At 69.9% G+C, this 221165-nt stretch carries 215 protein-coding genes, 7 tRNA genes and 1 other RNA gene (2 of these 223 cut by a window edge); 120 read left to right on the top strand and 103 right to left on the bottom strand.

Annotated elements, in window-relative coordinates:
• From EL288_RS18010 to EL288_RS17990, 5 genes are all read right to left on the bottom strand, one after another.
• On the bottom strand, positions 1-91 hold the start of the coding sequence (locus EL288_RS18010; RefSeq protein WP_003809127.1) for a 2OG-Fe(II) oxygenase. It extends 545 nt beyond the left edge of the window; only the first 91 of its 636 coding nucleotides appear in the window; it begins with the start codon at positions 89-91; the stop codon falls past the left edge of the window.
• The gene (gene ada, locus EL288_RS18005; protein ID WP_003809128.1) at positions 88-1164 is read right to left on the bottom strand and encodes a bifunctional DNA-binding transcriptional regulator/O6-methylguanine-DNA methyltransferase Ada; all 1077 of its coding nucleotides are present in this window, start codon (positions 1162-1164) and stop codon (positions 88-90) included. Before ada ends, EL288_RS18010 begins: the two co-directional genes overlap by 4 nt.
• Before the next feature lie 58 nt (positions 1165-1222).
• Entirely contained in the window at positions 1223-1882 is a 660-nt protein-coding gene (locus EL288_RS18000) for a DNA-3-methyladenine glycosylase family protein (RefSeq protein ID WP_003809129.1), read from the bottom strand.
• 101 nt (positions 1883-1983) lie between these two features.
• The gene (locus tag EL288_RS17995; protein WP_003809130.1) at positions 1984-2487 is read right to left on the bottom strand and encodes a VOC family protein; all 504 of its coding nucleotides are present in this window, start codon (positions 2485-2487) and stop codon (positions 1984-1986) included.
• A gap of 167 nt (positions 2488-2654) precedes the next feature.
• Positions 2655-3812, bottom strand: coding sequence for a metallophosphoesterase (locus EL288_RS17990; RefSeq protein WP_033457867.1), 1158 nt, complete (start codon positions 3810-3812; stop codon positions 2655-2657).
• 289 nt (positions 3813-4101) lie between these two features.
• Between EL288_RS17990 and EL288_RS17985 the strand changes: the two genes are divergently transcribed.
• From EL288_RS17985 to EL288_RS17965, 5 genes are all read left to right on the top strand, one after another.
• Positions 4102-5490, top strand: coding sequence for a cytochrome ubiquinol oxidase subunit I (locus EL288_RS17985; RefSeq protein WP_080703252.1), 1389 nt, complete (start codon positions 4102-4104; stop codon positions 5488-5490).
• Between the two features lies 1 nt (position 5491).
• The gene (gene cydB, locus EL288_RS17980) at positions 5492-6499 is read left to right on the top strand and encodes a cytochrome d ubiquinol oxidase subunit II (protein WP_010926101.1); all 1008 of its coding nucleotides are present in this window, start codon (positions 5492-5494) and stop codon (positions 6497-6499) included.
• Positions 6500-6509: 10 nt separating this feature from the next.
• On the top strand, positions 6510-6656 hold the full coding sequence (locus tag EL288_RS17975) for a DUF2474 family protein (protein WP_003809134.1): 147 nt from the start codon (positions 6510-6512) through the stop codon (positions 6654-6656).
• Positions 6657-6672: 16 nt separating this feature from the next.
• Positions 6673-8094 (top strand): aminotransferase-like domain-containing protein, encoded by a 1422-nt coding sequence (locus EL288_RS17970; protein WP_003809135.1) that lies wholly within the window; start codon positions 6673-6675, stop codon positions 8092-8094.
• Positions 8095-8203: 109 nt separating this feature from the next.
• Complete coding sequence (locus EL288_RS17965) at positions 8204-8536, top strand: hypothetical protein (RefSeq protein WP_003809136.1); 333 nt, start codon at positions 8204-8206, stop codon at positions 8534-8536.
• Between the two features lie 10 nt (positions 8537-8546).
• Here the strand turns inward: EL288_RS17965 and EL288_RS17960 are convergent, their stop codons facing one another.
• Genes EL288_RS17960 through dsrO form a run of 3 tightly spaced genes read right to left on the bottom strand, consistent with a single transcriptional unit; the run spans position 8547 to position 13556 of the window.
• A complete protein-coding gene (locus EL288_RS17960; RefSeq protein ID WP_033458731.1) occupies positions 8547-11708 on the bottom strand; it encodes a tetrathionate reductase subunit A in 3162 nt (1053 codons plus the stop codon).
• 26 nt (positions 11709-11734) lie between these two features.
• The gene (gene nrfD / locus EL288_RS17955; protein WP_010926103.1) at positions 11735-12769 is read right to left on the bottom strand and encodes an NrfD/PsrC family molybdoenzyme membrane anchor subunit; all 1035 of its coding nucleotides are present in this window, start codon (positions 12767-12769) and stop codon (positions 11735-11737) included.
• A gap of 13 nt (positions 12770-12782) precedes the next feature.
• A complete protein-coding gene (gene dsrO / locus EL288_RS17950) occupies positions 12783-13556 on the bottom strand; it encodes a sulfate reduction electron transfer complex DsrMKJOP subunit DsrO (RefSeq protein WP_010926104.1) in 774 nt (257 codons plus the stop codon).
• A 315-nt stretch (positions 13557-13871) separates the two neighbouring features.
• On the opposite strand from dsrO, the gene EL288_RS17945 reads away from it, so the two are divergent.
• Positions 13872-14225 (top strand): EF-hand domain-containing protein, encoded by a 354-nt coding sequence (locus EL288_RS17945; RefSeq protein ID WP_003809146.1) that lies wholly within the window; start codon positions 13872-13874, stop codon positions 14223-14225.
• A gap of 22 nt (positions 14226-14247) precedes the next feature.
• Here EL288_RS17945 and EL288_RS17940 read toward each other — a convergent pair whose 3' ends face one another.
• From EL288_RS17940 to EL288_RS17920, 5 genes are all read right to left on the bottom strand, one after another.
• On the bottom strand, positions 14248-15174 hold the full coding sequence (locus EL288_RS17940; protein WP_126621998.1) for an alpha/beta fold hydrolase: 927 nt from the start codon (positions 15172-15174) through the stop codon (positions 14248-14250).
• Between the two features lie 325 nt (positions 15175-15499).
• A complete protein-coding gene (gene lon / locus EL288_RS17935; protein ID WP_003809150.1) occupies positions 15500-17851 on the bottom strand; it encodes an endopeptidase La in 2352 nt (783 codons plus the stop codon).
• Complete coding sequence (locus tag EL288_RS17930) at positions 17848-18255, bottom strand: Hsp20/alpha crystallin family protein (protein ID WP_003809153.1); 408 nt, start codon at positions 18253-18255, stop codon at positions 17848-17850. The genes lon and EL288_RS17930 overlap by 4 nt, the downstream gene beginning before the upstream one ends.
• Before the next feature lie 313 nt (positions 18256-18568).
• A complete protein-coding gene (locus EL288_RS17925) occupies positions 18569-19336 on the bottom strand; it encodes a sulfite exporter TauE/SafE family protein (RefSeq protein WP_010926106.1) in 768 nt (255 codons plus the stop codon).
• Positions 19333-19683, bottom strand: coding sequence for a hypothetical protein (locus EL288_RS17920; protein ID WP_003809158.1), 351 nt, complete (start codon positions 19681-19683; stop codon positions 19333-19335). The genes EL288_RS17925 and EL288_RS17920 overlap by 4 nt, the downstream gene beginning before the upstream one ends.
• A gap of 130 nt (positions 19684-19813) precedes the next feature.
• Here EL288_RS17920 and EL288_RS17915 point away from each other — a divergent pair, with 130 nt between their 5' ends.
• Complete coding sequence (locus EL288_RS17915; protein ID WP_010927823.1) at positions 19814-20704, top strand: LysR substrate-binding domain-containing protein; 891 nt, start codon at positions 19814-19816, stop codon at positions 20702-20704.
• Here the strand turns inward: EL288_RS17915 and EL288_RS17910 are convergent.
• Positions 20701-21192, bottom strand: coding sequence for a cupin domain-containing protein (locus EL288_RS17910; protein WP_003809162.1), 492 nt, complete (start codon positions 21190-21192; stop codon positions 20701-20703). The two genes, EL288_RS17915 and EL288_RS17910, sit on opposite strands and share 4 nt — an antisense overlap.
• 98 nt (positions 21193-21290) lie before the next feature.
• Between EL288_RS17910 and EL288_RS17905 the strand changes: the two genes are divergently transcribed.
• Positions 21291-22244 (top strand): adenosine deaminase, encoded by a 954-nt coding sequence (locus EL288_RS17905; RefSeq protein WP_010926108.1) that lies wholly within the window; start codon positions 21291-21293, stop codon positions 22242-22244.
• Positions 22245-22260: 16 nt separating this feature from the next.
• Here the strand turns inward: EL288_RS17905 and EL288_RS17900 are convergent, their stop codons facing one another.
• From EL288_RS17900 to EL288_RS17890, 3 genes are read right to left on the bottom strand one after another with little or no spacing between them, the layout of a single operon-like run.
• On the bottom strand, positions 22261-23223 hold the full coding sequence (locus EL288_RS17900) for a Bug family tripartite tricarboxylate transporter substrate binding protein (protein WP_003809166.1): 963 nt from the start codon (positions 23221-23223) through the stop codon (positions 22261-22263).
• Between the two features lie 30 nt (positions 23224-23253).
• Complete coding sequence (locus EL288_RS17895) at positions 23254-23883, bottom strand: RraA family protein (protein ID WP_003809168.1); 630 nt, start codon at positions 23881-23883, stop codon at positions 23254-23256.
• Positions 23884-23888: 5 nt separating this feature from the next.
• Positions 23889-24608, bottom strand: a complete 720-nt coding sequence (locus EL288_RS17890; protein ID WP_003809169.1) for a PIG-L deacetylase family protein — start codon at positions 24606-24608, stop codon at positions 23889-23891.
• Positions 24609-24707: 99 nt separating this feature from the next.
• Between EL288_RS17890 and EL288_RS17885 the strand changes: the two genes are divergently transcribed.
• Complete coding sequence (locus EL288_RS17885; protein ID WP_003809171.1) at positions 24708-25415, top strand: IclR family transcriptional regulator; 708 nt, start codon at positions 24708-24710, stop codon at positions 25413-25415.
• Between the two features lie 13 nt (positions 25416-25428).
• On the opposite strand, the gene EL288_RS17880 is transcribed toward EL288_RS17885, so the two are convergent.
• The 5 genes from EL288_RS17880 to EL288_RS17860 form a co-directional block, all read right to left on the bottom strand.
• Positions 25429-26547: an NAD(P)H-dependent flavin oxidoreductase gene (locus tag EL288_RS17880; protein WP_003809173.1), complete on the bottom strand. Its 1119-nt coding sequence runs from the start codon at positions 26545-26547 to the stop codon at positions 25429-25431.
• Positions 26544-27419: a LysR family transcriptional regulator gene (locus EL288_RS17875; protein WP_003809176.1), complete on the bottom strand. Its 876-nt coding sequence runs from the start codon at positions 27417-27419 to the stop codon at positions 26544-26546. The genes EL288_RS17880 and EL288_RS17875 overlap by 4 nt, the downstream gene beginning before the upstream one ends.
• A 63-nt stretch (positions 27420-27482) precedes the next feature.
• Positions 27483-28427 carry a DMT family transporter gene (locus EL288_RS17870; RefSeq protein WP_003809178.1) on the bottom strand — a complete coding sequence of 315 codons (945 nt, stop codon included), beginning with the start codon at positions 28425-28427 and terminating at the stop codon, positions 27483-27485.
• A gap of 49 nt (positions 28428-28476) precedes the next feature.
• The gene (locus EL288_RS17865) at positions 28477-29280 is read right to left on the bottom strand and encodes an AraC family transcriptional regulator (RefSeq protein WP_003809179.1); all 804 of its coding nucleotides are present in this window, start codon (positions 29278-29280) and stop codon (positions 28477-28479) included.
• Positions 29281-29328: 48 nt separating this feature from the next.
• Entirely contained in the window at positions 29329-31131 is a 1803-nt protein-coding gene (locus EL288_RS17860) for an amidohydrolase (RefSeq protein ID WP_003809181.1), read from the bottom strand.
• A 248-nt stretch (positions 31132-31379) separates the two neighbouring features.
• Between EL288_RS17860 and EL288_RS17855 the strand changes: the two genes are divergently transcribed.
• Together EL288_RS17855 and ppk2 are read left to right on the top strand one after the other, a co-directional pair.
• Positions 31380-31604: a YdcH family protein gene (locus EL288_RS17855; protein WP_003809185.1), complete on the top strand. Its 225-nt coding sequence runs from the start codon at positions 31380-31382 to the stop codon at positions 31602-31604.
• A 125-nt stretch (positions 31605-31729) separates the two neighbouring features.
• Positions 31730-32761, top strand: coding sequence for a polyphosphate kinase 2 (gene ppk2, locus EL288_RS17850; protein WP_003809186.1), 1032 nt, complete (start codon positions 31730-31732; stop codon positions 32759-32761).
• Positions 32762-32774: 13 nt separating this feature from the next.
• Here the strand turns inward: ppk2 and EL288_RS17845 are convergent, their stop codons facing one another.
• Positions 32775-32993, bottom strand: coding sequence for a SlyX family protein (locus EL288_RS17845; RefSeq protein WP_003809188.1), 219 nt, complete (start codon positions 32991-32993; stop codon positions 32775-32777).
• A gap of 77 nt (positions 32994-33070) precedes the next feature.
• On the opposite strand from EL288_RS17845, the gene EL288_RS17840 reads away from it, so the two are divergent.
• The 3 genes from EL288_RS17840 (at position 33071) to EL288_RS17830 (ending at position 35930) form a co-directional block, all read left to right on the top strand.
• Positions 33071-33553, top strand: coding sequence for a YaiI/YqxD family protein (locus EL288_RS17840; protein ID WP_003809189.1), 483 nt, complete (start codon positions 33071-33073; stop codon positions 33551-33553).
• Between the two features lie 180 nt (positions 33554-33733).
• The gene (ilvA, locus tag EL288_RS17835; RefSeq protein ID WP_003809190.1) at positions 33734-35314 is read left to right on the top strand and encodes a threonine ammonia-lyase, biosynthetic; all 1581 of its coding nucleotides are present in this window, start codon (positions 33734-33736) and stop codon (positions 35312-35314) included.
• Between the two features lie 301 nt (positions 35315-35615).
• On the top strand, positions 35616-35930 hold the full coding sequence (locus EL288_RS17830; RefSeq protein ID WP_003809192.1) for a hypothetical protein: 315 nt from the start codon (positions 35616-35618) through the stop codon (positions 35928-35930).
• A gap of 22 nt (positions 35931-35952) precedes the next feature.
• On the opposite strand, the gene EL288_RS17825 is transcribed toward EL288_RS17830, so the two are convergent.
• The gene (locus EL288_RS17825) at positions 35953-36660 is read right to left on the bottom strand and encodes a helix-turn-helix domain-containing protein (protein ID WP_033448528.1); all 708 of its coding nucleotides are present in this window, start codon (positions 36658-36660) and stop codon (positions 35953-35955) included.
• A gap of 203 nt (positions 36661-36863) precedes the next feature.
• Here EL288_RS17825 and EL288_RS17820 point away from each other — a divergent pair, with 203 nt between their 5' ends.
• Genes EL288_RS17820 through EL288_RS17810 form a run of 3 tightly spaced genes read left to right on the top strand, consistent with a single transcriptional unit; the run spans position 36864 to position 39525 of the window.
• A complete protein-coding gene (locus tag EL288_RS17820) occupies positions 36864-38030 on the top strand; it encodes an acyl-CoA dehydrogenase family protein (protein WP_003809196.1) in 1167 nt (388 codons plus the stop codon).
• Between the two features lie 13 nt (positions 38031-38043).
• On the top strand, positions 38044-38511 hold the full coding sequence (locus EL288_RS17815; RefSeq protein WP_003809198.1) for a MaoC family dehydratase: 468 nt from the start codon (positions 38044-38046) through the stop codon (positions 38509-38511).
• Positions 38512-38535: 24 nt separating this feature from the next.
• Positions 38536-39525 (top strand): Bug family tripartite tricarboxylate transporter substrate binding protein, encoded by a 990-nt coding sequence (locus EL288_RS17810; RefSeq protein WP_033458760.1) that lies wholly within the window; start codon positions 38536-38538, stop codon positions 39523-39525.
• A gap of 12 nt (positions 39526-39537) precedes the next feature.
• Here the strand turns inward: EL288_RS17810 and EL288_RS17805 are convergent, their stop codons facing one another.
• Entirely contained in the window at positions 39538-40449 is a 912-nt protein-coding gene (locus tag EL288_RS17805) for a LysR family transcriptional regulator (RefSeq protein WP_003809201.1), read from the bottom strand.
• 125 nt (positions 40450-40574) lie between these two features.
• Between EL288_RS17805 and EL288_RS17800 the strand changes: the two genes are divergently transcribed.
• On the top strand, positions 40575-41696 hold the full coding sequence (locus EL288_RS17800) for a CaiB/BaiF CoA transferase family protein (RefSeq protein ID WP_010926116.1): 1122 nt from the start codon (positions 40575-40577) through the stop codon (positions 41694-41696).
• Here EL288_RS17800 and EL288_RS17795 read toward each other — a convergent pair.
• Positions 41693-42919: an MFS transporter gene (locus EL288_RS17795; protein ID WP_015064352.1), complete on the bottom strand. Its 1227-nt coding sequence runs from the start codon at positions 42917-42919 to the stop codon at positions 41693-41695. The two genes, EL288_RS17800 and EL288_RS17795, sit on opposite strands and share 4 nt — an antisense overlap.
• Positions 42920-43043: 124 nt before the next feature.
• Here EL288_RS17795 and EL288_RS17790 point away from each other — a divergent pair, with 124 nt between their 5' ends.
• The 10 genes from EL288_RS17790 (at position 43044) to cyoD (EL288_RS17745) (ending at position 52734) form a co-directional block, all read left to right on the top strand.
• Positions 43044-43916 carry a LysR family transcriptional regulator gene (locus tag EL288_RS17790; protein ID WP_080703041.1) on the top strand — a complete coding sequence of 291 codons (873 nt, stop codon included), beginning with the start codon at positions 43044-43046 and terminating at the stop codon, positions 43914-43916.
• A 116-nt stretch (positions 43917-44032) separates the two neighbouring features.
• Complete coding sequence (locus EL288_RS17785; protein ID WP_003809213.1) at positions 44033-44638, top strand: HutD/Ves family protein; 606 nt, start codon at positions 44033-44035, stop codon at positions 44636-44638.
• Positions 44639-44754: 116 nt separating this feature from the next.
• Complete coding sequence (locus EL288_RS17780; RefSeq protein ID WP_003809214.1) at positions 44755-45621, top strand: pirin family protein; 867 nt, start codon at positions 44755-44757, stop codon at positions 45619-45621.
• Positions 45622-45800: 179 nt separating this feature from the next.
• Positions 45801-46709 carry an SAM-dependent methyltransferase gene (locus EL288_RS17775; protein ID WP_003809215.1) on the top strand — a complete coding sequence of 303 codons (909 nt, stop codon included), beginning with the start codon at positions 45801-45803 and terminating at the stop codon, positions 46707-46709.
• 194 nt (positions 46710-46903) lie between these two features.
• Complete coding sequence (locus EL288_RS17770) at positions 46904-48115, top strand: ATP-binding protein (protein ID WP_003809216.1); 1212 nt, start codon at positions 46904-46906, stop codon at positions 48113-48115.
• On the top strand, positions 48112-48666 hold the full coding sequence (locus tag EL288_RS17765) for a response regulator transcription factor (RefSeq protein WP_003809217.1): 555 nt from the start codon (positions 48112-48114) through the stop codon (positions 48664-48666). Before EL288_RS17770 ends, EL288_RS17765 begins: the two co-directional genes overlap by 4 nt.
• A 208-nt stretch (positions 48667-48874) precedes the next feature.
• Entirely contained in the window at positions 48875-49789 is a 915-nt protein-coding gene (gene cyoA / locus EL288_RS17760; RefSeq protein WP_003809219.1) for a ubiquinol oxidase subunit II, read from the top strand.
• Between the two features lie 3 nt (positions 49790-49792).
• Positions 49793-51772 (top strand): cytochrome o ubiquinol oxidase subunit I, encoded by a 1980-nt coding sequence (gene cyoB, locus EL288_RS17755; protein WP_033449110.1) that lies wholly within the window; start codon positions 49793-49795, stop codon positions 51770-51772.
• A 3-nt stretch (positions 51773-51775) separates the two neighbouring features.
• A complete protein-coding gene (gene cyoC, locus EL288_RS17750) occupies positions 51776-52387 on the top strand; it encodes a cytochrome o ubiquinol oxidase subunit III (protein ID WP_003809221.1) in 612 nt (203 codons plus the stop codon).
• Positions 52387-52734: a cytochrome o ubiquinol oxidase subunit IV gene (gene cyoD, locus EL288_RS17745; protein WP_003809222.1), complete on the top strand. Its 348-nt coding sequence runs from the start codon at positions 52387-52389 to the stop codon at positions 52732-52734. The genes cyoC (EL288_RS17750) and cyoD (EL288_RS17745) overlap by 1 nt, the downstream gene beginning before the upstream one ends.
• Positions 52735-52851: 117 nt before the next feature.
• Here cyoD (EL288_RS17745) and EL288_RS17740 read toward each other — a convergent pair whose 3' ends face one another.
• Positions 52852-53199, bottom strand: a complete 348-nt coding sequence (locus EL288_RS17740) for an ArsR/SmtB family transcription factor (RefSeq protein ID WP_003809223.1) — start codon at positions 53197-53199, stop codon at positions 52852-52854.
• A 139-nt stretch (positions 53200-53338) separates the two neighbouring features.
• Here EL288_RS17740 and EL288_RS17735 point away from each other — a divergent pair, with 139 nt between their 5' ends.
• Positions 53339-54769, top strand: coding sequence for an MFS transporter (locus EL288_RS17735; protein WP_033458758.1), 1431 nt, complete (start codon positions 53339-53341; stop codon positions 54767-54769).
• A gap of 31 nt (positions 54770-54800) precedes the next feature.
• Here the strand turns inward: EL288_RS17735 and EL288_RS17730 are convergent, their stop codons facing one another.
• From EL288_RS17730 to EL288_RS17715, 4 genes are read right to left on the bottom strand one after another with little or no spacing between them, the layout of a single operon-like run.
• Positions 54801-55298: a DoxX family protein gene (locus EL288_RS17730; RefSeq protein ID WP_010926119.1), complete on the bottom strand. Its 498-nt coding sequence runs from the start codon at positions 55296-55298 to the stop codon at positions 54801-54803.
• A 3-nt stretch (positions 55299-55301) separates the two neighbouring features.
• On the bottom strand, positions 55302-56057 hold the full coding sequence (locus EL288_RS17725) for an HvfC/BufC N-terminal domain-containing protein (RefSeq protein ID WP_010926120.1): 756 nt from the start codon (positions 56055-56057) through the stop codon (positions 55302-55304).
• 14 nt (positions 56058-56071) lie between these two features.
• A complete protein-coding gene (gene bufB / locus EL288_RS17720) occupies positions 56072-56941 on the bottom strand; it encodes an MNIO family bufferin maturase (protein WP_003809237.1) in 870 nt (289 codons plus the stop codon).
• An 11-nt stretch (positions 56942-56952) separates the two neighbouring features.
• Positions 56953-57249: a BufA1 family periplasmic bufferin-type metallophore gene (locus EL288_RS17715; protein WP_033446557.1), complete on the bottom strand. Its 297-nt coding sequence runs from the start codon at positions 57247-57249 to the stop codon at positions 56953-56955.
• A 311-nt stretch (positions 57250-57560) separates the two neighbouring features.
• Here EL288_RS17715 and EL288_RS17710 point away from each other — a divergent pair, with 311 nt between their 5' ends.
• The 3 genes from EL288_RS17710 (at position 57561) to EL288_RS17700 (ending at position 61841) form a co-directional block, all read left to right on the top strand.
• Positions 57561-57998, top strand: coding sequence for a DUF2946 domain-containing protein (locus EL288_RS17710; protein ID WP_010926122.1), 438 nt, complete (start codon positions 57561-57563; stop codon positions 57996-57998).
• Positions 57999-58161: 163 nt separating this feature from the next.
• On the top strand, positions 58162-60360 hold the full coding sequence (locus EL288_RS17705; protein ID WP_033459356.1) for a TonB-dependent receptor: 2199 nt from the start codon (positions 58162-58164) through the stop codon (positions 60358-60360).
• An 11-nt stretch (positions 60361-60371) separates the two neighbouring features.
• Positions 60372-61841 (top strand): PepSY domain-containing protein, encoded by a 1470-nt coding sequence (locus tag EL288_RS17700; RefSeq protein WP_010927843.1) that lies wholly within the window; start codon positions 60372-60374, stop codon positions 61839-61841.
• A 2-nt stretch (positions 61842-61843) separates the two neighbouring features.
• On the opposite strand, the gene chrA is transcribed toward EL288_RS17700, so the two are convergent.
• Positions 61844-63073 carry a chromate efflux transporter gene (gene chrA, locus EL288_RS17695; RefSeq protein ID WP_172607927.1) on the bottom strand — a complete coding sequence of 410 codons (1230 nt, stop codon included), beginning with the start codon at positions 63071-63073 and terminating at the stop codon, positions 61844-61846.
• Between the two features lie 214 nt (positions 63074-63287).
• Between chrA and EL288_RS17690 the strand changes: the two genes are divergently transcribed.
• On the top strand, positions 63288-63962 hold the full coding sequence (locus tag EL288_RS17690; protein WP_003809246.1) for a peptidoglycan DD-metalloendopeptidase family protein: 675 nt from the start codon (positions 63288-63290) through the stop codon (positions 63960-63962).
• Positions 63963-64083: 121 nt separating this feature from the next.
• A complete protein-coding gene (locus tag EL288_RS17685) occupies positions 64084-64497 on the top strand; it encodes a VOC family protein (protein ID WP_003809248.1) in 414 nt (137 codons plus the stop codon).
• Positions 64498-64504: 7 nt separating this feature from the next.
• Here the strand turns inward: EL288_RS17685 and EL288_RS17680 are convergent, their stop codons facing one another.
• Positions 64505-64957: a CopD family protein gene (locus EL288_RS17680; protein WP_003809250.1), complete on the bottom strand. Its 453-nt coding sequence runs from the start codon at positions 64955-64957 to the stop codon at positions 64505-64507.
• A gap of 130 nt (positions 64958-65087) precedes the next feature.
• Between EL288_RS17680 and EL288_RS17675 the strand changes: the two genes are divergently transcribed.
• The 4 genes from EL288_RS17675 (at position 65088) to EL288_RS17660 (ending at position 67456) form a co-directional block, all read left to right on the top strand.
• Positions 65088-65570: a YajQ family cyclic di-GMP-binding protein gene (locus tag EL288_RS17675; RefSeq protein WP_003809252.1), complete on the top strand. Its 483-nt coding sequence runs from the start codon at positions 65088-65090 to the stop codon at positions 65568-65570.
• A 139-nt stretch (positions 65571-65709) separates the two neighbouring features.
• Positions 65710-66078, top strand: a complete 369-nt coding sequence (locus tag EL288_RS17670; protein WP_003809253.1) for a COG4315 family predicted lipoprotein — start codon at positions 65710-65712, stop codon at positions 66076-66078.
• Positions 66079-66128: 50 nt separating this feature from the next.
• Positions 66129-66656 (top strand): RNA polymerase sigma factor, encoded by a 528-nt coding sequence (locus tag EL288_RS17665; protein WP_003809255.1) that lies wholly within the window; start codon positions 66129-66131, stop codon positions 66654-66656.
• A complete protein-coding gene (locus tag EL288_RS17660; protein WP_003809257.1) occupies positions 66653-67456 on the top strand; it encodes an anti-sigma factor family protein in 804 nt (267 codons plus the stop codon). The genes EL288_RS17665 and EL288_RS17660 overlap by 4 nt, the downstream gene beginning before the upstream one ends.
• A gap of 21 nt (positions 67457-67477) precedes the next feature.
• On the opposite strand, the gene hutG is transcribed toward EL288_RS17660, so the two are convergent.
• The 7 genes from hutG to cyoA (EL288_RS17625) all read right to left on the bottom strand — a co-directional run bounded on the left by hutG (position 67478) and on the right by cyoA (EL288_RS17625) (position 73935).
• Positions 67478-68269, bottom strand: coding sequence for an N-formylglutamate deformylase (gene hutG / locus EL288_RS17655; RefSeq protein ID WP_003809259.1), 792 nt, complete (start codon positions 68267-68269; stop codon positions 67478-67480).
• Positions 68270-68300: 31 nt separating this feature from the next.
• Complete coding sequence (locus tag EL288_RS17650; RefSeq protein WP_003809261.1) at positions 68301-69005, bottom strand: SDR family oxidoreductase; 705 nt, start codon at positions 69003-69005, stop codon at positions 68301-68303.
• Between the two features lie 74 nt (positions 69006-69079).
• A complete protein-coding gene (locus EL288_RS17645) occupies positions 69080-69880 on the bottom strand; it encodes an SURF1 family protein (RefSeq protein WP_003809264.1) in 801 nt (266 codons plus the stop codon).
• The gene (cyoD, locus tag EL288_RS17640; RefSeq protein ID WP_003809276.1) at positions 69877-70284 is read right to left on the bottom strand and encodes a cytochrome o ubiquinol oxidase subunit IV; all 408 of its coding nucleotides are present in this window, start codon (positions 70282-70284) and stop codon (positions 69877-69879) included. Before cyoD (EL288_RS17640) ends, EL288_RS17645 begins: the two co-directional genes overlap by 4 nt.
• The gene (cyoC, locus tag EL288_RS17635; RefSeq protein ID WP_010926126.1) at positions 70281-70919 is read right to left on the bottom strand and encodes a cytochrome o ubiquinol oxidase subunit III; all 639 of its coding nucleotides are present in this window, start codon (positions 70917-70919) and stop codon (positions 70281-70283) included. Before cyoC (EL288_RS17635) ends, cyoD (EL288_RS17640) begins: the two co-directional genes overlap by 4 nt.
• Positions 70912-72912, bottom strand: coding sequence for a cytochrome o ubiquinol oxidase subunit I (gene cyoB, locus EL288_RS17630; RefSeq protein WP_033448805.1), 2001 nt, complete (start codon positions 72910-72912; stop codon positions 70912-70914). Before cyoB (EL288_RS17630) ends, cyoC (EL288_RS17635) begins: the two co-directional genes overlap by 8 nt.
• Positions 72913-72969: 57 nt before the next feature.
• Positions 72970-73935: a ubiquinol oxidase subunit II gene (cyoA, locus tag EL288_RS17625; RefSeq protein ID WP_003809287.1), complete on the bottom strand. Its 966-nt coding sequence runs from the start codon at positions 73933-73935 to the stop codon at positions 72970-72972.
• 236 nt (positions 73936-74171) lie between these two features.
• On the opposite strand from cyoA (EL288_RS17625), the gene EL288_RS17620 reads away from it, so the two are divergent.
• Together EL288_RS17620 and EL288_RS17615 are read left to right on the top strand one after the other, a co-directional pair.
• Positions 74172-75503 carry an MFS transporter gene (locus EL288_RS17620; RefSeq protein ID WP_003809289.1) on the top strand — a complete coding sequence of 444 codons (1332 nt, stop codon included), beginning with the start codon at positions 74172-74174 and terminating at the stop codon, positions 75501-75503.
• Between the two features lie 107 nt (positions 75504-75610).
• On the top strand, positions 75611-76012 hold the full coding sequence (locus EL288_RS17615; RefSeq protein WP_003809291.1) for a hypothetical protein: 402 nt from the start codon (positions 75611-75613) through the stop codon (positions 76010-76012).
• 12 nt (positions 76013-76024) lie between these two features.
• On the opposite strand, the gene EL288_RS17610 is transcribed toward EL288_RS17615, so the two are convergent.
• The 3 genes from EL288_RS17610 to EL288_RS17600 form a co-directional block, all read right to left on the bottom strand.
• Positions 76025-77011 carry a threonine/serine dehydratase gene (locus EL288_RS17610; RefSeq protein ID WP_003809293.1) on the bottom strand — a complete coding sequence of 329 codons (987 nt, stop codon included), beginning with the start codon at positions 77009-77011 and terminating at the stop codon, positions 76025-76027.
• Between the two features lie 130 nt (positions 77012-77141).
• Positions 77142-77945, bottom strand: coding sequence for an EamA family transporter (locus EL288_RS17605; protein ID WP_003809296.1), 804 nt, complete (start codon positions 77943-77945; stop codon positions 77142-77144).
• A 111-nt stretch (positions 77946-78056) separates the two neighbouring features.
• On the bottom strand, positions 78057-78482 hold the full coding sequence (locus EL288_RS17600) for a universal stress protein (protein WP_003809299.1): 426 nt from the start codon (positions 78480-78482) through the stop codon (positions 78057-78059).
• 178 nt (positions 78483-78660) lie between these two features.
• On the opposite strand from EL288_RS17600, the gene EL288_RS17595 reads away from it, so the two are divergent.
• Together EL288_RS17595 and EL288_RS17590 are read left to right on the top strand one after the other, a co-directional pair.
• Positions 78661-79233, top strand: coding sequence for a chromate transporter (locus EL288_RS17595; protein WP_003809301.1), 573 nt, complete (start codon positions 78661-78663; stop codon positions 79231-79233).
• Positions 79230-79751, top strand: coding sequence for a chromate transporter (locus tag EL288_RS17590; RefSeq protein ID WP_003809303.1), 522 nt, complete (start codon positions 79230-79232; stop codon positions 79749-79751). Before EL288_RS17595 ends, EL288_RS17590 begins: the two co-directional genes overlap by 4 nt.
• A 20-nt stretch (positions 79752-79771) precedes the next feature.
• On the opposite strand, the gene EL288_RS17585 is transcribed toward EL288_RS17590, so the two are convergent.
• The 6 genes from EL288_RS17585 to EL288_RS17560 form a co-directional block, all read right to left on the bottom strand.
• Positions 79772-80890 carry a methyltransferase gene (locus EL288_RS17585; protein WP_003809304.1) on the bottom strand — a complete coding sequence of 373 codons (1119 nt, stop codon included), beginning with the start codon at positions 80888-80890 and terminating at the stop codon, positions 79772-79774.
• A 136-nt stretch (positions 80891-81026) separates the two neighbouring features.
• Complete coding sequence (locus EL288_RS17580) at positions 81027-81275, bottom strand: formate dehydrogenase subunit delta (RefSeq protein ID WP_003809306.1); 249 nt, start codon at positions 81273-81275, stop codon at positions 81027-81029.
• 11 nt (positions 81276-81286) lie between these two features.
• Complete coding sequence (gene fdhD / locus EL288_RS17575; RefSeq protein WP_003809308.1) at positions 81287-82117, bottom strand: formate dehydrogenase accessory sulfurtransferase FdhD; 831 nt, start codon at positions 82115-82117, stop codon at positions 81287-81289.
• A gap of 15 nt (positions 82118-82132) precedes the next feature.
• Positions 82133-85009: a formate dehydrogenase subunit alpha gene (gene fdhF / locus EL288_RS17570; protein WP_003809310.1), complete on the bottom strand. Its 2877-nt coding sequence runs from the start codon at positions 85007-85009 to the stop codon at positions 82133-82135.
• A 17-nt stretch (positions 85010-85026) separates the two neighbouring features.
• Positions 85027-86607, bottom strand: coding sequence for a formate dehydrogenase beta subunit (locus EL288_RS17565; RefSeq protein ID WP_033459350.1), 1581 nt, complete (start codon positions 86605-86607; stop codon positions 85027-85029).
• On the bottom strand, positions 86604-87161 hold the full coding sequence (locus EL288_RS17560) for a formate dehydrogenase subunit gamma (RefSeq protein WP_003809315.1): 558 nt from the start codon (positions 87159-87161) through the stop codon (positions 86604-86606). The genes EL288_RS17565 and EL288_RS17560 overlap by 4 nt, the downstream gene beginning before the upstream one ends.
• Positions 87162-87310: 149 nt before the next feature.
• Between EL288_RS17560 and EL288_RS17555 the strand changes: the two genes are divergently transcribed.
• Positions 87311-88417, top strand: coding sequence for a substrate-binding domain-containing protein (locus EL288_RS17555; RefSeq protein ID WP_003809317.1), 1107 nt, complete (start codon positions 87311-87313; stop codon positions 88415-88417).
• A gap of 10 nt (positions 88418-88427) precedes the next feature.
• Complete coding sequence (gene moaA / locus EL288_RS17550) at positions 88428-89525, top strand: GTP 3',8-cyclase MoaA (protein ID WP_003809318.1); 1098 nt, start codon at positions 88428-88430, stop codon at positions 89523-89525.
• 187 nt (positions 89526-89712) lie between these two features.
• On the opposite strand, the gene EL288_RS17545 is transcribed toward moaA, so the two are convergent.
• From EL288_RS17545 to moaC, 5 genes are read right to left on the bottom strand one after another with little or no spacing between them, the layout of a single operon-like run.
• Positions 89713-90918, bottom strand: a complete 1206-nt coding sequence (locus EL288_RS17545) for a molybdopterin molybdotransferase MoeA (protein WP_003809319.1) — start codon at positions 90916-90918, stop codon at positions 89713-89715.
• A 6-nt stretch (positions 90919-90924) separates the two neighbouring features.
• Positions 90925-91446: a molybdenum cofactor biosynthesis protein B gene (gene moaB, locus EL288_RS17540; protein ID WP_003809327.1), complete on the bottom strand. Its 522-nt coding sequence runs from the start codon at positions 91444-91446 to the stop codon at positions 90925-90927.
• The gene (locus tag EL288_RS17535; protein WP_003809329.1) at positions 91443-91934 is read right to left on the bottom strand and encodes a molybdenum cofactor biosynthesis protein MoaE; all 492 of its coding nucleotides are present in this window, start codon (positions 91932-91934) and stop codon (positions 91443-91445) included. Before EL288_RS17535 ends, moaB begins: the two co-directional genes overlap by 4 nt.
• A complete protein-coding gene (locus tag EL288_RS17530) occupies positions 91931-92182 on the bottom strand; it encodes a MoaD/ThiS family protein (protein WP_003809331.1) in 252 nt (83 codons plus the stop codon). The genes EL288_RS17535 and EL288_RS17530 overlap by 4 nt, the downstream gene beginning before the upstream one ends.
• A complete protein-coding gene (gene moaC, locus EL288_RS17525) occupies positions 92163-92648 on the bottom strand; it encodes a cyclic pyranopterin monophosphate synthase MoaC (RefSeq protein ID WP_003809338.1) in 486 nt (161 codons plus the stop codon). Before moaC ends, EL288_RS17530 begins: the two co-directional genes overlap by 20 nt.
• 135 nt (positions 92649-92783) lie before the next feature.
• On the opposite strand from moaC, the gene EL288_RS17520 reads away from it, so the two are divergent.
• Complete coding sequence (locus EL288_RS17520) at positions 92784-96245, top strand: DUF748 domain-containing protein (protein WP_126621997.1); 3462 nt, start codon at positions 92784-92786, stop codon at positions 96243-96245.
• Positions 96246-96262: 17 nt separating this feature from the next.
• Positions 96263-97147, top strand: coding sequence for a dienelactone hydrolase family protein (locus EL288_RS17515; protein ID WP_033446869.1), 885 nt, complete (start codon positions 96263-96265; stop codon positions 97145-97147).
• A gap of 9 nt (positions 97148-97156) precedes the next feature.
• Here the strand turns inward: EL288_RS17515 and EL288_RS17510 are convergent, their stop codons facing one another.
• Positions 97157-97588, bottom strand: coding sequence for a hypothetical protein (locus tag EL288_RS17510; protein WP_003809344.1), 432 nt, complete (start codon positions 97586-97588; stop codon positions 97157-97159).
• Positions 97589-97826: 238 nt separating this feature from the next.
• Here EL288_RS17510 and EL288_RS17505 point away from each other — a divergent pair, with 238 nt between their 5' ends.
• Together EL288_RS17505 and EL288_RS17500 are read left to right on the top strand one after the other, a co-directional pair.
• Complete coding sequence (locus tag EL288_RS17505; protein ID WP_003809348.1) at positions 97827-98330, top strand: peroxiredoxin; 504 nt, start codon at positions 97827-97829, stop codon at positions 98328-98330.
• A gap of 77 nt (positions 98331-98407) precedes the next feature.
• Positions 98408-99808, top strand: coding sequence for an MFS transporter (locus EL288_RS17500; protein ID WP_033446871.1), 1401 nt, complete (start codon positions 98408-98410; stop codon positions 99806-99808).
• Positions 99809-99921: 113 nt separating this feature from the next.
• Here the strand turns inward: EL288_RS17500 and EL288_RS17495 are convergent, their stop codons facing one another.
• Positions 99922-100797, bottom strand: a complete 876-nt coding sequence (locus EL288_RS17495; RefSeq protein WP_003809351.1) for a hypothetical protein — start codon at positions 100795-100797, stop codon at positions 99922-99924.
• Positions 100794-101801, bottom strand: coding sequence for a biotin synthase BioB (gene bioB, locus EL288_RS17490; protein WP_033451889.1), 1008 nt, complete (start codon positions 101799-101801; stop codon positions 100794-100796). The genes EL288_RS17495 and bioB overlap by 4 nt, the downstream gene beginning before the upstream one ends.
• Before the next feature lie 468 nt (positions 101802-102269).
• On the opposite strand from bioB, the gene EL288_RS17485 reads away from it, so the two are divergent.
• From EL288_RS17485 to EL288_RS17475, 3 genes are all read left to right on the top strand, one after another.
• On the top strand, positions 102270-102575 hold the full coding sequence (locus tag EL288_RS17485) for a DUF4148 domain-containing protein (protein WP_003819749.1): 306 nt from the start codon (positions 102270-102272) through the stop codon (positions 102573-102575).
• A 63-nt stretch (positions 102576-102638) separates the two neighbouring features.
• Positions 102639-102944, top strand: a complete 306-nt coding sequence (locus tag EL288_RS17480) for a DUF4148 domain-containing protein (RefSeq protein WP_003809358.1) — start codon at positions 102639-102641, stop codon at positions 102942-102944.
• A gap of 125 nt (positions 102945-103069) precedes the next feature.
• The gene (locus EL288_RS17475) at positions 103070-103660 is read left to right on the top strand and encodes a TetR/AcrR family transcriptional regulator (protein WP_003809361.1); all 591 of its coding nucleotides are present in this window, start codon (positions 103070-103072) and stop codon (positions 103658-103660) included.
• A gap of 243 nt (positions 103661-103903) precedes the next feature.
• Here EL288_RS17475 and EL288_RS17470 read toward each other — a convergent pair.
• The 4 genes from EL288_RS17470 to EL288_RS17455 form a co-directional block, all read right to left on the bottom strand.
• Positions 103904-103980: transfer RNA gene (locus tag EL288_RS17470), tRNA-Asp, on the bottom strand.
• A gap of 35 nt (positions 103981-104015) precedes the next feature.
• Positions 104016-104091, bottom strand: a tRNA-Glu gene (locus EL288_RS17465).
• A 26-nt stretch (positions 104092-104117) separates the two neighbouring features.
• Positions 104118-104193: transfer RNA gene (locus tag EL288_RS17460), tRNA-Ala, on the bottom strand.
• Positions 104194-104312: 119 nt separating this feature from the next.
• Positions 104313-105206, bottom strand: a complete 894-nt coding sequence (locus EL288_RS17455) for an isocitrate lyase/PEP mutase family protein (protein ID WP_003809362.1) — start codon at positions 105204-105206, stop codon at positions 104313-104315.
• A gap of 199 nt (positions 105207-105405) precedes the next feature.
• Between EL288_RS17455 and acnA the strand changes: the two genes are divergently transcribed.
• The 8 genes from acnA to EL288_RS17415 all read left to right on the top strand — a co-directional run bounded on the left by acnA (position 105406) and on the right by EL288_RS17415 (position 116251).
• Positions 105406-108090: an aconitate hydratase AcnA gene (acnA, locus tag EL288_RS17450; RefSeq protein ID WP_003809365.1), complete on the top strand. Its 2685-nt coding sequence runs from the start codon at positions 105406-105408 to the stop codon at positions 108088-108090.
• Between the two features lie 24 nt (positions 108091-108114).
• Positions 108115-109488, top strand: a complete 1374-nt coding sequence (locus EL288_RS17445; RefSeq protein ID WP_003809367.1) for a dihydroorotase — start codon at positions 108115-108117, stop codon at positions 109486-109488.
• Positions 109489-109521: 33 nt separating this feature from the next.
• Positions 109522-110241 carry an isochorismatase family protein gene (locus EL288_RS17440; RefSeq protein WP_003809371.1) on the top strand — a complete coding sequence of 240 codons (720 nt, stop codon included), beginning with the start codon at positions 109522-109524 and terminating at the stop codon, positions 110239-110241.
• 10 nt (positions 110242-110251) lie between these two features.
• Positions 110252-111253 (top strand): CobW family GTP-binding protein, encoded by a 1002-nt coding sequence (locus EL288_RS17435; protein ID WP_003809375.1) that lies wholly within the window; start codon positions 110252-110254, stop codon positions 111251-111253.
• 137 nt (positions 111254-111390) lie between these two features.
• A complete protein-coding gene (locus tag EL288_RS17430; RefSeq protein WP_003809378.1) occupies positions 111391-112410 on the top strand; it encodes a Bug family tripartite tricarboxylate transporter substrate binding protein in 1020 nt (339 codons plus the stop codon).
• Positions 112411-112428: 18 nt separating this feature from the next.
• Positions 112429-113814, top strand: a complete 1386-nt coding sequence (locus tag EL288_RS17425; RefSeq protein ID WP_033468140.1) for an FAD-dependent oxidoreductase — start codon at positions 112429-112431, stop codon at positions 113812-113814.
• Positions 113811-115187, top strand: a complete 1377-nt coding sequence (locus EL288_RS17420) for an MmgE/PrpD family protein (protein WP_010926137.1) — start codon at positions 113811-113813, stop codon at positions 115185-115187. The genes EL288_RS17425 and EL288_RS17420 overlap by 4 nt, the downstream gene beginning before the upstream one ends.
• 68 nt (positions 115188-115255) lie before the next feature.
• On the top strand, positions 115256-116251 hold the full coding sequence (locus EL288_RS17415; RefSeq protein ID WP_003809384.1) for a tripartite tricarboxylate transporter substrate binding protein: 996 nt from the start codon (positions 115256-115258) through the stop codon (positions 116249-116251).
• Between the two features lie 30 nt (positions 116252-116281).
• On the opposite strand, the gene EL288_RS17410 is transcribed toward EL288_RS17415, so the two are convergent.
• From EL288_RS17410 to EL288_RS17390, 5 genes are all read right to left on the bottom strand, one after another.
• Complete coding sequence (locus tag EL288_RS17410) at positions 116282-117667, bottom strand: MmgE/PrpD family protein (protein WP_003809386.1); 1386 nt, start codon at positions 117665-117667, stop codon at positions 116282-116284.
• The gene (locus tag EL288_RS17405; protein ID WP_126621996.1) at positions 117664-118362 is read right to left on the bottom strand and encodes a GntR family transcriptional regulator; all 699 of its coding nucleotides are present in this window, start codon (positions 118360-118362) and stop codon (positions 117664-117666) included. The genes EL288_RS17410 and EL288_RS17405 overlap by 4 nt, the downstream gene beginning before the upstream one ends.
• A 239-nt stretch (positions 118363-118601) precedes the next feature.
• A tRNA-Asp gene (locus EL288_RS17400) sits at positions 118602-118678 on the bottom strand.
• A 35-nt stretch (positions 118679-118713) separates the two neighbouring features.
• Positions 118714-118789, bottom strand: a tRNA-Glu gene (locus tag EL288_RS17395).
• 31 nt (positions 118790-118820) lie between these two features.
• Positions 118821-118896 (bottom strand) — tRNA-Ala (locus tag EL288_RS17390).
• A gap of 301 nt (positions 118897-119197) precedes the next feature.
• Between EL288_RS17390 and EL288_RS17385 the strand changes: the two genes are divergently transcribed.
• Positions 119198-120205, top strand: a complete 1008-nt coding sequence (locus tag EL288_RS17385) for an aldo/keto reductase (RefSeq protein WP_126622044.1) — start codon at positions 119198-119200, stop codon at positions 120203-120205.
• Here EL288_RS17385 and lnt read toward each other — a convergent pair.
• The 5 genes from lnt to miaB all read right to left on the bottom strand — a co-directional run bounded on the left by lnt (position 120202) and on the right by miaB (position 125779).
• Positions 120202-121845, bottom strand: coding sequence for an apolipoprotein N-acyltransferase (gene lnt, locus EL288_RS17380; protein WP_033457163.1), 1644 nt, complete (start codon positions 121843-121845; stop codon positions 120202-120204). The two genes, EL288_RS17385 and lnt, sit on opposite strands and share 4 nt — an antisense overlap.
• Positions 121842-122729 (bottom strand): HlyC/CorC family transporter, encoded by an 888-nt coding sequence (locus EL288_RS17375; protein ID WP_033446766.1) that lies wholly within the window; start codon positions 122727-122729, stop codon positions 121842-121844. Before EL288_RS17375 ends, lnt begins: the two co-directional genes overlap by 4 nt.
• 140 nt (positions 122730-122869) lie before the next feature.
• Positions 122870-123343 (bottom strand): rRNA maturation RNase YbeY, encoded by a 474-nt coding sequence (gene ybeY / locus EL288_RS17370; protein ID WP_003809396.1) that lies wholly within the window; start codon positions 123341-123343, stop codon positions 122870-122872.
• Positions 123333-124355, bottom strand: coding sequence for a PhoH family protein (locus EL288_RS17365; RefSeq protein ID WP_003809398.1), 1023 nt, complete (start codon positions 124353-124355; stop codon positions 123333-123335). The genes ybeY and EL288_RS17365 overlap by 11 nt, the downstream gene beginning before the upstream one ends.
• Positions 124352-125779 carry a tRNA (N6-isopentenyl adenosine(37)-C2)-methylthiotransferase MiaB gene (gene miaB, locus EL288_RS17360; protein ID WP_003809403.1) on the bottom strand — a complete coding sequence of 476 codons (1428 nt, stop codon included), beginning with the start codon at positions 125777-125779 and terminating at the stop codon, positions 124352-124354. Before miaB ends, EL288_RS17365 begins: the two co-directional genes overlap by 4 nt.
• Before the next feature lie 156 nt (positions 125780-125935).
• On the opposite strand from miaB, the gene EL288_RS17355 reads away from it, so the two are divergent.
• Positions 125936-126664 (top strand): phosphatase PAP2 family protein, encoded by a 729-nt coding sequence (locus EL288_RS17355; protein WP_003809405.1) that lies wholly within the window; start codon positions 125936-125938, stop codon positions 126662-126664.
• A 162-nt stretch (positions 126665-126826) separates the two neighbouring features.
• Here EL288_RS17355 and secF read toward each other — a convergent pair whose 3' ends face one another.
• The 5 genes from secF to queA all read right to left on the bottom strand — a co-directional run bounded on the left by secF (position 126827) and on the right by queA (position 132458).
• Positions 126827-127762: a protein translocase subunit SecF gene (secF, locus tag EL288_RS17350; RefSeq protein WP_033446769.1), complete on the bottom strand. Its 936-nt coding sequence runs from the start codon at positions 127760-127762 to the stop codon at positions 126827-126829.
• A 49-nt stretch (positions 127763-127811) separates the two neighbouring features.
• Entirely contained in the window at positions 127812-129692 is a 1881-nt protein-coding gene (secD, locus tag EL288_RS17345) for a protein translocase subunit SecD (RefSeq protein WP_003809414.1), read from the bottom strand.
• 66 nt (positions 129693-129758) lie between these two features.
• A complete protein-coding gene (gene yajC, locus EL288_RS17340; RefSeq protein ID WP_003809416.1) occupies positions 129759-130103 on the bottom strand; it encodes a preprotein translocase subunit YajC in 345 nt (114 codons plus the stop codon).
• Between the two features lie 148 nt (positions 130104-130251).
• Positions 130252-131388: a tRNA guanosine(34) transglycosylase Tgt gene (gene tgt / locus EL288_RS17335; RefSeq protein ID WP_003809419.1), complete on the bottom strand. Its 1137-nt coding sequence runs from the start codon at positions 131386-131388 to the stop codon at positions 130252-130254.
• The gene (gene queA / locus EL288_RS17330; protein ID WP_033449351.1) at positions 131385-132458 is read right to left on the bottom strand and encodes a tRNA preQ1(34) S-adenosylmethionine ribosyltransferase-isomerase QueA; all 1074 of its coding nucleotides are present in this window, start codon (positions 132456-132458) and stop codon (positions 131385-131387) included. Before queA ends, tgt begins: the two co-directional genes overlap by 4 nt.
• Before the next feature lie 157 nt (positions 132459-132615).
• Here queA and dacB point away from each other — a divergent pair, with 157 nt between their 5' ends.
• From dacB to prn, 3 genes are all read left to right on the top strand, one after another.
• A complete protein-coding gene (gene dacB / locus EL288_RS17325; RefSeq protein WP_003809423.1) occupies positions 132616-134052 on the top strand; it encodes a D-alanyl-D-alanine carboxypeptidase/D-alanyl-D-alanine endopeptidase in 1437 nt (478 codons plus the stop codon).
• A gap of 89 nt (positions 134053-134141) precedes the next feature.
• Entirely contained in the window at positions 134142-134783 is a 642-nt protein-coding gene (gene upp, locus EL288_RS17320; protein WP_003809425.1) for a uracil phosphoribosyltransferase, read from the top strand.
• Positions 134784-135481: 698 nt separating this feature from the next.
• Positions 135482-138232: a pertactin autotransporter gene (gene prn, locus EL288_RS17315; protein WP_126621995.1), complete on the top strand. Its 2751-nt coding sequence runs from the start codon at positions 135482-135484 to the stop codon at positions 138230-138232.
• 67 nt (positions 138233-138299) lie between these two features.
• On the opposite strand, the gene cysG is transcribed toward prn, so the two are convergent.
• The gene (gene cysG / locus EL288_RS17310; protein WP_126621994.1) at positions 138300-139721 is read right to left on the bottom strand and encodes a siroheme synthase CysG; all 1422 of its coding nucleotides are present in this window, start codon (positions 139719-139721) and stop codon (positions 138300-138302) included.
• 264 nt (positions 139722-139985) lie between these two features.
• Between cysG and EL288_RS17305 the strand changes: the two genes are divergently transcribed.
• The 4 genes from EL288_RS17305 (at position 139986) to EL288_RS17290 (ending at position 141919) form a co-directional block, all read left to right on the top strand.
• Complete coding sequence (locus EL288_RS17305; RefSeq protein ID WP_003809431.1) at positions 139986-140702, top strand: hypothetical protein; 717 nt, start codon at positions 139986-139988, stop codon at positions 140700-140702.
• 84 nt (positions 140703-140786) lie between these two features.
• Positions 140787-141104, top strand: a complete 318-nt coding sequence (locus EL288_RS17300; protein ID WP_003809432.1) for a DUF883 family protein — start codon at positions 140787-140789, stop codon at positions 141102-141104.
• Between the two features lie 40 nt (positions 141105-141144).
• The gene (locus EL288_RS17295; protein WP_003819794.1) at positions 141145-141558 is read left to right on the top strand and encodes a phage holin family protein; all 414 of its coding nucleotides are present in this window, start codon (positions 141145-141147) and stop codon (positions 141556-141558) included.
• Position 141559: 1 nt separating this feature from the next.
• On the top strand, positions 141560-141919 hold the full coding sequence (locus EL288_RS17290; protein WP_003809434.1) for a hypothetical protein: 360 nt from the start codon (positions 141560-141562) through the stop codon (positions 141917-141919).
• A 42-nt stretch (positions 141920-141961) separates the two neighbouring features.
• Here the strand turns inward: EL288_RS17290 and EL288_RS17285 are convergent, their stop codons facing one another.
• Positions 141962-143506, bottom strand: coding sequence for a UbiD family decarboxylase (locus EL288_RS17285; protein WP_003809435.1), 1545 nt, complete (start codon positions 143504-143506; stop codon positions 141962-141964).
• Positions 143507-143589: 83 nt separating this feature from the next.
• On the opposite strand from EL288_RS17285, the gene EL288_RS17280 reads away from it, so the two are divergent.
• Positions 143590-144420, top strand: a complete 831-nt coding sequence (locus EL288_RS17280) for a lytic transglycosylase domain-containing protein (RefSeq protein WP_003809436.1) — start codon at positions 143590-143592, stop codon at positions 144418-144420.
• A 34-nt stretch (positions 144421-144454) separates the two neighbouring features.
• Here EL288_RS17280 and EL288_RS17270 read toward each other — a convergent pair whose 3' ends face one another.
• On the bottom strand, positions 144455-145609 hold the full coding sequence (locus tag EL288_RS17270) for a pyridoxal phosphate-dependent aminotransferase (protein WP_003809437.1): 1155 nt from the start codon (positions 145607-145609) through the stop codon (positions 144455-144457).
• A gap of 42 nt (positions 145610-145651) precedes the next feature.
• On the opposite strand from EL288_RS17270, the gene EL288_RS17265 reads away from it, so the two are divergent.
• The 4 genes from EL288_RS17265 to EL288_RS17250 all read left to right on the top strand — a co-directional run bounded on the left by EL288_RS17265 (position 145652) and on the right by EL288_RS17250 (position 150603).
• Complete coding sequence (locus tag EL288_RS17265) at positions 145652-146524, top strand: hypothetical protein (RefSeq protein ID WP_033447382.1); 873 nt, start codon at positions 145652-145654, stop codon at positions 146522-146524.
• A gap of 116 nt (positions 146525-146640) precedes the next feature.
• The gene (locus EL288_RS17260; RefSeq protein ID WP_126621993.1) at positions 146641-148929 is read left to right on the top strand and encodes an NADP-dependent malic enzyme; all 2289 of its coding nucleotides are present in this window, start codon (positions 146641-146643) and stop codon (positions 148927-148929) included.
• Between the two features lie 49 nt (positions 148930-148978).
• Positions 148979-150142 (top strand): patatin-like phospholipase family protein, encoded by a 1164-nt coding sequence (locus tag EL288_RS17255; protein ID WP_003809440.1) that lies wholly within the window; start codon positions 148979-148981, stop codon positions 150140-150142.
• Complete coding sequence (locus EL288_RS17250) at positions 150139-150603, top strand: barstar family protein (RefSeq protein WP_003809441.1); 465 nt, start codon at positions 150139-150141, stop codon at positions 150601-150603. Before EL288_RS17255 ends, EL288_RS17250 begins: the two co-directional genes overlap by 4 nt.
• Before the next feature lie 26 nt (positions 150604-150629).
• Here the strand turns inward: EL288_RS17250 and EL288_RS17245 are convergent, their stop codons facing one another.
• Complete coding sequence (locus EL288_RS17245; protein WP_033450826.1) at positions 150630-151370, bottom strand: 16S rRNA (uracil(1498)-N(3))-methyltransferase; 741 nt, start codon at positions 151368-151370, stop codon at positions 150630-150632.
• A gap of 194 nt (positions 151371-151564) precedes the next feature.
• On the opposite strand from EL288_RS17245, the gene tkt reads away from it, so the two are divergent.
• The 3 genes from tkt (at position 151565) to EL288_RS17230 (ending at position 155940) form a co-directional block, all read left to right on the top strand.
• The gene (tkt, locus tag EL288_RS17240; RefSeq protein ID WP_003809443.1) at positions 151565-153601 is read left to right on the top strand and encodes a transketolase; all 2037 of its coding nucleotides are present in this window, start codon (positions 151565-151567) and stop codon (positions 153599-153601) included.
• 17 nt (positions 153602-153618) lie between these two features.
• Complete coding sequence (gap, locus tag EL288_RS17235) at positions 153619-154629, top strand: type I glyceraldehyde-3-phosphate dehydrogenase (RefSeq protein WP_003809444.1); 1011 nt, start codon at positions 153619-153621, stop codon at positions 154627-154629.
• A 117-nt stretch (positions 154630-154746) separates the two neighbouring features.
• Entirely contained in the window at positions 154747-155940 is a 1194-nt protein-coding gene (locus tag EL288_RS17230; protein WP_042143663.1) for a phosphoglycerate kinase, read from the top strand.
• 29 nt (positions 155941-155969) lie between these two features.
• Here the strand turns inward: EL288_RS17230 and fabI are convergent, their stop codons facing one another.
• The 8 genes from fabI to EL288_RS17190 all read right to left on the bottom strand — a co-directional run bounded on the left by fabI (position 155970) and on the right by EL288_RS17190 (position 163537).
• A complete protein-coding gene (gene fabI / locus EL288_RS17225; RefSeq protein ID WP_003809447.1) occupies positions 155970-156743 on the bottom strand; it encodes an enoyl-ACP reductase FabI in 774 nt (257 codons plus the stop codon).
• On the bottom strand, positions 156740-157930 hold the full coding sequence (locus EL288_RS17220) for an acetate/propionate family kinase (protein WP_003809449.1): 1191 nt from the start codon (positions 157928-157930) through the stop codon (positions 156740-156742). The genes fabI and EL288_RS17220 overlap by 4 nt, the downstream gene beginning before the upstream one ends.
• A gap of 25 nt (positions 157931-157955) precedes the next feature.
• Positions 157956-158894: a phosphate acetyltransferase gene (locus EL288_RS17215; protein WP_003809454.1), complete on the bottom strand. Its 939-nt coding sequence runs from the start codon at positions 158892-158894 to the stop codon at positions 157956-157958.
• Complete coding sequence (locus EL288_RS17210) at positions 158891-161224, bottom strand: DUF3141 domain-containing protein (protein ID WP_003809456.1); 2334 nt, start codon at positions 161222-161224, stop codon at positions 158891-158893. The genes EL288_RS17215 and EL288_RS17210 overlap by 4 nt, the downstream gene beginning before the upstream one ends.
• A gap of 154 nt (positions 161225-161378) precedes the next feature.
• Positions 161379-162020: a glutathione transferase gene (gene yfcF / locus EL288_RS17205; RefSeq protein ID WP_033447917.1), complete on the bottom strand. Its 642-nt coding sequence runs from the start codon at positions 162018-162020 to the stop codon at positions 161379-161381.
• Between the two features lie 103 nt (positions 162021-162123).
• A complete protein-coding gene (locus EL288_RS17200; protein ID WP_003809460.1) occupies positions 162124-162453 on the bottom strand; it encodes a DHCW motif cupin fold protein in 330 nt (109 codons plus the stop codon).
• Positions 162454-162484: 31 nt separating this feature from the next.
• Positions 162485-163033, bottom strand: coding sequence for a DinB family protein (locus tag EL288_RS17195; protein ID WP_003809462.1), 549 nt, complete (start codon positions 163031-163033; stop codon positions 162485-162487).
• A gap of 18 nt (positions 163034-163051) precedes the next feature.
• Positions 163052-163537 carry a GNAT family N-acetyltransferase gene (locus EL288_RS17190; RefSeq protein ID WP_003809464.1) on the bottom strand — a complete coding sequence of 162 codons (486 nt, stop codon included), beginning with the start codon at positions 163535-163537 and terminating at the stop codon, positions 163052-163054.
• Between the two features lie 177 nt (positions 163538-163714).
• Here EL288_RS17190 and EL288_RS17185 point away from each other — a divergent pair, with 177 nt between their 5' ends.
• The 4 genes from EL288_RS17185 to EL288_RS17170 are packed head-to-tail and all read left to right on the top strand — an operon-like array spanning position 163715 to position 166073.
• Positions 163715-164653: a DnaJ C-terminal domain-containing protein gene (locus EL288_RS17185; RefSeq protein ID WP_010930139.1), complete on the top strand. Its 939-nt coding sequence runs from the start codon at positions 163715-163717 to the stop codon at positions 164651-164653.
• Between the two features lie 2 nt (positions 164654-164655).
• Positions 164656-164973, top strand: a complete 318-nt coding sequence (locus tag EL288_RS17180; protein ID WP_003809467.1) for a chaperone modulator CbpM — start codon at positions 164656-164658, stop codon at positions 164971-164973.
• A gap of 45 nt (positions 164974-165018) precedes the next feature.
• Positions 165019-165732, top strand: a complete 714-nt coding sequence (locus EL288_RS17175) for an AzlC family ABC transporter permease (RefSeq protein WP_003809469.1) — start codon at positions 165019-165021, stop codon at positions 165730-165732.
• Complete coding sequence (locus EL288_RS17170; RefSeq protein WP_003809472.1) at positions 165729-166073, top strand: AzlD domain-containing protein; 345 nt, start codon at positions 165729-165731, stop codon at positions 166071-166073. The genes EL288_RS17175 and EL288_RS17170 overlap by 4 nt, the downstream gene beginning before the upstream one ends.
• A 20-nt stretch (positions 166074-166093) precedes the next feature.
• On the opposite strand, the gene EL288_RS17165 is transcribed toward EL288_RS17170, so the two are convergent.
• On the bottom strand, positions 166094-167569 hold the full coding sequence (locus tag EL288_RS17165; protein ID WP_003809474.1) for an inorganic phosphate transporter: 1476 nt from the start codon (positions 167567-167569) through the stop codon (positions 166094-166096).
• A 184-nt stretch (positions 167570-167753) separates the two neighbouring features.
• Here EL288_RS17165 and mog point away from each other — a divergent pair, with 184 nt between their 5' ends.
• From mog to EL288_RS17150, 3 genes are read left to right on the top strand one after another with little or no spacing between them, the layout of a single operon-like run.
• Positions 167754-168404, top strand: coding sequence for a molybdopterin adenylyltransferase (gene mog / locus EL288_RS17160; RefSeq protein WP_010926148.1), 651 nt, complete (start codon positions 167754-167756; stop codon positions 168402-168404).
• Positions 168405-168457: 53 nt separating this feature from the next.
• Positions 168458-168793, top strand: coding sequence for a hypothetical protein (locus tag EL288_RS17155; protein WP_003809479.1), 336 nt, complete (start codon positions 168458-168460; stop codon positions 168791-168793).
• Positions 168790-169650, top strand: a complete 861-nt coding sequence (locus EL288_RS17150) for a M23 family metallopeptidase (RefSeq protein WP_003809481.1) — start codon at positions 168790-168792, stop codon at positions 169648-169650. Before EL288_RS17155 ends, EL288_RS17150 begins: the two co-directional genes overlap by 4 nt.
• A gap of 16 nt (positions 169651-169666) precedes the next feature.
• On the opposite strand, the gene EL288_RS17145 is transcribed toward EL288_RS17150, so the two are convergent.
• The 8 genes from EL288_RS17145 to EL288_RS17110 form a co-directional block, all read right to left on the bottom strand.
• Positions 169667-169948, bottom strand: coding sequence for a hypothetical protein (locus tag EL288_RS17145; protein WP_003809483.1), 282 nt, complete (start codon positions 169946-169948; stop codon positions 169667-169669).
• 73 nt (positions 169949-170021) lie between these two features.
• Positions 170022-170285: a translation initiation factor IF-1 gene (infA, locus tag EL288_RS17140; RefSeq protein ID WP_003809486.1), complete on the bottom strand. Its 264-nt coding sequence runs from the start codon at positions 170283-170285 to the stop codon at positions 170022-170024.
• Positions 170286-170647: 362 nt separating this feature from the next.
• Positions 170648-171052 (bottom strand): GFA family protein, encoded by a 405-nt coding sequence (locus EL288_RS17135; RefSeq protein ID WP_003809487.1) that lies wholly within the window; start codon positions 171050-171052, stop codon positions 170648-170650.
• A gap of 73 nt (positions 171053-171125) precedes the next feature.
• On the bottom strand, positions 171126-172325 hold the full coding sequence (locus EL288_RS17130; RefSeq protein ID WP_003809490.1) for an NAD-dependent formate dehydrogenase: 1200 nt from the start codon (positions 172323-172325) through the stop codon (positions 171126-171128).
• 33 nt (positions 172326-172358) lie between these two features.
• On the bottom strand, positions 172359-172685 hold the full coding sequence (locus EL288_RS17125) for an FmdB family zinc ribbon protein (RefSeq protein ID WP_003809492.1): 327 nt from the start codon (positions 172683-172685) through the stop codon (positions 172359-172361).
• A 22-nt stretch (positions 172686-172707) separates the two neighbouring features.
• Positions 172708-173223 (bottom strand): AmiS/UreI family transporter, encoded by a 516-nt coding sequence (locus EL288_RS17120; RefSeq protein ID WP_003809503.1) that lies wholly within the window; start codon positions 173221-173223, stop codon positions 172708-172710.
• 58 nt (positions 173224-173281) lie between these two features.
• The gene (gene fmdA, locus EL288_RS17115) at positions 173282-174508 is read right to left on the bottom strand and encodes a formamidase (RefSeq protein WP_003809505.1); all 1227 of its coding nucleotides are present in this window, start codon (positions 174506-174508) and stop codon (positions 173282-173284) included.
• A 177-nt stretch (positions 174509-174685) separates the two neighbouring features.
• On the bottom strand, positions 174686-175816 hold the full coding sequence (locus EL288_RS17110; RefSeq protein WP_033459182.1) for a helix-turn-helix transcriptional regulator: 1131 nt from the start codon (positions 175814-175816) through the stop codon (positions 174686-174688).
• Positions 175817-176050: 234 nt separating this feature from the next.
• Here EL288_RS17110 and EL288_RS17105 point away from each other — a divergent pair, with 234 nt between their 5' ends.
• Positions 176051-176593, top strand: coding sequence for an MOSC domain-containing protein (locus EL288_RS17105; RefSeq protein WP_003809508.1), 543 nt, complete (start codon positions 176051-176053; stop codon positions 176591-176593).
• Between the two features lie 175 nt (positions 176594-176768).
• Positions 176769-177833 (top strand): class II fructose-bisphosphate aldolase, encoded by a 1065-nt coding sequence (gene fba, locus EL288_RS17100; protein ID WP_003809510.1) that lies wholly within the window; start codon positions 176769-176771, stop codon positions 177831-177833.
• A gap of 85 nt (positions 177834-177918) precedes the next feature.
• Here fba and EL288_RS17095 read toward each other — a convergent pair whose 3' ends face one another.
• Positions 177919-178365 (bottom strand): GFA family protein, encoded by a 447-nt coding sequence (locus EL288_RS17095; RefSeq protein WP_003809511.1) that lies wholly within the window; start codon positions 178363-178365, stop codon positions 177919-177921.
• A gap of 225 nt (positions 178366-178590) precedes the next feature.
• On the opposite strand from EL288_RS17095, the gene EL288_RS17090 reads away from it, so the two are divergent.
• From EL288_RS17090 to EL288_RS17015, 16 genes are all read left to right on the top strand, one after another.
• Positions 178591-179472: a phosphoribosylaminoimidazolesuccinocarboxamide synthase gene (locus tag EL288_RS17090; RefSeq protein ID WP_003809513.1), complete on the top strand. Its 882-nt coding sequence runs from the start codon at positions 178591-178593 to the stop codon at positions 179470-179472.
• Positions 179473-179754: 282 nt separating this feature from the next.
• A complete protein-coding gene (locus EL288_RS17085; RefSeq protein ID WP_003809515.1) occupies positions 179755-180051 on the top strand; it encodes a type II toxin-antitoxin system MqsR family toxin in 297 nt (98 codons plus the stop codon).
• Between the two features lie 2 nt (positions 180052-180053).
• On the top strand, positions 180054-180455 hold the full coding sequence (locus tag EL288_RS17080; protein WP_003809516.1) for a type II toxin-antitoxin system MqsA family antitoxin: 402 nt from the start codon (positions 180054-180056) through the stop codon (positions 180453-180455).
• A 19-nt stretch (positions 180456-180474) separates the two neighbouring features.
• Positions 180475-180711, top strand: coding sequence for a DUF5993 family protein (locus tag EL288_RS17075; RefSeq protein ID WP_003809519.1), 237 nt, complete (start codon positions 180475-180477; stop codon positions 180709-180711).
• Positions 180712-180718: 7 nt separating this feature from the next.
• Positions 180719-181198: a disulfide bond formation protein B gene (locus tag EL288_RS17070; RefSeq protein WP_003809523.1), complete on the top strand. Its 480-nt coding sequence runs from the start codon at positions 180719-180721 to the stop codon at positions 181196-181198.
• A gap of 147 nt (positions 181199-181345) precedes the next feature.
• Positions 181346-181861 carry a 5-(carboxyamino)imidazole ribonucleotide mutase gene (gene purE / locus EL288_RS17065; protein WP_033454360.1) on the top strand — a complete coding sequence of 172 codons (516 nt, stop codon included), beginning with the start codon at positions 181346-181348 and terminating at the stop codon, positions 181859-181861.
• A gap of 2 nt (positions 181862-181863) precedes the next feature.
• The gene (locus tag EL288_RS17060; RefSeq protein WP_003809527.1) at positions 181864-183054 is read left to right on the top strand and encodes a 5-(carboxyamino)imidazole ribonucleotide synthase; all 1191 of its coding nucleotides are present in this window, start codon (positions 181864-181866) and stop codon (positions 183052-183054) included.
• 19 nt (positions 183055-183073) lie between these two features.
• Positions 183074-184111 (top strand): L-threonylcarbamoyladenylate synthase, encoded by a 1038-nt coding sequence (locus EL288_RS17055; RefSeq protein WP_003809529.1) that lies wholly within the window; start codon positions 183074-183076, stop codon positions 184109-184111.
• A 136-nt stretch (positions 184112-184247) separates the two neighbouring features.
• On the top strand, positions 184248-185270 hold the full coding sequence (locus EL288_RS17050) for an amino acid ABC transporter substrate-binding protein (protein WP_003809532.1): 1023 nt from the start codon (positions 184248-184250) through the stop codon (positions 185268-185270).
• A gap of 91 nt (positions 185271-185361) precedes the next feature.
• A complete protein-coding gene (locus tag EL288_RS17045; RefSeq protein WP_033459181.1) occupies positions 185362-186198 on the top strand; it encodes an IclR family transcriptional regulator in 837 nt (278 codons plus the stop codon).
• Positions 186199-186390: 192 nt separating this feature from the next.
• A complete protein-coding gene (locus EL288_RS17040) occupies positions 186391-187296 on the top strand; it encodes an arginase family protein (protein ID WP_003809536.1) in 906 nt (301 codons plus the stop codon).
• Between the two features lie 26 nt (positions 187297-187322).
• Entirely contained in the window at positions 187323-188114 is a 792-nt protein-coding gene (locus EL288_RS17035) for an ABC transporter substrate-binding protein (protein ID WP_003809539.1), read from the top strand.
• Positions 188115-188136: 22 nt separating this feature from the next.
• Positions 188137-188829, top strand: coding sequence for an amino acid ABC transporter permease (locus EL288_RS17030; protein ID WP_003809541.1), 693 nt, complete (start codon positions 188137-188139; stop codon positions 188827-188829).
• A 21-nt stretch (positions 188830-188850) separates the two neighbouring features.
• The gene (locus EL288_RS17025) at positions 188851-189603 is read left to right on the top strand and encodes an amino acid ABC transporter ATP-binding protein (protein WP_003809542.1); all 753 of its coding nucleotides are present in this window, start codon (positions 188851-188853) and stop codon (positions 189601-189603) included.
• A gap of 128 nt (positions 189604-189731) precedes the next feature.
• Positions 189732-191291 carry an acetolactate synthase large subunit gene (locus EL288_RS17020; protein ID WP_003809544.1) on the top strand — a complete coding sequence of 520 codons (1560 nt, stop codon included), beginning with the start codon at positions 189732-189734 and terminating at the stop codon, positions 191289-191291.
• 133 nt (positions 191292-191424) lie between these two features.
• The gene (locus tag EL288_RS17015; protein ID WP_010930412.1) at positions 191425-191868 is read left to right on the top strand and encodes a MaoC family dehydratase; all 444 of its coding nucleotides are present in this window, start codon (positions 191425-191427) and stop codon (positions 191866-191868) included.
• Positions 191869-191986: 118 nt separating this feature from the next.
• On the opposite strand, the gene EL288_RS17010 is transcribed toward EL288_RS17015, so the two are convergent.
• On the bottom strand, positions 191987-193180 hold the full coding sequence (locus EL288_RS17010) for an acyl-CoA dehydrogenase (RefSeq protein WP_010930413.1): 1194 nt from the start codon (positions 193178-193180) through the stop codon (positions 191987-191989).
• 79 nt (positions 193181-193259) lie between these two features.
• Entirely contained in the window at positions 193260-194954 is a 1695-nt protein-coding gene (locus EL288_RS17005) for a thiamine pyrophosphate-binding protein (protein ID WP_003809550.1), read from the bottom strand.
• Positions 194955-195111: 157 nt separating this feature from the next.
• Between EL288_RS17005 and EL288_RS17000 the strand changes: the two genes are divergently transcribed.
• From EL288_RS17000 to EL288_RS16980, 5 genes are all read left to right on the top strand, one after another.
• Positions 195112-195999 carry a LysR substrate-binding domain-containing protein gene (locus EL288_RS17000; RefSeq protein WP_003809552.1) on the top strand — a complete coding sequence of 296 codons (888 nt, stop codon included), beginning with the start codon at positions 195112-195114 and terminating at the stop codon, positions 195997-195999.
• A gap of 37 nt (positions 196000-196036) precedes the next feature.
• Positions 196037-196969, top strand: a complete 933-nt coding sequence (xerD, locus tag EL288_RS16995; protein ID WP_003809554.1) for a site-specific tyrosine recombinase XerD — start codon at positions 196037-196039, stop codon at positions 196967-196969.
• A gap of 13 nt (positions 196970-196982) precedes the next feature.
• A complete protein-coding gene (gene ybaK / locus EL288_RS16990; RefSeq protein WP_003809557.1) occupies positions 196983-197471 on the top strand; it encodes a Cys-tRNA(Pro) deacylase in 489 nt (162 codons plus the stop codon).
• A 119-nt stretch (positions 197472-197590) separates the two neighbouring features.
• Entirely contained in the window at positions 197591-198169 is a 579-nt protein-coding gene (locus EL288_RS16985; RefSeq protein ID WP_010930417.1) for a DJ-1/PfpI family protein, read from the top strand.
• 94 nt (positions 198170-198263) lie between these two features.
• The gene (locus EL288_RS16980) at positions 198264-198632 is read left to right on the top strand and encodes a ribbon-helix-helix domain-containing protein (RefSeq protein ID WP_010930418.1); all 369 of its coding nucleotides are present in this window, start codon (positions 198264-198266) and stop codon (positions 198630-198632) included.
• Positions 198633-198638: 6 nt separating this feature from the next.
• Here EL288_RS16980 and pbpG read toward each other — a convergent pair whose 3' ends face one another.
• Together pbpG and EL288_RS16970 are read right to left on the bottom strand one after the other, a co-directional pair.
• The gene (gene pbpG, locus EL288_RS16975) at positions 198639-199766 is read right to left on the bottom strand and encodes a D-alanyl-D-alanine endopeptidase (RefSeq protein WP_033459180.1); all 1128 of its coding nucleotides are present in this window, start codon (positions 199764-199766) and stop codon (positions 198639-198641) included.
• 413 nt (positions 199767-200179) lie between these two features.
• Positions 200180-200254 (bottom strand) — tRNA-Arg (locus EL288_RS16970).
• Positions 200255-200500: 246 nt separating this feature from the next.
• Here EL288_RS16970 and EL288_RS16965 point away from each other — a divergent pair.
• The 12 genes from EL288_RS16965 to EL288_RS16915 all read left to right on the top strand — a co-directional run bounded on the left by EL288_RS16965 (position 200501) and on the right by EL288_RS16915 (position 215880).
• Positions 200501-201703: an MFS transporter gene (locus tag EL288_RS16965; RefSeq protein ID WP_015064284.1), complete on the top strand. Its 1203-nt coding sequence runs from the start codon at positions 200501-200503 to the stop codon at positions 201701-201703.
• Positions 201704-201738: 35 nt separating this feature from the next.
• Positions 201739-201885: a hypothetical protein gene (locus tag EL288_RS24355; RefSeq protein ID WP_004568212.1), complete on the top strand. Its 147-nt coding sequence runs from the start codon at positions 201739-201741 to the stop codon at positions 201883-201885.
• Positions 201886-201906: 21 nt separating this feature from the next.
• Positions 201907-204567: a PD-(D/E)XK nuclease family protein gene (locus tag EL288_RS16960; protein ID WP_033459179.1), complete on the top strand. Its 2661-nt coding sequence runs from the start codon at positions 201907-201909 to the stop codon at positions 204565-204567.
• A gap of 12 nt (positions 204568-204579) precedes the next feature.
• Positions 204580-207984, top strand: a complete 3405-nt coding sequence (locus EL288_RS16955) for a UvrD-helicase domain-containing protein (RefSeq protein WP_033459178.1) — start codon at positions 204580-204582, stop codon at positions 207982-207984.
• 439 nt (positions 207985-208423) lie between these two features.
• Positions 208424-208521, top strand: an RNA gene (gene ffs / locus EL288_RS16950) — signal recognition particle sRNA small type.
• Between the two features lie 166 nt (positions 208522-208687).
• Positions 208688-210778 carry a DNA polymerase III subunit gamma/tau gene (locus EL288_RS16945; RefSeq protein WP_033449003.1) on the top strand — a complete coding sequence of 697 codons (2091 nt, stop codon included), beginning with the start codon at positions 208688-208690 and terminating at the stop codon, positions 210776-210778.
• Between the two features lie 46 nt (positions 210779-210824).
• A complete protein-coding gene (locus EL288_RS16940) occupies positions 210825-211151 on the top strand; it encodes a YbaB/EbfC family nucleoid-associated protein (protein ID WP_003809572.1) in 327 nt (108 codons plus the stop codon).
• 49 nt (positions 211152-211200) lie between these two features.
• Positions 211201-211809, top strand: coding sequence for a recombination mediator RecR (gene recR, locus EL288_RS16935; RefSeq protein WP_003809574.1), 609 nt, complete (start codon positions 211201-211203; stop codon positions 211807-211809).
• 74 nt (positions 211810-211883) lie between these two features.
• Positions 211884-213134, top strand: a complete 1251-nt coding sequence (locus EL288_RS16930; protein ID WP_126621992.1) for a CaiB/BaiF CoA transferase family protein — start codon at positions 211884-211886, stop codon at positions 213132-213134.
• Positions 213135-213239: 105 nt separating this feature from the next.
• A complete protein-coding gene (locus EL288_RS16925) occupies positions 213240-214280 on the top strand; it encodes an ABC transporter substrate-binding protein (protein WP_003809579.1) in 1041 nt (346 codons plus the stop codon).
• On the top strand, positions 214273-215082 hold the full coding sequence (locus EL288_RS16920; RefSeq protein WP_004568207.1) for an ABC transporter ATP-binding protein: 810 nt from the start codon (positions 214273-214275) through the stop codon (positions 215080-215082). Before EL288_RS16925 ends, EL288_RS16920 begins: the two co-directional genes overlap by 8 nt.
• A 3-nt stretch (positions 215083-215085) precedes the next feature.
• On the top strand, positions 215086-215880 hold the full coding sequence (locus EL288_RS16915; RefSeq protein WP_003809582.1) for an ABC transporter permease: 795 nt from the start codon (positions 215086-215088) through the stop codon (positions 215878-215880).
• Positions 215881-215921: 41 nt separating this feature from the next.
• Here the strand turns inward: EL288_RS16915 and tal are convergent, their stop codons facing one another.
• Positions 215922-216884: a transaldolase gene (gene tal, locus EL288_RS16910; RefSeq protein WP_033458552.1), complete on the bottom strand. Its 963-nt coding sequence runs from the start codon at positions 216882-216884 to the stop codon at positions 215922-215924.
• A gap of 226 nt (positions 216885-217110) precedes the next feature.
• Here tal and carA point away from each other — a divergent pair, with 226 nt between their 5' ends.
• On the top strand, positions 217111-218265 hold the full coding sequence (gene carA, locus EL288_RS16905; protein WP_033448474.1) for a glutamine-hydrolyzing carbamoyl-phosphate synthase small subunit: 1155 nt from the start codon (positions 217111-217113) through the stop codon (positions 218263-218265).
• A gap of 10 nt (positions 218266-218275) precedes the next feature.
• Positions 218276-221165, top strand: partial view of a carbamoyl-phosphate synthase large subunit gene (gene carB / locus EL288_RS16900; RefSeq protein ID WP_003809588.1) — the 5' portion only. The gene runs 353 nt beyond the window's last position; 2890 of the gene's 3243 nt are visible here — the first part of the coding sequence; its start codon is at positions 218276-218278; the stop codon falls past the right edge of the window.

Raw genomic sequence — 221165 nt, 5'->3', positions numbered from 1 at the left:
GGTCCAGCCGCGCGTGCAGGGCGGCGCGGTCCAGGGCGGCGATGGCCGCGGCGCCGGCTTGCAGGATACCGGGCGTCAGGGCGGGCGTCATGGGGTGGCCGCTTCGCGGCGCAGCAGTTCGCGCTTGCGGTCCACGCCCCAGCGGTAGCCGGACAGGTCGCCGTCGCGCCGCACTACGCGGTGGCACGGGATGGCCACCGCGATCCGGTTGGCTGCGCAGGCCTGCGCCACGGCGCGCACGGCCTTGGGCGCGCCGATGCGCTCGGCGATGTCGGTGTAGCTGACGGTGGCGCCCGGCGGCACTTCGCGCAACGCCTGCCAGACGCGCTCCTGGAAGGCGGTGCCGCGCACGTCCAGCGGCAGGTTCAGGCCCAGGGCGGGCGCTTCGACAAAGCCCACCACCTCGGCCACCAGGCGCTCGAAGCCGGCGTCGCCGCCGATCAGCGTGGCGCGCGGGAACAAGTCCTGCAACTGGCGCACCAGGTAGTCGGGGTCGTCGTCGAGCAGGATGGCGCAGATGCCGAGCTGGCTTTGCGCCACCAGGATGGCGCCCAGCGCGCACTGGGCGACGGCGAAGCGGATGCGGGCGTTGGCGCCGCCGGCGCGGTAGGCGCGCGGCGCCATGCCCAGCAGTTGCTGCGAGGCCTCGTAGAAGCGGCTGTTGGAATTGAAGCCGGCGTCGTAGATGGCCGCCGTGACGCTGGCCGATTCGCCCAGCTCGGCGCGCAGGCGGCGCGCGCGCTGGGCGCTGGCATAGGCCTTGGGCGTGAGGCCGGTTTCGGCCTTGAACAGGCGGTGCAGGTGGAACGGGCTCAGGCCCACGTGGGCGGCCAGTGCCTCGAGCGTGGGCGGGGTGTCGGCTTGCTCGATATGGCGGCAGGCGGCGGCCACCAGCGCGCTGTGCTGGCGCGCGGTGACGGTGCGGTCGGCCGCGTTGTGGCGGCTGGGCCGGTAGCCGGCGGCGCGCGCCGCCTCGGCGTTGTCGAAGAACTCCACGTTCTCGCGGCGCGGCAGGCGCGCCGCGCTGCTGGGCCGGCCGTACACGCCGGTGGTGCGCACGGCATAGACGAAGTGGCTGTCGGCCGCCGGGTCGCGCGCCTGGACGGCGGCCCAGCGCGCTTCGGGCGTGGCGTAGGCTGGAGCGGGGCGGACGGGGAGGTTCATGGCGGGGTTCGGGCAGTGGCGTATGGCTGCAATGTAGGGCGCGATTGCGCCGCAAGCACTACGTTTCTTGCGCGCGAATCCGCGCCTCGGGCGGCACGCGCCACAGATACCAGGCCGCCAGCGTGCGGTACGGCCCCCAGGCCTGGCCGATGTCGCGCATCTGGCGCGCGGTGGGCGTGGCGGCGCCGCCCTTGAGGCGCCGGTAGCCGTCGCGCACGCCGAAGTCGTCGGCCGGCAGGATGTCGGCGCGCGCCAACGTGTAGATCAGCAGCATTTCCACGGTCCAGCGGCCCACGCCGCGCAGCGTGGTCAGGCGCTCGACCAGCGCCTGGTCGCTCATGCGCCGCGCGGCGCGCCGGTCCGGCACCACGCCGTCGCGCGCGGCCTGGGCGATGCCCAGGATGGTCTGGGTCTTGGCCGCCGAAAAGCCGCAGGCGCGCAAGGCGGCCGGGTCGGCGGCCAGCAATTGGCCGGGAGCGGGAAAGGCGCCGCCGGGAAACAGCGCCAGCAGGCGTCCAACGATGGCGTCGCCGGCGCGCGCGTGCAACTGCTGGTAGGCGATGGCGCGCACCAGCGCTTCATAGGGTTCGCGCGCCGGCAAGGGGCGGTGCAGGCAGGCGCCGGTGGCGGCGACGTGCCTGCGCCAGTCGGCGTCCAGGCCGGCGAGAAAGCGCTCGGCGTGGGCGTAGGCGGCAGGGCTGAGGGTGGCGGCGGTCATGGTCGGCGTGGGCGCGGCAGTGGGGCCATGACACTAGGATAGCGCGCGCCGGCGCGCACCCGGTTTCTTGCCCGGGCTTGCGCCGGTCCCCGGCCGGCGCGCTACTCGCGCGCCTTGCCGGCCTGCTCGGCGACGTCCGGGCAGGGCGGCGCGTTCCGGGCGGCCTCGGCGATCTGCTCGGGCGTGAGGTCCTGCTTGTGCGTGGCGATGGACCACAGGTGGCCGAACGGGTCGCGCACCTGGCCATAGCGGTCGCCCCAGAACATGTCGGTGACCGGCATCACGGAGGTGGCGCCGGCCGCCACCGCCTGCGCGTGGGCGGCGTCCACGTCTTCGACGTACAGGTGCAGCACGACCGGCGTGCCGTTGAGCGCCTTGGGGTCGGGGGTGTCCCACTCGGGGAAGGCGTCCATCAGCATCAGGGTCGAATCGCCGATGCGTACGGCGCCATGCATCAGCCGGCCGTCGGGGCCGGCCAGGCGCGCCATTTCGACCGCGCCGAATGCCTTGATGTAGAAATCGATGGCGCGCGCGGCGCCGGCGCAGATGATGTGCGGCGTGAGGGTGTGCATGCCCTCGGGGATGGGTTTGACGGCGGTGGCCATGGGGTGTCTCCGGCAGGAAGGGGAGGCGCCGGCGGCGCCGGCCTGGAGCAGGCGCGGCGGCGCGGGCAGTGGGTGCAGCACTCACTGTGCCGCAAAAAACGCGCGCCCGCGACGGGCAATCGCGACAATGTGCCGGGGTGTTTGCGACAGGCGCGGCCGGGGCCGGATCAGGCGCGGACCAGGCGCACCCGGGTGATCTCGGAGGGGGCGCCCAGGCGCTTGGGCGGGCCCCAGTAGCCGGTGCCGCGGCTGGTATAGACCCACATCGGGCCGTAGCGGTGCAGGCCGGCGGTGAAGGGCTGCTGCAGGCGCACGAACCAGTTCCAGGGCAGGAACTGGCCGCCGTGGGTATGGCCGGACAACTGCAGCGTGTAGCCCAGCGGCGCGGCCGCGGCGGCGCTGCGCGGCTGGTGGGCCAGCAGCAGGCGCACGGCGGCCCTGGCCGGCGCGCCGGCCAGGGCCTGCGCGGGGTTGCTGCGCTGGCTGGCGTCGAACGCCGCGGCGCCGTAGTCGGTGACGCCGGCCACCACCAGCGCGGCGTCGCCGCGCCGCACGACGCGGTGTTCGTTCTGCAGCACGCACAGGCCCAGGCGGCGGAATTCCTGCACCCAGGCCGCCGCGCCCGAATAGTATTCGTGGTTGCCGGTCACCAGGTAGACGCCGTCGGGCGCGCGCAGCGCGGCCAGCGGCTGGGTGTGCGGCGCCAGGTGCGCCACCGGGCCGTCGACCACGTCGCCGGTGACGGCGACGAGGTCCGGTCCGGCCGCGTTGACGGCGTCGACGACGGCCTGCAGGTAGCGCCGCTTGATGGTGGGGCCGACGTGCAGGTCGCTGATCTGCACGATGGTGTAGCCCTGCAGCGCGGCGGGCAGCGCGTCGATGGGCACGTCCACCGTCACCACGCGGGCGCGCCGCCGCGCATTGGCCAGACCGAGCAGCGTGGCGGCCAGCGCCAGCAGCGGCACGGCCGGCGCCGAGGCGGCGCGCAGCGCATCCATGGGCACGGGCAGCGCGGCCAGCGCGGCCAGCCAGGCCAGCAGCAGCGCCGCGTCGCGCAGCACGGTCAGCACGAACAGCGACGAGAAATACCCCATCGCCACCAGGCCCACGGCGGCCAGCCGGTCGCCCCAGGGCTGGCGCCCCGAAGCGTGGCTGGCCATGCCCAGCGGGATCAGCACGCAGCTGGCGCACAGGGCCAGGATGGCGGCGGCGACGCCGGCGGCCGGCAGGCCGGCGTCGGGAATCAGGCGCGCGCCCACGTACACGTGCGCCAGGGCGCCCAGCGTCAGGAAGCGGATGAAAAAGGCGGAGCGGCGCAGCGACATGGCGGGCAGGGAGGGCGGCAATGCCTTGCATCTTAGCGTGCGGCCGCTGGGGTGCCTGTCCCCGGTGGGACAGGCACCGTGCAGCGCGGCGCGCCTTCCGGGTGCCTGTCCCCGTGGGGACAGGCACCATGCCACCGTGCCACCGCCCGGAAACGCCAACAACTGATATGCTTTTTTTACCATCAATTGAATCTGTACTGATTTCGGCATGCTGCGTAGCATCAAAGCCGTGCTCCGGGACCTTCCCGGAGACCGTTTTTGACAGGCACGATGCCCGCGGGAGCCACACATGATGAGTAGCGAAGCCCTACTCCTGGCCCGGATTCAGTTCGGATTCACGATTTCCTTTCACATCATCTTCCCGGCCATCACTATCGGCCTGGCGAGCTATCTCGCCGTGCTCGAAGGATGCTGGCTGCGCACCCGCGATACGGTGTATCGCGATCTGTACCATTTCTGGAGCAAGGTGTTCGCCGTCAACTTCGGCATGGGCGTGGTGTCGGGCCTGGTGATGGCCTACCAGTTCGGTACCAACTGGAGCGCCTTCTCCGAGTTTGCCGGCAGCATCACGGGGCCCCTGCTGGCCTACGAGGTGCTGACCGCGTTCTTCCTGGAGGCGGGCTTTCTTGGCGTGATGCTGTTCGGCTGGTCGCGCGTGGGGCCGCGCCTGCATTTCTTCTCGACCATCATGGTGGCGCTGGGCACGCTGGTCTCGGCCACCTGGATCCTGGCTTCCAACAGCTGGATGCAGACGCCGGCCGGCTACGAGATCGTCGATGGGCGGGTGGTGCCGGTGGACTGGCTGGCGGTGATCTTCAATCCGTCCTTTCCGTATCGCCTGGCGCACATGGGCATCGCCGCCTTCCTGGCCACCGCGCTGCTGGTGGCCGCTTCGGGCGCCTGGCACCTGCTGCGCGGCCACCGCACGCCGGCGGTGCGCAGGATGTTCGCCATGGCGCTGGGCATGCTGGCCATCGCCGCGCCGCTGCAGGCCGTGGTGGGCGACATGCACGGCATCAATACGCTCAAGCACCAGCCGGCCAAGATCGCCGCCATCGAGGGGCATTGGGAAAACGTGCCGGGCGAGGGCGTGCCGCTGCACCTGTTCGGCGTGCCGGACATGCAGGCCGAGACCACGCGCTACGCGCTGAGCGTGCCGCGCCTGGGCAGCCTGATCCTGACCCACAGCCTGGACGGCCAGTTTCCCGGCCTGAAGTCGTATCCGCCGGCCGACCGTCCCAACGCGACCGTGGTGTTCTGGAGTTTCCGCGTGATGGTGGGGCTGGGCATGCTGGCGATCGCGCTGGCCGCGTGGGCCGGCTGGGCGCGGCTGCGCGGCCGGCTGTACGACTCGCGCGCGCTGCAGCGCTTCGCGCTGGCGATGGGGCCGTCGGGGCTGGTCGCGATCCTGGCGGGCTGGTACACGACCGAGATCGGCCGCCAGCCATGGATCGTGCAGGGGCTGATGCGCACGGCCGACGCGGCGACCCCGCACGGCGTGCCGGCGCTGACGCTGACCCTGCTGCTGTTCGTGTTCGTCTATCTGATCGTGTTCGGCGCCGGCATCGCCTACGTGCTGCGCCTGATCGCGCGCGGCCCGTCGGGCAGCGCGCCGGCCGGCGGCGAGCCGGGGCTGGTCCAGCGTCCGCTGGCCGCGGCGCAGCAGGGAGGGCTGTGAAATGGGTGTCGATCTTTCGCTGATCTGGGCCATCATCATTCTGTTCGGCGTGATGATGTATGTGGTGATGGACGGCTTCGACCTGGGCATCGGCGTGCTGTTTCCCCTGCTGCCCGGCAAGTCGGACCGCGACGTCATGATGAACACGGTGGCGCCGGTCTGGGACGGCAACGAGACCTGGCTGGTGCTGGGCGGCGCGGGCCTGCTGGCGGCCTTTCCGCGCGCGTATGCCGTGGTGCTCGGCGCCCTGTACCTGCCGCTGGTGTTCATGCTGCTGGGCCTGGTGTTTCGCGGCGTGGCGTTCGAGTTCCGCTTCAAGGCCGACGAACATCATCGTCCGTTCTGGGACCGCGCCTTCATCGGCGGCTCGGTGGCCGCGGCCTTCTTCCAGGGCGCCACGCTCGGCGCGTACCTGCAGGGTATCGAGCTGGTCGACGGCGCGTACCAGGGCGGCCCGTGGGGCTGGGTCACGCCGTTCTCGCTCTTTTGCGGCGCGGGCCTGGTGGTGGCGTACGCCTTGCTGGGCTGCACCTGGCTCATCATGAAGACCGAGGGCGCGCTGCAGCAGCGCATGATCGTGGCGGCGCGCCCGCTGACCGGCGCGCTGCTGGCGGTGATCGCGGTCATCAGCGTCTGGACGCCGCTGATCGAGCCGGCCATTGCCCGGCGCTGGTTCAGCCTGCCCAATTTCTACGCGTTCGCGCCGGTGCCCGTGCTGGTGCTGGCGGCGGCCTGGGGGCTGTTGCGCGCCTTGCGCGGGCAGCCGGACATGGCGCCGTTCCTGCTGACGCTGGCGCTGGTGTTCCTGGGCTACAGCGGCCTGTGCATCAGCCTGTGGCCGCACGCGATTCCGCCCGGCGTCACCCTGTGGGAGGCGGCCGCGCCGCCGCAGAGCCAGGGCTTCGCGCTGGTGGGGGCGCTGTTCATCGTGCCCATCATCCTGACTTACACTGCCTGGTCGTACTACGTGTTCCGCGGCAAGGTACGCGCCGGCGACGGCTATCACTGAGGAGGCCGCCATGATGGAAGATGCCCTGGACAGACCCGCGTCGACGCTGCGCCGCCTGGGCTGGCTGGCGCTGTTGTGGGCCGGCGGCGTGGCCGGCCTGGGGCTGGCGGCCGGCGGACTGAAACTGATCATGAAACTGGCCGGCTTGACGCCGTGACGACCGGGGCCGCGAATTGAAGCTGAAGCGCTATGAAGTGCTTGCCGACGAAATCACCGCATCGATCCAGGCCGGCACGCGCCGCGCCGGCGACCGCCTGCCGTCGGTGCGCCAGACCAGCGCCAGCCGCGGCCTGAGCGCCACCACGGTCTTCAAGGCCTATTACCTGCTGGAGGCGCGCGGCCTGATCCGCGCGCGCGACCGTTCGGGCTACTACGTGGTGGGCAAGCCCAAGGCGTTGCCGCCCGAACTGGAGGCCGGCGCGCCGGCCGAGTCGCGGCGCGTGGACGTGGATGTCAGCGACCGGGTGCTGCACGTGCTGCAGCTGACCATGCGGCGCGACGTGGTGCCGTTCGGCTCGGCGTTTCCGCATCCCTCGCTGTTTCCGCACGCGCGGCTGGCGCGCGCCATGGCTTCCAGCGTCGCGGCGCTGGACCCCTGGAGCTCGGTCGACGACCTGAGCGCGGGCAACACGCGGCTGCGCCGCGCCATCGCGCTGCGCTACCTGGCCGACGGCGTGCAGGTGCGCACCGAGGACATCGTGATCACCAACGGCGCGCTGGAGGCCCTGAACCTGTGCCTGGGCGCGGTGACGCGGCCGGGCGATTCGGTGCTCATCGAATCGCCCACGTTCTACTCGGCCCTGCAATCGCTGGAGCGGCTGGGCTTGCGCGCCATCGAGGTGCCGGCCCATCCGCGCGAGGGCATCGAGCTCGATGCGCTGGCGCGCGCCATCGACACGCACCGGCCGGCCGCCTGCTGGCTGATGACCAATTTCCAGAATCCGCTGGGCAGCCTGATGCCCGAGGGCAAGAAGCGCGCCCTGGTCGAACTGCTGGCCGCGCGCGACGTGCCGCTGATCGAGGACGACGTCTACAGCGAGCTGTACTTCGGCGCGCAGCGGCCGCTGCCGGCCAAGGCCTATGACGAGAGCGGCATCGTGATGAGCTGTTCGTCGTTCTCCAAGAGCCTGGCGCCGGGCTGGCGCATCGGCTGGGTGCTGGGCGGGCGTTATGCCGACCGGATCCTGCGCGGCAAGCTGGCGCTGTCGCTGTCGACGTCGGCGCCGTCGCAGGCGGCGCTGGCCACCTACCTGGAGCATGGCGGCTACGACCGCCACCTGCGGCAACTGCGCCAGACGCTGGAGCAGCAGCGCAACCAGGTCATGGAGGCGATCGCCCGGCATTTCCCGCCGGGCACGCGCACCACCCACCCCGACGGCGGGTACTTCCTGTGGGTGGCGCTGCCGCCGCAGGTCGATGCGCTGGCGGTGCACCGCGCCGCGCTGTCGCTGGGCGTGAGCACCGCGCCCGGGCCGATCTTCTCGGTGCAGGACCGCTTTCGCCATTGCCTGCGGCTGAACTACGGCCACCCCTTCGACGCGCGCGCGCAGGACGGCCTGGCCACGCTGGGCAAGCTGATCGCGCGGCAGTGCTGAAGGCCCGCGCCAGACCTTGGTGCCTGTCCCCGCGGGGACAGGCACCGCATACGCATGAACGTGACGCCAGCAGGTATCATGCAAGCCTGTTTCGACGGAGTGTCATGACATGTATCGCGGCCACGAAGCGATCAAGCAATTCATGCAGGCCATCGGCCTGCCCTGGACGCCGGGCCAGGCCGAAAGCGCCGAGCTGCGCGCCAGCTACCGCATCGGCAGCGGGCGGCCGCTCAATATCGACCGCACGCGGGTCGAGTTCCATTGCGACGACGCGCGCGCCAAGGTGTGGGTGCCCGAGTTCGCCCGCACCAGTTTCCACCAGTGGTTCGAGGTGGCCTACCAGGATTTCGAGTACGCGCCCGGCGCCTCGATGCTGAAGATCAAGGCCGCTGCGCGCGGCAACGCGGCGGCCTACAGCGTGGGCCTCAAGCCGCTGGCCTGAGGCCCGCCGCCTAGGCCTTCTCTAGCCGCGCGGGCAGGCCCTGACGCACGGCGGCGCCGGATACCCAGTCGATCCACACGTTGTCGCGCAGCGCGCGGGTGGCGTCGCCAAAGCCCAGGTCATTGAGATTGACGCCGGCGGCCAGCGCCGGGTCGTGCGGCATGGGCTGGCCGTCGACCACATGGGCGCGCGCGCCCAGTTCGGTGTGGCCGTAGCCGTGCTCGATGGCGATGGCGCCGGCCTGCACGCCGTCGCGCACCAGCGCAAGCCCGGTGACCGCGCCGCCCGGCGTGACGATGCGCACCGCGTCGCCATTGCCGATGCCCAGGCGCGAGGCGTCGGCGCGGCTGATCGAGACCGGGTTGTGCGGGTGCACCTGGCGCAGCCGGCTCACGCCGATCGACATCGAGCTCATCAGGTTGGATTTGAACGAGCTCAGCAGGAACGGCCAGTCGGCCTGCGGATATTGCTCGCGCATGGCGCGGCCGTCGGCCAGCCGGGTCGGGTACCAGGTGGGGCAGCCGCTGTAGGGCTCGCCGGTCATCGCATGGCGCATGCGCGCCAGGTCTTCGCTCCAGACGTGCAGCGGCTTGCGGTAGGGCGGGTGGACGCGGCCGTCGCGCCAGACGTCCTCGGCCGCGTCGAAGCGGCCGCCGCGGCTCATCAGCAGTGCCACGCGGCGCCATTCGTCTTCGTGCAGCGTGCGCCGCAGCAGGTCGGCGTGGCGGTCCACGCCGGTCAGGGCCAGGTCGTCCTCGCTGGCCTCGGCCACCGGCGCGCCGCCGGCATAGGCCATGTTGGCCATGCCGCGCAGGAAGAAGTCGCTGGCCGTATCCAGCGCATGGCGCCGGCCGTCGCGGCCGGCGATCGCATCTGCGCCGAAGCCGGGCATGCCCAGCCGCTTGGCGCACGCGATCAGGAACGACTCCAGGCACACCGGCTCGCCGTCCGCGGTGCGCGCCACGCGCGGCGCCACGGCCGGCCAGCGCACGGTCGAGGCCTTGGCCTGCACGTCTGCCCAGGGCGCCGACACGCCCCAGCTTTCGTAGGTGATGGTGTCGGGCACGATGTAGTCGGCCAGCGCGTTGGTTTCGTTGATGAAGGCATTGATCGACACGGACAGCGGCAGCAGGCCGGGGTCGCGCAGCTTGTCGGCGATCACGTTCTTCAGCCCCGCGATGGCGTAGACGGGGTTGCTCATGTGGTTGAGCCACACCTTGGCGCGATAGGGGTAGCCGGCCAGCGCCGAGGCGAGCATTTCCGAGCTCAGCGCGCCGGTCGCCGGATACCAGGGCGAGCGCGCCGGGTAGGGCGATTGGCCCGCTTCGGCCTTGCGGCGGTACTCGCTGCTTTTCTCGTAGGGGAAGCGGTTGCGCGACAGCGAGACGCCGCGCGGCGCGACGCGGCCGGCAAAGCCGGCGATGTCGTAGCGCGGGCCCTTGCCGTAGGGCGCGAACGGGCCGCCGTCGAGCACCAGCCCGCCGGCCACGTTGAGGTTGCCCACCAGGGTGTTGAGCATGGCGATGGCGTAGGCCGTGTAGAACCCGGCGCCGCTCATGGTGCCGCCATGCGCGTCGGCCACCGCCTGCTTGCCGTGGCTGGTGAAGCGTTCGGCCAGCCCGGCGATCCGCGCGGCGGGCACGCCGCTGTGCCGGGCGTATTCGTCCAGCGTCATGCGGCGCGCCTCGCGGCGCAGTAGCGCCAGCGCCGAGCTGGCGCGCACGCCGCCCAGGCCGGGCGCCACGCCTTCGGCGGGCAGGTCGCGCTCGACGAACAGCGCGGCGGGGCCGGCATGGGTATGCGGGGCCAGCGTGCCGTCGGGCCGTTGCACCACGTAGACGTCCTCGGCCTGCGGGTCGGCGCCGGCGCGCGGCCAGCCCAGGTCGGCGCCGCGCAGGCAGCTGCCGTGGCGGGCGTGTCCGGGGGCGTCGATGACCAGGTGGGTGGCGTTGGTCCAGGCCGCTTCGCCGGCCGCGTCCATGGCGGCCGGACCGGGCTGCGACAGCATGGCGGCGTCGTAGCGGTCGTGCTCGAGTATCCAGCGGATCATGCCCATGACCAGCGCCAGGTCGCCGGCCGGGTCGACCGCCAGCCATTCGTTGCCGCTGCCGGCCGCCAGGCTGGCGCTGGCGGGCAGCACCGGCGAGACCACCACGTAATGAAAGCCCGCGCCGTCGTCGCGCACGCGCGCCTCGGCCAGCTGGCGGCCCTGGCGCTGGAACGGGTTGCCCGACTGCGCCGGCGCCGTGCCGATGAACAGGCCGAAGCGCGCGCGCGTCCAGTCCGGCTTGCCGTGCGGCATGCCCTTGAGGTCGCCGAACGCGGCGCCGGTGCCGACACGGAAGCTCTGGCCGCAGTACGAGCCGTGGTTGGATACGTTGACGGTGCCGAACGACTGCGCGGCGAAGCGCTGGATCAGCGGCGTGCGGCCTTCGTTGGCCGAGTCGGTGAACAGCAGCTGGTTCGAGCGCGGTCCGTATTCGGGGTTGTCGGGATCCAGCGGCGTGACCGGGTCGTAGATGGCGCGCAGGCCGTCCACATGGCCTTCGCCGAACAGGTCGCCGCCTTCGCACACTTCTTCCACCAGCTGCTCGAACGAAATGGTGCGCCACTGGCCCGCGCCGCGCGGGCCGACCCGCTTGAGCGGCTGCAGCACGCGGTAGGGGCTGGTCAGCTGCTCCAGCATGGCCGAGCCGCGCGCGCACGAGGTGGCGCGGCCTTCCAGGCCGTTGTCGCCGCCGAGCCGGGCGTAGACCTCGCGCACCGGCGCGTGCATGGGCGCCGGCTGCGTGGTGGCCAGCGGGTGGTAGGGGTTGCCCGCCACGCGCAGGATGCGGTTGGTTTCCGTGTCCACGCGCAGGCGCACGCCGCACTGGGTCCAGCAGCCCAGGCAGCTGGAGGGGCTGACGGTCTGGCCCGGCTGGGCCGACAGCGCGCCGGTGACCGGATCGATGCGGAATTCCGGGGTGAGCGAATTGCCGCGCAAGGCGTCGGCGGTGGGCGCGCCGGCGCTGCCCTGGGCCAGGCCCTTGACGGCGCGGGCCACGGTTTCGCCGTAGCCGGTGGCGAAGGCGGCCATGCCGCCGGCCACGGCGCCGCCGCGGGCGATCAGCTTGCGGCGGCGCGCGTCGGCCGGCGCGTTGGGGTCGGGGGTGGGGTGCTGCTTGGGCATGGAATGTCCGTATGAGGTATTCGGGTTCAGCGGGCCGGGGCGGCGGTGCGCGCGGGAAAGCGTTCCAGCGCCCAGGCCAGGGCGGCGACCAGCGCCACGCACAGGCCGAGCACGCCCGCCATGCCCAGCAATCCGTCGCTGCCCCAGGGCATGTCGTACAGGTAGAGGCCGGCGCCGTACTTGGGCACGCCCTGCACATTCATGAAGACGACCCAGCGGAAGGTCCAGGCCGCCGCCAGCAGGGTCAGCGCCAGGGCCAGCGAGGCGGCCGGGCCGGCCAGCCGGGCGGGGCGCATCTGCAGCAGCGCCGCCATGCACAGGCCGGTGGCGATCGCGCCGGCCAGGCTGGCGCGCCAGGCCGGGAACTGCGCGAACAGGCGCAGCGCGGCGTCGAACGAGGGCTCGTGGCCCAGCAGGCCGAGCACGGCCCAGGCGCCCGCGCTCGCGGCCAGCGCCGCCAGCGCGGCCATGGCCAGGCGGCGCAGCAGCGCCATCGGCACGGCGGCCAGGCCGCCCGGCAGCCAGCGGCCCAGCAGCAGCATGGCGCCCAGCGCGCCCAGCCAGCCGGTCAGCGCGAAATTGATGGGCAGGAATACCGTGTGCCACAGCGGGCGCGAGCGCAGCACCATGACCTCCGAGCCGGTATAGACCAGGATGGACAGCGCCGACAGCGCCAGGGGCACGGCCAGCGCCCGCATGGCGCGCCGCCAGCCCAGCCACCACGCCGCGCACAGGCCCAGCGCCAGCGCCGCGTACAGCGGCAGCAGCAGCGCGCCCAGCCACATCCACGACCAGGGCGTGGCCTGCGTGTAGAAATGCCAGAAGCGGCCGGGCTGGTGCAGGTCGGCCAGCAGGGACACCGGCGCGGCCACGGCGCTGACGGCCAGCACCGCGATGGCGGCCGGCAGCAGGCGCGCGCGCGCCGAGCCGGGCCGGCCGAAGGCGCAGGCCGACGCGGTCAGCGCGGTGGCCGCGCTGATGCCGATCAGGAAGAAGTACTGCACGGCCCAGGGCAGCCAGGCCGCGTCGTAGACGGGAGTGATGAGTTCCGAGATGCGCATGGATGCCTCGCCTTCAGTGCCGGCCGGCCAGGCGCACGCCGGCCTGGCCATCGATCTGGTTGACGAACGCGTCGGGCAGGCCGATGTAATACACATGCGGATCGGTGCGCATGTCGGGCTTGAGCACCTTGACCTCGTCGCGGTGCTCGGCCAGCAGGCGCGAGACGGCGCTGGCGGGGTCGTTCAGGTCGCCGATGACGCGCGCCCCGCCCACGCAGCTCTCCACGCAGGCCGGCAGCAGGCCCGCCTCCAGGCGGTGCTCGCAGAACGTGCACTTGTCGGCGGTCTGGGTCTCGTGGTTGATGAAGCGGGCGTCGTAGGGGCAGGCCTGCACGCAATAGCCGCAGCCCACGCAGCGTTCGTTGTCCACCAGCACGATGCCGTCCTCGCGCTGGAAGGTGGCCTGCACCGGGCACACCGGCACGCACGGCGGGTTGTCGCAGTGGTTGCACAGGCGCGGCAGCATCACCATCGAACAGGGGCCGCCATCGTCGGGCAGCACCTCGTACTGCAGCACGGTGGTGCGGAATTGCCCGATGGGCGGCAGGTTTTCCATCGAACAGCTGACCGTGCAGGCCTGGCAGCCGATGCATTTGCGCAGGTCGACCACCATGCCGTAGCGCTTGCCCGCGGCGCCGGGCCGGCGCGGCGGCTGGGCGTTCATGCCGGCGCGCGCTTCGGGGGCGATGGGGATGACGGTGGCCGTGGCGGCCAGCCCCAGCAATTCCTTGAGAAAACCGCGTTTGCCGGGCGCGGGAGGCCGGTCGGAGGAGGGCGCGTTGTGCATAGTCCTGCAGCTTGTCTTTGGGCCGGTAGCCGCTGCCGCCCGGGCCTGGGTGCGCCGCCTGTCCCGTTCCCGGTGATTCGAGCCATAAACTTATCACTCGTAGTTATATAAAGCCTTGATATGGGTCAAGACCGTAGTAAAGCGGCGCGGTATTTATGAGGCGATGTAAAAAACGTGCCGCTTCATGTCAGCGCGGCGCGAGGCCGTCACTTTTTTCGGGGCGAGATGCTAAGGTGTCTGCCACCCTGGCGCGTGGGCGAGGCGTTGCGGCGCCTGCCTGCGGCCGGTCGGTCATCAACCCATAGCGAGGCAAGCATGAAGAAAACGATCATCGCGAGCGCGGCGTGCGCGGCGCTGCTGGCCACCTCGGGCGCGGTCCTGGCCCAATCGGGCGCGAGCCTGACACCGGACCAGCTGCAGCACCTGGACACCGACAAGAGCGGCGGCGTCAGCCAGAAGGAGTACCAGGCCTTCATGGAAGCGTCGTTCGCCAAGCTGGACGCCAACGGCGACGGCAGCCTCACCCGCCAGGAACTGCCCCAGGAAGTCTCCGACGCGCAGTTCACCGCCATGGACGCCAACAAGGACGGGCGCGTCAGCCGCCAGGAGTTCCTGGGCCAGGTGATGCGCGACTTCGCCACCGCCAGCCGCGGCGGCGAACTGAAGTAGCGCGGCCCGCGCCCGCCGCCGCTCAGGGCGGCGGGAAGTTCGGCGTGGCGTGCACCCGCTGCAGGAACGCGCGCGTCAGCGCCACGATGGGCGCGAGATGGGTTTCCAGCGCCCAGTGGCCGGCCGGCAGCAGATGCAGTTCGGCGTCGGGCAGGTCGCGCAGATAGGCGCGCGCCGCGGCTTCGGGCATGTAGCCGTCGTGCACGCCCCAGACGATCAGCGTGGGCGGCTGGCGCTCGCGCAGGTAGGCCTGGTAGCGCGGAAACCAGGCCAGGTTGTCTTCCAGCCCCTCCATCAGCCCCACCATGATCTCGCGGCGGCGCGGTTCGCGCAGCAGCGCCCAGGCCAGCTTCCACATGTCCGGGGTGATGCAGTCGGCCTGCTCGTCGGGCAGGTCGTTGAGAAATTCGTCGCGCAATCCTTCCTCGCTGACCGCCAGGCTCAGCTTGTAGCGGCCCTCCAGCGTGGGGTCGGCCCAATACGCCTGCAGCGGGGCGTAGCGCGGGCCCAGCTCGTCTTCGTAGATGTCGCCGTTCTGGATGATCAGGCCGCTGACCTTGTCCGGCTCGCGCATGGCCAGGCGCAGGCCGATCTGCGAACCGTAGTCGTGCAGGTAGAGGGCATAGCTGGGCAGCCCCAGCGCATGGGCGAACTGCTGCAGGAAGTCGGTGTAGTGCTCGAAGTCGCACGCAAAGCGCGCCGTGTCCGGCGTGTCGCTGTAGCCGAAGCCGGGAAAGTCCGGCGCCAGCAGCCGCCATTGGTCGGCCAGCGCGGGCATGAAATCGCGGTACTGGAACGACGAACAGGGATAGCCATGCGGCAGCAGCACGACCGGCGCGTCCGCGGGGCCGGCTTCGCGATAGAAAATGCGCAGCTCGTCGAGGTCCAGGTAGCGATGCTTGACACGGGCGTCCGCGCTCGGGGAGGTGGTCTGGCTGGATTGGGTCATCGGCAAACTCCCACCGCGGCGTGCCGCGGCATGGTGGACACGCGCGCCGGTCGGCGCGCCCGGGCTTGCCTGCCTATGATAGAAATCCAGCCCGTAACAAGCGTCACAGGACTCGTCCAGATGCGTACAGTCGTATGCCCGCCCGGGGCGTCGCGACCAGGGCCGACACCTTTCGATACCGCCGTTTGCGGCAGCGTGTGCCTGTCCCCACTGGGACAGGCACACCGCTCTACGCCATGAACGGTTGACTGCCAAGACGGTATCTGTTCCCCGCGGAGGGCGCGAGGGTGCCTGTCCCCGCCGGGACAGGCACCTGGAGGCCGCGCTAGCCCGTCGCCCGCGCCGCCGGCTCGTCCTCGGCCTGGGGTTCGTCGCCCAGCGCGCAGCGCAGCGCGTCCTCGACGCGGTCCAGCAGCACGAAGCGCAGCTTGCGGCGCGCTTCGGCCGGCACGTCGTCGAGGTCTTTCTCGTTGCGGCGCGGCAGCATCACGGTGGTGATGCCGGCGCGCAGCGCCGCCAGGGTCTTCTCCTTGATGCCGCCGATGGGCAGCACCAGCCCGCGCAGGCTGACCTCGCCGGTCATGGCCACGTTGGCGTCCACCGGCCGGCCCGACAGCAGCGAGGCCAGCGCCACGAACATCGCCACGCCGGCGCTGGGCCCGTCCTTGGGCGTGGCGCCGGCCGGCACGTGGATGTGGATATCGACCTTCTCCAGCGCGTCGCCGCTCCAGGTCTTGGCCAGCGTCAGCGCGGCCTGGGCCGACTCCTTCATGACGTCGCCCAGCTGCCCGGTCAGGATCAGGCGGCCGCTGCCGGGCACCTTGCTGGCCTCGATGAAGAGGATGTCGCCGCCGACCGGCGTCCACGCCAGGCCGGTGGCCACGCCCGGCAGGCTGGTGCGCAGCGCGACCTCGTTCTCGAAGCGGCGCGGGCCCAGGGTGGCGCCCAGGTCGGCGGCGTCGATGGAGACGTGCCCGGCCTTGCCTTCGGCCACCTGCATGGCGGCGTGGCGCAGCACCGAGCCGATCTCGCGCTCGAGATTGCGCACGCCGGCCTCGCGCGTGTAGTCGCCCACGATGGCCGCCAGCGCCGCGTCGGTGATGTCGGCCTGTTCGGGCCGCAGCCCGTTGGCCTCCAGCTGGCGCTTGATCAGGTAGCGGCGCGCGATCTGGATCTTCTCTTCCTCGGTGTAGCCGGGCAGGTCGATGATCTCCATGCGGTCGCGCAAGGGGCCGGGGACGGTGTCCAGCACGTTGGCCGTGCAGATGAACATCACGTGCGACAGGTCGTAGTCCACCGCGAGGTAGTTGTCGCGAAACTTGTGGTTCTGCTCGGGGTCGAGCACTTCCAGCAGCGCGCTGCCCGGGTCGCCATGAAAGCCGCCGGCGCCCAGCTTGTCGATTTCGTCGAGCATCAGCACCAGGTTGCCGGTGCCGGCGCGGCGCACGGCCTGGATGATGTTGCCCGGCAGCGCGCCCAGGTAGGTGCGGCGGTGGCCGCGGATTTCGGCTTCGTCATGCACGCCGCCCAGCGCCACGCGCTGGAAGGCGCGGCCGGTGGCGCGCGCGATCGACTGGCCCAGCGAGGTCTTGCCCACGCCCGGCGGGCCGACGAAGCACAGGATGGGGCTGCGGCCTTCCGGATTCAGCTTGCGCACCGCCAGGTATTCGAGGATGCGGCGCTTGATCTTGTCCAGCCCGAAGTGGTCTTCGTCCAGGACGCGGCGCGCCTCGGCCAGGTCGATGGCCTGCTGCGGCTCGTGCTTCCAGGGCAGTTCGGTCAGCCACTCCAGGTAGGTGCGCAGCATGGCGTATTCGCCGCTGCCGTCGCCCATGCGCTGCAGGCGGCTCAGTTCCTTGCGGGCGTGGTTGAGCACTTCCTCGGGCATGCCGGCCTGTTCGATGGTCTCTTTCAGCTGCGCGGCCTCGGCCGCGCCGTCGTCGGTCTCGCCCAGCTCCTTCTGGATCTGGCGCAGCTGTTCGCGCAGCACGGTCTCGCGCTGGCGTTCGTCGAACTGCGCGCGCGTGCGCTCGCCGATTTCCTTGGACAGGCGCAGCACTTCCAGGCGCGCGGCCAGCAGTTCGATGACCTTGTCCAGGCGGCGCGCCAGGTCGAAGGTCTCGAGGATGTCCTGCTTCTGCCCGGCCTTGATGTCGATCAGGTTGGTGACCATGTCGGCCAGCAGCGCGGGCGATTCGATGCCGCGCACCACGTCGGCCAGCTCGTCGGGCACGTTGGGCAGCAGCGCGATGGCGTCGATGGTCTGCTGCTTGAGCTGCAGGAAGCGCGCCTCGGTCTGGCTGTCGCTGGCCGCGGGCGTGTCGACCAGGGCCACCCGCGCCACCAGGAACGGCCAGCCTTCCAGGAATTCGAGCACGCGAAAGCGCGCCTGGCCCTGCACCAGCAGGTGGTGCGCGCCTTCCTGGCCGGTGATGTAGCGCGCCACCGGCCCTTCGGTGCCGACCCAGTACAGATCGTCCGGGCCGACGTCGTTCTTCTGCGGATCGCGCTGCAGCAGGAAGCCCAGCGGGCGTTCGTTCTTGACGGCCTCCTGGGCGGCGGCCACCGAGCTCTGGCGGTGTACGGTAACGGGCGAGAGCACGCCGGGAAACAGCACGGCGTCGCGCAACGGGATGATGATGCGTGCGTCTTCGGGCAGGGTGCGCGGGTCCGTCATGGGGCCTCCCTCAGTTTTTTCAGGGTCAGGGTCAGGCAGCCGTCGGCCAGCGTCGGGGCCTCGGGCTCCAGGGCATGCAGGGGCAGGCGGATGCGCCGCTGGAAGCGGCCATAGGGGATTTCCAGCCCGTGGATGCGGGCGTTGCGCAGCGCCGGCAAGGGGCGCACGCCGGAAATGCTGATGCCATCGGGATCGAAGCGCACCGCCACGTCGCCGGCGGCCACGCCGGGCAGCGCCACGTAGATCAGGACGGCGCTCTCGGTTTCGATCATGTCCACCGGGGGCTCCCAGCAGGGCGCCTGCGCCGGGCCGGTGCGCAGCAGTTGCCGGTGCAGGCGATCGGCCTGCTGCAGCAGGGACAGGGCATCGCCCCAGATCCAGGATGAAAAGTCGCGCGATCTCATGTACTCGCCCTCTGTTCCATACAGGGTAAGTGGCGACGCCACGCTGGCTTTTCAAGCTGGCAAGCCGAGCGCGGCGGCGCTCGCAGGTCCAATCCAGTGTAGACCCTTGCGCGCCGTTGCGCTTCGCGCTCAAGCGCACGGGGTGCCTGTCCCAGCGGGGACAGATACCGTCTTGGCCGTCCCGTTCATGGCGTAGAGCGGTGTGCCTGTCCCAGTGGGGACAGGCACACCGCGCCGCGGATGTCAGCGCCCGTCCGGGGACAGGCGCCACGCCCTGCCGCAGGTGTCAGCCTCAACCGGGACAGGCGCCGGCTCACCAGCGTGCCTGCACGATCTGGTAGGCGCCCAGCAGCGCCAGGCTGGCGTACAGGCAGAGTCGGAAGCGTTGCGGCGAGAGCGCGTGGCGCAGCCGCTGGCCGCACACCATGCCCGCCAGCGCCGGGGCCAGCATGGCCAGCGAGACGGCGGCCGCGCCGCCGCCGTAATGGCCGGTCAAGCCCAGGCCCGCGGCCAGCGCCAGCGTGGACACCGAGAAGGAGATGCCCATGGCCTGCACCAGTTCGTCCTTGTCCAGGCCCAGCGCCTGCAGATAGGGGACGGCGGGCACCACGAAGACGCCGGTGGCCGCCGTGACCAGGCCGGTCAGCGCGCCGACCAGCGGGCCCAGCCAGGGCTGGGCGCGCGCCGGCACGCGCGGCGGGCGCCCCAGCAGGCCCCAGCCGGCGTAGGCCAGCAGCGCGGCGCCCAGCGCGCCGGCGGCCCAGGCGCCTGCCGGCGCGCCGAACCACCAGGCCCCGCCCAGCGTGCCCACGCATACGCCGGCCTGCATGCCGGCGATGCGGCGCCAGACGCGCCGCAGGCTGGCCAGCGGGCCGGCCTGCCACAGGTTGGTGACCAGCGAGGGCACGATCAGCAGCGCCGCCGCCTGCGCCGGCGGCATGAGCAGCGCCAGCAAGGCCATGGAAATCGTGGGCAGGCCCAAACCCACCACGCCCTTGACCGCGCCGGCCAGCAGGAAGACCGCGCCGGCCAGCGCCAGCGCGGCGGGGGCGCCCAGGCCCGCGGCGTCGATGCCGCTCATGGCTGGCAGGCCGGCAACTGGGCGCGCGGGCGGGCGAACACCGCGGGCGGCGCATCGCCCTGCGCGCGCGCGGCGCGCGCCAGCCAATGGCGCGCCGCGCAAGGGTCCGAGGCTATGGCCTGGCCATAGAGTGCCGGGCCGCCCAGCAGCGCCAGGCCCAGCGTCTGTTGCGCCGGCGCGTGGCCGGCGCCGGCGGCGCTTTGCAGCAGGGACAGCATGCGCGGATAGTCGCCGGCGGTCTGGGCTTCCAGCGCCAGGCCGTATTGCTGCGCGGGGCTGTCGGCCTGCGCGGCGAACACCGGCAGCGTGGCGAGCAGGGCGGCGGCGATGCGGGAAAGAGGATGCATGGCGGGGCTCCGAAGGCGCCGCGAGCGCGGCGGGAGCGTTCATTGTGCGGCGCCGGCGCGCCCCGGCCTATCGGGATGTCTCGTATCCAGGATCAGGGCGGGCCAGAGGCTGGCCGTGCTACGCTGGGCCATGCGTTTCGACCTCACCGACCTGCGCCTGTTCCTCAACGTATGCGAGGCCGGCACCATCACCGCCGGCGCGCGGCGCTCGCACATGACGCTGGCCTCGGCCAGCGAACGGGTGCGCGGCATGGAAGGCGCGCTGGGCGTGGCGCTGCTGCTGCGCGAGCGCTATGGCGTGCAGCCCACCGCGGCCGGCCGCACGCTGCTGCATCATGCGCGCGCCGTGCTGCTGCAGATGGACCGGTTGCGCGGCGAACTGGGCCAGTACGGCCAGGGGCTCAAGGGCCATGTGCGCCTGTTGTGCAATACGGCCGCGCTCAGCGAGCACCTGCCGGCCGTGCTGGCGGGTTTCCTGGCCGCCCACCCGCAAGTGTCGGTCGACCTGGAGGAGCGCCTGAGCCGCGAGATCGCCGATGCGCTGCGCGCCGGGACGTGCGACATCGGCGTGCTGGCCGATTCGGCCGACCTGCACGGCCTGCAGGCGCGCACGTTCCGCCATGATCCGCTGGTGGTGGCGGTGCCGCGCGGGCACGCGCTGGCGGGCCGCGCCGCGGTCAGCCTGGCCGACGTGGCGGCGCTGGATTTCGTCGGCCTGGTCGAGGGCAGCGCCTTGCAGGCGCATATCGGCCAGCATGCGCGCCGCGCCGGGCAGGTGCTCAATTACCGCGTGCGCCTGCGCAGCTTCGACGCCATTTGCGACATGGTCGGGCATGGCATCGGCGTGGCCATCGTGCCGCGCACCGCGGCCCTGCGCGCGGCGCGCGCGGGCCGCATCCGGCGCCTGCGCCTGTCCGACGACTGGGCCGAGCGCGACCTGATGCTGTGCGTGCGCGATCCCGACGCCTTGCCGTCCTATGCGCGCCAGTTCGTGGCGCACGCCCTGGCTGAAGCCCCCTAGCGGGCCAGCCGCGCGATCAGGTCGGCCTGCGCGGGGTACAGGCGCCGCAGCACGGCGGCGTCGGCCAGTTCGAACTCGCTGAATTCGAAGCCCGGTGCCACCGTGCAGCCGGCCAAGGCGTAGCCGCCCGGCCGGGCCAGCTCGGCGGCGAACCAGCTGCCGGCCGGCACCACCGCCTGGAACTCGGCGCCGGCATCTTCCAGCGTGTTGCCCAGCCGCAGGCGCCGGTAGCCGCCGTCGGACGCCAGCACGTGGATGTGCAGCGGCGCGCCGGCATGGAAATGCCACAGCTCGTCGGCGCGGATGCGATGCCAGGTGGACCAGGCGCCGTCGCACAGCAGGTACAGAATGGCGGTGCTGGCCGCGCGGCGCGCGCCGTCGGCGCGCGTCACGGCATCGTCGGCGCGGTAGGTTTCGCGGTAGTGGCCGCCCTCGGGGTGCGGCAGCAGGCCCAGGCGGCGGATCAGGGTGGCGGCGGGGTCGGTCATGGCGGGCTGCTCGCGGACGTCGGTGGCGCCAGTCTAAACCCAATGGCGCCGTCCGGCCGGCTAACATCACGGCTGTGAGCGACTGCGGAAGACCCATCATGTACGACTGGCTCAATGCCCTGCCCAAAGCCGAACTGCACCTGCACCTGGAAGGCACGCTGGAACCCGGACTGATGTTCGAACTGGCCCGGCGCAATGGCGTGGCGCTGCCGTGGCCGGACGTCGAATCGCTGCGGCGGGCGTACGACTACGACAACCTGCAGGAATTCCTCGACCTGTACTACCGCGGCGCCGAGGTGTTGCGCACCGAACAGGATTTCTACGACCTGACCTGGGCCTACCTGCTCAAGTGCCGCGAGCAGAACGTGGTGCACACCGAGCCGTTCTTCGACCCGCAGACGCACACCGATCGCGGCATCGCGTTCGAGACGGTCCTGGCCGGCATTACCCAGGCGCTGGAAGACGGCCGTACGCAGCTGGGCATCCAGGGCGGCCTGATCCTCAGCTTCCTGCGCCACCTGCCCGAAGAGGCGGCCATGCGCACGCTGGAGCAGGCGCTGCCGTATCGCGACGCCTTCATCGCGGTGGGGCTGGACAGCAGCGAGCGCGGCTTTCCGCCGCGGCTGTTCCAGCGGGTGTTCGAGCGCGCGCGCGCCGCAGGGCTGCCCGCGGTGGCGCATGCCGGCGAGGAAGGGCCGCCCGAATACATCTGGGAAGCGCTCGACCTGCTGCAAGTGCGGCGCATCGATCATGGCGTGCGCGCGGCCGAGGACGAGCGGCTGATCGAACGGCTGATCGATACCCAGATACCGCTGACGGTGTGTCCGCTGTCGAACACGCGGCTGCGCGTGTTCGACAGCATGGCCGAGCACAACATCCTCGAACTGCTCGAGCGCGGCGTCAAAGTCACGGTGAACTCGGACGACCCGGCGTATTTCGGCGGCTACATCACCGAGAACTTCCATGCCCTGCATGAACACCTGGGCATGACGCAGGACCAGGCGCGCCGGCTGGCGGCCAACAGCATGGACGCGCGCCTGGCGGGCGGTTAGCTGCCCGCCGCAGGCCTTACTCGACCTGGATGCCGGCCTGCTCGATCAGCGCCGTCCACTTCTTCGTGTCCTGGCGCACCAGCGCCTCGAGCTGCTGCGGCGTGCTGGCGACGAATTCCACGCCCTCGGACTCGAACTTGCGGTTCAGCTCGGGGTCCTTCAGCGTCTCGACCACGGCCTGGTTCAGTTTTTCCAGCACCTCGGGCGGCGTGCCGGCCTTGGCGAACAGGCCATACCAGGTGGTGTACGCCATGCCGGGCAGGGTCGCGGATACCACCGGCAGCTTGCTGGTATCGGCGCCGCTGCTGGGCGCGCTCATGGCCAGCGCCTTGACCGCGCCCTTGTCGATCATGGGCTTGAGCGACGGCATGCTGCTGAACAGCGCCTGCACCTGGCCGGAGGCCAGGTCGGTGATGACCTGCGAGGTGCCGCGGTAGGGCACGTGCACCACGTCGACCTTGGCCTGGCTCTTGAACAGCTCCATGCCCAGGTGCGCGACGCCGCCCACGCCGGCCGAGCCGAAGTTGACCTTGCCCGGATGCGCCTTGGCGTAGTCGATCAAGCCCTGCACCGAGTCCACCGGCAGGCCGGCGGTGACCACCAGCACGTGCGGGCTCTGGGTCAGTTGGCTGATCGGCGCCAGCAGCGCGAGCACGTCCTTGCCCTGCATGGCCTTGGACGGGATGGTCATGTTGCCCGAGGCGGGCATCAGCAGCGTATAGCCGTCGGCGGGCGCGCCCAGCACCTGGTTGAGCGCCGGCACGCCGTGCCCGCCGCCGGCATTGACCACCACCACCGGCTGGCCCAGCGCCTGGCCGAACAGTTGCGCGAATTCGCGGCCCACGATGTCGGCCGGCCCGCCGGCGGCGAACGGGATGACCATGCGGACCGGGCGTTCGGGATAGTCGGCGGCGGCCGGGCCGGCCGGCAGCAGGCCGAGTGCCAGCGCCAGGGCGCCGAGCGTGTGCTTCAAGGACATTGTCTTCTCCAGTGTGTGTGTGGGTATGGGTCAGGCGGATTCGCCCGTGTCGATGGGCGCGCGCGCCAGCGCGTCGTCCAGCCAGGCCGGCCGCAGTTCGCCGCGGGCAATCGCGGCCATGCGGGCGGCTTCGGCTTGCTGCTTGGCCAGCGCGGCGGCCAGCACCGCTTCGGCTTCGTCGTCGCGGTACACCACGACGCCGTCGTCATCGGCCATGATCCAGTCGCCCGGGCGCACGTCGACGCCGCCGCAACGGATGGCGCGGCGCACCGTGCCGCCGCCGCGCTTGGTCGGGCCGGCCGGCGAGCCGCCCAGCGCGTACGCCGGCAGCGTGCCGGCGCGCAGTTCGGCCAGGTCGCGCATGGCGCCGTCGATGATGACGCCGGCCAGGCCGACGGCGGCGGCCTGGGCGCACATGATGCCGCCCATGACGGCGCGGTCCAGGTAGCCCTGGGCGTCGATCACCAGCACTTCGCCGGGGCGCGCCTGCGCCAGCGCGGCGTGGATGGCCAGGTTGTCGCCGGCATCGACCGACACCGTCAGCGCGCGGCCGTGGACATGCCAGCCGGCGCGCAGGGGCTTGATGCCGGCGCTCATGACGCGGGCGCCGGCGTCGGCCAGCAGGGTGGTGCTCAGGTCCCGGGCAGGGGAGACGGACATGGCGCTTACTCCACGAAGGCCGGCACGACGGCGGGGAAGATGCTCTGGTAGGCCTCGGCGTAGGCCGTGGCGGTGGTCTTGGCGCGGCGGCCGGCCTGCGCGCCGCGCTGCAGCGCGACGCGTTCGTAATAGGCCCACAGGTTGCGCTGCGTGGCCATCGCCTGCATGGCGCGCTGCTTCTGTTCCCACACCGCGCTGATGTCCAGCAGCAGGTTGGGCTTGAAGCCGCACAGCTCGGACTGGTGCGGCTCGAAGCACAGCACTTGCGGCGGCACGATGTAGTCCGCGCCGTGCCCGGGCGCCATGGCCTGCATGCGCGCGCGCAGCACCATGTCGTAGGCGCGGCAGTGATCCAGGTTGGAGGGGTCGTGCTCGGGGTGGGTGATCACCGCCGCCGGGCGCACCGCGCGCAGCGTCTGCGACAGGCGCCGCACCGCGTCCGGCGACTCGGGCATGGGGTAGTCGCCCAGATCGTAGAAATCCACGCCGGCTGCGCCCAGGATGGCGGCGGCCGCCTCGGCCTCGGCGCGGCGCACCTGCTTGACCTCGTCGCGCGCGCCATCGGGATTGGCCTGCCAGGCGGCGTTCGATTCGCCGTTCTCGCCGTAGCTCAGGCACACCAGGCGCACGTCCACGCCGCGCTGGGCATGCAGGGCCATCGCGCCGCCGCAACGCCATACGAAATCGCCCACATGGGCGGTCACCACCAGGATCGCGCTTGCCACTGCCTTGCTCCTCGAATTGTGCAAGGCTCCATTATATTTTTATGAAACGTCGTTGTATTATGTACAACAAGCAAGCATTCATGCGGTTTTGGAGAGAACATGAGTAATGACGGCGTGGTGGCGGTGGAGCGCGCCCTGGCGGTGCTGGACTGTTTCAAGCCGGGTGACGAGCGCCTGGGCCTGGCCGAGTTCGCGGCCCGCCTGCCGCTGCACAAGACCACCATCTTCCGCCTGCTGAATTCGCTGGCGCGCTGCGGTTATGTGCTGCGCGAGCCGGACGGCCGCTACTCGCTGGGCCCGCGCGTGCTCTATCTGGCGCGCGTCTACGAGCGCGGCTTCAATCTGTCGGGGGTGGTGATGCCGGTGCTCGAAAGCCTGTCGGGGCAGACGGGCGAGAGCGCCGCCTACTACGTCGAGGGCGACCAGCCGGGCCAGCGCCTGTGCCTGTTTCGCCACCAGCCCTATGTGGGCCTGCACAGCCAGGTGCTGGCCGGCAGCGTCATGCCGCCGGACCGCTCGTCCACCGGCCGCGTGTTCGCGGTCTGGGCGCAAGGACAGCCCGGCGGCGACGAGCGCCTGCCGTTTTTCTCGTGCGGCGCGCGCGACCCCTATACCTCGTCGTGGTCGGTGCCGGTGGTGGGCGACGACGACCGTTTCGTCGGCGCGCTGACCGTGGCCGGGCCGTCCGAGCGCCTGCGCACGGTGGACGTGCCGCGCTTCGAACGGCTGGTGCTCGAGCACGCCGACGACCTGGCGCGCCGCCTGGGCGCCAGCGCCACGATCCGCGCCGCGCTCTACGGCGATTGAGGCGCGCCCGCGCTCAGCGCGCCAGCCGGCCGATGCAATCGTTCAGTTCGGCCTGCAGCTGGCGCATCAGCGTGGCCGCGGGCACGCCGCGCGACAGGGCGGCGGCCTGGCCGGCCCATTGCGCGGCGTAGCTGGCGTCGCCGCGCGCCCTGGCCGCAGCGTGCAGGGCCTTGCCGGCATCGTAGGCGATGGGATAGTCGGGCGTGGGCGGGCAGTCGGCCGCCGCGCCCAGTTCGGTGTAGCGGTTGGCGATGCTGCGCGCCGGCCGGCCCGAGATGGCACGCGTCAGCGTGGTGGCGACTTCGGCCTGGTCCAGCAGGGCGTGGCGGTGCGGCATGTCGGCCGACGATTCGGGGCAGCTGATGAAGGCGGTGCCCAACTGGGCGGCCTGCGCGCCCAGCGCCAGCACCGCGGCCACGCCGGCGCCGTCCATGATGCCGCCGGCGGCGATCACCGGCGCATCGAAGCGGCGCGCCAGCAAGCGCGTCAGCGCCAGGGTGCCCAGTTGTTCGTCGCGCGCGGCGGGGTCGAACATGCCGCGATGGCCGCCGGCCTCGATGCCCTGCGCCACGATGGCGTCGACGCCGGCCGCGGCGATGCGCGCCGCTTCCCGCATATCGGTGGCGGTGGCCATCAGGTAGATGCCGGCCTGGCGCAGCGCCGCGATGCGCGAAGCCGGCGGCAGGCCGAAGTGCAGGCTGACCACTTCGGGCCGCTCGGCCAGCAGCATGTCGAACATGTCGTCGTCGGCCAGGAAGCTGGTGTAGACCTCGCGCAGCGTGGCCGGCGGCTGCGCGTCGAATTCGGCGAAGCGCGGCGCCAGGTATTGCAGCCAGCGCGCTTCGCGCGCGGCGTCGGCGGTGGCCGGCGCGTGGCAGAACAGGTTGACGTTGAAGGGCCGCGTGGTCTGCTCGCGGGTCAGGGCGATGGCCTGGCGGGCGGCGTCGGCGTTCATGGCGCCCAGGCCCAGCGAGCCCAGCCCGCCGGCATTGCTGACGGCGGCAGCCAGCGCCGGCGTGCTGACGCCGGCCATGGGCGCCTGGACCACCGGCAGGGTCAGGCCCAGGCGCTGGGCGAACGGGGTGGCGGCGTAGGCGGCGGGCATGGCGGACTCCGGGTCGGCGTGGATCATGGGGCTGGCGGCGCTTGCAGCGCGCGCAGCAGGGCGAGTCGGGCGGCGCTGTCGTAGCCGTCGCGGTGGATCAGAAAGCAGGGCACGGTGCGCACGGGCACGGTGCGCGCCAGCGCCGCGCCCGGGTGCAGGGCCAGCACCGAGCGCGGCAGGATGGCCATGGCCGAACCCGCCAGCACACCGGCCATCATGGCGTGGTAAGACGCCATTTCGATGACACGCACGCCGGCCATGTCCAGCCATTGCTCGGCGCACAGCCGGTAGGTGCAGCCCTGCGCGAACGCGGCCAGCGTGCGCACCTGTATGTCCTGCGGCGTGCGCACCGGCGGATGGCCGGGCGGCAGCGCCAGCAGCAGTTCTTCGGAATACAGGTAGGCGCCGCGCAGGCTGGGGTGCAGCGGCGCCATGGCGGTGTCGGCCGGGCTGGCGGCGGGATGCGCGATGACGGCGCAATCGAGCCGGCACGCGGCGACCTGGCCGGCCAGCCATTGCGTGGTGCCGGTGTGCAGGTCGATGGCCAGGTCCGGCCATTGCGCGTGCAGGCTGGCCAGCGGCTGCGGCAGGCGGCTGGCGGCGGCGCTTTCCATCGCGCCCAGGCGCAGCCGCCCGGCCGGCGTGTCGGCGCGCATGGCCTGACGCGTTTCCTCGGCCAGGGCCAGCAGGCGCTCGGCGTAGGCGAGCAGGCGGCGGCCATCCGGGGTCAGCGTCATGCGCTTGTTCTCGCGCAGGAACAGCGTCACGCCCAGGCTGTCTTCCAGCTGGCGCAGCCGCGTGGTCACGTTGGATTGCACGCGCGCCAGCGCGTGCGCGGCGCGGGTCACGCTCTCGGTGCGCGCGACGGCGCGGAAGATTTCCAGTTCGGCCAGTTCCATCGGCGGGGCTCGGGTAGCAGAGCCGCCAGCATAGCGCTTCTATCCGAAAAAAAGAACAACTTGCTATTTAATGTTCTCTTTTTGGGATTGCTTGTCGCCGCCCGGCCGCAGCGCCAGTACGGCGGCCAGCACGCAGCCGATGCCGGCGGCCTGGCGCGGCCCGACGGTTTCGCCCAGCGCCAGCGCGGCCAGCAGTACGGCGGCCACCGGCGCCAGGGCCGTGAACAGCGCCGCTTCGCTGGCGCTGGCGCGCGCCAGCCCGGCGTACCAGAGCACGAAGCCGGCCACGGTGGGCAGCCACGCGTAGTAAGCCAGCACGGCCAGGGCGGGGCCGCCGAAGGCGGCGTGCCAGGGCGCCTCGGCAAGCGCGGCGGCGCCGGCCAGGACCGCGCCGATGGCCGTCAGCGCGGCCGACAGCGGCAGCGGCGCAATGGGCGCGCGCAGGCGCTTGCTGAGCAGGATGAACAGCCCCTCGCAGACCACCGCGCCCAGCACCAGCAGGTTGCCGGCCAGCGAGCCGGGCGCGCCGTCCGTGCGGCCGCCGACCAGCACCAGCACGCCCGCGGCGGCCAGCGCGATGGCCGCCAGCGTGCGCGGCGGCGGCCGCTCGCGCAGCACCGCCATGGCCAGCAGCGCGGTCACGGCGGGCAGCGTGCCGATGACGACGGCCGCGTCGGCGGCCGAGGTCAGGCGCAGCCCGGCGATCAGCAGCGCGGTGTAGCCGACGCTGCCGGCGGCGGCCTGCAGCGCCAGCAGGCAGGCATCGCGCCGGCCGGGCCGCGGCCAGCGCGCGCCGGTCGCGCGCATCAGCAGCAGGAAAACCGGCAGGGCCAGGCCCAGCCGGATGGCGGTGGCGGTAAAGGGCGCCACCTCGGCGGCGATCAGCTTGCTGGCCGGCACGGTGCTGCCGGCCAGCACCATGGCCAGGGCCAGGCAGGCATGGCCGCCGCGCGTGCGGCGGGCGGGGGCCAGGGGCGGTGAGGAAGAACGGGACATGGCCGGCAGCATAGGCGCATGCCAGGCCGGCGGTCTTGAACGAAATTGCGGCGCGGCGGGTCTAGCGCGCGGCGCGCGCGTAGCGGCCGGGCGTCATGCCGTAGCTGCGCGCGAACAGCCGGCTCAGGTGGCTCTGGTCGGCAAAGCCGCAGGCCGCCGCCGTCTCGGCCAGCGGCACGCCTTGCAGGATGAGGCGGCGCGCCAGCTGCAGGCGTCGCTGCGTCTGGTAGGCGTGCGGCGGCAGGCCGGTGGCGTGGGCGAACCCGCGCAGCACCTGGTAGCGGCTCAGGCCGCAGGCCTGCGCCAGGTCGGCCAGCGTGAGCGCGGCGGCCGGGTCGTCGTCGATCCGCTGGCGCGCGCGGGCGATGCCGGGGTGGGGCAGGCGTGCCGGCGCGCGGCCCGGGTCGGGGCGGCGCAGCCCCGCCAGCAACTGCAGCAGGGCGGCGTCGCGCGCCAGCGGCGCGGCGCCGGGCGTGGTGACGCAGGCATACAGGCGCGCGAACGCGGCGGCCAGCGCCGCGTGCCCGAGCACCGGCAGGTGGAATTCGTAGCTGCCCGCGTCGCCGTCCAGCCCGGCGGCCGCCTGGGCGATCAGGGCGGGCTCGAAATACAGCATGCACCAGGCGCGCTCGCCCTCGCCCAGCGGGGCGCCGTCATGCACCTCGCCCGGATTGACGGTGATGAGCTCGCCGGCGCGCGCCTGCACGGGGCCGCGTCCGCTGGCCGAGCGCTGCGCGCCGCGCGTCATCAGGCCCACGCCGTACTGGTCGTGCGTGTGGCGGGCGAAGGCGTGGCGCGATTGCGCGGCGACCGCGCTGACGCCGGGCTCGGCGCTGCGCAACGCGATGAAGCGGCCTTGCGGCATGGGGCCTCCGGAGGGCGTGGCGGGTTCGGCCAGCATAACGCGGCGGCCTCAGGCGGGCGGGCGCGGCGCGCTGCGCCGTCCCAGCGGCGAGGGCGCCGGCGTGCCGACCGCGCTGGCGCGGTCGAAGATCACCCGGCCTTCCTTGACGGTCTGCAGCACCTTCAGGCCGGCCAGCGTGGCGGGCGGGACTTCCAGCGGATTGCCCGACAGCACGACGAAATCGGCCAGCTTGCCGCGCGTGATGGAGCCCTTGTCGTCTTCCTCGAAGTGCTGGTAGGCGGCCCACAGCGTCATGCTCTTGAGGGCGGTGAGCGGATCCAGCCGCTGGTGCGGCCCGAGCACGTGGCCGCTGCGCGTGATGCGGTTGACCGTTGCCGACAGCACCCGCATCGAATCCGGGAAGGCCACCGGCGCGTCGTGGTGCGAGGTGACCGGCATGCCGGCGTCGGTCACCCAGCGCATCGGCGAGATGTTCTCGGCGCGCCGCGGGCCCAGCACCGAGTCGCGATGCCAGTCGCCCCAGTAATAGGTGTGCATGGGAAACAGCGAGGCCAGCACGCCCAGCGACTTCAGCGCCGGAATCTGGTCCTGGCGCAGCGTCTGGCCGTGGATGAGCACCGGGCGCACGTCCACGCCGGGATGGGCCTGCTCGGCCTGGCGCAGGGCGGCGATCATCTGGTCGATGGCGCGGTCGCCGTTGGCATGGGTGAGGATCTGCCAGCGGTTGGCCAGCGCCAGCCCGTACAGCTGCGCCGCGCGCGCGTCGCTGACCACGCCGTAGCCGGCGTATTTGCGGTTCTGGCCGGGCGGAGGCACGAAATACGGCTCGCTCAGCCAGGCGGTCTTGGCCTGCGGCGAGCCGTCCAGCGTCAGCTTCACGCCGCCGATGCGAAAGCGCCGCTGGTAGCGCACCGGTTCGCCGGCCGGGCGGAACCAGGGCGCCTGCATCAGGGCGGGCGTGCCGGGGGCGAGAATATCGGGATAGGCCACCACGTCGGCCACCAGCTTGCCCTGGCGCGCGGCCAGCTCGGCGATGCGCACCTGGTCGGGCGCGGCGCGGCCATCCTGGATGGTGGTGTAGCCGTTGCGGATGTACAGCTGCTGGCCGGCATCGAGCATGGCCACCGCCTGCTCGGGCGTCAGGCGCGGGAACAGGCGCGCGAGCGCGGCGAAGAAGGCGTTTTCCTCGAGCACGCCGTCGGGTTCGCGGCTGCCCTTGCGCCGGCCGATGACCCCGCCATCGGGCGCGCGGCTGGCCGCGCCGATGCCGGCGGCGGCCAGCGCGGCGCTGTTGAGCACGCCCACGTGGCCCGACTGGTGGATGGCCACCACCGGCAGGTCGCGCGCCACCGCGTCCAGGTCATCGCGGTTGGGGTGGCGGCGTTCCTGCAGTTGCGAGTCGTCGTAGCCGAAGCCCAGCAGCATGCCGAACTGGCGCGGCAGGTCGGAGTTGCGGCGGAATTGGCGCAAGGTGTTCTGCAGGTCAGCGATGCTGGCGTTGGGCCCGTCCGGCGGCGGCAGCAGGTTGGCGCTCAGGGCCTGCATGCCGACGGTGCTGACATGGCTGTGGGCGTCGACGAAGCCGGGCAGCAGCGTGGCGCCGCGCAGGTCGTGCATGCGGGTGTCCGGGCCGCGATAGCGCAGGACGGCGTGCTCGCGGCCCACCGCCATGATGCGGCCGTCCCTGACCGCGACGGCGCGCGCCGAGGGCGTGTGCGCATCGATGGTGACGATGGGGCCGCCGAACCAGATGGCGTCGGCCATGGCGGTGCTGTCGGCGGGCGGCAACTGGCTGGCGCAGCCGGTCAGCAGCGCCAGCGCGGCGGCCGGTAGCAGGCGGGAACGGATCATGGCGACTCCTTGCGGACAGGCGGATTCGCCAGCGTAGCGCCGGGGCCGCAAGGGCGCAGCCGGGCGGCGCCGCGGCGCGCCGCCGAAAGCGCCGGCGGCGCGGCGGGCGGGCCGGGCAAGGCCGGCGCCGGGCCCGCCAGGCGGCCGGTTGACAAGGCCATGGGCTTGCGATGTGATCGGCAATGCGGCGGGCGCGGCCGGCCGCCGGCCCGCCGCGCGATTTTTTCCGGCCTTGCCAGGAGGACGCCATGTTTCCAGAGTATCGCCATGTCATTACCCGACTCAAAGCGGAGGACCCGCATTTCACGGCGCTGTTCCAGCGCCACAACGAGCTCGATCAGGAAATCCAGAACATGGAGGCCGGGATCGTTCCCGCCTCCAGCGGCAACATCGAGAACCTGAAGAAGGAAAAGCTGCGCCTGAAGGACAAACTGTACGACATCCTGCGCGCCGCCGACCGCGACAGTTCATAGGCGTCATGCCGAAGTCCGCGTTGTCTGATACTGTTCCTGCAATGAAAAAGTCCACCCCCAGCAAATCCCAACGCGTGGTCTCGCCGCGCACCGGACCGCCCGCCCGCTCGCGGCAGCGCGGCGAAATGCCCGTCCAGACGGCCAGGCAGGCCGAGCGCCAGACCGTGCAGGCCGCCATCGAGGCCGCCGCCGTCGACCAGGCCGCCAGCCTGCTGGAAGTGCTGCGCAATACCTCCAAGGTCGAACCGGCGCGCGTGCGCGACACGGTCAAGACCCTGCTCGATGGCCTGTCGCCCGACGAAACCGCCCAGCTGCGCGAACTGCTGCTGACCGGCGGGCAGGCGCCGTGGCGCGCGCGCGATCCGAACCACCCCGACGACGAACTGGCCACCGACTGGCGCGAGGGCGGCTATCCGTACCGCAACCGCATGTCGCGCCGCGCCTACGAAAAACAGAAGTACCGCCTGCAGGTCGAGCTGCTGAAGCTGCAGGCCTGGGTGCGCGAAACGCGCCAGCGCGTGGTGATCCTGTTCGAAGGGCGCGACGCGGCCGGCAAGGGCGGCACCATCAAGCGCTTCATGGAACACCTCAATCCGCGCGGCGCGCGCGTGGTGGCGCTGGAAAAGCCGTCCGACTCCGAGCGTGGCCAGTGGTACTTCCAGCGCTACGTGCAGCACCTGCCGACGGCCGGCGAGATCGTGCTGTTCGACCGTTCCTGGTACAACCGCGCCGGCGTCGAGCGCGTCATGGGCTTTTGCTCGCAGGACGAGTACGAGGCCTTCATGCACCAGGTGCCCGAGTTCGAGCGCCACCTGATCCGCAGCGGCACGCACCTGATCAAGTTCTGGTTCTCGGTCAGCCAGCAGGAGCAGCATCGCCGCTTCAAGGAGCGCCAGGTGCATCCGCTCAAGCAGTGGAAGCTGAGCCCGGTGGACATGGCCTCGCTGGACAAGTGGGACGCCTACACGCAGGCCAAGGAGGACATGTTCGCCCATACCGACACGGCCGATTCGCCGTGGATCGTGGTGCGTTCGGATTGCAAGAAGCGCGCGCGCCTGAACGCCATGCGCTACGTGCTGCACAAGATGTCGTACGCCAACCGCGACTTCGAAAGCATCGGCCCGGTCGACGCGCTGCTGGTGGGCCGGGCGATCTAGCGGCGCGGGCCGGCTAGTAGTGCGGCGGCAGGTCGTCGCGCAGGCTGCGCGGCGCGCCGGCGCCGCCGGCCGGCACCTGCTGGCGCAGCTCGGCCACTTCGCGCGCCAGCGCATCGATCTGGCGCTGCTGGCGCACCACGATCTGGTTGAGTTGTTCGAGCAGGTCTTCCGCGAAGCCGGCCTTGATCTCCAGCTCGGTCAGGCGCTGCGCGGGGTCGTGGGTGTGTTCCATGGGCGTATTAAAGCGCATCGGCGCGCCGGGCCGAAACGGGCCGCCCCAATCGCCGCGCCATGGCCCATAATGCCCGCATGAACATCTGGGTCGATGCCGACGCCTGTCCGGCAGAAGTGAAAGACATCCTGTGGCGCGCGGCGCAACGCTGGCAGGTGCCGGTGACGCTGGTGGCCAACCAGCTGCTGCGCGTGCCGGCCTCGCCGTGGATGCGCGCGGTGCAGGTGCCGCGCGGCTTCGACGTGGCCGATGCGCACATCGTGGCCAGCGCCGTGCCCGGCGACCTGGTGATCACCGCCGACATTCCGCTGGCGGCCGAGGTGGTGGGCAAGGGCGTGGCGGCCATGAGCTGGCGCGGCGAGGTGTTCGACGCCGGCAGCATCGGCGAGCGCCTGACCATGCGCGACATGATGGAAGAACTGCGCGCCGGCGGCGTCGATATCGGCGGGCCGGCCGCGTTCGGGCAGGCCGACCGGCGCGCCTTCGCCAATGCGCTGGACGCGGCCATGCAGCGCCGGGCGCGCACGCGCGGCGCGGGCGGCAAGCCGGGCGCCGTTTGACGGCGCCGGCAAAAGGGAATAACGTTGTTGCTTATGGATCCGCGTGCGACTTCCCCCGGCCAGAGCATTATTACCGCCATTCCAGCAGTGGCGGGTTAGCCTACGAATTCCCAGAAAACCCGCCCTCGAGGCGGGTTTTCCTTTTCTGTCTCCTGGGCGTATCCGAAACCAGGAGCCTTCATGTCCGATACCGCCACCGCCCCGACGACCGCCGAGCCGCGCACCGCGCCGCCGGCGCGCGCCGATCTGCTTGCCCACTACGCCCGCAAGACGCTTTCCGCGCCGGTCTACGACGTCGCGCTGGAGACGCCGCTGCAAGCGGCGCCGCGCCTGTCGCGCCAGCTGGATTGCCGCGTGCTGCTCAAGCGCGAAGACCTGCAGCCGGTGTTCTCGTTCAAGATCCGCGGCGCCTACAACCGCGTCGCGCAGTTGAGCGCCGAGGAGCGCCGCCGCGGCGTCATCGCCGCCTCGGCCGGCAACCATGCGCAAGGGCTGGCGCTGGCCGCCGCGCGCCTGGGCATTCCGGCGCTCATCGTCATGCCGCGCACCGCGCCCGAGCTGAAGATCGACGGCGTGCTGGCGCACGGCGCGCAGGTGGCGCTGCATGGCGACGCCTTTCCGGCGGCGCTGACGCACGCGCAGGCGCTGGCTGAACGCGAGGGCAGGGTGTTCATCCCGCCGTACGACGATCCCGACGTGATCGCCGGCCAGGGCACGGTGGGCATGGAGATCCTGCGCCAGCATCCGGGCCGCCTGGACGCCATTTTCGTGCCGGTCGGCGGCGGCAGCCTGATCGCGGGCGTGGCCGCCTACGTCAAGCATGTGCGTCCGGAGATCCGCATCATCGGCGTCGAGCCGGTGGATTCGAACTGCCTGCAGGCCGCGCTGGCGGCGGGCCGGCGCGTGGTGCTCGACCGCGTGGGCACCTTCGCCGACGGCGTGGCGGTGGCGCAGATCGGCCATCACAATTTCGAGATCTGCCGCGACCATGTCGACGAGGTGATCTGCGTCACCAACGATGAAATCTGCGCCGCCATCAAGGACATCTACGACGATACCCGCTCCATCACCGAGCCGGCCGGCGCGCTGGCGGTGGCGGGCCTGCGCAAGTACGCCGAGCGCGGCGAGGCGGCCGGGCGCACCCTGGTGGCGATCGACTCGGGCGCCAACATCAACTTCGACCGCCTGCGGCACGTGGCCGAGCGCGCCGCGCTGGGCGAGCAGCGCGAAGCCTTGATCGCGGTCACCATCCCCGAGCGGCCGGGCAGCTTCAAGGCCTTCTGCGCGGCATTGGGGCCGCGCCAGATCACCGAATTCAACTATCGCTACCATCCCGGCGACGAGGCGCAGATCTTCGTCGGGGTGCGGACCCATCCCGAGCACGACCGGCGCGATGCGCTGCTGGCCGGGCTGCGCGGCCAGGGCTTCGCGGTGCAGGACCTCAGCGACGACGAACTGGCCAAGCTGCACGTGCGCCACATGGTGGGCGGGCGCGCCAACCAGATCGACGACGAGCAGGTGTTCCGCTTCGAGTTCCCCGAGCGTCCCGGCGCGCTGTTCGACTTCCTGAGCAAACTGGGCGGCCGCTGGAACATCACCATGTTCCACTACCGCAACCACGGCTCGGCCGACGGCCGCGTGGTGGCCGGCCTGCAGGTGCCGGCCGACGAGCGCCACCTGGTGCCGCAGGCATTGACGCGCATCGGCTATCCGTTCCGGGACGAGACGGCCAATCCCTCGTATCGCCTGTTCATCCGGTGAGGGAGGCGAGGTGCCAGCCCCCCTGCGGGGACAGGCACCGGGATGCCGGGAGTCTGCGGGTGCCTGTCCCCGCAGGGGGGACAGGCACCGGAGGGGTCAGGATTTCCCCCTTCGGGGATGGGCACGCCGGGAAGGGGGTTTGTCTCCTTTTCACCACCTTTCGGCGGTTTTTGCCGGCAAAACCAGGACGGGCGCGGGTTTTGGGCACATCATGTCCCCGTGGCGGCAGTGCCGGCCGGGGACATGGCCGGCGTCACGCAGCGTGAGTTCAACCGATGTATCTATCCTTGCGGAGGGCATCATGGATTCAGCCACCATCATCAATCTCGTCATCCAGCTCGTGGCCGGAGCGGCCGGCGGCAATGGCCTGGCCAAGGCGGCGCACTCGCTCAATCTCGGCACGACGGGCAACACCATTGCGGGGGCCATAGGCGGCCTGGCCGGCGGCACCTGGCTGGGGCCGGCGATCGCGGCCATGACCGGCGGCGCGGCCAGCGGCATGAACGTCGGCGCCATCGTCGGCGACGTAGTGGGCGGGGGCATAGGCGGCGCGGTGCTGACGCTGATCGTCGGCATCATCCGCAACCTGTTCGCCAACAAGGGTTCGGCCGCCTGATCCAGCGGGGCGCGCGCGCCCTTTACGCCGCGTCGGCCAGCCGGCCGCGCGGCCGGCACCAGGCGTCGAAGCGGCGCGCGCCTTGCGCGGTGACGCGCAAGGCGCGCGAATCCAGCTGCTGCTCTACCCAACCATGCTGCAGGCAACACTGCAGCAGCGCCGCGCCCAGCGCGCCGCCCAGGTGCGGGCGGCGCGCGCTCCAGTCCAGGCAGGCATAGGCGTGGCGGCGCCGCTGGCGGCCGATGGCGCCCAGGTCCAGCCCCAGGCTGGTCAGCGCCGCCGCGCCGGCCGGGGTGACCCGGTAATCGCGTCCATCGGGCTGCAGCCAGCGCTGCGCCAGCATGGCGTCGTGCAGGCGCACCGCCACCGTGCCGGCCATGTGGTCGTAGCAGGTGCGGGCGTGGCACAGCGGCCCGGGCGTGGCGGGCTTGAACGGCGCGCGCGGCACGCCGGCCACCACCAGCAGCGCCTCCAGCGCCTGCGCCACGTCGGCGTCGGCCAGCTGGTAGTAGCGGTGCTTGCCCTGCACGGCCAGCTCGACCAGGCCCTGCGCGCGCAGGCGGGCGAAGTGCGCGCTCGCGCTGGAGGCGCCGATGTCGGCCAGCGCGGCCAGTTCGGTCGCGGTCCGCGCGCAGCCGTCGAGCAGGCTGCACAGCATGCGCGCGCGTGCGGGATCCGCAATCGCCGCGGCGACGGCGGCCAGGCGGGTGTCGGCGTGGTCTGCGTCCATGGTTCGCCAATCTCCGAAATGTGATTGCAAGTCCGCAGCTTAGCGCCGTCCCGCGCGGCGGCACAACCCCGCGCCCGCGCGCCGCGATAGATGGCGTGTATTGCACGAGACGCAATCGGTATTTCCGCTTTGCGCACGGACTCCCTAGCATAGGTTCACCGCGGTGATGCCGCCATCCGAACCCATCAGGAGACTGTCCGTTCATGGACTCCACGCTGTCGCCCGAACATCACGAAATCCGCGACGCCATCCTGCAGGCGTGCCGTCCCTTCGACGCCGACTACTGGTATCGCAAGGACCAGGACGGCGGCTTCCCGGACGACTTCCATCGCGCCATCGCCGAGGCCGGCTGGCTGGGAATCTGCATTCCCCAGGCCTATGGGGGGGCGGGGCTGGGCATAACCGAGGCCGCGGTGATGATGCAGGCCGTGGCCGAATCGGGCGCCGGCATGAGCGGCGCGTCGGCCCTGCACATGAATATCTTCGGGCTCAACCCGGTGGTGAAGTTCGGCACCGAGGCGCAGAAGCAGCGTGTGCTGCCGCCCCTGATCCGCGGCGAGGAGCGTACCTGTTTCGCGGTGACCGAGCCCAATACCGGCCTGAACACCACGCAGCTCAAGACCATGGCGGTGCGCAAGGGCGACCGTTATGTCGTGCATGGCGCCAAGACCTTCATCTCCACGGCCAGCATCGCCGAGAAGGTCCTGCTGCTGGCGCGCACCACGCCGCTGGAGCAGGTCGGCAGGAAGACCGACGGGCTCAGCCTGTTCTATACGGACTTCGACCGCGCCCGCATCGAGGTGCGCGAGATCCCCAAGATGGGCCGCAAGGCGGTCGACTGCAATCAGCTGTTCATCGATGGCCTGGAAATCCCGGCCGACGACCTGGTCGGCGACGAGGGCAAGGGTTTTCATTACATCCTGCATGGGATGAACGCCGAGCGCGTCCTGGTCGCGGCCGAGGCGGTGGGCCTGGGGCGCTGCGCCCTGGCCCGGGCGGCCCGGTACGCCAGGGAGCGGGTCGTGTTCGACCGCCCCATCGGCCAGAACCAGGGCGTGCAGCATCCCCTGGCCGAAAGCTGGATGGAACTGGAAGCGGCCAGCCTGATGACCTTCCACGCGGCGGCCAGGTTCGACCGCGGCGAGTCCTGCGGCACCGAAGCCAGCGCCGCCAAGTACCTGGCGGCCGAAGCGGGCTTCAAGGCGTGCACGGCCGCGGTGATGACGCATGGCGGCTACGGCTACGCGAAGGAATACCACGTCGAGCGCTACCTGCGCGAGGCGCTGATTCCGCGCATCGCGCCCATCAGTCCGCAGATGATCCTGAATTTCGTCGCCGAGAAAGTGCTCGGACTGCCCAAATCCTATTGAGGAGCCCGCCGCCATGACCCTGCTCGATACCGAAGTGCGCATCTACTGGGAAGACCTGGAGCCGGGCACGCGCTTCGGCACGCGCAAGCGCACCGTCACCGAAACCGACCTGGTCAACTTCGTCAACCTGACCTGGCTGACCGAGGAACTGTTCAGCAACGGCGAGCCCGCCGACCGCGCGCACATGGGGATAACCGGACGCGTGGTGCCCGGCGGGCTGGTCTACGTATTCGCCGAAGGGCTGGTCGCGCCTTCTTTCCAGGCCGCGGGGATCGCCTTCCTGAACGCCGAGCTGGACATCAAGGGGCCGACGTTCGTCGGCGATACCCTGCATGTGGAGTGCGAGGTCGTGCAGCGGCGCATGACCTCCAGGCCCGGCCGCGGCCTGGTGCGCACCCGCAATACCGTGGTGAACCAGCACGGGGAGCCGGTCCTCGTCTATACGCCTTTGCGCATGATGCGCACACGTCAGATTCCATAACGACAACAGACCAGGGAGACACGCATGAACAGCAATCGTCGCCGCATGCTCACCGCGATGGCGGGAATGGCCGGCATGACCGCCTTTCCGTTCGCGCACGGAAGCGCCGGCGCCTGGCCCGAGCGGCCCATCCGGCTGATCCTGCCCTACGCCGCGAGCGGGCCGACCGACGTGGTGGCGCGCCGGATCGCCGCCCGCCTGGCCGAGCGGCTGGGCCAGCAGTTCATCGTCGAGAACAAGCCCGGCGCCGGCGGCAACATCGCCAGCGAGTTCGTCGCCAAGTCCGCGGCCGATGGCTATACCGCGCTCTACCATTCGTCGGGCATCGCGATCGCGCCGGCGCTGTACAGCAAGATGGGCTACGACCCCGCGCGCGACCTGGCCGCCGTGGCGATGCCGGCCTCGATTCCCGCCATCATCATCGCGGGCCCCGCCTTGCCCGGCAGCGTCGCCACGCCCGCGCAATTCGTGCAGTACCTCAGGGACAATCCGGGCAAGCTGAGCTATGGCTCGGGCGGCGTGGGCAACATCACCCACCTTGCGGTGGAGCTGATGCTGCAGGAAACCGGTACGCAGGCCACGCATGTCCCGTACAAGGGCACGGCGCCGGCCATGGTGGACCTGATCGGCGGGCGGGTGCACTTCATGCTCGACGCCCTGAGCACGGCGCTGCCCGCTATCCGGGAAGGGCGGGCGCGTGCGATCGCCGTCACCAGTCAGCAACGCGCCGCGGTGCTGCCCGACGTGCCGACCCTGGCCGAAACCGTGATTCCGAAATTCGCGGCGACCACCTGGCACGGCGTGTTCGTGCCGGCGTCGACCCCGGCCGCCGTGGTGGCGCGCCTGAACGCGCAGATCAACCTGGTGGCGCAGGAACCCGAACTGGCGCGCCAGTTCGCCGAGCAGGCGGTGGAGCTGCATGCCTCGACCCCGGCGGCGTTCGCGGCCTTCCTGGGCGAGGAGATCGCGCGCTGGGGCACGGCCGCGCGCGAGGCCGGCGTGACGCCGGCCTGAGGCGGCGGGCGCTCAGGCGGCGGGCGGCGGCGCGGCGGCGTGGACGGCGCGGGTGTTTTCCACGAAGCGCAGCGTCGCCGCCGAGGCCGTCAGCGCGTCGTAGCCCAGCGCAATGCCGATGCGCAGCGACGCGGGCAGGTCCACCACCGGCAGCAGCCGGGCGCCGGTGCGCAGATAGCGGGCTGCCGCCGACGGCACCAGGGCCATGCCGATGCCGCTTTCGGCCAGCGCGATCGCGGTCGGCACCTGGACGATCTGCTGCACCACCTTGGGCGTGACGCCGGCCTCGCCGAAGGCCAGGCTGATGATGGCGTGCATGGCCGGCACCTTCTCGCGCGAGAACGCGATGAAGCGCTGGCCATCCAGGTCGGCCAGCCGCGCGCAGCTTTGCTGCGCCAGCGGATGGTCGGCCGGCACCGCGAGGATGAAATGGTCCTGCTCCAGGTCGATCAGCTCGGCATCGCAGGCGTCGAACAGCGGCGTGCGCAGCAGCGCCACGTCCACGGTGTGGGCCGCCAGTTCGCTCACCAGCTCGTGGGTGGTCGATTCGTGCAGCACCAGCTCGACGCGGGGGTAGCGCGCCTGGAAGCTGTGCAGGATGCGTGGCAGCACCGCATTGCTGGCCGTGTTGGAGAAGCCCACGACGATGCGCCCCTGGTCGCCGCTGACGTATTCCCTGGCGCAGCGCTGCAGTTCGTCGACGTTGCTCAAGGTGCGCCGGGCGTGCTTGAGCATGGCCGCGCCCGCCACCGTCAGGGACAGGCTGCGCGGCTTGCGGTCGAACAGCACGATGCCCAGTTCGTCCTCCAGCTTGCGGATGGCGGTCGACAGGGGCGGCTGGGCCATGTGCAGGCGCTCGGCGGCTCGATGGAAGTTGAGGGTTTCCGAAAGCACGACGAATTGCTGCAACTGACGAAGATCCATGGGTACGGGCCTGGCGGGGAAGCGGAAGGAATGGCACGAATATAGGCCAACCCGGGCATGCGCAGGGTTGGGCGGGGCGGCCGGCGGGGCGCGGCCGATTGCGGCACTTTTCTTGGGAGCGGGACATGGGACCATTGCAGGGAACGCGCGTCGTGGAGCTGGCCGGTATCGGGCCGGCGCCCATGGCCTGCATGTTGCTGGCCGATCTGGGCGCCGAGGTCGTGCGCATCGAACGCGCCGAGCCGGTCGAACTGGGCGTGGCGCGGCCCGCGCGCTACAACCTCCTGATGCGCAACCGCTGCCTGGTCGCCGCCGACTTGAAGCAGCCCGCCATGGTCGAGCAGGCGCTGGACCTGGTCGCGCGCGCCGATGTGCTGGTCGAAGGGTTCCGGCCGGGCGTGGCCGAGCGGCTGGGCCTGGGGCCGCAGGCATGCCAGGCGCGCAACCCGCGCCTGGTGTACGGCCGCATGACCGGCTGGGGGCAGTCCGGGCCGCTGGCGCAGGCGGCCGGGCACGACCTGAATTACGTCGCGCTGACCGGCATCATCCACGCCATCGGGCGCGCCGGCCAGCCGCCGTCGATTCCGCTGGCCTTGACCGGCGACATGGCAGGCGGCGCGCTGTACCTGGCGCTGGGCGTGCTGGCCGCCTTGCTGGAGCGCGGCCGCTCGGGCCTGGGCCAGGTCATCGACGCCGCCATCGTCGACGGCGCGGCGTCGCTGGCGACGGTCTTCTACGGCCTGTGCGCGGCGGGGCTGTGGCAGGACGCGCGCGGCACCAACATCCTGGATGGCGGCGCGCCTTTCTACGATGTCTACGAGTGCGCCGATGGCGCCTGGATTTCGGTCGGCCCCATCGAGGCGCGCTTCTACGCGCAATTGCTGGAGAAGCTGGAACTGCGCGCCCAGGATGTCGGCGCGCGCGACGACCGCGCCGCCTGGCCGCGCGCCAGGATGGCCATCGCCAGCCGCTTCCGTACCCGCACCCGCGATGCATGGTGCGCCTTGCTCGAGGGTTCGGATGTCTGCTTCGCGCCGGTCCTGTCGTTCGCAGAGGCGCCGGCGCATGCGCACCTGAAGGCGCGCGGCACGTTCGTCGAGGTCGATGGCGTGGTGCAGCCGGCGCCCGCCCCGCGCTTTGGCCGCACGCCGCCGGCCACGCCCCGGCCGCCGTCCGAGTCGCCGGACAGCACGCTTGCGGCGGTGCTGGCCCGCTGGGCCGCCGAAGACGAAGCGCGGCGCGGTTAGGGCGCCCGCTCGCGCGGCGTGCGGGCAAGCCGCGCGATCAGGCCCAGCGCGGCCAGCGCCAGCAGGCCGACCCAGGCGGCCACCCAGGTCCAGCCCCATGCGCCGGCAATGGCGCCGGCCACCGCCGGACCGACGAGCAGGCCGGTGTTGTTGCCCTGCATGATGATGCCCATGGTGGCGCCGGCGAGTTCCGGCCGGGGGGCGTGCTGCGGCGCGCCGGCCAGCAGGGCGGTGGGCACCAGCCCGCACAGCGCCGAGGCGGCCAGGCAGGCCAGGTAGGCGGCCGCGCCGGGCACCCCGGGCGCCATGGTCACGGCCGTGCCCAGGGCCAGCAGGACGAAGCCGGCCGCCATCAGGCGGGTGCGGGGCACGCCGCGCGCCAGCAGCGCGCCGCCGCCCAGGTTGCCGGCCACGCAGGCGGCGACCACCAGCGCGGCCAGCGGCCCGGCGGCCCAGGGCGCGACATGCAGGCGTTCGGCCAGGATGGAGGGCAGGAAGCCGAAGATGGAAAAATAGGCCGCCGTATACAGGCCGAACAGCATCGCGTACAGCCGCGGCCCGGGCGCGGCCAGGGTGGCGCGCAGTCCGGCCAGGGTGGTGCGGCGCGCCGCGGCCCTGCCCGGCAGGCCGCGCGTGCCCCATGCCAGCCAGCAGGCGTAGGCAAGCAGCGCCAGGCCGTAGAGGCGCCACATGCCGGACCAGCCCAGGTATTCCAGCGCGGGGGCGCTCAGCATGGCGGCGGCCACGCCCAGCGGCATGAAGGTGCTCCAGGCCGCCAGCGCCCGCGCGCGCGCCGGCGCCGTGCCGGTCGCGGCCACGATGAGCGACGGCGCCGATACGACCACGGCCAGAAAACCTATGCCTTCGGCCACGCGCAGCGCCAGCAGCCAGCCGATCGCGCCGGCCATCGCGCCCAGCAGCGACGCGACGCCCTGCGCCAGCATGCCGGCCACCGCCATGCGCCGCGCGCCCCAGGCATCGACCGCCATGCCGACGCCCGCGCCCAGCGCCGCGCCGATGGCGGCGAACGCGGACAGCAGCCAGGATGCCTGGGCCAGGCTGGCGTCCAGCGCGGCGCGCAGCTCGGGCAGGGCGGCGGGCACCTTGCCGACCTGCATGGCCGAGACGATGCCCGCCCCGACCACCAGCGCGACCACGCGCCCGTGGCGGGCGGGGGCGGCGCCGGGCGCGGCGGGCAGGGCGGAAGCGAGCGAGCGGGACATGGGGGGGTTCCGGTGGGCGGGCATGGCGCTACTGTGCCAGTCTTTCATGTTCCATGAAATTAGATATTTTCGTCCAAGCTGATCTAATATTTAGATCATGTTGGACAACCTCACGCTCGACCAGATGCGCACCTTCGCCGCCGTGGCGCAGGCCGGCAGCTTTCGCGCCGGGGCGGCGCGGCTGCATCGGGTGCAATCGGCCGTCAGCCACGCCATCGCCAACCTGGAGGCGCAGCTGCGCGTCACCTTGTTCGACCGCTCGGTCTACAAGCCGGTCCTGACGCCCGCGGGCCAGGCGCTGCTGGCCGACGTGCGCATCATCCTGGCCAAGGTCGACGCCCTGCGCGCCCATGCGCACGAACTGGGCGAAGGGGTCGAACTGGGCCTGTCGCTGGCGGTCGATACGCTGTTTCCGCCCGACGCGGTGGCGCATGCGCTCAAGGCCATGCACGCGCGCTATCCCAGCGTGGGAGTGCGGGTCGAATATGCCTCGCTGGGCGGGCCGGCGCAGGCGCTCAAGGCGCGCCGCTGCACGCTGGCGGTCGCCGTGCTGGAGCGGCCCGACGACCAGATCCGGCGTCGCTTCCTGGCGCCGGTCACCACCTGGGCGGTGGCCGCGCCGGGCCATCCGCTGGCGCGCGGCGAGGCCGGCACGGAGCTGGCCGATCATCTGCAGGTGGTGGTCGAGGATCTGTCCGCCGCCACGCGCGGCCGCGATTACGGCGTGCTGTCGCCGCGCACGTGGCGGGTGGGCGACATGGTCACCAAGCTGGCGCTGCTGCGCGCCGGCGTGGGCTGGGGCAGCCTGCCCGCCTGGCTGGTGCAGGCCGACCTGCGGGCAGGCACCCTGGTGCGCCTGCCGCTGGCCGAGCTCGGCCCGGACGGCGCGGTGCAGATGCGCGCCTACCTCAGCCACCGCGCCGACGAGCCGCTGGGGCCGGCGGCGCGCAGCCTGTGCGACCGCCTGCGCGAAGGCGCGGCGGCGCTGCGCGGCTGACGCCGCAGCGGCCGCGCCGGCCGGTGTATATATATCGCATGGCGACGCCGGTATGATGCCGGCCGTAATCCGACTTCCCGCACAGGGCGGGCCGCGCGGCCCGCGAGTACCGCATCATGTTCCAGCGTTTCGAATTGGCGCAGTTGCCCGTCAGCCCATGGCGCAACGGCGGCGGCGCCACGCGCGAAGTGGCGCGCCATCCCCAGGGCGCCGCCGCGGACGGCTTCGAATGGCGCGTCAGCGTCGCCGATATCGGCGCGGACGGGCCGTTCTCGGCCTATCCGGGCATCGATCGCAGCATCACCCTGCTCGAGGGCGCTGGCGTGCGCATGCGCTCGGCCGACGGCACGCTCGACCACTTGCTCGACGTGGCGCTGCGCCCGTTCGCCTTCGCCGGCGAACATGCCATCGACGCGACCTTGCTGGGCGGACCATCGCGCGACTTCAATGTCATGACGCGGCGCGGCCGCTGGCGCGCCGAGGCGCGCGTGCTGCACGGCCAGGCCGTGCTGGCGCCGGCGCCAGCCGGCGTGCTGTTTGCCGCCGGCGGCGATTGGCGCGTGCAATGCGACGCTGGCCAGGCGCTGCTGCGCGCCGGGGCCGGCGTGGTGTGGCGCGCCGCGGCCGGCGCCATCCACGCCACGCCGCTGGGCGGCGAGGGCGGACTGATCGCGGTGCGCCTGCTGGAGGCGGGCGCGACGGCGGTTGCGCCGGATGCGTGACCGTTCCATGGGTGGGACGCTGAGGGCGTGATTCCCCCTCTACCGGAACCGGGCCGCCGGCCCTATCTTGCTTACATGCACCCCTCGCGCCGCGAGGCGCCCGCAAGGAGGAAACCATGAAGCAAGTCATCGGCACGCACAGCGCTCCCCGTCCCCACTGGGTGGGTGACGGCTTCCCTGTCCGCTCGCTGTTTTCGTACCACAGCCTGGGCCGTGAGCTCAGCCCGTTCCTGTTGCTGGACTATGCCGGTCCGGCGCAGTTCGACGCCACCGCCCGCCAGCGCGGCGTGGGCGAGCATCCGCACCGCGGCTTCGAGACCGTCACCATCGTGTACGAGGGCGAAGTCGCGCACCGCGACTCGACCGGGCAGGGCGGGGTGATCGGTCCCGGCGACGTGCAATGGATGACGGCCGGCGCCGGCATCCTGCACGAGGAGTTCCACTCCGAGGCCTTCGCGCGCCGCGGCGGTCCGCTCGAAATGGTGCAGCTGTGGGTCAACCTGCCGGCTCGCGACAAGATGGCCGCGCCGACCTACCAGAGCATCGTGGACAGCGACATCCCGCGCCTGGCGCTCGACGGCGAGGCCGGCACGGTACGCGTCATCGCCGGGGCGTTCGGCGAAGCCGGCGCGGGGCCGGCGCGCACCTTCACGCCGGTCAACGTGTGGGATGTGCGGCTGGCGGCGGGCAAGCAGGCCGTGCTGCCGGTGCCGGACGGCCACAACGCGGCGCTGGTGGTGCTGCGCGGCACGGTGCTGGTCAACGGCGCGCAAGTGCTGCGCGACGCCCAGATGGCCGTGCTCGAGCGCGGCGGCGCGGGCGTGCAGGTCGAGGCCAACAACGATGCGGTGCTGCTGGTGTTGAGCGGCGAGCCCATCGACGAGCCGGTGGTGGGCCATGGGCCGTTCGTCATGAACACCCAGGCCGAGATCGTGCAGGCCATCGACGACTTCAACCGCGGCGCGTTCGGCCGCATGGGCTGAGCGGCCATCCCCACGAGGGGGGCCTGTCCCCACGGGGACAGGCCCCCTCTCTCCGACATTTCCTGCTTTACGTGGAGCAAATACCTGACGCTGGCGCGGACATCTGCGAGTTACTCTGGCTTGCCTTCGTAGCAACCTCTGCCGGCGTTCATCCGCCGGTTTTTTTTATCCGGCCAGCCATGTCCCCATCCCCTCTCATTTCCCATCGCGCGGCGTCGGCCGATCTGGCCGGCATGGTGCGCCAGGCCCGCCAGCGCATCCTCCTGCAAGGCAACGTGCCCGGTTTCGATGTGGCGCGCCAGATCGAACTGCTGCATGGGCTGGCCGAGTCCGAGCTGGGCCGCTTCCTGTTGCTGTACCGCGGCCTGAACGCCGAATGGACCCATCGCCTGGTCACCCACCAGCCCGGCAGCGGCGCGCTCGCCCCGCTCGAGCGCGTGTTCTACGAGCGCCTGCCGGCGGTGCTGGCCACGCGCGAGCGCCATGGCCATTTCCGGCGGGCGCTGCAGCGCCATCTCCGCCCGGGTTGCGTGGTGGCGTCGGTGCCGTGCGGCTGGATGAGCGAATTGCTGGCGCTGGACTACAGCGCCTGCCCCGGCGTGCAACTGGTCGGCATCGACTACGATCCCGAGGCCCTGGACGGCGCAACGCGCCTGGCGGCCGGGCATGCGCTGGCCGGGCAGATCACCCTGCATCGCCAGGATGCCTGGAAGCTGGATACGCGCGAGGGCTACGACCTGCTGACCAGCAACGGCCTGAACATCTACGAGCCCGACGACGCGCGCGTCACCGAGCTCTACCGCCGTTTCTGGCAGGCCCTCAAGCCGGGCGGGGCGCTGGTCACCAGCTTCCTGACCCCGCCGCCGGCGCTGTCGCCCGACTCTCCGTGGGACATGCAGGCCATCGACCCGCACGATCTGCAACTGCAGCAGCTGGTGTTCACGCGCCTGATCCAGCCGCGCTGGAACGCCCTGCGCACCCACGCCCAGACGCGCGCCCAGCTCGAGGAGGCGGGCTTCACCGACCTGCGCTTCGAGGACGACCGGGCGCGGCTGTTTCCCACCGTGATCGCCCGCAAGCCGGCCTGACGCTCGCCGGTAACAGGGACGCATGGCCGCCGGCGAGGCCGCGCGGATCACACTACAATAGGCGCCGTCCTCGCCGGGACGCCCTCGACGCGCCGCCTTGCAGGCCTGCGCGCCCATCCCGGGCCACGGCTGCCGCCGCCCGGGAAACCGCTGCCGCGGATCGCTGCGATCCGCGCTCCCTCCGTCGTCTTGATATGTCCGGTAGTTCCGCCCTTTCCTTCCTGCGCACGCTGTGCAGTCTGCGCTGGCTGGCCATTGCTGGCCAGGCGGTCACCATCGTGGCGGTCAGCAGCGTGCTCGAGCTGGACCTGCCGCTGCGGCCGCTGTGGCTGGGCGTGCTGGTCCTGGTGGTGTTCAACCTCTATGCCAGCTGGCGGCTGCGGCGCCTCTCGGACGTGTCCTATGTCACGGCCTTTGCGCATCTGCTGGTGGACATCGGCGTGCTGGCCTGGATGGTGGGCTGGAGCGGCGGGATCACCAACCCGTTCGGCCTGATGTTCCTGATCCTGACCGCGCTGGCGGCGCTGGCCCTGCCCAGCAACTGGGCCCTGGCCACCGGCCTGGCCAGCCTGGCGGGCTACACGCTGGCGGCGATTTTCGGCCAGCCGCTGCGCCACGAGGATACCTACACGCTGCTGCTGGGCGGGCTAGCGTTCAACTTCGTGATCTCGATCGGCGTGGTGCTGTATTTCTCGACCCGCCTGGCCGCCGACATGCGCGCGCGCGAGCGCGAACTGGCCGCGCTGCGCGAACGCTTCACCCGCAACGAAGGGATCGTGGCGCTGGCCACCCACGCCGCGGCCATGGCGCACGAACTGAATACGCCGCTGGCGACCATGACGCTGCTGGCCGACGAGATCGCCGCCCAGGCCAGCACGGTGGACCTGCGCAACGATGTCGACACGCTGCAGCAATTATTGACCCTGTGCCGGGAACGTATCCGCAATCTGGCGGTCCCAACCGAGGTCGATCTGGTGCGCGTGGTGGGGCAGTGGCGGCTGGTGCGGCCCACGGTGGACCTGCATCGCACCGGTTCGCTGCCCGCCAGCCTGCGGGTCGATCCCGCCATCGCGCATCTGCTGCAGGCGTTGTTGAACAACGCCGCCGATGCGGGCGAGGCGGCCGGCGAGCCGCGCGTGGACCTGCGGCTGGACTACCGCGACGGCGTGCTGACCGGCGAGGTCAGCGACCACGGCGCGGGTTTCGACCCCAGCCATACGCTGCTGCCGGCCACCAGCCTGTTCAACAGCGGCAAGCCCGGCGGGCTGGGCGTGGGGCTGGCGCTGTCGCACGCCACCGTCGAGCAGCTGGGCGGCGCCATGACCATGACCGCGGCCGAAGGCGGCGGGGCGCGCATCCGTTTTACTTTACCGCTCGGCCTGGGCCGGGCATCCGCGAAGCCATGAATCTATCCGAACCGGGACTGCTGATCGACGACGACGAGCTGTACCTGCGTACCTTGCAGCGCAGCCTGGCGCGCCAGGGCCTCGAAACCCGCACCGCGGCCAGCATCGCCGAGGCGCTGCGCGTGGCCGAGGACATCCGGCCTTCCTTCGCGCTGGTGGACCTGCGGCTGGGCGAGGAAGACTCCGGCCTGACGCTGATCCGCCCGCTGCGCGCGCTGCGGGCCGACATGCGGATCCTGCTGGTCACCGGCTACGCCAGCGTGGCCACGGCGGTCGAGGCCATCAAGCGCGGCGCCGACGATTACCTGCCCAAGCCCGCCACCGCGCCCATGATCCTGCGCACGCTGGGCCTGCTGAAGGCAGAAAGCGTTACGATTGAGTCCACCATGACGCCGTTGCACCGCCTAGAATGGGAACACATCCAGCAGGCGCTGTCCGAAACCGGCGGCAATGTATCGGCCGCCGCGCGCCTGCTGGGCATGCATCGCCGCTCGCTGCAACGCAAGCTGGCCAAGAAGCCCGGCCCGGAGCGCGAAGCGCAGCTTGATTGAAATCAAGTGGTGCGACATTTTGTCGCACTTGGCGGGGCCGGCTGCTCCCCGTCCCGGCAGGGCCAGCTGTACTGTTTGTGCACTGCAATGGTGCATCCAGCCCCCGGCTGTGCGACTTTCTGTCGCATCCCATCGCTCCACGTACTGCCTAACATAGGAAGGTTTGCTGCTGCGCAGCACCTCTTTCCCACATCGTAGAAGGCTGTACGTGAAACACCCCCACCTTGCGACCATCGCGCGCACGCTCGGCGTCGGCGCGGTCCTCCTGCTTGGCGGCTGCACCCTGGAAGTCCTGTCTCCCAAGGGAGACATCGGCGCCCAGGAAAAGACGCTCATTCTCACCGCCCTCGGGCTGATGCTGATCGTCGTGGTGCCGGTCATCCTGATGACGCTGTACTTCGTCTGGAAATATCGCGAGGGCAGCGTGCACGCGCAGCGGGAATACGCGCCCAAGTGGTCGCACTCCAACGCCATCGAGGCGGTGGTCTGGACGGTGCCGTGCATCATCGTGGCCATCCTGGCCGTGCTGACCTGGAAGTCCTCGCACGCGCTCGACCCCTACCGCCCGATCGAGTCGGACGTCAAGCCGGTCAACATCGACGTGGTGTCGCTGGACTGGAAGTGGCTGTTCATCTACCCCGACTACGACATCGCCACGGTCAACGAGATCGTCTTCCCGGTCGACGCGCCGGTGCAGTTCCGCATCACCTCCGCCTCGGTGATGAACTCGTTCTTCATCCCCCAGCTGGGCAGCCAGATCTACTCGATGGCCGGCATGGAGACCAAGCTGCACCTGATCGCGCGCGAAGCCGGCAGCTACGACGGCCTGTCGGCCAACTACAGCGGCGCCGGCTTCTCGGGCATGCGCTTCAAGGCCATCGCCACGACGGACCAGGGCTTCGAGGACTGGATCGCCAGGATCCGCGCCACCAACAACCCGCTGACGCCCCAGGCCTACGCCGATCTGGCCAGGCCGAGCGAGCGCACGCCGGTGACCCTGTACTCGACCGCGCCCACGGGCATGTTCGATTTCATTATGCATAACCAGATGAGTAAGCTGGCCGGCGTTGACCCGTTCAACTGCACGCCCGCGACCAAGAATCTGATCGCTACCGCGGAGTAATTGATGTTCGGGAAACTCTCACTAGAGGCCATTCCGTTCCATGATCCCATCATCATGGGCACGATGGTCGTCGTCATCCTGGGGGGCGCCACCCTGCTGGGGGCGGTCACTTACTTCGGTAAGTGGAAATACCTGTGGACCGAATGGTTTACCTCGGTCGATCACAAGAAGATCGGCATCATGTACATCATCGTGGCCCTGGTGATGCTGCTGCGCGGCTTCGCCGACGCCATCATGATGCGCACGCAGCAGGCCGTCGCCTCGGCCGACTCGGCCGGCTTCCTGCCGCCGCATCACTACGACCAGATCTTCACCGCCCACGGCGTCATCATGATCTTCTTCATGGCGATGCCTTTCATCACGGGCCTGATGAACATCGTCGTGCCGCTGCAGATCGGCGCGCGCGACGTGGCCTACCCGTTCCTGAACTCGCTCAGCTTCTGGCTGTTCATGGTCGGCGTGGTGCTGCTGATGCTGTCGCTGTTCGTGGGCGAGTTCGCCGCGACCGGCTGGCTGGCGTACCCGCCGCTTTCGGGGCTGGACTACAGTCCGGGGGTAGGGGTCGACTACTATCTCTGGGCCTTGCAGCTATCAGGTCTGGGCACCACGCTGAGCGGCATCAACTTCATCGTCACCATCATGAAGATGCGCGCGCCCGGCATGGCGCTGATGAAGATGCCGGTGTTCACCTGGACGGCGCTGGTCACCAACATCCTGATCGTGGCCGCCTTCCCGGTGCTGGCCGCCACGCTGGCCCTGCTGACGCTGGACCGCTACCTGGACATGCACTTCTTCACGAATGACCTCGGCGGCAACGTGATGATGTATGTCAACCTGATCTGGATCTGGGGCCACCCCGAGGTGTACATCCTGGTCCTGCCGTGTTTCGGCGTGTTCTCGGAAATCGTCGCCACCTATTCGAAGAAGACCCTGTTCGGCTACAAGTCCATGGTCTACGCGACCGCCTCGATCGGCGTGCTCTCGTTCCTGGTCTGGCTGCACCACTTCTTCACCATGGGCGCGGGCGCCAACGTCAACGCGTTCTTCGGCATCATGACCATGATCATCTCCATCCCGACGGGTGCGAAGGTGTTCAACTGGCTGTTCACCATGTACCGCGGCCGGGTGGAGTTCTCGCTGCCCATGCTGTGGACCATCGGTTTCATGATCATCTTCGTCATCGGCGGCATGACCGGCGTGCTGATGGCCATCCCCGCCGTGTCGTTCGTGCTGCACAACAGCCTGTTCCTGGTTGCGCACTTCCACAACACCATCATCGGTGGCGTGGTGTTCGGGTGCATCGCCGGCATGGTGTACTGGTTCCCCAAGGCCTTCGGCTTCAAGCTGAACGAACGCCTGGGCAAGTACTCGTTCTGGTGCTGGTTCGTCGGCTTCTTCCTGACCTTCACGCCGATGTACCTGCTGGGCTTCAAGGGCATGACCCGTCGCCTGAACACCTACGACAACCCCGAGTGGCAGCCCTACCTGCTGGTGGCGCTGGTGGGCGCGACCCTGATCATGCTGGGCATCTTCTTCCTGCTGCAGCAGGTGTTCGTCAGCATCCGCGACCGCAAGGAAAACATGGACGTCACGGGCGACCCGTGGGGCGGCCGCACGCTGGAGTGGTCCACTTCCTCGCCGCCGCCGTTCTACAACTTCGCCCACGTGCCGCACATCGACTCGCTCGACCAGTTCTGGGAAGACAAGGAAAACGGCCGCGCCTACCAGCGTCCGGCCAAGTACGAAGACGTGCACATGCCGCGCAACACCGCCGCGGGCATCTACATCGGCGCCTTCGGCCTGGCGATGTCCTTCGGCCTGATCTGGCACATGTGGTGGCTGGCCATCGTCGGCTTCCTGGGCATGATCGTGTCCTTCGTGGTGCGTTCGTATGATCGCGACGTCGATTACTACGTGCCCGCCAAGGAAGTTGAAGAGATCGAAAACGCTTACTTCGGAAAGTTGCAGCAGAAGGCTGCCTGAACCATGACCAACGCCGTAGCTACCCATCCTCACGCCGGTGACCATCACGGTCACCACGACGATGGATCCAAGACCGTCCTCGGTTTCTGGATCTACCTGATGAGCGACTTGCTGATCTTTTCGGTACTGTTCGCGACGTTCGCCGTGCTCTCCAGCGCCACCGCTGGCGGGCCCACCGGCAAGGACCTGTTCGATCTCTCGTTCGTGCTGGGCGAGACCATGCTGCTGCTGGTCAGCAGCTTCACCTTCGGCATGGCCATGCTCAACCTGCACGCAGGCAGCAAGGGCAAGGTCATCGCCTGGCTGTGGGTCACGTTCCTGTTCGGGGCGGGGTTCATCGTCATGGAGGTGTACGAGTTCCATCACCTGCTGAGCATCGGCGCCGGTCCGCAGACCAGCGCCTACCTGTCGGCGTTCTTCACGCTGATCGGCACGCACGGCCTGCACGTCACGTTCGGCCTGATCTGGATCCTGGTGATGATCCACATGCTCAGCCGCTATGGCATCGACCCGATCACCACGCGTCGCCTGTCCTGCCTGAGCCTGTTCTGGCACTTCCTGGACATCGTCTGGATCTGCGTTTTCACCTTTGTCTACCTGCTGGGAGCCCTCTGATGTCGCACGCGGTTACCTCCGAGGACCACGGCCACGCCGATCACGGCAGCCTGAAGTCCTACCTGATCGGCTTCGCGATCTCGCTGGTCCTGACCTTCGGTTCGTTCGGCCTGGTGATGGCCGGCACCGTGCCGCGCGGCATCGCGCTGGCCGGCGTGGTCGTCCTGTGCGTGGCCCAGCTGCTGGTGCAGCTGGTGTTCTTCCTGCACATGGGCGGCTCGAAGAAGCAGCGCGACAACGTGACCACCTTCGTGTTCACCATCCTGATCATCGCCATCATCGTCGGCGGGTCGGTGTGGGTGCTGCACAACATGAACGCCAACATGATGCATCCCATGCCGGGCTGATCCGGGCATCGATGCGCAGGCCGGCGCCATGGCGCCGGCCTTGGTTCGCCGACAACCCCCCGGGCTTGCCCGGGGGGTTGTCGTTTGTGGGGTGGCCCGGGCGGCCGGGTTGCCGGCTCAGCGTGGCGCCAGGTTCCTGGCCGTGGTTTCCTCGGTCAGCGCATCGTGGTGCACGGCGCCCAGCAGCGTGTCGAGCAGCCCGGGAAAGCGCGCGTCCAGATCGTCGCGGCGCAGCGACAACAGGTTCTCCCGTCCATTGGGCCGCTGCCAGATGACTCCGCTGTCGCGCAGCACGCGCCAGTGATGGGTCAGCGTCGATTTGGGGATGCCTTGCAGCACGGCGCTGCATGAGCATTCCCCGCCGGCCGCCAGCGCGCGCACCACGGTCAGGCGCAGCGGGTTGCCGAGCGCGTTCAGCACGTTTTCCAGGCGGATTTGCCCGCGTTCAGGGTGGTTGGGAAGCATCCTGGCAGTCTATTCCATAGTACGCGTATCTACAAACCAACACGGTCCAGGGGGTTGCGCAGATTTTAATTGTTCGATTGTCCTCGTACTATTATAGTACGTATGTTTTCGTACTATCGAACTCTACCTGGAGAATCGCATGCCTTCCCTTTCCGCCGCGCGCGCCCACCGTTCGCTGGGCTGGAGCCTGGCGCTGCTCGCCTTCGCGCAGCTCATCTACTCCCTGGATATCAACATCGTGTTCGTGGCCCTGCCGGAGATCGGCGCGGGCCTGGGCTTTTCCGAACAGACCCTGCAATGGGTGGTCAGCGCCTATACGGTGTTCTGCGGCGGCTTCCTGCTGCTGGGCGGGCGCGCCGTCGACCTGCTGGGCCAGCGGCGCATGTTCATCGGCGCGCTGTGGCTGTACGCGTTGTCGTCGCTGGTCGGCGGGCTGGCCTGGAACCCGGCGGTCATCGTGATCGCGCGCGCGGTGCAAGGCATCGGCGCCGCGCTGCTGTTTCCGTCCACGCTGTCGTTGATCAACCGCCTGTTCGAGGAAGGCCCGCCGCGCAACCGCGCGCTGGCGATCTGGGGCGGCGCCGGCGCCAGCGGCCTGACGCTGGGTTCGCTGGCCGGCGGCGTGCTGACCAGCGCCTATGGCTGGCCGTCGGTGTTCTTCGTCAACGTCCTGCTGGCCGGCATCGCCATCGTGGCGGGGTTCCTGGTGATTCCCAAGGACGCCCCGCGCGCCGCGCGCCGCAGCTTCGACATGCCGGGCGCGCTGACGGCGACGGCGGGGGCCACGCTGCTGGTCTATGCCCTGGTGCAGGGGCCGGAGGACGGCTGGCTGGCCACGCCCATCTTCGCGTCGCTCGCGCTGGCCGCCGTGTTCCTGCTGGCCTTCGCGGTGATCGAGTCGCGCAGCCGCGACCCCTTGATGCCGATGCGGCTGTTCGGCAACGGCAGCCTGGTGGTGGGCATGATCCTCACGTTCATATTCATGGGCACCTTTGGCGCGTTGCCGTACTTCCTGACGCTGCTGTTCCAGAACGTGCAGGGCTACAGCGCCTTGCAGACCGGGCTGGCCTTCATCGTGCCGTCGCTGGCGATCTTCTTCGGCACGCAGCTCGGGGCGCGTCTGGCCAACCGGCTGTCCGCGCGCAGTACGCTGGTCGCGGGCTTCGTGACCGGCATCGCCGGCACGCTGGCGCTGGCGAGCGCCGCTTTCGTCGGCGCACCCTATGCGCTCATCCTGCCCGGCCTGGTCGTCTCTGGCATCGGGCAGGGCATTGTCTGGACCACGATGTGGATCGTCGCGGCTTCCGGCGTGGCGCACCACGAGCAAGGCATAGCCTCGGGCATGGCGTCGACGACGCTGAACGTCGGCAACGCCATCGGTATTGCCGTGCTGGTGGCCTACGCCAACCGCGGCATCGGCGGGCTGCACGGCGATGCGCTGCGCGCAGGCCTGGCCGCGGGCGCGCAGCATGCCTTCTACCTGGCGGCGGCCGGGCTGGTGCTGGGCCTGCTGGTGTCGCTGGCGTTCTCGCCCAGGGCAGGCGCCGGCGCGCGGGTCGGCGCGGCCTGAGCAGGCCCGGCCGCCGCGGGCCCCGGCGGCCTCAGCCTTGGCGCCGCGCGCGCCGGCGCGCCAGCCAGGCGTCCAGCGAGACGCAGCCGGGGCCGCGCGCGACCAGGTACAACAGCACCGTGGCCCATACGCCATGCGTGGCGTAGGCGTCCGGATACACGAATACCTGGATGACCAGGGTCATCAGCAACAGCCCAAGCGCCGACCAGCGCGTGGCCAGCCCCAGGATCAGCAGGACGGGCAGGATGTGCTCGACGCTGGCCGCCAGCAACGCGGCCAGTTCGGGAGGCAGCAGCGGCACCTGGTATTCGTCGCGAAACAGGCTGATGGCCGATTCGCTCAGCATGGGCCAGCCCAGGTCGAATTCGCCGGCCAGTGCGTTGACGGCGAATCCTTCGACCTTGGTCTGGCCCGACAGCCAGAAGGTGGCGGCGATCGAGCAGCGTCCCAGCAGGGCGATCAGGCAGTGCGGGATCCGCTCGAAGCAGCGGATGGCATGGGCGTGCAGGCGGCAGGCGAAACGGGACATGGCTTATTCCTCGATGGAGATGACGGCGCCGTGACGGATCAGCAGCGCCAGGAGATGGTCCAGCGCCAGGCCGGGATCGGCGGCCTGGCTGTGCGCGGCGCTCAGCGGCAGGCCGGCGCGCAGGGCGCGCACGAAGGCGGCGGCGCTGGCCGCCAGCGGGATCGCGAGCACCGCTTCGGCGGGGTCGCGCAGCACCAGCGCGCCCTGCGCGGCATACGGGTCGACCTCGGCGATGTCGAGCGCGCCCTGGTGGGCCGCCCATAGCGCATGGATGGCGTAGGGCGAGACCAGCGCGCGCGCCGCCGGATGCAGCCGCAGCCGCGCGCTGGCGGGCTTGCTCAGGGCGGCGATGCGCGCGCCGGCCGCCGCCGCGTCCAGCGCGACGGCGTCCGCGGCGCAATAGGCCCGCACCCGCAGGTATTCCAGCCGCGCCATGTCGGCCAGGTAGGGCACGCCGGCGGCCGGCGCATGGGCGGCCACGAAGGCGGCGAACGCGCCGCCGTAGCGGGCCAGCACGGGGCTGCGCGGCAGCCGCCGCGCCACATAGGCGTGCGCCATGGCGTGGAAGAAGTCCGGTCCGACCAGTTCCCGGCAAACCGGGAAGGTGTCGGCCAGCGCCTGGATCAGCGAGGCCACGACATTGTTGCGGTAGATGGCGTAGCGTTGCGCCGGGTCGGCGTCGCCGGCGCGGCGCAGCCCGGGCGGGCAGGGCGCCAGCGGGTCCAGCAGGGCACGGGCGAAGGCGGCCTGGGGATGCATGCGCGCCGCCGGGATCAGGCCGCCAGGGCCAGGCCGCGCGCCAGGCAGGCGGCGACGCGGCCGGTTTCGGCCAGCAGTGCGGCCAGCGGCGGAATGTTGCCGTCGCGCTCGAGCAGCGTGGCCACCGGTCCGGTCAGGGCCAGGGTGTATTCGTACAGATCCCAGACCGCTTCGTCCACGGGGGCGTCATGGCTGTCTATCAGCACGGCGCGGCCATGGGCGTCGCGCTGCCGGGCGTGGCCGGCGAGATGGATCTCGCCCACCGCCGCCAGCGGCAGGCGCGCCAGGTAGGCGCGCGCGTCGAAGCCGTGGTTGACCGCGCTGACGTACACGTTGTTGACGTCCAGCAGCAGTCCGCAGCCGGTGCGCGCGACCAGTTCGCACAGGAACTGCGCCTCGTCGATGTGCGAGGCCTCGAAGCGCACGTAGGTGGCGGGGTTCTCGAGCAGGATGGGCTGGCCCAGGCATTGCTGGAATTGGTCGATGTGGGCGCAGACGCGCCGCAACGCCGCATCGTCGTACACGATGGGCAGCAGGTCGTTGAAATAGCGGCCATCGTGGCGCGACCAAGCCAGGTGTTCGGAGATGCTGTCGGGCGCATAGCGGCGCTGCAGCTGGCGGTGTCCCGCCAGCAGGCGCGCATCGAGCGGATCGTGGCCGCCCAGCGACAGCCCGACCCCGTGCACCGAGATGGCGTAGCGCTCGCGCAGCCACGCCAGCTGCGCGTGCGCGGGCCCGCCGGGCACCATGTAGTTTTCGGCGTGGATCTCGAAGAACCCGAGGTCGGGCGGCTGTTCGACCAGCGTGGCATAGTGCTCGGGCTTGAAGCCCAGGCCTGCCCGGGCGGGCAGGCCTGGCGCCGGACGGGACGCGCGCGCGGGCATGGCCGGGATGTTCAAGACCCGGTCTTGACTTCCTTGAACGCCTCCAGCTGGCCGAAGCCGGTGGGGGAGGTGGGTGACTTGGTTTGTTCGCACGTGCCTTTCGGAACCTGCTTCCAGGCATTGCCTTGGTAGTCGACCTTCGAGGTGCCCGCGCAAGTGGTGCCGGCGCCGGCCTTGCAATCGTTCTTGCCCTTGAGCGCCACGCCGTAGCATTTCTCCATGTCGGTGGCGTGGGCGGCCGGGGCGGCCGCCAGGACGGCGGCGCTGCTCAGGGCCAGCGTGAGCATGGCGGTGGTGGATGTCTTCATGAATGAGCTCCGTAAAGTGAAGAACACAGCAAGCATGGTGGCGCGCCGGGACGGCGCGCACGCGCAGTGTGCGCGGAGCGCATCGGCTCGTCGCGCGAGCCGGTGTTTTTCTTACAGCCTGCTGCCGGGCGCGTCAGTCACGGGCAAGCCGGCGGATCGCCGGCCTCGTCGTCCCCGGGGTATCGCTGCGCCATGCGGCGCAATGCCGCGCAATGCCGCCAACTGGCGGCGGAAGGCGCGGCGGGCAACATGACGAGATTGTCAGAAGATTGTGCGCGAGCGTGGGAAACCGCTGTTTATAATCTCGGACCATGATTCAGACCGGCTCGCGCTCTCGTCGCCTGCTCGCCAGGCCGCTCGCATGGATCGCCTTGCTGGCGATCCTGTGGGCCGCCTGCGCGCCGCTGCTGATGCAGATGGCGCCGCAACGGCATGCGCCGCTGGCGCTGTCGGTCGACTATTGCACCGAGCAGGGGACGGCGACCGTGCAGCTGCCGCTGCTGCTGGCCGACGCGGGCCAGGCCGATGAGCACGATGGCCATGGCGCGCATCACGATGGCCTGGGCCACCTGGAACATTGCCCGTTCTGCCGCCATGCGCAGGGCGACCTGGCCCTGCTGCCGGTGATGCCGCGCGTGCAGCCCTTGCCGGCGCGCGCGATTTCCTATCCTCCCCTCTATTACGTTGCCCGGGCGTCGCAGCACGCCTGGACCGGCGCGCAGCCGCGCGCCCCGCCCGCCGCCGCCTGAGCGCGGCAGCCTTTTCGCGGCTTGCGCCGCGCTCACACGCTCCGAGACCAGCGCCCACGGCCAGCCGTGCCCGTCCGCCTTGCGGCCGGGCCGGCGGCGCGCCGCGCGCTGCCCGTCATCGACATGCCCGCCGGCTGCCGGCGCGGCGCCACAACGTGTGATCATGAAACAGACTTCCCTTTACTACGCCGCCCTGGGCCTGGCCGGGCTGGCGCTTGCCGCGCCCGCGCGCGCGCAGGAACAACAGGTTCCCGCCCAACTCGAGACGGTGGTCGTGCATGGCGCGCCCGAGGCCAACGGTCCGCTGGATCTCGACGCGGTCGACAGCACCGGCAGCCGCCTGGGCCTGACCCTGCGCGAGACGCCCGCCTCGGTGACCGTCATCAACCGCGAGCAGATCGAGGCGCGCGGCGCGCTCGACACGCAGGAAATCGCCCGCGGCATCGTCGGCGTGGACAATGCCTCGCCGCCCGGCTCGGCCGGCTCGGTGAGCTACCGCGGTTTCTCGGGCTCGCAGGTCAGCCAGTTGTTCAACGGCATTTCGGTGCAGTACGACGTGATCGCCGCGCGTCCGATCGACAGCTGGATCTACGACCGCGTCGAAGCCATCGGCGGGCCGTCCAGCTTCCTGTTCGGCGCGGGCGCGGTGGGCGGCGCCATCAACTACGTGACCAAGGTGGCGCAGCGCGACACGTTCTACGATGGCCAGCTGCGCCTGGGTTCGTACGGCGCGCGCCAGGCATCGGTGGGCCTGAACCGGCAATTGGCCGGCGAGCCGGGCGGGCGCGGCCAGTACCTGCGCATCGACGCCAACGCCAACGCGAGCGACGGCTGGGTCGACGGCAACCGCTCGCACGCCGAGCAGGTGGCGGCCTCGCTGCTGTCGGACCTGGGCGAACGCGTGACCCATACGCTGGCGCTGGAGTACCAGCACGAGACGGTGCACCGGCCGTATTGGGGCACGCCGCTGACCACCGACGGCGATGGCGTGGTGCGCGGCGAAGGGCACATCCGTGGCGGGACGCGCTTCAAGAACTACAACGTCGACGATGGCCAGTACGAGCAATCGGTGTGGTGGCTGCGTTCGCTGACCGAGTGGCAGGCCAGCGACCGCCTGAGTTTCCGCAATACGCTGTACTACTACCGCGCCGACCGCGATTTCCAGAACCTCGAGACCTATCGCTACAACCTGGGCAACAGCCAGGTGCTGCGCTCCGGTGCGCTGCTGCAGCGCCACGAGCAGCGCCTGCTGGGCAACCGCATCGAAGCCCTGTACCACAGCAGCCTGGGCGGCCTGCGCAGCGACTGGTCGTTCGGCGCCGACTACAGCGTCAACCGCCAGACGCGCTACCCCACCAGCGTGGCCGGGCAAGTCGACAGCGTGGACCCGTACGAGTTCGACCCGGGCGAGTTCTACGACATTCCGGGCATGCGGCGCGGCCACGTGCCGGACCGCGACAACAAGGTGCGCACGCTGGCCTTCATGCTGGAAAACCGCACCGAAGTGGGCGGCGGGGTCGCGCTGGTGACGGCCCTGCGGCACGACATCATCGACCTGGACCTGACCAACCGGCGCGCGGCCAGCGCGGCTTCGCCCGGGCATGCCTCGCGCCGCTACAACCCGACCACGGGGCGCGTCGCCGTCAACTGGGAGGTCAGTCCAGGCGCGACCTTGTACGCGCAATACGCTACCGCCGCCGATCCGCCGTCCGGCGTGCTGTCGACCGCGACCTTCGCCGATGTGCTGAACAACGACAAGCTGACCACCGGCACCCAGGTCGAGGCCGGCGGCAAGTTCGCGTTCTGGGACGGCCGCGGCACGGCGACCGTGGCGGTCTACGAGATCAAGCGCAAGAACCTCGCCACGCCCGATCCCCTCAACCCCGGCAGCAGCCTGCCGGTGGGCAGCCAGTCTGCCCGCGGGCTGGAGCTGGCCGGCGGATTGCAGTTGACGCGCGCCTTGTCGCTGCAGGCCAATCTGGCGCTGGTCGACCCCCGCTATGACGATTTCTCGCAGAACGTCGGCGGGGTGGCGGTCTCGCGCAACGGCAAGGTGCCGGTCAACACGCCGCGCCGGCTGGCCAATGTGTGGCTGGACTACGCCTTCGCGCCCGACTGGCGCGCCAGCCTGGCGGCGCGCCACGTGGGCAAGACCTATGCCGACGCGGCCAATACGGTGTGGGCGCCGGCCTATACCGTGTTCGACGCGGCGCTGTCGCATCGCATCGACCGCCATTTCAGCGTGACGGCGCGGGTGCGCAACCTGACCGACAAGGTCTATGCCGCCAGCGTGACCGGCGCGCCCATGTATTACCTGGGCGCGCCGCGCAGCGTCGAACTCGCGCTGCAGGCGCGCTTCTGAGGGAGCAGGCGATGACGACCCTGGTCTTGCGCGCCAAGCGCTGGCTGTATTTGCTGCATCGCTGGATGGGCGTGGGCCTGTGCCTGCTGTTCGTGCTCTGGTTCGCCTCCGGCGTGGTGATGATGTATGTCGGCTATCCCAAGCTGACGCCGGCCGAGCGCCTGGCGCACCTGCCCTGGCTCGATGCCGCGCAGGTGCGGCTGGGCCCGGCGCAGGCCTTGCGCGCCGCGGGCCTGGAGCAGGCCGCCGAGATCCGCCTGGCCGCCAGCCGGGCCGGACAGCCGTTCTACGCGGTCGTGCCGCTGGCGGGCGGCCGGACGCTGCGGGTGGACGCGGCCAGCGGGCAACTGGCGGGACGCGCCACGCCGGCGCAGGCGCGCGCCAGCGCGCTGGCCTACTTCGGCGCTCGCCATGCGGCCCGCGAGGACGGCCTGGTGGACGAGGACGCCCACACCCACACGCGCACGCTGGACGCGCATCGCCCGCTCTATGTATTCGAGATGGACGATCCCGCCCGTACCCGCCTGTACGTGTCCTCATCGACCGGCGAGGTGGTGCGCGATGCGCCGCGCCTGGAGCGCGGCTGGAACTACGTGGGCGCCTGGCTGCACTGGCTGTATCCGCTGCGCGGCGCGTATTGGCACGACATCGTGGTCTGGCTGTCGGTGCTGGGCGTGGCGCTGACCGTCAGCGGCACGGTGGTGGGCCTGTGGCGCTGGCGTTTCGCGCGGCCCTATGCCAGCGGCAGCCGTTCGCCGTACCGCGAGCGCTTCATGCGCTGGCATCACATCGCCGGGCTGCTGTTCGCCGCGACCACGCTGACCTGGATATTCAGCGGCCTGATGTCGATGAATCCGTGGCAGGTCTTCGGCACGCGCGCCACGCAGCTGGACCGCGCGGCGTATCGCGGCGGACCGCTGCAGGCCGGCAACCTGCCGGCGGGGCCAGCCGTGGCCATGCCGGCGCGCGAACTGGTGTGGACCCGCGTGGCCGGCCAGACGCTGCTGCAGGTATATGGCGCGGCGGGCGCGGCGGCGCTGCGCACGGCCGACGGCGCGGCGCCGCGCACGCTGGCGCCGGCCACCCTGGGCGCGGCGCTCGGGCGGCTGCTGCCGGGCGCCGCGCCGCCGCGCATCGAGGTGCTCGACGGCTACGACAGTTACTACTACGCGCGCGCGCCGCACACGATGCTGGGCCACGTGGAAAAGCCGCTGCCGGTATGGCGCGTCGTCTACGACGATCCGCGCGGCACCTGGCTGCACGTCGATCCGCGCAACGGCGAGATCCTGGGCAGCCTGGACCGGCCGCGCCGCGTCAGCCGCTGGCTGTTCGCCTTCCTGCACAGCTGGGATTGGCCGCCGCTGCTGCAGCGCCGCCCCGCCTGGGACGCGGTGCTGATCGTCCTGAGCCTGGGCGGGCTGTTGCTGAGCGGCGCGGGCGTGGTGATCGGCTGGCGGCGCGTGGGCCGCAAGCTGCGCTGACTTCAGCCGGCCAGCGCGCTGGCGGCGGCGCACAGCGCGACGATGGCCAGCGGCGGTAGCCGGCCCCAGGCCAGCAGGCCGAAGGCGCCGGCGGCGATGGCGAAATCGGGCCGGCTAGCCACCGCGCCGGTCCAGACCGGATCGTAGAGGGCCGCCAGCAGGATGCCGACCACGCCGGCGTTGACGCCGGCCAGCGCGGCGCGCACCGCCGGCCGGCCGCGCAGGACGTTCCAGAACGGCAGCGCGCCCACGAGCAAGAGCGCGCCGGGCAGGAAGATCAGTGCCGTGCAGGCCAGTGCGCCAGGCCAGCCGCCCAGCGGAGCGGGCAGCAGCGCGCCCAGGAAGGCGGCAAAGCTGAACAGCGGACCGGGCACGGCCTGGGCGGCGCCATAGCCGGCCAGGAAGGCGGCCTGCGACACCTCGCCGCCGGGCACCACGGCGGCCTGCAGCAGGGGCAGCACGACGTGTCCGCCGCCGAACACCAGCGCGCCGGCGCGGTAGAAGCCATCGGCCAGCTGCCAGGCGGGCGAGCCGCTGGCCGCGGCCCACAAGGGCAGGCCCGCCAGCAGTACGGCAAACAGCAGCAGGGCGCACAGGCCGGTGCGCCGGCCCACGCCGACGGCCAGCGCCGTCCCGGCCGGCGCGGCCAGGGCGGGCAGCAGGCGCCAGCCGGCCAGCCCGCAGGCCAGCATGATGCCGACCTGCATCCAGGCCGCGGGCAGCAGCAGCGCCGCGATCGCCGCGCCCAGGGCCAGCGCCTGGCGCGCGCGGTCGGGGCACAGGCTGCGTCCCATGCTCCAGACAGCCTGCGCCACCACGGCGACGGCGGCCAGTTTCAGCCCATGCAGCGCGCCCGAGGCGGCCAGGCCGTCGAGCTGCCCCAGGCCCAGCGCGAACGCCAGCATGAACAGCGCCGACGGCAGGGTGAAGGCGATCCAGGCGGCCGCCATGCCGGCCCAGCCGGCGCGCGCCAGCCCCAGCGCCATGCCGGTCTGGCTGCTGGCCGGACCGGGCAGGAACTGGCACAGCGCCACCAGCTCGGCGTAGGCGGCGTCGTCGAGCCAGCGGCGTCGCTGCACGAACTCGTGGCGGAAGTAGCCCAGATGGGCGACCGGGCCGCCGAACGAGGTCAGGCCCAGGCGCAGGAAGGCGCCGAAGACCTCGCCCACGCCGCCGGCCTCGGCTTGCGAGGGCGGCGTGCCAGGGGCGGGCGGAGGTGGGGAGGCGGGCATGGGCGCAGTTGTCGGGCGGCGTGAAACCGGTAGGATACGCAAGCCGCGCGGCTTGCGCAGCGCAGCATCGGGCAATTTCTTGGTACCCTTGGGCATCGCGTCCTGCGCGCCGCCCATCGCCGACCCTGTTTTGCTGCCATTTTCAGTGCCCCGAATCGCGTGTTCCCGCCAGCCATCCGAGCCCTTAGCGGCCTGGGGGCGGCCGTGGCGCCCGTTGCGCGCGCTGCTGGCGGCGCTGGCCCTGGCGCTGCTGGCCGCGTGCGGATCGACCTCGGGCGGCAGCGGCGGCGCCTTCTACCGCGTGCAAAGCGGCGACACGCTGCACAGCATCGCGCGCAAGCATGGCCAGAGCGTCGGCGACCTGGTGCGCTGGAACAAGCTGGCCAACGCCAACCGCATCGAGAAGGGGCAGTTGCTGCGCGTCAAGCCGCCGGGCACGGGCGGCAGCGCCAGCCCGCCGCCGCGCGCGGCCAGCGGCAAGAGCGACGGCCAGGCGCCCGCCAAGCCGGCCGCGCCGATACGCGGCATTACGCTGATATGGCCGGCCGACGGCAAGGTCACGCGCCAATTCAACGGCTCCAGCGTCCTGGGCATCACCATCGCCAACAGCGCCGGCACGTCGGTGGTGGCGGCCGCGGGCGGCACGGTCGCCTACGCCAGCAATGGCTTGCGCGGCTACGGCAACCTGGTCATCGTGCGCCACGACGGCAGCTTCCTGACCATCTACGCGCACAACCGCAAACTGCTGGTCAAGCAGGGCCAGCGCGTGTCGCAAGGCCAGCGGATCGCCGAGATGGGCGACACCGACAGCAGCCAGGTCAACCTGTATTTCGAATTGCGCCGCGACGGCAAGGCCGTCAACCCCGCCGGCGCCTTGCCCCGCCGCTGACATAAACCGTCATCTGGGTGCAATCCCGGGGGTGCCGGGCGCGCCTTGTCGTCGTAAGCTGTACCGGGTGCCGCCATGCAGCCCGCGCGGCGCATGCCTTCATGTCCGACCAAGGAAAACCATGGCGACCGAAATCTATGTCAATCTGCCGGTCGCGGATCTGCCGCGCTCGGTCGCGTTCTTCAAGCAACTGGGCTATGCGTTCAATCCGCAGTTCACCGACGAGAACGCCACCTGCATGATCGTGGACGACAACATCTACGTGATGTTGCTGGTCGAGTCGTTTTTCCAGACCTTCACGCCCAAGGCCGTGTGCGACGCGCACACGCAGACGGAAGTGCTGCTGTGCCTGTCGATGGACAGCCGGGCCGAGGTCGACCGCATGGTGCGGCGCGCCGTGGCGGCCGGCGGCAAGACCTACAACGAGGCCAAGGACCACGGGTTCATGTACCAGCACGGTTTCCAGGACCTCGACGGCCATATCTGGGAACTGGTCTACATGGACCCGACCGCCGCGCCGCCGCCGGGCGATTGAGGCGGCCTCAGGCCAGCATCAGCGCGGCCAGGATCACCACGGCCAGCGCCAGGTTGACGGCCACCCAGCCCCGTATCGGCGCCATGGCGGCGCCGCCGGCCGGCCAGTCCTGCGCCGCCACGGCGCGGGCCAGCCGGCGAAACAGCACGTAGCGCACGTGGACGAAGACCAGCGCCATGAGCAGGCCCAGGCCGGCCATGACGTGCCAGCCGACGGGCGGACGCGCCAGGCCGGCGCCCATCGCCTGGGCCATCATGTAGGCGCCGGTGGCCAGGACGATCAGCACCGCATACTGGGTGGCGCGCAGGAACCGGCCCAGCACGTCGTGCATCAGCCGCAGGCGCGCCGGCGGCTCCAGCGCCGCCACGGCGGGCCGCAGAAAACAGTGCGCGAACGCCATGCCGCCCACCCAGAGGATGATGGACAGCAGGTGCAGGAATTTCAGGCTGGCATAGAGCATTACGGGTTCCTTGTCGTGAGGCGGGGGAAGCGGGCTGCGAGGGTTTCATGCCACAATGCCGGGCATTGGCGCCGGCCGCCCGTGGCCGTGCCGCCGATCATGTATCCGTCTTTTTTACAGGACCCGCGCCATGCCCAGCTTCGATGTTGTTTCCGAGGTCGACAAACACGAATTGACCAACGCCGTCGACCAGGCCAACCGCGAACTGTCCACCCGTTTCGATTTCAAGGGCACCAATGCCAGCTTCGAACTGGAGGGCTACGTGGTTACCCAGGTCGCGCCCAGTGCGTTCCAGCTCAAGCAGATGCTGGATATCCTGCGCGGCCGTTTGTCTGCACGCAGTATAGACGTGCGTTGCATGGACGTGGCCGATCCGCTCGAGAACCTGGGCGGCGCCCGGCAGAAGGTCACCATCAAGCAGGGCATCGAGCAGGCCATCGCCAAGAAGCTGATCGCGGCCATCAAGGCCAGCAAGGTCAAGGTCGAGAGCCAGATCAACGGCGAGAAGCTGCGCATCACCGGCAAGAAGCGCGACGACCTGCAGGCTGTCATCGCGCTGCTGCGCAAGACCGATGTCGACCTGCCGCTGCAATTCGAGAATTTCCGCGACTGAGCCCCCGGGGTGCCTGTCCCGGCGGGGACAGGCACCCTCGCTCCCCCCGCAGTGACAAGCACCCGCCGGCCGGCGGGAATAATCAGCCATGCGTTATCGTCTGTAGTGGTGATGTACCCACCTCACCAGGAGATTCGCCATGAGCATCCGCCATACCGCAGCACTGTTGCTGGTTTCCTCCCTCTACGCCGGAGCCGCCCTGGCCCAGGCGCCCGCCATGGAAAAGGGCGGGATGCTGGTCGACGCCAAGGGCATGACGCTGTATACGTTCGACAAGGACGCCGGCGGCAAGAGCGTCTGCAATGACCAATGCGCCAAGAACTGGCCGCCCCTGATGGCCGCCGGCGATGCCAAGGCCCAGGGCGACTGGAGCATCGTCAAGCGCGACGATGGGTCCAGCCAGTGGGCGCACAAGGGCAAGCCGGTGTATCTGTTCGCCGCCGACGCCAAGCCGGGCGACAAGACGGGCGACAACAAGAACAACGTCTGGCACGTGATCAAGCCGTGAGACTGCGCGCACCGGGCGCGGCAGCCGGGCCGCGGCGCGGCTGACGGCGCATGCGCCCCGAAGACGAGGCCCTGATCGTGGCCTGCATCCCCAGCCTGCGCCGCTACGCGCGCGGGCTGACGGGCGAGCGCGACCGGGCCGATGACCTGGTCCAGGACACGCTGGAGCGTGCCTGGAGCCGGTTTTCGCGCTGGCAGCGGCGCGGGGAGTTGCGCGCCTGGATGTTCGGCATCATGCACAATCAATTCATCGACGGCTTGCGGGCGCAAAAGCGCCAGGCCGATTACGGGGCCGAGACCGAGATCCCGGAGCTGCCCGTGCGCGCGACCCAGGCCGACCGGCTCGAAGTGCGCGACCTGGACCGGCACCTGCAACGGCTGCCGGCGGACCTGCGCGCGGTGCTGCTGCTGGTCGCCGTCGAGGAGTTCACCTACCGCGAAGCCGCGCAGGTGCTGGAGGTGCCGATAGGCACCGTCATGTCCCGCCTGTCGCGCGCGCGCGAGCGCCTGGCCGCGCTGCTGCAGGCCCAGGCCGAGGCGCCGGCCGCCAGCACCGTCCAGCGGATCAGAGCCACATGAGCGAGCACCCGTTCCACGTTCTCGATGTTCCCGGCGCGCCGATCGGCGAGGCCGACCTGCATGCGTATGCGGATGGCCAGCTGGGCGATGCGCGCCGGGCGGAGGTCGCGGCTTTCCTGGCGGCCCACCCCGAGGCGCATGCGCGGGTCGAGGGCTGGCGGCGCCAGAATGCCGGCCTGCGCGCCTTGCTGGACCCGGTGCTGGAAGAGCCCTTGCCCTTGCGCCTGCCGCTGGCGCCGCCGCCGGCGCGCTATCGCTGGGGGATGCTGGCGGCCGGGCTGGCGATCGCCGTGACCAGCGCCAGCGCCGCCTGGCTGGTGCGCGGCGAACTCGATGCGCGCCAGGCCGTGGCGCAACGCCAGGCGGCGGCCGAAGGCATGGTGTTCGCGCGCCGCGCCGCGGTCGCGCACGCGGTCTATGCCGCCGACGTGCGCCGGCCGGTCGAGATGGGCGCCGAGCAGGAGCAGGCCCTGGTCACCTGGCTGACGCGCCGCCTGGGCGCGGCTGTGCACGCGCCCAACCTGGCGGCGGCCGGCTACCACCTGATGGGCGGGCGCCTGCTGCCGGGCGGGCAGGGGCCGGTGGCGCAATTCATGTACGGCGGGCCCGGCGGCCAGCGCCTGACCCTGTACGTGACCCGCGAAGCGCAGGGCGACCAGACCGCTTTCCGCTTTACGCAGGACGGCCCGGTGCGGGTGTTCTACTGGGTCGAGGGCAAGTTCGGCTATGCCCTGTCGGGCGAGCTGGAGCGCGACGCGCTGCTGAAGGTGGCGCAGGAGGTCTATCGCGAGCTGGGCTAGAGGCGGCGCGCGCCGCCGCCCTCAGGCGCGCCAGGCCAGCAGCGCCGCGACCAGCGTTTCCAGCACCTGGCGCAGCGGCTCGGCGCGTTCCGGTTGCCAATGGAAGGGCGCTTGCTCGGTCATGTAGGCCGACAGGGACATTTCCAGCTGCAGGGCGTGATAGCCCTCGGCCGGCCGCCCGTAGTGGCGGGTGATCCAGCCGCCCTTGAAGCGTCCGTTGACCGCCGTGGTGAAGCCGTCCGCCTGCAAGGCCTGGGCGGCCGCCTGCTGCAGGCCGGGCGGGCAGCTGGCGCCGTCGGCGGTGCCCAGGTTGAGGTCGGGCAGCTTGCCGTCGAAAAAACGCGCGCAGTGCGAAATGATGGAGTGTCCGTCCAGCAGCACGGCATAGCCATGGCGCGCCTGCACGCGCGCCAGTTCGGCGGCCAGCTGGGCGTGGTAGGGGTCGAAGTACTGGCGACGGCGCGCCGCCACGTCGAGCAGCGGATGGCCGGCGGCCTCGTCCCGCCAGACCGGGCCGCCGTCAAAGCGCGTGGTGGGACACAGCTCGGTGTTGGAGGCGCCCGGATACAGCACGCCGCCGTCGGGGTCGCGGTTCAGGTCGATGACGTAGCGCGAGTGGGTGGCCGCCATCAGCGTGACGCCGCGTGCGCGCACGAAATCGTACAGGCGGTCGACGTGCCAGTCGGTGTCGGGCACGCCCAGCGCCTCGGCCTGCATCAGCGGGCGCAGTTCGGCCGGCACCCAGGTGCCGACGTGGGGGATGTTGACGACCAGCGGCGCGTCGCCGCGGGTCAGGGTGTAGAGCGTGCTCATGGCCGGATCGGATTGAAAAGGGCGGCTGCGCTCAGACCGAGCGCGTGATGCCGCCGTCGATGCGGATGTTCTGGCCGGTGATGTAGCTGGATTGCGACGAGGCCAGGAAGGCGATCAGGTCGGCCACCTCTTCGGCGCGGCCGTAGCGGCCCATGGGAATGCGCGCGCGGCGGTCTTCCTTCTCGGGCAGGCTGTCGATGAAGCCGGGCAGCACGTTGTTCATGCGCACGTTGTCGGCGGCGTACTGGTCGGCGTACAGCTTGGTGAAGGCGGCCAGTCCGGCGCGCAGCACGCCCGAGGTCGGGAACGCCGCTTCGGGTTCGAAGGTGGCGTAGGTGGAAATATTGACGATGCTGCCGCCGCCCTGCTCGCGCATGACGGGCGTGACCAGCCGGGCGATGCGCACCACGTTCAGCAGGTAGTAGTCCATGCCCGCGTGCCAGCCGGCGTCGTCGATCTCCAGCAGCGCGCCCTTGGGCCCGTGCCCGGCGCTGTTGACGACCGCGTCGATGCGGCCCCAGCGCTGCAGGGTGGCGTCTACCAGCGCCTGCAGGTCGGCCGGCTCGAGGTTGGAGCCGGTCATGCCCAGTCCGCCCAGCTCGGCGGCCAGCGCCTCGCCCTTGCCCGACGCTGAAAGAATGGCGACACGAAAGCCGTCGGCGGCAAGCCGGCGCGCGGCCGCGGCGCCCATGCCGCTGCCGCCGGCCGTGACGATGGCTGTTTTTTCCGTACTCATGGGCGTCTCCTGGAGGTGTCCGAGCAGGCTATTTGAGCAGGCGCGGCGCCCGGGCGCAAACGCGGGCGGCGCGTTCAGCCGCGCCGGCGCGCGCGCAGCTCGTGGCGCGCGACGATGGCCGCGCCCGCGAGCACCATGGCGGCCAGGCCGAACCAGGTGATGGCATAGCCCAGGTGGTTGTTGGGGAAGCTGAGCACCGTCAGCCCTCCCACCGGCGCCTGCGCGGGGTTGCGCGGCGCGCCGGCGGCGGCATCGGCGTCGATGAAGTAGGGCGCCACTTCGCCCAGGCCGCGCCGCGCGGCGATGGCGGGCAGGTCGCGCGAGTACCAGAGCTCCGCGGCGGGCTTGTTCTCGCGCAGGAATCCGCCGGCCGGCTCGCCCATGCGCAGCAAGCCTTCGACCCGCGCCGGCGCGTCCGGCCGCGCGGCGTCGCCGGCCGACTGCTGGCGGCGCCATTCGGGCAGCACGAAGCCGCGGTTGACCAGCACCGTGCCGCCGCCGTCCAGGCGCAGCGGCGTCATGACCCAATAGCCGCTGCCCAGTTCGGTGGCCGCCTGCACCAGGGTCTGGCCGGCGTAATGCCAGGTGCCGCTGGCGGCGACGCGCCGGTATTCGGCATTGGCGTTGCTCAGGCCGGGCCAGTCGGCCGGCGCCGGGGCGGGCGTGGCCGGCGCGTGCGCGCGCGTCTCGACCTGCGCGATGAGGTTGCGCTTCCAGGCCAGGCGGTGTATTTGCCAGACGCCCAGCGCGCAGGCGCCGGCGAACAGCGCGGCCGCCAGCGCGGCCAGGATGATCAGGGTCGCTGCGCCGCGCGGTCGGCGCGTCGGGGCGGGTTCGCGGCCGCCGGCCGCGTTTTGCTGCGCGGGATGTGTCAAGGCATGTTCCGTACGTCATGCACGGACATGGGCATCATGTTGCTATTGAGGTGATACATGATCCAGATCGAGCCACTGAGCGTAATCACGACCAGCACCAGCGTGAAGATCAGCGCCAGCATGTTCCAGCCGCTTTCCGACTTGGCGTCCATGTGCAAGAAATAAACCAGGTGCACGACGATCTGCACCACTGCGAACGCCAGTATAACCAGTGCGGTGGTGCGCGAGCTGGCGAATACGCCGTCCATGACCAGCCAGAACGGGATCGCCGTGAGGATCGCGGCCAGCACGAAACCGGTCAGGTAGCTCGCCAGCGTGCCGTGCGGGCCGTCGTCGTCCTCGTGGTGATGGCCGGCGCCATGCGGGGGCGGCAGATCGGCCGCGTGCTCGGTGCGCTCGCTCATGGCAGGACTCCCATCAGGTAGACGAAGGTGAACACGCCGACCCAGATGAGGTCCAGGAAGTGCCAGAACATCGACAGGCACATCAGGCGGCGCCGGTTCTCGGGGATCAGGCCGTGGCGGGAGACCTGCACCATCAGCGTCACCAGCCAGACGATGCCGAAGGTGACGTGCAGGCCGTGCGTGCCGACCAGGGTGAAGAAGGCCGACAGGAAGGCGCTGCGCTGCGGGCCGGCGCCCTGGTGGATCAGGTGGGCGAACTCGTACAGCTCCAGGCCCAGGAAGCCGGCGCCCAGCAGCCCGGTGACCGCCAGCCAGGCCTGCGTGGCGCCGATGCGCTGGCGGCGCATCTCCAGCATGGCGAAGCCGTAGGTGATGGACGACAGCAGCAGCAGCGAGGTATTGACCGCCACCAGCGGCAGGTCGAACAGTTCCGCGCCGGTGGGTCCGCCGTCGTAGTTGCGGCCCACCACGCCATAGGTGGCGAACAGGCACGCGAACACCAGGCAGTCGCTCATCAGGTAGACCCAGAAGCCCAGCAGGGTGCCGTTCTTCGGGTGATGCTCGCCGGGGACGTAGAACAGGCGTTCCGGATCCGGGGCGGACGGGGGCAGGGTGGTGGCGGTGGGCTCAGACATGTCGGGACAGGAGCGCGGTGCGGGCGGCTTCGCAGCGGACGACTTCCTCGGCCGGTACGTAGTGGTCCCGCTGGTAGTTGAAGGTATGGGCGATGGTCACGCCGATCAGCGCGGCGAACGCCAGCACGACCAGCGGCCACATGTGCCAGATCAGGGCGAAGCCCAGCACGCCGCTGAGCCCGGCCAGCACGATGCCGGCCCAGGTGTTGCTGGGCATGTGGATGGGCACGAAGCCCTGCTGCGGGCGGGCGTAGCCGCATTGCTTCATCTGCCACCAGGCGTCCAGGTCGTGCACGCGCGGCGTGAACGCGAAGTTGTAGGCCGGCGGCGGCGACGAGGTGGACCACTCCAGCGTGCGGCCGTCCCATGGGTCGCCGGTGTCGTCGCGCAGCGCCTCGCGGCGGCGATAGCTGACCACCAGCTGGATCAGGAAGCTGGCGATGCCCAGGGCGATCAGCAGCGCGCCCAGCGCCGCGGCCTGGAACCAGATCTGCAGCGAGGCGTCCTCGAAATGGTTGACCCGGCGCGTCACGCCCATCAGCCCCAGCACGTACAGCGGCATGAAGGCCAGGTAGAAGCCCACCAGCCAGAACCAGAACGAGCACTTGCCCCAGAACGGGTCGAGCCGGTAGCCGAACGCCTTGGGAAACCAGTAGGTGATGCCGGCCATCAGGCCGAACAGCACGCCGCCGATGATGACGTTGTGAAAGTGCGCGATCAGGAACAGGCTGTTGTGCAGCGCGAAGTCGGCCGGCGGCACCGCCAGCAGCACGCCGGTCATGCCGCCGATGACGAAGGTCACCATGAAGCCCAGGGTCCACAGCATGGGCACTTCGAAGTGGATGCGGCCGCGGTACATGGTGAACAGCCAGTTGAAGATCTTGGCGCCGGTCGGGATCGAAATGATCATCGTGGTGATCCCGAAGAACGAGTTGACGCTCGCGCCCGAGCCCATGGTGAAGAAATGGTGCAGCCAGACCAGGTAGGACAGCACGGTGATGACCACCGTGGCGTACACCATCGAGGCGTAGCCGAACAGGCGCTTGCGGCAGTACGTGGCCACCACCTCGGAGAAGATGCCGAATGCCGGCAGGATCAGGATGTACACCTCGGGGTGGCCCCAGATCCACACCAGGTTCACGTACATCATGGCGTTGCCGCCGCCGTCCGCGGTGAAGAAGTTGGTGCCGACGTAGCGGTCCATCGACAACAGCGCCAGCACCGCCGTCAGCACCGGGAACGCCGCCACGATCAGGATGTTGGTGCACAGCGCCGTCCAGGTGAACACCGGCATGCGCATCAGCGTCATGCCCGGCGCGCGCATCTTGACGATGGTCACCAGCAGGTTGACGCCTGAAAGCAAGGTGCCCACCCCGGCGATCTGCAAGGCCCAGATGTAGTAGTCGACCCCCACGTCCGGACTGTGCAGGATGCCCGATAGCGGGGGATAGGCCAGCCAGCCGGTGCGGGCGAATTCGCCCACGAACAGCGACATCATCACCAGCACCGCGCCGGTGGCGGTCATCCAGAAACTGAAATTGTTGAGAAACGGAAAGGCCACGTCGCGCGCGCCGATCTGCAGCGGCACGATGTAGTTCATCAGGCCGGTCACCAGCGGCATGGCGACGAAGAAGATCATGATCACGCCGTGCGCGGTGAAGATCTGGTCGTAGTGGTGCGGCGGCAGGTAGCCCAGGTTGTCGCCGAAGGCGATGGCCTGCTGCAGCCGCATCATGATGGCGTCGGCGAAGCCGCGCAGCAGCATCACGATGCCCAGCACCACGTACATGATGCCGATCTTCTTGTGGTCGATGCTGGTGAACCATTCGCGCCACAGGTAGCCCCAGGCGCGCATGTAGGTGATGGCGCCCAGCAGCGCGATGCCACCGAGGGCCACGACGATGAACGTCACCAGCAGGATGGGCTCGTGATACGGAATGGCTTCCCAGCTCAGGCGGCCGAGGAGCAGCGTTTGGTCCGGTTGATCAGTCATGTCGATTTCCGCGTGAGCCATGAATGAAAGCCCGCGCGCACGCCGGCGGCGTGCGCGCTACAGCACCAGGTCCTGCTCGCCGCGGCAGATCTGCCCGGCCAGTTGCGTCGCCAGCGCCTTGGCGGGAGACGGCTTGCCGTGGTCCATGCAGGCGCGGCCCGGCTCGACGCAGCGCCCGACGATGCGCTGGAACAGGTCGGGCGCCACGCTGGCGTAATGGCGCACCGGCTCGCGCTCGCTGGGCTGCGCCAGCGCCTGGTAGGCGCTGGCATCGAGCGCGCCGCCGGCCTGCCTGACCCGCGCGATCCACTGGTCGAAGCCGGCCTGGTCCAGGCCATGGAAACGAAAGCGCATGCCGGAGAAGCCGCCGCCGCTGTAGTTGGCGGACAGGCCCTCGTATTCGCCGGGGTGGTTGATGACCGCGTGCAGCGTGGTCTGCATGCCCGGCATGGCGTAGATCTGGCCGGCCAGCGCCGGCACGAAGAACGAGTTCATCACCGACGAGGAGGTGATCTGGAACTGGATGGGGCGGTCCACCGGGGCCGCCATTTCATTGACGGTGGCGATGCCCTGCTCGGGATAGACGAACAGCCATTTCCAGTCCAGCGCCGCCACCTGCACCACCAGCGGCTTGGTGCCCGGCGGCACGTCGCGGCCGTCGGCGATGCGTGCCAGCGGGCGGTACGGGTCGAGCTGGTGGGTGCTGACCCAGGTCAGCGCGCCCAGGGCGATGATGATCAGCAGCGGCGCCGACCAGATCAGCAGCTCCAGCACGGTCGAGTGGTTCCAGTCCGGCTCGTAGCGCGCCTCGGTGTTGCCGGCCCGGTAGCGCCAGGCGAACAGCAGGGTCAGGGCGATCACCGGCACGATGATCAGCAGCATCAGGCCGGTCGAGATGATGATGAGATTGCGTTGTTGCAGCGCTATGTCGCCCGACGGCGAAAGCAGCACCGCATTGCACCCTGCAAGCAGGGGCAGCACGCCCAGCATGGTCAATCCGCGGAGTCTTTGGAATAACGGCATAGCCCTACCCCGAAACGTAACCGTGGGAAATGAATCTGAACGCTACGCTGGAAGACGCGAAAAATCTAGGGTAAAAAGAGTAAAAGTGTGCGGTGGCGGTGTTTTTTCGCCCAGGCGGCGCGATCCATGGCGCGGCCCGACGCGGCGTTGCCCGGCTTCGCATGCAGTGAATTGCACGAACGCAGAAAGGCGAATTCAGACCTTCGAATTCAACCTCCGGACCAGCGAGCAATCACATGTCGACCACCACGCAGCATCCCGGCTATGCCCCTGCAACGCCCCATCCGGGCTCCTCGGGCGGCGCCAGCCACTCGCACGTGGCGCCTGGCGAGATCGCGGTCGGCGTCGTCATCGGCCGGGCCTCCGAATACTTCGATTTCTTCGTCTTCGGCATCGCCTGCGTGCTGGTGTTTCCCAGCGTGTTCTTTCCGTTCGAGAGCGAACTCGACGGCATGCTGTGGGCGTTCGTGATTTTCTCGTTCGCCTTCATCGCGCGCCCGTTCGGCACCGCGCTGTCGATGGCGGTGCAGCGGCGCTGGGGGCGCGGCGCCAAGCTGACCGCGGCCCTGTTCCTGCTGGGCACGGCGACCTGCGGCATGGCGTTCCTGCCCGGCTACGACGCCATCGGCATGTACGCGATCCTGCTGCTCAGCCTGTTCCGCTGCCTGCAGGGCCTGGCGCTGGGCGGTTCGTGGGATGGCCTGCCTTCGCTGCTGGCGTTGAACGCGCCGGCGGGGCGGCGCGGCTGGTACGCCATGCTGGGCCAGCTGGGCGCGCCCATCGGCTTCATGATCGCCAGCGCCCTGTTCCTGTTCCTCATCTCGACGCTGGCCCGCGACGACTTCCTCGACTGGGGATGGCGCTATCCCTTCTTCGTCGCCTTCGCCATCAACGTGGTCGCGCTGTTCGCGCGCCTGCGGCTGGTCGTGACCGAGGAATACACCCAGTTGATGGAAGAGGGCGAACTCGAGCCGATCCGCACCACGGAGATGTTGCGCGAGCAAGGCTACAACATGCTGATTGGCGCGTTCGCGGCGCTGGCCAGCTATGCGCTGTTCCACCTGGTGACGGTGTTCCCGCTGTCGTGGATCGCGGCCGGCGCCAGCCAGATGAGCGGCGACGTGCTGGTGGTGCAGATCGCCGGCGCGGCGCTGGCCATCGTGTGCACCCTGGCCTCGGGCTGGCTGGCCGACCGCATCGGCCGGCGCACCACGCTGGGCCTGATGGCGCTGCTGATCGGCGTGTTCGCGCTGTTCACGCCCTGGCTGCTGGGCGGCGGGCCGCTGGCGCAGGATGCCTTCATCCTGATCGGCTTCGCGCTGCTCGGGTTGTCGTACGGGCAGGCCTCGGGCACGGTGACGGCCAACTTCATCCGCCGTTTCCGCTATACCGGCGCCGCGCTCACGGCCGACATGGCCTGGCTGCTGGGCGCGGCGTTCGCGCCGCTGGTGGCGCTGGGGCTGTCGGCGCGCTTCGGCCTGGTGGCCGTCAGCGTCTACCTGCTGTCGGGCGTGGCCTGCACGCTGCTGGCGCTGCGCGTCAACCGCCTGCTGGAAACGCGCGACTAGCGGCGGGCCCGGGCCTCAGGGTAAACCAGCACGCCGGGGCCGCCGGCGCGATCGCCGGTAGAATCCTGCGCATGGGGCGGTTTGCGCCCCGGTTCCGACGCGCTCCTATGAATGCCCCGCCCATCCTCCGCCAACCCTGTCCGCCAGGCGCCTGCGTGTGCGAACGCGAACGCCTGCAGGCCGATCCGCAGGGCGACCTGCGCATCCTCAAGCTGACCCGCGAGGAGGAAAAGCGGCTGACGTCCCGGCTCGAGAACCTCGCCAGCCTGGACGATCTGCGCGCCATGCAAGGGCGCATGTATGCCCTGCTGGGGCTGGTGGTGCGCATCGTGCCCAGCGCGCGCGGCGTGCGCACCGTGCGCGGCATCGCCATCGAGCTGGACGCCCAGCCGGGCCTGTGCCGCAAGACCCGCGCGGCCATTCCGGCGGCCATCCGGCGCGGCTTCGAGCGCAATCCCGAAATCGTCTACGCCCTGCTCAACGAGCGCGACCTGCTCTCGGGCGCCTGAGGCCTTGCCGGCTCAGTCCGCGCCCAGGTGGCGCGCGAAGGTGGCCGGATCGGTGTTGGTGCCGCACAGCAGCACGCCCACGCGCCGGCCGGCCAGGTCGTTGCGCAAGGGCCCGGCCAGCGCGGCGGTGGCGGCCGCGCAGGCCGGCTCGGTGGCCAGCTTGAGCTGGTCGAACAGCAGCCGCATGGCGGCGCGCAGCGCGTGGTCGTCCACCTTGACCAGCCGGTCGACGTGGCGCCGGCACAGGTCGTAGGTGTACTGCTCGGTGTGCGGCGCCATCAGGCTGTCGGCGATGCTGTGCATCGGGCCCATCCTGATCGGGCCGCCGGCCGCGAAGCTGCGGTGCATGGCGTCGGCGCCTTCGGGTTCGACGCCGATGACCTGGCATTGCGGTGCGGCCAGCTTGATCGCGGTGGCCACGCCCGAGATCAGCCCGCCGCCGCCGACGGGCACGATGACCGCATCGAGCTCGCCGGCCTGCTGCAGCCATTCGTGGCCCAGCGTGGCGGTGCCCAGCACCGTGCGGTAGCCATTGAACGGATGCACGAAGTAGCGGCCTTCCTCGTTCTCGATGCGGCGCACCGTCTCGAAGGCCTGCGGGCCGTCGTCGGCCAGGACGACCTCGGCGCCGTACTGGCGGCACAGCGCCACGCGCGCCGGGCTGGCGGTCTTGATCATGACTACCTTGGCCGACAGGCCCAGCCGCATGGCCGCGTAGGCGACGGCCACGGCATGGTTGCCGGCCGAGACGCAGGTCGCGCCGGCCTGGCGTTGCGCGTCGTCCAGCGCCAGCAGGTGGGAGAAGGCGCCGCGCGCCTTGAAGGTGCCGCTGGCCTGCAGCAGTTCGAACTTGAAGCACACCGCGATGCCGGCCACCGGCTCGAAATCGGTTTTCTCCAGGATCGGCGTGGCGCGCACCCAGCGCTGCAGCTGGGCGTGCAGGTAGGCGATGGCGGAACTGTCGGGTACGGCGGAGGTGTCGGAGGTCACGTCGAGCATCCTTGCGGCCGCCGCTGGCGCGGGGCAGCCAGGCGAGGGGCAATGGTGTGGCGCCACCGAACATGGTAACCGCGATGCGCGCCGGCGGCATGCCGGCCACGCAGGGGCGGGGAGCGGAACCCGCGCCGCCTCAGCCGCGCCGCCGGCCGGTGACGGTGATGCCGGCCGAGGCCGCGACGATGGCGGCCACCGCCAGCCATTGGGTGGCGTTGAGCGTCTCGCCGAGGAAGAGCAGGCCGGACAGGGCGCCGAATACCGGCTCCAGGCTGAGCAGGGTGCCGAACGTGCGCGCCGGCAGGCGCGTGAGCACCTGCATTTCCAGCGCATAGGGCAGTGCGCTGGAAAGAATGGCCACGGCCAGGCCCAGCGGAATGATGGCCGGCGAGAACAGCGCCGCGCCGGCGTGCGCCAGTCCGAAAGGCAGCACCGCGGCCGCGGCGACGGTGGCCGCCAGCGCCACCGTGCGGGTGCCGTGGCGCAGGCCGGCGCGCTGGCCGAACACGATGTACAGCGCCCAGCAGGCGCCGGCCGCCAGCGCGCAGGCCACGCCGGTCGGGTCCAGCGGCCCGGCGGCCGCGCCATGGGGGATCAGCAGCAACAGGCCGCCGGCGGCCAGGCCGATCCAGGCAAAGTCGTGCCAGCGCCGCGAGGCCAGCACGGCCACCGCCAGCGGTCCGGTGAACTCCAGCGCCACGGCGATGCCCAGCGGAATGGTGCGCAGCGACAGGTAGAACAGCAGGTTCATGCCGCCCAGCGCCAGGCCGTACAGGACCACCACGCGCCAGCCGGCCGCGTCCAGGCGCAGCCGCCAGGGCCGCAGCAGCGGCAGCAGGATCAGCGCGGAAAAACCCAGGCGCAGGGCGGCCGTGCCCTGGGCCCCCACCGCCGGAAACAGCGTCTTGGCCAGCGAGGCGCCGCCTTGCAGCGACGCCATGGCGACCAGGAGCAGAACAATGGGAAGCAGGGCGGACCCGGCGCGCGGGGTGGGGCGATTCATGGCTGCGGCGGTGAAAAAGGCCGCGCCATTCTACGGCAAGCGCGGCGGCTACTTGACCAGCGTGACCGGCGTCTCGGCCAGGTGCAGCACCTTGGTCGCGACCGACCCCAGCATGACCGACGAGATCGAGCCCAGCCCGCGCGAGCCCATGACGATTTCGTCCACATCCAGGCGCTTGGCCAGGTCGACCAGGGTTTCGGCCACCTGCCCCAGTTCGCTGTGCGTTTCGTAGGGAACGCCGGCCGCCTCCAGCAGCTTCTGCGCGCCGGCCAGGGCGAACTCGCTTTCCTCGCGGTAATAGGCGTCGATCTCGGTCTGCGACAGACCCATGTGCACGCCTTGCGGATACAGCGGCACCTGCGCCGTGGCCAGGTGCACGCGCTCAAGCGACGGATACAGCTGTGCGTTCAACACGGCGCGTACCGCCGCCAGGGCGTGTTCCGAGCCATCGACGGGAACCAGGACTTGCTTCATGCGTGCCTCCTGAATGTGCGGGTTGTCCGGTACTGCCATGGATACTGTAGCCCACCCGGCGCGGCAGGCGTCTGCGCGGGATCAAACGATTTGCGTATCGCGTCGGCCGGGAGTAGGCTTTCGGGCCGCTGGCCATCTTCGCTCCCGGTCCGGCGCCGCGGCGCCGGACGCTTCATCCATGACTGCCGTGCCGACCGACTCCGACGCATCCTTCCTCGCTACGCCGCCTTCGTGCGGCGCCTTGTTCAACGGCTTCTTCTGGCTCGGGGTGACCGCCTTCGGCGGCGCGCTGCCGCTGGCGCGCAGCATGATGGTCGAGCGCCGCCGCTGGCTCTCGCCCGACGAGTTCACCGATCTGCTGGGCCTGTGCCAGTTCCTGCCGGGCGGCAACATCATCAATATGTCGGTGGCGGTGGGCATGAAATTCCGCGGCCCGCGCGGCGCCATCGCCGCCCTGCTGGGCCTGATCCTGGCGCCGTCCATCATCGTGATACTGCTGGGCATGGTGTACCAGCGCTACGAGCAGGACCCGCGCGTCGAGCACCTGTTCACGGGCCTGGCGGCGGCCGCCGCCGGCCTGCTGGTGTCGATGGCGCTCAAGATCGCCCGGCCGCTGCGCGGCAAGTGGGCCGGCATCGCCGTCGCCGCGGCCTGTTTCGTGGCGATCGCCCTGTTGCGCCTGCCGCTGTTGCCCACCATGCTGGTGCTTACGCCGCTGAGCATCGCGCTGACCTGGAGGCTGCGTCGATGACCGACATCCTGCTTTCCCTGGCGGGGATCTTTGCGCAGCTGTCGCTGCTGGCGTTCGGCGGCGGCAATACCATCCTGCCGGAAATGCAGCGCCAGGTGGTCGACGTGCATCACTGGATGACGGCGGCCGACTTCAGCGCGCTGTTCGCCCTGGGCCAGGCCGCGCCCGGCCCCAACCTGATGGTGGTGACGCTGGTGGGCTGGCACGTGGCGGGCTGGCAAGGAGTGCTGGTGACCACGCTGGCCAAGTTCGGCCCGTCGTCGGTGGTCACCGTGGTGGCGCTGGGGCTTTGGGAGCGCTTCAAGGACCAGCCCTGGCGCGGCGTGGTCCAGGCCGGCATTTTTCCCATGACCGTGGGCCTGATGGCCGCCAGCGCCGCGCTCATTTCGCACGCCTCGGTGCATGGCTGGCTGACTGCCGCCATCGTGGCCGGGGTGGCGGCCGTGGCCACGCTGACGCGCGTGCATCCGCTGTGGCTGCTGGCCGCGGGGGCGCTGGTCGGGTTCGTGGCGCTCTGAGCGGCGCCGGGGCAGGCGGCCTAACGGGCCGCCAGGCGCCACAGCGAGGTGACTTCGGCCGCGCGCGCCGCGTGCAGCGGGTCGGCGGGGTCGCTGGCGCGCGGATGGACCGGACGGGTATCGACGCGTCCCGCGACCCGCAATCCCGCCTGTTCGACCTGCGCCAGCAACCAGTCCCGGCTGCGCAGGCCCAGGTGCTCGGCCAGGTCGGACAGGATCAGCCAGCCCTCGCCGCCCGGGTTCAGATGGGCCGCCAGCCCGGCCAGAAAGCCCGTCAGCATGCGGCTGTCCGGGTCGTAGATGGCATATTCCACCGGCGCCGACGGCCGCGCGGGCAGCCAGGGCGGATTGCACACCACCAGGTCGGCGCGTCCGGGCGGAAACAGATCCGCCTGGAGCAGCCGCACACGTCCGCCCAGGCCCAGCCGCTGCAGGTTGTCGGCGGCGCAGGCCAGGGCGCGCGGATCCAGGTCGGTGGCCGTCACGTCCAGGCCGCGCCGCGCCAGCACGGCGGCCAGCACGCCCGTGCCGGTGCCGATATCGAACGCCGTGGCGCCGTCGGGCAGCGGCGTGTTCGCCACCAGGTCGACATATTCGCCGCGCACGGGGGAAAACACGCCGTAGCGGGGGTGGATGCGCGCACCCAGCGCCGCGATGGGCACGCCTTTCTGCTGCCATTGCGCCGCGCCGATCAGGCCCAGCAGCTCGCGCAGCGACACCAGATAGGGTTCGGCGGCCGGGCCGTAGGCCTCCAGGCAGGCCTGCCCGACGTCGGGCGCGCGCCGCAGGGCCACGTGGTGGCCGGGCTCGACCGGCAGCAGCAGCATCCCCAGCGTGCGGGCGCGCTGGCCCTGCCGCATGCGATGCTGGTTGAACGCCTCCAGGGCGCTGGCGGCGGGCTTGGCGGGCCGCTTGTCGAAGCGCCGGCCCATGGCCTGCAGTAGCTGGCGCGCATTGTGGAAGTCGCCGCGCCACAGGATGGCCGTTCCTTCGCAGGCCAGGCGCCAGGCGGCGTCGGCCTTCAGCGTGTCGTCGGCCGCCACGATGCGGCGCGGCGCCGGCGCGCCGCTTTCCGAGCGCCACAGGGCGTGACGGGTAGCGCCGTTCTCGGCCCATTGCACGGTGGGGAGGTCATTCATGGGTGAAACGGCGGCAGGCGGCCAGTGGCGGAAACCGGCACTGTAGCAGCTTCAAGGCGGTGCCTGTCCCCGTGGGGACAGGCACCGCGGGATCGTGGCAGGCGCCTGTCCCCATGGGGACAGGCACCGCGGGATCTCACGCCTTGGGCGTCAGCCGGGCCCGGGCGTCGCGCACGGCGTGCAGCACGATGCCGTTCAGGCGCGCCTGGCCGTCGTCGCCGTCGGGGTGCTGGGCCACGAAGGCCAGCAGCTGGGTGCGCATGCGCGGTTCCCAGAATTTCTGGATGTGGGTCGCGATATTGGCCTGCGCTTCGGCGCGGTCGGGGTAGGCGTCGAAGAAATCGCCAATGCGATTGGCCATGCGGATCAGGTTGCCGATTTCCATAGCGTATGCGTTCAGGCAGCGATGCGCTGCGGATGGGAATAGATGGTGGCGTCCGTGTTGCGCACGAAGCCCAGCAGGGTGACGTTGGTCTGGCGGGCCAGCCGGATGGCCAGCGCGGTGGGCGCCGAGACGGCCGCCAGGATGGGAATGCCGGCCGAGGCGGTCTTCTGCACCATTTCGAAGCTGGCCCGGCTGGAGACGACCGCCATGCCGGGCAGGGGGGCGATGCCCTGGCGCGCCAGCGCGCCGATCAGCTTGTCCAGCGCGTTGTGGCGGCCCACGTCCTCGCGCGCCAGCACGACTTCGCCGCTGGCGTCGGCCCAGCCGGCGGCATGGGTGGCGCCGGTGGCGTCGTGCAGCGTCTGGCGCGAGCGCAGCGACTGCATGGCCCGCAGCACGTTGTGCACCGGCAGGGCGTCGCTGTCGGCGACCGGCGCCACGTCGCGCACGACTTCGGGCAGGGTTTCCACGCCGCACAGGCCGCAGCCGGTGCGGCCGGCCATGGCGCGGCGGCGCTCCTTCAGCCGCACCTCGCACGAGGTGGCGATTTCCACCTGCACCACGATGCCGTCGCAGCGGGTTTCCAGCTCGACCCCGCGCACATCGGCCATGCCGCCGACGATGCCCTCGGTCAAGGCGAACCCCAGGGCGAAATCGTCCAGGTGGGTCGGCGTCACCAGCATGGTGGCGTGGCTGATGCCGTTGAATTCCAGCGCCACCGGCGTTTCCTCGGCCACGTGGTCGCTTTGCCCGGCCGCCTGCAGCACGCCGCCGCGCACCCGCACCACCTGCGTGGCGAGGTGGTCGGGCCAATCGGCCGAAGAAGTGTGCAGACGGTCCATGGCGGTGCTCCGGGGCTACTTGTTGGCGAGCGCCGGTTCGGTCTCGCGGGCGCGTTCGTGCAGCAGTTTCTGCTGGACGTCCGCAAAGCGCGACCATTGCCGTTGCCATTCCGACGGTTGCGACACGCGGGTCACCTGCACGGCGGTGACCTTGTATTCGGGGCAGTTGGTGGCCCAGTCGGAGTTGTCGGTGGTGACGACGTTGGCGCCCGATTCGGGGAAGTGGAACGTCGTATATACCACGCCCGGCTGTACCCGGTCGGTCAGGGTGGCCCGCAGCACGGTTTCGCCGGCGCGGCTCTGGATGCCGACCCAGTCGCCGTCGGCCACGCCGCGCTCCTGGGCGTCGTGCGGATGGATCTCCAGCACGTCCTCGCCGTGCCACATGACGTTGGGCGTGCGGCGGGTCTGGGCGCCCACGTTGTACTGCGACAGGATGCGCCCGGTGGTCAGCAGCAGCGGATAGCGGCGCGTGCTGCGTTCGTCGGTGGCGACGTACTTGGTCAGCATGAAGCGCCCGCGGCCGCGCACGAATTCGTCGATGTGCATGGTGGGCGTGCCCTCGGGCGCGTCCTCGTTGCAGGGCCACTGGATGCTGCCCAGGCGGTCCAGTTTCTCGTAGGTCACGCCGGCGAAGGTGGGCGTCAGGCGCGCGATCTCGTCCATGATCTCGCTCGGATGCGCGTAGTGCATGGGGTAGTCCAGGGCGTTGGACAGCGCCATGGTGATTTCCCAGTCGGCCATGCCGTTGCGCGGCCGCATGACCTTGCGCACGCGCGAGATGCGCCGTTCGGCGTTGGTGAACGTGCCGTCCTTCTCCAGGAACGACGAGCCCGGCAGGAAGACGTGCGCGTACTTGGCGGTTTCGTTCAGGAACAGGTCCTGCACCACGATGCATTCCATCGCCGACAGCGCCGCCGCCACGTGCTGCGTGTTGGGGTCGGACTGCACGATGTCCTCGCCCTGGCAGTACAGGCCCAGGAAGCTGCCGCCCAGCGCCGCCTCGAACATGTTGGGGATGCGCAGGCCCGGTTCGGGCTGCAGCGTCACGCCCCAGTCGCGTTCGAACTCGCCGCGCACGGCGTCGTCGGAGATGTGGCGATAGCCGGGCAGCTCGTGCGGGAACGAGCCCATGTCGCACGATCCCTGCACGTTGTTCTGGCCGCGCAGCGGGTTGACCCCCACGCCTTCGCGGCCGATGTTGCCGGTGGCCATGGCCAGGTTGGCGATCGCCATCACGGTGGTCGAGCCCTGGCTGTGTTCGGTCACGCCCAGGCCGTAGTAGATCGAGCCGTTGCCGCCGGTGGCATACAGGCGCGCGGCGCCGCGCACCAGCTGGGCGGGCACGCCGGTGACTTCCTGCATGGCCTCGGGCGAGTTCTCGGCGCGCGCCACGAATTCGCGCCACATGTCGAACGAGGGCGCCTCGCACCGTTCGGCCACGAAGGATTCGGCGACCAGGCCCTCGGTCACGATGACGTGCGCCATCGCGGTCAGCAGCGCCACGTTGGTGCCGGGGCGCACCTGCAGGTGGAAGTCGGCCTTCACGTGCGGCGCGCTGACCAGCTCGATGCGGCGCGGGTCGATCACGATCAGGCGGGCGCCTTCGCGCAGGCGGCGCTTGAGCCGCGAGGCGAACACCGGGTGGGCGCTGCTGGGGTTGGCGCCCATCACGATGACCACGTCGGTATGCATGACCGAATCGAAGGTCTGCGTGCCGGCGGATTCGCCCAGCGTCTGCTTCAGCCCGTAGCCGGTGGGCGAATGGCACACGCGCGCGCAGGTGTCGACGTTGTTGGTGCCGAATGCGGCGCGCACCAGCTTCTGCACCAGCCAGGTCTCCTCGTTGGTGCAGCGCGACGAGGTAATGCCGCCGATGGCGTCGCGGCCGTGGGCGGCCTGGATGCGGCGGAACTCGGAAGCGGCGTGGCCGATCGCCTCCTCCCAGGAGACTTCGCGCCACGGGTCGGTGATGCGCTGGCGGATCATGGGCTTGAGCACGCGCTCCTTGTGGGTGGTGTAGCCCCACGCGAAGCGGCCCTTGACGCACGAGTGTCCGCGGTTGGCCTGGCCGTCCTTCCACGGCACCATGCGGACCACTTCCTCGCCTTTCATCTCGGCCTTGAAGCCGCAACCCACGCCGCAGTAGGCGCAGGTGGTGATGACCGAGTGCTCGGCCTGGCCGAGCATGATGATGGACTTCTCCTGCAGCGTCGAGGTCGGACAGGCCTGTACGCAGGCGCCGCACGATACGCATTCGCTGTCCATGAACGGCTGGTCCTGGCCGGGCGACACGCGCGAGGCGAAGCCCTTGCCGGAGATGGTCAGCGCGAACGTGCCCTGGGTTTCCTCGCAGGCGCGCACGCAGCGGTTGCAGACGATGCACTTGGACGGGTCGTACGTGAAGTACGGGTTGGATTCGTCCTTGGCCTCGGCCAGGTGGTTCTCGCCGTCGTAGCCGTAGCGCACTTCGCGCAGGCCCACCACGCCGGCCATGTCCTGCAGCTCGCAATCGCCATTGGCCGGGCAGGTCAGGCAGTCGAGCGGGTGGTCGGAGATGTACAGCTCCATGACGCCGCGGCGCAGGTCGCGCAGCCTGGCGTTCTCGGTCTGCACCACCATGCCGGCCTCGACCGGCGTGGTGCACGACGCGGGATAGCCGCGCCGGCCTTCGATCTGCACCAGGCACAGGCGGCACGAGCCGAACGGCTCCAGGCTGTCGGTGGCGCACAGCTTCGGAATGTTGATGCCGGCCTCGGCGGCCGCGCGCATCACCGAGGTGCCGGCCGGCACGCTGACCGGCTGGCCATCGATGGTCAGGGTGACGAGTTGGGCGGATTCGCGCGCGGGCGTGCCCAGGTCGCGGTCGCGCTTGATGACGGTTTCGAGCATGGCGGTCTCGTAGGCGTTCAGGCCGGCTGCGCGGCGGGTTGCGGGGCGAGCCCGAAGTCTTCGGGGAAGTGGTTCAGGGCCGACAGCACCGGATAGGGGGCCATGCCGCCCAGCGCGCACAGCGAGCCGGCCAGCATGGTGTCGCACAGGTCGCGCAGCAGATGCACGCGCTGTTCGCGTTGCGGCCCGCCGGCGACGATCTTGTCGATGGTTTCCACGCCGCGGGTCGAGCCGATGCGGCAGGGCGTGCATTTGCCGCACGATTCGATGGCGCAGAACTCCATCGCGTAGCGGGCCATGCGCGCCATGTCGACCGTGTCGTCGAAGGCCACCAGGCCGCCATGGCCGACCATGGCCGAGATCTGCACATAGGCCTCGTAGTCCAGCGGCACATCCCATTGCGATTCGGGCAGGTAGGCGCCCAGCGGGCCGCCCACCTGCACCGCGCGCAGCGGCCGGCCGCTGGCGCTGCCGCCGCCGAAGCCATAGAGCAGGTCGCGCAGCGTCAGGCCGAAGGCCTTCTCGACCAGGCCGCCGTGCCTGAGATTGCCGGCCAGCTGGAACGGCAGCGTGCCGTGCGAGCGGCCCACGCCGAAGTCGCGGTAATGGGCCGCGCCGCGCGCCATGATGGTGGGCACCGTGGCCAGCGAAATCACGTTGTTGATGACCGTGGGCAGGCCGAACAGGCCGGCGATGGCCGGCAGAGGCGGCTTGGCGCGCACCACGCCGCGCTTGCCTTCCAGGCTTTCCAGCAGCGAGGTCTCCTCGCCGCAGATATAGGCGCCGGCGCCCTCGCGGACTTCCAGGTCGAAGCGCTGCCCGCTGCCGTGGATATCGTCGCCCAGCCAGCCGACCTCGCGGGCGCGCGCGATGGCCTGCCGCAGCGTGGCGATGGCGTGCGGATACTCCGAGCGCACGTAGATATAGCCGTACGTGGCGCCCACCGCCAGGCCGGCGATGGTCATGCCTTCGATCAGCGAGTAGGGATCGCCTTCCATCAGCAGGCGGTCGGCGAAGGTGCCCGAGTCGCCCTCGTCGGCGTTGCAGACGATGTACTTGCGCGGCGCCGGCGTGGTCAGCACGGTCTTCCACTTGATGCCGGTCGGAAACGCCGCGCCGCCGCGCCCGCGCAGGCCCGAGGCGCTGACTTCGTCGACGATCTGCTCGGCGCTCATGGCCAGCGCCCGGTTCAGCCCGGCCAGTCCGCCGTGCGCGGCATAGTCCTGCAGCGACAGCGGGTCGATCACGCCGACGCGGGCGAACGTCAGGCGTTCCTGGTGCTTGAGGTACGGGATCTCGTCGGTCAGGCCCAGCCGCAGCGGATGCGCGCCGCCGTCCAGCCAGCCGGCCTCGAACAGCGCGGCCACGTCTTCGGGCTGCACCGGGCCGTAGGCGATGCGGCCGGCCGGCGTGGCCACTTCGACCAGCGGCTCCAGCCACAGCATGCCGCGCGAGCCGTTGCGCACGATGCGCACCGGCAGGTCCAGGGCCGCGGCCTGTTGCGCGATGGCCTGCGCCACGGCGTCGGCGTCCATGGCCAGCGCCGCGGCATCGCGCGGCACGTAGACGGTGATGGGGGTGGTCAGCGGCGCGTTCATGGCGTGGCCTCGATGGCGCGGGCCAGCAGGCGGTCCAGCTTGGCGGGGGTGACGCGGGCGTGGGGCTGGCCGTCGATCATCACGGCCGGCGACTGGGCGCACAGGCCCAGGCAGTACACCGGCTCCAGCGTACAGCTGCCGTCGGCGGCGGTGGCGTGGAACTCGCAGCCCAGCCGCTGGCGCGCATGCGCGGCCAGCGCGTCGCCGCCCATGGCCTGACAGGACTCGGCCCGGCAGATTTCCAGCACATGGCGGCCCGCCGGCTCGCTGCGGAAATGCGGATAGAAGGTGATGACGCCGTGTACTTCGGCGCGCGACAGGCTGAGCGTCTCGGCGATGGTCTGGACCGCTTCGGGCGGAATGAAACCCAGCTCGTCCTGCACCGCGTGCAGCACGGGCAGCAAGGCGCCGGGCTGGTCCTTCATGGCGGCCAGCAGGCGCGCGGTCGTGGCGATGGCGGGGCTGGCCGAATGTTCGGCGCTCTCCATCGCCAGGGCGCCGCCGCGGGCGCCGGCGCTGGAGGCGAGGTCGGTCTTCGCCGGATGGGCAGGCATGGCATTGTCTCCGGATGCGGGGCGGCGGCAGGCGCGCGCCCGGGTCGTTCACTGGGCGAATATATGTTATTCAGTACATATTAAATTCGCGCACAAAGGCCTTTTCCGCTACTCTAGTCGCCTATCTTGTTGGGTTCAATAAGAAATAAATGACATATAAATTCCGCATCGGCCTGCGGCCGCAATGGGTGCTGGAGGGGGGCGAGGGCGCCGCCGGCCAGCCCCTGCAGGACATGCTGGCGCTGCTGGCCGCCATCGACGACAGCGGCAACATCGCCGGCGCCTGCAAGACCTGCGGGTTGTCATACCGCCACGCCTGGGGCGTGCTGCGCCGTTTCGAGGCGCTGTTCGGCACGCCGCTGCTGGTCACGCGCCGGCGCCTGGGCACGGCGCTGTCGCCGTTCGCCCAGCGCCTGCTGTGGGCCAACCGGCGCATCGATGCGCGGCTGATGCCCACGCTGGAGAGCCTGGCCTCCGAGCTGCAGGAAGAACTGGAGCGCCTGCTGCCCGAAAGCGGGCCGCACCTGCGCCTGCACGCCAGCCACGGCTTCGCGGTCGAGGCGCTGATGCAGCACCTGGACACGCGCCTGCCTGGCGTGGAGCTGCGCTACCGCACGGCCGCCGAGGCGCTGGCCTCGCTGCGCGGCAACGATTGCGACCTGGCCGGCTTCCAGGTGCCCCAGGGCGAATTCGAGGCGCCCATCCTGCGCCTGTATGCCCAGTGGCTGGACCCCGACGAACACCTGCTGATCCACCTGGCCGTGCGCAATACCGGGCTGTTCGTGGTGGCGGGCAATCCCAAGGGCATAGGCGGGGTGGCGGACCTGGCGCGCGCGGACGTGCGCTTCGTCAACCGCCAGGCCGGCTCCAGCACGTACTACCTGGTCAACCTCATGCTGCAGCGCGCCGGGGTCGCGCCGGCGGCGGTGCAGGGTTACCAGAACAATGAATTCACGCACATGGCGGTCGCCGCCCATATCGCCAGCGGCATGGCCGACACCGGCATCGGGGTCGAAACCGCGGCGCGGCGCTTCGGACTGGACTTCATCCCGCTGGTGCGCGAACGCTATTTCTTCGCCATCCGCAAGACGGCGCTGGAGAGCGCGGCCATGCGCGCGCTGCTCGAAGGCATGCGCAGCCCCGAATACCGCGGGTTCGTCGGCCAGCTGCCCGGCTACGATGCCAGCGATACCGGCGCCATCCAGACCCTGGAGCAGGCATTCGCCCGCGATTTCCGGCCGCGCGCCGCGCTATGATCGACTATCTATGAGCAAAGTCATTTTCCTGACCGATCGCCGCCAGGCCGACCTGGCGGCGCCGAGCGCGGATCTGCCGCCGGCCGGCGAGCCCGCGCGGGACGTGCGCGCCCGGCCGCTGCGCGACCTGCGCATTTCCGTCACCGACCGCTGCAACTTCCGCTGCACGTACTGCATGCCGCGCGAAGTGTTCGACAGCAGCTATGCGTTCATGCCGCACTCGGCGCTGCTGTCGTTCGAGGAAATCGCCCGGCTGGCCGCGCAGTTTGCCCGCCTGGGCGTCGAGAAGATCCGCCTGACCGGCGGCGAGCCGCTGCTGCGCAAGAACATCGAAACCCTGGTCGGCATGCTCGCCGAACTGCGCACGCCCGCTGGCCGCCCGCTGGACCTCACGCTGACCACCAACGGCAGCCTGCTGGCGCGCAAGGCGGCGGCGCTGAAGCAGGCCGGCCTGTCGCGCGTCACCGTCAGCCTGGACGCGCTGGATGCGGCGCTGTTCGCGCGCATGAGCGACAGCAACTTCAGCCCCGACGACGTGCTGCGCGGCATCGACGCCGCCGCCGAGGCGGGGCTGGCGCCGGTCAAGGTCAACATGGTGGTGCGGCGTGGCCTGAACGACGGCGAGATCCTGCCCATGGCGCGGCGCTTTCGCGGCAGCGGGCATATCCTGCGCTTCATCGAGTACATGGACGTGGGCAGCACCAACGGGTGGAACCTGTCCGAAGTGGTGCCCAGCGACGAGGTCCTGGCGCGCATCGCCGAGCACCATCCGCTGGCGCCGCTGGACACGCCGGTCATGGGCCGGGTGGCCGAACGCTGGCGCTACGACGATGGCGGCGGCGAAATCGGCGTCATCTCCAGCGTCACGCACGCCTTCTGTTCGGGCTGTACGCGGGCGCGCCTGTCGCCCGAGGGCCGGCTGTTCCTGTGCCTGTTCGCCTCGCACGGCCACGACCTGCGCGCGCCGCTGCGCGAAGGCGCCGACGACGACAGCCTGGCGCGCATCCTGACCGGCATCTGGGGCCAGCGCGACGACAACTACTCCGAACGGCGCGGCCAGGGCGGCGGCGCGGCCGACCGCATCGAGATGAGCTACATCGGAGGGTGAGCGCGGTGCCTGTCCCCGTGGGGACAGGCACCTGCGGCGTGCCTCGGAGCCTGTCCCTGCGGGGACTGGCTCCGAGGGGCTTGCGGGACAGGCATCAGGTTTGCAGGTGCCAGTCCCCATGCGGGGACAGGCACTCGGGGGTAGGTTTGCGGGTGCCAGTCCCCATGCGGGGACAGGCACCCGGGGGTCAGGCGAGCCAGTGTCTCAGGTCGTAGTATCCGACGCGTTCGCCGTCGTTGACGGGGACGCCGGCGGGCAGGCGGGCCAGGCCGGTGGACCAGGGCACGGAGGTGATGATGGCCGAGTCCTGGTTGCCGAAGGGCTGCAGTTCGCCGGCGCCGTCTTCGGTGGCGCGCCATTGCACGCGCAGGAATTCCTCGCGGCTGTCCTGGCGCGGCCGTTCGGTGCGCAGCGGCAGGCGGCTGACGGCCGGATAGAGTTCGGCGCGGCCTTGCATGCGCCGCACCAGCGGCGATACCAGTAGCGCGAACACCGCATAGCTGGAGACCGGGTTGCCCGGCAGGCACACGACCGGCTTGCCGTCGATGTGCGCCAGCGCGACCGGCTTGCCCGGTTTCATGCGCACTTTCCACAGCCCCAGTTCGCCGCCCAGCGCTTCCAGCACCGGCTTGACCAGGTCGCGCTCGCCGACCGAGACCCCGCCCGAACTGAGCACCAGGTCGCTGTCGGCCAGCAGCGTGCGCAGCGCCGCGCGCAGCGCGTCTTCGTCGTCGCGCGCATGCAGCACGTGCGAAACCTGCGCGCCCATGCCGCGCACCAGCGCCGCCAGCATCGGGCCGTTGGAGTTGTAGATCTGCTGCGCGGCGCGCGGCTGTCCGGGCGCGACCAGTTCGTCGCCCGTGGTCAGCACGCCGATGCGCAGCCTGGCGCGCACCGGTACGCTGGCCAGGCCCTGGGTTCCCAGCAGGCCGACGTGGCCGGCATGCAGCAGGGTGCCGGCGTCCAGCAGCGGCCGTCCGGCGGTGGTGCCGTCGCCGCGCTTGCGTATCCATTGGCCGAGCGTGGGCGCCTGGGTGATTTCCACCTGGCCGTCGGCTTCGCGCGCGTCTTCCTGCATGACGACGGTGTCCGCGCCGGCGGGGATGAGGCTGCCGGTGAACAGGCGCGTGGCCTGGCCGGGGATCAGCGCTTGCGGCATGTCGCCCGCGTAGGCGCGCTGCTGGACCGGCATGCGCGCGCCGGCCTGGTAATCGGCCAGGCGTATGGCGTAGCCGTCCATGGCGCTGTTGTCGGCCGGGGGCAGGTCCACGGTGGCGGCCAGGTCGGTCGCCAGCACGCGGCCGTCGGCCTGTTCGAGCGCCACGTGTTCGGTGCCGGCCACGGGTGCGCCGGCCTGCGCCAGCAATTGCTGGGCTTGGTCGAATTCAAGCATGATGGGTCAGTCCGCGTCCGGCTTGGCGCGGTAGTGCATGGCGAAATTGCAGGGTTTGTGGGCGTCGTCGAGCTGTTCGCGGATGATGCGGTTCCAGCCCAGCTTGCAGGCGTGGTTGGAGCCCGGCATGCAGAAGATGACGGTATCGTTGGCGGTGCCGGCCAGCGCGCTGGACTGCACGGCCGAACTGCCGATCTCCTCGTACGAGAGCTGGCGGAACAGCTCGCCGAAACCCTCGATGGTCTTGTCGAACAAGGGTTCGATGGCCTGGGCGGTGCAGTCGCGCGGCGTGAAGCCGGTGCCGCCGGACACCAGGATGACCTGGACCGCGGGGTCGGCGATCCATTCGCTGATGACGCGGCGGATCTGGTAGAGATCCTTCTTGACCAGGTCGCGCCGCACGCACATGTGCCCGGCGTGCGCCAGGCTCTCGGCCAGCATGTTGCCCGAGGTGTCGTCGCCGGCGCTGCGCGAGTCGCTGACGGTGAGGATGGCGCAGGCCAGCGAAACCTGCTTGGCGTCGTTCATGGATGCTCCTTGGTGGGCGTGTCCGGGTCGTCCCAGGACTGGGTGCGGTCGGCGTCGGATTGGCGCTGCTCCACCCAGAAGCTGTCGCCGGCAGCCAGGGTTTCGCGTTTCCAGAAGGGCGCCCGCGTCTTCAAGGCGTCGATGATGTACTCGCAGCCGCGAAAGGCGTCGCCGCGATGCGCGCTGGCGGCCGCCACGAACACGATCTGCGCGCCGCGCGGCAGGGCGCCCACCCGGTGGGCGATGACCGTGCCGGCCAGATCCCAGCGCTCGCGCGCGGTGGCCGCGATGGTTTCCAGCTCGCGTTCGCACATGCCGGGATAGTGGTCGAGATACAGCGTCTCGGTGGCCTGCTCGGGCGCGAAGTCGCGCACGTAGCCCACGAACGTGACGATTGCGCCGGCCTGTCCGCCGACGCGTTCGCGCAGCGCCGCCAGCAGGGCGGCGCCGTCGAAATCGGCTTCCTGGACGATAACCATGATGTTCAACCCCCGGTCACCGGTTCGAAGACCGCGACCTCGTCGCCCGGGCGCACCGCCGCGCCCACCTTGACATGCGTCTGGTTGACGGCCAGCTTCAGGCGCTCGGCCGGCTCCAGCTGCGGATAGCGTGCCGCCAGCGCGGCCAGCAGCTGCGCGCCGGTCACGGTTTCGGCCAGCGGCCAGTCTTCGGTGCGCTTGCCGACGAGTTCGGCCACGCGCGCGAAATACAGAACCTTAATCGTTGCGCCACTCACCGCTTTTTCCTCCAGCCTTGTATTGCAGGCGTATCTGTTCGATGACGATGCCCTTGTCGGCGGCCTTGCACATGTCGTAGATGGTCAGCGCCGCGACGCTGCAGGCCGTCATGGCCTCCATTTCCACGCCGGTCTTGTACTGGGTGCGGCAGGTGGCGCGGATATGCACGCTGTACGCGGCCTCGTCGAGCTCGAAGTCGATGCCCACGAAGGCCAGCGGCAGGCTGTGGCACAGCGGGATCAGTTCGGCGCAGCGCTTGGCCGCCAGCACGGCCGCCACGCGCGCGGTGTTGAGCACCTCGCCCTTGCCCTGGCCGGGCTGGGTCAGCAGCCCGTAGGCGGTCGCGTTCATGCGCACGCTGCCGCGCGCGATGGCGACCCGGTCGGTGTCGGTCTTGTGGCCGACATCGACCATACGGATCTGGCCCGATTCGTCCAGGTGGCTCAGGGTGGGGGTAGTAGACATGGCGCGGCCGCTGTGGATCGTCAAATATTGAAAGTACCCGGCCCTTGGGGTATGCCTCGGGGCCAAGCATGCCTATCATAGACGAGCCGCGATAGCGGCGCGATAATCCCCCCAATCCGTGTCGGGAGTTGCCCAATGCCTGTGCGAATGCCCGGAGTGAGACTCACCCGCCGTACCGTGAAAGTCCTCCTGGCGACCGTGCTGGTCGTGCTGCTGCTGGCCGGCCTGGCGGCGTGGCAGGTGCCGCGCATCGTGCGCGGCGCGCTGACGCAGGACGTCTCCGCCATGCTGGGCCGCGACGTCAGCGTGGGCAAGATCCGCTTCAATCCATTCACGCTCACCCTGCGCGCCCACGACCTGGCGCTGGCGCAGCCCGAGGGCGCCGCGCCGCTGCTGCAGGTGGCCGAACTGGACGTCAGCGCGTCCTGGATGTCGCTGTTCTGGTTCGCGCCGGTGGTCGACTCGCTGGTGGTGCGCCAGCCCAGGATCGCGCTGGTGCGCGAAGACGTCACCCGCTTCAATTTCTCCGACATCCAGCAAAAAGTCGCCGACATGACGGCGCAGTCGCCGCCCGAGCCCGAGCCCGAAGCGGGCCCGCCGCGCTTCTCGCTGAACAACATGGTGCTCGAAGGCGGCGAGATCACGCTGGACGACAAAGTGTCCGGGCGCCAGCAGCGCATCGACGAGATCGCCCTGGGCGTGCCGTTCATCTCGACCTTCGGCTATGCCACCGACATCGACGTGCAGCCGCGCGTGCACATGCGCATCAATGGCAGTCCGTTCGACCTGACCGGCGTGGCGCGGCCGTTCGATACAGTGCCCAGCTCGACGCTGGACGTGTCGTTCGCCGGGCTGGAGCTCGAGAAATGGGCCGACGCCTGGCCCCTGCCGTTGCCGGTCAAGCTGGAGCGCGCGCTGCTGGACTCCGACCTGCAGGTCCTGTTCGAGCAGCCCAAGGACGCGGCGCCGCGCATCAAGGTGGTGGGCGAACTGGGCCTGCGCCAGCTGGATGTGCGCGAGTCGTCCGGCGATGTGCTGGCGCAATGGAGCGCGCTGGCCGTGCGCCGTATCGCCTTCGAGCCCATGCAGCGCAGCCTGTACGTCGGCGAGGTCGAACTGTGGTCGCCCCAGATCCAGACGCGGCGCTACGCCGACCAGCGCCTGAACTGGCTGGACATCGCGCAGAAGCTGCAGAAACTGGGCGCCGGCGATGCGCCGGCCAAGCCGGCGGCTGCTCCCGCACCGACGCCCGCACCCGCACCCGCACCCGCACCCGCACCCGCGCAGGCGTCCGCGTCGGCAACGCCGGCCGCCGCCCAGGCGGCCGCCGCGCCGCAGGCCAGCGCCGCGGCGGCTGCGCCCGACGCGTGGCACGTGGTCGTGGATGCGATCAATGTCAGGGATGCCGAGCTGCACTTGCGCGATGCGGTCACCAAGCTGGACTACGTGATGAACGGCGTGGGCGCCACGGTCGAGGGGCTGGAGCTGCCGCAGCCGCCGGACCGGCCGATCGGCCTGTGGCTGACCATGGACAGCACCATCGACGGCAGCTGGCTGCGCGCCAAGGGGCCCTTGACGCTGGAGCCGCTGAACCTCGACGTCAAGGTGGAGCTCGACAGGCTGGCCCTGGCGCGCCTGGCGCCGGCGGTGCGGGCCAGCGCGCCCATCCTGGTCGAGGACGGCCGCCTGGGGGCGCAGGCGCGCGTGCGGGTGGCGCAGCGCGACGGCGCCACGCAGGTCGTCGCCGAAGACGCGGCGCTGCGGCTGTCGGACCTGAGCCTGCGCGACGAGTCGGTCAAGCCCGCGGTGCCGGTCAGCGTGAAACAGTTCGAGGCCCGTTTCGACCGGCTGGCGCCCGACGCCCAGCCGTCGCCCTTCACCCTGAAGGCCGACGGCGTGCAGGGCGAGGGCGCGCTTGCCATGCAGGGCAGCCTGACCGCGCAGCCGCTGGCGCTCAAGTCCAGCGTGGACCTCGCGCGCCTGGACCTGGCGCCGTTCGCGCCGTATATCGCCTCCAGCCTGAACGCCACGGTGCGGGCCATCAACCTCAGCGCGCGCGGCGACGCCGAATTCGCCGCGGCCGCCGGCGCCACGCCCATGAAGGCGGCCTGGCGCGGCGCGCTCGACGTCAACGACCTGGACCTCGCCGACCGCGTCAATCGCGACGACTTCATGCAATGGAAGCGGCTGGGCCTGGCCGGCATGCAGGTGTCGGTCAATGGCGACGCCTTTGCCGCCAACCTGGGCGACATCACGCTGGACGATTTCTACGGGCGCGTGCTGCTCAACGCCGAGGGCCGGCTCAACGTCATGGACCTGGTGGCCGAGCCCGGCCAGGCCGGCGGCTCCATCACCCAGGACACCCAGACCCGCGCCCGCGCCGCGGCGCCCGCCAAGCCGGGCCCGATGCCCGACATCGCGATCGGCAGCGTGACGCTCAAGGGCGGCAAGATGACGTTCACCGACCGCTTCGTCAAGCCCAACTACACGGCCGAGCTGTCGCGCATCGAGGGCTCGGTCTCGGCGGTGTCCTCGCGCCAGCCCAAGCCGGCCAAGGTCAACGTGGCGGGCCGCGTCTATACCTCCGCGCCGTTCTCCATCAGCGGCACGGTGCAGCCCTTCGCGCAGTTCCTGTCGCTGGACCTCAAGGCATCGGCCAAGGGGGTGGACCTGCCGCGCTTCACCACGTATTCGGCCAAGTACGTGGGCTATCCGATCAAGCGCGGCAAGCTGTCGCTGGACGTGCAGTACCAGATCAAGGACCGCGCGCTGCAGGCGAGCAACCGCGTCGTGCTCAACCAGCTGACCTTCGGCGACAAGACCGACAGCCCGGACGCGGTCAAGCTGCCGGTGCTGCTGGCGGTGGCGCTGCTCAAGGACAGCCGCGGCAACATCGACATCAACCTGCCGATCTCCGGCTCGCTGGACGATCCGCAGTTCTCGGTGGGCGGCATCATCGTGCGCGTGCTGGTCAACCTGGTGGTCAAGGCCGTGACCTCGCCCTTCACGCTGCTTGCCTCGGCCTTCGGCGGCGGCGAGGAGCTCTCGTACATCGAGTTCGATCCGGGCAGCGCGGCGCTCACGCCCGAGGCCGAAAGCCGCATCGAGACGCTGGCCAAGGCGCTGAACGACCGCCCGGGGCTGAAGCTGGACGTGGCTGGCCGCGCCGATCCCGCCAGCGACGAGGAAGGCCTGCGCCAGGCCTGGGTCGAGCGCCAGATCCGCCTGGCCAAGGCCCGCGATACCGCCGGCCGCGGCAAGAAGCCGGCGCCCGACGGCGTCGAGGTCGCGCCGGCCGAACGGGCCAAATACTTGGAAGAGGTCTACGACGATACTAAGATCGAAGGCAAGCCGCGCAATTTCATCGGCATGGCCAAGTCGATCCCGGCCGAGCAGATGGAGGCGCTGCTGCGCGGCGCCGCGCCCCTGGGCGCCGACGACCTGCGCAAGCTGGCCGACGCGCGCGCGCAGGCCGTCTATGAAAAGCTGCAGGCCGAAGGGCCGGCCGACCGTATTTTCGTCGTAGCGCCCCAGCTCGACGCCGACGGCATCAAGGATGACGGCAAGCCGACGCGCGTGGACTTTTCCCTGAAGTGACGCACCGGAGGTTCCCCATGACCGATGCAGATCCGCATTTCGACAGCCTGTTGCCGCCCTTGACGCTGACGCGGCGCGGCTTCGTCGTCACCAGCCTGGCGGCCGGCTTTTCGCTGGCGGCCGGCGCGGCCGCCGCGCAGAGCGCCATCCATACCGACGCGGCCGGGCTGACCGCCGGCAAGGTCGACATTCCCACCCCCGACGGCAAGATGCCGGCCTATCGCGCCGCGCCGGCCGGCAAGAAGGACCTGCCGACCCTGCTGGTGGTGTCCGAGATATTCGGGGTGCACGAGTACATCCAGGACGTATGCCGCCGCCTGGCCCGGCTGGGCTACCAGGCGGTCGCGCCCGAGCTGTTCGCCCGCTACGGCGACCCGACCGGCTATACCGACATCGGTCGCCTGCGCGCCGAGGTGGTGGACAAGGCCGGCGATCGCCAGGTGCTGGCCGACCTGGACGCGGCGGCGGCCTGGGCGGCCGCCAATGGCGGCAATTCGTCCCGCCTGGGCATACTGGGTTTTTGCTGGGGCGGCCGCATCGTGTGGCTGTACGCGGCGCACAATCCCGGACTGAAGGCCGGCGCCGCCTGGTACGGTCAGCTGGGCGGGCAGGCCAGCGAGCTCAAGCCGCGCTCGGTGCTGGAGTCGATCGGCGATCTCAAGGCGCCCGTGCTGGGCGCCTACGGCGGCAAGGACGCCGGCATCCCGCTGTCGGACGTGGACCGGATGCGATTGGCGCTGGCCAAGGGGCCGCGGGCCGCGCGCGACTCGCGCATCGACGTCTACCCGGAGGCGCCGCATGCGTTTCACGCCGACTACCGGCCCAGCTACCGCAAGGCCGAGGCCGAACAGGCCTGGCAGCGCATGCTGGACTGGTTCGGCCAGCACGGCCTGGCGGCGTAGCGCCGGCGTTCAGTCGGCGGGCTGGTCTTCGGGCAGCCCGTCGGTCGCCTCGGCGATCGCCTGTTTCATTTCGTCGTAGGTCATGGTGCGCTCGCGCTGGAAACTGGCCAGCGCGCCCGTGCAGCCGTCCACCCCCGAGGCGCGCATGTCCGCCATCATTTCGGCGCCTTCCTGCTGGCCGCGCGCATAGCGCTCGTCGAAACTGTCGAAGGCGTAGTGGTACTCATCGGCGTAGCGCCGCAGGTTCAGCCGCCAGGTTTCGGCATGCTGGGCCAGGTCCGGGGCCGAGGCGCCGCAGGTCCGCGCCGCGCCGTTGGCCGCGCCCGAGGTGAGCACGATCTGGTCGAAGATGGCCTGGCCGGCCGGGTCGGCGCCGGCCTGGGCGCAGGCCGCGCCGCTTGCGGCCGCCAGCAGCAGGGCGGCCAGGAAATGTCTGGTCATGAAGAGGCCTCCACATGGCGCCGCGCCGGGCGGCGTGGGCGTGGCACGCGTGTGCCGCGCAATCCTGCATTATGGCCAAAGCCGCGCCGTGGCCGGGCCGCTGGCGGTTTTGAGTCGTTTCAGACTGTGCGGGGTTTTTTCCGCGCCACGGCGCGCGGCGCGAAAACCGCGCAGGAACTATGATTGAGCCTTGCCGCGCCCGTTCGGGCGCACCTCACCCGAGAAACCGGAGAGCCTCATGACCATCAAAGTCGGCGATCGCGTGCCCGACGGCACGTTGACCGAATTCATCGAAACCGAAACCGCCGGCTGCACGCTGGGGCCCAATGCCTTCCAGGTTGCCGATCTCGTCAAGGGCAAGAAGATCGCCCTGTTCGCCGTGCCGGGCGCGTTCACGCCGACCTGCTCGGCCAAGCACCTGCCCGGCTATGTCGAGCAGGCCGCGGCGCTGCGCGCCAAGGGGATCGACGAAATCTGGTGCGTGGCGGTCAACGACGCGTTCGTGATGGGCGCGTGGGGCCGCGAGCAGCAGGCCGGCGGCAAGGTGCGCATGCTGGCCGACGGCTCGGCCCTGTGGACCACCGCGCTGGGCCTGGAGCTGGACCTGGTGCAGCGTGGCATGGGCGTGCGTTCGCAGCGCTATTCGGCGCTGATCGACGACGGCGTGGTCAAGCAGCTCAACATCGAGGCGCCTGGCAAGTTCGAAGTCAGCGACGCCGCCACCATGCTGGCCCAGGCCTGAGCCTTACGTAGTTGCTGTATGCCGCGGGCCATCGAGGCCCGCGGCCCGTTTTGCCGCAAGCGGACATCCGTGTTCCCATGCTAACCACGATTTCCTCATTCTCGTCGCTTTATTTTGCCACCCTGCTGATGCTGATCGGCACGGGCCTGTTCAATACCTACATGGGGCTGCGGCTGACCGCGCAGTCCGTCAACGAGATCTGGATCGGCGCGCTGATCGCAGGCTACTACCTGGGGCTGGTGTGCGGCGCGCGGCTGGGGCACAGGCTGATCATCCGGGTCGGCCATATCCGGGCCTTCGTGGCCTGCGCCGCCGTGGCCACCAGCATGATCCTGGCGCAGGCGCTGGTCGACCACCTGCCGCTGTGGCTGCTGCTGCGCCTGATATCGGGCATCGTGATGGTCACCGAGTTCATGGTGATCGAAAGCTGGCTCAACGAACAGACCGAAAACCACCAGCGCGGCCGTGTCTTCTCGGTGTACATGGTGGTGTCCGGCCTGGGCACGGTCCTGGGACAACTGGCCCTGACGGCCTACGCCACGCTCGACGACGGCCCGCTTACCCTGGTGGCCATGTGCCTGGTGCTGTGCCTGGTGCCGATCGCCGTGACCGCGCGCTCGCACCCGCCCACGCCGCTGCCCGCGCCGCTGGACCTGCGCTTTTTCGCCAGCCGTGTGCCGCTGTCCCTGACCGTGCTGTTCGTGGCGGGCAACCTGTCCGGCGCGTTCTACGGGCTGGCGGCCGTCTACGCCGCCAAGCACGGCCTGTCCACGTCGCAGTCGGCCATTTTCGTGGCCGCCGCGGTAACGGCCGGGCTGCTGTCGCAGTGGCCGATGGGCTGGCTGTCCGACCGCATCAACCGTGCCGGCCTGATCCGCTTCAACGCGGCGGTGCTGGTGCTGCTGCCGGTGCTGATGTGGGGCTGGATCGTGCTGCCGTACTGGGCGATGGTGGCGCTGTCGTGCGTGTTCGGCGTGCTGCAGTTCACCCTCTACCCGCTGGGCGCCGCCTTCGCCAACGACCACGTCGAACCCGAACGCCGTGTCGGCCTGAGCGCCATCCTGCTCATGACCTACGGCGTGGGCGCCTGCCTGGGGCCGCTGATCGCCGGCGTCATGATGTCGCTGGGAGGTCCCGGCATGTACTACGTGTTCATTTCCGCCTGCGCCGTGATCCTGGTCTGGCAGGTGCGGCCGGCGCGCGTTACCGGCGCCCACCAGGTGGACGAGGCGCCGGTGCACTTCGTGCCCATGCCCGACACCCTGCAAAGCTCGCCGGCGGCCGTCGCGCTCGATCCGCGCGTCGACCCCGACGTGGACATCACGATGGAAATGGCCGACCCCGGCCCCGACGTGGTCGAGCCGCCGGCGCCGGCCGGTCCGCCCGCGCCAGGCGCCGACAGCGAAAGCACGAGCGCGCCGCAGGCCGGCGAGCAGGCCGCGCCAGACGACACGGCAGCCCGGCGCACCGGAACCTGAGGCGCGCGGCCTGGGGAGCGACAGCCGCGGTAAAGGGTGCCTGTCCCCGCCGGGACAGGCACAAAAGATAGCGGGAGCCTGTCCCCGTTGGGACAGGCTCCCGAGTATTGGAGTTACCACGGCAGCATGGCGGCGATGGCCGCCAGCGCCAATGCCAGGCCGGCCAGGTTGAGCGCGCTCAGGCGTTCGCGAAACGCCAGCGCGCCCACCAGGGTGCCCGCCGTGATGACCCCCATGTTCATCGCGCCGAACACCAGGGCAGGGTGGTCCGGCAGGCTCTGATGGGCGCGCACGTAGGTGAGGATATTGCCGAAGTTGGCCAGGCCCAGCGCCACGCCGGCCAGCGCGTGGCGGGCTTGCCAGCGGGTGCGCCGGATGCACAGGTAGGCCAGCGTCAGCAGGCCCGCGGCCACGAACGTCGCCAGCAGGCCGGCCGAAAACGCCGTGCCGCTGCGCGCGAGCTGCTTGAACAGGATATCGATCACGCCGTAGCCGGCCCATACCGCCAGCGGCCACATCCATGCCGCGCGGCGATCGTCCGGCGCGTCGTCCGCCGCCGCGCCGGCGGGCGCGCGGCGGCGCAGCAGGCAGGCCAGCGCCGCGAACGCCAGCGCGATCGCGGCCAGCTTGCGCGCCGTCAGGCTTTCGCCGAACAGCGCGAAGGCGGCCAGCAGCGGGATGAACAGCGACAGGCGCTGCGCCGCGTCGCTCTTGACGATGCCCGCGTGGCGCACCGAGCGCGCCATGGCGACGAACACCGTGGGCAGCAGCACGGCCAGCGCCGCCAGCACCGGCGCGCCCTGCATGGCCTGGCGCAGCGCCTGCGCATCGGGACGCAGCAGCAGCCAGCACAGGGCCGCCGCCACGGCGTAGTTCACCGCGATGGCCTGGCGCACGTCGATGGCGTGGCGGCGCGCCAGTTTCAGGAGCACCGCCACGGTGACGCTGCAGGCGACGCTGGCCGCCAGGTACAGCAGACCCTGGTTCACGCCTGGCTCGCCGCGCAGGGCAGGCCCTCGGCGCGCATGCCCAGGCGTTGCAGCAGCCGCCGGTCGGCCTCGACCTGCGGGTTGCCGGTGGTCAGCAGCACATCGCCATAGAAGATCGAGTTGGCGCCGGCCATGAAGCACAGCGCCTGCTCGCTGTCGCTCATGGTCTCGCGGCCCGCCGACAGGCGCACCTTGGCCAGCGGCATGGTGATGCGCGCCACGGCGATGGTGCGGATGAACTCGAACGGATCCAGCGTCTCGGCGCCCGCCAGCGGCGTGCCTTCGACTTGCACCAGGTTGTTGATGGGCACCGACTCCGGATAGGGCTCCATGTTCGCCAGCTGGGCGACCAGGCCGGCGCGGTCGCGGCGCGATTCGCCCATGCCGACGATGCCGCCGCAGCACACGTTGATGCCGGCCTCGCGCACCTGTTGCAGCGTATCCAGGCGGTCCTGGTAGGTGCGCGTCGAAATGATCTTGCCGTAGAACTCGGGCGCGGTATCCAGGTTGTGGTTGTAGTAATCCAGCCCGGCGGCCTTCAACTGTTCGGCCTGGCCGTCGCGCAGCATGCCCAGCGTGACGCAGGTTTCCATACCCAGCGCCTTGACCGCGCCGATCATTTCGGCCACCGCTTCCAGGTGATGCGGTTTGGGGCTGCGCCAGGCCGCGCCCATGCAGAAGCGTTGCGCGCCGTTGGCCTGCGCCGCGCGCGCCGCGCGCACCACCTCGTCCAGCGGCATCAGCTTGTCGGCGTCCACGCCGGTATCGTAGTGGGCCGATTGCGGACAGTACGCGCAATCCTCCGGGCAGCCGCCGGTCTTGATCGACAGCAGGCTGGACAACTGCACCGTGTTGGCGTCGAAGTGCTGGCGGTGCACCTGCTGGGCACGATGCAGCAGGTCCAGGAACGGCAGCTCGAACAATTCGGCGACCGCCGCCAGGGGCCAGCGCTCGGCGCTGGGCGGACGGACGGGAGTGGGGACGGGAATGTAGGCCGTATGCATGGGGCGGGGCTCCATAGGGGCGGTGGACGGGCGGCTGGACGCCAGGGCAATGCGGCCGATCGTAGGAACGAATCGGCGATTTGGGCAATATCCCGTATTTAAACGAAAATGAAAGCGTATTGATTGAAATTAGCGGGAATAAGGAGATTTTGCGGCGCGAGCGACGTTAACGCGATGCGATCTTCCCGCAGGCGGAGGCGCCGAATTATTGTTTCCATGTGTAAATAATTGCCGGCCTGAGGCCGATGCGGGCGGTGTTGCCGCCAAGTGCTGTCTTAGCAAGTTACAAAAAAACCCCGAAACAAGGCTTGCGCAATCTATCTACTAGTAGGTAATATTCATCCATCGACGCAGCAATCCCGTTTCATGCGGCATCGATGCAGCAAGGCTTACCGGCCTTTTTTATTTATCGGCTTATCTATCTACACATAGATAGCTCAACGCAGCATCCTCTATCGGAGATTGACCATGAACCGCATCGCTACCGCCCTGATTCTTTCCGCTTCCGTATTCGGCGTCGCCCAGGCCGGCGAGCTGGACTATCCGCCCGCCATCGAAAGCGCCAGCGCCCTCAGCCACGCCCAAGTGCAGGACGAATTGCTGGCCGCCCGCGCCGCTGGCCAGATGAACAGCGCCGAACTGGCTTATCCGCCCGTCGTCGAGCAGGCCGCCACCCAAGTGTCGCGCAGCCAGATCCGCCAGGAACTGAGCGCCGCCAAGGCCCGGGGCCTGGACGCCTCCGGCGAGCTCGACTACCCGCCCGTCGCCGGCTGATATTTCGCCCTGACACCTATCTACGCATAGATCATTTTTCATCACACATCCAGGAGTCTCACCATGAACCGCATCGCTACCGCCCTGATCCTGTCCGCTTCCGTGTTCGGCGTCGCCCAGGCCGGCGAGCTGGATTACCCGCCCGCCATCGAAAGCGCCAATACCCTCAGCCACGCCCAAGTGCAGGCCGAGTTGCAGGCCGCCCGCACCCAGGGGCTGATGGCCGCCGGCGAGCAGGACTATCCGATCACCGCCTACGCCGCCGCCAGCACGGTGTCGCGCGAGCAGGTGCGCGACGAATTGGCCGCCGCGCGCGCCCAGGGCCTGACCGAGTCCGGCGAACTGGCCTATCCGCCCGTCGCGGGTTGAGCCGTGCCGGCCCGCGCGAGCCCGCGCCCCCCCCTGGGCGGCGGGTTCGCTGCGCCGCTTGCCGCGTGAACCCGTTCTGGGTTAACCCGCTATCGCCCCAACCTACGTATAGGTAAAATTCGATCATGGACACGCCAAGCACAAACACCACCCGCGACCAGTTGCTCGACTACGCGCAGAAGTTGATCCGCACGCGCGGCTGCAATGGCTTCAGCTATCGCGACCTGGCCGATCACGTGGGCGTCAAGACGTCCAGCGTGCATTACTACTTCCCGTGCAAGGACGACCTGCTGTACGAAGCCGTCGAGAACTACACCGGCTCCGCGCTGGAAACCCTGCGCGGCATTTCGCCCACGCTGCCCGCCAAGGAGCGGCTGGACGCCTATATCGCCATGGTCGAGTCGCACAGTTGCCAGGCCGACCAGCTTTGCCTGGGCGGGATGCTGGCTGCCGAACTCAACACCTTGCCGGAACGCGTGCGCGCCGCGCTGCAGGCTTTTTTCACGGTCGAGGAAAACTGGCTGGCCAAGGTGCTGGCCGACGGTGCGCGCGAAGGCACGCTGCGCTACGCCAGCACGCCGGAGAAGGCCGCGCGCGCGCTGTTCGCCACGGTGCAGGGCTGTCTGCTGGGCGCGCGCCTGTTCCAGCGCCCGCCCGATCTGCGCGAAGCCCTGGGCGCGCTGTACGTCCAGTGCGGCGCAAGCCCGGCGCACTGAGCGCCCGCGTGTGCCCATGACGAACGGCCGCCGCGAGCGGCCGTTTGCTTGTCTGGCGGCGGATCGGCGCCTGTCCCTGCGGGGACAGGCACGCCGGGGAAGTGGCAGGCGTGGAGGTGGATTGGTGCCTGTCCCTGCGGGGACAGGCACCCCGAGAGTTTGCGGGTGCCAGTCCCCCTGCGGGGACAGGCACCCGGAAAGAAAAAAGCCAGTTGCGTGAGCAACTGGCTTTTCGGAATCTTTTGGCGGAGCGGACGGGGCTCGAACCCGCGACCCCCGGCGTGACAGGCCGGTATTCTAACCAACTGAACTACCGCTCCGCAGCGGCGTAACTTCTACACCATGCCAGACGAACTGGCGTCCCCTAGGGGATTCGAACCCCTGTACTCACCGTGAAAGGGTGATGTCCTAGGCCTCTAGACGAAGGGGACAGGACTTGCACATACCGTCGCGTTACTGGTGGAGGTAAGCGGGATCGAACCGCTGACCTCTTGCATGCCATGCAAGCGCTCTCCCAGCTGAGCTATACCCCCTATGTGTCAAACATAGTGTCGTAAGCGACAGGGCCGCAATTATGCACTATTTTTGGCAGGCCTGCACGGCGCTGCGATCGCGCGGTTTCGCGCGCCGCGCGCACGCCTGGCCGGGGCCGTCAATCGAGCGTGGTCAGCTTCTTTTCCAGCGCCCGCATCGCTTCGTAGCCCATCAGTTCCATGATGTCCTCGATGCCGACCAGCAGGTCGGGGCGGTGGGCCGGCGTGCCGGTGGCGATGACCTGCTTCATTTCTTCCAGCGCGCTGCGCATGCCGTGGATGGCGGCGGCCGGCAGCATGCGCGGCAGGCTGATGCGCTTGACGCCGAGCCGCTTGAGCTCGGGCAGGGGAATGAGCGGCGTGGTGGGGCGCTGGCGCACGCCGAAGCCCATGTTCACGCTGACCGGCACGCCTGCCGCCTCGACGATGCGGCCGATGTCCTCGGCGGTGCGCACCGCGTCGGGAAAGATGACGTCGGCGCCCGCGGCGGCATAGGCCTGGGCGCGGCGCGCGGCGCCCTCGATGCCTTCGACGGCCAGCGCGTCGGTGCGGGCGATGATGACGAAGTTGTCGTCGCGCCGCGCCAGGCAGGCCGCCTCGATCTTCTTCACCATTTCCTCGAGCGGGATCACGTCCTTGCCGGGCATGTGCCCGCAGCGCTTGGGGCTGACCTGGTCTTCCAGGTTGACGCCGGCCACGCCGGCTTCCTCAAACATCTGCACCGTGTGGAAAACGTTCACGGGGTTGCCATAGCCGGTATCGGCATCGGCCGTCAGCGGGATGTCGACCGAGCGCGCAAGCATGCGACAGTGGTTGACGTTTTCCATCAACCCCATCACCCCGATGTCGGCAATGCCGAGCAGGGCGTTGGACAGCGCCGCGCCGCTGGTGCAGGCGGTCTTGAAGCCGGCGGCCTGTACCAGGCGCAGGCTGTAGCCGTCGTAGACGCCCGGCGAGACGATGAATTCGGCCGAATTGAGCAGATCCCGAAATTTCTTGGCGGCGGAGGACATGAGTGACTGGTTCCTTTGAACGGCGAATGGCGGCGCACGGGCGCAGAGTTGCTGCATTATCCGGTTCGGCCCGATAAAGTGTCAACTCTTTTGTCCAAACTTGGTATTTAGCGGCGAAAATCCGGGTTGATTGATATCAATACGGGCTTGTTTTGGTGATTGCGGAATTTACTGTTGACAGTTTAGGGGCTCCGCGCCTATGCTTTCGAGGATGACAAACAGGGGTTACATGAACGCGTCGTTTCTCCATCTGGGCACGCCGATCCATTACGCCGATGTGGCGGCCGCGGCCGCCCGCAGCGGGGTCGAGCTGGCCTCGCTGCCGTACGTGATCCGCATCCTGCTGGAGAACCTGCTGCGCCATCGCGGGCGCGGCCGTCCGGTGCAGGAAGCCGAGATCGAGGCTGTCGCCCATTGGCAGGCCCATATCTCCGAGCAGATCTCGCTGCACGTCGAGCGCGTGATCCTGCCCGACTCGAGCGGATTGCCGGTGCTGCAGGACCTGGCCGCGCTGCGCGACGCGGTGCAGGCCGGCGGCGGCGATCCGGCGCGGGTCGATACCCGCGTGCCGGTCGACCTGATCGTCGATCATTCGCTGCAGGTCGATGCCTGGAGCACGGCAGACGCCGTGCGCCGCAACCTGGACGCCGAATTCGCGCGCAACGAGCAGCGCTACCGTTTCCTCAAGTGGGCGCAGCAGGCCTTCGACGGGTTGCGCGTGTTCGCGCCGGGCACCGGCATCATCCACCAGGTCAATCTCGAGAAGCTGGCAACGGTGGTCAGCACCAGCGAACACGGCGGGCAGCAGTGGGCCTGTCCGGATTTCGTGATCGGGGGCGACTCGCATACCCCCATGGTCAACGGGCTGGGCGTGCTGGGCTGGGGCGTGGGCGGCATCGACGCCGAGTCGGCCCTGCTGGGCCGGGCCTATACGTTTCCGATTCCCGAGGTGGTCGGCGTCGAGCTCAAGGGCGCGTTCCGCAGCCCGGTCACCACCACCGACGCCGCGCTGCTGGTGACGCAGCGCCTGCGCGCCGAGGGCGTGACCGGCTGCATGGTGGAATTCTTCGGCGAGGCCTTGCCGGGCCTGTCGGTGGCCGATCGCGCCACCATCGCCAACATGGCGCCCGAGTACGGCGCCACCTGCGGCTTCTTCCCGGTCGATGCGCAGACGCTGGATTACCTGCGCCTGACCGGACGGACCGCCGAGCACATCGAACTGGTGCGGGCCTATTGCCAGGCCAACGGCCTGTGGCGCGCCGACCCGGCCGCGTCCGCGGTGCGCTACGCGCGAGTCGTGCGCATCGACCTGGCGCAGGCCGAACCCTGCATGAGCGGCCCGCGCCGCCCGCAGGACCGCCTGCCGATCGGCCAGCTGGCCGAAGACTTCCGGCAGCGCCTGCCGCGCCCGGCGGCCGAGGGCGGTTTCGGCCTGGATGCCGCCGCGCTGGCTCGCGCGCCCGGCAGCGCCGGGTTGCGCCACGGCAGCATCGTGGTGGCGGCCCTGACCTCGTGCACCAATACCTCCAATCCGTCGGTCATGCTGACCGCCGCGCTGGTGGCGCGCGCCGCGCGCCAGCGCGGCATCGCCCCGCCCGCCTGGGTCAAGCGTTCGCTCGCGCCGGGCTCGCGCACGGTCACCGACTACCTGGCCGCCACCGGCCTGCTGCAGGACCTCGAGGCGCTGGGCTTCGGCGTCATCGGCTACGGCTGTACCACCTGCGGCGGCAAATCCGGCCCGCTGGCGCCCGAGGTCGCGCAGGACATCGCCGACAACCAGTGGGTGGTGTGCACCGTGTTGTCGGGCAACCGCAATTTCGAAGGGCGCATCCACAAGCTGGCGCGCGCCAACTACATCGGCTCGCCGCCGCTGGTGGTGGCCTATGCCCTGGCCGGGCGCATCGACATCGATTTCTCGCGCGAGCCGATCGCCACCGATGCCGACGGCCAGCCCGTGTGGCTGCACGAGCTGTGGCCCGGCGAGGCGCAGCTGGACGAGATCATGGCGCGCGCCTTGTCGCCGCAAGGCTTTCGCAGGGTCTGGGGCCTGGAGCCCGAAGGCGCGTCGCAATGGCGCGCGCTGGCCGAGGTGTCCGGGCAGCATTGGCAATGGGACGATTCCAACTACCTGGTCGAGCCGCCGTTCTTCAAGGCGCCGGCCCAGCAGTTCGGCCAGCGCCTGGCCGGGGCGCGCGTGCTCGGCCTGTATGGCGATTCGCTGACCACCGACCACATCTCGCCCAGCGGCGAGATTCCCGCCGAGGCGCCCGCGGGCCGGTACCTGCTGGGCCTGGGCGTGGCGCAGCGGGATTTCAACACCTATGTGGCGCGCCGTTCCAACTTCGAGGTCATGACGCGCGCGACCTTCGGCAACATCCGGATCCGCAACCTGCTGGTGCCGGGCACCGAAGGCGGCTATACGCGCCATTTCCCGTCCGGCGAGCAGTTGAGCATCTACGACGCCAGCCGCCGCTACATGGCCGCCGGCACGCCCACCATCGTGCTGGCCGGCGAGGAGTACGGCACCGGCAGCAGCCGCGACTGGGCCGCCAAGGGCACGGCGCTGCTGGGCGTGCGCGCGGTGCTGGCCAAATCATACGAACGCATCCATCGGGCCAACCTGGTGGGCATGGGGGTGATCCCGTTCCAGTTCGAGCGCGGCCAGGGCTGGCGCGAGCTGGGCCTGGACGGCAGCGAGACGTTCGAGTTCTTCGATGTGCTCGATGGCATACGCCAGGGCCGGCCGGTGCGGGTGGCCGCCAGCCGCGACGACGGCATGCGGGTCGAATTCAGCGTCATGCCGCAGGCGCTGACCGAGTCCGAGCGCGAACTGTTGCTCCAGGGCGGCATCCCGGCCAGCGTGCTGGCCGATTATCTGCAGTAATCCCACGAATCAAGGAAAACCGACATGGCACGACCTCTGGATACGCTACTGGCCAACACTCTCGTGTTCCTGGAAGGGCAGGGCCTGGTGCCGGGGAGCATCGGCATCGCCGACGGCCGGATCGCGGTGATCGGCAGCCACGGGCAGGACATGCCCGCCGCGCGCGAGACCATCGATTGCCAGGGCCTGTGGACCTTGCCGGGCGTCATCGACCCGCACGTGCACTTCGGCTTCGGCTCGCCCGAAACCGATTTCGAAACCGAGTCGCGCAACGCGGCCCTGGGCGGCACGACCAGCGTCATTTCGTTCCATCGCTCGGCCGATATCCGCGAGAGTTTCGACGCGGTGCGCGCGCGCGCCGAAAGCCAGAGCTGCATCGATTTCGGCTTTCACTTCGGCATCACCAGCCGCCTGCATGTGGACACGCTCGACGAGATCTCGCGCCGCTTCGGCGTCAGCTCGTACAAGCTGTACATGATGTACAAGGGAGCGGCGGGGCTGTCCAAGGGCTTTACCGATATCGACGACGGCCTGCTGTGGGGCGCGCTGAACGCCACGCGCGCCATCCCGGGCGCGGTGCTGGGCGTGCATTGCGAAAACGTCGAGGTGATCCCGTGGCTGCGCGACCCGCTGCGCGCCGCCGGCCGCGACGACCTGGCCGCCTGGAACGAGCAGAGCCCGGATTTTCTCGAGGCCGAGAACGTGCATCGCGTCTGCTACTTCGCGGGCAAGACCGGCACGCCGGTCAATATCGTGCACCTGAGCAGCCGCGAGGCGCTGCGCGAAGTGCGCCGCCATCGCCACGAAGGGCGCGCAGCGCCCATCTACGTGGAAACCTGCCCGCACTACCTGTTCCTGGACGACCGCAGTCCGGCCGGCACCTATGCCAAGGTGAATCCGCCGGTGCGCTCGGCCGCCGACATCGACGCGATGTGGGAAGGCGTGTGCGACGGCGCGATCACCACCATCGGCTCGGACCACGTGCCGCGCAAGCGCGCCACCAAGGACAAGGATATCTGGGCCGCCAGCAACGGCTTTCCCGGCACCGGCATGATCCTGCCCATCCTGCTGCACGAGGGCTACCACCGGCGCCAGGTGCCGCTCGAGACGCTGATGCGGGTGGCCAGCGGCGCCTCGGCGCGCATCTACGGCATGCCGGCCAAGGGCCGCATCGCGGTCGGCAACGACGCCGACCTGGTCATCGTCGATCCCGACCTGGAGAAGACCGTCGACCCGGGCGAGCTCGAATCGCACGCCGATTACTCGCCGTACGAAGGCATGCGCCTGAAAGGCTGGCCGGTGCGCACGCTGGTGCGCGGCCGCACCGTGGCGCGCGATGGCCGCATCGCCGACGAGGCCCGCCAGACGCCGGGCGGGCGCTATCTGCGCCGCCTTTGATCGATACCCATACCTATTCACTGGAGCATCAATATGTCGGAAACCAAGCGCATCTGGGACGCTTTCCTCACCGAGCGGGACAAAGAGGTATACAAGGCGGCCGGCTACGGCAAGCGGGGCGGCTTCGGCAAGCGGCCGGCGCTGTTCATCATCGACGTGCAATACAACTTCTGCGGCGACAAGCCCGAGGACATCCTCGAAGGCCTGAAGCAGTACCGCACGCACTGCGGCGCCGAGGCATGGGACGCGGTCAAGCACATCGTGCCGCTGCTGGAGCTGGCGCGCGAGAAGAACCTGCCGGTGTTCTACACCGAAAGCGGCCGCCGCAACGACCTGCTCGACAGCGGCGTGCAGGTGGGCAAGAACCATCGCGGCGGCGAGAAGACCGTGCTCGCCAACACTCACGCCACCCGCACCGTCGAGGAGCTGGCGCCGCTGCCGCAGGACATCCGCATCGTCAAGCAGAAGCCGTCGTGCTTCTTCGGCACGATCTTCATGAGCCACCTCAATTTCTTCGACGTCGATACGCTGATCCTGGTCGGCTGCACCACGTCCGGCTGCCTGCGCGCGACCACCGTCGACGCCTATTCGTACAACTTCAAGGTCATCATTCCCGAGGAGGCCTCGTTCGACCGCTTCCAGTCCAGCCACGCCATGAGCCTGTTCGACCTGAACTGCAAGTACGCCGACGTCATCCCGACCGCCGAGGTCGCCGACTACCTGAAGGCGCTGCCGGCGCGCGAAGCGGGTTGAGCGCGGGGCAATGAGCACCATCCCCATCACCCTGCTGACGGGTTTCCTGGGCAGTGGCAAGACCAGCCTGTTGCGGCGCTTGATCCACCAGCCGGGATTCGCGCGCTGCGCGGTGATCATCAATGAGTTCGGCGAGGTCGGGCTGGACCAGGCCCTGGTGGCCGACCAGTCCGACGACCGCGATATCCAGCTGCTCGATTCCGGCTGCCTGTGCTGCCTGGCCAGCAGCGCGATCCAGGATACGCTGGCCTCGCTGTACTACCGGCGCCTGCGCGGGGAAATTCCCTGGTTCGATCGCGTGCTGATCGAGACCTCGGGGCTGGCCGAGCCCGGCCCCATCATCAACGCCGTCTATGGCGACGGGGCGCTGGCGCGCCAGTTCCGCTTCGCCGGCATCGTCACCACCTTCGACGCCGGCTTCGGCCAGGTCGATGTCCAGGCGTATGCCGAAGCGAAGACGCAACTGCTGATGGCCGACACCGTGGTGCTGACCAAGCTGGACCTGCATCCCGAGGCGCGGCACCTGGCCGCATGGCTGGGCGAGCTGAACCCGACTGCCCGGGTCTACGAAAACAGCCTGCCCGACGACACGCTGGCGCGCCTGCTGCTGGACCCGGCGGCGGACCGGCCGGCGCCGGCGGCGCAGGGCCATCCCTCGGCCGGCGCGCCGCAGGCCAGCGCGCTGCGCCACTTGCTGGCCTACGGCATCCACAGCGTGACGGTCGATGTCCCCGATGCCATCGGCTGGCCGGCCTGGGCCGCTTTCGTGCACGAGGTGCAGCGCACATTCGCCGACCGCCTGCTGCGGCTCAAGGGCGTGCTGGCCTTCGAGGGCCAGGGGCGGATGGCGGTGCACGCGGTGCATCACGTGTTTTCCGCGCCCGAGCCGGCCGGGGCCGTACCGCCCGCCCTGGTCGGAAAACTGGTTTTCATCGTGCGCGACATGGAACGCGAGGAGGTCCTGCACGCCGTGCGGCACCTGAGCGGCGCGCCGCCCGCCGATGCTGCGTAGGTGTTAACACCAGCCCACAATCTGTTAACACTTTTATGGTTTTAGGGTAGATTTCTGCCTTGAGCGCTGGATTTTCTGCGATTTCAGTGTCATTCAAGTAACTATTTGCTTAATCTGTCAACATTAAAGGACCAGCCATGAACTTCTTCAACTTTGGATTCCAGCCGGGCGCCGCGCACACGCGCCGCCGGGTCACGGCGACGGTCCTGGCGCTGGCCGCCTGGGCGGCGCTGCCCGCGCAGCAGGCCGCGGCGCAGCCGCAGTGGCCGCAGCGTCCCGTGACGCTGATCGTGCCGTTCGCGCCTGGCGGCCCCACCGACATCACGGCGCGCGTGCTGGGCGAGGCGCTGGGCAAGGAGTGGAAGCAGACCGTGGTGATCGAGAACCGCGCCGGCGCGGGCGGCACCGTGGGGGCGGGTTTCGCGGCCAAGGCCGCGCCCGATGGCTACACGCTGCTGCTGGGCGTCACCGGCTCGCATGGCATCGCCGGGTCGCTCTATCCGAGCCTGACCTATGATCCCAAGGGCGATTTCGAGGCCATCTCCAAGGTGGTGTTCTATCCGAACGCCATCATCGCCAACCCCGATGTGCCGGCCAACAACCTGCAGGAGCTGATCGCCCTGGCCAAGAAGGACCCCAAATACCAGGTGTACGGCACCGACGGCAACGGCACCGCCTCGCACCTGACCATGGAGCTGCTGCGCGAGCGCGGCGGGTTCCCGATGCAGGCCGTGCAATACAAGGGCGCCAGCCCGCTGATCAACGATATCGTCGCCGGCTTCGTGCCGGTCGGCATTACCGGCTTTCCTTCGGCCGAGCCGCAAGTCAAGGCCGGCAAGCTCAAACTGATCGCGCTGACCACCGACAAGGACTACAGCGGCAACGGCTATCCCACCATCGCCGGCCAGGGCTTCCCGGGCTTCGCGGCCGCGCCGTGGTCGGGCATCTTCGCGCCCAAGGGCACGCCGGCGCCGGTCGTGCAGAAGATCGCCGCCGACATCAAGACCGTCATGGCGTCGCCCGCCGTGGTCGAGAAAATGCAGAAGCTGGGCCTGACGCCCAGCGCGGTGACGCTTGCCGATTTCGAGGCCGAGCTCGATCGCGAGCGCGCTTCGTGGGCCACGGCCGTCAAGATCTCCGGCGCGAAAGTACAGTAAGCGCGGGACGCGACGGCGATGGAATTCGATATGGAGTTCGATGTCGTCATCGTGGGGGCGGGCGGTTGCGGCCTGACGGCCGCGGTCGCCATCCACGATGCGTATCCGCAGGCCAGCATCGCGGTGCTGGACAAGGCCGAGCGGGCCTGCGGCAACACGGTGCTGTCCAGCGGCTCGATTCCGGCGGCCGGCACCCGGTTCCAGGAGGCGGCCGGCGTGCACGATACGCCGCGCATGTTTCAGGAGGACCTGCTGACGATCGCCGGCGAGCATGAGGCCATGGACCTGACGCGGGCCCTGACCGAGACCTCGGCCCGGCTGGTCGAGTGGCTGGTCGACAGCGCCCATGTGCGGCTGACCCTGGTCGAGACCTACAAGCACATCGGCCACCGCGTGCACCGCCTGCATTCGCCGCCGTCGCGCCGTGGCGCCGACCTGGTGGACGACCTGCTGCGCGAGTGCGAGCGCCGCGACATTCCGGTGGCATGGAGCAACGCCGTGACCGGCCTGATCGCCAGCGAGGGGCGGCCGCGCGGCGTCGAGTGCGCCACCCCGGACGGGGCGGTCACGCGCGTGGGCGCGCGCCATGTGGTGTTGGCCAGCAATGGCTATGCCGCCAACAAAAGCCTGCTGGCGCGCTTCGTGCCCGAAGTGGCCGCCGCGCCGTACGGCGGCGGCACCGGCAGCGAAGGCGAGGCCATCCTGTGGGGCGAATCGCTGGGCGCGGGGCTGGCCAACATGAAGGCCTACCAGGGCCATGCCAGCCTGGCCGATCCGCACGGCTCGCTGGTCACCTGGACCGTGATCGAGAAGGGCGGCATCATCGTCGACCGCTCGGGCCAGCGCTTCGGCGACGAGAGCATCGGCTACTCGGCCTTTGCCGCGCTGGAGCTGGCGCGCACGGGGCCGTTCTGGGTGATCGCCGATACCCAGGTGCGCGACGTCACGGCGGCCGGGCAGGAAGAATATGCCGAACTCGTCGCGCACGGCGGCGTGCTCGAGGGCTGCCTGGAGGAACTGTGCGCCCGCACGGGCATCGATGCCGCCGGGCTGGCGGCCACGCTGCAGGCGGCGCGCCAGTGCGCCGCGGACGGCGGCGCCGATGCCCACGGGCGCGCGCAATGGGGCCTGGGCCCGCTGGGCGAGCGGCTGACCGCCACGCGCATCGGCCCGGCGATCTTCCATACCCAGGGCGGCCTGCGGGTCGATATCGACGGCCGCGTGCTGACGGACCAGGCTGGCGTCATCGACGGCCTGTGGGCCGGCGGCGGCGCGGCGTGCGGCATCAGCGGCAACCGGGGCAGCCTGGGCTACATGTCGGGCAACGGCCTGTTGTCCGCGCTGGGATTGGGATTGCGCATCGGCCAGGCGATCGCGTCCCGGCTGGGCGAGGAGCAGGCATGACACACGATTTCAAAGGTTCCCTGATGGCCGGCGCCACGCCCACCCGGGCCCTGGCCGACTGGTGCGCCGCGCTGCGCGACAGCCGCCCGTCCGAGGCGGTCCTGCGCGAAAGCGCCCGGCATGTGCTCGATACCCTGGCCGCATGCGCGGCGGGCATGCGCCAGCCCCTGGTGCGCGCCGCCATCGAGCTCGAACGCGGCATCAATGCGCAGCCCGGACCGGTGGCCCTGTTCGGCGGCCCCGAGCGCTGGACCGTGCTGGAGTCCGCCGGCCTGATGGCGGTGGCCTGCCATGCCCTGGAAATGGACGATGGCAACCGCGAGGGCTCCATCCATCCGGCCACCACCGTCGTGCCCGCCGTGCTGGCGCTGGGCTGGCAGCAGGAGGCCGACTATCTCGCGTTCCTGTGCGCGGTCGTGGCGGGCTTCGAAGTGGCGGTCAGCATCGCCGAAACCCTGCATCCGCATGCCAGCCAGCGCGGCTTCCAGACCACGCCGGTCGCCGGGGTGGTGGGCGCGGCGGCCGCGTGCGCGACCCTGCTGGGCCTGGACGGCGCGGGCATCGAAAGCGCCATGGGCCTGGCCGCCAGCGCCTCCGGCGGCCTGTTCGCCTATCTGGCCGGCGGCGGCAACGTCAAGAAATTCCACCCGGGCCATGCCGCGCGCGAAGGGCTGCGCGCCGCGCTCATGGCTCGGCAGGGCGTGGCACAGGGGCCGCGCGGCGTCATCGAGGGCCGTGCGGGCCTGCTGCAGGCGTTCGGCGGCATCACGCAGTGGGATGGCAGCCGCGCGCGCGAACGCGCCGCGCCGGCCATCGCGCGCTCGTACCTGAAGCCCTATCCCTGCTGCCGCCACATCCATCCGGCCATCGACGCCGTCATGGCGCTGAAGGCGCGCGCCGCCTGGCAGGCGGCGGACGTGGCCGCCATCGAGGTCGAAACCTATGGCGCGGCCATGCCGCACGCCCGCCTGCCGTGGGACACCCTCGAAGTCGCCCAGCTGTCGTTTCCCTGGGTCATGGCGCTGGCCTGCGTGGACGGCGAGGTGACCCTGGCCGGCTTCTCGGAAGCGGCGCGGACGCGGCCCGACATCAATGCGCTGGCGGCGCGCGTCAGCGTGGCGCAGACGCAGGAATGCGACAGCCTGTACCCGGCCAGCGGCCCGGCGCGGGTCACGCTGCGCCTGCGCTCGGGCGAGCGCCTGTCGGAGTGGGTGGCCGACCCGCTGGGTTCGGCCGACCGGCCGCTGGCCGACGAGGCGCTGGACCGCAAGGCCGCAGAGGCGTTCGGCCTGGCGTTCCCGGCCGCGAGGGTGCGAGCCCTGATCGGCCAGCTGCGCCGCCTGGAGTCCTGGCCGCTGGCCGAGCTGAATTGAGCACGCCGCCCGCGTGGCCTCACGCGGACGGCGTGTACCGGTTTCTCAACGCAACTGTCGGAAGTCCCATGAGCAGAAAATTCCTGAGCGCCCTGCGCAACGCGGGCATGTGCGGTGCCATGATGCTGGGCGGCCTGTCGGCCGCGCCCGCGGCGGCGGCCGACGCCTGGCCCGGCCAGCCGATCCGCATGGTCGTGCCGTTCGCGCCCGGCGGCGCGGTCGATACGCTGGGCCGGCTGGTGGCCAAACAGCTCACCGATGTCCTGGGGCAGACCGTCGTGGTCGAGAACAAGCCGGGCGCGGGCGGCAACATCGGCTCGAACATCGTGGCCAAGGCCGCCCCGGACGGCTATACGCTGCTGTTCGGCGCGGCCGGCAACATCACCATCAATCCGTCGCTGTTCGACAATATGCCGTACGACGTCGAGAAGGACCTGGCGCCCGCCGCGCTGGCCGGCCAATCGATGAACGTGCTGGTGGTGCCGGCCGCGCTGCCGGTCGATTCGGTCGCCGAGCTCATCGACTACGCCCGCAAGCATCCGGACAAACTCAACTACGGTTCATCGGGCAACGGCGGCACGACGCACCTGGCCGGCGAACTGTTCAACGCGATGGCGGGCACGCGCATCACGCACGTGCCCTACCAGGGCAGCGGCCCGGCCATGATCGACCTGCTGGCCGGGCGGGTGCAATTGATGTTCGACAACCTGCCGTCGGCCATGCCGCATATCCAGCGCGGCGACCTCAAGGCGCTGGGCGTGACCGGCGCCATGCGCAGTCCGCAATTGCCCGACGTGCCCACCATCGCCGAAACCGGACTGGCCGGCTTCGAGGCGACGACCTGGTTCGGCGTGTTCGCGCCCGCGGGCACGCCGCAGGCCGTGCTCGAACGGCTCAACGGCGCCGTCAACCAGGTGATGCAAAGCGCGCCGGTCGAGCAGAAGCTGCAGTCCATGGCGGCCTATTTCCAGCCCACCACCCGGGCGCAATTCCAGACGCTCATCCACGACGACACGGCCAAGTGGGCCCGCGTCATCAAGGCGGCGGGAATCAAGCTGAACTAAGGGAAGGGCGCGCCGCGCGGCGCGCCCTTCTCAGGCCTGGCGCGCCAACGCGGCGAGCCAGGCGCCGGTTTCCTCGTCGAGCGCCGCCTGCCAGGCCGCGGGCGCGATGGCCTGCGGCAGGCGCGGCAGCACGTCGGCGCCGAGCCGGGCCAGCTTGTCCTCGAACTGCGCCGGCGTGACCGGGTTGTCGGGGCTGCCGGTCGCGCTCAGGCAACTGGCGCGCAGCACTTGGCCATCGTCCAGTTCCACCTCGAGCCAGGCCGGCCGGTCGTGCGGCGCCGGCATGGGCGCGTCGGCCAGGCGCATGCGCACCTTCTCGCGCAGCGCGGCCACGGCCGGGTCGGACAGCGTGGACTGGCTGAAGGCCGCGGCGCTGCCGGTGCCCAGCGCCAACGCGGCCGCCACCATGTGCGGCATGGAAAAGCGCGCGCCCAGGGTGGTCGTGGGGTGGACCGTGTCCAGGGTCAGCGCCAGCGCGTGGGTGTCCAGGCGGATGGCGCGGATGCGCTGCGGCTCGAATCCGGGGTCGGCGCGCAGCGCCAGGCAGGCCTGCACGGCGGAGTGCCCGTGCTGGCAGCACGAATACAGTTTCTGGTAGCCGTGCGAGAGCGACCAGCGGGTGCCCAGCTCGCGCGTGATTTCGCCTTCGCGCAGGCTCGCCTTGACGATGCCCGCGCAGACTTCCTCCATGCTGGCCGGGGCGCCGCCGAAGCCGCATTCGGCCCAGTCGGCGCACTGCATGCCGTTGACCGCGCCGGCGGCGGCCCAGCCGTTGCGGATCAGGACGCCGGCCATCAGGTGCGAACGCGGTCCCATGCTGGCGGTGGTGATGGCGCCGGAGACGGCGCGCAGCAAGGTCTGCGCGTCATGGCCGCGCAGCAGCGATACCGCGGCCGCCGCGCCGACCGCGCTCCACAGCGCGTGGCCATGCACGGGCGGCGGCATGACATGGAAACTCATGGCGCAGCGCGTGACCAGCTCGTAGGCGCCGGTCAGGGCCGTGAGCACGTCGCGCAGGCGCGCGCGCGTGGCCGTGGCCTCGGCCAGCAGCGCGGGCAGGGTATAGATGCCGGCATGGCAGATGGCCAGCCGGAATCCTTCGTCCAGTTCGCACCAATTGCCGGCCAGGGCATTCCAGGAGGCGGCTTCCATGCGGCCCACGCGCGGCAGCGCCGGGCTGAGCAGGGGCGACTCGGCCGTGCCGGCGCGCGCCGTCAGCAATGCGGCGTAGCGGCGCAATTCGGGTTCCGGGGCGGCGGCGGCCATGGCCGCCAGATCGTCGCACAGCACGTCCACCGCGCGCTGGCGCACGGCGTCGGGAATGGCGTCCCAGCTCAGCGTGGAGACGAACTGGCAGACTTCGGCCAGCCCGGCGGCGAAACGGTCCGAGGGCGTGGCAGGCAGGGCAGGGTTCATTGGATGGCGGGTTCGCACAATTGGCTGGCGACGTGGTTGGCGGCGCGCTCGATGTGCGAGCGCATGAGCGATTCGGCCAGGCGCGCATCGCGGCTGGCGATGGCGCGCACGATCTGCCAATGCTCGTCGTAGGCGTCGTCCTTGCGCTCGAGCGCCGAGCCCGAGTGCCGGCGATAGATGCGCAGCAGGTGATAGAGGTCTTCGCACAGGGCGGCGATGATGCGCTTGTTGCCGCTGGCCCGGACGATGCGCTCGTGCAGGTCGAAATGGCGTTCCTCGCCGTTCGGGGCGCCTTCTCGCCGCGCCGCCCAGCTCTGGTAGTGCGCGTCCATGTCGCGCTGCAATTGCGCGATGTCGGCGTCGCTCATGCGTTGCGTGGCCAGGAAGCAGGCCACGCCTTCCAGGCCCATGCGCATCTGGAACAGCTCGAGCGCCGATTCGGCCGACATCGCGACCACGCGCGCCTTCATGTAGGGTTCGCGGGTGACGATCTGGATGCCCTGCAGGCGGCGTACCGCCTCGCGTACCGGGCCGCGGCTCACGCCGAATTCGCGCGCCAGTTCCACCTCGTTGATCACGCCGCCGGGGGGCAGTCCGCCGGCATAGATGCCGTCGAGCATGCGTTGGTACACCACGTCGGTCAGCGGTGCGTCGATGCCATTCTTGTCGATGGCGGTAATAGGCTTTTCCTTCATGGCGTAAAGGTAGAAGGAGCCGGTAAAAGTGTCAACTCTTTTGCGGAAAGCGGGGGCGACAGCAGGGGGGGGCGGTTCGCGCCTGTCCCTGCGGGAAGTGGCAGGCGCGGAGGCGGATCGGTGCCTGTCCCTGCGGGGACGGGCACCCCGAGAGTTTGCGGGTGCCAGTCCCCCTGCGGGGACAGGCACCCGGAAAGAAAAAAGCCAGTTGCGTGAGCAACTGGCTTTTCGGAATCTTTTGGCGGAGCGGACGGGGCTCGAACCCGCGACCCCCGGCGTGACAGGCCGGTATTCTAACCAACTGAACTACCGCTCCGCAGCGGCGTAGCTTCTACACCATGCCAGACGAACTGGCGTCCCCTAGGGGATTCGAACCCCTGTACTCACCGTGAAAGGGTGATGTCCTAGGCCTCTAGACGAAGGGGACAGGACTGGTACTACTTTACTTCGCCTTGGACTGGTGGAGGTAAGCGGGATCGAACCGCTGACCTCTTGCATGCCATGCAAGCGCTCTCCCAGCTGAGCTATACCCCCGGTGTAAAACATCCTAATCAAGCTGGTAACTCAACCGCATTTCTGCTGAAATTTCGGTTTTCGTTGCCGGTTTGTTTAGTGCCGTTGGCGAAGAAACGAGATTATGCACGAGTTTTTTGTGACGTGCAAGTCAGGGGGAAATAAATCGATGTGGACCAGCCTTGCGCCTGGCCCGTCGGTTTGAGTACGGCGCCGACCTGTCCTAATCTTTGCGCAGCCCGGCCGCGGGCGCATGCCTATCACGCAGGAGCACGCCATCATGAGCACTTCGTTTCCCACCCAGAGGCTGGGCGCCACCGATATGCGGATCACGCGCGTGGGTTTCGGCGCCTGGGCGATAGGCGGGCCGGGCTGGTCCGTGGGCTGGGGAGCGCAGGACGACGGCGAGTCCATCCGCGCCATCCGCCACGCGGTGAACCGCGGCATCAACTGGATCGACACCGCGGCCGTCTACGGCCTGGGCCATTCCGAAAGCCTGGTGGGCCGCGCGCTGGCCGGCATGCCGCCTTCGGAGCGGCCCTATGTCTTCACCAAGGGCGGCCTGGTGGGCTCGCCCGCCGACCCCATGGCCAAGCCGCGCCGCATCGGCGCCCCGGACAGCCTGCGGCGCGAGGTCGAGGCATCGTTGCGCAGGCTCGGCGTCGAAGCCATCGATCTGTACCAGATGCACTGGCCGGCCGGCGACGGCACGCCCCTCGAGGTGTATTGGCAAGCGCTGCTCGACCTGCGCCAGGCCGGCAAGGTGCGCCACGTCGGCTTGTCCAACCACAATCTGGCGCAGGTGCAGGCGGCCGAGCAGCTGGGCCACGTCGAAACGCTGCAACCGCCGTTCTCGGCCATTCGCCGCGAAAGCGCCGCGGACCTGCTGCCCTGGTGCGCAAGCCACGACACCGGCGTCATCGTCTACAGCCCCATGCAGTCGGGCCTGCTGTCGGGCGCCTTCAGCGCCGAGCGCGCCGCGGCCTTGCCGCAAGGCGACTGGCGCGCCCGCAATGCCGAGTTCATGGCGCCGCGGCTGGCGGCCAACCTCGAGTTTGCCGATGCGCTCAAGCCGATCGCGCAGCGCCACGGCGCCAGCGTGGGGGCGATTGCCGTCGTCTGGGCGCTGGCCTGGCCCGGCGTCACCGGCGCCATTGCGGGCGCGCGCAGCGCCGAGCAGGTCGATGGCTGGCTGGGCGCGGCGACGCTGGAGCTGGATTCCGATGACATGCGCCAGATTGCCGATGCGCTGGCGCGCACCGGCGTGGGCGGCGGGCCCTTGCTGCCGCCGCCCGACGAGGCGGCGCTTGCGCTGACGGCCCGGCCCTAGGGCTGGCGCGGCCGGCGGCCGCGCGCCGCCGCGGCAATCAGCAGCAGGCCGATCAGCGCCAGCGCGGGCTTGTCGCCGAAGCGGGCGTACGGCGTCAGGCCGGTCATGCCCTGTACGGCGACCGGCAGCACGCCGGCGCGGCCGGCCGGCAAGGCGGCGGCAACGCGTCCGCGCGCATCGATGGCGGCGGTGATGCCGGTGTTGGTGGCGGCCACCATGGGGCGCGCCGTTTCCATGGTGCGCAGCCGGCCGATCTGCAGGTGCTGGCGCAGCGCCCAGGTGTTGCCGAACCAGCCGAGGTTGCTGACATTGGCCATGATGGTGGCGCCAGGGCGGCCGTCGGGGCCATCCTGCAGCGCCGGCAGCAGCTCGGGGCCGAACAGGTCTTCGTAGCAGATGTTGAAGGCGATGCGCTGGCCCGCGATGCCGAAACTGGGCTGGCGCGCGGCGCCGCGGTCGAAGTCGCCCAGCGGGATGTCCAGCATGTCGACGAACCAGCGGAATCCCGGCGGTACGTATTCGCCCCAGGGCACCAGGTGCTGCTTGTCGTAGCGCATGGCGGTGGTGCCGGTGCGCAATTGTTCGACGGGCGTGCTGGCGTCGAAACCGATCACGCTGTTGGTGTAGCGGTGCCCCGTGGCGCCGTCGGGCTGCGTGTGCAGCGGCACGCCCATGGCGATGCGGGTGTCGGCGCGCCGCGCCACCTCGATCCAGGCGTCCCAGACGCTGGCGGGCAACTGGTCCTGGAAAACGGGCAGGACGGTTTCGGGCAGGATGATGAGATCGGGCTTGGGTTCGCCGGGGCGAGGCGGCAGCGAGGCCAGTTCGAGGTGCCGCCGCAGCCCGGTTTCCAGCAGCGCCGGATCGAATTTCTGCGACTGCTCGACGTTGCCCTGCACCAGGCGCAGGTGCAGCGGCTTGCCTTCGGGCCGCGACCAGCTGAACTGGCCGAGCAGCCAGCCGGCGCCCGCCAGCAGCAGCGCCACCCCGGCGGCCAGCGCCTGGCGGCTGTCGATGCGTCCCGAGGCCGATTGCCACAGGCCGGCCAGCGCGGCGGCCGCGAAGGCGGCCAGCAGCGCCATGCCGTGCACGCCCAGCAGCGGCGCCCAGCCGGCCAGCGGGCTGTCGACGTGCGCGTAGCCGATGTTCAGCCACGGGAAGCCGGTCAGCACCACGGCGCGCAGCCATTCGAGCGCGGCCCAGCAGGCGGCCCAGGTGGCGGCCGTGTAGAGCGTGCGGCGCGCGCGCGCCGGCGGGCTGGCGTCCCAATGGGGCGGGCACAGCCAGCGCGCGGCGGCGCAGGCCAGGCCCGGAAACAGCGCCAGGAACGCCGACAGCGCCAGCACGCCCGCGGCCGCCAGCGGCGCGGCCAGTCCGCCGTAGTCGTGCATGCTGACGTACAGCCAGTACAGGCCCAGGCTGAAGCTGAACATGGCGAACAGCCAGCCGCGCGCCAGCGCCCGCCGCGCCGAAGGCGCCTGCAAGCTGGCATGCGCGGCCACCGCCAGCGCGATGACCTGCACCGGCGCCAGCGACCAGGCGGGCAGGGGATCGGGGGCGAAGCTCAGTGCGTGCGCGGCGCCCGCGGCGGCCAGGATGGCGGGTTGGCGCCAGGCTGGCCCCTTGCCGGCCGGGCTCATTCAGCGGCGCTCGCCGGAGGCTGTGCGCCCGCGTTGCGGCGCACGCGCAGCCACAGGGCGCGCCGCGCGTCGGCGCGCACCACTTCGATATGCAGGCCGTCGTGGTCGGCGCTGTCGCCGCGGCGCGGAATGCGCCCCAGCTGGCCGCCCAGCCAGCCGCCCACGCTGTCGTACTCGTCGTCGGGCAGGTCGGTGGCAAAGGTGGCGTTGAAATGGCTGATATCCGTCGAGGCAGTCAGGCGCCATTGGTTCTCGCCTTCGGGGAAGATCGATTCTTCCTCGTCCTCGTCGAATTCGTCCTCGATGTCGCCGACGATCTGTTCCAGCACGTCTTCCATGGTGACCAGGCCGGAAATGCCGCCATGCTCGTCGATGACGATCGCCAGGTGGTTGCGGCTGGCGCGGAACTCGCGCAGCAGCACGTTCAGGCGCTTGACCTCGGGGATGAACACGGCCGGCCGGACCAGCGAGCGGATATCCAGCGCCGGCTCGAGCATGTAGCGCAGCAGGTCCTTGGCGAGCAGGATGCCGATGATGTTGTCGCGGTCGTCTTCGTAGACCGGAAAGCGCGAGTGCGCGGTCTCGATGATGGTGGCGAGCAACTGCGGCAGCGGCTGGGAGATATCGAGCAGATCCATGCGCGAGCGCGGCACCATGATGTCGGCGACGGTGCGCTCGGACACGGCCAGCGCGCCCTTGATCATGGCGTAGGACTCTGCGTCGAGCAGCTCGCGCTCGTGCGCGGCTTCGAGGATGGCCTTGATGCCTTCGCGGTCTTCAGGCTCGCGCCGCACCAGGGAAAGCAGACGGTCCAGCAGGGATTTGGGAGAGGATTTGGCGGCGCGCTGAGCGTGCGCCTCGGTAGCAGGGTAAGGGTCGGACATCGTCCAGGCGGACAAGTTGGTAAAGATTCAGCATAACCGAATATTTGGCGCAAGTTGTTACGCCGCGCTCCGATTTTGCATACAACAGCGGCCATTGTTCCCCGATTTGGGGCGCATTGGCGCCAATCTGCGCGGCGCCGTCAGGCGGCCAGATAGGGGTCGGCGATTCCCATGCGCGCCAGCACGGCGGTCTCCAGGGCCTCCATGCGCCGCGCTTCGCCGGCCTTGATGTGGTCGTAGCCCAGCGCATGCAGGGTGCCGTGCACCGTCAGGTGGGCGGCATGGTCGAGCAGCGTCTTGCGCTGTTCGCGCGCCTCGCGCGCCAGCACCGGCACGCACACGACGATGTCGCCGCGCGCCACCCCGTCGGGGCCGGTGCCGTATTCGAATGTGAGCACGTTGGTGGCGTAGTCGCGGCCACGGAACTCGCGGTTCAGGCGCCGGCCCTCGGCCAGTCCCACCAGGCGCAGGCCGAGTTCGGCGCCGGCCAGCCCGGCATGCCCGTCGCCGGCGGCGCCGGCCAGCGCATACTGGACCCAGCGGCGCAGCCGCCAACGCGGCAGCCGCGCGTCGGCCACGCCGTACTGCACCGACAGCGACAGCTCAGTCGCCATTGGCGGCCGCCTGGTCGTAGGCGTCGACAATGCGCGCCACCAGCGGATGGCGCACCACGTCGCGGCTGGTGAAGCGGGTCGTGGCGATGCCCTGGACTTCCTCGAGCACCTGCACGGCATGCGCCAGCCCGCTTTGCTGGCCGCGCGGCAGGTCGACCTGCGAGGGGTCGCCGGTAATGACGGCCTTGCTGCCGAAACCGATCCGGGTCAGGAACATCTTCATCTGCTCCGGCGTGGTGTTCTGGGCCTCGTCCAGGATCACGAAGGCGTGGTTGAGGGTGCGCCCGCGCATGTAGGCCAGCGGGGCAATCTCGATGGTCTGCTTCTCGAACAGGCGCTGCACGCGCTCGAAGCCCATCAGGTCGTACAGCGCGTCGTACAGCGGCCGCAGATAGGGGTCGACCTTCTGCGCCAGGTCGCCCGGCAGGAACCCCAGCCGCTCGCCGGCCTCGACGGCCGGCCGGGTCAGCACCAGGCGCTGCACCGTGTCGCGTTCCATGGCGTCGATGGCGCAGGCCACCGCCAGCCAGGTCTTGCCGGTGCCGGCCGGCCCCACGCCGAACGTGATGTCGTGCTTGAGGATGTTGTTCATGTAGTCGCGCTGGCGCGGCGTGCGCGGGCGCAGGTCGGTGCGGCGCGTGCGCAGCACCACGCCGCCGCTCTCGTCGTCGACCGGCGGCAGCGTCTGGTCCAGTTCGCGCGGGTCCGCCTGGACCTCCACCGGGCGGCCCACGCCGATCTCGACCAGGCCGAGCTGGATGTCGTCGACCGACAGCGCGCGGTGGGTGGCCTGCTCGTGAAAGCGCCGCAGGGCCCGTCCGGCCAGTTCGGCCTGTTCGCCCTCTATCGTGACCCGGCTGCCGCGGCGCGCCAGTTTCACGCCCATGCCGTCGGCGAGCTGGCGCAGGTTCTCGTCCAGCGGGCCGCACAGGTTGGCGAGGTGGATGTTGTCGCCATCGAGATTGACGATGGCGGGCATGGTGCGGCGGGCGCGGCTGCGGGAAGTGCTCATTCGGCTCCGGATGTGTCGCGTTCGATGCCGGCGACACGGCCGCGCAGCGAGTTGGTGTGGGCGTGGGTGACGACGACGTCGACCATGTGGCCGATCAGGCGCGGCACGCCGGGAAAGTTGACGATACGGTTGTTCTCGGTACGGCCCATCAGCTCGTTGGGGTCGCGCCGCGAAGGGCCTTCGACCAGCACGCGCTGGCGGGTGCCGATCATGCCCTGGGCGATGGCCGCGGCCTGCTGGTTGATGAGCGCCTGCAACTGCTGCAGGCGGCGCAGCTTGACGTCCTGCGGCGTGTCATCGTGCAGGTCGGCGGCCGGCGTGCCGGGCCGGCGCGAATACACGAACGAGAACGAGGTGTCGAAGCCGACGTCCTCGATCAGCTTCATGGTCTTCTGGAAGTCCTCCTCGGTCTCGCCCGGGAAACCGACGATGAAGTCCGAGGACAGCGTCAGGCTGGGGCGCGCAGCGCGCAGGCGGCGCACCACGGACTTGAACTCCAGCGCGGTGTAGCCGCGCTTCATGGCCGCCAGCACCCGGTCGCTGCCGGCCTGCACCGGCAGGTGCAGGAACGACACCAGCTTGGGCAGCCGTGCGTAGGCGTCGACCATGCGCTGGGTCATTTCCTTCGGATGCGAGGTCGTGTAGCGGATCCGTTCGATACCGGGAATCTCGTGCACGTATTCCAGCAGCATGGCGAAATCGGCGATTTCGCCGCTGTCGCCCATGGCGCCGCGGTAGGCGTTGACGTTCTGGCCCAGCAGCGTGACTTCCTTGACGCCCTGGTCGGCCAGGTCGGCGACCTCGAGCAGGACGTCGTCGAAGGGCCGCGACACTTCTTCGCCGCGCGTGTAGGGCACCACGCAGAAGCTGCAATACTTGCTGCAGCCTTCCATGATGGACACGAACGCGGTGGCGCCGTCGACGCGCGGCGGGGGCAGGGCGTCGAACTTCTCGATCTCGGGAAAGCTGATGTCGACCTGCGACACGCCCTGGGCGCGGCGGCGCTTGATCAGGTCGGGCAGCCGGTGCAGGGTCTGCGGGCCGAACACCACGTCGACATAGGGCGCGCGCTTGACGATGGCCTCGCCCTCCTGGCTGGCCACGCAGCCGCCCACGCCGATCACCAGGTTGGGGTTCTGCTTCTTGAGGTGCTGTACCCGGCCCAGGTCGGAGAACACCTTCTCCTGCGCCTTCTCGCGCACGGAACAGGTGTTGAACAGGATGACATCGGCATCCTCGGGGTTGTCGGTCAGCTCCAGGCCCTGGTCGGCGCGCAGCACGTCGGCCATCTTGTCCGAGTCGTACTCGTTCATCTGGCAGCCGAAGGTGCGGATATACAATTTGCCCAGGCCCTGGGCGGTGGTGGCCGGCGTGCCGGCATCGGACGGGCTGGCGCCGTCGCGTTTGACAGTGGTTTCTTGCATGGCGGTCGCCGTGACGGGTGTAGATCCCGGGGGCGTAAGTGGACGAAACCGCCCATTTTAGCCTGTCGCCCGCGGACGGTCTTGGCGGTGTCGTATTTGGCAAGTACTATTGCTGGCCGCCGGGTTGCGGCTATCCGGCCCTCATCCCATTCCCCCATGACCGCAGAACCGATCACCGCTTTCCCCCCGCCCAAGTCCGGGCTGCCCGGCCAGGGGCTGGCCGGCCTGCTGCGCCGTTGCCTGGTTCCCGTGCTGCTGCTGCTGGGGTGCGCCGCCTGGCTCGACCGGCCGCTGACGCTATGGATCAACCGCAGCGTGTCGCCGCAGGTCAATACGGTATTCGACTACATCGGCAACCTGGGCGACAGCGGCACTTACGTGGCGCTGGGGCTGGCCGCCTATATTCTCGGCCTGCAAGGCATGCTGCGCGGCTGGGCCGTGCCGTGGGGCTGGACCTGCGAGAAAATCGCGCGCGCCGGCATGCTGCTGCTGGCCACGCTTACCGCCGGCGGGCTGGTGACCTGGGTGCTCAAGAACGTCGTGGCGCGCGCGCGCCCCGAAGTGCTGCTTGACGACGGCATCTACGGCATGGGCCGCATGTTTGCCGGCAACCCCTTCAATTCGTTTCCGTCCAGCCATACCCAGACGGCGTTCGCCGTCGCGGCCGTGCTGGGCATCCTGGCGCCGCGCTGGCGCTGGCCGGCGCTGGCGCTGGCCGCGCTGGTGGCGATCAGCCGGGTCATCAACCGCGACCACTACCTGTCGGACGTCTGCGCCGCGGCCCTGATCGCCGTGGTGGCGGCCTACGCCATCAAGCCGTACGTGCTGTCGCCAAGCTGCACCTGGCCGCTGCGCGCGCCCTGGCGCTGGCGCAAGCGCGGCTGAAGGGAAGCGCCTTTCGGGTGCCTGTCCCCGTGGGGACAGGCACCCTGGCCGCAGGTGTCGCTGCCCATGCGGGGACAGGCGCCTCGCGTATCGGGCTGCATGTAAAAAACCCTGCCCGGCCGTATTTGGCCGGGCAGGGTTTTTTTACGACCGGGAACGGTCTCAGGCGATTTCGACTTCGTCGCCGTCCTTCTTGACCGGCTTGACCAGGTCCTCGCGCTTGACGCCCATCCACATGGCCAGCGCGGCGGCGACGAACACCGACGAGTAGATGCCGAACCAGATGCCGATGGTCAGCGCCAGCGAGAAGTAGTGCAGGGTGGGGCCGCCGAAGAACAGCATGGCCAGCACCATCATCTGCGTCGAGCCGTGGGTGATGATGGTGCGCGAGATCGTCTGGGTGATCGCGCTGTTGATGACTTCCTGTACCGAGGCCTTGCGGTACTTGCGGAAGTTCTCGCGGATCCGGTCCATGATGACGACCGATTCGTTGACCGAGTAGCCCAGCACCGCCAGTACCCCGGCCAGCACCGCCAGCGAGAACTCCCACTGGAAGAACGCGAAAAAGCCCAGGATGATGACCACGTCGTGCAGGTTGGCGATCACGCCCGCCACGGCGAACTTCCATTCGAAGCGCAGGCCCAGGTAGACCATGATGCCGATCACCACGACCAGCAGCGCCATCAGGCCGTTGTGCAGCAGCTCCTGGCCGATCTGCGGGCCGACGAACTCGACCCGGCGCAGCTCCACCGCCGGATCGGCCGCCTTCAGCGCGCTCATCACGGTTTCGCTCTGGGTGGCCGAGGTCTGGCCTTCGGCGATCGGCAGGCGGATCATGACATCGCGCGAGGTGCCGAAGTTCTGCACCTGGAAGTCGGTGTAGCCCAGCGTGCCGATGGCCGTGCGCACCTGGTCGAGCTGGGCGGTCTGGGCATAGCTGACCTCCATGACCGTGCCGCCGGTGAACTCGATCGACAGGTGAAAGCCGCGCGTGATGATGAAGAACACGGCCGCCAGGAACGTGACCAGGCTGATGATGTTCAGCACCAGGGCATGGCGCATGAACGGGATGGTGCGATGAATCCGGAAAAATTCCATGTTTCGCCTTGCGTATCAGGATGGCAGGCGGCCGGGCCGCCCGCATCGATCAGTTTGCCTTGGGTTTCCAGACGGTGCCGATGGAAATGCTCGACAGCTTCTTCTTGCGGCCGTACCAGAGGTTGGCCAGCGCGCGCACGCCCACCACCGACGAGAACATCGAGGTGACGATGCCCAGGCAGTGCACCACGGCAAAGCCGCGGATCGGGCCGGAGCCGAACGCCAGCAGCGCCAGGCCGACGATCAGCGTGGTGAGGTTGGAGTCCAGGATGGTGCCCCACGCGCGCTCGAAGCCATGGTGGATGGCCTGTTGCGGCGTGGCGCCGTTGCGCAGCTCTTCGCGGATGCGCTCGTTGATGAGCACGTTGGCGTCGATGGCCATGCCCAGGGTCAGGGCGATGGCCGCGATGCCGGGCAGGGTCAGGGTTGCCTGCAGCATCGACAGCAGCGCCAGCAGCAGCAGCACGTTGACCGTCAGGCCGATGGTCGAGAAGATGCCGAACAGGTGGTAGTACACGATGATGAAGATGGCGATCGCGATGAAGCCATACAGCGTCGAGTAGAAACCCTTGGCGATGTTGTCCGCGCCCAGGCTGGGGCCGATGGTGCGCTCCTCGATGATGGACATGGGCGCGGCCAGCGCGCCGGCGCGCAGTAGCAGCGCGGTGTCGGCAGCTTCCTCGGCGGTCATGCTGCCCGAGATCTGCACCTGGCCGCCGCCGATTTCGCTGCGGATGACCGGCGCGGTGACGACTTCGCCCTTGCCGTTCTCGAACAGCAGGATGGCCATGCGCTTGCCGATGTTGTCGCGCGTGACGTCGCGGAAGATGCGCGCGCCCTTGGAGTCCAGCGTCAGGTGCACGGCCGGCTGCTGGGTCTGGCCATCGCGGCCGGGCTGGGCGTCCTGCAGGTTTTCGCCGGTCAGCACCACCTGGCGGCGCACCAGCAGGGGGCGGCCGTCGCGGTCGGTGTAGCGCTCCAGGCCGAACGGCACGCTGCCGGCGGCCAGGGCCGATTGCGCCGCCGGGCTGTCGTCGACCATGCGGATCTCGAGCGTGGCGGTGCGGCCCAGCAGCTCCTTGGCCTTGGCCACGTCCTGTACGCCGGGCAGCTGCACGATGATGCGGTCGGCGCCTTGCTGCTGGATGACCGGCTCGGCCACGCCCAGCTCGTTGATGCGGTTGTGCAGGGTGTTGATGTTCTGCTTGAGGGCGGTGTCCTGCACGCGGGTGACCGCGGCCGGGTTGAGCATGCCCGTCAGTTGCAGCTTGCCGCCGTCGCTGGTTTCGGTGAACTGCAGGTCGGGCAGGCGCGAGCGCAGCACGTCGCGGGCGCGGTCGCGTTGTTCGGCGGTGGCGAAAGTGGCCACGACCGACTGGCCCGAGCGCTCGATGGCGCCGACTTCGGCCTTCTGGTCGCGCAGCGCGCTGCGCACGTCGGCCACCAGCGAGTCATAGCGCGCCGTCAGGGCGCCCTGCATGTCGACCTGCAGCAGGAAGTGCACGCCGCCGCGCAGGTCCAGGCCCAGGTACATGGGCTTGGGCTCGAACCAGCCCAGCGACCGCATCCAGGGCGGCGAGGCGGGCAGCAGGTTCAGCGCCACGGTGTAGTGGGGGTCGCCGGCCACGGTGTTGAGCGTGCGGTCGATCAGGTCGCGCGCCTGCAGCTGCACGTCGGTGGACGGAAAGCGCGCGCGCACCGTGCCCAGCGTGCCGTTCTGCTCGTAGTAGACGCTGTCGGCCGGCAACTGGGCGTTTTCGATGATCTGCTGGACCTGTTCCAGCGTGGCCTGGTCGACCTTGATCGTCGCCTTGGCGGACGAGACCTGGACGGCGGGGGACTCGCCGTAGAAGTTGGGCAGGGTATAGAGCAGGCCGATGACGACCGCAACCAGGACCGTGATGTATTTCCAGAGGGGATAGCGGTTCATTGCCGGCTACTTCGTGCGGTGGGGGTGAGCGGAACAAGGCCCCGCCACGCGGGGCCTTGTGTGACCTTACAGGGCCTTGATGGTTCCCTTGGGCAGGACCGCGGACACGGCGGTCTTCTGCATCACCACTTCGACCGGCTTGTCGGCCAGTTCGGAGACTTCCACGGTGATATAGCTGTCGGTAACCTTGGAAACCCTGCCCAGCATGCCGCCCGAGGTGACGACCTCGTCGCCCTTGGACAGGGCGGCGACCATGTTGCGATGTTCTTTCTGGCGCTTCATCTGCGGGCGGATCATCAGGAAATAGAGGATCACGAACATCAGAACGATGGGCAGCATGCCCATCAGCGCGTTGCCTTCGGCCGGCGCGGCCTGGGCCAGCACGAGGCCAGCGGTATCGATAGCAGACATTGGTGTGTACTCCTGGTTGGTTGTTCGAGTCTATATAGGTTGTCTGTATGCCTGTCCCCCGCGCGAGCCTTGGACAGGGCAAGCCGACTATTGTAGCGATGTTGGCGCAGCGCAACGAGGGCCGCGCCGCCGGGGGGGGCGGCCGGCCCTAGTCGACCCCGCGCGCGCGATCGGCGGCGAACTGGGCGCGCCAGGCCTCGAAGCGGCCGGCGGCGATCGCCTCGCGCATTTCTTCCATGATGGCCAGGTAGAAGTGCAGGTTGTGCAAGGTGTTCAGGCGCGCGCCGGTGATTTCGTTGGCGCGCTGCAGGTGGTGCAGGTAGGCGCGCGAGAAGTGGCCGCAGGTGTGGCAGGCGCAGCTGGGGTCGAGCGGGCGCGTGTCGTCGCGGTACCTGGCGTTGCGGATCTTGACGTCGCCGTAGCGGGTGAACAGCCAGCCGTTGCGCGCGTTGCGGGTCGGCATGACGCAGTCGAACATGTCCACGCCGCGCGCCACCCCCTCGACCAGGTCCTCGGGGGTGCCCACGCCCATCAGGTAGCGCGGCGCCTGCGCCGGCAGGCGCGGCGTGACATGCGCCAGGATGCGCATCATGTCTTCCTTGGGCTCGCCCACCGACAGTCCGCCGATGGCGTAGCCGTGAAAGCCGATTTCGGCCAGCCCGGCCAGCGACTCGTCGCGCAGCGCCTCGTACATGCCGCCCTGCACGATGCCGAACAGCGCGTTGGGGTTGCCCAGCCGGTCGAATTCGTCGCGCGAGCGGCGCGCCCAGCGCAGCGACATGCGCATCGAGCGGGCCGCTTCGTCGACGCTGGCGGGCCGGCCATCGATTTCGTACGGCGTGCACTCGTCGAAAACCATGACAATATCGGAATTCAGCGAGCGCTGGATGCGCATCGACTCCTCGGGCGTCAGGAACAGGCGCGCGCCGTCGATGGGCGAGGCGAATTTCACGCCTTCCTCGGTGATCTTGCGCATGCCCTGCAGGCTGAACACCTGGAAGCCGCCGGAGTCGGTCAGGATGGGCTTGTCCCATTGCATGAAGCCGTGCAGGCCGCCGTGCTTTTCCATGATGGCGGTGCCGGGACGCAGCCACAGGTGGAAGGTGTTGCCCAGCACGATCTGCGCGCCGATCTCCTTGAGCTCGTGCGGCAGCATGGCCTTGACGCTGCCGTAGGTGCCGACCGGCATGAAGATGGGGGTCTCGACCACGCCGTGGTTGAGCGTCAGGCGGCCGCGGCGGGCGCCGCCGTCGGTGGCCAGCAGTTCGAATTGCAGTCCGGTCATGGGGCGGGGGTCTCGATGAACATGGCGTCGCCGTAGCTGAAGAAGCGGTAGCGTTCGGCGACCGCGTGGGCGTAGGCGCGGCGGATCGGCGCCACGCCGGCCAGCGCCGACACCAGCATCAGCAGCGTGGATTGCGGCAGGTGGAAATTGGTCAGCAGGGCGTCGACGATCCGGTAGCGGTAGCCGGGCGTGATGAACAGCCGCGTATCGCCCTGCGCGGCGGCCAGCGGCCCGTCCTGCGCCTGGGCGGCGGCCGATTCCAGCGCGCGCACGCTGGTGGTGCCCACCGCCACGATGCGCCCGCCGTGCGCCCGCGCCCGGGCGATGGCGGCCACCGTGGCTTCGGGCACCGTGTACCACTCGGCGTGCATGATGTGCTCGGCGAGGTTCTGCACCCGCACCGGCTGGAAGGTGCCGGCGCCCACGTGCAGCGTCACGAAGGCCCGTTGCACGCCCTGGGCGGTCAATTGTTCCAGCATGGGCTGGTCGAAGTGCAGGCCCGCGGTGGGCGCGGCGACCGCGCCCGGCTCGCGCGCATAGACCGTCTGGTAGCGCCGTTCGTCGGTCGCGTCGGCCGCATGCGTGATGTAGGGGGGCAGCGGCGTGGCGCCGTGGGCGTCGAGCAGGTCCAGCACCGGCGCGGGAAAGCGCAGGTCGAACAGCTCCCCCTCGCGGCCCAGCACTTCGGCCTCGAAGGCCTCGGCCAGGCGCAGGCGCATGCCCGGCCCCGGCGACTTGCTGGCACGCACGTGCGCCAGCGCGCGGTCCGGCGCCGTGATGCGTTCGACCAGCACCTCGACCTTGCCGCCGGTGGCCTTCTGGCCCGTCAGGCGCGCCTTGATCACGCGCGTGTCGTTGAACACCAGAAGGTCGTGCGGGCGCAGTAGCCCGGCCAGGTCGGGAAAGCGGCGATCGTGCAGCCGGCTGGCCGCGTCCAGGTGCAGCAGGCGGCTGCCGCCGCGCTCGGCGGCCGGGCTCTGGGCGATCAGCTCGGGCGGCAGGTGATAGTCGAAATCGGCAAGCGTAAGAGGGGTGGGCACGCGATACGTTCTATGGAAAGCCGCGGCCAATGGCGGCCGCGTTGGACAGCCCGCTATTGTATGCGAGGGGCCCGCGCGGCCCGCCGGCCAGGCAGCGGCGCCGAAAATGTGTCCGCGTGCGCCGCGGCGCGCCAGCTTAGGTATGCTTGCATTCTTGAGCGAAAGAACATGTAACAGGCAGGGAGCGATGCGGCGGGCAGGCAAACAAGGCAAGTGGCAACAATGGCTGGCCGGCGTCATGCTGGCGCTGGGCGCCGCCGGCGCGGCGGCGCAGGGCCTGCCGTCCAGTCTGGTGGCGGCCTGGAAGGCGACCAAGCTGCCCGACCAGTCCCTTTCGCTGGTGGTGCAGGAGATCAACGGCCCGCGGCTGGCGACGCTCAACGCCAAGGAGCCGCGCAATCCGGCTTCCGTCATGAAGCTGGTGACGACCTGGGCCGCGCTGTCCGAGCTGGGGCCCAGCTACGCGTGGCGCACCGAATTCCTGACCGAGCCCGGCAACCGGCCCGATGCCCACGGCGTGCTGCGCGGGCCGCTGTACCTGCGCGCCGGCGGCGACCCGCAACTGCTGCTGCAGGATCTGTGGGCCCTGTTGCGCGAGCTGCGGCTGCGCGGCGTCAAGCAGATCGGCGACCTGGTGGTGGACCGCAGCATTTTCGGGCAGGTGGCCATCGATCCCGGCGCCTTCGACGGCGCCTCCGACCGGGCCTACAACGCCAGCCCGGACGCTCTGATGGTGGGCTTCGGCGCGCAACGCCTGCTGTTCACGCCCGACGCCGCGGCGCGCAAATGGGTGCCGATGATCGATCCGCCGCTGCCGGGCCTGCGCCTGGAAGGCGCGGTCGAGTGGAGCGACGTGCGTTGTCCGGGGCCGCCGGTGGTCGGCACCGAGCCGGTGGTGACCCAGCAGGGCGTGTCCATCCGCCTGAGCGGCAAGGTGGCCGGCTCGTGCGGCGAGTTCAGCCTGTACCGGCTGGCGCTGTCGCAGCCCGAGTACGCCAGCGCGGTGTTCCGCCTGCTCTGGCGCGAACTGGGCGGCACCCTCAAGGGCCAGATCCGCAGCGGCGTCGTGCCGCCGGACGCCGTGGTGCTGGCCAGCCACGACTCGCCCACCCTGGGCGAGGCGATCCGCACCATCAACAAGCGCAGCAACAATGTGATGGCGCGCACCCTGCTGCTGACCCTGGGCGCCGAGCGCGGCCGCCGGCCCGCCACCGTCGAGAGCAGCGGCGTGGTCGCCCGCACCGTGCTGGGCGCGCAGGGGCTGGAAATGCCCGAACTGGTGATCGACAACGGCTCCGGGCTGTCGCGCGAGGGCAGGGTGTCGGCCGACAGCCTGGCGTCCATGCTCACGGTGGCCTGGAATTCGCCCCTGATGCCGGAATTCATCTCGTCGCTGGCCATCGCCGGCGTGGACGGGACGGTGCGGCGGCGCCTCAAGGGCAACGGCGCGCAGGGCATGGCCCACCTGAAGACCGGCTCGCTGCGCGATGTGCGGGCGGTGGCCGGCTATGTACTGGGGGCCAGCGGCAAGCGTTACGTGGTGGTCAGCATGGTCAACCACGAGAACGCGGCCGCCGTGCGGTCGTTCGACGACGCGCTGGTCGCCTGGCTGGCCGAACAGTGATTGCCCGCCAACCGGCTTAAAATCCTTCTGTTCCCGCCGGCGGCCCGTGCCGCCGGCCATTCGAGAGCCATTTACTGGAGATTCCGCACATGCCTGTGCATGAAATCCGCCATCCGCTGATTCGCCACAAGCTGGGCATCATGCGCCGCGCCGACCTCAGCACCAAGAGCTTTCGCGAGCTGTCGCAGGAAGTCGCGGCCCTGCTGACCTACGAGGCGACCAAGGACATGCCGCTGGCGCCCGCCAGCGTCGAAGGCTGGTGCGGCACCGTCGAGGTCGACAAGATCGCCGGCAAGAAAGTGACCGTGGTGCCCATCCTGCGCGCGGGCATCGGCATGCTCGACGGCGTGCTGAGCCTGATCCCGGGCGCCAAGGTCAGCGTGGTCGGCGTGGCCCGCAACGAAGAAACCCTGCAGGCGCATACCTACCTGGAACGCCTGGTGGGCGAGCTGGACCAGCGCCTGGCCCTGATCGTCGACCCGATGCTGGCCACCGGCGGTTCCATGGTCGCCGCCATCGACATGCTCAAGCGGGCCGGCTGTCGCGAAATCCGGGCGCTGACCCTGGTCTCGGCGCCCGAAGGCATCGACGCCGTGCTCACGGCGCATCCGGACGTGCAGATCTACACGGCCTCGATCGACCAGGGCCTGAACGAAAACGGCTACATCATGCCCGGCCTGGGCGATGCCGGCGACCGCATCTTCGGCACCACGCAAAAGCACGCCGAGTAGCGCGCCGCGCGGATCCGCCCGCCCACAGGAAAACCGCCTTGCAGGCGGTTTTTTTTTGCCGCCGGGCCGCCCCAAGGCAAAAAAGCCCCCTCGGGGGGCAGCAAGCCCGCACAGCGGGCGCAGCGTGGGGGCCTTTTTTTGCCGCCGGGCCGCTCCAAGGCAAAAAAGCCCCCTCGGGGGGCAGCAAGCCCGCACAGCGGGCGCAGCGTGGGGGCCTTTTTTTGCCGCCGGGCCGCTCCAAGGCAAAAAAGCCCCCTCGGGGGGCAGCAAGCCCGCACAGCGGGCGCAGCGTGGGGGCGCGACCTTTGCCGCCGGGCCGCTCCAAGCGGGTGCCTGTCCCCGCGGGGACAGGCACCCTGGCCGGCGGGGCGGGACCGGGCATCCGCGGGGACAGGCACCCTGGCCGGCGGGGCGGGGCGGGACCGGGCACAGGGCCGTTGCGTGTTCCGTGCGCGACTCTAAAAACCTACATCTATATCGGAATTCTTACTTTATTTTGTGCGCGTTTGATTGCTTACGGCACGTATCTCGGACGGCAGAATTTTCCTCCTGCCATCGATGATGCGTCGCTGTAACACGGCAAATACCGTGCATTGCAGCGGTTCTGGATGGCGTTCTTCGTACGTTTGCTGCGCCCATTCTTCCCTGTTCCATCGCGGTGCGGGCATGGCGGGCGTCTGCTCTTCACCCGGCATCCAATGAACATGTCTCTGTCACGCATTGTCAAGGCGGCGCCCCTGCGCCGCACCACACTGGCCATGGCGCTGGGCGCGCTGGGCGCCGCGCCCGCCGCGTACGCCGACTGGAACAACCAGTCCATCATCAAGGCCGGCGAGCGCCAGCACGGCATCCACATCAAGCAAAGCGATGGCGCCGGCGTACGGACCGCCACCGGAACGACCATCAAGGTAAGCGGTCGTCAGGCCCAGGGCGTCCTGCTGGAAAATCCCGCGGCCGAGCTGCGGTTCCAGAACGGCAGCGTCACGTCTTCGGGACAGCTGTTCGACGAAGGCGTCCGGCGCTTTCTGGGCACCGTCACCGTCAAGGCCGGCAAGCTGGTCGCCGATCACGCCACGCTGGCCAACGTCAGCGACACCCGGGACGACGACGGCATCGCGCTCTATGTGGCCGGCGAGCAGGCCCAGGCCAGCATCGCCGACAGCACCCTGCAGGGCGCGGGCGGCGTGCGGGTCGAGCGCGGCGCCAATGTCACGGTCCAACGCAGCACCATCGTTGACGGGGGCTTGCATATCGGCACCCTGCAGCCGCTGCAGCCGGAAGACCTTCCGCCCAGCCGGGTGGTGCTGGGCGACACCAGCGTGACCGCCGTGCCCGCCAGCGGCGCGCCCGCGGCGGTGTCTGTATTCGGGGCCAATGAGCTTACGGTTGATGGCGGGCACATCACCGGGGGGCGGGCAGCGGGGGTGGCGGCCATGGACGGGGCGATCGTGCATCTGCAGCGCGCGACGATACGGCGGGGGGACGCGCCTGCCGGCGGTGCGGTTCCAGGCGGTGCGGTTCCCGGCGGTGCCGTTCCCGGCGGCTTCGGCCCCCTCCTTGACGGCTGGTATGGCGTGGATGTATCGGACTCCACCGTGGACCTCGCTCAGTCGATCGTCGAGGCGCCGCAGCTGGGCGCCGCGATCCGGGCGGGCCGCGGCGCCAGGGTGACGGTGTCGGGCGGCAGCTTGTCCGCACCGCACGGCAATGTCATCGAGACCGGCGGCGGCGCGCGTCGCTTCCCGCCTCCGGCCTCGCCCCTGTCGATCACCTTGCAGGCGGGCGCACGGGCGCAGGGGAGGGCGCTGCTGTACCGGGTCCTGCCGGAGCCCGTGAAGCTGACGCTGGCGGGCGGCGCCCAGGGGCAGGGCGACATCGTCGCGACGGAGCTGCCTCCCATTCCAGGCGCGTCGAGCGGGCCGCTCGACGTGGCGCTGGCCAGCCAGGCCCGATGGACGGGCGCTACCCGCGCGGTCGACTCGCTGTCCATCGACAACGCCACCTGGGTCATGACGGACAACTCGAACGTCGGCGCGCTGCGGCTGGCCAGCGACGGCAGCGTCGATTTCCAGCAGCCGGCCGAAGCTGGGCGGTTCAAGGTCCTGATGGTCGATACGCTGGCGGGTTCGGGGCTGTTCCGCATGAATGTCTTCGCGGACCTGGGGCTGAGCGACAAGCTGGTCGTCATGCGGGACGCCAGCGGCCAGCACAGGCTGTGGGTCCGCAACAGCGGCAGCGAGCCGGCCAGCGCCAACACCATGCTGCTGGTGCAGACGCCACGAGGCAGCGCGGCGACCTTTACCCTTGCCAACAAGGACGGCAAGGTCGATATCGGTACCTACCGCTATCGATTGGCCGCCAACGGCAATGGGCAGTGGAGCCTGGTGGGCGCGAAGGCGCCGCCGGCGCCCAAGCCCGCGCCGCAGCCCGGTCCCCAGCCCGGTCCCCAGCCGCCGCAGCCGCCGCAGCCGCCGCAGCCGCCACAGAGGCAGCCGGAAGCGCCGGCGCCGCAACCGCCGGCGGGCAGGGAGTTGTCCGCCGCCGCCAACGCGGCGGTCAACACGGGTGGGGTGGGCCTGGCCAGCACGCTCTGGTACGCCGAAAGCAATGCGTTGTCCAAGCGCCTGGGCGAGTTGCGCCTGAATCCGGACGCCGGCGGCGCTTGGGGCCGCGGCTTCGCGCAACGCCAGCAACTGGACAACCGCGCCGGGCGGCGCTTCGACCAGAAGGTGGCCGGCTTCGAGCTGGGCGCCGACCACGCGGTGGCGGTGGCCGGCGGGCGCTGGCACCTGGGCGGGCTGGCCGGCTATACGCGCGGCGACCGCGGCTTTACCGGCGACGGCGGCGGCCACACCGACAGCGTGCATGTCGGGGGCTATGCCACCTATATCGCCAACAGCGGTTTCTACCTGGACGCGACGCTGCGCGCCAGCCGCCTCGAAAATGACTTCAAGGTGGCGGGCAGCGATGGGTACGCGGTCAAGGGCAAGTACCGCACCCATGGGGTAGGCGCCTCGCTCGAGGCGGGCCGGCGCTTCGCCCATGCCGACGGCTGGTTCCTCGAGCCGCAGGCCGAGCTGGCGGTGTTCCGGGTCGGCGGCGGTGCGTACCGCGCGGCCAATGGCCTGCGGGTGCGCGACGAAGGCGGCAGCTCGGTGCTGGGTCGCCTGGGCCTGGAGGTCGGCAAGCGCATCGAACTGGCAGGCGGCAGGCAGGTGCAGCCATACATCAAGGCCAGCGTGCTGCAGGAGTTCGACGGCGCGGGTACGGTACGCACCAACGGCATCGCGCACCGCACCGAACTGCGCGGCACGCGCGCCGAACTGGGCCTGGGCATGGCCGCCGCGCTGGGCCGCGGCCACAGCCTGTATGCCTCGTACGAGTACTCCAAGGGCCCGAAGCTGGCCATGCCGTGGACCTTCCACGCGGGCTACCGGTACAGCTGGTAAAGCGAGAAGGGTCCATCCCCCCGCGGGGGAGATTTTCCTGGAGGTTGGCCGGTGCCAGTCTCCAGGCTCAGGCGGCCAGGGCGTGCGGGCCGGGCAGGCCGTGCTGGTGCTGGCCGAACCATTGCAGGGTGTCGGCCAGGGCGGCGACTTCGCCGATGACCAGCAACGCCGGGGGGCGCACGCTGCGCCGGCGCGCGATCTCGGGCAGCTCGGCCAGCGTTCCGGTGACGACGCGCTGTTCGGGCCGGCTGCCGTTTTCGATCAGGGCGAACGGGGTGGCCGGCGCGCGGCCGTGTTCGAGCAGGCGCGCGGTGACGTAATCGAGCTGGCCCACGCCCATGTAGAACGCCAGGGTCTGCTGGTCGCGGGCCAGGCCGGCCCAGTCCAGGGTGTCCTGGTCGGCGCGGCAGTGGGCGGTGACCATACGCACCGACTGCGCATGGTCGCGATGCGTCAGGGGGATGCCGGCATAGGCGGCGCAGGCCAGCGCCGCGGTGATGCCGGGCACGACCTCGTACGGCACGTCGTGCGCGCGCAGGTATTCCAGCTCTTCGCCGCCGCGTCCGAAGATGAAGGCGTCGCCGCCTTTCAGGCGCACCACGCACCGGCCGGCGCGCGCCTGGGCCAGCATGAGGGCGTGGATGCGCGCCTGGGTGGCGTCGTGGTCTTCGCCGGGCAGCTTGCCCACGGGCACGCGTTCAGCGTCGCGGCGCGCCAGCGCCAGCACGCCCTCGCTGACCAGGCGGTCGTACAGGATGATGTCGGCTTCATTGAGCGCGCGCAGCGCCTTGAGCGTCAGCAGGCCGGGGTCGCCCGGGCCCGCGCCCACCAGCACGACGCTGCCCCGGGGGGCGGCCTGCGGCGCGCGCAGCGCCTGTTCCAGTTCCTGCTCGGCCAGCCCGGGCTGTTGCTGGCGCAGGCGCGCCGCGACCGGGCCGTCGAGCAGCCAGTCGTAGAAACGCCGTCGCTGGCCGAGGTCGGGGCGGGCGGCGCGGATGCGCGGCCGATAGCGCGCCGCCAGGGCCGCCAGCTGGCCGAGCGAATGGTCGAACAGCGACTCGATGCGCTCGCGCAGGCGCCGCGCCAGCACCGGCGCCACGCCCGAGGAGGAGATGGCCACGATCAGCGGCGACCGGTCGACGACGGACGGCACCTGGAAGGACGACAGTTCGGCATCGTCGACCACGTTGCAGAATACCCGGCGCGCCCGCGCGGCCTCGCTGACCGCCGCGTTGACGGCGCGGTCGTCGGTGGCGGCCACCACCAGCCAGGCGCCGGCCAGCCAGGCGGGTTCGAAGCCGCCGTCCAGGCGGGCGATGCCGCCCTGCTCGGCCAGGGCGGCGAGCGCCGGATCCAGGCGCGGCGCGCCCACGACGACCTCGGCGCCGGCCTGCAGCAGGGCCTGTGTCTTGCGGACGGCGACGGCGCCGCCGCCTACCACCAGTACGCGCCGCCCCGTCAGGTCGGCGAAAATCGGGAACAGCGTCATGGAAATCAGCCACGCGGGAAGGCCCGCAGAATGTCAGCCGATCATAGGGACCGGGGTTCATCCCTACAACTTTCGATTTCTTGAATCCATATAGCCATTAATCATTTGGACGCCGGCCGCCCCTGGCGCGGCCGGCCCGGAACCCTGGGCGGACGGGCGGGTCAGAACTGTCTGCCGGGCGGCGCCGGCCGGCGCAACCGGTGTAGTATCAGCCAGCGCGGCCCGCGTCCCGGGCCGCCGAACCGAGCGTTTCAGGAGCGGCCCATGATGGTGCGATTTTTTGTTTCAATTGGTGTGCTGGCGTGGGCCGGCGCGGCGCAGGCGGGCGTGTGCGACGCCAAGTTCATGCATGACGGCGGCCAGGTGCAGTTGACCGGCAGCGGCAACATCGGCCTGGGCGCCGACCTGGGCTTCACCGAGGTTTCCAAGACCAACGGCGACAACTGCCGCGCGCGCGTGCAGGGCATGGCCACCTTCAGCTATGCCGGCCTGCCGCCGGGCAAGTCGCGGCTGGATTACCTGATGACCGTCAAGAACGGCCAGGCCACGTTCGTGAAGTACGCCGAGGCGGGCGAGCAGCCCCGCTCCGAGGGGCAGTTCGACCTGCGCATGCTGGGCCTGTTCGCCTACGACAAGATCAGCGGCGAAGGGCAGCGCCTGCCCGGGGCCAGCTACCGGCTCAGGATCGGCAAGGAGGCGCCGGTGGGCGGCCAGCCGACCACCGTGGTGCGCATCGGCGAAAAGACGGTCGGCGCCCGCCAGGACCTGAGCACGGCGCTGGGCCGCCATGCCTGCTGGCCGATCACCTATCCGCGCAGCAGCGAGCCCACCATGGCCACCTTCAAGGGCCTGACCTTGCCGATTCCCGGCATGGACACCACGGTGACCGATTGGTACTGCCCCAGCGTCAACCTGGTGATGCGCCAGGACATCGACCAGGCCGGAATCAAGTCATCCGTTGAGATTACGCAATTGAAGTAGCACCCCGTAGCACGCGGGGGTACGTGGCGCGGTGCGCGGCTGGTATGATGAACGCGTCATCGACACATCGACAAGGAGCTGATAATGGCCGCGAGAAGATCCGACGAAGCAACGAAAGAGAAACTCATCGACAGCGTCAAGACCAGCCTCAATGATGCCGAGACCTTGCTGCGCGAAGCCGCCAGCACCACGGGCGACAAGGCGACCGAATTGCGCGAGCGCGCGCTGGCATCGGTGCGCCGCACCCGCGAGGCGCTGTACGACGCGCAGGACGCGGTGCTCGAACGCGGCCGCCGCGCGGCCCGCGCCACCGACGATTACGTGCACGACAATCCCTGGCAGGCCATCAGCATCGCAGGCGTGACCGGCCTGCTGCTCGGCCTGCTGATCAGCCGCCGCTGATCACGGCGGGGCGGGCCGCGCGTCCGCCCCGGCATGCACAATGGGTTTGCGTAGATCGGTATTCGGCGTGGCCGCCAGTCTGGTCGGACTGACGCGTACACGCCTCGAACTACTGGCGCTGGAAGCCGCCGGCGAAAAGATCCGCCTGATCAAACTGCTGGGCATGGCCTTCGGCGCGCTGCTGTTCCTGACGCTGGCGGTCCTGGTATTCACCATCACGATCGCGGTGGCCTTCTGGCCTACCGAGTCGCGCTACGCCGCGCTGGGCTGGCTGGCGGGCGGCTATGGCGTGATCGGGCTGGTGCTGTTCTTCCTGGTCCGGCGCGACCTGGTCGACGGTCCCGTGCCGTTCGCCGCCACGCTCGAGGAGCTCGGCCGCGATACGGACATGCTGGAACGGGTGCGCGATGCGCAACGCGCCAGCGACGGGCAGCGCAACGCGGAGGACGACTGACATGGCCCGCCACTCGGCTTCGGTAGACCGCATGGTGCGGCTTGAATTGCTGCGCGCGCGCGCCGCGCTCGAGCGCGAGGCGCTGGCGCAGGGCATCGTCGAGGCGGGGCGCACGCTGACGCCGGGCAACATGGTCAAGTCCATCTGGCCCAGCCTGGGCAAGGCCAATACCTCGCGGCTGTTCTGGCAGGCGTTCGCGCTGGTACGGCGCTATCCCTTCGTCAGCTCGACGCTGTCGGCCATGGTGATGGGGCGCGGCGCCCGGCGCTCGGGCCTGCTCAAGCTGGCCGGCGTGGCGCTGGTGGGCTGGCAGGCATACCGGATCTGGCAGTCCGCGCGCGAGGAGCGCCAGGCCGATTGAGCCAGGCCGGCAGGCGGGCGGCCGGCGCCGCCCGCGGCATTGCTACAGTCCCAGCGTGTCCCACATGGCATCCACCCGGCGCTTGACCGCCTCGTCCATGTGTATGGGCGTGCCCCATTCGCGGCTGGTTTCGCCCGGCCACTTGTTGGTGGCGTCCAGCCCCATCTTGCCGCCCAGGCCGGACACCGGCGAGGCGAAATCGAGGTAATCGATCGGCGTGTTCTCGACCAGCACCGTGTCGCGCACGGGGTCCATGCGCGTGGTCATGGCCCAGACCACTTCGGTCCAGTCGCGCGGGTCGATGTCTTCGTCGACCACCACGATGAACTTGGTGTACATGAACTGCCGCAGCACGCTCCACAGGCCGAACATCACGCGCTTGGCGTGGCCGGCGTACTGCTTGCGGATCGACACCACCGCCAGGCGGTAGCTGCAGCCTTCCGGGGGCAGGTAGAAATCGACGATTTCGGGCAGCTGGCGGCGCAGCAGCGGCACGAATACCTCGTTCAGCGCCACGCCCAGCACGGCCGGCTCGTCGGGCGGCTTGCCGGTATAGGTGGAGTGGTAGATGGGGTTGCGCCGCATGGTGATGCGGTCCACCGTGAACACCGGGAACCAGTCCTGCTCGTTGTAGTAGCCGGTATGGTCGCCATAGGGGCCTTCGAGGGCCATTTCGTAGCCGGTGGCCGGGGGCGGGTTGGCGCCCTCGGGCACCGCGGCAGCGACGGCGCGCGGATCGTCGGCCGGCAGCAGGTGGCCCTCGAGCACGATCTCGGCCGAGGCCGGCACCGACAGGTCGCTGCCCAGCGCCTTGACGACCTCGGTGCGCGAGCCGCGCAGCAGCCCGGCGAACTGGTATTCGGACAGCGTGTCCGGCACCGGCGTGACCGCGCCCAGGATGGTGGCCGGGTCGGCACCCAGCGCCACGGCGATGGGAAACGGCTTGCCCGGGTGGGCCTGGGCGTGGTCGCGGAAGTCCAGCGCGCCGCCGCGGTGCGACAGCCAGCGCATGATCAGCTTGTTCGGCCCCAGCGGCTGCTGGCGGTAGATACCCAGGTTCTGCCGCCGGGCGTTCGGCCCGCGCGTGATCACCAGGCCCCAGGCGAGCAGGGGCGCCACATCGCCCGGCCAGCAGGTCTGGATGGGCAGGCGGCCCAGGTCGACGTCGGCGCCTTCCCAGACGATTTCCTGGCAGGCGGCGCTGCGCACGGTCTTGGGGCTCATGTCCCACAGGGCGGCTTTCAGCATGGACACCTTGGCCAGCGCGTCGCGCAGGCCCTTGGGCGCTTCGGGCTCGCGCAGGGAGGCCAGCAGTTCGCCGGTTTCGCGCAGGGCGCCGACGTCGTCGGCCCCCATGCCCCAGGCGACCCGCCGCGGCGTACCGAACAGGTTGGCCAGCACCGGCATGTCGGCCGGCGCGTCGTTGTGGCGGGCGTTCTCGAACAGCAGGGCCGGGCCGCCGGCGCGCAGCACCCGGTCGGCAATCTCGGTCATTTCCAGCCGCGTCGAGACCGGCGCGGTGATGCGTTTGAGTTCGCCCTGGCGTTCAAGCTGGGCAAGAAAATCTCGGAGGTCGCGATACTTCAAGGCAGATCCCGGCAAAATAGTTACATTCTTGAGGCAAAACAGAGGTTAACATCTGCCTCCTCTCATTCCACGCAGGAGGTCCCATGCCCGATGCGTCAGTGGCCGGCCTGTTCCGACAGCTGGCCCAAGGAGTGCACCACCATCTCGCCGAATGGCTGCGCATCAGCTCCGTCTATCTGGGCATTGCGGTCATCGTGACAGTGAGCATGGGGTTTGCCTTGCCCGGTCTGCGCGACCAGGCGCTGCAGGTGCACAAAGCCTTGTTGACCGCCCTGGCACCTACGTCCATGCCATCCGCCGAACTGGAACCCGGAGCCGAAGCCGGCGCCGATGCGTCCTCGGCCGTGGTCATGGCGATACCGAGCGCGCCCGCCAGCAATGCGACCGGATTCCTCGGCCCGCTGCGCAGCGATACGCCGCCGGCGCCGCCGAACCGTCCGTCCGCCGCCTCGAGCGCGCAGGTGGAGGCATTGCGCAACTATATCTCGCGCAAGTACAAGGTGGCCTATGACGCGACCGCGGTGCTGGTCAATACCGTCTACAAGGTCGGCCGCGAGAAACAGCTCGATCCGCTGCTGTTGCTGGCCGTGATCGCCATCGAGTCGCGCTACAACCCGTTTGCCGAAAGCCCGGTGGGCGCGCAGGGGCTGATGCAGGTGATGACCCGGGTGCACCAGGACAAGTTCGACGCCATTGCCCACGTGGGCAAGGGCAACCCGCTCGATCCGGTGGCCAACATCCATGTCGGCTCCACGATCCTGAAGGATTGCATCAACCGCCGCGGGTCGCTCAATGGCGGCCTGGCCTGCTATGTGGGGGCCACCGGCCCCGACGATGGCGGCTATGGCGCCAAGGTGCTGGCGGAGCGGCGCCGCCTGGCGCTGGCTTCGGGCATCGCGCTGGCGCGCGATTGACGCCGGGCCGGCGCCAGCCGGCCCGCGCTGCCGCCTACAGCAGCTTCTCGATGCGGGCCACGGCTTCCTGCAGGCGGTCCAGCCCGGTGGCGTACGAGAAGCGCATGGTGCGTTCGCCGTGGGCGGGGCCGAAATCCAGCCCCGGCACCGCGGCCACGCCGCCCTCGTGCAGCAGGCGATGCGAGAACGCCATGCTGGTCGTGCCCAGCGCCGCGATGTCCGCATAGATGTAGAACGCGCCGTCCGGGCGCACCGGCACCGGGATGCCCAGGCGCTCGAACTCCGGCAGCAGGTAGTCGCGCCGCTGCTTGAAGGCCTCGCGGCGGTGCTCGAATATCTTCAGCGCGTCGGGCGTGAAGCAGGCCAGCGCGGCATGCTGGGCCAGCGTGGGCGCGCAGATCGCCAGGCTGGCGGCCATTTTCTCGACCTTGGCCACCATGCTTTCGGGCACGATCATCCAGCCCAGGCGCCAGCCGGTCATGTGGAAGTACTTCGAGAAGCTGTTGATGACGATGATGTCGTCGTCCAGCAGCAGCGCCGAACGCGGTTGCGATTCGTACGACAGCCCCAGGTAGATTTCGTCCACGATGCTGAAGCCCTGGCGTTCGCGCACGGCGGCCAGCAGCTCGGCCAGTTCGTCGTGGGCGATCGAGGTGCCGGTGGGATTGCTGGGCGAGGCGATCAGCACGCCCTGGGTGGCGTCGTTCCAGTGGTCGCGCACGTCCTGCGCCGAGAGCTGGAAGCGCTTGGCGGCGGTGCTGGGAATCAGGCGCGGCTGCCCGCCGGCGGCCAGCACGAAATTGCTGTTGGCCGGGTACGAGGGGTCGGGCATCAGGACCTGCGCGCCCGGATTGACCAGCGCGGCGCAGGCCAGCGCCAGCGCGCCCGAGGCGCCGGCGGTGACGATGATGCGGGCCGGGTCCACGCGCGCGCCGAACTCGCTTTCGTAGAATGCGGCAATGGCTTCGCGCAGCGCGGACAGGCCGGCTGGCGCGCTGTAGCCGCTCAGGCCGGCGCGCGCGGCGCGCTCCAGCGCTTCCACCACCTGGGGCGGCGCGGTAAAGTCCGGTTCTCCGATTCCCAGGCTGATGATGTCGCGCCCGGCCGCTTGCAGGGCCTGCGCTTCCTTGAAAAGCTCCACAACCTGGAATGTCAGAAAATCGTTGGTACGAGTGGCTAAGCGCGGCATGGTGAATCGAATGGGTTATGTAGCGAAAGGGGGATTGTAGTCATGCAGCCATCGCGACGCGCTTTCCTGCTCGGACGCCGCCCGCGGCAGTCGTCCTGGGCGGCGTTCTGCGAGCGGCTCTCGCTGGCGGTAGCGGCGCCGCTGCGCGACCTGGACCCGGCCGGGGGCGCGGCATTGTTGCGGGCGCGCTCGGATGCCGAGGTGCGCCGCGCGCGCGCGCTGTGCCAGGAGTATGGGGTGAGCCTCGGCCTGCCCGGCGCCCGGCCAGCCGGACGGCCGGTGTTGCAGATCGATCCGCGCGGCCTGCGCGCGCTGGCCCCCGAAGGCGGGGCCTGGCGTGCCGGCCCCGGCTGCCTGGCGGGAGAGCTGGCCGCCGCCGGCCTGGACCAGTTCGCCGAGGTCGCGCCGACGTGCACGCTGGCCGACTGGCTGGCCGATTCGCGCGGCTGGCCCACCGGCGAGACCGGCGCCAGCGGCGTGCTGGAGGCCAGCGTGCTGCTGGCCGACGGCACCGCCGAAGCGCTGGGCCCCTTTGGCGCGGCCGATGTGCGGCCGCTGCGCTCGGCCACGGTGCAGCGCCTGGTGCCGGCCCTGTTCCAGCTGGCCGGCGGGCAGGATGCCGCGGCCTGCCTGGCCCAGCCTGCCTGGCCGGCGCGCTATCGCCTCGACGCGCTGCAGCCGCGCGAACCGGCAGGCGTCAATCTGGCGCATCTGTTGCTTGGGCATGACGGCGCGCTGGCCTGGGTGGAAAGCGTGCTGCTGGCGCCGGCGGCGGCGCCGCCGCCGGCCGCGTCCGGCAGCGCGCCGGCCGAGGCCGCGCGCCTGGATGCGCGCGTGCGCGCGCTGTTCGATCCGGATGGCGTGCTGGCGGCGCGCGCCGGGTCCGGCGCGGTCGGCGCAAAGGGGCGGGAGTAAGATAGCGCCACTGCGCCTTGCGCAGCCGGCCAGCCCGTGCAGGCGCGGGCAGCATCTTTCCGGCGTGCGCTGCCGCATCGTTCACTTTCGCAGCTCCAACCTACGTCATCGCCATCATGGACGCCAACTTTCGCAAGGCCGCGCTGGAATATCACGAGCATGGCCGCCCCGGCAAGATTTCGGTCACCCCCACCAAGCAGCTGAGCAACCAGCGCGACCTGGCCCTGGCGTATTCGCCGGGCGTGGCCGCCGCCTGCGAGGAGATCGTCGACGATCCGGTGAACGTGTTCCGCTACACCGGGCGGGGCAACCTGGTGGGCGTGATCACCAACGGCACGGCGGTGCTGGGGCTGGGCAACATCGGCGCGCTGGCCTCCAAGCCGGTGATGGAAGGCAAGGCGGTGCTGTTCAAGAAGTTCGCCGGGCTGGACGTGTTCGACATCGAGATCAACGAGACCGACCCGGACAAGCTGGTGGAGATCATCGCCGGGCTGGAAGCCACCTTCGGCGGCATCAACCTGGAAGACATCAAGGCGCCGGAGTGCTTCACGGTCGAGCGCAAGCTGCGCGAGCGCATGAAGATCCCGGTGTTCCACGACGACCAGCACGGCACCGCCATCACGGTGTGCGCGGCCTTCATCAACGGCCTGGAAGTGGTGGGCAAGGATATTGCGCAGGTCAAGGTGGTGACCTCGGGCGCCGGCGCCGCCGCCCTGGCCTGTCTGGACCTGATGGTGGACCTGGGCCTGCCGCTGGAGCATATCTGGGTCACCGACATCGAAGGCGCCGTCTACCAGGGCCGCACCGCCCTGATGGACCCGGACAAGGCGCGCTATGCGCAGCCGACCGAGGCCCGCACCCTGGCCGAGGTGATCGAGGGCGCGGACGTGTTCCTGGGCCTGTCGGCCGGCAACGTGCTCAAGCCCGAGATGGTGGCCACCATGGCGGCCAACCCGCTGATCCTGGCGCTGGCCAACCCCAACCCCGAGATCCTGCCCGAGGCCGCGCACGCGGTGCGCGACGACATCGTCATGGCCACCGGCCGTTCGGACTACCCGAACCAGGTCAACAACGTGCTGTGCTTTCCGTACATCTTCCGCGGCGCGCTGGACGTGGGCGCGACCACGATCACGCGCGAGATGGAAAAGGCGGCGGTCCTGGCCATCGCCAACCTGGCGCGCGAAGAACAGAACGAGGTCGTGGCCGCGGCCTACGGCACCTATGACATTTCGTTTGGCCGCGACTACCTGATTCCCAAGCCGTTCGATCCGCGCCTGATCGTGCGCATCGCGCCGGCGGTGGCCAAGGCGGCCATGGAAAGCGGCGTGGCCACGCGTCCGCTGGCCGACCTGGACGCCTACGCCGAGCAGCTGCAGCAGTTCGTCTACCACTCCGGCGCCTTCATGAAGCCGCTGTTCTCGCAGGCCAAGCAGATCGTGCGCGACGGCGGACGGGCGCGCATCGTGTTCACCGAGGGCGAGGACGAGCGCGTGCTGCGCGCCATCCAGGTCATCGTCGACGAAGGCCTGGCGCGTCCCATCCTGGTGGGCCGCCCGGCGGTGCTGTCGGCGCGCATCGAGAAATTCGGCCTGCGCCTGCGGCTGGGCCAGGATGTCGAGGTCTGTAACCCGGACTACGACGAGCGCTTCCACCAGTACTGGACGACGTATTGGGAGCTGATGTGCCGCCGCGGCATCACCAAGGAGATGGCGCGCGTGGAAATGCGCCGCCGCCTGACCCTGATCGGCGCCATGATGGTGCGCCTGGGCGATGCCGACGGGCTGATCTGCGGGACGGTGGGCGCCTACGCCGACCACTTGCGCTTCATCGACGAGGTCATCGGCAGGAAGCCCGGCGCGCAGACCTACGCGGCGATGAACATCCTGCTGCTCAACGAGCGCACCGTGGCCCTGGTGGACACGCATGTCAACGACGACCCCAGCGCCGAGCAGATCGCCGAGTACACCGTGGCGGCCGCCGAGGAAATGCGGCGCCTGAACCTGGCGCCCAAGGTGGCGCTGCTGTCGCGCTCGAATTTCGGCACCGGCAGCTCGGCCTCTGGCGCCAAGATGCGCCGCGCGCTGGAACTGGTGCGCGAGCGCGCGCCCGAGCTGGAGATCGACGGCGAGATGCACGGCGACTGCGCGCTGGACGAGGCGCTGCGCCTGCGCATCCTGCCGTCGTCCACGCTCAAGGGGGAGGCCAACCTGCTGGTGTGCCCCAACGTGGACTCCGGCAACATCGCCTACAACCTGCTCAAGACGACCGCCGGCGGCAACGTCGCGGTGGGGCCGTTCCTGCTGGGCGCCAACGCGGCGGTGCATATCCTGACGTCGAGCTCGACGGTGCGCCGCATCGTCAACATGGCCGCCATGGCCGTGGTCAATGCCGACGCGGTCCGCTGAGCGCGGCGCGGGCAGGGCGGGGGGCGCCCGCCCGCTGACCGGCCTGGTCATGACGGGCGGCGGCGCGCGCGCCGCCTACCAGGTGGGCGCGCTCAGCGCCATCATGGCGATCCTCGACCCGAAGGCGCGGCCGGGCTATCCCAACCCGTTCCCCATCATTTGCGGCACCTCGGCCGGGGCGGTCAATGCGGCGGCGCTGGCCTGCCGCGCCGACCGGCCCCACCTGGCGGTGCGCCGCATGCGGCGGCTGTGGGCCTCGCTGGAGACCGGCATGGTGTACCGGGCCGACGCGCCCGGGCTGATCCGCACCGGCGTGCGCTGGCTGGGCCTGCTGTCGCTGGGATGGATGTACGCCGGCCTGACGCGCAAGCGGCCCCAGTCGCTGCTCGACAGCAGCCCGCTGGCCGACCTGCTGGGCCGCGTGATGGATTTCGACCGCATGCGGCACAACCTGGCGCGCGGGAAGCTGTCGGCGCTGGCCATCACCGCCTCCGGGTATACCAGCGGCGAGCACCTGACCTTCTACCAGTCGGACCGGCCGATCGACCCCTGGCACCGGTTCCTGCGCCGCGCCGTGCCGTCGGCCATCGGGATCGATCACATCATGGCCTCGTCGGCCATCCCGTTCGTGTTTCCGGCGCGGCCGGTGCGCGTGCACGGGCAGGTCGAATGGTGCGGCGACGGGTCGATGCGGCAGCTGGCGCCCATCAGCCCGGCCATCCACCTGGGGGCCACCCGGGTGCTGGTGATCGGCACGGGCTTCCATGACGACACCCACCCGGAAAAGCGCGAGGAGGACCCGCCGTACCCGTCGCTGGCCCAGGTCGGCGGCCACGCGCTGTCGAGCATCTTCCTCGACGGCCTGTCGATGGACGTCGAGCGCCTGGAGCGCACCAATTTCCTGCTCAGCCGCGGCGGCCAGGAGGCCGAGCCGGAGTTCGCCCTGCGGCGGGTGGACGTGCTGGCCTTGACGCCCAGCCAGTCGCTCGACCAGCTGGCGCTGGAGCACCTGGACGACATGCCGTCGGAAGCCCGTACCCTTTTCCGCGTTCTCGGTGTATCGTCCGACCCGAGCCGGTCAAACGGTGGCGCGCTGATGTCATATCTCCTGTTCGAGCATACGTACACGCAACGATTGATCGAACTGGGTTATGCCGATACGATGCGGCGTATTGACGACGTGGTGAAGTTTTTCGGGGAGGCCGGGGCATGACGCGTAACGGTCAGACGACTTTGCAGCGCCAACTGCGCCGCGGCGGCGCTTTGGATCACGACGGGCTGGACAAGCAGGCCGTGGTCGACGCCACGCGCGAACTGGGCATGTCGTTGCTGGTTGCCGATTGCGACCGCGCGCGCAGCCGTTCGGCGGTATTGCGCGCGATCGCCAAGGCGGTGGATTTCCCCGAGTATTTCGGCGGCAATCTCGACGCCCTGTACGACTGTCTGTGCGACACCGTGCTGGACCACAAGACCGGCATCGTCCTGTGGCTGTACCGCCTGCATTCGGGCGATCCGGCATTGCACGAAGACAGCAATCTCATCGATGGCGTATGCGCCGATACGGCCGAGTTCGCACGCGAGAACGGCCGGGTGTTCGCCTATGTCATCGAGCACGCCGGGCGGCACCCCGACCCCGAACCGGGCGTGGCCGCGGCCCCCTACGGCGAGGCCTGAGGCCGGCGGGCGCCAGGGCGCCCCGGCTAGCCGTTCCAGCCCCTGATGGCGCTGACCGCGGCGATCAGGGCGATGCCCGCGGTTTCGGTGCGCAGCACCCGGGGGCCGAAGCGCACCGCCTGCACGCCGGCCGCGCGCGCCTGCTCCAGCTCCTCATCCGACCAGCCGCCTTCCGGTCCCACCAGCAGGCAGATGTCGTCGTGCGCGGCGTGCCGCGCCAGCGCGCCGGCCAGGTCGAGCTCGGCCTGCGGGTGGCACAGCAGGCGCAGCGCCGCGCCGGGCGCCTGTGCCAGCCAGGCCGCCAGGGCCTGCGGCGCGTCCACGGCCATCAGGCGGTTGCGGCCGCATTGTTCGGCGGCCGCCTGGGCGATCCGCTGCCAGTGCGCCAGGCGCTTTTCGGCGCGCGCCCCATTCAACTGGAGCACGCTGCGCTGCGCCGCGATGGGGCTGACCCGCCAGGCGCCCAGTTCGACCGCCTTCTCGACCACCCAATCCATCTTGTCGCCGGCCGGCAGGCCCTGGACCAGCGTGATGCGGCCCGGCAATTCGGCTTCGCGCGGCACATGCGCGCCCAGTTGCGCCCAGGCCGTCTTGCCTTCGATTTCCAGCGTGGCGGGATATTCGCCGCCGGCGCCGTCGAACAGCACCAGCGCCGCGCCGGCGCGCAGCCGCAGCACGCGCACCGCGTGGTGGGCGAGCGCTTCGGGCAGCGCCACGCGCTCGCCGGGCGCCAGGCGGGCGTCGCAGTAGAAACGGGGCAGGGACATGGCAGGTTCGCGTACGGCTGGGACAAGGCCGTAAGCCTATCATTTCGGCGCTTGGGCGCCGCGATCCGGGCGGGCCGGCCGCCGCGGCGCGCACTATCGGGGACGGATATTCTCCCGGTGCTAAAATCTGGAGCTTTTCAATCCTTACACCTGACGTCGGATTGACCGGCCGCCAGGGTCACAGAGCCTCCCGAATGAGCAACCCGACCGCCCCTAAACTTGCCTTGGCGGATGCCATCCGCGTACTTGCGATGGACGCCGTGCAGAAAGCGAATTCCGGACACCCCGGCGCGCCCATGGGAATGGCCGAAATCGCGCAAGCGCTGTGGCTGGGCAACCTGCGCCACAACCCGGCCGATCCGGCCTGGGCCAACCGCGACCGCTTCGTGCTGTCCAATGGCCACGGCTCGATGCTGATATACGCCCTGCTGCACCTGACGGGCTACGATCTGCCCCTGGAAGAGCTGAAGAACTTCCGCCAGCTGCATTCGCGCACGCCGGGGCACCCCGAAGTGGGCATCACCCCGGGCGTGGAAACCACCACCGGCCCGCTGGGCCAGGGCCTGGCCAACGCGGTCGGCATGGCGCTGGCCGAGGCCCTGCTGGCGGCCGAATTCAACCGCGCCGGCCACACGGTGGTGGACCACCACACCTATGTCTTTCTGGGCGACGGCTGCCTGATGGAAGGCATCTCGCACGAGGCCTGCTCGCTGGCCGGCACGCTCAAGCTGTCCAAGCTGGTGGCGCTGTACGACGACAACGGCATTTCCATCGACGGCCATGTCGAGCACTGGTTCGCCGACGACACGGCGACCCGCTTCGAGGGCTACGGCTGGAACGTGATCCGCGGCGTGGACGGCCACGACGTGGCGGCGGTGGACGCGGCCATCAAGCAGGCGCGCGCGCAATCCGAGAAACCCACCCTGATCGTCTGCCGCACCGTGATCGGCAAGGGTTCGCCCAACATGGCCGGCACGCACAATGTGCACGGCGCGCCGCTGGGCAACGACGAGATCGCCGCCACCCGCGCGGCGCTGGGCTGGTCGGCCGGCCCCTTCGAGGTGCCGCAGGATATCTACGCCGCGTGGGACAGCCGTCCCGCCGGCGCGCTGGCGCAGGCCGCCTGGGAAGACAAGTTCCAGGCCTATGCGGCCCAGTATCCGGCCGAGGCCGCCGAATTCACGCGCCGCATGAAGGGCGAGCTGCCCGAAGGCTTCGCCGCCCGGTTCGAGGCCTTCCTGCAGGCCACCGTGGCCAAGGGCGAGACGGTCGCCACCCGCAAGGCGTCGCAGTTCGCCATCGCCGAGCTGGCCGGCCTGCTGCCGGAGATGCTGGGCGGCTCGGCCGACCTGACCGGCTCGAACTTCACCGACTGGAAGGGCGTGGCGCCGCTGCGCGCCGGCCATCACGGCGTGCATTTCGGCCGCCATATCAACTACGGCGTGCGCGAGTTCGGCATGGCCGCCATCATGAACGGCATCGCGCTGCATGGCGGCTACCTGCCGTTCGGCGGCACCTTCCTGACGTTCTCGGACTACTCGCGCAACGCCATCCGCATGGCGGCGCTGATGAAGCAGCGCGTGGTGCACGTGTTCACGCACGATTCCATCGGCCTGGGCGAGGACGGTCCGACCCACCAGTCGATCGAACACGCCGCCAGCCTGCGCCTGATTCCCAACCTGTCGGTGTGGCGGCCCTGCGACACCGTCGAGACGGCCGCCGCCTGGGGCGCTGCCGTGACGCGGCCGGCCAGCATCGGCATGGACGTGCACGACGGCGGCCCGACCGCGCTGCTGCTGTCGCGCCAGAACCTGCCGTTCGTGGCGCGCGACGAGGCCACGCAGAAAGCGATTGTTCGCGGTGGTTACGTCTTGCGCGACGCACACGACGCGCGTGCGGCTATCATCGCCACGGGCTCGGAAGTCGCCATCGCGCTGGCCGCGCAGGAATTGCTGGCCGCCGACGGCATCGCCGTGCGGGTGGTTTCCATGCCCAGCACCGACGTGTTCGACCGCCAGGACGCCGAATGGAAGCGCGAAGTGCTGCCGGCCGGCATGCCGCGCGTGGCCGTCGAGGCGGGCGTGACCGCGTTCTGGCACAAATACGTGGGCCTGGAAGGCGCCGTGGTGGGTATCGACCGCTATGGCGAGTCGGCGCCCGCCGGGGCTTTGTTCAAATTCTTCGGACTGACCGCTGAAAAGGTGGCCGAGGCCGTCAAGCAGGTTTTGTAAAAAAGGGAGATCAAGTCATGACCATTCGCGTCGCCATCAACGGCTACGGCCGCATCGGCCGCAACATCCTGCGCGCCCACTACGAAAACGGCAAGAAGCACGATATCGAGATCGTCGCCATCAACGACCTGGGCGATCCCAAGACCAACGCGCACCTGACGCGTTTCGACACGGCGCACGGCAAGTTCCCCGGCACCGTGACGGTCGACGGCGACTACATGGTCGTCAACGGCGACAAGATCCGCGTGCTGGCCAACCGCAACCCGGCCGAACTGCCGTGGGGCGAGCTGGGCGTGGACGTGGTGCTGGAGTGCACGGGCTTTTTCACCTCCAAGGAAAAGGCCGGCGCGCACCTGAAGGGCGGCGCCAAGAAGGTCATCATCTCGGCGCCCGGCGGCAAGGACGTCGACGCCACCATCGTGTTCGGCGTGAACCAGAACGTGCTCAAGGCCGAGCACACCGTGATTTCCAACGCCTCGTGCACCACCAACTGCCTGGCCCCGCTGGTCAAGCCGCTGCACGACAAGCTGGGCGTGGAAACCGGCCTGATGACGACCGTGCACGCCTACACCAACGACCAGGTGCTGACCGACGTCTACCACGAAGACCTGCGCCGCGCCCGCTCGGCCACCATGAGCATGATCCCGACCAAGACCGGCGCGGCCGCCGCGGTCGGCCTGGTGCTGCCCGAGCTCAACGGCAAGCTGGACGGTTTCGCGATCCGCGTGCCGACCATCAACGTCTCGCTGGTCGACCTGTCCTTCGTGGCCAAGCGCGACACCACCGTCGAGGAAGTCAACAGCATCCTGCAGGCCGCCGCCGAAGGCGAGCTCAAGGACATCCTGACCTACAACACCGAGCCGCTGGTGTCGGTCGACTTCAACCACAACCCGGCCTCCAGCAACTTCGACGCGACCCTGACCAAGGTGTCCGGCAAGCTGGTCAAGGTCTCGTCGTGGTACGACAACGAGTGGGGCTTCTCGAACCGCATGCTCGACACCACCGTCGCGCTGATGTCGGCCAAGTAAGCCGCACGGCCTGAACAGGGCGCAAGGGCCAGGTTGGTTTTCCCGTCACGGGGAAACGGATCTGGCCCTTTTCGCAGGCAGGCCCCGGACGCCATCCACACAGGAACCGAATACAGTATGTCCAACGTCAATACGCTTTCCGCGCTGGCCAAGAGCGGCGCTCTGTCCGGCAAGCGCGTTTTCATCCGCGCCGACCTCAACGTGCCGTTCGACGACGCCGGCCGCATCAGCGAAGACACCCGCATCCGCGCCTCGGTGCCCGGCATCCGCCTGGCGCTGGACGCCGGCGCGGCGGTCATGGTCACTTCGCACCTGGGCCGCCCCAAGGAGGGCGCGCTGACCGAGGCGGACTCGCTGGCCCCGGTCGCGCAGCGCCTGTCCGAACTGCTGGGCATGCAGGTGCGCCTGGTGCCCGACTGGGTCGACGGCGTTTCCGTCGAGCCGGGCGAAGTCGTGCTGCTGGAGAACTGCCGCGGCAACGTGGGCGAGAAAAAGGACGACGAAGGCTTGTCGCGCAAGATGGCGGCGCTGTGCGATGTGTACGTCAACGACGCCTTCGGCACCGCGCACCGCGCCGAGGCCACCACGCACGGCATCGCGCGCTTCGCGCCGGTGGCCTGCGCCGGCCCGCTGCTGGAGGCCGAGCTCGAGGCGCTGGGGCGCGCGCTGCATGATCCCAAGCGGCCGCTGGTGGCGATCGTGGGCGGCTCCAAGGTGTCGACCAAGCTGTCCATCCTGCAATCGCTGGCCGACAAGGTCGACCAGCTGGTGGTCGGCGGCGGCATCGCCAACACCTTCATGCTGGCCGCCGGCCTGCCCATCGGCAAGTCGCTGGCCGAGCCCGAGCAGGTCGAGCAGGCGCGCGCCGTGATCGAAATCATGAAGCGCCGCGGCGCCGAGGTGCCGATTCCCACCGACGTGGTTTGCGCCAAGTCGTTCGGCGCGGACGCCGCGGCCACCGTCAAGGCGGCCGCCGACGTGGCCGAGGACGACATGATCCTCGACATCGGACCGCAGACCGCGCAGCGCCTGGCCGACATCCTCAAGGCGGCCGGCACCATCGTCTGGAACGGTCCGGTCGGCGTGTTCGAGTTCGACCAGTTCGCCCACGGCACCGAGGTGGTGGCGCGCGCCATCGCCGACTCGGCGGGCTTTTCGATTGCCGGCGGCGGCGATACGCTGGCTGCCATCGCCAAGTACGGCATCGCCGACCAGACCGGCTATATCTCGACCGGCGGCGGCGCTTTCCTGGAGTTCCTGGAAGGCAAGGCGCTGCCGGCCGTGGCCGTGCTGCAGGCGCGCGCCGCGTAAGGCGCGCCGGGCCCGGCCACGGCCGGGCCTCAATCGATGATGTGGTAGCCGCCGTCGATGTAGAGGGTCTGGCCGGTGATGCGGCGCGCCGCGTCGGTGGCCAGCCAGGCGGTGGCCTCGCCCACGTCGTCGATGCCGACCAGGCTGCGCGCCGGCGCCTTGGCCTGGGCGCGGTCCAGCAAGGCGTCGAAGCCGGTGATGCCCGAGGCGGCGCGGGTCTTGAGCGGCCCGGGCGAGATGGCGTGCACGCGTATGCCCTGCGGACCCAGTTCGGCCGCCAGGTAGCGGGTGGCCGATTCCAGCGCCGCCTTCACCGGCCCCATCATGTTGTAGTGCTCCACCACCATCTGCGAGCCGTAGTAGGTCATGCAGAACAGGGTGCCGCCTTTGGGCATCAGCGGCTCGGCCAGGTGCGCCATGCGGATGAACGACCAGCACGAGATGTCCATGGCCTGCAGGAAGCCTGCGCGCGAGCAGTCGACCACGCGTCCCTGCAGGTCGTCGCGCGGCGCGTAGGCGATCGAATGCATGACGAAATCCAGGCTGCCCCAGCGCGCGCCGATTTGCTCGAACACGGATTCAAGCTGGCCGTCGACGCGCAGGTCCAGCGGCAGCAGCAGGGCGGCGTCGATGCTGCGCGCAAGCGGCTCGACGTGGACGCGCGCCTTGTCGTTCAGGTAGGTCACGGCCAGTTCGGCGCCCAGCGCGCGGAAGGCGCGCGCGCAACCCCAGGCTATCGAGTCCTGGTTGGCGATGCCGGTGACCAGCCCGCGCCGGCCCTGCAGGGGGGCGGCGGCGTTCATGCCTGCCCCTGCCGCACCAGCGCCAGCGTGTGCTGGGCGATGATCAGTTCTTCGTTGGTGCGCACCACGTAGACGCCGATGGCGCTGTCGTCGCTGGAAATGCGCGGGCCGTGGCGGGCATTGCGCGCCTGGTCCAGCCGCACGCCCAGCCATTCCCAGTGGCGGGCGATCGCCGCGCGCACCGGCGCGGCGTTTTCGCCGATGCCGGCGGTGAACACGATGGCGTCGATGCCGTTCATGGCGCAGCCCAGGCCGGCGATGCCCTCGGCCACGCGCCAGGCGAAGTAGTCCAGCGCCAGCCGGGCCGCCGGCGCGTCGCTGGCCAGCAGCTCGCGCACGTCGTTGCCGATGCCCGACAGCCCCTTCAGCCCGCAGTCGTGATAGAGCAGATGCTCGATGTCGTCGTGGCTCATGCCGCGCTCCATCATCCACAGCACCACGCCCGGGTCGAGGCGGCCGGGCCGGGTGCCCATCGGCAGGCCCTCGAGCGCGGTAAAGCCCATGGTGCTGTCGACGCTGCGGCCATCGACCATGGCGCAGGCCGAAACGCCGTTGCCCAGGTGGGCGGCCACGATCTTGCCGCCGGCGATCTCGGGCAGCGCGCGCCGCAGGCGCTGCGCGATGTACTCGTACGACAGGCCGTGGAAACCGTAGCGCCGCACGCCTTCCTGGTACAGGTGCTCGGGCAGCGCGTAGCGGTCGGCCAGCGGCGAGTGGGTGCGGTGGAAGGCCGTGTCGAAGCAGGCCACTTGCGGGATGTTCGGCCGGCGCTCGCGGATCACGCGGATGGGCGCAAGGTTGTTGGGCTGGTGCAGCGGCGCCAGCGGGGTGAGATCGTCCAGCTGCGCCAGCACGTCGTCGTCGACCAGCACCGGCGCATCGTACTGGGTGCCGCCATGCACCACGCGGTGGCCGATGGCGCAGGGCGCGCCGCCCAGGTGGCCGCTGAGCCAGGTGCCCAGCACTTCCTGGGCGCCCGGCACGTCGGCCGCGTGCGTGGGCGCCACGTCGCGCTCGAGCAGGGTGTGGCCGTCCTGGGCGCGGATGCGCAGGTGCGGGCGCGACCCGCCGATGCCGTCGAGCTGGCCGCCCAGGGTGGGCCGCAGCTCGTCGCCCTCGGCGATCTCGTACAGGTAGAACTTGAGGCTGGAGCTGCCGGCGTTGATGACGAGAAGGTTGTCGCTCATGGTCGCGTACTCCGTCGGCGTCGCGTCAGGCCAAGGGGGTGGCGCGCGCCAGGTGGTGGGCGTAGAGGGTGGCCACCGCGCACGAGGCCAGGCGGGTCTGGGCGCTGTCGGCGCGGCTGGTCAGGACGATGGGCACGCGCGCGCCGAGCACGATGCCGGCGGCCTGGGCGTTGGCCAGGAAGCTGAGGTTCTTGGCCAGCATGTTGCCGGCTTCCAGGTCGGGCACCACCAGGACCTGCGCGCGGCCGGCCACCGGCGAGACGATGCCCTTGACCTGCGCGGCCTCGGGGCTGATGGCGTTGTCCAGCGCCAGCGGGCCGTCCAGTATGCCGCCCTGGATCTGGCCGCGGTCGGCCATCTTGCACAGCGCGGCCGCCTCCAGCGTGCTGGGAATGCTGGGCATGACCTGTTCGACCGCCGACAGGATGGCCACGCGCGGCTCGCCCAGCCCCAGGCCGAGATGCAGCGCGATCGCGTTGCGCACGATGTCGGCCTTGGTTTCCAGGTCGGGGAAGATGTTGATGGCCGCATCGGTGATGAACAGCGGCTCGGGATAGGTGGGCACGTCCATGATGAACACATGGCTGATGCGGCGCTCGGTGCGCAGCCCGGTGTCGCGCGCCACGACCTCGTGCATCAGCTCGTCGGTATGCAGGCTGCCCTTCATCAGCAGGCTGGCCTGCCCGCCGCGCACCAGCTGGACCGCGGCGGCGGCCGCGGCGTGGCTGTGCGGCGCATCGACGATGGCGGCCCCGCCCAGGTCCAGGCCGCAGCGCTCGGCCACGTCGCGGATCTTCTGCTGCGGCCCCACCAGGATGGGCGTGAGCAGGCCCAGTTGCATGGCCTGCAGCGCGGCGCCCAGCGAGGTTTCGTCGCAGGGATGGGCCACCGCGCAAGGCAGCGCGGGCAGGGTGCGCGCGTGCGCGATCAGGCGCTCGTAGTGGTTGTGGCGCGTCGCGCTCATGCCGTGCGCCCCTTGCGCGGGGCGGCGGCGGCCTTGCGGCCGGCCGGCCTGGCGGCCGTCTTGCCTGCCGCCGTCTTGCGCGCGGCGGCCTTGCGCGCGGGCGCGGGCGCGTCGGCGCGCTTGACGGCGCGCCGCTCGGCGCCCTGGAACAGGCGCTTCATTTCGTCCAGGCTCGCGCGCGCCCGGTCGCTCAGCGGGCCGGCGGCCTCCAGCACGTGGGTGATCCCGTGCAGGGTGGCGCGGATGTCGGCGGCGCTGGCGTTCTCCAGCAGCTTGGGGATGGCGCGGATGGCCGCCGGCCCGTCCAGCTGCATCATCAGCGCCTGGTCGCGCGTGGCGTCCTTGAAGGCCTGCAGCGACAGCTTGGCGTCGGTGTCGGCGCGCATCTTGCGGATCATGGCGAAGCTGCGCTCGTCGACGCCGCCCTCGGCGCCGCTGACATACAGCAGCATGCGCAGGCCGGCTTCGCGCAGTCCGCCCTGGTCGATCTGCGCGCGCAGCTCGGCCGCGCGCGCGGCCATGAAGTCGCGGTGCTCGGGCGAAACGCCCGGATGCCTGCGCGGCGGCCCGTCCTTGGCGCCCAGGCCGGCCCAGTCCTGCACCAGCGGCGAACCATAGGTGGCCATGAAGATCCGCTCGCAGGCCGAGTCGCGCAGGTCGCGCCAGATGTCCAGGCCCGCCACGATGGCGTCGGACGCCATCTTCTGCAACGCCCAGAACGGGTTGTCCGGCGCGGCCGGCTGGCGCTGTTCGCGGACCTGCTCGGCCAGTTGCGCGACGGGCGCCACCCAGGGGTTGCGGTCGGAAATCAGCTCGTAGGGCAGGCGCAGCGGGTGCATGCGCTGCATCCACTCGGCCGATTGCGGCGTGACGGCGGCCCGCACCCACGGTTGCACGAAGCTGCGGTACAGGCCGAGATTGATGTCGGAAATGCGGGCCACCGCCGCGAAGCGCTGGTCGTCCTCCTCGTTGCGCTCGACGATCGCGCGCACGTCGTCCAGGCGGCGGCGCTCGAACGACAGCACGTAGTCGCCGTAGGCCAGGTCGGCATTGGGCGTGTCGGGCGTCTTGTCGGCGATCTCGGCCTGGTAAATGCCGGGCGGCAGCACGTCGATGACGTCGATGTTGGCGGTGAACTCCTGGTGCTCCTTGCGCGCCACCGCGCCGGAGACGAAGATGCCCAGGTGGCCGATGCTCTCATGCACCGCGTAGACGATGGTCTGGTTGTGCGCCACCACTTCGCGGTCGTCCTGGTACAGGTCGGTGATCCAGCCCAGCGCCTGCGGCGGCGGCGTGATGTTGTCGCCCTTGGAGCAGAACACGATGATGGGCGAGCGGATGTTGCGCAGGTCGATGCGGATGCCGTCGGAGGTGACCAGCCCGGCGGTGGCCAGGCGGTTGCCGACGAACAGGTTGTCGACGATGTACTGGATCTCGGGGCCGTTGAGGAACACGTGCCCGCCCCACCATTTCTCGAACTCCAGGTAGCGCGGCGCTTCGGTATCGACCTTGGCGTAGAGGTTGTACTGCTTGCTCCACAGCGTGTTGGCGGGGTTGAGGTTCTCGAAATTCTGCACCAGCCAGGCGCCGTCGAACTTGCCGTTGCCCAGGTCGCTGGTCATCTGGGTCAGCCAGCTGCCGCCCAGCAGCCCGCCCGAGTAGCGCATGGGGTTCATGTCGCGCCAGCCGGCCCAGTACGACAGCGGCGCGCCGGCCACGATGATGGGGCCGAACAGCTCGGGCCGCATCGCGGCCGTCATCATGATCTGCCAGCCGGCCTGGCAGTTGCCGACCACCACCGGGCGGCCTTCGGCCTGCGGATGCAGGGCGATGATTTCCTCCAGGAAGCGCGCCTCGGCGCGCATCACGTCCTCGACCGTCTGGGTGTCGGTCGGGTGCGGCAGGAAGGTGGCGAAGTAGCAGGGATGGCCGGCGCGCACCGCCACGCCGATTTCGCTTTCGGGCTTGAAGCCGCCGATGCCGGGGCCGTGCCCGGCGCGCGGGTCGACCACCAGGAAGGGGCGCTTCTGCGGGTCGACCGGCGCGTCCGCGGGCGGGACGATGCGCAGCAGCGCGTAGTTGACGGGGCGTTCGAACTTGCGCCCGTCGAGCACCAGCTCGGACTTCATGCTCAGCACATTGGGGGCGCGCTTGGCCATGTGCGTCAGGTACTGGTTGCCGCGCTGGCGCATCACGTCGGTGTACAGGATGCCGCGCTGCCAGGCGTCGAGCGTGTATTGGTACGCGCTGGTCCAGAGATTGGCGGCGGGATGCGCGGCCGGGGCGGGGGAGCGGTCGGGGGCGGTGCGATCGGCGGCGGGTGCGGCCATGGCGATCTCCATTGCGATGCGGCGGCCGGCCTGGTCGGGCCGTGGCGGCCGGCTCCCGTGTGGGGAGCGGATTCGGGGACCCTTGTGGGTTTACCCTATTACACCGCAAACGATGTTGCGGTGCAACATTCGTGTGGCCGGCGCGCCGCCCCCTTCAGCCGCGCGCCGCTTCGTAATGGCGCAGCCATGCCTGCACCGAGGCGCGCTGCCATTGGGCCGCCGCGTAGTCGCGCAGCGGCGCGGGCAGGTCGTCGCCGCTATGGGCCAGGCGGTTGAGCGCCAGCGCCAGTTCGGTGTCGACGATGCTCCAGGCCCCGAACAGGTGCGCCTGGCCGGGCGGCAGCAGCGCCTCGGCCACGCGGATCAGCTTGGCGGCGTCGCAGTGCGCGGCGTCGTCCAGCGGCGTGGTGGCCGGGGCATCGAAGACGGAGTCGATCGGGCGCGCCCGCCGCAGCGCCGCCAGGTCGGTGCGCAGCCAGGCCTGCACCTGGCGGGCGCGGGCGCGCGCCTGGGCGCCGGCCGGATACAGCGCGGGATGCGCCGGCGGCGCGAAGGCGTCTTCCAGGTATTCCTGGATGGCGCTGGACTCGGTGAGATGGAAGCCGGCATGCGCCAGGGCCGGCACCCGGGCGGTCAGGGCGCGGCTCTGGTAGGGCTGCATGCGCTGCTCGCCGGCAGCCAGGTCCACCAGGCGGACTTCGAACTCCAGCTGTTTTTCGGCCAGGGCGACATGGGCCGACATGGCGTAGGGGCTGCGAAAACGGGCGTCGACGTACAGGGTCAGGGGGGCGGGCAACGGCGGGCTCCTGGGACGGCAGGCCCCGCGCGTGCCGCGGCGGCCGATCGGTACAGCGTAGCGCAAACCGGGCCGTCCTGCCCGCCGGCGTGGCGCGCGGGAGTCAGTCGACGATGAACAGCCGCGCGCCGCCGCGGGTCGAGGAGCGGTGCGCCTCGGCCTGGTCGGCGACCTGGTAGCTCATGCCCGGGGTCAGCACGAAGGTGCGGCCGTCTTCCAGTTCGGTGTGCAATTCGCCTTCCAGGCAGAACAGGATATGGCCCTTGCTGCACCAGTGGTCGGCCAGGTAGCCGGGCGTGTATTCGACCACGCGCACCCGGATATCGCCGAACTGGCGGGTGCGCCACAGCGCCTTGCCGGATTCGCCCGGATGTTCGGTCTCGGGCACGGTCGACCAGTCGGTGGTGCCGAAGGGGATGTCGTGCATTTTCATGGGCGGTAAGTCCTTTGCGATGAGAGGGGATTCAGGCCGGGGCATCGCCGGACGCGGGTACGCGCAACACGAGGTCGGTGGCGCCCATGTCGATGCCGGCTTGCGACAGCAGGGTGGTGGCCTGGCCGCGGTGGTGGGTCTGGTGGTTGAAGAAATGCAGGACCAGGCCGCCGAACGGGCGCCGCGCGGCTTCGCCGGCCAGGCTGGTGTACGCCAGTTCGCAGGCCAGGTCGTCCGGGCGCAATTGCGCGGCCCAGTCGACGATGCACCGGTCCAGCCAGGCGCGGTGCGCGGCCAGCGGCCCCAGCGCCGGGTAGAGGACCTCGTCCAGCCGCGCCGGGGTGGGCAGCGCCAGCACGGGCTGCAGGGCGGCCGGGCGCGCGGGGTGCGCGGCGAAGCGTTGCAGCCAGACGCGGTCGCCCACCGCCACGTGGTTGAGCGTGCCCAGTAGCGAGCCGAAGTAGGCGCCGCGCTCGCGGGCCAGCTCGTCCGGCGGCAATTGCGCGGCACAGGCATACAGGCGCTGGTTCATCCACTGGTTGTAGTCGGCGAGCAACTGCAGGTCGGCGGGGGTGGGCATGCGGGCTCCGGAGGGTGTTCAGGCGCTCAGCTTCTTCTGCCAGAACATGGCGCGGCCGGTGTCGGCCGCCAGTTCGTAGCCGGCGTAGCCGAGGCGGCGGTACAGCGCCTGGGCGCGCGTGTTGCCTTCCAGTACCTCCAGTGTCACCTTGCAGCAGCCCAGCCGCGCCGCCAGGGCTTCGAGCGCCTCCAGCAGGCGCGTGCCCACGCCCTGGCCGCGGAAGCGTTCGGCCACCGCCAGGTCGTGCAGGTTGAGCAGGGGGCGGCAGGCAAAGGTGGAAAAGCCTTCGATGCAGATGGCCAGCCCGGCCGGCTCGCCGTCCTGCCAGGCCAGCAGCGCGCGGGCATGGGGCCGGCGCGCCAGCTCGGCCACCAGGTTGGCGCGCGCATGGGCCGACAGCGGTTCGCCGCCGCCCATGGGGCCGCGGGCGTACTCGTCGAGCAGGGCGATGATGGCCCGGGCATGGGCGGCGTCGTTGAAATCGGCTTCGATGATTTCCAGCAAGGTGTGTCCTGTAGGGATGCGTGAACGCGGCGCGCAGCGCGCAAACGATCATTATGCCGCGCCCATCCGGGGCCTTTGCGCCGGCGCATTGAAAAAACGGGTGCCAGCGCCTATCTTTAACCTATTCGACCGGCCGCGACGCGTACCCGGCCGCCCCATCCCCTACGAGGCCGGAATATGGAGTTCAAGGACTACTACAAGATTCTCGGCGTACAGAGCGACGCCCCCGAAGACGAGATCCGGCGCGCCTATCGCAAGCTGGCGCGCAAATACCATCCTGACGTCAGCAAGGAAAGCGACGCGGAAACGCGCATGCGCGACGTCAACGAAGCCTACGACGTGCTGGGCAACCAGGAAAAGCGGCAGGCCTACGACAACCTGGCCGCCGGCGTGGCGCCCGACGGCGGATTCCAGCCGCCGCCAGGCTGGGACCAGGGCTTCGAGTTCCACTACGCGCGCGATGGCGAGGGCGACCAGCAGTTCAGCGATTTCTTCTCGTCGCTGTTCGGCGGCCAGGCGCGCCGCCGCGCCGCGCAGCAGGATTTCCGCGCGCGCGGCGAAGACCACCACGCCGCCATCGAGGTCGATCTCGAAGACGCGCTGCGCGGCGCCACGCGCGACATCAGCCTGCGTTCCATGCAGCCCGACGAGCACGGCCAGCCGCAGGTGCGCACGCGCACGCTGAGCGTGCGCATCCCGGCCGGCGTGCGCGAGGGCCAGTACATCCGCCTGGCCGGGCAGGGCATGCCCGGCTACGGCGGCGCCGAGAACGGCGACCTGTACCTGGAGGTGCGCTTCAAGCCGCATCCGCGCTACCGCGCCGAGGGCCGCGATCTCTACATGAACCTGCCGGTGGCGCCCTGGGAGGCGGCGCTGGGCGCGCAGGTCGAGGCCCCCACGCCGGGCGGCGCGGTCGAGGTCGCGGTGCCGCCCGGCTCGCGCAATGGCCGCAAGCTGCGGCTGCGCGGCCGCGGCATTCCGGGCGACCCGCCCGGCGATCTGTACCTGGTGCTGGACCTGGTGCTGCCGCCGGCCGATTCCGAGGCCGCGCGCGAGGCGTACCGCAAGATGGCGCAAGACCTGGCGTTCGATCCGCGCCGCAATTTGGGAGTCTGAAGATGAGCAAAATCGTGGTGACCCAGGCGACCGTGATCGGCAAGACGCGCGCATTGAGCGCCGAGGAACTGGCCCATGCCTGCGACGCGGAAGTCGAGTGGGTGGCGCGCCTGGTCGAGGTCGGCATCGTGCCGGCGCGTGGCCGCCAGCCTGCCGAATGGCGCTTCTACAGTCTGGACCTGCGGCGCGCCCGCGAGGCGCGCCGCCTGGAGCGCGACATGGGCGCCGGGCTGGATGCCGCCGCGCTGATCCTCGACCTGTGCCAGGAAGTGCGCCAGTTGAAGGCGCGGCTGCGCGCGCTGGGCGAGCCGCCGGCATAGGCCTGCGTACAATCGTCAATCCGTCACTCTCTTGCTACCCATGCCATGCGCAGCAAGCCCATTGACGCGCCCGGCCCGCCGGGCGCGCCCGTTTCCGCCGGCCTGAAGGCCTGCGTCCCCGTCATGATCGGCTACTTCCCGGTGGCCGTGGCCTTCGGCATTGCGGGGCTGGCCGCCGGCCTGCAGCCCTTGCAGGTCATCCTGATTTCGGTGTTCGTCTACGCGGGCGCCAGCCAGTTCCTGCTGCTGGCCTCGATCAAGGCCGGCACGCCCTGGCTGTGGGTCGTGGCGCTGTGCTCGCTGCTCAATGCGCGCCACCTGCTGTACGGCCCCTTGCTGGCGCGTTTCCTGCCCGAGTCCCTGCGCGAGCGGCTGAGGATCGCCTTCCTGCTGACCGACGAGGTGTTCGCCACGGCCTTCAACCGCATCGGCGCGGTCGAACCGGCCAGCCGCGGGCGCTGGATCACCGCGCTGGGCCTGGGCGCCTGGGCGACCTGGATCGCCGGCACCGCGGTCGGCGTCTATGCGGGCGAAGGGCTGGAGCGCCATTACCCGGTGCTGTCGCAGGTCATGCGTTTTGCGCTGCCGGCGCTGTTCCTGGCGCTGGTGTGCCAGAGCATGCAGCCCGGCATGCGGCGGCCGGTGCTGGCCGCGCTGGCGGTGGGCGGCGCGCTGGCGGCGGCCGGCCAGACCACGCTGGCCATCCTGGCCGGGGCCGCCGCGGGCTGCCTGTGCCATCGTCCGGAGCGGCGCGCATGACAGGCGAGAGCATCGGTTTCTGGGCGGCGGTGGCCGCCATGGCGGTGATCACTTATCTCACGCGCGCGCTGCCGTTCATGCTGTCGACGCGCAGCCGCCTGTTGCGGCGCCTGTCGGAAGAGGGTTCGGCGCTCGCGGCGCTGGGGCCGTCGCTGCTGGCCGGCATCGCCGCGGCGGTGATCGTGCCCGACCTGGTCGGCGCGCAGGCCGTGGACGGGCGCGGCGCCTACATAGGCGGCCTGGTGGTCACCGCCGTGGCCGCCCGGCTGGTGGGCAACAGCGGCGCGGCGGTGATCCTGGGACTGGCCGGTTACGGCCTGCTGCTGGCGCTGGGCCTGTAGGCGGCCCGGGCGCGCGCCGCCTACGCGGCGAGCAGCGTGCCCACCCAGAACAGGCCGGCCGACAGCAGCATCGAGGCCGGCAGCGTCAGCACCCAGGCCATCAGGATGGTGCGCACGGTGCCGCCCTGCAGGCCGCTGTTGTTGGCGACCATGGTGCCGGCCACGCCGGACGACAGCACGTGGGTGGTCGAGACCGGCAGGCTGAACACATTGGCCAGGCCGATGGCGCCGACCGCGGTGACCTGGGCCGCCATGCCCTGGGCGTAGGTCATGCCCTGCTTGCCGATTTTCTCGCCCACGGTCAGCACCACGCGGCGCCAGCCCACCATGGTGCCGATGCCCAGCGCCAGCGCCACCGCCACGATGACCCACAGCGGCGCGTATTCGGTGGTGGCGGTGAGATCGCCGCGCAATCGCTGCAGGTCGGCGCGCTCGCGCGCCGGCAGGCCTTCCAGCCGCGCGACCTTCTTGGCCGTGTCGTCCAGGCACAGCAGGTAGCGCCGCACATCGATGCGCTTGTCGGCCGAGAGGTCGGCGTAGTTGGTCACGCCGCGCAGGTCGTCCTGCAGGGCGGCGATGGTGGGCATGGTCAGCTTGGGATCGCAGCGGAACGTCTTGGGCAGGTCGGCGCCGTTGCCGCCGCGCGACAGGGCCAGGAACTCGCCCAGCGTGGCTTCGTTGCGGTGGTAGAACGCGCTCAGGTGGCTGGCGGCATCGCGGGTGCGGTCGATCTGGTAGGTGGTGCTGTTGACGTCGAGCACGAACTTGGCGGGCACGATGCCGATCAACACCAGCATGATCAGCCCGATGCCTTTCTGGCCGTCGTTGGAGCCGTGCACGAAGCTGACGCCCATGGCCGACAGGACCAGCACCAGGCGGTTCCAGAAGGGCGGGTGCTTCTTGGCGTCGATGGCGCGGCGCTGCTCGGGCGTCTTGTGCATTTTCGACAGCGGCAGCCAGCGCTTGAGCAGCAGCAGGATGCCGCCGGCCACCATGAAGCCGGCCACCGGCGAGACCACCAGCGACAGGCCGATATCGATCGCCTTGCCCCAGTTCACGCCTTCGGCCAGCGAGATGTCGGTCAGCAGGGCATTGGCCATGCCCACGCCCAGGATGGAGCCGATCAGGGTGTGCGAGCTGGAGGCCGGGATGCCGAAATACCAGGTGCCCAGGTTCCAGGCGATGGCCGCCGACAGCATGGCGAAGACCATGGCCAGGCCGCGCCCGGTATCGACGTTGATCAGCAGTTCGACCGGCAGCAGGTGCACGATGGCGTAGGCCACGCCCACCCCGCCCAGCAGCACGCCGAGGAAGTTGAAGATGCCGGAGAGAATGACGGCCAGGTGCGGCGGCATGGCCTTGGTGTAGATGACCGTGGCCACCGCGTTGGCGGTGTCGTGAAAGCCATTGATGAATTCGAAGGCGAGAACGAATGTCAACGCCAGGACGAGGCTGAGACCTACCCAGAGGTCTAGGCCGGAGAAAAGGTGGAGCATGGGAGCCAGGAGAGGGGTGTCGTGTGGCGGAATTATTGCAGATTTGTGACCCGCCCCGGGCGCGCCGCGCGGCGCGTTAGAATGCCGCGAGAGATCCTCCGGCGCGGCCGTCCCGGGGCCGGCCTGCGGCGGCCCGGCCCGCGCGGCCCGTTCCGTTCCCCCGCCGCCGCCCGCGATGCCCGCCATGTCCACGCCTACCTCCCCTTCGGCCCCGCTTGTCCGCCGCCATCCCGACGAACTGCTCATCGGCCTGGTGTCGATTTCCGATCGCGCTTCCACCGGTGTCTACCAGGACCAGGGCCTGCCGTCGCTGCGCGACTGGCTGGGCACGGCCCTGACTTCGCCCTGGCAGGCCGTCGAGCGCCTGATCCCCGACGAACCCGCCGCCATTTCGGCCGCGCTGGTCGACCTGGTGGACGGCTGCGGCTGCGACCTGGTGCTGACCACCGGCGGCACCGGCCCGGCGCGGCGCGACTGCACGCCGGAAGCGACCCTGGCCGTGGCCACCAAGGAGATGCCCGGGTTCGGCGAGCAGATGCGCCAGATCAGCCTGCGCTTCGTGCCCACCGCCATCCTGTCGCGCCAGGTGGCGGTGATCCGCGAGACGGCCGGTCATGCCGCGCTGATCATCAATCTGCCCGGCCAGCCCAAGGCGATCCGCGAAACGCTGGAAGGCTTGAAGGACGCCGACGGCGCCGTGCTGGCGGCGGGCGTGTTCGCCGCCGTGCCCTATTGCATCGACCTGATCGGCGGGCCGTACGCCGAAACCGATCCGGCCGTGATCAAGGCGTTCCGGCCCAAGTCGGCGCTGCGCCAGCCCGCCGCCCGGCAATGAGGCGTGCGCTATAGTGGGCGCGCCGTTTTTCAGATTTTCAGGAAGAAGCCTCGATGAAAGCCCGTTTTGCACTGCTGGCCCTGGGCCTGGCGCTGGCCGGTTGCGCCAATGTGAAGGATATCCGTGACCGCGAGCCGGCCTTCTACGGCTCGCCCCAGCGTTCCGCCCAGGAGTACGCGGCCTGCGTCAGCGCGGCCTGGAAGGGGCTGGGCGTGCCGGTCGAGCAGCGCGAGATCCGCAACGGCTATGAGCTGGTGTCGCGCGGCAGCCTGGGCGTGGATGCGGTGCTGACCACCACCACCTGGCAGGGCAAGACCGACGCAAGCCTGTCGACCCGCCTGCCGCAAAGCGGCCAGCAGCTGGTCGACGCCGCCAACCTGTGCCTGTGAGCGCGGCCGCCCGCCTGTGGCGCGGCGCCTGGCTGGCGCTGGCCCTGCTGGCCGCCCAGGGCGCGCAGGCACAGGGCTACATCAGCCGCAAGCTGAGCGCGCCGGTGCCCGGCGGGGTGGCCGTGGTGGACCTGGGGCAGGCCGCCCAGGCGCCGGAGGTCACGTACCGCGGCCGTCCCGTCATGGTGCTGCGCGAAGCCGACGGCCCGTGGATCGCCGTGGTCGGCATTCCGCTGGCGGCCAGGCCCGGCAGCGAGGCGATCTCGGTGCGCAGCCCCGGCGGCGCGGCCCGCAGCATCGCGTTCGACATCGGCGCCAAGACGTACACGGCCCAGCACATCAAGCTGAAGAACCAGCGCCAGGTCACGCCCAATCCGGACGACCTCAAGCGCATCGAGCGCGAGCTGGCCGAGCAGACGCAGGCCTATCGCATCTTCCGGGCCGGCGTCACGCCCAGCAACGTGCTGCTGGACCGGCCGGTGCCGGGCCGGCTGTCCAGCCCGTTCGGCCTGCGGCGCTTTTTCAACGGCCAGGAGCGCAACCCGCATTCCGGGCTGGATTTCGCCGCCGCCGCGGGCACGCCGATCAAGGCGCCGGCGGCCGGGCGCGTCGTGCTGGTGGGCGATTACTTCTTCAACGGCAAGACGGTGTTCGTCGACCACGGGCAGGGCTTCATCAGCATGTTCTGCCACATGTCGGAGATCGACGTGAAGGTGGGCGACGAGGTGCCGCGCGGCGGGGTGGTGGGCAAGGTGGGCGCCACCGGGCGCGCCACGGGGCCGCATCTGCACTGGAACATCAGCCTGAACGACGCGCGCGTCGATCCGGCCATCTTCATCGGGGCGTTCAAGCCCTAGGCGCGGGCAGGGCCGCTCAGGCGGTCTGCTCCAGCTCGGCCAGCAACTGGCGGTGCAGGCGTTCGGCGTATTGCAGTTCGTGGATGGCCTGCTGGTGCAATTGCTGCTGCTCGTCCAGGCAGTTGTCGTACTTGACCTGGGCCTGGGCGTAGGTGAGGCCGGTGTTGCGCAGGCTGTTGATGAACGCCTCGCGCGAGCGGCGCAGCAGGCGCAGGCCGTCCTCGCCGAGGCCGAACGCGCGCCGGGCGCTGTTCAGCCGGTCGGCGGCTTCTCGCAGGGTTTCATGCTTGTCCGTCATGGCGCCATTTTTTCATGTCTGGCGCTTCGCTGCACGACGGCAGGCGGGCCGGTATGCAACGGCCCGCGGGAAATCAGCGGCGGTGCTGCGGCGGACGGCTGGGCGGGCCCGAGCGCTCGTCCTTGTGGCGGAAGTTGATACGGCCCTTGGTCAGGTCGTAGGGGGACATTTCCAGCGTCACGCGGTCGCCGGCCAGGATGCGGATGCGGTGCTTGCGCATGCGGCCCGACGCGTAGGCGCCGACTTCGATGCCGTTGTCCAGCTTGACGCGATAGCGGCTGTCGGGCAGCACTTCGTCCACGATGCCATTCAGTTCGATCAGTTCTTCTTTCGCCATCAGGTACTCCTCGTCAAAGGCGGGCGCCGGGGGGCGCCATATGCGTAAGGCCCCCGCGCGGGCGGCGCAGGCCGGTCCGACTGGCACGGGTACGGGCCACGAGAAGCCCCGGCAGGGGCACGATAGGCAGGTACTCACGCCGCTAGGGCTGTGTGCGCTCGGGGGCGCGGCTTGGTCGCAGCGATACGGGTGTCGCCGGAAGAAGCGGACGGGCGACGCCCCTGTCGGGAGGACAGGCTGGGCACCCAGGAAAGCCGGCGAAAACGATCTGCGCCAAGGCAAATCCGACGGCTTTTGCGGAAAAATCAATCACTTATTGTAGCGCGGTTGTCAAATAATGACCAGCCCCCGCGCAGCGTTATTCAGTGCCCGGGGCGGCCCTCGGGATGCCGCGGGAGGTCATCGGTGATGTCGTGCCACGGCGCCTTGTGGGCGACGTAGACGTGGCAGGCCGCCTTGACGCCGGGGTCGTCGTCCAGCGCGCCCAGGGGCAGCGCGTAGACATCGGGCGTCTGGTCGAAGCGGCTGAGCAGCGGGGTGCCGCAGGCGCTGCAGAAACCGCGGTAGCTGCCCGGCGAGGAACTGTACCAGGTGATGTCGCCTTCGCCACGGACAAAGGCGAAATGCTCGGCCCGCACCGTGGCACGCGTGCGGAACGCGGCGCCATGGGCCTTGCGGCACATGGCGCAATGGCAATTGACCACATCGGCCAGCGGGCCGTCGACGGTGTAGGCCACCCGGCCGCACAGGCAGGAACCGTTGAGCATGATCGCAGTCTCGGAAAGACGGATATTCCCAATATACCCGTTGCCCGGCGGTCCGGCGCGGCGTCCGATGGGGTTATGGATGGAACCGGGCGGCGTCCTCGGAGCCGGCGGTGGTGTCGCCCGGCGTGTAGGCATGCGCGCCCGCGCCGGCCAGCCGGCCCTGGTCGACGATCAGGTATTCGGTGCGGATCGCCCGGCCGTCCAGCCAGCATTCGAGAATTTCGCGGGTGCCGGCGGCGTAGCGGGCCTGCGCCGGCAGCGAGCTGCCCGAGATATGTGGGGTCATGCCATGGTGCGGCATGCTGCGCCAGGGATGGTCACGAGGGGCCGGTTGCGGGAACCACACGTCGCCCGCGTAGCCGGCCAACTGGCCGCTGGCCAGGGCCTGGACCACCGCGTCGCGATCGCAGATCTTGCCGCGCGCGGTGTTGATGAGATAGGCGCCGCGCTTCATGCGCGCCAGCATGGCGGCGTCGAACAGGTGCTCGGTGCCCGGGTGCAGCGGGCAATGCAGGGAGATCACGTCGCACGCGCCGGCCAGCGCGGCCGCGTCGGGATGGTACCGGGCGCCCAGTTCCTGTTCGGTGGCGGCCGGCAACCGGTGCTGGTCGGTGTAGTGCAGCCCCACGTCGAATGGCTTGAGCCGCCGCAGCACCGCGCTGCCGATGCGGCCCGCGCCCACCACGCCCACCTGCATGCCTTCCAGGTCATACGAGCGCGCCACGCAATCGGCGATGTTCCAGCCGCCGTCGAGCACGCATTGGTACGAGGGCAGGTAATTGCGCACCAGCGCCAGGACCATCATCACCACATGCTCGGAGACGCTGATGCTGTTGCTGTAGGTCACCTCGGCGACGGTCAGGCCATGTTGCGCGGCGGCCTGCAGGTCGACGTGGTCCGAGCCTATGCCGGCCGTGATGGCCAGCTTCAGGCGCGGGGCCTTGGCGATGCGCGCCGCGGTCAGGTAGGCTGGCCAGAACGGCTGCGAGATCACCACGTCGGCGTCGGGCAGTTCGCGCTCGAACACGCTGCCCGGGCCGTCCTTGTCCGCAGTCACCACCAGGGTGTGGCCGCGCGCCTGCAGGAAAGGGCGCAGGCCCAGTTCGCCCGACACGCAGCCCAGCAGATGGCCCGGCGTGAAGTCGAGCGCCAACGGCGTGGGCAGCGTGGCGCCGCCGGGGTAGCGCGCGATTGCCGGCAGGCTGTCGCGCGCATAGGTGGCCGGCATGCCGCCGACCGGGTCGTCGTACAGGACGCAAAGTATCTTGGCCATGTTTGCTGCTCCAGGCCGCGGCGCGGGCGGCGTTCAGTGATGGCCGACCATGGACCGGTGCGGCGAGACCACCCACGGACCCGGGCCCAGCCCGGCCGGCACCGGCGCGTGGCCATGCCCGTGTCCGTGGTCGTGCCCTGGCGCCGGGCGGCTGGCCACCGTCGGCTCGTGCGCGCTTTTCTCGTTGCGCGCATGCGCCTGGCGCACGGCCGGATTCATGTCGGCCAGGAACGGCGCGGTGACCGCCTTGGGCGCGTGCTCGCCGCATTGCGGGCAGGCCAGCGGCCCGCCGGCCTCGCGCAGGGCGCGCCAGGCGCGAAACGGGCCGCATTGCGGGCATGCGTAGTCGTACAGGGGCATGGCGGATCTCCTCGATAGGGTGTCAGGCCAGCATGCCGTTGAGCAGCAGGAAGCCGGGAATCCATCCGGTCACGATGCCCTCGAGCACGGTCAGGATGCCGGTGGCGCGGGCAATGGGCCGCTTCTTGACCAGCAGCAGGAAGAACATGAACCACAGCACCGCCCAGGCCACCCAGTTCAGGCCCAGCCAGTATCCCCACAGCGTGGTGGCGCCGGCCAGCGTCTGCAGCGCCACCGGTACGGCGGTGAGCGCCACGAACAGGCTGTACCAGCCCAGTCCGCGGCCGTCCGCGCCGTTGTAGCGGTTCAGCGCCACCCAGATATACGTGAAGGTGAACAGCAGCGTCAGCGCGGCGGCGCGTACCGACAGCGGCGTGGCGTCCTCGCCGAAGGCCAGGCGCAGCGACACCAGCAAGGTCAGGGCGCCCGAGAAAATATTGATGATCCAGATCTCCTTGTCGCCGATCTTCTCGAGCAGCCACAGGCCGTTGAGGAACAGCACCGCGCCGACATACAGTAGTGTCAATCCGAGCAACATGAAGGGCTCCTTCGCGCGCGCCGCGGCAGGGCCGCGCGCGCGCCGTGCGTCATGCGCCTCAGCTGGTGACGGCGACCTTGGCCTTGCCCACCTTGGCCGACGGGCCTGCCGCGTTGGGCCGGATGTCGAAATCGAAGATCTCGGTCGGAATGGCCAGCGTGCAGCATGCGTTGGGGATGTCGACGATGCCGCTGATGCGGCCTTCGACCGGGGCCGTGCCCAGGATGATGTAGGCCTGCTCGCCGGTGTAGCCGAACTTCTTCAGGTATTCGATGGCGTTCAGGCAGGCGCGCCGGTACGCCACGTGGGCGTCCAGGTAGTACTGCTCGCCGGTATGCTCGTCGACCGAGATGCCCTCGAACACGAGGTATTCGGCGAAGTGCGGCTCGATCGGGCTGGGCTTGAATATCGGGTTGACGATGCCGTACTTGTTGATGCCGTCCTTGATCAGGTCGACCCGTATATCGAGAAAGCCCGCCATTTCGATGGCGCCGCAGAACGTGATCTCGCCGTCGCCTTGCGACCAGTGGATGTCGCCCATCGACAGGCCGCCGCCCTTGACGTACACCGGGAAGTACACGCGCGAGCCGCGCGACAGGTTCTTGATGTCGCAGTTGCCGCCGTGTTCGCGCGGCGGCACCGTGCGCCACGCCTCGGCGCCGGCCTTGCGGGCGGCCTCGCCGTTCATCTGGCCCATCAGCGCGGTGTCGGCATAGGGCGGCGCCAGCAGCGGCGGCACGCGGTTCGGGTCGGTCGCCAGCAGCGCCGCCTCGCGCTTGTTGGCGCGCTCCAGCAACGCCCGGTCGGGCAGGCAGCCGATCAGCCCCGGATGGATGATGCCCGGCCAGCGCACGTTGGGCACGTGGCGCGAGGTGGTGTAGATGCCATGGAAGTCCCAGCACGCCTTGCGCGCGTCGGGGAAGTGCTCGCACAGGAAGCCGCCGCCGTTCTCGCGCGCGAAAATGCCGGTAAAGCCCCAGGCCGACTCCGGCAGCGCGCCGACATCCAGCAGGTCGACCACCAGCAGGTCGCCCGGCTCGGCGCCCTTGACCCCGAACGGCCCGCTCAGGTAGTGCACGCGCGTGAGGTCGACGTCGCGCACGTCGTTGGCGCTGTCGTCGTTGCTGATCTGCCCGCCGGTCCAGTCGTAGCATTCGACGCGGAACTCGTCGCCCGGATTGAACCATTCGACCATGGGAATATCCGGGTGCCAGCGGTTGTGGGTCTTGGTCGCCTGGTCTTCCGGCGCCTTGTTGAATTCGACATGAAATGCGGTTTGTGCCATGGCCTTGTCTCCTGGTGGTCGCCCGCGGACGGGCGCGGCCGGCGCGTGCATCGTGGCCGGTTTCCTGCCATGTTAGGGACACGCCGGGCAGGGCACAGCCTTTGCGCGAGGGAATTACAGATCGCCTGAGCGAGGCAGCGGCGCTCCCCTGCCTGGGTGAGGCGCGCGTCCCCGGTTTCAGTAGTCGGCGCGCTCGCGCAGGCTCATCAGCTCGGCCTGGCGGTGGGTGTTGGTCTTGCGGAAGATCTGCTTGAGATGGCTGCGCACGGTGTGCTCGGAGATGTGCAGCGAGCGCGCCACCCGCGCCGGGGTCATGCCTTGCAGGATCAGGGCGCTGACCTTTTCCTCGGCCGGACTGAGCGCGAAATGATCGGCGAACCGGCGCATGGCCTGGCGGGCGTCCTGGCCTGGATCGCTGATCAGCAGGCCGACCAGGGCGCCGGCCTGGCCGCCCTGGGCATTGGTGTCCTGGCCGAGTGCGCACAAGGTCAGCTGGATGGGGGCGGCGCCATCGGCCTCGTCCAGCGCCAGGCTGGCGCGGCCAGGCTTGCCGGCCTGCGCGGCCTCGGCCATACGGCGGATGCGGTCGCGTAGCGCCTTTTGCAGCGCGGCATCGCGGGTGGCCAGCCGGCCATCGACCAGCCGCAGTTGCGCCGGCAGGGCGTCCGCCGCGATTTCGCCGTGCAGCACGGCGCCATCGCGATCCAGCACCAGCACCGGCGGCAGGTAGGCCTGGACGATGCGCGCGAGCAGGCCGGCCAGCCGGACCTGCGCGGCGCAGCGCGTGCGCACCTCGAATACCGTCATCAGGTGCGGCATCAGCGTGCGCAGGCGCGCGCGGTCGGCGCTGTCGAACGGCATCTGCTCCTTGCGGCGATGCAGGACCAGATACCAGACATGGTTGCGCTGGCGCGCCAGCACCCCGCACAGGCGATGGAACAGGCCGTGCGGCCGCAGGATCTCGCGGTAGAAATCCGTCTGCAGGAAGTCCTCGGGCGCGATCAGTTCCGGGCTGTCCAGGATGCGCCCGGGCAGGTAGGGCGCCTTGGACAGGAACCAGGGGTTGAGCGGGCGGCCCTGGTCGTAGATGGCCTGCAGCGGGCCATCGGCCGGCGCCTGGTAGAGAATGCGGCCGGCGCCGGCATCGAAATCGTAGTGGGCCAGGGCGGCGGCGCGCGTGGCGAAGCGGCGGCACAGCGCCGCCAGCACTTGCTGCCATTGCGTGTCATCGTTCAAGGTGCCGTAGAGCACGTGCAGCAGCCGGTCTTCGGTTTGCGCGGCGGCCGCGGCGGCTGGTTTGGCGTCCATCGCTGTCCTCGGCGGCAAGGTCGGGGGCATGGTTGCCTGGGCGCCTCGCCGGGCGGCGGGCGCGACGCGAAATAGTCGCAATATTGTGAGCGTGGGCGATTCCGCTGTCCCATTCATTTTCTCTATGCGGCGCCGCACAGCGGGGGGATGGTATCCGGCCCGGTCGGCCGCGCAAGCGGCTACCATGTGGGGGCGGCGCACCGGCCGTTGCGTTCATCCGTACGAGGGGGCCCCATGACAGCCATCGTGACCGCCGTGTGCAGCAGCCCCGGCCATACGTTCAGCAAGCCCGTGCGCGAGGCCATCACCCTGGTGGCCGGCCTGGGCGTGGCGGGCGACGCGCACCAGGGCGTGACGGTGCGGCACCGTTCCCGCGTGCGCGCCGATCCCGGCCAGCCCAATCTGCGGCAGGTGCACCTGATCCATGGCGAGCTGCACGACGCGCTGCAGCAGGCCGGTTTCAACGTCGCCGAGGGCACCCTGGGCGAGAACATCACCACGCGCGGCATCGACCTGCTGGACCTGCCGCGCGACAGCCTGTTGTACCTGGGCGGCCAGGCCATCGTGCGCATCACCGGCCTGCGCAATCCGTGCGCCCAATTGGACCGCTACCAGCGCGGCCTGATGGCCGCCGTGCTGGAGCGCGACGCCGCCGGCGGGCTGGTGCGCAAGGCCGGCATCATGGCGGTGGTGGAGGCCGGCGGCGACGTGCGCGCCGGCGACCCGATCGAAATCGTCCTGCCGCCGCCGCCGCATTATCGGCTCGGCTGCGTCTAGGGCCCGCGGGAACGGGACCGGCGCCGCGTTGCGCGCTGATTGCGAAGGGATGTAACGGTCTTCCGGGGGAAGCCGGCGCAGGCGTTGCAAGACCTTTCTTTCAATCCCCCGTAAAATCATGTGGTTCAGCAGGCTTTAACCAATCCATCAATAAAGTACCTCAGGAGGTCTCCCCATGGCCCTAGTTTCCATGCGCCAATTGCTCGACCACGCCGCCGAGCACGGCTACGGCATTCCCGCTTTCAACGTCAACAACCTGGAGCAGGTCCAGGCCATCATGGAAGCCGCCGCCGAGACCGACAGCCCGGTGATCATGCAGGCCTCGGCCGGCGCCCGCAAATACGCCGGCGAAGGCTTCCTGAAATACCTCATCCAGGCCGCCGTCGAGTCGTACCCCCACATTCCGGTCGTCATGCACCAGGACCACGGCCAGTCGCCCGCGGTGTGCCAGGGCGCCATCGACCTGGGCTTTTCCAGCGTGATGATGGACGGCTCGCTGAAAGAAGACGGCAAGACCATTGCCGACTACGACTACAACGTCGACGTCACCAAGAAAGTGGTGGACATGGCCCACAAGCTGGGCGTGACGGTCGAAGGCGAACTGGGCTGCCTGGGCTCGCTGGAAACCATGCAGGGCGACAAGGAAGACGGCCACGGCGCCGACGGCAAGCTGACCATGGAACAGCTGCTGACCGACCCCGAGCAGGCCGCCGATTTCGTGCGCCGCACCCAGCTCGACGCGCTGGCCATCGCCATCGGCACCAGCCACGGCGCCTACAAGTTCACCCGCAAGCCCACCGGCGACATCCTGTCGATCGCGCGCATCAAGGAAATCCACGCCCGCCTGCCCAACACCCACCTGGTGATGCACGGCAGCTCCAGCGTGCCGCAGGACCTGCTGGCCGAGATCCGCGAATTCGGCGGCGACATGAAGGAAACCTACGGCGTGCCGGTCGAGGAAATCCAGGAAGCCATCAAGTTCGGCGTGCGCAAGATCAACATCGATACCGACATCCGCCTGGCCATGACCGGCGCGATCCGCCGCTTCTTCGCCGAGAACCCGAGCAAGTTCGATCCGCGCGAATACCTCAAGCCGGCCCGTGCCGCCGCCAAGGCGATCTGCGTGCAGCGCTACACGCAGTTCGGCACCGCCGGCAACGCCAGCAAGATCAAGCCGCTGCCGCTGGCCGACATGGCGCAGCAATACGCCGCCGGCAAGCTGGCCCAGGTTGTGCAGTAAGGCGGCGACCGGCGCGGCGCCCGGCGCCGCCCGCCCGCATGAAAAAACCGGACGCTCGCGCGTCCGGTTTTTTCATGGCCTCGCGCTATGACGGCGCATTGCCCGCGAAGTGCGGGTGGGCGGTGTCGATGGCGTGCCAGGGCGGCGCCGAGGCGGTCCAGACCGTGAGCTGGTTGGCAAAGCGCGCCGGTTCGTCCAGCGCGCCGGCCCGCACCACGGTGTAGCCGGCGTCTTCGGTATGGCCGAACAGCGGCGTGCCGCAGTCGGCGCAGAAGCTGCGCATGACCCGGCGTCCCGCCGCGCTGCGGTAATGGTACTCGCGCGGGGCGCCCCGTTCGAGGCGCAGCGCGCCGGCCGGCAGCAGCAGGGCATGCGCCGGCGCGCCGCCGCTCAGGTACTGGCATTCGCGGCAATGACAGGTGGCGGCGGCCAGCAGCGGGCCGGTGGCGCGGAAACGCACTGCCTGGCACAGGCAGCCGCCGGTATAGGTATGGATGTCGGCCGGCGTGCCGGCGGCGGGGGCAGGGCTCATGGGATCGGACTCTCCGTTTGGCAGGGATGCCCCGAGGCTACCTGTCCCGGCCGTTTGCGTCGAGGGCGGCCGGACAGGGCGGGGCCATTTGCAGTAACCTAACGCCTGCGCGTGCCGCGCCCGCGGCCCTGGCTGCCTCGCGAGCCGCCGCGGCACGCCCGTCATCGACGCTTCCTGCCCAGCCTCGCGCGGGCGGGAAGTTTTATTTTTGCCATAGGCCATCCCGTGACTTCCGCTTTGCATGAATCCAGCATCAAGTCCCTGCCGCTCCTGGGGCGCGGCAAGGTGCGCGATATGTACGCCGTGGGCGACGACAAGCTGCTGATCGTGGCGTCCGACCGCATTTCGGCGTTCGACGTCATCCTCGATGATCCCATCCCCGGCAAGGGCCAGGTGCTCACCGAGCTGACCGACTTCTGGCTGCGCAAGCTGGCCCATATCCTGCCCAACCACTCCACCGGCATCCAGCCCGAGGACGTGGTGGCGCCTGACGAGGTCGACCAGGTGCGCGGCCGCGCCGTGGTGGTCAAGCGCCTCAAGCCCATCCTGGTCGAGGCGGTGGCGCGCGGCTACCTGATCGGCTCGGGCTGGAAGGACTACCAGGCCAGCGGCTCGGTGTGCGGCATCGCGCTGCCCGCCGGCCTGCAGCAGGCCAGCCAATTGCCCGAGCCGATTTTCACGCCGGCGGCCAAGGCCGAGTTCGGGATGCACGACGAGAACGTCGACTTCGCCCATGTGGTCAAGGAAGTCGGCCAGGAAATGGCCGAGCGCATCCGCGACGTGACGCTGCGCCTGTACGGCGAGGCGGCGCGCTTTGCCGCCACCAAGGGCATCATCATTGCCGACACCAAGTTCGAATTCGGGCTGGACGACAACGGTACGCTGCACCTGATGGACGAAGTGCTCACGCCCGACTCGTCGCGCTTCTGGCCGGCCGACGGCTACCGGGTGGGCATCAGCCCGCCTTCGTTCGACAAGCAGTTCGTGCGCGACTGGCTGGAAACCCAGCCCTGGGACAAGACCCCGCCCGCGCCGCGCCTGCCGCGCGACGTGCTGGAAAAGACCGCCGCCAAGTACCGCGAAGCGCTCGACCGCCTGCTCGCCTGAGCCCTGCCGGCGCCGTCCAGGCCCGCCGCCCTTCGGGGCGCGCGGGCTTTTTTCATTGGAGGCGCGGCGACAAAAAAAGGCCCCCACGCTGCGCCCGCTGTGCGGGCTTGCTGCCCCCCAAGGGGGCTTTTTTGCCTTGGGGCGGCCCGGCGGCAAAAAAGCCGGGATAAAAGCGTCGCGCCGGGGCGGCGGCGCAACCATTACGCCCGCACAATGGATTTATCCGCGCCGGCGTGATTTATTAACCTACTTGCCAAAATTTTCTTTCTTGTTTAGCCTCGAATGGAAAAGGGAACACCGCACTGCAAGCTGCCGGCGCTCAAGGCGCTGGTCCATGCAGGCCAGGTCCGAGCCACGTATTCCGCCTTGTCCGGCGCGGCGGCGCTGGGGCTGGATTTCAGCGCCATGGTCGAAATCGTGCTTGCACTGACACCGCGGGATTTCCACAAAAGCATGACTACCCATGCCGACCATCGCATTTGGCAGGACGTCTATTGCCCAGTGACAGCGATGGGTGCCGTCTACCTGAAGCTGACGGTCCTCGACGGCGTGCTGATCGTGTCGTTCAAGGAGTTGTGACCATGAAGTGTCCCGTATGCGGAGCGGCCGCGCTGGCGCGTGATACTCGCGATGTGCCCTATAGCTACAAGGGCGAGACCATCACCATTGCGGCGGTGACGGGCGACTGGTGTCCGGCATGCGGCGAGAACGTGCTCGATGGCGCCGAATCGGCGCGGGTGAGCGAGGCCATGCTGGCTTTCAACCGCCTGGTCAACGCCCGCCGCGTCGACCCCGGGTTCATCGTGCGGGTGCGCAGGAAGCTGGGGTTGGACCAGCGCGAAGCCGCGGCGCTGTTCGGCGGCGGCACCAATGCGTTCTCGCGTTACGAGAACGGCAAGACGCGCCCGCCCCTGGCGCTGGTGAAGCTGCTCAGGCTGCTGGATCGCCATCCGGAGCTGCTGGAGGAAGTCCGTGCGGATTGAGCCTTGCTACGGATTTATCGTGAATTATTTCGTATTGTTACGTTATACTCGCCCTTCATCCCATAAAGGCAAACGCGAGGGGAGCGATGAAATGCTCATGATGTTGCCATTTCTGAGCGGAGCACTGGCCGTCTGGTTCGGCATCCTGGGCAAGCGGCGGCCCTGTTTCGCACTTTGGCTGGTGACGCTGGCGGTGTTCGCCGTGGGCGCGCATCGCTACATGACCGGCCCCGTGCCCTTGCCGCTGGCGCTCTGAGTCCGCCATGATCTTCCTGCGCAATCCCGGCCGCGGTTCCCGCATCGTCAATACCCTGGTCCTGCTGGCGGTCAGCCTGCTGCTGCTGTCGGCGCTGGCCTGGCAGTGGCTCGACGGGCAGGCGCCTTGTCCGCTGTGCCTGCTGCAGCGCGCGGCGCTGGTGCTGATCGGCGTCGGCCTGCTGCTGAACGTGCGCATGGGGCCGTCGCCGCTGCATTACGCCATGGTGCTGGCGCCCGCGCTGGGCGGGCTGGCGGCGGCGGGCTGGCAATTGCTGTCGCCGGAGGCCGGCGCGGCGGCGCCGCCCTGGCAGGGCTGGGCCTTCCTGCTGTTCGGCGCCATGCTGGTGTACTGCACCCTGATGCTGGCGGCCGACCGCAAGTGGGGCGACAACGCCCTGAAAAAGCCGGTGGCGCTGCCCGGCGCGCTGGTGATGGGCCTGTTCCTGGTGGCGGTGCTGGCCAACGCCGCCGGCACCGTCCTGTAGCGCGCGATCACGGTCCCGCGCGGCTGCGTGCGGCCGCCCGTGGGCGCGGGGATGGCCATGCCGGCAGGCGCCTGCCGCGGCACGGTAAAATAGCCGATTCGCGGCCGCCTGGCGGGCCGTCTTTCCATCCCTATCTACATACCGGTTATGACGAGCAACTCTAGCGCATCGGGCGCGCCCCTGGTGGGCGTGATCATGGGATCTTCCAGCGACTGGGAGGTCATGAAACACGCCGTGGCCATGCTGCAGGACTTCGGCGTGGCGCACGAGGCGCGCGTGATTTCGGCGCACCGCATGCCGCAGGACATGGCCGAGTATGGCGCGGCGGCGCGCGCGCGCGGCTTGCGCGCCATCATTGCCGGCGCCGGCGGCGCGGCCCACCTGCCTGGCATGATGGCCGCGCTGACCGAGGTGCCGGTATTCGGCGTGCCGGTTCCGTCCAGGTATCTGCGCGGCGAGGACTCGCTGCTTTCCATCGTGCAGATGCCCAAGGGCGTGCCGGTGGCCACCTTTGCCATCGGCGAGTCCGGCGCGGCCAACGCGGCGCTGCATGCCATCGCCACGCTGGCCACCACCGACGACGCCCTGCACGCCCGGCTGGTCGCGTTCCGCGCGCGGCAGACCGATGCGGCGCGCGCCATGAAAGTGCCTCCCGAAGCCTGACCATGACGCAATCCTCCACGTTCGATCCCATTGCTCCCGGCGACTGGCTGGGCCTGTTGGGCGGCGGCCAGCTGGGCCGCATGTTCTGTCATGCCGCCCAGAGCCTGGGCTACAAGGTCGCCGTGCTCGACCCGGCCGACGAGTGCCCGGCCGGCATGGTGGCCGATCTGCATATCCAGGCCGCCTACGACGACGCCGACGGCCTGGCGCGCCTGGCCGGCCGCTGCCGCGCGGTGACCACCGAATTCGAGAACGTGCCGGCCGACAGCCTGCGCGCGCTGGCGGCGCGCTGCCGTGTCAGCCCTGCGGCCGACGCGGTGGCCGTGGTGCAGGACCGCATCGCCGAGAAAACCTTCATCGCCGGCCAGGGCATCGAGGTCGCCCCGCACGCAGCGATCCGCGCCCGCGACGATCTGCTGGCCGCGCCCCAGGCGCTGTTTCCGGGCATCCTCAAGGTGGCGCGCCTGGGCTACGACGGCAAGGGCCAGGCGCGCATCGCCAGCCGCGAAGAGGCGCTGGCCGCGTTCGACGAGTTCGGCGGCGTCCCCTGTGTGCTGGAAGCGCTGCTGCCGCTGGAGTACGAAATCTCGGTGGTGATCGCGCGCGGCTTCGACGGCGCCAGCATGGTCTTCCCGATCGCCCGCAACGTGCATCGCGACGGCATCCTGGCGGTGTCGTCCGTGACGCCGGGCTCGGCCGACGCCAGCCACGCGGCGCGCCAGGTCCAGGCCACGCAGGCGGCGCAGGCCATCGCGCAGGGCCTGGGCTACCACGGCGTGCTGTGCGTGGAGTTCTTCGTGCTGGGCGACGGCCGGCTGGTGGTCAACGAAATCGCGCCGCGGCCGCACAACAGCGGCCACTACACCATCGACGCCTGCGTCACCAGCCAGTTCGAGCAGCAGGCCCGCGTCATGGCCGGGCTGCCGTTGGGCAGCGCCGATCTGCTGGCGCCGGCCGTGATGCTCAATATCCTGGGCGACGCGTGGTTCGAGCCGGGCGCGCATGCGCCGCGCGAACCCGACTGGTCCGCCGCGCTGGCGGTGCCCAGCGCCAAGCTGCACCTGTACGGCAAGCGCGAGGCGCGCCGCGGCCGCAAGATGGGGCACGTGACCATCGTGGCCGCCACGCCCGAGCAGGCGCGCGACGACGCGGCGCGCGTGGCGCGCGCGCTGGGCATGGCCGCGCCGTTCTGACGCATTGATTCCCGCCCCCATGAACGCCGCCGATCCCGCCGTCGCCCACGCCGCCGCCTGCCTGCTGGCCGGCGAACTGGCGGCCTTTCCCACCGAAACCGTGTATGGCCTGGGCGCCGACGCCGAGAATCCGCAGGCGGTGGCGCGCATCTACGCCGCCAAGGGCCGGCCGTCGAATCATCCGGTCATCGTCCACATCGCTCCCGAAGGCGATGTCGATTACTGGGCCAGCGACGTGCCCGCGGCGGCGCGCCAGTTGATCCAGGCGTTCTGGCCCGGGCCGCTGACGCTCATCCTCAAGCGCGCGCCCCACATCGGGGCGGCGGTCAGCGGCGGCCAGGACAGCATCGGCATCCGTTGCCCTTCGCACCCGGTGGCGCAGGCGCTGCTGCGCGCCTTCGCGGCCGGCAAGCCCAACGGGCAGGGCGGGGTGGCGGCGCCGTCGGCCAATACGTTCGGCCACGTGTCGCCCACCCGGGCCGAGCACGTGCGCGCCGAATTCCCGCGCGAAGTCGCCGCCGGCATGCCGGTGCTCGATGGCGGCGATGCCGAGGTCGGCATCGAATCCACCATCATCGACCTGTCGCGCCTGGACCAGGGCGTGGGCCCGGTGCTGTTGCGGCCTGGCCATATCAGCGCGGCGCAGGTGGCCGCCGTGCTGGGCATGCCGGTCGCGCGCCCGGACGCCGCGGCGCCGCGCGCCTCGGGCACGCTCAAGGCGCATTACGCGCCGCGCACGCCGCTGGAGCTGCTCGACGCCGCGCAGTTGCCGCGCGCGCTGGCGGCCGCGCCCGCCGGCGTACGCCAGGCGGTCGTGGCCCTGGCGCCGGCGCCAGCCGGATTGCCCGCCGAGGTGCACTGGCGCATGGCCCCGGCCGACCCGGCGCGCTACGCGCAGGCGCTGTACGCGCTGCTGCGCGAACTCGACCGGCAAGCCTATGCGCGCATCCTGGTCGAGCAGCCGCCGCGATCCGGCGACTGGGACGCGGTCAACGACCGCATCGGCCGCGCCGCGGCCGCCTTCTCTCTCGATACCACCGACCTGCCCGGCACCTGAGCGGGCCAGGGGCGTAACTCCTGATTGCCGCGCCTGCCGGCCGGGCGTAATCTCACGCGGACCTGCCACACGCGGGCACCCATCGCCGGATGGCCACGCACGAGGTCGGCCACGGCACTCACCAGGAGAAGCGGCTATGAAGCGGCATATTGCAATGGCGGCGGGGGCGTTGGCCCTGGCCCTGGGCGCGCAGGCGGCGCACGCCGGCCCCACGCTGGACGCGGTCAAGAAGAAAGGGTTCGTCCAATGCGGGCTGACCGATGGCGTGGCCGGATTCAGCGCCACCAACAGCAAGGGCGAATGGGAAGGCATGGATGTCGACATCTGCCGCGCCGTCGCCGCCGCGGTGTTCGGCGACGCCGGCAAATTCAAGGGCACGGCGCTGTCCACCCAGCAACGCTTCACCGCGCTGCAATCGGGCGAGGTCGACGTGCTGCTGCGCACCGTGACGCTGACGCAGACGCGCGACACCTCGCTTGGCCTGGCGGCCGTGGCGGCCAGTTTCTACGATGGCCAGGGCGTGCTGGTGCGCAAGGCGCTGGGCGTGAAATCCGCCAAGGAGCTCGATGAGGCCACCATTTGCGTGCAGCCGGGCACCACTACCGAGCTCAACCTGGCCGATTGGTTCCGCGCCAATGGCATCAAGTTCACGCCGGTCGTGATCGACAAGGTCACGGAGGTGGTGCGGGCGTTCGAGTCGGGCCGCTGCGACGCGTTCACCGACGACGCTTCCCAGCTGGCGGCCGTGCGCGCCACGCAAGTGGCCAAGCCCGACGATTTCGAGATCCTGCCCGAGCGCTTCTCGAAAGAGCCGCTCGGCCCCATGGTGCGCCAGGGCGACGAGAACTGGCTGGGCATCGTGCGCTGGACCCTGTTCGCGCTGATGGAGGCCGAGGAATACGGCATCACCCAGCAGAACGTCGACGAGATGCTCAAGAGCAAGAACCCCAACGTGCTGCGCATCCTGGGCGTGACGCCCGGCGCCGGCAAGAACATGGGGCTGGACGAGAAGTGGGCCTATAACGCCATCAAGGCGGTGGGCAACTACAGCCAGATCTTCGAGCGCAACGTCGGCAAGGACAGCCGGCTGGGCCTGCAGCGTGGCGTCAACGCGCTCTGGAGCCAGGGCGGCGCCATGTATCCCTGGCCGATACGCTAGGGCGAGGGCGGCGGGGCGGGAAAGATCGCCAAGCGATACGCCCGTCCCGTATTGCGGTACGCTATGCGCTTTCCGCCTCCTGCCCGCCGCCATGACCACCGTTGCACCCGAAGACTCGCCCCTGTTCGTGGCCGCGCTGGCGCGCGGCCTGACGCTGCTCGCGGCGTTCAGCGAAGGCCGGCCGGCCATGACGCTGCCCGAGCTGGCCGAGGCGACGGGCCTGACCAAGAGCGCGGCGCAGCGCTTTGCGCACACGTTGTGGACGCTGGGCTACCTGCGCAAGAATCCGGACAGCAAGAAATTCTCGCTGTCGCCGCAGTCGCTGCAACTGGGCATGCAATATGCCCAGACCAGCCCGCTGGTGCTGGGCGGCAACCCGTTCCTGCACTCGCTGAACCGCACCAGCCAGGAAACCTGCAGCCTAGCCGAGCCGGACGGCCTGGACATGGTGTACGTGGCACGTTTCGCCACCCACAAGCAGATGTTCGTGCACATGCCGGTGGGCATGCGCATCCCGATGTATTGCGCCGCCGCCGGCCGCGCCGTGCTGGCCCGGCTCGAGCCCGACCGCGCGCGCCGCCTGCTGCAGCAAAGCCCGCGCGCGGCGCGCACCGCCACGACGCTGACCGACCTGGACGCCCTGATGGCCGAGCTGGCGTTCACGCGCGAACATGGCTATGCCCGCTCCAACGGCGAGTACTATCCCGGCGACATCACCATCAGCGCCGCCGTCCTGGACAACGCCGGCACCCCGGCCGGCTCGGTCAATATCTCGGTGCCGTCGAGCCGCTGGAGCTTCGAGGAAGCGCAGGCGGTTTTCGGTCCGCAAGTGCTGGAGACCGCGCATGCGATCAGCGCCTCGCGCACGCTGGGCGTGATGCCGCCGTTCTATCTGATGGCCCCGCCATCCGCGCTGAATTCAGACTAAATCACTCGGGTATTTGACGAGGGAGCAAGGGGAATACCCTAGCTTTCCGGATCTTTCGCGCATTGATAATCTATTTACGACATGATCGTATCGACAGTCGATACGACTGGTGTGAAATTATCTGATGGCGCAAGCCGGGAGCTCGTCGTGCAGCAGGGTACAGAAGCAGTGGTCCAGGCAGGTGGGGGATTCATGGGTGTGCCGGCGCGGCGCCCCGCCGGAGAGGCCGCGTTGGCCTGTGTGCTGGGCATTCCGTTCGACTGCGGCACGCATCCGTTCCGGGTGGGCGCGCGGCAGGGGCCGGACGCGATACGCGAGCAATCGCGCCTGCTGCGTCCGTACGACCTGGCGCGCCGCGCCGGGGTGGACAACCCGGTGGAGTTCCTGCGCCTGCTGGACCTGGGCAACGTGGCCTGCGTGCCGGGCGATCCGCAGGCTTCCTATCCGGCCATCGAGCAGGCCGTCGCGCAGGTGCTGCAAGCCGGCGCCATTCCCATCACCATGGGCGGCGACGGCGCGGTCACGCTGCCGCAGCTGCGCGCGGTGGCGCGCCGCTGGCCGGGCGTGGCCGTGCTGCATTTCGATTCGCACACCGACACCTATCCCATCGCCGGCTACAACACCGCCACCACCTTCACGCGCGCCGCCGAGGAAGGGCTGATCGATCTCTCGCACAGTTTCCACGTGGGCACGCGCGGCAATTCGTTCATGGGCGGCGTCATCGAGTACGGCCGCGAAGTCGGCTACACGGTGATCCCGTACGACGACTTCGACCGCGACCAGGCTGGCACGCTGGCGCGCCTGCGCGGCCAATTGGGCGACCGGCCGGTCTACCTGTGCTTCGACATGGATATCTTCGATCCCTCCTGCGCGCCGGGCGTGTGCACGCCGGAGTGGGGCGGCCTCTCGCCCAAGGAGGGCCTGAACCTGCTGCGGGCCCTGAGCGGCCTGAACTTCGTCGCCTTCGACGTCAATACCGTATCGCCGCCGCAGGACGTGGGCGGCGCGACGGCGTTCCTGGCGGCCTCCGTGATGCAAGAATTCTGCGCCCTGGCCGCCGCGGCGGTACAGGCCTATCCGCAAGGGCGGCCGGACTGAGCCGCCACGCTACAAGGGGAATACACATGAAGATCAAAGCCGCTCTGGGCATCCTGGCGACCGTGGGCATGCTGGCGCACGCGGGCAGCGCCGCGGCCCGCACGCTGGACGAAGTGCGCGCCGCCAAGTCCGCCAATGTCGTGACCACCGCGTCGGCGCCGCCGCACGGCTTCAAGAACCCGGCCAGCAACCAGCTCGAAGGCATCATGGTCGACGTGGGCGCCGCCGTCGCCAAGCACCTGGGCGTGGCCATGAACCTGAAGGACGTGCCGTTCTCGGGCCTGATCCCCACGCTGACGTCCGGCCGCGCGGACGTGATGTCGGCGCCGTTGTTCGTCACGCCCGAGCGCGCCAAGGTGATCGACTTCTCGGCGCCCGTGTACGAATGGGGCGAGGGCCTGGTGCTGCGCGAGCAGAACCCCGACGACATCAAGCGCTTCGAGGACCTGCAGGGCCGGCGCATCGGCGTGCTGGTGGATTCGGTGCAGTTCAACATGATCAAGGACATGCCGGACACCAAGGTCTCCACCTACCAGGACTACTCGACCCTGCTGGCCGATGTGCGCGCCGGCCGCATCGAGCTGGGCATCATCGACCCGCCCAGCATCATCTACCAGATCCGCACCAAGAAGATTCCCGGCGTGAAGCTGGCCACGCAGTACCAGCCGCAGAAAAAGTGGCACGTGGGCCTGGCGGTGCAGAAGGACAACAAGGCGCTGCTGGACGCGGTCAATGCCGCGCTGGCCGAGATGAAGCGCAATGGCGAACTGGCCGAGATCGGGCGCAAGTGGGGTGTGGCCGACCTCATCAGCAAATAAGCGCGCGCGGCAGGAGGCGACGATGAATCTCGAAACCTTGCGCATGTACCTGACGCCGCTGGCCGAAGGCACGATGTGGACGCTGGCGCTGTTCTTCTGTTCGGCGGTGCTGGCCGTCGCCCTGGGCCTGCTGGTCTGCCTGTGCCGCCTGTCCAAGTCGCGCGTGCTCAGCCGCGGCGCGCGCCTGTACATCGACATCATCCGGGGCACCCCGCTGCTGCTGCAGCTGTTCTACATCTACTACGGCATGCCGGAGCTGGGGGTGGTGATCAATGCGTTCGTGGCCGGCGTGCTGGGCCTGACGCTGAACTTCGGCGCCTACCTGGCCGAGCTGTTTCGCAGCGGCATCCAGTCGGTCGATTCCGGCCAGTACGAGGCGGCGCGCGCGCTGGGCCTGAACAAGGTCGACCGCCTGCGCCGCGTGGTGCTGCCGCAGGCCGTGCGCACGGTGTTTCCGGCGCTGGGCAACTACGCGCTGGTGCTGATCAAGGAAACCTCGCTGGTGGCCGTGATCAGCGTGTACGAGCTGATGCGCGCCGGCGAAATGCTGGCGGGCGCCACCTTCCAGGCCCTGACGGTCTACACGATGGTCGGCGCCATCTACTTCGCCATGTGCAGCGTGCTGGCGCACCTGTTCCGCCGCTCGGAGAAGCGCCTGACGGTGCCGGGCTACTGGAGCGGGGCGGGCGAGAACCACGACATCTCCAAGGCATAGCGCATTAACAGGATCAGAACGATGGATGCATGCAACCAGCCGGCGCCGGTCATCACGCTGCGCGGCGTTTCGAAGTGGTATGGCGACTTCCAGGTGCTGCGGGACCTGGATCTCGATGTCTACCAGGGCGAACGGGTCATCCTGTGCGGCCCGTCGGGATCGGGCAAGTCCACCACCATCCGGCTGCTCAACCGCCTGGAAGAGCACGAGAAGGGCGAGATCGTCGTCAACGGCATCACGCTCGACGGCGAACTGCGCAATATCGAGCGCATCCGCGCCGACGTCGGCATGGTGTTCCAGCACTTCAACCTGTTCCCGCACCTGACCGTGCTGGAGAACTGCACCCTGGCGCCGATGCGCGTCAAGGGGCTGGACGAAGGCGAAGCGGCGCGGCGCGCCATGCAGTTCCTCGAACGGGTGCGCATCGCGCAGTTGGCCGACAAGTATCCGGGGCAGCTGTCGGGCGGGCAGAAGCAGCGCGTGGCCATCGCGCGCGCGCTGTGCATGCAGCCGCGCATCATGCTGTTCGACGAGCCCACGTCGGCGCTGGATCCCGAGATGGTCAAGGAAGTGCTCGACACCATGGTCGAGCTGGCGCGCGACGGCATGACCATGATCTGCGTCACGCATGAAATGGGTTTCGCCCGCGAAGTCGGCGACCGGGTCGTGTTCATGGATGGCGGCAGCATCGTCGAGTCCGATACGCCCGAGCGTTTCTTCAGCGCACCGCGCAGCGGCCGGGCGCAGGCATTCCTGGGACAGATCCTGGGTTGAGCCCGGCCTGCCGCGCGCGCCCGCGCGGCAGTGGTTCCATGGCTGGGGCGGCAAATGGTTCTAGCCCCTGGCGCGCTCTATGCCTATGATGTCCCTCTTCCCATTGACCCTTTTCCTCTGCGTAGACTATGAACGGCGCCGACAGCCTTTGCGACACACTGCTTGCCAATGACATCGATGTCTGTTTTGCCAATCCCGGCACGTCCGAAATGCACTTCGTGGCCGCGCTGGACCGCAAGCCGCGCATGCGCTGCGTGCTCGGGCTGTTCGAAGGGGTCGTGACCGGCGCCGCCGACGGCTACGCGCGCATGGCCGACAAGCCGGCGGCGACGCTGCTGCACCTGGGGCCGGGCCTGGGCAACGGGCTGGCCAACCTGCACAACGCCAAGCGCGCCCGTACGCCCATGGTCAACGTGGTCGGCGACCATGCCACCTACCACGTGCAGTACGACGCGCCGCTGACCAGCGACGTCGAAGCCGTGGCGCAGCCCATGTCGCACTGGGTGGGACGCATCCGCGATGCCGCCTCGGTGGCCGCGCAGACCAGCGAGGCCATTCAGGTGGCGCGCCAGGAGCCGGGCAATGTGTCGACCCTGATCCTGCCGGCCGACGCCGCCTGGACCGACCTGCCCGACGATACGCCCGCGCCGCAGCCGGTGCGCCAGGCGCCGCAGGCGCAGGCCGACGCCCAGGCCATCCGCGCCGCCGCCCAGGCCATCCGCAGCGGCCAGGCCACCACCTTGCTGCTGGGCGGGGCCGCGCTGCGCGGCCGCGCGCTGGCCGCAGCCGGCCGCATCGCGCACGCCACCGGCGTGCGGCTGGCCGCCGAAACCTCCAGCCGCCGCACCGAGCGCGGCGCCAATCGTCCGCCCGTGGTTCGCCTGCCGTACCCGGTCGACCTGGCCGTGGCCTTTCTCAAGGACGTGCGCCACCTGGTCCTGGTCGGCTCGCGCTCGCCGGTGGCCTTTTTCGCCTACCCGGGCAAGCCCAGCCTGCTGGCGCCGCAGGAGTGCGACCAGATCGTGCTGGCCGAACCGGAGCAGGACCTGCACCACGCACTGGAATGGCTGGCCGACGAGCTGGGCATTCCCGCCGATGCGCCGCAGACCCGGCCGGCCGCGCTGACCGAGGCCGTGCCCGCCGAGGGCCGCCTGACCAGCGCCGCCGTCAACCGCGTGGCGGCCGCGCTGCTGCCGGACAACGCCATTGTCTGCGACGAATCGATCACCCAGGGGCGCGAGTTCGGCATCTACAGCGTGCATTCCGCGCCGCACGACTGGCTGCAGCTGACCGGCGGCGCCATCGGCATCGGCCTGCCGCTGGCCACCGGCGCGGCCGTGGCCTGCCCGGACCGCAAGGTCGTGCTGCTGCAGGCCGACGGCAGCGGCATGTACACGGTGCAGGCGCTGTGGACGCAGGCGCGCGAACGGCTGGACTGCCTGACCATCATCTACGCCAACCGCACCTACGCCACGCTGCATGGCGAAATGAAGAACGTCGGCGTGATCCAGCCGGGCGAGAACGCCAAGCGCATGCTGGACCTGGTCGATCCCCACATCGACTGGGTGCAGGTCTCGCAGGGCCTGGGCGTGGAAGCCGTGCGGGTCGATACGGTCGAAGGCTTCACCCAGGCCATGCGCGCGGCGCTGGCCCGCAAGGGGCCCTTCCTGATCGAAGCCGTGATCTGATCCACGCATCGCGCCCGGCACGCCGGGCGCGATGCCGCCGCGCAACACGCGGGCGGCGCGTTTGGTCTATCCTGCTGCATTGGCGCGGCTCGGCAGCCACGGGCTGCCCGCTGCCTTTCAGCAAGGACGTTCCATGAAATTCGCAGATCTGCGTGCCGGTATGGTGATCACCGGCGGCCCGCTCCAGGTGACCGAGGCAGAGATCCTGGAGTTCGCGCGCAAGTTCGATCCCCAATGGTTCCACACCGACGTCCAGCGCGCCGCCGAAGGCCGTTGGGGCGGCCTGATCGCCAGCGGCTGGCACACCTGCGCGCTGGCCATGCGCATGGCGGTCGACGCCATCCTGCACGACTCCGAATCGTTCGGCTCGCCCGGCCTGGGCGAGGTCAGCTGGCGCGTGCCGGTGCGCCCCGGCGACACCCTGACCCTGCACGCGCGCGTGCAGGGCGCGCGCGTTTCCGCTTCGCGCAACGACCTGGGCATCGTCAACTGGGCCTGGGTGGTGGACAACCAGCACGGCGAAACCGTGCTCGAACTCGACGCTACCAGCCTGTTCGACCTGAGCGGGGATTCGTAGGGGGGCGGCCTTCGCGCAAGGGCCGCGGCTCGGCCGGTGCCAGTCCCCGTGTGGGGACAGGCACGCGGGGTGGAAGTTTGCCGGTGCCAGTCCCCCTGCGGGGACAGGCACGCGGGGTTTAGTAGAAGGCTTGCAGTCCGGTCTGGGCGCGACCGAGGATGAGGGCGTGCACGTCGTGCGTGCCTTCGTAGGTGTTGACGACTTCGAGGTTGACCAGGTGGCGGGCGACGCCGAATTCGTCGGAGATGCCGTTGCCGCCGAGCATGTCGCGCGCCAGGCGGGCGATGTCCAGCGCCTTGCCGCACGAGTTGCGCTTCATGATCGAGGTGATCTCGACCGCGGCGGTGCCTTCGTCCTTCATGCGGCCCAGGCGCAGGCAGCCTTGCAGGCCCAGCGTGATCTCGGTCTGCATGTCGGCCAGCTTCTTCTGGATCAGCTGGTTGGCGGCCAGCGGGCGGCCGAACTGCTTGCGGTCCATGGTGTACTGGCGGGCGGTGTGCCAGCAGGCCTCGGCCGCGCCCAGCGCGCCCCAGGCAATGCCGTAGCGCGCCGAATTCAGGCAGGTGAACGGGCCTTTCAGGCCGGACACGCCGGGCATCATCTGCTCTTCGGACACTTCCACTTCGTCCATCACGATTTCGCCGGTGATGGAGGCGCGCAGGCCGACCTTGCCATGGATGGCCGGCGCCGACAGGCCCTTCATGCCCTTTTCCAGGATGAAGCCGCGGATCTTGCCGTCGAAGTCGCCGCCCACGCACTTGGCCCACACCACGAACACGTCGGCGATGGGCGAGTTGGTGATCCACATCTTGTTGCCGGTCAGCTTGTAGCCGTCGGGGGTCTTGGTGGCGCGGGTTTCCATGCCGCCGGGGTCCGAGCCATGGTTGGGCTCGGTCAGGCCGAAGCAGCCGATCCACTCGCCGGCGGCCAGCTTGGGCAGGTACTTGCGCTTCTGCGCTTCGCTGCCGAATTCATTGATGGGCACCATCACCAGCGACGACTGCACGCTCATCATCGAACGGTAGCCGGAATCGACGCGTTCGACTTCGCGCGCGATCAGGCCGTAGCAGACGTAGTTCAGGCCGGCGCCGCCGTATTCGGTGGGGATGGTGGCGCCCAGCAGGCCCAGTTCGCCCATTTCGGCGAAGATGGCGGGGTCGGTCTTTTCGTGGCGGAAGGCTTCCAGCACGCGCGGCGCCAGCTTGTCTTGCGAGTAGGCCACGGCGGCGTCGCGCACCATGCGCTCTTCTTCGGTCAGTTGCTGGTCGAGCAACAGGGGATCTTGCCAGTGGAACGAGGGCGTCGAGGACATGCGGGTACTCCAGTGTAGATACGAAAAACTCAAATCCGGATCGTGGATATGCGGGCGCGGCATCGCCGCGTCCGCACGCTTACTGTGCCTTGAGGGCCGCGGCGCGGATTTTCTCCAGCGTGGTCGACGGCGTGATGGTTTCCGGGTCGATCAGGCAGTGCAGGATGGCGGGCTTGCCGCTGGCCAGCGCGCGCTCGAAGGCCGGCGCGAACTGCTCGGTGGTCTCGACGCGTTCGCCGTGGCCGCCGAAGGCGCGCGCGTACTCGGCGAAGTCGGGGTTCTTCAGGCTCGTGGCCGAAATGCGGCCGGGGTAGTGCTTCTCCTGGTGCATGCGGATCGTGCCGTACATACCGTTGTCGATCAGCACGACCACGATGGGCAGGTCGTACTGCACCGCCGTGGCGAATTCCTGGCCATGCATCAGGAAGCAGCCGTCGCCGGCGAAGCAGACCACAGTCTTCTGCGGCCAGATGCGCTTGGCGCCCACCGCGGCGGGCAGGCCATAGCCCATCGAGCCGGAGGTCGGGGCCAATTGCGTGCCGTAGCGCGTGTAACGGTGGAAACGGTGCAGCCAGGTGGCGTAGTTGCCCGCGCCGTTGGCCATGATGGCGTCGGCCGGCAAGGTCTTTTCCAGGAACGCCATCACTTCGCCCAGTTGCAGCGCGCCGGGCGTGCGGATGGCGGCGGGGTCGCTCCATTGCAGATAGCTCGCGCGCATGGCCTGCGTATCGTCGGCCCAGGCCGGCTGGGACGGTCCGTTCGCTTGCGCCAGCGCGGCGCAGAACGCCGCCGGCGAGGTGTTGATCGCCAGGTTGGCGCGGTAGACGCGGCCCAGCTCGGCGCTGTCCGGATGCACGTGCACCAGCTTCTGGCGCGGCACCGGGATATCCAGCAGGGTGTAGGCCTGGCTGGGGTTTTCCGACATGCGGCCGCCCACCATCAGCACCAGGTCGGCCTCCCCGATGCGCTTGAGCAGCGCCGGGTTGATGCCCAGCCCGACGTCGCCGATGAAGCAGGGGTGGTCGGCCGGGAACAGCATCTGGCGGCGGAACGACACCGCGGTCGGCAAGGCGTGGCGCTGCGCGAAATCGGCGAACTGCTGCACCGCCTGGGCATTCCAGCGCGAGCCGCCCAGGATCGCCACCGGCGCCTTGGCCTGCGCCAGCATTTGCGCCAGCTGGTCCATCTGGCCGGCGGCCGGCGCGGCGTCGATCACCTCATAGCGCGGCGCATCGGGCACGCTGGCGGTTTCGACCAGGACGTCCTCGGGCAGCGCGATGACCACCGGCCCCGGACGTCCGGAGGTCGCCACGTGGAAGGCGCGCGAAATCAGTTCGGGAATGCGCTCGACCTGGTCGATTTCGGTCACCCACTTGGCCTGGGTGCCGAACACGGCGCGATAGTCCATCTCCTGGAAGGCTTCGCGCTCGCGCATGCCGCGCTCGATCTGGCCCACGAACAGGATCATGGGCGTGGAGTCCTGCTTGGCGATGTGCACGCCGGCCAGCGCGTTGGAGGCGCCGGGGCCGCGCGTGACCATACAGATGCCCGGCTCGCCGGTCAGCTTGCCGTGGGCGTCGGCCATCATGGCCGCGCCGCCTTCCTGGCGGCACACGGTGACCTCGATGCTGGCGTCGTGCAGGCCGTCGAGCACGGCCAGGTAGCTTTCGCCCGGCACGCAGAACACATGCTTGACGCCATGGGCGGCCAGCTGGTCGACCAGGATATGGCCGCCGAGGCGGGATGCGGGGGTGGAGTGATTAGCAGTAGTCATGATTCGCCGGGGGTGTGATCGCTGAGCATAATGTTCCTCACTTGCACAAAGCAATTGATAAAATTGCACAATCTATTGACGTGCCGGAAAGTTGTTGCGTGTTGCATTGCACCAAGCGCCGGCCTTTTTCGGCGACCGGCTTCCAGGACAGAGCCCAATGCGTAACGGTATCCCTAATTTGAGCGCCTTGCAGGCCTTCGAGGCCACGGCGCGGCTGGGCAGCTTCTCGCGCGCCGCCGAAGAGCTGTCGCTGACGCACAGCGCGGTCTATCGCCAGGTGGCCAGCCTGGAGGACCGCCTGGGCGTGCAGCTGTTCACGCGCGTGCGCCGCCGCATCGTGCTGACCGACCACGGCGCCGAGTATGCCGGACGCATCCGCCACCACCTGGACCAGATCGAGAAGGACACGTTCGGGCTGGTCAGCCGCACGGGCATGGGCCGCAGCATCCACATCGCGGTGGTGCCCACGCTGGCCACCACCTGGCTGATCCCACGCCTGGCCGATTTCCAGCGCGTCCAGCCCGACATCACCGTCAGCCTGTCGGTGCGCACGCTGCCGTTCCAGTTCAAGGACCAGCCCTTCGACGGCGCGCTCTACCATGGCGACGGCATCTGGCCGGGCACGCAGGGGGTACTGCTGTTTCCCGAGCGCGAACTGGTGCCGGTGTGCGCGCCGGAGCTGGCCGAGCGCGCGCCCGGGCGCGACGACGGCGCGCTGGGCGGCATGATGCACCTGCATCTGTATTCGCGTCCGGACGCCTGGCGCCAGTGGTACGCCGCCAACCAGTACGCCTACGGGCCGCAGGCCGCCGGCGGCCCGCGCTACGACTTGTTCACCATGATGCTGGCCGCGGTGCAGGCCGGACTGGGCGTGGGGCTGATGCCGCGCTTCCTGGTGCAGGACGCGCTGGACGCCGGCACGCTGGTGATGCCCGTGCCGCAGGCGCTGTCGGTCAGCCAGGGCTACTACTTCGGCTATCCGCAGCGCAGCGAGCGCTCCGGCGCGCTCAAGGCCTTCGAGGTGTGGCTCAAGAGCGCGGTATGACGCCGCCGGCCAGGATGCCCCTGCGTACAATGCCGCCATGAGTTCCTCCGCCCCGCTGGCCTCGCAGGCTGACCTCGACGCTTTCATCGATGCCGTCTGGCTGGAGGACGGCCTGGCCGCCAACACGCTGGCGGCCTACCGGCGCGACCTGAGCGCGTTCGCGCAATGGCTGGAGAACCCCGCCTGCCATCCGGGCCTGGCCACCGGCGCCAGCCTGCGCGAGGCGGGCAAGGGCGACATCGAGGCCTGGTTCGCCGCGCGCCACGCGGAAAGCCGCGCCACCACGGCCAACCGGCGGCTGGCGGCGCTGCGGCGCTTCTACGCCTGGGCATTGCGCGAGCGTCTGACCCCGAGCGATCCCTGCCTGACGCTGGTCACCGCCAAGCAGCCGCCGCGCCTGCCCAAGACCCTGTCCGAGGCGCAGGTCGACGCGCTGCTGCAGGCGCCGGACCTGGACACCGCGCGCGGCCTGCGCGATCGCGCCATGCTCGAAACCCTGTACGCCACCGGATTGCGGGTGTCCGAGCTGGTCTCGGTCAAGGCGCTGGACGTCAGCCTCAACGAAGGCGTGGTGCGGGTCGTCATGGGCAAGGGGGGCAAGGACCGCCTGGTGCCGCTGGGCGCCGAAGCCGCGCACTGGATCGAGCGCTATGCCGGCAGCGCCCGCCCGGAGCTGCTGGGCGCGCGCGTGGCCGATGCGCTGTTCGTGACGGCGCGCGCCGAGCCGATGTCGCGCCAGGCCTTCTGGCAGCTCGTCAAGAAATACGCGCTGGCGGCCGATATCCGCGCGCCGCTGTCGCCGCACGTGCTGCGCCATGCGTTCGCCACGCATCTGCTCAATCACGGCGCCGACCTGCGCGTGGTGCAGATGCTGCTGGGCCATGCCGACATTTCCACCACCCAGATCTACACGCATGTGGCGCGCGAACGCCTGAAGGCGCTGCATGCCGCCCATCATCCGCGCGCCTGAGCGTCCATCCGCCATGAGCAAGAACCGCCACGTTTCCGAAACGCCCGCCACCCAGCTGCTGCGCCAGCGCAAGGTGGCGTTCACCGAACATACCTACGATTACGTCGACCATGGCGGCGCCGGCGAGGCGGCGCGCCAGCTGGGCCTGGATCCGCACGCCGTGGTCAAGACGCTCATCATGGAAGACGAGGGCGGCCATCCGCTGGTGGTGCTGATGCACGGCGATCGCGAGGTGTCCACCAAGAACCTGGCGCGCCAGGCCGGCCTGAAAAAGGTCGCGCCATGCCAGCCCGAGGTGGCGCAGCGCCACTCCGGCTACCAGGTCGGCGGCACCTCGCCCTTCGGCACGCGCAAGCGCATGCCGGTGTGGGTCGAGGCCAGCGTGCTGGATTTTCCGCAGATCTACGTCAATGGCGGGCGCCGCGGCTACCTGGTCGGCATCGCGCCGCAGGCGCTGGTCGACCTGCTGGGCGCGCGCGCCGTGCAGGTGGCCTTGCCGTAACGGCGCCGCATCCGGGCGCGGTATCCCCTTACCACCCGCGCCGGCGCGCGCGCGTCCACAATCGTCGCATGACCAGGCCGGCGCGTTACGGCGGCCGGCTCCTTTCCATGGAGACGACGATGAGCAAGAAGCTGCTGATGCTGGTGGGCGATTACGCCGAGGACTATGAAACCATGGTGCCGTTCCAGACGCTGCTGGCGGTCGGGCACACGGTGCATGCCGTCTGCCCCGACAAGAAGGCGGGCGACACGGTCGCCACGGCCATCCACGACTTCGAGGGCGCGCAGACCTACAGCGAAAAGCGCGGCCACAATTTCACCCTCAACCATGACTTCGCCAAGGTCGAGCCGCAGCACTACGACGGGTTGGTGATTCCCGGGGGCAGGGCGCCCGAGTACCTGCGCCTGGACGAGCGGGTGCTGGACATCGTGCGCCACTTCGACCAGGCCGGCAAGCCCATCGCCGCCGTCTGCCATGGCGCGCAATTGCTGGCCGCCGCGGGCATCCTGCAGGGGCGCACCTGCTCGGCCTATCCGGCCTGCGCGCCCGAGGTGCGGCTGGCCGGCGGGACCTACGCCGAGATCGGCATCGACCAGGCCCATACCGACGGCAACCTGGTCACCGCCCCGGCATGGCCCGCGCATCCGGCATGGCTGGCGCAGTTCCTGGCGGTGCTGGGCACCCGCATTTCGCACTGACCCCAATACGGGCGGCCGGCGCGCGCTTGTCGCCTGCCGGCCGCTGGCCGTACAGTGGGGGGTGTCATGCACCAACCGCGTGCCGGGGATCCTCATGTGCGAAATCTTCATCCGCGCCAACCAGCGCTCGTATTCCGTGCAGGCCCGTTCGCTGCGCCTGCACGGGGTGGCCACCAGCGTGCGGCTGGAGCAATTGTTCTGGGACGTGCTGGAGGAAATCGCCGCGCGCGACGGCATGCGCGTCACGCAGCTGATCGAGCGGCTGTACGACGAACTGGTGCAGTATCGCGGCGAGGCCGCCAACTTCACGTCGTTCCTGCGCGTGTGCTGCCTGCGCTACCAGGTGCTGCAGGCCGAGGGCCGCATTCCGGCCGATGCCACGGTGCCGATCCGGTCGCTGGATGCGCAGGCCGTATTGCGCGGCCTGCCCGCCAACCTCTACGACAGCCGGCCGCTGGGCTAGCGGTATTCAGAGCATCGCCACATCGTTTTGCACGATGCGGCGTATGCGCACGGCATCGCCGATGCGCGACAGCTTGCCTTGCGAATCCAGCAGCACGATGGCCATGTCGCGGCCATTGATGCGCGCCAGCATGACCAGGCATTCGCCGGCCTCGTTGATGAAGCCGGTCTTCGAGACCTTGATGTCCCAGTCGGGCTTGCGCACCAGCAGGTTGGTGTTGCGGAACGTCTGGGTGCGGTTGTTGATCTCGACCTCGTACTCGGTGTCGGTCGAATAGCGGTGGATCAGCGGGCGCTGCGAGGCGGCGCGCAGCATGCGGGCCAGGTCGCGCGGCGAGGACACGTTCTCGCTGGACAGGCCGGTGGGCTCGACGAAGCGCGTGTTCAGCATGCCCAGCGAACGCGCCTTGGCGTTCATGGCGGCGACGAAGGCCGGCATGCCGCCCGGATAGTTGCGGCCCAGCGCGTGGGCGGCGCGGTTTTCCGAGGACATCAGCGCCAGGTGCAGCATGTCGCCGCGGCTGAGCACCGTGCCCACGCGCAGGCGCGAAGTGGTGTGCTTGAGCGTATCGACATCATCGTCGGTGATCTCGATCATCTCGTCCATCGGCAGGTTGGCGTCCACCACCACCAGGGCTGTCATCAGCTTGGAGATCGAGGCGATCGGGCGCACCACGTTTTCGTTCTTGGCGAACAGCACCGTGGAGGTTTCCAGGTCCTGTACGTAGGCGGTGCTGGAACGCAGCGCGGCCGCTTCGGCGGCCGGGGAGGCCGCCGCCGGCGGCATGGCGGCCGTGGCCGCGGCGCTGGCGCGCGCGGTGCGCGTGCGGGCGCGGATGGTCGATTTGCGCGTGTTGCCCTTCTTGGCGCTGGCGGTTTTCTTGCTGCTGGCGGATTTCTTCTTGGCGGTGCTGGCGGATTTCTTGCTGGAGGCGGTCTTGGCGGGGGCTTTCTTGGCCGAGGCCTTCTTGGCCGAGGCCTTCTTGGCCTGCTGGGACTTGCAGGCGGCCGACTTGGCGTTGGTCCTGCACGGGTCGGCTTTGGCGGCGTGCGCGGCGTAGGGAAGCAGCGCGCCTATCGCCAGCGCCAGGGGCGCCAATGCTCTCGCTACCGCGCGCGTCCAGTGAAATGCCATGATGTAAGCAAACCTTGTCTGGCTGTATGGGATTGTTGCAATCGCCGGATTTGGTCGGGACGGAAAAAATCCAGGCGAATTAGGGAGTTACGCGCCAAATTTAAACAGCAATTTGAACTGGTGCGCAAGAGTTTGCGTGAATTAAATTTAGGGACGTATTGTCGGCCATCCTGGCCGCGGAGTATCGCCGCGCGCCGACGTCGCAGCGTATACCGGTTTTCCCTGCAATTGGCTGAACGGCGCGGCGCGGGAGGTGCCGGTCGCGGCGGGGATGGATACGACGGGATGCCTGTCCCCGCGGGGACAGGCACCAGGAGTACGGCGTGCGGCAGTGTGCCTGTCCCCGCGGAAACAGGCACACGCACGGGCAGGCGCCAGTCCTCATGCGGGACAGGCACGCCGGGAAAAGGGGCTGGCCTCGCCGGGTGGAATCGAACCACCAATTGACCCTTAGGAGGGGCCGGTTATATCCATTTAACTACGGCGAGACAGGCGGGCAGCGCGAGGCCGCGGATGCGCGTGCGCGCATCGGTGCGCTGGCCGAGCAGGATTCTAGCACCTTGGCGGACGTGGCCGGCGCTTGCACGGCGCCTGGCGAAACGGCTGGCGAGCAGTGCGGATGGCGGACGGTATCGGGGTATTCCTCGATGGCATCGCGAGGATTTGTATATGATCGCGGATCCGCCCCCGCCGCGGGGCGACCGATTACTACCTCCGAAGGCAGACGACGTTCCATGTCGACATCCGAGAAACCCTCCCTGCGCATCCTGTTCATCGGCACCGGCGTGGTGCTGCTGGCCATGGGGGTGCGCGCCACGTTCGGGTTGTTCATGCAGCCCATGGGCCTGGCGCACGGCTGGGGGCGCGAAGTGTTCTCGATGGCGTTCGCCTTGCAGAACCTGGTCTGGGGCGCCGCCTGTATCGGCATGGGCATCCTGGCCGACCGCTACGGATCGGGCCGCACCATCGTGCTGGGCGCCGTGCTGTATGCGCTGGGCATGATAGGCACGCGTTTCGCCACCGACGAGGCCACCCTGTACCTGACGGCCGGGGTGCTGGTGGGGCTGGGCCAGGCGGGGACCACCTTCCCCGTGATCCTGCCGGTGGTGGCGCGCTCGGTGCCGGCGGCCTATCGCAGCACGGCCATGGGCATCGCCAGCGCAGGCGGTTCGCTGGGCCAGTTCCTGGTGGTGCCGGCCGGGCAGCAGCTGATTACCGGGCTGGACTGGCCCGGCGCGTTGTGGGTGCTGTCGCTGCTGGTGGCCGTGGGCGCGCCCCTGGCGTATTTCCTGCGCGGCAAGCCCGGCGTGCACGGCGGCGTGCAGCAATCGCTGGGCGCGGCGGTGCGCCAGGCGATGGCGCATCCGTCGTTCCACTTCCTGTCGTGGAGCTATTTCGTCTGCGGCTTTCACACCGCGTTCATCACGCTGCACCTGCCGGCCTACGTGGTCGACGCCGGCATGAAGGCCAGCCATGGCGCCACCGCCATCGCGCTGATCGGCCTGTGCAACGTGATCGGCTCGTTCTATGCCGGCAAGCTGGGCGGGGTCTACAGCAAGCGTCTGCTGCTGGCCGCGATCTACGGTTTGCGCGCCTTCGGCATGCTGTTGCTGCTGGCCGTGCCGCTGACGCCGCTGGTGCTGTATATATTCGCCGGCTGGATGGGGCTGTTCTGGCTGGGCACGGTGCCGCTCACGCAAGGCCTGATCGGGCAGATCTACGGGCTGCGCTATGCGGCGACGCTGTCGGGCATCGCCTTCCTGGGTCACCAGGTCGGCAGCTTCATCGGCGTGTGGATGGGCGGGGCCGTGTATGCGCGCACGGGCAACTACGATCTGGTATGGTGGACGGGCGTGGCCCTGGCGGTCGTCGCGGCGCTGCTGTGCCTGCCGGTGCGCGAGCAGCCGCTGGCGCAGCCCGCCGCGGCGCGCGCCTGAGCCACGGAGTTTCCGCAACCGTACTGCTTGCCGCCATGCCTACGTCCGTTTCCGTTTCGCGCCGCTGGCGCATTGCCGGCTGGCTGGTCCTGTCGGCCGTGCTGGCCCTGGGATTCTGGAGCTACCTGAGCCCCGACATGGCCATCAACTGGGAAAACATCGCCGCGCTGTGCGGCTTCTAGGCCGCGCGCCGCCCTGGGCCCATGTCGGACGACTTCCGCACTGATTTTCCATCCTGCACGTTGCGCGATCTCGGCGAACTGCCCGCGATCGACACGCTGGTGCTGACCGTCAACAACAGGCTCTCGCGCCGGCTCACGCTGGACCTGGCCGCGCAGCTGCGCAGCGAACGCCAGGTCAGCGAGCTGCCGCGCATCATGCCGCTGTCGGCCTGGCTGGCCGATTGCGCCGCCGAGCTCGCGTTCGACGAGCGCTACGAAGTGCCGGCCTACCGTCTGTCCAGCTTCGCGACCCAATTGGTGTGGCGCGAAGCGATCCGCCTGGAAGAGGCCGATCGCGCGCTGCTGGACGCCGACCAGGCCGCGCGGCTGGCGCTGGACGCGGACCTGCTGGTCGACGAGTGGCAGGCGCATGTGCCGGCCGGCGCCGAGACCGACGAGTACCGCGGGTTCTCGCGCTGGCGCGCGCGCTATCGCGCCATGCTCGGCGAGCTGGACGCCGAGGATGCCAACCAGGGCTACGAGCGCGTGCTCGAAGCGCTGCGGCAGGGCGCCTTGCGCGCGCCGCGCCATGTGGCGCTGGCGGGCTTCGTCGATATCTCGCCGCGCTTCGCGCGCCTGCTGCGCGCGCTGGCCGATGGCGGCGCCGACGTGGTGGCGTGGCGCGACGCCGTGCGCGAGCCGGCTTGGCCGCAACGCTTCGAGGCCGCCGATCGCGGCGCCGAATGGCGCGCGGCGGCGCGCTGGGCGGCCGACCGCCTGCGCGCCGATCCGCGCGGCCGCTACGCCATCGTGTCGCCGCAGCTGGAGGCCGAGGCGCCGTTCGCGCGCCGCGTGCTGGGCCAGGCGCTGGCCGGCCAGGACGCGCCCTTGCCCTTCAACGTGGCGGTGGGCCGGGCGCTGGACGAGTGGCCGGCGGTGCGCGCGGCCCTGGCCTGGCTGGCGCTGCTGGCCGAGGTGGCCGCGCGCGGCGCGGCTGAGCCCGCGCTGTTCGGCGCGGCCCTGCTGGCCGGCCATTGCGCCGGCGACCTGCAGGAAGGGCCGCGCCATGCGGCGCTCGATGCGCGCTGGCGCCGCCAGGCGCTGGCCCATGTGGGGCCGGCCGACTGGCAGCGCGGCCTGGAGGAGTGTCCGCGCCTGGCCGAGGGGTGGTCGCAGGCCATGGCAATCTGGCAAGCCGGCCAGCGCAGCGATACCTGCGACGCCTGGGCGCCGCGCTTGAAGGCCGCCCTGACCGCGCTGGGCTTTCCGGGCGAACGCGCGCTCGACAGCGTGGCCTATCAGGTCATGGGGGCGCTGGGCGACCTGCTGGCCGAATTCACGGCGCTGGCGCCGGCCGCCGGCCGCCTGGATGGGCGCGCCGCGGTGCGCCTGCTGGCCAGTGCGGCGCGCGCCGGCTCTTTCCAGCCGCAGCGCGATCCGTCGGCGCGGCTGGACGTGCTGGGCCTGCTCGAGGCCGAGGGCGGCGCCTGGGATGGCATCTGGGTGCTGGGCCTGACCGACGACGTCCTGCCGGCCTCGCCCAAGCCCAATCCCCTGCTGCCGCTGGCCGTGCTGCGCCAGGTCGGCGCGCCGCGCGCCACGCCCGAGCGCGAGCGCGAGTGGGCCGAAGGCATGTTCATGGCCTTGCGCCGCTGCGCGCCGGAGATGATCGCCAGCCACGCCGCCATGGACGGCGAGCGCGAGCTGCGGCCCTCGCCGCTGATCGCGCGCGCGGCGCCGGCCGATTGGCAGCCCGGCGCCGACGCGCAAGCCGCCGTGCTGGAGCAGGAGATCCTGGACGACAGCCAGGGGCCGCCGCTGCAGGCCGAGCGGCAAAGCCGCGGCGGCCTGGACGTGCTGGATACCCAGGCGCGCAATCCCTTGTGGGCCTTCGTGCGCCATCGCCTGGGCGGACGCGCCATGGCGCCCTATGCCGACGCGGCCACGGTCAGCGTGCGCGGCCAGTTCCTGCACCGCGCGCTCGAACTGGTGTGGCGCATGCTGCCCGACCAGGAGGCCTTGCACGCCGCGATGGCCGAAGGCCGTCTGGCGGCGCTGGTCGAGCAGGCCATCGGCGAGGCGGCGCGTACCGAACTGGCCGGCTATCCGGCGGCGCTGCGCGAACTCGAGTGCGCGCGCGCGGCCGCGGTGCTGGCCAACTGGTTCGACAGCGAGGCGCAGCGCCAGCCGTTCGAGGTGGCGCAGATCGAACAGGAGCACAGCTGGCAGCGCGGCGCGCTGGCGCTCAAGGTGCGGCTGGACCGCATGGATCGCCTGGCCGACGGCCGCGCGCTCATCGTCGACTACAAGACCGGCGCGGCGCCGGGCCGGCCCGAATCCGATTGGGCGCGGGCGCGCCCGGTCAACCTGCAGTTGCCGTTCTACGCCTCGGTACTGGCCGATGGCGCGGACACCGAGGTGGCCGGACTGATGCTGGCGCAGATCCATGCGCGCCAGGTCAGCGCGCAAGGCCTGGCGGCCGACGACCTGGGCATCGAAGGCGTCACGCCGGTCGAGCAGAGCAAGGCGTTCGAGGGGCAGCCATGGCCGCGCATCCTGCAGCGCTGGCGCGCGGCGGTCGAGATGCTGGCCGACGAATACGCCAATGGATACGCGGCCAACGTGGCGCTGCGCCAGGACGACCTGAAGTTCTGCGACGCGATGCCGTTCCTGCGCCTGCACCTGGACGACGAGGATGCCTGAGGGCCGCCAGCCATGACCGAACCCGAACGCTTGCCGCATGACCACGCCGCGCGCCGCCAGGCGCTGGACCCATCGCGCTCGTTCCTGGTGCAGGCGCCGGCGGGTTCGGGCAAGACCGAACTGCTGACCGACCGCATTCTCGCCTTGCTGGCCACCGTGACGCGGCCCGAGGAAATCGTCGCCATCACTTTCACGCGCAAGGCTGCCTCCGAGATGCACGCGCGCGTGCTGCACAAGCTGAGCCTGGGCGCCGGCGAGCCGCCGCGCTCGGCGCACGAGCGGCGCAGCTGGGAACTGGCGCGCGCCGCCCTGGCGCGCGACCAGGAGCAGGGCTGGCACCTGCTCGATCACCCGGCGCGGCTGGCCATCCGCACCATCGACTCGTTCTGCGCCGGCCTGGTGCGCGGCATGCCCTGGCTGTCGGAACTGGGCGGCATGCCCGATATCGCCGACGATGCGCGCGCGCACTACGAGGCGGCGGCGCGCGCCACGCTGGAACTGGCCGACGAGCACGACGCGGTGCGCGCCTTGCTGGCGCACCTGGACGTCGACGTGCAGGCCGCCAAGGAAGCCATCGCCGCGATGCTGGGCCAGCGCGACCAATGGATGCCGTTGCTGCAGTTCGGGCTGGACCGCGATGGCCTGGAAGCGTCGCTGGCCGAGGCGCTCGAACACGAGCTGGACAGCCTGTGCGGGCAATTGCCGCGCGGCTGGAGCCAGGCCTTGTGCGGGCCGGCGCGCCTGGCCGCGGCGGCGCTGGCGGGCAGCGGCGATGCGCGGCTGGCGGCCTTGCAGGATTGGGACGCTCCCTTGCCGCCCATGGCCGAGGCGCTGGACCAATGGCGCGCGCTGGCGCATCTGCTGCTGACCGGCACGGGCGCCTTGCGCAGCCCCAAGGGTGTGAACAAGAACCTGGGGTTTCCGGCCGGTTGCGACCACAAGGAGCCGTTCACTGCCTGGCTGGCCGCCTGCGATGGCGGCGCGCCCTGGGTGCGCGCGCTGGCGGCGGTGCGCGACATGCCCGATGCGCATTTCTCGGACGCGCAATGGGATGTGCTGAGCGCGCAGCTGACCACGCTGGCGCTGTCGGTGGCGCAGCTGCGCGTGCAGTTCGCGCGGGCCGGCGAAGTCGACTTCATCGAGATCGCCCAGCGCGCGGCCTACGCGCTGGGCAGCGGCGACGATCCCGGCGAATTGCTGCTCAAGCTGGACGCGTCGATCCGCCATCTGCTGATCGACGAATTCCAGGACACCAGCCAGGGCCAGATCGACCTGTTGGCCACGCTGACCGCCGGCTGGCAGGACGGCGATGGCCGCACGCTGTTCCTGGTGGGCGACCCGATGCAGTCCATCTACCGTTTCCGCAAGGCCGAGGTCGGCCTGTTCCTGCAGGTGGCCGAGCAGGGCGTGGGCCAGATCCGGCCGGGCTTTCTGCAGCTGACCGACAACTTCCGTTCGCAGGGCGGCGTGGTGGATTGGGTCAACCGCGTGTTCGCGCAATTGCTGCCGCGCGCCAATGACGCGGATTCCGGCGCCATTGCCTACAGCCCCTCGACCGCGTTCCACGAGACGGCGCCGGGCGAGGCGGTGCGGTTCCACCCCGCCTGGGAATGCGGCGACGCCGCCAGCGCCGAGAGGCAGGCCGAGGACATCGCGGTCGGCCTGGTGCGCGCGGCGTTGGCCGAGCACGAAGGCAGCCGCCATCCCGTCGCGATCCTGGTGCGCGCCCGCAGCCACCTGGGCAGCCTGACGCGCCGCCTGGCGCAGGAAGGAATTCCCTGCCGCGCCGTCGAGCTGGTGCCGCTGGGGCTGCGGCCCGTGGTGGCCGACCTGGTGCAGCTGGCGCGCGCGCTGGCGCATCCGGCCGACCGGCTGGCCTGGCTGTCGGTGCTGCGCGCGCCATGGTGCGGCCTGACCCTGACTTCACTGCAACGCCTGTTCGGCGCCGATCAACAGACGCCGGTGCCCACGCTGCTCGAACGCGCGCTGCGCGGCGCGGCGCGCTCCGAGGGCGGGCAGGGCAGCCTGTTCGATGCGCCGGCGCCGGGCTGCCTGGCCGAGCAGGCGCTGGCGCCCGACGAGTACCGGCGCCTGCGCGCCGTGGCGGCGATCCTGCTGGATCGCGCCAATGACGCCGGCCTGCTGCCGCTGGCCGCCTGGCTGGAGCAATTGTGGCGGCGCCTGGGCGGGCCTGGCCTGTATCCGGGATCCAGCGCGGCCAGCGATGCCGAAAGCCTGTTCCAGCTGATCGAGCGGCTGGCGCCGCACGGCGGACTGGACGCCGGCTTGCTGGACACCGCGGTGGCGCGCCTGTTCGCCGCGCCGCAGGCCACCGGCGAGCAGGGCACGGTCGAGATCATGACCATGCACAAATCCAAGGGGCTGCAGTTCGATACCGTCATCCTGTACGGCCTGCATCGGGCGCCGCGCGGCGACCAGGCGCCGCTGGTGCGTTTCGAGCAAAGCGGGGGCAGGGTGCTGCTCGGTCCGATCAAGCCGCGCGCCGAAACCGAGGCCGACCCGGTGTCGCGCTACCTGGGCGCGCGCGAGGCGCGCCGCGCCGCCTACGAAACCGACCGCCTGCTTTACGTGGCGGCCACGCGCGCGCGCCAGCGCCTGCATCTGGTGGCGCACGTGGCGGTCGACGCGGCCAGCGGCCAGGCCCGCACGCCCGCGTCGGCCAGCCTGCTGGGCCGGCTGTGGCCGCACCTGCCGGTGCCGCAGCCGCCCGACGTGGCGCAAGACCAGGCGGCGGCCACGGGCGAGCAGCCGGCGCTCGTGGGCGAGCCGCTGCGCCGCCTGGCCGGCGCCGGGCTGGCGAGCCTGGCGGCCCGGACCTTGCCGCGCGAGGCCGCGGCGGGCGCGTACGGCGGCGGGCAAGGCGCCGAGCATCCGTCCTGGCAACTGGAAGCGGGCTATGACGCGGCGGTCGGCACGCTGGCGCATGCCTGGCTGGCGCGCATCGGCGGCGACGGCCCGCAGCACTGGTCGGCCGATGCGCTGGCCGTACGCCTGCCGGCCATGCGGCGCCAGCTGACCCGCGCCGGCATCCCGGCCGGCCAGGCCGACGCCGCCGCGCAGGCCGTGCTGGATACGCTGCAGTCCACGCTGGACGACGAGCGCGGCCGCTGGCTGCTCGGCCAGGCCCGCGCGCGCCGCGAATGGCCCCTCATCGACGCCGCCGGCCGCGTATCGGTCATCGACCTGGCGCTGAGCACCGAAGATGGCTGGCTCATCGTCGACTACAAAACCGGCCGTCCGCACGAGTACGAGACGCCCGAACAATTCGCGATCCGCATGCGCCAGCGCCATGGCGAGCAACTGATGCGCTACTGCGCCCAGGTCACCGCCCTGGACGGCCGCCCCGCCCGCGCCGCCCTCTACTTCCCCCGCGCACGCGCCTGGATCGACCTGTAGAGTCGGGAGCCAGTCCTTGCGGCGGCAGATACCGTCCTGGCAGGCTAGCGTTCGTGGCGTATGGCGGTGTGCCTGTCCCCGTGGGGACAGGCACGCGCACGGGCAGGCGGCACCCGCACGGGCGGGCGCCAGTCCTCATGCGGGACAGGCGCCCTTTGCCGGAGGTGCCGCTCCCCGCACGGTGACAGGCGCCGGAGTGGATCACGGCGCAAGGCCGCGCCATCCCCGCCAGGGGATAGGCGCAGGCCGCCCCAAGCAGCACCCCACCGTAGCCAGACGCACAAACCGTCGCTCCACACTACCCTCCCACCACCCCCTCCCCCTCGGGGGGAGGGCTGGGGAGGGGGCCCACCCCCTTGCCCCGACGGCCCGACCGGACCCTGATGGGTCCGGTCGGGCCGGGGCCCGCCAGCTACGCATTCTGTTAGAATGCGTAGCTGGCGGGCCCCTTCGCATGGTTCGGCGGTGAATCTGGTCAGGTCGGGAACGAAGCAGCCATAGTCGTTCAGAACCAGTGCCGGAGTAAGGCTCGCCTACCGGTATCCCTGAAAGGGGCGCCGTGACCGGAATGTATCGCGATCCAGGCGGATCGCATCATTCCTGGTTGCGGCGCCCCTTTTGCATTCCGGCGGGCGCGTTCGCGCGCCGGTCAGTGAACCAGCGCGCCGTGCCGGGCGCGCGCAACTGGCTCTACAATCCGCCCATGACTTATCTGGTACTGGCCCGCAAGTGGCGCCCGCGATCCTTCGATACCCTGATCGGGCAGGATCACGTGGTGCGCGCCCTCACGCACGCGCTGGACACGCAGCGCCTGCATCATGCCTGGCTGTTCACCGGTACGCGCGGGGTCGGCAAGACCACCCTGTCGCGCATCCTGGCCAAGTCGCTCAATTGCGAGAACGGCATCACGTCCAAGCCTTGCGGCCAATGCCGCGCCTGCACCGAAATCGATGCGGGCCGCTTCGTCGACTACCTCGAGCTCGATGCCGCCTCCAACCGCGGCGTCGAGGAAATGACCCAGCTGCTCGAGCAGGCGGTCTACGCGCCGGGGGCTGGCCGCTTCAAGGTCTACATGATCGACGAAGTGCACATGCTGACCGGGCATGCCTTCAACGCCATGCTCAAGACGCTGGAAGAGCCGCCGCCGCACGTCAAGTTCATCCTGGCGACCACCGACCCGCAGAAAATCCCGGTCACGGTGTTGTCGCGCTGCCTGCAGTTCAATCTCAAGCAGATGCCGCCCGATGCGATCGTGGGGCATCTGCAGGCGGTGCTGGGCGAAGAGCAGATCGGCTTCGAAGTGCCGGCGCTGCGCCTGATCGGCCAGGCGGCCGGCGGTTCCATGCGCGACGCGCTGTCGCTGACCGACCAGGCCATTGCCTATAGCGCCGGCAACCTCAGCGAAGAAGCGGTGCGCGGCATGCTGGGCACGATCGACCAGCGCCATCTGGTACGCCTGCTGGATGCGCTGGCCTCGGGCGACGCCGCCGGGGTGCTGGCGGTGGCCGATGAGCTGGCGGTGCGCGGCCTGTCGTATGCCGGCGCGCTGGCCGACCTGGCGGTGCTGTTGTCGCGGGTGGCCATCGAGCAGCGCGTGCGCGGCGCCTTGCCGCAGGACGATCCGCTGACCGAGGACATTACGCGCCTGGCCGCCGCCCTGCATCCCGATGCGGTGCAGCTGTTCTATTCGGTGGCCGTGCACAGCCGTGGCGAGCTGACGCTGTCGCCCGACGAGTACGCCGGTTTCGTGATGGCCTGCCTGCGCATGCTGGCGCTCAATGGCGAGGCCGGCCCGGCAACGGCCGTGCAGGCGCCGCGCGCCGACACGACGCCGCGGGCCGCGGCGCCCGCCGCGGCGGCGCCGGCCGAAACCCGGCCCGAACCAACGCCTGCGCTTGCGCCGCAGGCCGCCGCGGCCCCGCGCGCCGTAGCCCGATCCGAATCAAAGCCGCAGCCCGCGTCCGAGCCTGAACCCGAGCCTGAACCCGAGCCTGAGCCAGCGTCCCGGCCCGCGGCCACGCCGGTTGCGGCGACGCCGCCGGCTGTCGCCGAACCCGAACCCGTGGCGGCGCCGACGGTCCAGGCCCGCGCCGCCGAGCCCGCGCCAGTGCCGCCCTGGGAGGACCTGCCCGAGGCCGTGGCCGCCCCCGCGCCGGCCCAGCCCGCGGCCGCGCCGGCGCCGGTCGTGGCGGACGACGACGGTCCGCCGGCCTGGGTCGACGAGGCCATTCCCGACGAGGCTGGCGGCGGCTTCGCGCCCGAGCACAGCTTCACCGCCGATCCGGACGACGAATTCGAAACGCTGGCGCCCGCGCCCGCGGCCATGCCGGCGCCACGGGCGCCGACGCCACGCCGCGAATCCGGCGGCCGTGGCCGCGCGGCGCGGTCGCGCCTTGCGGACATGTCGCCGGCCGGCTGGCCCGAGCTGGCTGCGCGCTTGCCGGTCACCGGCCTTGCCGCCGAACTGGCGCGCCAGAGCGAGTGGGCCGGCGTGCAGGGCGACGCGGTGTTGTTGCGCGTGGCCGTGCGCACGCTGGCCGAAAGCGAAAGCCGCGTGCGCCTGCAGACTGTGCTGTGCGAACATTTCGGCCAGGGCCTGCGGCTGGAGATCGAAGTTGGCGTCACCGGAGACGGCACCGCGCATGCGGTGGCCCAGATCGAACGCGCGGCGCGCCAGCAGGCCGCCGAAGACGCGGTGGCGGTCGATCCCTTCGTGCAGGCGCTGGTCGCCGATTTCGGCGGCCGCGTCGTGCCCGGCTCGATCCGCCATGTAGACAATCCGCCGGCCGCCTGAGCGGCGCCGGCCAGACTCAATCCCCTAATCCGAGGAAGCATCGATCATGATGAAAGGACAACTCGCCGGCCTGATGCGCCAGGCGCAGCAAATGCAGGAAAACATGAAGAAGGCGCAGGACGCGCTGGCCGAGATCCAGGTCGAGGGCGCCGCGGGCGGCGGCCTGGTCAAGGTCACCATGACCTGCCGCCATGACGTCAAGCGGGTGGCCATCGACCCCAGCCTGCTGGGCGAGGACAAGGACATGCTCGAAGACCTGGTGGCCGCGGCGTTCAACGACGCGCTGCGCAAGGCCGAGGCCACTTCGCAGGAAAAAATGGCGTCGGTGACCGCCGGCATGCCGCTGCCCCCGGGCATGAAGCTGCCGTTCTGATAGCGCCTTGGCGGTCCGCCGGGCCGCCGGGCGCGCTGCTGTCTGCGCGATGGATCCCCAACTCCCCGAACCCGAACCGCTGATCGCCCTGATCGAGGCGTTGCGCCGCCTGCCTGGCGTGGGCGTGCGCTCGGCCCGCCGCATGGCCTATCACCTGCTGCAGCACGACCTGCAGGGGGCCGACATGCTGGGCCGCGCGCTTTCCGGCGCCGTGCAGCACCTGCGCCATTGCGCGCGCTGCAACAGCTTTACCGAAGACGAGGTCTGCGCGACCTGTGCCAATCCCAAGCGCGATCCCGGCCTGCTGTGCATCGTCGAGACGCCGGCGGACCAGAACATGATCGAGTCCAGCCACGGCTACCGCGGGCTGTACTACGTGCTGATGGGACGCATCGCGCCGCTGGAAGGGGTGGGACCGCGCGAGCTCGACTTCCAGCGCGTCATCGAGCGCGCCTGCGACGGCGTGGTCCAGGAAGTCATCCTGGCCACCAATTTCACCGCCGAGGGCGAGACGACGGCCCACTTCCTGGGCGATGCCCTGAGCGAGCGCGGCCTGAAAGTCACCCGGCTGGCGCGCGGCGTGCCGGCCGGCAGCGAGCTCGAGTATGTCGATGCCGGCACCATTGCCTGGGCCTTGATGGAGCGCCGTTCGACCTAGCCGCCGCCTGACCCGCGCCGCCGGGCGCGCAACCGAGGCGGCGCAAGACCGCCCCCTACGAGGAAGACAGTCTCATGTCCGCGCTGAAAGGACTCAAGGTGCTGGAGCTGGGCACGCTGATCGCCGGGCCGTTCGCGGCCCGCATGTTCGGCGAGTTCGGCGCCGAGGTCATCAAGGTGGAGACCCCGCACGGCCCCGATGGCACGGGCGGCGGCGATCCGATCCGCAGCTGGCGCCACCTGCACCGGGGCGATTCGCTGTGGTGGACCGTGCAGGCGCGCAACAAGCAGTCCATCGCCCTCAACCTGAAGAAGCCGCGCGCGCAGGAGATCGCGCGCAGGCTGGCCCTGGAGGCCGACGTCGTGGTCGAGAACTACCGGCCCGGCGTGCTGGAGAAATGGGGGTTGGGCTACGAGCAGCTGCGCGCCATCAACCCGGCCACCATCATGGTGCGCCTGTCGGGCTATGGCCAGACCGGGCCGCTGCGCGACCTGCCGGGCTTCGGCGCGATCGGCGAGTCCATGGGCGGGCTGCGCTATGTCTCGGGCCATCCCGACCGTCCGCCGGTGCGGGTGGGCATCTCGATCGGCGATTCGCTGGCCGCGCTGCACGGCGTGATCGGCGCGCTGATGGCGCTGCGCCATCGCGACGCTACCGGCGGGCGCTGGAACGGCGCCACCGGCGAGCAATGCCAGGCCGGCCAGGGCCAGATGGTCGACGTGGCGCTGTACGAGTCGGTCTTCAACATGATGGAAAGCCTGGTGCCCGAATACGACGTGGCCGGCGTGGTGCGCGAGCGCACCGGCGGCGCGCTGCCGGGCATCGTGCCGTCGAACACCTACACCACGCGCGATGGGCAGAACATCGTCATCGCCGGCAATGGCGACGCCATCTTCCATCGCCTCATGCTGGCGATCGGACGCAGCGACCTGGCGCACGACCCGCAGCTCGAGCGCAACGACGGGCGGGCGCGGCGCGCCACCGAGATCGACAGCGCCATCCAGCGCTGGTGCGACACCCACACCATCGAGCAGGCGCTGGCCACGCTGCGCGCCGCCGATGTGCCGGTGGGCAAGATCTACAGCGTGGCCGATATGTTCACCGATCCGCAGTTCCTCGCACGCGGCATGATCGAGCAGCATCACTTCCCCGATGGCTCGCCGGTCAAGCTGCCGGCGGTGGTGCCCAAGCTGTCGGAAACCCCCGGCGGCACGCGCTGGCTGGGGCCGCGCTTAGGGGAACATACCGAGGAAGTCCTGAGGTCGCTGGGGTATGATGCAGCGGCGATTGCCGAGCTGGCGCAGACCGGGGCAATCGGGCGCTGAGCGCCCGTCGCGGCCGCGCGGGCGGCTGCCCGAAACCGCAGCAACCAGGAGATCGGCCGCGCCTGGGGCACACCGCCCGCGGGCGGCCCCATAGGAGACGAAAGCATGTCAGTCACCCGTCGTGAACTGCTCAAGCTGGCCGGCGCCGCCGGCGCGATGAGCCTGGCGCCCGCGATCGTGCGCGCCCAGAAGCTGGAAAAGGCCAAGGTCCAGATCGCCGTGGGCGGCAAGCCGCTGATCTACTACCTGCCGCTTACCATCGCCGAGGTCAAGGGCTTCTTCAAGGACGAGGGCCTGGACGTCAGCATCGCCGACTTCGCCGGCGGCTCCAAGGCCTTGCAGGCCGTGGTCGGCGGCAGCGCCGACGTGGTTTCGGGCGCCTTCGAGCATACGCTGAGCCTGCAGGCCAAGGGCCAGTTCTACCGCGCTTTCGCGCTGCAGGGCCGCGCGCCCATGATAGGCGTGGGCGTGTCCAAGAAGAACCTGCCCGGCTACAAGGGCCCGGCCGACCTCAAGGGCAGGAAGATCGGCGTGACCGCGCCCGGATCCTCGACCAACATGGTGGTCAACTTCTTCCTGGCCAAGCATGGCCTGAAGGCTTCGGACGTCTCGTTCATCGGCGTGGGCGCCGGCGCCGGCGCGGTCACCGCGCTGCGCAGCGGCCAGATCGACGCGATCTCCAACACCGACCCGGTGGTGTCCATGCTGGAGACCAGCGGCGACATCCAGATCATCGTCGACACCCGCACGCTCAAGGACACCAAGGAGATTTTCGGCGGCAACATGCCGGCCGGCTGCCTGTACGCGCCGCAGGCCTTCGTCGACGCCAACCCGAACACCGCCCAGGCGCTGACCAACGCCATCGTGCGCGCCGACAAGTGGATCCAGAAGGCCGGCGCCGACGAGATCGCCAAGGCCGTGCCCGAAGGCTATCTGCTGGGCGACCCGGCCGTCTACAAGGCCGCCATCGGCAAGAGCATGGAAGGCCTGTCGCCCGACGGCGTGATTCCCGAGGACGGCGCGGCCACCGCGCTCAAGGCGCTGGCCGCCTTCGTGCCCGATTTCGATGCCGCCAAGGTCGATCCCGCCAAGGCCTGGACCAACGAGTACACCCGCCGCGCCAACGAGAAGTACCCCAATGGCTGAAGCCGCGCTGTCGCTGGAAGGCATTACCTGCACGTTCATCGCGCGCGAGGACCGCAGCCGGCGTTACACCGCGGTGCAGGACACCAGCCTGGCGGTCGCGCCGGGCGAATTCGTGTCCGTGGTGGGGCCCACCGGCTGCGGCAAGTCCACGCTGCTCAACGTGGGCGCCGGCCTGCTGGCGCCGTCCTCGGGCACGGTGCGCGTGTTCGGCCAGGCGCTGGCCGGCATCAACGAGCGGGCCGGCTACATGTTCCAGGGCGAGGCGCTGCTGCCGTGGCGCAGCGCGCTGGAGAACGTGGTGGCCGGCCTGGATTTCGCCGGCGTGCCGCGCGCCGAGGCCGACGAGCGCGGCCGCGAGTGGATGCGCAGGGTAGGGCTGGGCGGCTTCGAGACGCGCTACCCGCACCAGATGTCGGGCGGGATGCGCAAGCGCGTCATGCTGGCCCAGACGCTGATCCGCGATCCCGACATCATTCTCATGGACGAGCCGTTCTCGGCCCTGGACATCCAGACCCGCCAGCTGATGGAGAACGAAGTGCTGGACCTCTGGATGGCCAAGCGCAAGGCCGTGCTGTTCATCACGCACGACCTGGACGAGGCCATCGCCATGAGCGACCGGGTGATCGTGCTGTCGGCCGGCCCGGGCACGCATCCCATCGGCGAGTTCGCCATCGACCTGCCGCGGCCGCGCGACGTGGCCGAGGTCCGCACCCATCCGCGCTTCGTCGAACTGCATGCCGCCATCTGGGGCGTGCTGCGCGAGGAAGTGCTCAAGGGTTATGCCCAGCAGAAGCGAGCCTGAACCATGTCCAAGCTGATCAAGCCGGGCTCGCTGAGCCTACGTTTCTGGCAACTGCTGCTGTTCGTCGTCATCCTGCTGGTCTGGCACGCGGCCTCGCGCGATCCCAAGGTGGCGTTCTTCTTCGGCGAGCCGCTGAAGGTATGGGGGCGCATATGGGCCTGGTTCGTCTCCAACGGCGATATCTATGGCCATCTGTGGGTGACGCTGTCCGAGACCGTGCTGGCGTTTTTCATCGGCACCGTGAGCGGACTGGGCTTCGGCCTGTGGCTGGGCCTGTCGCCCGGCGCCAGCGCCATTCTCGATCCCTACATCAAGGCGGCCAACTCGATGCCGCGCGTCATCCTCGCGCCCATCTTCGGCATGTGGTTCGGGCTGGGCATCTGGTCCAAGGTGGCGCTGGCGGTGACGCTGGTGTTCTTCATCGTCTTCTTCAACGTCTACCAGGGCGTGCGCGAAGTCAGCCCGACGCTGCTGGACAACGCCCGCATGCTGGGCGCGCGCCGGCGCCAGCTGCTGCGCCACGTCTACCTGCCGTCGGCCACCAGCTGGGTGTTTTCCAGCCTGCACACCTCGGTGGGCCTGGCCTTCGTGGGCGCCGTGGTGGGCGAATACCTGGGCTCGGCCAGCGGGGTGGGGTACCTGATCCTGCAGGCAGAGGGCACTTTCGATGTGAACACGGTTTTCGCCGGCATCGTGGTGCTGACCGCCTTCGCGCTGCTGCTCGACTACGTGGTGGGGATGGGCGAGAAACGCCTCATGAAGTGGCAGCCCAAGTCGGGCGAAACCGAAAAACTCTAGCCGGCGGCGCGGGCATGCCCATGCCCGCGCGCCGCATCGGGCTAGGCCGCGCCGTGCGATTCGACCAGCGCGTCCAGCTTGCGCGCATCGGCCACGAACAGGCGGATGCCCTCGGACAGTTTCTCGCTGGCCATCGCGTCTTCGTTGAGCTGCGTACGGAACGCCACCTCGCCGCCATCCAGGCGGACCGCGTCGGCGTCGTCATGGCCGGCCTGTGGCGACAGCGCGGCGGGCACCTCGCCCTCGGTCTGCGACAGCCGGGTCAGCAGTTCCGGGCTGATCGTCAGCAGGTCGCAGCCGGCCAGCGCCAGGATCTGGTCCACGTTGCGGAAGCTGGCGCCCATGATCTCGGTCTCGATGCCGAAGCGCTTGTAATAGCGATAGATGCGGCTGACCGATTGCACGCCCGGATCGTTGGCGCCGCGGCGCGCATCCTCGACCCACTCGGCGCCGGCGTTCTTCTTGTGCCAGTCGTAGATGCGGCCGACGAACGGCGAGATCAGCTGCACGCCGGCGTCGGCGCAGGCCGCCGCCTGCGGCAGGCAGAACAGCAGCGTCAGGTTGCAGCGGATGCCCTCGGCCTGCAGCACGCGCGCGGCCTGGATGCCCTCCCAGGTGGAGGCGATCTTGATCAGCACCCGCTCGCGCGGCACGCCGGCCGCCTGGTACAGGGCGATCAGGCCGCGGGCGCGCTCGACCGTGGCGCGCGTGTCGAAGGACAGGCGCGCATCCACCTCGGTGGAGACCCGGCCCGGCACGATATCGAGGATCTGGCGGCCGAACGCGACCAGCAGGCGGTCGGTGATCTCGGCCGGCGAGGCGCCCTGGTGCGCGCGCGCCGTCTGGACCAGCAGCGGCCGGTACGCCTCCTGCTGCACGGCCTTGAGGATCAGCGAGGGGTTGGTGGTGGCGTCGGTGGGGCGCAGCGCACGCATCGCTTCGAAATCGCCGGTATCGGCAACGACAACGGTATGGCGGCGCAACGCTTCGAGTTGGCTGGGCATAAGGCGAATCTGAGCGGACAATGAGTGGCGGAATCCCTAGGGTAGCACCCCGTCGCGCATGGGCCGGGCAACGGCTGGAAAATTTTGGGGACGTAGCGATGCCGGCATGGCCGTCGGCCCGGATGATCTGCCCGCGCAGCCTTATCCGGCGCGCCATGCGGGGAAAATTGGCCGTCCAGGGTATAATCTGAAAGTTTGATTATCGATTCTGAAACCGGGGTTTACTGTGCTGCCGCAACTTTTTCCCGAGGGGATCAACCGCTTCCCTCCTGCAATTCTGGCTTTGGCGGACGGTACCATTTTTCGGGGCGTATCGATAGGCGCGCCTGGGCATACCGTGGCCGAAGTGGTGTTCAACACTTCGATGACCGGATACCAGGAAATCCTGACAGACCCGAGCTACGCCGGGCAGACCGTCATGCTGACCTATCCCCACATTGGCAATACCGGCGTCAATCCTGAAGACGTCGAGGCCAATCGTGTGTACGCCGCCGGTCTGGTGGTGCGCGACTGCCCGGCGCGCGTGTCCAATTTCCGCGCCACGCAATCGCTGCCCGAGTACCTGAACGCGCAAGGCATCGTCGCCATTGCGGGCATCGACACGCGCAAGCTGACCCGCATCCTGCGCGAGTCCGGCGCCCAGGGCTCGTGCATCCTGGTCGGCGAGGACGCCGAGCGCGCGGTCGAGCTGGCCCGCGGCTTTCCGGGCATGAGCGGCCAGGACCTGGCCAAGGTCGTCTCCATCAAGGAGCGCGCCGACTGGACCCAGGGCACCTGGGAACTGGGCTCGGGCTACACGCAGCCGGCCCAGGACCGCTTCCACGTCGTGGCCTATGACTATGGCGTCAAGAGCAACATCCTGCGCCTGCTGGCCGATCGCGGCTGCCGTGTCACGCTGGTGCCGGCGCAGACTACCGCCGAGGAAGCGTTCAAGCTGCAACCCGACGGCGTGTTCCTGTCCAACGGCCCGGGCGATCCCGAGCCGTGCGACTACGCGGTGGACGCCACGCGCGCCTTCCTGGAGCGCAAGCTGCCGGTGTTCGGCATCTGCCTGGGCCACCAGCTGATGGGCCTGGCGCTGGGCGGCAAGACCGTCAAGATGAAGACCGGCCACCACGGGGCCAACCACCCGGTGCAGGACGTGCAATCCGGGCGCGTCTTCATCACCAGCCAGAACCACGGTTTCGCGGTCGACGCCGCGACCCTGCCGGCCAATACGCGCGTCACGCACATTTCGCTGTTCGACGGCACGCTGCAGGGTTTCGAACTGACCGACCGGCCGGCGTTCTGCTTCCAGGGCCACCCCGAAGCCAGCCCCGGGCCGCACGACATCATCGTGCTGTTCGACAAGTTCATCAGCCTGATGGCCGGCCAGAAATAAAGATTCCACCATGCCCAAGCGTACAGATCTAAAAAGCATCCTCATCATCGGCGCCGGCCCGATCATCATCGGCCAGGCCTGCGAGTTCGACTATTCGGGCGCCCAGGCGTGCAAGGCGCTCAAGGCCGAGGGTTACCGGACCATCCTGGTCAACAGCAACCCCGCCACCATCATGACCGACCCCGAAACGGCGGACGTCACCTATATCGAGCCCATCACGTGGCAAGCGGTCGAGAAGATCATCGAGCGCGAGAAGCCCGATGCGCTGCTGCCCACCATGGGCGGCCAGACCGCGCTGAACTGCGCGCTCGACCTGGCCCACCACGGCGTGCTGAAAAAGCACAACGTCGAGCTGATCGGCGCCAACGAGCACGCCATCGAGAAGGCCGAAGACCGCCAGAAGTTCAAGCAGGCCATGACCGACATCGGCCTGGAATCGGCCAAGTCGGGCGTGGCCCACTCGATGGACGAGGCCTGGGAAGTGCAGCGCCGCATCGCGGCCGACATCGGCACGGCGGGCTTTCCCGTCGTCATCCGCCCCAGCTTCACGCTGGGCGGCTCGGGCGGCGGCATCGCCTATAACGCCGAGGAATTCGAGGTCATCTGCCGCCGCGGGCTGGAAGCCTCGCCGACCAAGGAGCTGCTGATCGAGGAGTCGCTGCTCGGCTGGAAAGAGTTCGAGATGGAAGTGGTGCGCGACAAGGCGGACAACTGCATCATCGTCTGCTCGATCGAGAACCTGGACCCGATGGGCGTGCACACCGGCGATTCGATCACCGTGGCGCCGGCCCAGACGCTGACCGACAAGGAATACCAGATCATGCGCAACGCGTCGATCGCGGTATTGCGCGAGATCGGCGTGGACACCGGCGGTTCGAACGTGCAGTTCGCGGTCAATCCGCAGAACGGCCGCATGATCGTCATCGAGATGAACCCGCGCGTGTCGCGTTCGTCGGCGCTGGCCTCCAAGGCCACCGGCTTTCCCATCGCCAAGGTCGCCGCGCGCCTGGCCGTGGGCTACACGCTGGACGAGCTGCGCAACGAGATCACCGGCGGCGCCACCCCGGCCTCGTTCGAGCCGACCATCGACTACGTGGTCACCAAGGTGCCGCGCTTCGCGTTCGAGAAATTCCCGCAGGCCGATGCGCGCCTGACCACCCAGATGAAGTCGGTGGGCGAAGTCATGGCCATGGGCCGTACTTTCCAGGAGTCGTTCCAGAAAGCCCTGCGCGGCCTGGAAGTCGGCGTGGACGGCCTGAACCAGAAGACCACCGACCGCGAGAAGCTGCAGATCGAGCTGGGCGAGCCCGGCCCCGAGCGCATCTGGTACGTGGGCGATGCCTTCGCCCAGGGCTTCACGCTGGACGAGGTGCACGGCCTGACGCGCATCGATCCGTGGTTCCTGGCGCAGATCAAGGAAATCGTCGACATCGAGCTCGCGCTCGAGCAGAAGACGCTGGCCGATCTCGACTACGCCACCCTGTGGGAGCTGAAGCGGCGCGGTTTTTCCGACCGCCGCCTGGCGTTCCTGCTGGATTCGTCCGAGTCCGAAGTGCGCAAGCTGCGCCACCAGCTCAACGTGCGTCCGGTCTACAAGCGCGTGGACACCTGCGCCGCCGAATTCGCCACCAACACCGCGTACATGTATTCCACGTACGAGGAAGAGTGCGAGTCCCAGCCGACCGACCGCAAGAAGATCATCGTGCTCGGCGGCGGTCCGAACCGCATCGGCCAGGGCATCGAGTTCGACTATTGCTGCGTGCACGCCGCGCTGGCGCTGCGCGAAGACGGCTACGAGACCATCATGGTCAACTGCAACCCGGAAACCGTCTCGACCGACTACGACACCTCCGATCGCCTGTACTTCGAGCCGCTGACGCTGGAAGACGTGCTGGAAATCGTCCACAAGGAAAATCCGGTTGGCATGATCGTCCAGTACGGCGGCCAGACCCCGCTGAAACTGGCGCGCGCGCTCGAGGCCAACGGCGTGCCCATCATCGGCACCAGCCCCGAGTCGATCGACGTGGCCGAGGATCGCGAGCGCTTCCAGAAGCTGCTGAACAAGCTGGGCCTGCGCCAGCCGCCCAACCGCACCGCGCGCACCGAGGCCGAGGCCCTGGCGCACGCCAGCGAGATCGGCTACCCGCTGGTGGTGCGCCCCAGCTACGTGCTGGGCGGGCGCGCGATGGAAATCGTGCACGAGCAGCAGGACCTCGAGCGCTACATGCGCGAGGCCGTCAAGGTCAGCAATGACTCGCCGGTGCTGCTGGACCGCTTCCTGAACGACGCCACCGAAGTCGACGTGGACTGCCTGGCCGACGGCCAGACCGTGTTCATCGGCGGCGTCATGGAGCACATCGAGCAGGCCGGCGTGCACTCGGGCGACTCGGCGTGCAGCCTGCCGCCGTACTCGCTGTCGGCCGAGGTGATCGCCGAGATCAAGCGCCAGACCACCATGATGGCCAAGGCGCTCAACGTCTCGGGCCTGATGAACGTGCAATTCGCCATCCAGGGCGGCGACGTCTACGTGCTGGAAGTGAATCCGCGCGCCTCGCGCACCGTGCCGTACGTGTCCAAGGCCACCGGCCTGCAGCTGGCCAAGATCGCCGCGCGCGCCATGGCCGGCCGCACGCTGGCCGACCAGGGCATCACGCGCGAAGTCGTGCCGCCGTACTTCAGCGTCAAGGAAGCCGTCTTCCCGTTCGTCAAGTTCCCGGGCGTGGACACCATCCTCGGCCCGGAAATGAAGTCGACCGGCGAAGTCATGGGCGTGGGCAACAGCTTCGGCGAGGCCTTCGTCAAGTCGCAGCTGGCCGCCGGCGTGCGCCTGCCCGACTCGGGCACGGTCTTCATCAGCGTGCGGAACCAGGACAAGCCGCGCGCCGTCGAGGTCGCCCGCG

The organism is Bordetella bronchiseptica (assembly GCF_900636925.1).
GTDB lineage: Bacteria > Pseudomonadota > Gammaproteobacteria > Burkholderiales > Burkholderiaceae_B > Bordetella > Bordetella pertussis.
The sequence above is the reverse complement of the archived record's forward strand: the minus strand, read 5'-3'. Positions and strand labels throughout refer to the sequence as shown.

Excerpts from the sequence above, each read along its gene's own strand:
- ada (WP_003809128.1), bottom strand. The coding sequence starts at position 1,164 with ATGAACCTCCCCGTCCGCCCCGCTCCAGCCTACGCCACGCCCGAAGCG.
- EL288_RS18000 (WP_003809129.1), bottom strand. The coding sequence starts at position 1,882 with ATGACCGCCGCCACCCTCAGCCCTGCCGCCTACGCCCACGCCGAGCGC.
- EL288_RS17995 (WP_003809130.1), bottom strand. The coding sequence starts at position 2,487 with ATGGCCACCGCCGTCAAACCCATCCCCGAGGGCATGCACACCCTCACG.
- EL288_RS17990 (WP_033457867.1), bottom strand. The coding sequence starts at position 3,812 with ATGTCGCTGCGCCGCTCCGCCTTTTTCATCCGCTTCCTGACGCTGGGC.
- EL288_RS17985 (WP_080703252.1), top strand. The coding sequence starts at position 4,102 with ATGATGAGTAGCGAAGCCCTACTCCTGGCCCGGATTCAGTTCGGATTC.
- cydB (WP_010926101.1), top strand. The coding sequence starts at position 5,492 with ATGGGTGTCGATCTTTCGCTGATCTGGGCCATCATCATTCTGTTCGGC.
- EL288_RS17975 (WP_003809134.1), top strand. The coding sequence starts at position 6,510 with ATGATGGAAGATGCCCTGGACAGACCCGCGTCGACGCTGCGCCGCCTG.
- EL288_RS17965 (WP_003809136.1), top strand. The coding sequence starts at position 8,204 with ATGTATCGCGGCCACGAAGCGATCAAGCAATTCATGCAGGCCATCGGC.
- EL288_RS17960 (WP_033458731.1), bottom strand. The coding sequence starts at position 11,708 with ATGCCCAAGCAGCACCCCACCCCCGACCCCAACGCGCCGGCCGACGCG.
- nrfD (WP_010926103.1), bottom strand. The coding sequence starts at position 12,769 with ATGCGCATCTCGGAACTCATCACTCCCGTCTACGACGCGGCCTGGCTG.
- dsrO (WP_010926104.1), bottom strand. The coding sequence starts at position 13,556 with ATGCACAACGCGCCCTCCTCCGACCGGCCTCCCGCGCCCGGCAAACGC.
- EL288_RS17945 (WP_003809146.1), top strand. The coding sequence starts at position 13,872 with ATGAAGAAAACGATCATCGCGAGCGCGGCGTGCGCGGCGCTGCTGGCC.
- EL288_RS17940 (WP_126621998.1), bottom strand. The coding sequence starts at position 15,174 with ATGACCCAATCCAGCCAGACCACCTCCCCGAGCGCGGACGCCCGTGTC.
- lon (WP_003809150.1), bottom strand. The coding sequence starts at position 17,851 with ATGACGGACCCGCGCACCCTGCCCGAAGACGCACGCATCATCATCCCG.
- EL288_RS17930 (WP_003809153.1), bottom strand. The coding sequence starts at position 18,255 with ATGAGATCGCGCGACTTTTCATCCTGGATCTGGGGCGATGCCCTGTCC.
- EL288_RS17925 (WP_010926106.1), bottom strand. The coding sequence starts at position 19,336 with ATGAGCGGCATCGACGCCGCGGGCCTGGGCGCCCCCGCCGCGCTGGCG.
- EL288_RS17920 (WP_003809158.1), bottom strand. The coding sequence starts at position 19,683 with ATGCATCCTCTTTCCCGCATCGCCGCCGCCCTGCTCGCCACGCTGCCG.
- EL288_RS17915 (WP_010927823.1), top strand. The coding sequence starts at position 19,814 with ATGCGTTTCGACCTCACCGACCTGCGCCTGTTCCTCAACGTATGCGAG.
- EL288_RS17910 (WP_003809162.1), bottom strand. The coding sequence starts at position 21,192 with ATGACCGACCCCGCCGCCACCCTGATCCGCCGCCTGGGCCTGCTGCCG.
- EL288_RS17905 (WP_010926108.1), top strand. The coding sequence starts at position 21,291 with ATGTACGACTGGCTCAATGCCCTGCCCAAAGCCGAACTGCACCTGCAC.
- EL288_RS17900 (WP_003809166.1), bottom strand. The coding sequence starts at position 23,223 with ATGTCCTTGAAGCACACGCTCGGCGCCCTGGCGCTGGCACTCGGCCTG.
- EL288_RS17895 (WP_003809168.1), bottom strand. The coding sequence starts at position 23,883 with ATGTCCGTCTCCCCTGCCCGGGACCTGAGCACCACCCTGCTGGCCGAC.
- EL288_RS17885 (WP_003809171.1), top strand. The coding sequence starts at position 24,708 with ATGAGTAATGACGGCGTGGTGGCGGTGGAGCGCGCCCTGGCGGTGCTG.
- EL288_RS17880 (WP_003809173.1), bottom strand. The coding sequence starts at position 26,547 with ATGATCCACGCCGACCCGGAGTCCGCCATGCCCGCCGCCTACGCCGCC.
- EL288_RS17875 (WP_003809176.1), bottom strand. The coding sequence starts at position 27,419 with ATGGAACTGGCCGAACTGGAAATCTTCCGCGCCGTCGCGCGCACCGAG.
- EL288_RS17870 (WP_003809178.1), bottom strand. The coding sequence starts at position 28,427 with ATGCTGCCGGCCATGTCCCGTTCTTCCTCACCGCCCCTGGCCCCCGCC.
- EL288_RS17865 (WP_003809179.1), bottom strand. The coding sequence starts at position 29,280 with ATGCCGCAAGGCCGCTTCATCGCGTTGCGCAGCGCCGAGCCCGGCGTC.
- EL288_RS17860 (WP_003809181.1), bottom strand. The coding sequence starts at position 31,131 with ATGATCCGTTCCCGCCTGCTACCGGCCGCCGCGCTGGCGCTGCTGACC.
- EL288_RS17855 (WP_003809185.1), top strand. The coding sequence starts at position 31,380 with ATGTTTCCAGAGTATCGCCATGTCATTACCCGACTCAAAGCGGAGGAC.
- ppk2 (WP_003809186.1), top strand. The coding sequence starts at position 31,730 with ATGCCCGTCCAGACGGCCAGGCAGGCCGAGCGCCAGACCGTGCAGGCC.
- EL288_RS17845 (WP_003809188.1), bottom strand. The coding sequence starts at position 32,993 with ATGGAACACACCCACGACCCCGCGCAGCGCCTGACCGAGCTGGAGATC.
- EL288_RS17840 (WP_003809189.1), top strand. The coding sequence starts at position 33,071 with ATGAACATCTGGGTCGATGCCGACGCCTGTCCGGCAGAAGTGAAAGAC.
- ilvA (WP_003809190.1), top strand. The coding sequence starts at position 33,734 with ATGTCCGATACCGCCACCGCCCCGACGACCGCCGAGCCGCGCACCGCG.
- EL288_RS17830 (WP_003809192.1), top strand. The coding sequence starts at position 35,616 with ATGGATTCAGCCACCATCATCAATCTCGTCATCCAGCTCGTGGCCGGA.
- EL288_RS17825 (WP_033448528.1), bottom strand. The coding sequence starts at position 36,660 with ATGGACGCAGACCACGCCGACACCCGCCTGGCCGCCGTCGCCGCGGCG.
- EL288_RS17820 (WP_003809196.1), top strand. The coding sequence starts at position 36,864 with ATGGACTCCACGCTGTCGCCCGAACATCACGAAATCCGCGACGCCATC.
- EL288_RS17815 (WP_003809198.1), top strand. The coding sequence starts at position 38,044 with ATGACCCTGCTCGATACCGAAGTGCGCATCTACTGGGAAGACCTGGAG.
- EL288_RS17810 (WP_033458760.1), top strand. The coding sequence starts at position 38,536 with ATGAACAGCAATCGTCGCCGCATGCTCACCGCGATGGCGGGAATGGCC.
- EL288_RS17805 (WP_003809201.1), bottom strand. The coding sequence starts at position 40,449 with ATGGATCTTCGTCAGTTGCAGCAATTCGTCGTGCTTTCGGAAACCCTC.
- EL288_RS17800 (WP_010926116.1), top strand. The coding sequence starts at position 40,575 with ATGGGACCATTGCAGGGAACGCGCGTCGTGGAGCTGGCCGGTATCGGG.
- EL288_RS17795 (WP_015064352.1), bottom strand. The coding sequence starts at position 42,919 with ATGTCCCGCTCGCTCGCTTCCGCCCTGCCCGCCGCGCCCGGCGCCGCC.
- EL288_RS17790 (WP_080703041.1), top strand. The coding sequence starts at position 43,044 with ATGCGCACCTTCGCCGCCGTGGCGCAGGCCGGCAGCTTTCGCGCCGGG.
- EL288_RS17785 (WP_003809213.1), top strand. The coding sequence starts at position 44,033 with ATGTTCCAGCGTTTCGAATTGGCGCAGTTGCCCGTCAGCCCATGGCGC.
- EL288_RS17780 (WP_003809214.1), top strand. The coding sequence starts at position 44,755 with ATGAAGCAAGTCATCGGCACGCACAGCGCTCCCCGTCCCCACTGGGTG.
- EL288_RS17775 (WP_003809215.1), top strand. The coding sequence starts at position 45,801 with ATGTCCCCATCCCCTCTCATTTCCCATCGCGCGGCGTCGGCCGATCTG.
- EL288_RS17770 (WP_003809216.1), top strand. The coding sequence starts at position 46,904 with ATGTCCGGTAGTTCCGCCCTTTCCTTCCTGCGCACGCTGTGCAGTCTG.
- EL288_RS17765 (WP_003809217.1), top strand. The coding sequence starts at position 48,112 with ATGAATCTATCCGAACCGGGACTGCTGATCGACGACGACGAGCTGTAC.
- cyoB (WP_033449110.1), top strand. The coding sequence starts at position 49,793 with ATGTTCGGGAAACTCTCACTAGAGGCCATTCCGTTCCATGATCCCATC.
- cyoC (WP_003809221.1), top strand. The coding sequence starts at position 51,776 with ATGACCAACGCCGTAGCTACCCATCCTCACGCCGGTGACCATCACGGT.
- cyoD (WP_003809222.1), top strand. The coding sequence starts at position 52,387 with ATGTCGCACGCGGTTACCTCCGAGGACCACGGCCACGCCGATCACGGC.
- EL288_RS17740 (WP_003809223.1), bottom strand. The coding sequence starts at position 53,199 with ATGCTTCCCAACCACCCTGAACGCGGGCAAATCCGCCTGGAAAACGTG.
- EL288_RS17735 (WP_033458758.1), top strand. The coding sequence starts at position 53,339 with ATGCCTTCCCTTTCCGCCGCGCGCGCCCACCGTTCGCTGGGCTGGAGC.
- EL288_RS17730 (WP_010926119.1), bottom strand. The coding sequence starts at position 55,298 with ATGTCCCGTTTCGCCTGCCGCCTGCACGCCCATGCCATCCGCTGCTTC.
- EL288_RS17725 (WP_010926120.1), bottom strand. The coding sequence starts at position 56,057 with ATGCATCCCCAGGCCGCCTTCGCCCGTGCCCTGCTGGACCCGCTGGCG.
- bufB (WP_003809237.1), bottom strand. The coding sequence starts at position 56,941 with ATGCCCGCGCGCGCGTCCCGTCCGGCGCCAGGCCTGCCCGCCCGGGCA.
- EL288_RS17715 (WP_033446557.1), bottom strand. The coding sequence starts at position 57,249 with ATGAAGACATCCACCACCGCCATGCTCACGCTGGCCCTGAGCAGCGCC.
- EL288_RS17710 (WP_010926122.1), top strand. The coding sequence starts at position 57,561 with ATGATTCAGACCGGCTCGCGCTCTCGTCGCCTGCTCGCCAGGCCGCTC.
- EL288_RS17705 (WP_033459356.1), top strand. The coding sequence starts at position 58,162 with ATGAAACAGACTTCCCTTTACTACGCCGCCCTGGGCCTGGCCGGGCTG.
- EL288_RS17700 (WP_010927843.1), top strand. The coding sequence starts at position 60,372 with ATGACGACCCTGGTCTTGCGCGCCAAGCGCTGGCTGTATTTGCTGCAT.
- chrA (WP_172607927.1), bottom strand. The coding sequence starts at position 63,073 with ATGCCCGCCTCCCCACCTCCGCCCGCCCCTGGCACGCCGCCCTCGCAA.
- EL288_RS17685 (WP_003809248.1), top strand. The coding sequence starts at position 64,084 with ATGGCGACCGAAATCTATGTCAATCTGCCGGTCGCGGATCTGCCGCGC.
- EL288_RS17680 (WP_003809250.1), bottom strand. The coding sequence starts at position 64,957 with ATGCTCTATGCCAGCCTGAAATTCCTGCACCTGCTGTCCATCATCCTC.
- EL288_RS17675 (WP_003809252.1), top strand. The coding sequence starts at position 65,088 with ATGCCCAGCTTCGATGTTGTTTCCGAGGTCGACAAACACGAATTGACC.
- EL288_RS17670 (WP_003809253.1), top strand. The coding sequence starts at position 65,710 with ATGAGCATCCGCCATACCGCAGCACTGTTGCTGGTTTCCTCCCTCTAC.
- EL288_RS17665 (WP_003809255.1), top strand. The coding sequence starts at position 66,129 with ATGCGCCCCGAAGACGAGGCCCTGATCGTGGCCTGCATCCCCAGCCTG.
- EL288_RS17660 (WP_003809257.1), top strand. The coding sequence starts at position 66,653 with ATGAGCGAGCACCCGTTCCACGTTCTCGATGTTCCCGGCGCGCCGATC.
- hutG (WP_003809259.1), bottom strand. The coding sequence starts at position 68,269 with ATGAGCACGCTCTACACCCTGACCCGCGGCGACGCGCCGCTGGTCGTC.
- EL288_RS17650 (WP_003809261.1), bottom strand. The coding sequence starts at position 69,005 with ATGAGTACGGAAAAAACAGCCATCGTCACGGCCGGCGGCAGCGGCATG.
- cyoD (WP_003809276.1), bottom strand. The coding sequence starts at position 70,284 with ATGAGCGAGCGCACCGAGCACGCGGCCGATCTGCCGCCCCCGCATGGC.
- cyoC (WP_010926126.1), bottom strand. The coding sequence starts at position 70,919 with ATGTCTGAGCCCACCGCCACCACCCTGCCCCCGTCCGCCCCGGATCCG.
- cyoB (WP_033448805.1), bottom strand. The coding sequence starts at position 72,912 with ATGACTGATCAACCGGACCAAACGCTGCTCCTCGGCCGCCTGAGCTGG.
- cyoA (WP_003809287.1), bottom strand. The coding sequence starts at position 73,935 with ATGCCGTTATTCCAAAGACTCCGCGGATTGACCATGCTGGGCGTGCTG.
- EL288_RS17620 (WP_003809289.1), top strand. The coding sequence starts at position 74,172 with ATGTCGACCACCACGCAGCATCCCGGCTATGCCCCTGCAACGCCCCAT.
- EL288_RS17615 (WP_003809291.1), top strand. The coding sequence starts at position 75,611 with ATGAATGCCCCGCCCATCCTCCGCCAACCCTGTCCGCCAGGCGCCTGC.
- EL288_RS17610 (WP_003809293.1), bottom strand. The coding sequence starts at position 77,011 with ATGCTCGACGTGACCTCCGACACCTCCGCCGTACCCGACAGTTCCGCC.
- EL288_RS17605 (WP_003809296.1), bottom strand. The coding sequence starts at position 77,945 with ATGGCGTCGCTGCAAGGCGGCGCCTCGCTGGCCAAGACGCTGTTTCCG.
- EL288_RS17600 (WP_003809299.1), bottom strand. The coding sequence starts at position 78,482 with ATGAAGCAAGTCCTGGTTCCCGTCGATGGCTCGGAACACGCCCTGGCG.
- EL288_RS17595 (WP_003809301.1), top strand. The coding sequence starts at position 78,661 with ATGACTGCCGTGCCGACCGACTCCGACGCATCCTTCCTCGCTACGCCG.
- EL288_RS17590 (WP_003809303.1), top strand. The coding sequence starts at position 79,230 with ATGACCGACATCCTGCTTTCCCTGGCGGGGATCTTTGCGCAGCTGTCG.
- EL288_RS17585 (WP_003809304.1), bottom strand. The coding sequence starts at position 80,890 with ATGAATGACCTCCCCACCGTGCAATGGGCCGAGAACGGCGCTACCCGT.
- EL288_RS17580 (WP_003809306.1), bottom strand. The coding sequence starts at position 81,275 with ATGGAAATCGGCAACCTGATCCGCATGGCCAATCGCATTGGCGATTTC.
- fdhD (WP_003809308.1), bottom strand. The coding sequence starts at position 82,117 with ATGGACCGTCTGCACACTTCTTCGGCCGATTGGCCCGACCACCTCGCC.
- fdhF (WP_003809310.1), bottom strand. The coding sequence starts at position 85,009 with ATGCTCGAAACCGTCATCAAGCGCGACCGCGACCTGGGCACGCCCGCG.
- EL288_RS17565 (WP_033459350.1), bottom strand. The coding sequence starts at position 86,607 with ATGAACGCGCCGCTGACCACCCCCATCACCGTCTACGTGCCGCGCGAT.
- EL288_RS17560 (WP_003809315.1), bottom strand. The coding sequence starts at position 87,161 with ATGCCTGCCCATCCGGCGAAGACCGACCTCGCCTCCAGCGCCGGCGCC.
- EL288_RS17555 (WP_003809317.1), top strand. The coding sequence starts at position 87,311 with ATGACATATAAATTCCGCATCGGCCTGCGGCCGCAATGGGTGCTGGAG.
- moaA (WP_003809318.1), top strand. The coding sequence starts at position 88,428 with ATGAGCAAAGTCATTTTCCTGACCGATCGCCGCCAGGCCGACCTGGCG.
- EL288_RS17545 (WP_003809319.1), bottom strand. The coding sequence starts at position 90,918 with ATGCTTGAATTCGACCAAGCCCAGCAATTGCTGGCGCAGGCCGGCGCA.
- moaB (WP_003809327.1), bottom strand. The coding sequence starts at position 91,446 with ATGAACGACGCCAAGCAGGTTTCGCTGGCCTGCGCCATCCTCACCGTC.
- moaC (WP_003809338.1), bottom strand. The coding sequence starts at position 92,648 with ATGTCTACTACCCCCACCCTGAGCCACCTGGACGAATCGGGCCAGATC.
- EL288_RS17520 (WP_126621997.1), top strand. The coding sequence starts at position 92,784 with ATGCCTGTGCGAATGCCCGGAGTGAGACTCACCCGCCGTACCGTGAAA.
- EL288_RS17515 (WP_033446869.1), top strand. The coding sequence starts at position 96,263 with ATGACCGATGCAGATCCGCATTTCGACAGCCTGTTGCCGCCCTTGACG.
- EL288_RS17510 (WP_003809344.1), bottom strand. The coding sequence starts at position 97,588 with ATGACCAGACATTTCCTGGCCGCCCTGCTGCTGGCGGCCGCAAGCGGC.
- EL288_RS17505 (WP_003809348.1), top strand. The coding sequence starts at position 97,827 with ATGACCATCAAAGTCGGCGATCGCGTGCCCGACGGCACGTTGACCGAA.
- EL288_RS17500 (WP_033446871.1), top strand. The coding sequence starts at position 98,408 with ATGCTAACCACGATTTCCTCATTCTCGTCGCTTTATTTTGCCACCCTG.
- bioB (WP_033451889.1), bottom strand. The coding sequence starts at position 101,801 with ATGCATACGGCCTACATTCCCGTCCCCACTCCCGTCCGTCCGCCCAGC.
- EL288_RS17485 (WP_003819749.1), top strand. The coding sequence starts at position 102,270 with ATGAACCGCATCGCTACCGCCCTGATTCTTTCCGCTTCCGTATTCGGC.
- EL288_RS17480 (WP_003809358.1), top strand. The coding sequence starts at position 102,639 with ATGAACCGCATCGCTACCGCCCTGATCCTGTCCGCTTCCGTGTTCGGC.
- EL288_RS17475 (WP_003809361.1), top strand. The coding sequence starts at position 103,070 with ATGGACACGCCAAGCACAAACACCACCCGCGACCAGTTGCTCGACTAC.
- EL288_RS17455 (WP_003809362.1), bottom strand. The coding sequence starts at position 105,206 with ATGTCCTCCGCCGCCAAGAAATTTCGGGATCTGCTCAATTCGGCCGAA.
- acnA (WP_003809365.1), top strand. The coding sequence starts at position 105,406 with ATGCTTTCGAGGATGACAAACAGGGGTTACATGAACGCGTCGTTTCTC.
- EL288_RS17445 (WP_003809367.1), top strand. The coding sequence starts at position 108,115 with ATGGCACGACCTCTGGATACGCTACTGGCCAACACTCTCGTGTTCCTG.
- EL288_RS17440 (WP_003809371.1), top strand. The coding sequence starts at position 109,522 with ATGTCGGAAACCAAGCGCATCTGGGACGCTTTCCTCACCGAGCGGGAC.
- EL288_RS17435 (WP_003809375.1), top strand. The coding sequence starts at position 110,252 with ATGAGCACCATCCCCATCACCCTGCTGACGGGTTTCCTGGGCAGTGGC.
- EL288_RS17430 (WP_003809378.1), top strand. The coding sequence starts at position 111,391 with ATGAACTTCTTCAACTTTGGATTCCAGCCGGGCGCCGCGCACACGCGC.
- EL288_RS17425 (WP_033468140.1), top strand. The coding sequence starts at position 112,429 with ATGGAATTCGATATGGAGTTCGATGTCGTCATCGTGGGGGCGGGCGGT.
- EL288_RS17420 (WP_010926137.1), top strand. The coding sequence starts at position 113,811 with ATGACACACGATTTCAAAGGTTCCCTGATGGCCGGCGCCACGCCCACC.
- EL288_RS17415 (WP_003809384.1), top strand. The coding sequence starts at position 115,256 with ATGAGCAGAAAATTCCTGAGCGCCCTGCGCAACGCGGGCATGTGCGGT.
- EL288_RS17410 (WP_003809386.1), bottom strand. The coding sequence starts at position 117,667 with ATGAACCCTGCCCTGCCTGCCACGCCCTCGGACCGTTTCGCCGCCGGG.
- EL288_RS17405 (WP_126621996.1), bottom strand. The coding sequence starts at position 118,362 with ATGAAGGAAAAGCCTATTACCGCCATCGACAAGAATGGCATCGACGCA.
- EL288_RS17385 (WP_126622044.1), top strand. The coding sequence starts at position 119,198 with ATGCGGATCACGCGCGTGGGTTTCGGCGCCTGGGCGATAGGCGGGCCG.
- lnt (WP_033457163.1), bottom strand. The coding sequence starts at position 121,845 with ATGAGCCCGGCCGGCAAGGGGCCAGCCTGGCGCCAACCCGCCATCCTG.
- EL288_RS17375 (WP_033446766.1), bottom strand. The coding sequence starts at position 122,729 with ATGTCCGACCCTTACCCTGCTACCGAGGCGCACGCTCAGCGCGCCGCC.
- ybeY (WP_003809396.1), bottom strand. The coding sequence starts at position 123,343 with ATGGCGACTGAGCTGTCGCTGTCGGTGCAGTACGGCGTGGCCGACGCG.
- EL288_RS17365 (WP_003809398.1), bottom strand. The coding sequence starts at position 124,355 with ATGAGCACTTCCCGCAGCCGCGCCCGCCGCACCATGCCCGCCATCGTC.
- miaB (WP_003809403.1), bottom strand. The coding sequence starts at position 125,779 with ATGCAAGAAACCACTGTCAAACGCGACGGCGCCAGCCCGTCCGATGCC.
- EL288_RS17355 (WP_003809405.1), top strand. The coding sequence starts at position 125,936 with ATGACCGCAGAACCGATCACCGCTTTCCCCCCGCCCAAGTCCGGGCTG.
- secF (WP_033446769.1), bottom strand. The coding sequence starts at position 127,762 with ATGGAATTTTTCCGGATTCATCGCACCATCCCGTTCATGCGCCATGCC.
- secD (WP_003809414.1), bottom strand. The coding sequence starts at position 129,692 with ATGAACCGCTATCCCCTCTGGAAATACATCACGGTCCTGGTTGCGGTC.
- yajC (WP_003809416.1), bottom strand. The coding sequence starts at position 130,103 with ATGTCTGCTATCGATACCGCTGGCCTCGTGCTGGCCCAGGCCGCGCCG.
- tgt (WP_003809419.1), bottom strand. The coding sequence starts at position 131,388 with ATGACCGGACTGCAATTCGAACTGCTGGCCACCGACGGCGGCGCCCGC.
- dacB (WP_003809423.1), top strand. The coding sequence starts at position 132,616 with ATGCGGCGGGCAGGCAAACAAGGCAAGTGGCAACAATGGCTGGCCGGC.
- upp (WP_003809425.1), top strand. The coding sequence starts at position 134,142 with ATGCCTGTGCATGAAATCCGCCATCCGCTGATTCGCCACAAGCTGGGC.
- prn (WP_126621995.1), top strand. The coding sequence starts at position 135,482 with ATGAACATGTCTCTGTCACGCATTGTCAAGGCGGCGCCCCTGCGCCGC.
- cysG (WP_126621994.1), bottom strand. The coding sequence starts at position 139,721 with ATGACGCTGTTCCCGATTTTCGCCGACCTGACGGGGCGGCGCGTACTG.
- EL288_RS17305 (WP_003809431.1), top strand. The coding sequence starts at position 139,986 with ATGATGGTGCGATTTTTTGTTTCAATTGGTGTGCTGGCGTGGGCCGGC.
- EL288_RS17300 (WP_003809432.1), top strand. The coding sequence starts at position 140,787 with ATGGCCGCGAGAAGATCCGACGAAGCAACGAAAGAGAAACTCATCGAC.
- EL288_RS17295 (WP_003819794.1), top strand. The coding sequence starts at position 141,145 with ATGGGTTTGCGTAGATCGGTATTCGGCGTGGCCGCCAGTCTGGTCGGA.
- EL288_RS17290 (WP_003809434.1), top strand. The coding sequence starts at position 141,560 with ATGGCCCGCCACTCGGCTTCGGTAGACCGCATGGTGCGGCTTGAATTG.
- EL288_RS17280 (WP_003809436.1), top strand. The coding sequence starts at position 143,590 with ATGCCCGATGCGTCAGTGGCCGGCCTGTTCCGACAGCTGGCCCAAGGA.
- EL288_RS17270 (WP_003809437.1), bottom strand. The coding sequence starts at position 145,609 with ATGCCGCGCTTAGCCACTCGTACCAACGATTTTCTGACATTCCAGGTT.
- EL288_RS17265 (WP_033447382.1), top strand. The coding sequence starts at position 145,652 with ATGCAGCCATCGCGACGCGCTTTCCTGCTCGGACGCCGCCCGCGGCAG.
- EL288_RS17260 (WP_126621993.1), top strand. The coding sequence starts at position 146,641 with ATGGACGCCAACTTTCGCAAGGCCGCGCTGGAATATCACGAGCATGGC.
- EL288_RS17255 (WP_003809440.1), top strand. The coding sequence starts at position 148,979 with ATGACGGGCGGCGGCGCGCGCGCCGCCTACCAGGTGGGCGCGCTCAGC.
- EL288_RS17250 (WP_003809441.1), top strand. The coding sequence starts at position 150,139 with ATGACGCGTAACGGTCAGACGACTTTGCAGCGCCAACTGCGCCGCGGC.
- EL288_RS17245 (WP_033450826.1), bottom strand. The coding sequence starts at position 151,370 with ATGTCCCTGCCCCGTTTCTACTGCGACGCCCGCCTGGCGCCCGGCGAG.
- tkt (WP_003809443.1), top strand. The coding sequence starts at position 151,565 with ATGAGCAACCCGACCGCCCCTAAACTTGCCTTGGCGGATGCCATCCGC.
- gap (WP_003809444.1), top strand. The coding sequence starts at position 153,619 with ATGACCATTCGCGTCGCCATCAACGGCTACGGCCGCATCGGCCGCAAC.
- EL288_RS17230 (WP_042143663.1), top strand. The coding sequence starts at position 154,747 with ATGTCCAACGTCAATACGCTTTCCGCGCTGGCCAAGAGCGGCGCTCTG.
- fabI (WP_003809447.1), bottom strand. The coding sequence starts at position 156,743 with ATGAACGCCGCCGCCCCCCTGCAGGGCCGGCGCGGGCTGGTCACCGGC.
- EL288_RS17220 (WP_003809449.1), bottom strand. The coding sequence starts at position 157,930 with ATGAGCGACAACCTTCTCGTCATCAACGCCGGCAGCTCCAGCCTCAAG.
- EL288_RS17215 (WP_003809454.1), bottom strand. The coding sequence starts at position 158,894 with ATGAGCGCGACGCGCCACAACCACTACGAGCGCCTGATCGCGCACGCG.
- EL288_RS17210 (WP_003809456.1), bottom strand. The coding sequence starts at position 161,224 with ATGGCCGCACCCGCCGCCGATCGCACCGCCCCCGACCGCTCCCCCGCC.
- EL288_RS17200 (WP_003809460.1), bottom strand. The coding sequence starts at position 162,453 with ATGAAAATGCACGACATCCCCTTCGGCACCACCGACTGGTCGACCGTG.
- EL288_RS17195 (WP_003809462.1), bottom strand. The coding sequence starts at position 163,033 with ATGCCCACCCCCGCCGACCTGCAGTTGCTCGCCGACTACAACCAGTGG.
- EL288_RS17185 (WP_010930139.1), top strand. The coding sequence starts at position 163,715 with ATGGAGTTCAAGGACTACTACAAGATTCTCGGCGTACAGAGCGACGCC.
- EL288_RS17180 (WP_003809467.1), top strand. The coding sequence starts at position 164,656 with ATGAGCAAAATCGTGGTGACCCAGGCGACCGTGATCGGCAAGACGCGC.
- EL288_RS17175 (WP_003809469.1), top strand. The coding sequence starts at position 165,019 with ATGCGCAGCAAGCCCATTGACGCGCCCGGCCCGCCGGGCGCGCCCGTT.
- EL288_RS17170 (WP_003809472.1), top strand. The coding sequence starts at position 165,729 with ATGACAGGCGAGAGCATCGGTTTCTGGGCGGCGGTGGCCGCCATGGCG.
- EL288_RS17165 (WP_003809474.1), bottom strand. The coding sequence starts at position 167,569 with ATGCTCCACCTTTTCTCCGGCCTAGACCTCTGGGTAGGTCTCAGCCTC.
- mog (WP_010926148.1), top strand. The coding sequence starts at position 167,754 with ATGTCCACGCCTACCTCCCCTTCGGCCCCGCTTGTCCGCCGCCATCCC.
- EL288_RS17155 (WP_003809479.1), top strand. The coding sequence starts at position 168,458 with ATGAAAGCCCGTTTTGCACTGCTGGCCCTGGGCCTGGCGCTGGCCGGT.
- EL288_RS17145 (WP_003809483.1), bottom strand. The coding sequence starts at position 169,948 with ATGACGGACAAGCATGAAACCCTGCGAGAAGCCGCCGACCGGCTGAAC.
- infA (WP_003809486.1), bottom strand. The coding sequence starts at position 170,285 with ATGGCGAAAGAAGAACTGATCGAACTGAATGGCATCGTGGACGAAGTG.
- EL288_RS17135 (WP_003809487.1), bottom strand. The coding sequence starts at position 171,052 with ATGCTCAACGGTTCCTGCCTGTGCGGCCGGGTGGCCTACACCGTCGAC.
- EL288_RS17130 (WP_003809490.1), bottom strand. The coding sequence starts at position 172,325 with ATGGCCAAGATACTTTGCGTCCTGTACGACGACCCGGTCGGCGGCATG.
- EL288_RS17125 (WP_003809492.1), bottom strand. The coding sequence starts at position 172,685 with ATGCCCCTGTACGACTACGCATGCCCGCAATGCGGCCCGTTTCGCGCC.
- EL288_RS17120 (WP_003809503.1), bottom strand. The coding sequence starts at position 173,223 with ATGTTGCTCGGATTGACACTACTGTATGTCGGCGCGGTGCTGTTCCTC.
- fmdA (WP_003809505.1), bottom strand. The coding sequence starts at position 174,508 with ATGGCACAAACCGCATTTCATGTCGAATTCAACAAGGCGCCGGAAGAC.
- EL288_RS17110 (WP_033459182.1), bottom strand. The coding sequence starts at position 175,816 with ATGGACGCCAAACCAGCCGCCGCGGCCGCCGCGCAAACCGAAGACCGG.
- EL288_RS17105 (WP_003809508.1), top strand. The coding sequence starts at position 176,051 with ATGACAGCCATCGTGACCGCCGTGTGCAGCAGCCCCGGCCATACGTTC.
- fba (WP_003809510.1), top strand. The coding sequence starts at position 176,769 with ATGGCCCTAGTTTCCATGCGCCAATTGCTCGACCACGCCGCCGAGCAC.
- EL288_RS17095 (WP_003809511.1), bottom strand. The coding sequence starts at position 178,365 with ATGAGCCCTGCCCCCGCCGCCGGCACGCCGGCCGACATCCATACCTAT.
- EL288_RS17085 (WP_003809515.1), top strand. The coding sequence starts at position 179,755 with ATGGAAAAGGGAACACCGCACTGCAAGCTGCCGGCGCTCAAGGCGCTG.
- EL288_RS17080 (WP_003809516.1), top strand. The coding sequence starts at position 180,054 with ATGAAGTGTCCCGTATGCGGAGCGGCCGCGCTGGCGCGTGATACTCGC.
- EL288_RS17070 (WP_003809523.1), top strand. The coding sequence starts at position 180,719 with ATGATCTTCCTGCGCAATCCCGGCCGCGGTTCCCGCATCGTCAATACC.
- purE (WP_033454360.1), top strand. The coding sequence starts at position 181,346 with ATGACGAGCAACTCTAGCGCATCGGGCGCGCCCCTGGTGGGCGTGATC.
- EL288_RS17060 (WP_003809527.1), top strand. The coding sequence starts at position 181,864 with ATGACGCAATCCTCCACGTTCGATCCCATTGCTCCCGGCGACTGGCTG.
- EL288_RS17055 (WP_003809529.1), top strand. The coding sequence starts at position 183,074 with ATGAACGCCGCCGATCCCGCCGTCGCCCACGCCGCCGCCTGCCTGCTG.
- EL288_RS17050 (WP_003809532.1), top strand. The coding sequence starts at position 184,248 with ATGAAGCGGCATATTGCAATGGCGGCGGGGGCGTTGGCCCTGGCCCTG.
- EL288_RS17045 (WP_033459181.1), top strand. The coding sequence starts at position 185,362 with ATGACCACCGTTGCACCCGAAGACTCGCCCCTGTTCGTGGCCGCGCTG.
- EL288_RS17040 (WP_003809536.1), top strand. The coding sequence starts at position 186,391 with ATGGGTGTGCCGGCGCGGCGCCCCGCCGGAGAGGCCGCGTTGGCCTGT.
- EL288_RS17035 (WP_003809539.1), top strand. The coding sequence starts at position 187,323 with ATGAAGATCAAAGCCGCTCTGGGCATCCTGGCGACCGTGGGCATGCTG.
- EL288_RS17030 (WP_003809541.1), top strand. The coding sequence starts at position 188,137 with ATGAATCTCGAAACCTTGCGCATGTACCTGACGCCGCTGGCCGAAGGC.
- EL288_RS17025 (WP_003809542.1), top strand. The coding sequence starts at position 188,851 with ATGGATGCATGCAACCAGCCGGCGCCGGTCATCACGCTGCGCGGCGTT.
- EL288_RS17020 (WP_003809544.1), top strand. The coding sequence starts at position 189,732 with ATGAACGGCGCCGACAGCCTTTGCGACACACTGCTTGCCAATGACATC.
- EL288_RS17015 (WP_010930412.1), top strand. The coding sequence starts at position 191,425 with ATGAAATTCGCAGATCTGCGTGCCGGTATGGTGATCACCGGCGGCCCG.
- EL288_RS17010 (WP_010930413.1), bottom strand. The coding sequence starts at position 193,180 with ATGTCCTCGACGCCCTCGTTCCACTGGCAAGATCCCCTGTTGCTCGAC.
- EL288_RS17005 (WP_003809550.1), bottom strand. The coding sequence starts at position 194,954 with ATGACTACTGCTAATCACTCCACCCCCGCATCCCGCCTCGGCGGCCAT.
- EL288_RS17000 (WP_003809552.1), top strand. The coding sequence starts at position 195,112 with ATGCGTAACGGTATCCCTAATTTGAGCGCCTTGCAGGCCTTCGAGGCC.
- xerD (WP_003809554.1), top strand. The coding sequence starts at position 196,037 with ATGAGTTCCTCCGCCCCGCTGGCCTCGCAGGCTGACCTCGACGCTTTC.
- ybaK (WP_003809557.1), top strand. The coding sequence starts at position 196,983 with ATGAGCAAGAACCGCCACGTTTCCGAAACGCCCGCCACCCAGCTGCTG.
- EL288_RS16985 (WP_010930417.1), top strand. The coding sequence starts at position 197,591 with ATGAGCAAGAAGCTGCTGATGCTGGTGGGCGATTACGCCGAGGACTAT.
- EL288_RS16980 (WP_010930418.1), top strand. The coding sequence starts at position 198,264 with ATGTGCGAAATCTTCATCCGCGCCAACCAGCGCTCGTATTCCGTGCAG.
- pbpG (WP_033459180.1), bottom strand. The coding sequence starts at position 199,766 with ATGGCATTTCACTGGACGCGCGCGGTAGCGAGAGCATTGGCGCCCCTG.
- EL288_RS16965 (WP_015064284.1), top strand. The coding sequence starts at position 200,501 with ATGTCGACATCCGAGAAACCCTCCCTGCGCATCCTGTTCATCGGCACC.
- EL288_RS24355 (WP_004568212.1), top strand. The coding sequence starts at position 201,739 with ATGCCTACGTCCGTTTCCGTTTCGCGCCGCTGGCGCATTGCCGGCTGG.
- EL288_RS16960 (WP_033459179.1), top strand. The coding sequence starts at position 201,907 with ATGTCGGACGACTTCCGCACTGATTTTCCATCCTGCACGTTGCGCGAT.
- EL288_RS16955 (WP_033459178.1), top strand. The coding sequence starts at position 204,580 with ATGACCGAACCCGAACGCTTGCCGCATGACCACGCCGCGCGCCGCCAG.
- EL288_RS16945 (WP_033449003.1), top strand. The coding sequence starts at position 208,688 with ATGACTTATCTGGTACTGGCCCGCAAGTGGCGCCCGCGATCCTTCGAT.
- EL288_RS16940 (WP_003809572.1), top strand. The coding sequence starts at position 210,825 with ATGATGAAAGGACAACTCGCCGGCCTGATGCGCCAGGCGCAGCAAATG.
- recR (WP_003809574.1), top strand. The coding sequence starts at position 211,201 with ATGGATCCCCAACTCCCCGAACCCGAACCGCTGATCGCCCTGATCGAG.
- EL288_RS16930 (WP_126621992.1), top strand. The coding sequence starts at position 211,884 with ATGTCCGCGCTGAAAGGACTCAAGGTGCTGGAGCTGGGCACGCTGATC.
- EL288_RS16925 (WP_003809579.1), top strand. The coding sequence starts at position 213,240 with ATGTCAGTCACCCGTCGTGAACTGCTCAAGCTGGCCGGCGCCGCCGGC.
- EL288_RS16920 (WP_004568207.1), top strand. The coding sequence starts at position 214,273 with ATGGCTGAAGCCGCGCTGTCGCTGGAAGGCATTACCTGCACGTTCATC.
- EL288_RS16915 (WP_003809582.1), top strand. The coding sequence starts at position 215,086 with ATGTCCAAGCTGATCAAGCCGGGCTCGCTGAGCCTACGTTTCTGGCAA.
- tal (WP_033458552.1), bottom strand. The coding sequence starts at position 216,884 with ATGCCCAGCCAACTCGAAGCGTTGCGCCGCCATACCGTTGTCGTTGCC.